Genomic DNA, 230,686 nt, shown 5'->3' with positions numbered 1-230,686 from the left:
TTGGCGACTGGATGCACCAAGAATTTGTATCGTTTTGCTTGCTTGGTACATGGCCTTCTCGTAGCTTACAAAAACCTCAACGTATAGCGGGAGACCATTACACAATTAAGCAAATCTACTCTGATGGCGGTCAGGAAAAATCTAGTTTAGGAAGAGCAGTCAATTATTGTTTTTTTCAGGAGCCAGCGTGTAAGGCAGTAAAAAATAGAAAACGATATATTGAAAATAAGATCATGGAAAAAGTATTAAAAAATGGTAATGAAACAACCTATGTTTCTAGTATTGCCTGTGGCCCTGCGGAAGAAATTTTTAATACTTATAGTTTACTGGGTAAAGAAAATAGGCAGCGGTTAAAAGTTGTTGGCTTAGATAAAGATAAACGTGCTTGCGCTTCGGTCGATGATAGAATTCAGGAAAATTATCTGACTCATTATTTTTCAACAAGTACTGCTGATATTCTCAAGCTCACGCCACCACCTTCTGCAATGCGCCAGCAAGATTTTGTCTATTCTATGGGGCTAATTGATTACTTCAAAGACAGGGCTACCGTAAAAATAATTAATATTTTATATGAGATGTTGAAGCCTGGGGGTGAGATTGTGATAGGGAATTTTCATACCTCATGCGACTCAAGAATCTTTTTAGATCATTTATTAAAATGGAAGCTTATTTATCGTACCGAAGAAGACATGCGGCGTTTGTTTTCCCAAAGTGCTTTTGCCGATAGTAAAGTAACGGTAGACTTTGAGCCAGAAGGCGTCAATATGTTGGTGCGGTGTATAAAGCAGTAGGCTGATTAAGACAGCAAAGTATTGCATATGCTTGCCACCTAGAGGCAGTATTGGCTGAACTAAAAAGCAAGCTAATGGCTTGTTGGCCGAGCTTATAGGCAATGATGAAGTAGGTAAGGAGACTGTGGCAGTACAATGTCAATTGTCGTATAGGTTTGGCCGTTTTGTTGGAGTCTGTTAAGTTATTATTTAGCAGATCCTAATAAGAGTATATTGAGACTGTCGCATGAATTATCAAGATGGCGCACAAAAAAAGAGCGGTATTTTGTGGTCAATACTTTTTTTTCGTGAAGATCCAGATGTTGTCGAAGAATTTGATGAGCAAACATGGAAGCGGACACGAATTTATATGTATACAACGGCTATTCTAGTTGCTGTATGGGGCGTCTTTGATGTTTTTATTGATTTTAAGAACCTATGGGTTTTTCTGACACTGCGGGCGATCTACACGCCTTTAACCCTTTTATGTGCCGCTAACTTTCACCGTCAGTTTTTCCGCGACAAACACAGACAATGGGCGATAGTTCACTATCTACTATTAATTCTCGATATTGGTTTGATGGTTTTGTGGACCGATTCGTTTGTGAAGTATCTCATAGGATTCTCGACGATCTTCTGGGGAGCATCGGTGATTATGTTATGGCGATTTTGGCACACAGTGCTACCCGGACTTGTGGTTATTTTAGTCGCTTTTGTTCGTTTTTCTCTGTTTCCCCATAATGTGGTATCGGCAGACCTGATTACAGGCCTGTATTACTTTATGACCTGTTTGGTATTCACAGGCATTATTTCTGCATATGGTTATTGGAATGCCTATCAACTTGCAGAAAAAAATATTACCTTGAGAAAAACCCATGATAAGTTGTTAAACGCTAAAAAGATGGCTTCTTTGAATATGGTTGTGGCAAGTGTTGCTCACGAAATTAACACACCTGTAGGTACTGCGATTACTGCGGCTTCTCATGCCAAAGAGGAGTTTAATAATATTATTGATGCCGTTAATGTTGGTGAAATATCCATTGATCAAATCACTGAGCCTAGTAGGGATGGCATCTCTAGTATCAATTCTGTGTTAAACGAATTACGTCGAACCGCTGACTTAGTTGAGCGTTTGCAAGAGACCGCGGTAGATCAATCATCTTATGAGCGGCGATACTTTAATTTAAGGCAATACCTGGAAGAAAATATTGTTCATGTTGGTCTTCGCCCAATTCTAAAGCAATCCAATATTTCCATTGCTATTACAGGCGAAAAGAATATTGCTCTAGACAGCTACCCTGGCGAATTTTCACAAGTTTTCACTAACCTTATCATGAATTCAATTTTGCATGGCTACAGTGGCCATAAGCTTAGTGACAAGCAAGGTGTTATCACCATTAAACTTATTCAAGCAGATGATTTGGTGACGATTTATTATTCTGATGATGGTAAAGGCATGACAAGTGATGTTGTGACCAAAATCTTTGATCCCTTTTTTACAACACGTGGTACTACTTCGTGTAGCGAAGGACGTGGTCATCGAGGTTCAGGCTTAGGAATGAGCATTGTATATAATATTGTTACTAAGAAGTTGCACGGTAAAATAGATGTACGTAGTCAACCCGATATGGGAACACTATTTGTTATTGATATCCCTACTAGCAATAAAAATGAAGTGGTAGATTAAGATGCAAAATGCGAATAGAACAGTGACGATTACACAAGGCTCTAGTATCACTCAACGAGACAGTATTGATCGTGAATCGGAATGGGTAATCTTAGTAATAGATGATGATCAATCGGTTCTAGACGTCACCTGCAACGTATTGAAGCGTTTTCGTTTTAGGAATAAAACGCTCAATATAAAATGTGCCACTTCTTTAGCGGCTGCTAAAAAACTTTATATGCGTTTCTCCGAAGCGGCAGTAGCGCTTATTGACTGTACTATGGAAAAGGATACGGCAGGCTTGGATTTTGTGCAGTTCGTTCGATCTGAGATGAAAAATACCAATATACAACTGGTGCTAAGAACCGGTCAGCAAAGTATCGCGCCGGAGCATGAGGTGTTGTTAAAGTATGAGATTAATGATTATTTAGCCAAGACGGAACTTACAAGTTTACGCTTGAAGCATAGGATGATCTCTTATCTGCGTGCCTACGATAACTTAATGACCATTAGCCATCAGAATGACGAATTAAAAATTGCCAACAATAAAATTCGCGATAAAAATAATGAACTCTTACAGCATGATATTATTAAAGATAACTTGTTATCTATGGTTTCCCATGAGCTGAGAAATCCTTTAAGTGCTGTTGAGGGTCTAGCTAGCGTTATTTTAGAAGACTTAAAGGGTATGCCCCATATAGATCCTTACAATATTGATAAATTAGTGTTGATGGAGGGGGGGATTCAACGGATGAAGTTATTGATTAATGATCTCATGGATAGTGCGATGATTCGGCGTAATGATCTTCGTATGAATTTTTCTTATACTTCTATCTCGCAGCTAGTAGCTCAAGTTATGCCTGGTATCGAAGCCCAAAGTAAATACCTTGGCCGTACTGGTAATGTAAAAATTTATAATCGATTAGATGATGATTTACCGCGTATTTACGCTGATAAAGAGCGTATCCAGCAAGTCATCGTTAATCTTGTTAGCAATGCACTTAAGTTTACTAAGGCGGGGAGTATCGTTCTTTCGGGGGCGGTTAAAAACGATTACATTTGTATATCAGTAGAGGACACCGGTTGTGGTATTGCTGATAAGGATATAGACAGTATATTTGAAATGTTTACTCAAGCTGAGAGTACACGCTCTACTTCTTATGAAGGTATAGGCCTTGGGCTATCAATTGTCAGTAAAATTATTGACATGCACAGTGGCAAAGTGTCTATTTCAAGCCAACTGGGTGTTGGTAGTTGTTTTACTTTTAGTTTGCCGCTTGAGGTTGATCGTTAACAAGAGTTTCTATTTCATCGGTCGATAAGAGCTGTCGATTAAAAAATCTAATTAGGCGATAAGAATAGTATAGCCTTTGTACAATAGAATACACCAGAGTGTAATCAGTAGAAGCATTCGGATCGGGCAAGCTTCTTTTTCGGCAGGAGGGTTTTTTAAAACATTTTCAATATTCGCATCACCGCAAGCAGGACACTTTCCCTGTAATAGTTGTGAGCCCTTATAGCCACATTGCTGGCACTGATATTTTTTGACTGGCATATAATTTGTTCAGTTATCGCTGTTCTGAAAGCCTCAGAAAGTCAGGTAGTTTATTCCCAGAGTTACGTTTTTGCAGTGAGTGGCTCTGGATATAAAAGGCCCTATTTTTATAGGGCTTTTGTGTGTCATCTCTTCTTTAACTTTATACTATATTCAGACTATTGGCGATAATAAGCGACAAAAAATATCGTTTCTTTTATTTAGTGTTTAACATTTTGTATTTAGGGGCCTAGCAGGTAGGAATTTAGTAGGCAGGGATCTAGTAGATAAGCACCTAGTACTGAGATCCCTTATCACGTAGAGCCTCGGAATAAAAAAGGCTCTAGCAAATGTCTTACACTTTAACCTCTTCTATTTCAACCGCCGCGATGCGTTGACCTTCTTCGGCACCTTGCTGGAAGGATTCGATTTGGTCAAAGCTCATATAGCGGAAGATCTCATCCGACATTGAGTCAATTTTGGAGGCATATTGTTGATATTCTTCAGGAGAGGGAAGCTTACCTAAAATACCCCCCACAGCTGCTAATTCGGCAGAGGTCAGATAAACATTCGCACCGGCTCCGAGGCGATTAGGGAAGTTTCTTGTGGAGGTGGACAAGACTGTAGCACCATCCGCAACTCGCGCCTGATTTCCCATACATAGGGAGCAGCCGGGCATCTCCATGCGCGCACCCTTGGCACCATAAATATTGTAGTAGCCTTCTTCCATTAACGTATGAGCATCCATTTTTGTGGGAGGTGACATCCAAAAGCGTGTCTTAAGGGCGCCGGGAACAGCTTCAAATAATTTACCTGCCGCACGGAAGTGACCAATATTAGTCATACATGAGCCGATAAACACTTCATCAACATTATCGCCTGCCACTTCAGAAAGAAGGCGGGCATCATCTGGGTCATTGGGTGCACAGACAATAGGCTCTTTCACTTCAGCAAGATCGATTTCAATGATGGCTGCATATTCGGCATCGGCATCGGCTTTTAGCAGAGAAGGCTCAGCTAACCAAGCTTCCATTTTACTTGCGCGACGTTCAAGTGTTCTGGCATCACCGTAACCTTCGCTGATCATCCAGCGTAACAAGGTGATGTTGGATTTTAGATACTCAGCAATTTTCTCTTCGGGAAGCTGAATAGTACAACCTGCCGCTGAACGCTCAGCGGAAGCATCGGACAATTCAAACGCTTGCTCAACCGTAAGACTATCGAGGCCTTCAATTTCAAGAATTCGCCCTGAGAAGAAATTTTTCTTGCCTTTCTTCTCAACAGTAAGTAGTCCTTGTTTGATACCGTAATATGGAATCGCATGGACTAAATCACGCAGAGTGATGCCTGGCTGCATTTCACCTTTGAAGCGAACGAGCACGGATTCTGGCATATCCAGTGGCATAACACCTGTAGCTGCCGCGAAGGCGACTAAGCCCGAGCCCGCTGGGAAAGAAATGCCCATTGGGAAGCGCGTATGAGAGTCACCGCCAGTACCGACAGTGTCGGGCAATAGCATACGGTTTAGCCAAGAATGGATAATGCCGTCGCCCGGACGCAAAGATACGCCGCCACGGTTCATAATAAAATCAGGTAGGGTATGCTGAGTATCAATATCAACAGGCTTAGGATAGGCAGCGGTGTGACAAAATGATTGCATAACTAGGTCAGCAGAAAAGCCCAGGCAAGCCAGGTCTTTTAGTTCATCTCGTGTCATTGGGCCGGTGGTATCTTGCGATCCCACTGTGGTCATTCTAGGTTCGCAGTATGTGCCAGGACGAACACCTTGTCCTTCGGCTAAACCACATGCTCGGCCAACCATTTTCTGCGCTAAGGTATAGCCTTTACCTGAATCGCTAGGGGATTGTGGCTGGCGGAATAGGTCGGAAGCGGCAAGGCCTAGAGACTCTCTGGCACTTGCGGTTAAGCCGCGACCAATAATAAGATTGATACGTCCACCAGCACGAACTTCGTCAAGTAACACGTCGGACTTCAGTTCAAACTCTGATAAAACTTCACCTGATTCACTTAGAATCTTACCGTCGTAAGGGCGGACTTCGATCACATCACCCATGCCTAATTTATCTACAGGGGCTTCAAATACTAAGGCGCCAGCATCTTCCATAGTGTTATAGAAAATAGGTGCAACCTTGCCACCAATGCAGATACCGCCACCGCGTTTATTGGGGACGCCAGAAATATCTTCACCAAAATACCAAAGTACTGAGTTAGTCGCAGATTTACGTGAAGAACCTGTACCAACAACATCACCTACTAATGCTACTTGGTAGCCTTTATCTTGTGCCGCTTTAATTTGTGCCAATGGTCCGGTCACGCCATGCTCTGAAGGTTCAAGACCGTCGCGAGTCATTTTGTACATAGCCAGGGCATGTAGGGGGATGTCGGGACGAGACCAGGCATCTTGTGCTGGCGAAAGATCATCAGTATTGGTTTCCCCTGTTACCTTGAAAACAGCGACTTTGATCGATTCTGCCACCTCATCTCGTTTGGTAAACCATTCCGCATCAGCCCACGATTGGATGACGGCTTTTGCCACTTCATTACCCGCCTTAGCTTTTTCATCCACGTCGTGGAAGGCATCGAACATTAGCAGTGTATGTTTGAGCTCTTCACCGGCAAGGGCAGCCAGTTCACTATCGTCCAATAGCGCCACCAGAGTTTCTATATTGTAGCCACCGTGCATATTGCCCAATAACTTAACTGCTTCTTCTTTTGTTATGAGCGAGCAGGGTGTCTCGCCTTTGGCAACGGCGGCCAAAAAGCCGGCTTTGACATAAGCAGCTTCATCAACACCGGGCGGAACACGATTAGCCATCAGATCTAGCAATGTATCTGCTTCGTCAGCGGGTGGGTTTTTCAATAACTCGATCAGAGCTGCAACTTGGTCAGCATTAAGGGGTTTGGGAGGTATTCCCAGGGCTTCGCGTTGTGCTACATGTTCTCGATAAGCTTCAAGCACAGTAATTTCCTCTAAAGTGTGATGAACAGATACTGACGGAGCAAAATCCTTAAAAAATTAAGAAAAACTCATGTCGGGGGCATGCCGAGGTTATGCAAAAGTATAGACCAAGAGTCGATGATACTTTTGCCAATGAGAATGAGAGTCATTTGTCAGCATGCAATTAAATATTTGACACATATCGTCTAAAATTAAGCGGCACGATTCTACATGATTGCTATATAACTGTTAAGTTCGCCAGATTTATAATCACTATAAATACGAATCTAACGGAGTTTTAGTTTGTGAAATGATATACTAATCCGTTTTGTTGTTTATTTTTTGTAGTTTTATTGCTTTGTTTGCCTATTAGCACGGGGGGAGCGCCGGGATATGGTATCCATAACTGGCTGTCTTGTGTGTTGGTTTTGTGAACAAATAAAATTGCGCTTTATATCTGCAACATCTGGAATACGCACACCATAAGTGTTTCTAGGTGGATAATAAATTAATGTGAGTGATCATTTGAAAACGAAAAAAAGGGTGAAATCTCCCTGCATTGGGGTGTGTTCCACGGGCATTGGGGACAGCGTGTGTCGCGGCTGCAAACGTTTCATGCATGAAATTATCCGTTGGAATGCGTATCGTGACGATGAAAAGCAAGCTATTGTCAATCGTCTCGATAGTTTGCTTGCACAGGTTGTGAAATCCCATGTGCGCGTACTAGACGAAAAACAATTAAAGATGCAAATACAACAGCAACATATTCGTTTTGATGAAACTGCCAATATATATTGCTGGGTATTTGATTTGCTAAAGGCGGGGGCCTCACAAATTGTGGATTTGAAAGATTACGGCTGTGAAGTGCATGCTGAGTTTTCTAAGCATTCTTTGATCCAATTACGAGATTCCATCGATAAAGATTTTTTCGAACTGTCCCTTGCTCATTTTGAGCGCTATTTTAAGTAGTACACATGTTACTTTATTTTCTGCAACAGTATTTTTATTAAGATTTTTCAATGAAAGAGATTCATGAATTTTTACTTTGTCCAACACCCGATGTTTGGATTGAGCAAGCCTTGCAACATCCTGAAATTTTACTTATAGATCATGCCAACTGCGAGAAAAAAGCGGCGGGAACAGCCCTGAATTTGATGTATCGCTATGTGGATGATTTCGAGTTGCTTAATAAAATGTCTCGTCTTGCTAGAGAAGAGCTAAGACATTTTGAACAGGTTATTGCAATTATGCAGGCGCGAGGCATCGAGTATCAGCAAATTACCGCCAGCCGTTATGCTGCCGAGTTACGCAAACCTGTACGCACCCATGAACCTGCTCGCCTTATCGATACCATGATTGTCGGCGCTATTATAGAAGCACGTTCGTGTGAGCGTTTTGAAAAGTTAGCGCCTCACTTAGATGAAGAATTACAGAAATTCTATCTGTCTTTGCTCAAGTCGGAAGCGCGCCATTACCAAGACTATCTGACCCTAGCGCAGAAAGCGGCAAATAAGGGCGCTGCAGAAAATGTCGCTATAGATGATCGCATCGCTTTATTTTTGCAGAGGGATAAAGAGCTAGTAGAATCAAGCGATGATGAATTTCGTTTTCATTCTGGTGCTTAGGCCCTGGTAGAACAGGCCCTAGCACTTATATTGGTGAAAAGATGAATAACAAAGTGGTAATAAAGTACTGTGTACAATGTAATTGGCTGTTGCGTTCTACTTGGATGGCTCAGGAGATATTACATACTTTTGCCGAGGATATGCATGAACTATCCCTTGCACCTGGCAGCGGTGGTATTTTCGAAATATATGCCAATGAGCAGCGTATCTGGTGTCGTAAGGAAGAGGGCGGTTTTCCTGAAATCACAGAATTGAAAAGGCGTGTACGCGATGTTATAGCGCCGGAAAAAACATTGGGTCATATTGATCGCAAGCATCAATAAATATTATTGCAGGACTTTGCTATGGATCGGATTGCGTGCAAAAACTGTGGTGCTAAAGCTTTACCGTCAACCATCGAAAAAACCGGCGGTTTATGCATGCCGTGTTTTAAAGGTCAAGACCAGCCTGAAAGCTGGCGTACTGGCCGACAGATCGTTGAAGAGATGGAAAGTATTAAGCAAAGTATTGCTGCTGCTAAATCTGCGCTCAAAGAAGACAGTGAAAATGCGAACAGGCAGAGCCAAAGGAGAAGGAATTTTCTCACAACTATCGCTCAGCGGCATAGTGTCGATAACAGCCTCCTGCAAGAAGATATATACGCTTTGCTAATGGAAAAACAAGCAGAACAGGGGGCGGCAGCGTTTAGCCGACCCGAGCAGGTGTTTTATACTGTTAGCGATATGCTTCATCAACTTAATAGTGGAGGCTTTAGCAGCTACTTATACAACTCTGGCCATCTGGCTCATCTGTTATCGGATTCACTTAAGCAGATAGGGGCCGTAAGGTGTAAGAATATCGTTGACGATGCCATCTCCATTTATGGCAAGACGCCCGCACAGGACTATGACGTGATGCTCCAGGAATTGAGTCATATTACCAATAATTTTGATAATGACTTATGGGCGCAACAGGATTGTCAATTTTACTACTTGGATGAAAATATCCTAGCGTTACTTATAAAATTTGCGGCAAATAATACGGATCAATTTACTTGTTAAATTTGTAAAATAGCCATGTGTTAGCTATGAATGATTTCACTAGCCTGAAAAAAATGCTTCAACAATGGGGTGAATTAAAACCTCAAGATTCAGAAGACTGGCAAGGTGATTTTCCATTGCCAGATGTATTGGTATCTTTTTATCAAGAAGTAGGCCCTTGGGGGCCAACATATGCGGAAAAAATAGGGCCGATAGGTCTCGAAATAGAAAGTTTTCGCGAGCCTATTTCGATACCGCCGTTATTTAAATTGTGGGAGCTACAAAGTGGCTATCGCTGGCATGGCAATACCGGTGAAAGGCTTAATGATTGGAAGGATACATGGATAGTAGTCGCTGAATGTTGTGGTGACCCTTTTGTTCTTGATGTATCCTCTGGCGAAATGCTATTCGGTTTTCATGGAGCGGGGAAATGGGATCTTGCGTCTATTGCAGCTGATATCAACACCGCCTTCGGCGCACTATCTGTGATTGGTTCAACACTGCTCAATGCCGGTGAAGAGGGTTATGATGATGAAATGTGTGACTATACTGAGGATACTAAAAAGAAAGTCATCGAAGCACTGAGCACTTTCTTGAATAGTGAGAATGAAGCCAGCGAGCTGCTAGCGGTTTTTGAATGGTAATAGCACCTATTAACAGACCTATTAACAGGTTCTAGTTATAGGGTTTTATTATTGTCAGTGAATAATGGAGTAAATACAGTGGCCGATAGAATATTTTTTAAAGGCAACCCCTGGCCGGAAGGCCATCCCATCATAGAGTTTGAATGGTTGGCGAAAGAAAAAAACGGTGAGGTTTGGTTTGATCTGCATTTAAAAACTGACGACTACTATGCAGAGCGAGATATCGAAGATGACGATGAAGAAGAGCCGCCATCTAGTTGGGAGTCTGCTTTAGTGTGGGGAAACTTTCATGCTTGCACGCTATCCAGTAACTACTGGGATGAAGGTGGTTTTAAGGTTTGCGATGTCGAACAATATACACCTGAATTTATTGATGGCTTGGAACTTGAAATAGATCCAGACCCCGATGCTATTGAAGATTGGGATGACATGATCTTCCATATTTATCTCTTAGGTCATGATGCGGTAGCAAAACATAAGATAAAGTTTGAAAGAATAGGGGATAGCGATATATTTAACATTACCTGGAGTGGGAAAATCGCGTTAGCTTATCAGGGAGATTATGACTTTAAGCATGATTTTTCTACCACCATGACCAACGTTAAGTTTCCTGCTCTATAGCAACACCTTCCCCATAGGTCTTTAGGTGGCAACTAAAGAAACCAATAGTTAAAAGGGAGGGTGTGGTGTTAAAGTAAGCAGACAAGATTATAGGAGCTTATAGATGGATATTATCCATATCATGACATTTGTAACAGTAGCGTTACTGTTGGTGGTATCGCCGGGGCCTAACGGTTTGCTTATCGCTAAAACTGTACCCACTTCAGGTAAAAATGCTGGTCTTGCTAACGTGCTGGGTTTTATTAGCGCGTTTTATTTACATGGTGCTTTATCTATCCTGGGGATTTCCATTATTTTAACGAAGTCGGCAGAGCTATTTTTTCTAGTGAAATTGCTTGGGGCATTATATTTAATATGGATTGGTCTGAAAGCTCTAAGGAGTGCTATCGGCAATGATGACAATAATTTTGTTGTGCAATCAAGGCAAGAAAAAAGAACCTTACTAAAAGCTTATTTAGAAGGTTTTCTTACTAATGCATTAAACCCCAAAGTCTCCATGTTTTATCTGGCAGCGTTTCCTCAGTTTATCCCTTTAGGTGAAAGTACGACCTTGAGTGCTTTTATATTAGTATCTATTCATGCCTTGATGAACGCTATATGGTTTACCGGCATGGTATTAATTTTGTCGCGAATGAAAGCGATGGCAAATAATAGGTTTGTTCAGAAAGCCATTAAAGCTGTAACAGGTGTTATCTTCGTTGCCTTTGGTGGAAAATTAATGACATTGCAGGTGGATTAGATCGCACTATGAATTCGCCAGAAGCACTTGTTGTCCTAATCAATCTCGTTGTCATAGGGTTGGCTTACTTTATTGTATATCCTAAATTCTGCGGTGCTGATATCAATAAAATTGCCATCAATGATCTTATGGCATCTGCCGTGGTACTGTTTATAACAGGTACTTTATATCTTGGCAGTAATTATGAATTTACAATGCTATTTTTTACCATAAATTGGTTTTGGTTTGCGCTTATAAGCTATGCTTTAATAGAACTACCCTTTATGTTTTGGTATTTTAAAAAACATAACGTATTGTCGTCTTTAAATGAGTAGTCCTAAAAGGATGGCGTATAGAATCTATGCCGTGGCCGTGATGGGAAAACGAACCAGCTCTTGTCCTTGTGGATCAGCTCTTAAATACCAACCAAATTCCTCCCAGTCTCCTAAAACGATACGTTCGTGCTGAACATTGTCTAGCTCTAGCTGGTGTTTTTTTGGCCGGTGTGTATGGCCGTGGATCATTTTCTTAATATGGTGGTTTTTGAATGTCTCAGCAACTGTGCTGGTGGTGACATCCATAATTTCACTGACTTTATTGTTATTCGCTTTGCGACTACGGAAGCGGATATAGGCGGCAATTAATCGTCTAACCCAAAGGGGATAAGATAAAATATTCTCTTGCCATTCATCGCTGCGCACCTTTTTGCGATAGGCTTGGTAGGCTATATCTTCCGAGCACAGGGTATCGCCGTGTAGCAAGAGCACCTTTTCACCATAGAGGTCAATTAAGGTATATTCATCAAGCAAGGCGAGATTGGCTTCTCGAGCGAATTGTTCGCCAATTAAAAAATCGCGGTTGCCATGTAAGAAATATACTTTTACACCGCGTTCGGCAGTTTCTTTTATACAGCGTTTAATATCTCGAATAAACTTAGGGTTGTTATCATCACCAAACCAAGAATCGAAGAGATCCCCAAGGATATAAATCGCGCCAGCATCCTTTGCCGTATCTGTAAGGAAGTTTTTAAAAGCCTCCGCAATCAAAGGGCGAGAGGCTTCTAAGTGTAGGTCGGATATAAAATATACCGGTGAGGAATCAGCCGACATAATAAAGCAAGAAGTCCTTGGCTAACTATTCGACGGTAACGGATTTGATTAGTACAGAATCTACTGGTACATCTTGGTGGCCATTAGAACTGCCAGTTTCTACCGCTTTTATTTTGTTAACTGCTTCCATTCCTTCTACCACTTTACCAAAGACACAGTATCCCCAGCCTTGAGAATCTTTACTGCGATGGTTAAGAAAATCATTATCTTTTACATTGATGAAGAACTGGGCGCTGGCGCTGTGAGGGTCCATTGTGCGTGCCATAGCGAGGGTGCCGACATCGTTCTTGAGACCATTATCTGCTTCGTTATCAATAGGAGCACGTGTTTCTTTTTGTTCCATGTTTTCATCGAATCCACCGCCTTGGATCATAAAACCATCAATCACTCGGTGAAAAATTGTATCGTTATAAAAACCATCTTCAGCGTACTGCTTGAAGTTTGCCGCCGTCTTAGGCGCCTTATCAAAATCGAGTTCTACTTTAATATCACCGAAATTCGTGTGCAAAGTGATCATTTAAAAACCTTTTCCGCAATTTATTGTGGGAATGTGTCTGAATCATGCCTGTGCAGACCCCGCGAGGCGGCTATAATACGCCCTTTGAAAGGATTTCGAAACACAAGATAAATCCCTATTGGGGTTTTGATGTGTATTCGCGCGTATTACATTATGATAACGCCCCCGGTGGAGCTATTAACTTGGTGTTAATCAGCTTTACATTATAGAGCGTAAAGATACCTCTTAGGGGAGAAAGAAGAGAAAAAAAGACGTATAACCTTGAATATTAAGTCAGCAGAAGTATTTAATACTCTGTTGTTCACTAATTTTTTGATAGAAGCCCTTATAACAAGGGAAATGAGTAGGAACCCGTGTATTTATGAATACGGAAGAGAAAACCTTAAATTTCTTAGAACACATTATTAAAGATGATATCGAATCTGGCAAAGTGACGCAGTTAGCTACGCGTTTCCCCCCAGAGCCTAATGGCTATTTACATATTGGTCACGCTAAGTCTATATGTTTGAATTTTGGTTTGGCCGAGACCTTCCAGGGCACGTGTAATCTTCGTTTTGATGATACCAATCCTACTAAAGAAGAAGTTGAGTACGTCGAGGCGATTAAGCGTGATGTCAGCTGGTTAGGATATAACTGGGATGGTGAGGTTAAATATGCCTCCAGCTACTTCGACACTCTCTACGATTGGGCGCAGTACCTTATTAAGCAAGGTAAGGCTTATGTCTGTGATTTAACACCAGAGCAAGCGCGGGAATATCGTGGAACATTGAAACAGGGAGGTAAAAACTCGCCTTATCGCGATCGCAGTGTAGAAGAAAATTTAAGTCTGCTGGAAGGGATGAAGGCAGGCGATTTTGATGAAGGCAGCCGAGTTTTGCGAGCTAAAATTGATATGTCTCACGGCAATATCAATATGCGTGACCCAATTTTATATCGCATTCGTAAGCAACAACATCATCAAACTGGAGACAAGTGGTGTATTTACCCCACTTATGATTTTGCTCACGGGCAAGAAGATGCAATTGAAGGCATTACCCATTCTATATGCACTTTAGAATTTGCCGATCACCGTCCTTTGTATGAGTGGTTTATTGAGCATTTGCCTGTACCAACTAGGCCACAGCAATATGAATTTGGACGTTTAAATCTTAACTACACCGTGACCTCAAAGCGTAAGCTTAAGCGTCTGGTGGATGAGAATTTTGTCGATGGGTGGGACGACCCGCGTATGCCTACTATTGCAGGCTATCGACGTCGTGGTTACAGCCCTGCATCAATCCGTAAATTTTGCGAGATGATTGGCGTTACTAAATCTGATGGGGTAGTGGATGTGGCAATGTTGGAACATGCCATTCGTGATGATCTCGATAAAAATGCGCCAAGAGCTATGTGTGTGTTGCGTCCTTTAAAGGTGGTATTGACCAACTATCCGGAACAAAAGCGTGAACAACTGACAGCTCCAGGTCATCCCAATCGCGATGATTTAGCCAGCCGAGAGCTATCTTTTAGCCGCGAAGTGTTTATCGATCAGGAAGACTTTCGTGAAGAAGCCAATAAAAAGTTTAAACGCCTGGTGATTGGTAAACGCGTTCGCTTAAGAAATGCCTACGTAATTGAGGCCGATGAAGCCATCAAAGATGACAACGGTAATATTGTTGAGGTACGGGCGCATATTATTGAAAACACATTAGGTAAAGATCCAGAAGATGGGATTAAGCCTAAAGGTGTTATCCAGTGGGTGGATGCTGCTGATCATGCTGAGTTTGAGGTGCGTTTATACGATCGTCTCTTTACCTCAGAAGCGCCAGATAGCGAGGAGGGAGATTTTGTCGAGCACATTAACCCAGACAGCTTACAAGTGTTAGATAGGTGTCTTGGAGAGAAGGGTTTGCTAGAAGCCGCTCCTGGGCAAAGTTATCAATTTGAGCGTGAAGGTTATTTTTGTCGCGACAGTTCCAGTGCCAACCAAGAGCGTTTAGTGTTTAACCGCACGATTGGTTTGCGCGATAGCTGGGCCAAAATGAATCAAAAATGATATCAGCTACACGTCATGATCTAAGCCTAAAGCTAAATAACGCGTAAAAAGTCATAAAATAAATCAGTAGATAAATACATAAATACATAAAGAGAAACAATGGACTTAACTGTATATAACACCGCGACACGCAAAAAAGAAACGTTTACGCCTATCGATAATGAGTGTGTGAAAATGTATGTGTGTGGGCCCACCGTCTACAACTTTGTGCATATTGGCAATGCTCGTCCTGTGGTTGTCTTTGATACTTTGTTTCGCTTATTAAAAGTGCTGTATCCAAAGGTAGTGTATGCCCGCAACATTACCGATATCGACGATAAAATTATGAAAGCGGCAGCGGATAACGGTGTTGCTATAGCGGATATCTCAAAAAAATATACCGCTCACTATGATAAAGATATGGCGCAGCTGAATAACCTGCGTCCAAGCATCGTGCCTTATGCTACTGAGCATGTAGGCGAGATGATTGCTATGGTAGAAACATTAATTCAATTGCAGCACGCCTATGTCAGTGATGGGCATGTGCTTTTTGATGTCACATCAATGGAAGATTACGGTGCGCTTTCCAATCGCTCTTTAGAAGATATGCTTGAAGGTGCGCGTGTGGAAGTGGCGTCTTATAAACAGCATGCTGGCGACTTTGTTTTGTGGAAGCCTTCTGCCGATAGTGAGCCCGGCTGGGATAGCCCGTGGGGAAGAGGGCGGCCAGGTTGGCATTTGGAGTGTTCGGCAATGATTGAAAAACATTTGGGGACAACCATTGATATCCACGGTGGTGGCCGCGATCTTATTTTCCCTCATCACGAAAACGAACGCGCCCAAAGTCAATGTGCCCACGGCGGTGAGCTGTATGTGAAATATTGGATGCACAACGGCTTTATCAATATCGATGGCGAAAAAATGTCTAAGTCTCTCGGTAACTTTAAGACAGTTCGCGATCTACTTGAGGTATACCATGGCGAGACTATACGTTTTGCTTTGCTGACAGGCCACTACCGATCTGAGTTGGATTTTTCTGCGCAGCTATTGGAGCAGGCCAAATCCAGCCTGGACAGCCTTTACGGCGCGCTGAAGAATTCGGTTGTAGAAGCTGTTGACTATGATCTAGAACAACTCAAACAAAGCGAGGGCTTCAAGGCTCTGCTCGATGATTTATCCACACCTCGCGTCGTCAGTGAGTTGCATCGCTTGGCTGGAGAGTTGAATAAACAGCCCGATAATCTGGCGATTAAAAGTGAGTTAATGGCCTTAGCTAACTTGTTAGGTATTTTGCAAGTTGAACCAGATGCTTGGTTTCAGGGTGAGGATAGTGATGACAGTGCAGCAGCGATAGAGGCGCTCATTAAGGAGCGTGATCAAGCCAAGCGAGATAAAAATTATGCTCGAGCGGATGAGATTCGTAGTCAACTTAAAGCAGAGGGTATTTTATTGCTCGATAGCAAAGATGGCACCACTTGGCGCAAAGAATAACGTTTAGGCTTGGTTAAGGAGACGGACGTATCGATAATGCTCTAGCTATAGCTATTACGCGTGCGGCTGACATTGTCGATGCTCTTATCCGCCTGCAAGAGCAAAAAATCTATACGCTGGTGGAAGCGGTAACTGCTGAACATGTGTATGAATGGTCTACAGAGCCTTTGGTTGCTATGTACCAGAAGCTCTTTATCACTCAAGCGGCCGTATGTGAACTGTATTTTAGATACGATTGTGTTGCTGATAAGACGCTCTGGATAACGCCCGTGTCGGTATTACTTGCAGCAGCAAACGATACAACTTTAAAAAATAGCTGTGAAGACAGTGGCGCTAGCGCGACCGATTTATCTTCTGTACAGGAGCAGCGCTATGTCCCTAACTATGCTTTCTATATGGCGTATGACAATTTTTTTTCAGCGACGTCAGATAATGTCAAGCAGCTGTTGGAACAGTTTTGGACTCGTTACCAGCAGGTTATGGATAGACAGCCCGCGCTGGCAGTTTTGGGCTTAGATAGTTCTGCAAGCATGGAAAAGATACGTCAACGCTATCGAGAGTTAGCGGCCTGCTATCACCCAGATAAGGGGGGCGAAGCCGACAAATTTATCGAAATTCGCCGCGCTTATGAGAGTTTAAAATCTCAAGCAAAAATATAACCTAGGCTTTGTGTTTACTTTTGATAAAAATGCTGTACCATCAGCGCTAGCTCAAAAAGTAAAGCATGTTTCAAATTCTTCGTTTTGGTATGTCTCCTCACAGTCACATTTTCGTAGTATTTAAATTTCCGTTTTATTTTCGCTATTCAAGCCTTTTGAAGGTATTATAATATTTAAAATTAGGTAATTATTATGTCTGACAAGACAACTGGTACAGTTAAGTGGTTTAACGAAGCTAAAGGTTTTGGTTTTATCGAACAAGAGTCTGGCCCTGATGTATTTGCGCATTTTAGTGCTATTGTAAGCTCTGGTTTCAAAACCTTGGCTGAAGGTCAAAAAGTTGAATTTAAAGTGACTCAAGGTCAAAAAGGCCCTCAAGCCGAAGAAATTGTTGCACTTTAAGCTGTATTTTTAGGTTGTTTGTTGACGATCATCGTGAACAAATAACCTTGCCCCTGCGTTTATGTAAAAGTGGATCTTTTGGTCAGCTATTTATTTACTTTTCATCGTCTTCTTATACTTGCCTTTCCTGTTTCTTTACTTACCTTTTGGTAAATTATTTAGTTCTTATTACACTTTTGTGATTCCAAGGAATTTAATTGTCGTGTTATCGAGATACTATTTAATTACTCGTATGGCTCTGTCATCATCCGTTGCCTGACAGAAGTAAAAGTTATATGTCTGCATTAGTGAGAGCTCCCTAGGTTTTATTATGTATGTAGGACGAATCCTTGGTGTCGTTGCCGGTCTGCTTGCCTCTGGGCCCTTCGCCGCCGTTGTAGGTTTTTTTCTCGGCTTCTTTATAGACAGAAAAGTCGCATCGAAAAAAAAACAAGACCCATGGCAGCGTGCCAAGGTTGAGCAAGCCTTTTTCCGGGCTATTTTTCCTTTGCTTGGCCGGCTGGCGAAAGCGGATGGCCATATCTCTCAAGAGGAGATAGATAGCACAGAAGCGCTAATGACCCGCATGGGGCTAGATGCGACTGGGCGTAAAGAAGCAATTGTTTTGTTTAAGCGCGGTGCCGAGCCCGATTATGATGCTCTGGCAACGGTAGATAGCTTTATGGCCACTTGTGGTAAATTTAATAATTTGCGACAAATTTTTTTAGTGTACCTTATCACCTTGGCCTACGCAGACAATGTTTTGCATGAGGAAGAAGAAAAGTTGTTATACCAAGTCGCCGATAGGGTGGGGTATTCGCGTTATGCTTTTAATCATCTGTTGGGGATGATTCAAGCTCAGACCCATTTCTTCCACGGTCGTAAACAGCAAAGTGGATTTGACAATAATTTTCAGCGTAAACACAGTGCTATTCGCAGCGAGCTAGAGCTTGCCTACGAAGCATTGGGCGTTAGTGCAGACATTAGCGACCGGGAACTGAAAAAAGCCTATCGTAAATTAATGAGTGAATACCACCCTGATAAACTCACAGGACGTGGCGTACCTGACGATATGGTAAAGCTGGCAACTGAGCGCTCGCAAGAAGTGCAAGCGGCTTACGATATGATTAAGAAACATCGTAAAGGTTGAATAACGTGTTAGTGCCAAAAATCGCCTCCCTTATTTCTCATATTAGCGTCTTTCTCTTGTTTAATTTGGCCTCCAGTGTTGTCTGCACTAGTGTTCATGCTTGGAGTAAGCAAGGACATCGAGCGATGGGGGAAGTTGTGTTACAGCAGCTCGAGCCTGAAGTGCAACAATATTACTTGTCTCTTGCAAAAGTGTTTAATGCTATAAATGGAAGTAAAAATCATCCCCGAGATACCTTTATCAATTTGAGTAGCTGGCCTGATGAGATACGTAAGACTTCTCTCGCTCAGTTATTTAAACAATTCGACACACGTTTACCGCGTGTTTTAGGCTCTTTTGCTAAGGAATCATCTAATCGTTGGCACTACCATAATGCGGTTAGCACTGAAGATGATCAGCGTTGTGCATTTACCAACGGTGGACAGTTGTATGAGGTAATGCCTCTTATTGATCGAGCCCTGAGAAATCCAGAAAGTCCGGCTCAAGAAGTTTTGCTACTCGCCTTCGCAATGCACTTCATGCAAGATATTCATCAGCCTCTGCATACATTTACCCGCTTAAATACAGCTTGCAAGTCAGATTTGGGAGGCAACAGAGTGTGTTTGAGGCCTATTTTTGCTGGAAGATGTCCCATGAGTTTACATTATCTATGGGATAGCGGATTCGGCGTATTTTACGACAAGGATGATCTCTCATCTCTTGCACCTAATATTTTTGACGGACTTGATAATCAAAGTAGTGAACAGCAGAGGTTTAAATTTGTGCCAGCTTCCTGGGGGCGGGAGAGCTTTAAATATTATGCCGATGTTTACCAGTATCGTCGAAAAAACTATGAAGATAATGCAAAAGATATTGTCGAAGAAAGAGTTGGCAAAGCGATATCGCGTCAAGTGCAATATCTCAATCGACATTACAAAATGAGAGTGGGCAAAGACGGATAAGAATGTCAGTAGGCTAGAAGCTTTTTCTATATTCTGTGAGTAGTAGCTCTTTCAATATAGCTAATGGGCTTCTCAATATAGCTAATGGCTTTCTTCTATAGCTAAAGGTAATTTCAATAAGTAGCAACTGACGGATATGCCTATAATAGCTAGCATTACGGCGACCCACCATTTTCCAACAATAAGTGCCGATAGTGTCATGCCTACAGCAATGGCTAAAATTGCGCGATTACGCACGCGTCGAGGTATGCCTTGGCCGGACTGCCACATTTGCACGAGTGGGCCTAACTTAGGATGTTGTATCAACCATGTGTGGAAGCGTTCGGACGAATGTGCAAAACACCAGCTGGCAAGTAGGATAAAGGGTGTTGTCGGAAGAATAGGGAGAAATATGCCCGCGACTCCGAGAATAACACAGGCCCATCCGATAATGATCAGAACAATGCGTTTCAAATTCACATATGACTCGTAAAATAAACTCTATTAATAACGTAGATTATGTCGTGTCTTATATTATAGCCCTTATAAATTGATTATATAAGGCAAGCGAAAACCATTGCTGTTATTACAACAAACTACTATAACAAAGCTTTTTAGCATCGCTTTTTTATTCGTACTCTTTATTTTTTTAAAGGGTGCAAATAGAGTCTATAACAGCCAAGTTACTAGCTATTGGAGCGAGTGATATGGGTTTAGTTGCAGATACAGTTATACAACTTCCACGTTCTCAGCCTGCGGTCCTTTGCGGCCTTCGCCTTCAGTAAAGCTTACTTCCTGTCCCTCTTTTAAGCTTTTAAAGCCACCACCTGAAATATTGCTGAAATGGACAAAAAGATCAGCTCCATCATCACGACTAATAAAACCATAACCTTTGCTATCGTTAAACCATTTAACTTTGCCAGTAAGTTTTTGAGACATAAAAACGGCCTGCAATTTATTTTAAGAATCTTTCTGTCCGATCGAGGAACCCCGACTGTAGATATTGATTCTTTTATATTGATGTTTTCAATGTATTATCGATAATCAAAATCGATAACCCAAAAAGTTATACGATTTAAATTATCAATGTGATTATTTTATGGCGATTAAGCTATGAATTAAAGAGAGTATTTAATTGATGTTGTATATTTTTAAAATTTTTTAGTCGCGTTGAAACGGTAGCTGCGGTAAATATTGTTTTATGGCATCAATACCTTTTTTGTAAACACGATTCACATCCGGTTGGCTACCTACTTCCATTCTGCGAGACAGCATTGTCACAGGAAATATGCAATGTTTAGTGTTATCAATACATACGGCGTGAGACTTTCCCAAGTCGTCTTGATATACCTGCCAGTTGAGTTTTTGGTGTGATTCCACATAAATGTCGCCCAAAACAACGCCAAGAGCTTGAAGTTCCTGGACATCTGTTTTCTCTAGAATATTTTCCCTGATGATACGCTGCAGTAGAGGAATATTCGTCTTACCCTCGCCTAAGTTTTTGCCAAAGTGCTTGCGGGTTAGAGAGTCAACTCGTTGGCGTTGCTTTTCCAAAAATTGCTCGTTGAGAAAGTTTAACGGCCGCACTCGAGGAAAGGCTTCGCCTTCAGGTGTAAAGAGGGTGGCTTTGTTTTGCTGCGCTGTTGTTTGAAAACTGAAAGTGATAAGAAGAATAATAAAACTTAATCGATAAAACATGAAAATGGGCTCAATATATAGGAGGATGAAGTCCTGTTCCCGCAGATGCAGATTTAGGTAAATGGCCCAAAGGCCTATTAACAGATGTTAGTATGCCGTGTTATAGAGCGAAAACACAAGAAATAATAGTTATGGGCATTTTGGCAGTGTCGCATGCTAGGTTTGTTTAGCAGATTTTACCATTCACTTCGTTTTTTATAGTCCTTACTTCATAAAGACCTATATATGCGGTGAAGTCTTACTAGGTAAAGGAAGATAACAATTAATTCGGGCAGGAGAATATGTGTATGAAATTGGTTGATATTGGTGTAAACCTTACGAATAAGCAATTCGCGCATGATCAAACTCAGGTAGTAGACGATGCGATTACTGCCAATGTAAGAAAAATTATTGTCACAGGCACCAGTGAGAAAAGCTCACTCAAAGCACAGCTATTAGCGCAACGCTTTCCCGATGTTGTATGCAGCACAGCGGGCATTCATCCCCATGATGCGAAAGATGCTAGTATTAATTTTACTACAGTACTCGCCGATTTATATACTCATCAAAGCACCGTAGCGATAGGGGAGTGTGGCCTCGACTTCAATCGAGACTTTTCCCCAAGGCCTGTTCAAGAACGAGTGTTTGAACAACAAATCGAATTGGCTGCAGAGCTAAATGCCCCCTTATTTATGCATCAGCGTGATGCACATAAGCGTTTTATTGAAATTGTTAGGCCCTATGCCAATAAAATCAATAAGGCGGTAGTGCATTGTTTTACTGGCTCTGATGATGAACTTGAGGATTATCTCGCATTAGGGTTTTACATAGGTATCACAGGCTGGATTTGTGATGAAAGAAGAGGTATAGATGTGCGGGCACTAACCGAAAAAATCCCATTGGATAGATTAATGATTGAGACAGATGCGCCTTTTCTACTACCCAGGGACTTGCCCAATAAACCTAAAGTTAAGCGCAACGAACCTAAGTATCTGCCTCACATCTTACGTTGTATCGCTAATCAACGTGAAATGGATGAAACCGTGTTGGCGGATCATATCTGGCAAAACAGTGTAGACTTTTTTGATCTGCATATCTGATGTCAAGCATCGAATCTGTGACGTAAAAAAGCCTGTTGTTAACAGGCCTGAATGTAGTAGCTGCTGTATTCTTTTCTGAGGGGTTTTTTGTCAATTTTGCTGGTTGCTGTTAAGGGCATTGAGTCGATAAACACCACGTCATCGGGGACTTGCCATTTAGCGTGTTCTTGCGCGATGTGTTCAAGAATACTCTGTTTATTCGGCGTGCATCCTTCTCTCAATACCACAAGTAGGAGAGGGCGTTCTTCCCATTTTTCGTGCTTAGCTCCAATACATGCAGCTACATTGACATCCGGGTGGCCAACAGCTGTGTTTTCAATATCAATAGATGAAATCCATTCCCCCCCGGACTTGATCAAATCTTTAGAGCGATCGGTAATGTGCATAAAACCGTAGGCATCGATAGTTGCTATATCTCCGGTATCTAGCCACCCTTGTGCATCTAAAGCTGATTCATCTGCTCGATAGTAGCGTTCTATTACCCAAGGCCCTTTAATTAGTAAACGACCAAAGGCTTTACCGTCATGAGGTAGGGTTTGTCCCTCATCATCGACAATTTTGAGGTCGACCCCAAAAGGAGCTCTTCCCTGTTTCAATCGCAAAGCCATCAACTCTTCTGGATCAAGAGATTTCATTGTTGGCGTTGGACGACTAATAGTTCCCAGAGGACTGGTTTCAGTCATTCCCCATGCCTGGATAACATTGACATCATAATCTCGCTCAAACTTTTCAATCATACTGCGAGATACTGCAGAACCACCGATAATGGTTTCATTGAGCGAAGGAATTTTGGTATTACTTTTGTCTAGATAATTGATCAAACCTGTCCAAACTGTTGGCACCGCCGCCGATTTGGTGACACCTTCGGAGTTGATCAGCTCGCTCATACTCTTGCCATCCATATGCGGCCCTGGCATGACGAGTTTGGCGCCGATCATTGGGACACTGTAGGCTAGTCCCCAGCTATTAGCATGGAACATAGGTACCACCATCAACGACACATCGCTTGGTGTCATATTAAACAGGTCAGCACCTGCGGTCACTAAGGCGTGAACGGTATTGGACCGGTGAGAGTAGAGTACCCCTTTGGGATGGCCTGTTGTCCCCGAGGTATAACATAGTGATGAGGCTGTTTCTTCATCGAATTCAGGCCAAGTGAACGCATCAGGTTCCGCTTCTAAAAGCTCTTCATAGCAATAAACAGGAATATCGATAGCTGTGGTATCTGGCATGTGATCCCGGTCTGTTAAAACAATCAAACCTTTAAGGGATGTTAGTTTGTCAATAACATTGGCAAGGACGGGAACGAAAGTAATATCGACGAATATAAAACTATCTTCTGCGTGATTGACGATGTAGTCAATCTGATCGGGAAACAGGCGAGGGTTGAGCGTATGGCAGATGGCACCCATACCGCCGATAGAATACCAGCATTCTAGGTGGCGCCACGTGTTCCATGCCATTGTGCCGATACGATCACCGGCGACAACGCCAAGGGATGTGAGTGCATTCGCGAGCTTTAGCGTCCGCTTGTATAGTTCGGCGTAATTAATGCGATGGATGCCGCCTTCAATGCTATTAGTGACTATCTCTTGCTGATTATGCCAGCGTGACGCGTATTGAAGAATATGAATCAAATTAAATTTGTGTTGCTGCATGTGACCTGGAATCATGTGCACCTACTTATGTTCATTTTATTTTCATTTCATTTTTATCATTTTTATTTCATTTTCGTTTTTTATTTTATGGCTGATTTCATTTTTACACTTTACTTCAATTGATTGTTATCTATTACTTCAGTGAGTGTTGGCAGATTCCAGCAGTTAAGCCCACTATTTGAAGCGCTTATATTAATTTTTATCAGCAGGAAATGTAAAAAATAAGATACCACGTTCTCACCTCAGAATACGTTTTTTTCGGCAATATTATCAAGCGTTATTGTATGAATTATGAGGGCTATTGGTGTTGCGCAAGACGTTCAGCTAGGTACAGTGCCAAGCTGTATCAAAACAGTGCTCGCACTCATCCACGTAACAAAAGTAAAATAATCGTTATGTGGGGGTTTTTGGCACAAATATAGCGGGGTTTATGCTAATCTTCCGGGTCTATGCTATTGGCTAACTAAGACGTAATCGCTGAAATCTGGATTTACCGGTCTCTCGATCTAAATGCACTCTGGATTGAAGGTAGTGATGCGTTTTCGGTGAGTGTTAATCGAACAAAGTGAGGTGGAATCGTGAAAGGAATAAAAATATTTGGGGGGCTGATTGCTCTTCTACTTGTCATTGTGGTCGGTGTGGTCGTATTTGTATTGGGTAACCTCAATCAAATAGTCAAAGAGACCGTAGAAACCGTTGGTCCTGAAGTGACGCAAACCAATGTTTTGTTGGATCAAGTAGATATTGCGCTGACTGAGGGTAAGGGGGAACTGAATGATTTTGTTATCGGTAATCCTCAAGGCTTCTCCTCACCCCACTTACTTAAGTGGGATACTATTCGTCTGCAGATAGATCCAGCGTCTGTCACATCGGATGTGGTTGTGATTAAAGATTTTACTATTGAGGGCGTCGATATTGTCGCTGAGCAAAAGGGCTTGCGCACTAACCTGCAAGCTTTACTTGATAATTTGGATTCGGGTGCATCTTCCCCGAAACAAGAAAAGCCTTCACAGTCGGGTGAAGCTAGAGATGTTCGCTTAATGATGGAGCAAGTACGTTTTGCCGACAATTCAATAAACTTTGTCACAGAGAAGTATGGTTCTTATGCTTTACCTCTGCCTAGTTTTGAGCTTTCAAATATTGGTGATAAGACAACAGGGCTGACACCTGAAGAACTTGGTGTTGCTATTCTCAAGCCGCTTATCAAGCAAGCTAAAAAAGCGGTGGAAGAGCGCATTAAAGGGCTAGCAAAAGAAGAGTTAGAAGCTAAGTTGAAGGAAAAAGAAAAAGAATTAAAAGCGAAAGCAGAAGCCAAAAAAGAAGAGTTAAAAGCAAAGGTTGATGATAAAAAAGATAAACTTAAAGAGAAGCTAGAAGGCAATCAAGACAAATTAAAAGAACAAGAAGATAAACTGAAAGAAAAAGAAGACGAGCTTAAAAATAAACTAAAAGGTTTCGGTCTCAAAGATCGTTAATGTTTACCTATCAGCCATTTCATAACTTGCCAATACAGCAGTTATGAAATGGCGCTACCTTTCTCTATGAATGACAAAATTCAACTATTGTCTGAGCACGATAGTTTTATCGTGGTAAATAAACCTGTTAGTCTCTCTATGCATAACTCTGGGAATGACGAACCGCTAGGGCTTGTCAGTCGTTTGCGATCTCAATTGGATGACGACAAACTTTTTCCTGTGCATCGACTTGATAAAGAGACTTCAGGCCTATTGCTTCTCGCTAAAGGCTCACAAGCTAATCGTAATCTTTCACAGCTATTTTTTAATAAACAGGTAGAGAAATATTATTGGGCGATCAGCAATAGAAAACCAAATAAAAAGCAAGGCGCTATAATCGGTACGATGGCAAAAACCCGCAATGGCAGTTGGAAACTGACGCGCGAAAAAACAAATATCGCGGTTACACAATTTTTCAGCTTTTCTTTAGAACAGGGCATGCGTGGTTTTTTAATCAAACCTCATACCGGGAAAACACATCAAATTCGTGTGGCACTGAAATCTTTGAGTGCTCCTATCACTGGCGATAAGCGCTATGCCGGTGATATGGCAGATAGAATGTATTTACATGCAAGTTATCTGCGGTTCTTTTTTGAAGGTAAAGAATTTTTATTTTCTTGCCAGCCAAATTTTGGGGAATTTTTTTTAAACTCGGCATTCCAAGAGTTGTATCTTCAAAAGTCTAGGCCCTGGGAATTACCCTGGCCTATGCTGAAGTAAATTCTTATACGTCATGAGTTTTTGAGTTGAAAAAAAAACCTATATCTAGTGTCTTTATCGTTTTTCTTCTTTTGATTTCGATAATTCCATTGGCGGTGTTGCAGTTTTCAAGCTCAACAGGATATGAGCAAGATGATTTATCATCGGCCAATCATTTGCGCTCGCGTTATTGTAATTTTCATTACGCATCTAAAAGTACAGTCAAGTGTTACTATTTCTCGACGCCAGATGGTGGCTTTATGTTACCGTTAGCCCTAATTCGCAATAAAACTGATCAACCACTATCCTCAAGGCATTTACTTGTTCACATTGGCGGTGGTCCAGGTCAAGGCAACATGACAAGTGCGACAGAAATTGAATATTGGGTGAAATGGTTGGAAGACTCGGGTGCCGAGTTTGATTTATTGATATTTGATCCAAGAGGTACGGGGCAGGGTAAAGGGGTTTGGAAATGTGAAGCCTTTGATAAAAAAATGAAATATGTGCTTTCTCAACCCCTGCAGGTAGATGAAGAAATGTCGTTATTGAATCGTGAACTTGAACCCTGTTTTGAACAATTGGCAGAGTATGTTCATACTTTACAGAAGGGCAAGAACCAGGTAAATAATGGCTTGAGTGCTTTTTCTACTCAACAGCAGGCAGGTGATGTCAATGCAATGGTTCGGGCTTTAGGCTATCAAAATGCTCATTTGTGGGGTGTTTCTTATGGCACCCGTGTGGCCTTGGCAGCGGCAAAAGATAATAATATCAAGTCTCTCATACTTGATTCTCCTTATCCTTTTGAACGAGGTCTTTTTTCTGATTGGCCTATTTTATATGAGCGTATTTTTCGTTTACACGATAATTTGTTTCAAAAAATTATGCCTGATAGTGAATTCAGCTATCAAGAGCTGTATCAGAAACTAAGTGTTGAATTAAAAAAACATCCAAGAAAATTTAATGTTGTTGATTGGCAGACCAGTGAAGTGATTCCCTTTGTTTTAACAGCAGACCGTTTGTTAGAACTTAGTTTTTCCGTCCTCTATAACGAGCAAATGTATCAGCTGTTTTACCTAGGTTTAGCAACACTTGCATTAGATGGTAATGTGGATCAGAATTTTGATATGGTTATTGAGGATTTTGTAATAAATATTTTTGATGAAGGCTTTAATAGCATGGTGTATTTTGCCACGGAATGCGTTGATAATGCGCCACAAGCGTATAAACAAGTGGAAGATGCTTTGTCCAAAGCGTCTTCACAGGTAGCGGATTATTTTCAGACCTCTTGGCAATACGATGCATGTAAATTGTATGATTTTAAAGCTCAATATCATGTTCAAGATATTCCCTATACAGATAAACCAACATTGATTTTTTCTGGCAGCCATGATCCTATAACGCCTAGTAGTTGGGGGCAGGAATTAGCACAGCATTTTTCTAATGCCAAGCATGTAGTGATAAACAATGCCGGGCACGGTGTTTTGTTCCGCCATAGTTGTGGTGATAATATGATGAATCGATTTATTCATACTAAAAACTTAGCAACGTTTGATATTGCTTGTGAAGAACAACGCTTATGGCAATAGTGTGGCAAAAGCAAACAGCAGATCAACTCTATGAGGTGCGTACAGCCGGTAACAGCGTTCGCCTTTATACCAGCGGTGTTTTTCACAGCCAATGGAATCCTTCTCGGCCCCTAGCTGGACATATCTGGGATTTGCTTTTTTTGCCCGCAATGTTTTACGTTTCTCCCCGGCAGCTTGATAATGCCATAGTATTAGGTGTTGGCGGTGGTACAGTAATTAACTTATTAAACTATTTTATCGCACCTAAAAAAATTCAAGGCGTAGATCTGGACGCTACGCATCTGAGTATCGCAAAGCGATTCTTTTTAGATGATAGTAAAAACGTTACATTGCACAAGGCCAATGCTTGTTCTTATTTCACAAAAATTGATAATCAGTCAGTAGATTTTATTGTTGAAGATTTGTTCTGTGGTGCTCAAAACGATCCGTCTGAAGCAATAAGAGCGGTTCCCATGGATGAACAATGGTTGTCTGCATTGGCTCAGAGTTTAACGTCAGCTGGGATATTGGTTGTAAATTTTGAAGATGCTAAACAACTGAGGCAGGCATTTAGTAAGAAGACTATCGTCGCCAGCGGTTTCGAGTCTGTCTATCGACTAACAACACCGCAATATGAAAATGCTATTGGTGTCTGCTTAAAAAAGCACTGTGATAAAAAAGTATTTAATCAAAATCTTGAACGTTTTATCTTATCTCGCCCTAAAACTAAAAGGTCAGACTTAAAGTTCGCCTTGACTCGGGTTGTCTAGAGTCATGTTCTTTGGTGCTGCTTTGCTCACAGGGTTAGCTTAATTACTTTAAACTGCCCCGTATTTTTTATTGTGCGCACGTTGTTGAAGTACTTCTCTGCATTTTTCTCTATGCCGATAAACGCATTGACAACGAAATAGGCCACCCCTTGTGCATTTAGAAGTTTTGCCGCATTCTTTAGAAATTTATCTGTGAGAGATTTTGAATGATCAAAGCCTTGATGAAAAGGAGGGTTGGAAAGTAATAGATCAAATTCTTTTCCTATACTTTGACCGCAATCATCAGCAGAAACACTGACGGTTATCTCTGATGTAGAATGGCTTATTTGTATGTTTTTCTTGCAGCATTTAATAGCCGCTGCATTGTTGTCAGTTGCGTGTAACTGTTGCAACGAGGTAAGGGTGTCATCCCGGTACCCTGTATCTTGGTAGGATGTATTTTTGTAGGTAGTGTTTTTATAGGTAGATAGCACCTGCATGGATAAATAACCATAGCCACAACCCAAATCTACGACTGAGCTTGGTTTTACTCCGTTTTTTTGCATGTCTTCCATACAGGTTTGCCACAATATATGACTGCCTTTATCTATTTTATTCCAGCCGTAGACTCCAGGTTTACTATAGAAACTTAAGTGGCCAAATTCGGGGGAATCAATTTCTATTTGATCGAGTTGCTGGTAGTTTTTGTCATCTAATGGCCTAGCCTGTGAGCTCAACGATGTTTTCTGTAGCGTAGCAATGTAATGCTCCTTTTGCTTTTTAAGATGTCCGCTGAATTTAAGATCTTTCACCAACTTCTGATAATAGCCTTTTATTCCTTCATTTTTTTTTCCCGCAATAATCAGTGTGCCTTGATCCTTAAGCTGCTTTGTTAATTGGTTAAAAACAAAATGGCATACTGGGCGCTCTTTAGAAATGCGATAAACGATACAGTCTAAGGGGAATTCAATCGAGGTAAAATCAAAGTCTGAAAAATAGTGCGCAATGTCCAGTTGATGACATTGTTGAGCAATATCTTTGCGGTTTGTTAACACATTGGCATGGTATGTTTTCAGTATTTCTAGTACATCGTTGGTAATATTCTCATCAGCGACTAACAGATCTTGGGTTGTTTTATGTACTTGTTTAAAGCTGGCGTAGTGTGTGAACAGGTCTTTGAAAAGGTTATCGGACATTATATTGGTTGTTTCGTTACATTTTGTGCAAGTGCTGCTACTTCTTTTTCTGTTAAATGACGATATTGCCCAGGGGCCAACGCTTCATCTAACACCAGTCCCCCAATGGAATGCCTGTGTAGCGCTTTAACTTTATTGCCTGTTGCTGCGAACATGCGTTTCACTTGATGATACTTGCCTTCGCTTATCGACAAAGTTACTTTCTTGGCAGTAATAACATGCAGTATGGCAGGCCGTGTTTTCTTTTTCTCACCTTCTAAGTGAATCCCTTTAGCGAACATTTCTGGCACCTGCGGTGCCAAAGGGTTTTTAAGAGATACATGGTAGGTTTTTTTGCAGGCATGATTAGGTGAGGTAATAGTGTGGTTCCATTTGCCATCATTGGTAATTAGTACTAGGCCTGTTGTATCTATGTCCAGTCGGCCAGCTATCTGCAAGTCCTTGATAGGGAGTGTACTTACTTTTTTTCCAACAAAACTTTCATCTTGTTGCAAAAGGTCGATAACCGTTGGGTGTTCTCCATCCGTATTGGCACAGACAACACCTTCAGGTTTGTTAAGCATGAGGTAAACATTACCAATAGGCTTAACTTTTTCTCCATCTATAGTGACAATGTCGCGACTACTTTTTACTTTGTCGTCTGGTGACTCCGCGTCTTCACCGTTGACACACACACGTTTAGCTTTGATAAGTTTGCGCACATCGGAGCGGCTATATTGAGTGTTGTTGCTGATGAACTTATCTAATCGCATGGGGTTCTCACGACATATTCACTGTGTTATGGCTTTTTTAGGCCCGAACTACTCAGACCTAAGCTTGCGTTCTCCTGAGTCCACGGTTTGGTAGATCAAGGTGTTAATAGTCATTGGCCCGACACCCCCTGGAACAGGTGTTACTGCGCTGGCTTTTTCCTTGAGAGGAGCCAGTTCAATATCACCAACTCCACCGGGGTGGTAACCTGCATCAACCACTACGGCACCTTCTTTGATCCACTGAGCTTTGATAAATTCCGGCTTGCCTACAGCACCTATAACGATGTCTGCCTGAGCTATGTGGTCGGACAAGTTGACGGTACGCGAATGACAGATAGTAACTGTTGCATTGGCGTTGAGTAACATGGCTGCCATGGGTTTGCCTAATATAGGGCTGCGTCCCACTACTACGGCATGTTTACCTGCTAAAGCAATATCATAAGCTTCTAATAGTCGCATAATACCTTTTGGTGTTGCACAGCCGTAGGCTTCTTCCCCCATCGCCATGCGGCCAAATCCCAAGCATGTTACACCATCCACATCTTTACTCGCATCGATTGCATCAAAGCATAAACGCTCATTAATCTGCTCTGGTACGGGATGTTGTAAGAGGATGCCATGCACATTTGGATTATTGTTGAGCTCCATGATCTTGTTATACAACTGTTCGGTTGTAGTAGAGGAGGGGAGCTCGATCTTCAGTGATTCCATTCCTATCCGGGTACAAGCGTTGCCTTTCATCTTAACGTAAGTGGCCGAGGCGGGATCATCACCTACCAAGATGGTGGCCAAGATGGGAGTACTCCCGGTTTGTTCTTGCAACGCAGAAACACGTTGTGAAAGTTCGATTTCGGTTTTTTGTGCCAGGGCTTTGCCATCGAGAACTAACGCGCTCATGTAAAAACGGTCCTTTCGGGATAAGTGAATATTTTAAATAGACCGCCATTGTCCCATAGCTTGACTAATGCAACAAATAAATGAATAAAATCAAACTGATAGCTAATAAAACACCAATTTAAAAAATGTTTCAAATTGGCGTTGACGAGAGGGGGGAGCATGGGTATTATGCACGCCTCTCGAAACATGACTGTTTGAGTTGAGACAGAGGTTTACGGAGTGTAGCGCAGCCTGGTAGCGCGCCTGCTTTGGGAGCAGGATGTCGGGGGTTCGAATCCCTCCACTCCGACCATTTCGAGCCTGCTTTAATGAGCTCAATAAGCGCCCGTAGCTCAGCTGGATAGAGCAACGGCCTTCTAAGCCGTGGGTCGCAGGTTCGAATCCTGCCGGGCGCGCCATAGTATCTCTAGGGGCAAGTGTCTTTAGTTAATGGTGATATAGCTTTATGCATGAAGCTGTTAACTATGCTTAAATTATATATGATGCTATCGGTTTTGTTCTTTATTGATATCCATATGTAATGGTGAACGTAGCTCAGTTGGTAGAGCCCCGGATTGTGATTCCGGTGGTCGCGGGTTCGATCCCCGTCGTTCACCCCAAAAAACTATTTTAAAATCAATAACTTAGCGTCGACGCTAGATGTCTTTGCCACACTTTTTGCCACACTTTGTCCTGCAGCAGTATCAATTTTCTTAAATTCTTCTAGTGTTTTCTGTTTATTTATCCAGTTCGCATATGTGGTCAAAAATACTTGAACGCTATGGCCAAGCTCTCTAGCTGCAATCGCTGGGTTTACTCCTTCTTCTAATAAGAATGTGGCATATGAGTGCCTGGTGTTTTTCATGGGTCTATGACGAATGCCCAAAATTGTTAGTGCTGATTTCCAAAGATCGTTCTGAACTTCGCCGGTCATTATTCGATCGCTGTTGGATGGGTGCCTAAATATTGGGCCTTCATTCGTTGGGTGATTTTTCCGCGACAATCTGAGTGCTTGGGCTGCTCGCGGATTTAAGTGAACATCCCTAATAACCCTTGTTTTTGTGTGAGGTTTTAATGTACCCCTTGAGACCGCTTGGTCAATTCTTATGTAGTCTTTATTGAAGTCGATGTTACTGATTGGCAGTGCAATTATTTCCGATGGGTTTCTCAACCCCGTAAAAAAAGCGACTTCAAAATATGGTCCCCATTCTGAGGTGTTGTAAAAATATTCAATTATTTTTTCAACTTCATCGCGCTCAAAAGGGTCAGGCAAATCTTTGTTTAACTTTCGGTGCTCTAGATCGTCGCATGGATCATCAGAGATAAGCCGCATTTTTTTTGCAAACTTAAAAATGCTCTTCAATGGCCCAATTTCGTTATTAAAGTACTTTGGTGACTTTTCATTCAGCTGCGTGACGGTTATGCATTCATTTATATGCGAGTAGTCGATATCTTTAATGTCGATTGGGAAGAGTGCAGACCAGTGTCTATTTAATATGCGTTTGTAGTCGCGTTTTGTATCATCGAGTACAGATAGGCTTTTAAGCCAGTCTAGTGCTACATCGAAAAACCTTGTTGATTTTATGGTCTTCTGGGCTCTCGGTGATGATGGAAAATGTTCGGCATAGTCAAATACGCCCGCCTTTATTAAAGTCGTAATTTTTGACCGAAGTCGAGAAGCTTTTTCGCAGTTGGAAGGGGTTGGATTCCAGTCGAGTGTTTCCCAGACTCTCTTGCCTTGCCAGCTGAACCAGATTTGGATTGATTTTTCCCGCGCTTTGATCCCGGGCCACTTTTTGTCCAATTGTTATACTCCGCTAAATTAATGTGTATTTCCCCGTCCGGGTCGTAGTGATAGTGTTTTTTTTCTATCCAAACTCGGTGTATCTTTGATTCTACTTTCCGACGAGTCCAGCCAAGCATTTTAGCAAACTGTCCTATTGGTAGTGTTTCTAGGCCCTTTGAGATAAAAATAACCTCTGGTCTAGGTTCGTTGGTATTATCTTTGCTGGTGCTCATCTTGCTTTTACCTATCGCTTAGCGGGTTCCATTCATTATGTTCGCAGCCGTCACACTGCACGCTGATTGAGTATTTTTTCGATGTGCCATCTTCCTCGTCATAAATATTAAGGCCATGCGCTAGTGTGTATTCGGCTTCGTAAAGAGATTCATTGTCAATGCCATCGCTCTCGACCTTAAAGCCTGCGTATTCTGCTAATGCTTTTATTTCTTTGCCATTTATAATCATGTTTTTTCCTACTTCTCAATTCTTGCTTGATAGCTGTTAGTGTTTAAACGTTAAATCGTTCTAACCATAGTCTATTTAATGCATCATCTTGCAGAGTGAAATAGCCTACTATCCTAGAATCTGAATCGGTTTTAGGGTCGTAGTTGTCGTCAACTGAGACCCTCCATTTTTTTCTTAGGTTTTCAAAGTCGATGCTACCAATACACTTTTCATCGCTTTCAAATGTTGCTTTTTTAATTAAAAAAGCATTTGCCTTTTTGGCTTCGTAATTAGGGTTTAATTCAATCCGATAATCGCCGTCATTAAATTTATTTTCCATATCTGTAACCATCTATTTTAGATTTATTCATGACATTTGCCTTTTTATCCAAATACGCCAGTTTTTATGTGTGCGGCCCATGTGATAGCAGTGGCTACTATTGCTATTGCTGTAATGGTTAAATAATCTATAGGTTGTAATTTTTTATCTTCTTTAATATATCTTTTCTCAAACATATCTTCTGCTTTACTTTTCATGATTTGCTACAAGTCCTATAAATTCATCGAATAAAACCCACAAGAGAGCGGGTGACCAAATAATCAAAGATAGTATCGAGAGCAATTCATTACCGCTAACCACGCTCTTAATGGTTGGATCGTTACTTAGCATTAGTGGGGCGCTGGCGGCGTATATGAATGTTACTCCGGTGAAGAGTAGTCCCAGGAATCGGAATAACCTTCCGGCTTTCCTTTTCATAAAATTTACTACTTTTTTTACTGTTTTCTTCATCGTTAAAGATTCCTATGACTGACGATAATGCTGTGGCAATAATGGCAATTGTAATTAATGAGTGTATGTTGTTATGCCGCTTCATTTGCTGTGCCTTTTTTTTCTCTGGATTGATATCCAAGCATTTAACTTTAAATTCGACGTGCTCAAAGTGTTCGCCGTATCGACGATCGCGCTCTATTTCCTCAAGAATTATATTGTTGAGTTCTGCAAGAATTGTGTAGGCTTTTAGTGTTGTCTCTTCGCGTTGCTCTAAGCCATTGGGGTATTTAAAAACCGTCGTTGCTGTTAGCTCCCAAAGCAAATGAATATCAAAATAAATAGTGTTTTTATGTTGCTTGAACATTTGGTCTGCCATTGTTCGCATGACAGGGTTTTTATGTCCCACTTTAAAGTTGAGGGCTTGGCGTGTTGTGACTTCGTCTTTCTCTGGGTTTTTATCAACCCATGACAAAGACATACCTTTAACCAATCGACGCGCTCTTGTTTTAATGTTGTGTTTTGCCATGGGTGAGTGCCTTAAAAAATATATTGTGTTAGGGTTTACAGTGGTGCTTCTGAAATAAAAACAGAGCCTTCATTAATGTTTTCTTTTACTTCGTCTACTACCTGTGTAACAGCATCCTCTATTACCAAGTGTGGCGTGATGATTGTGTACCACATCTGCAAACCCTGTTGCAGAATGCGATAGCGAAAGCGGGCCTCAAGCTCGTAGGTATCGCCACCTTGAAATGCTCTTGTGTTGATCTTGATTTTTTCAGGAATGCTTAGCTGTCCATTGGCCCCAGCATTTGCGCCTATGCTTTCCACATATTCAAACTGAGTTTCGCCATTGTCTAATCGGATGCTGGATTTAAAATCAACATCTTTTTTGGCTTTCAGTGATGATGCAATTTCTAGCATTTCGGCGGCATTGGGTTCTGCGATGTTGCGCGAGTTCTCTTCGATAAACAAAGCAAAATCCTCTTGCCCCATTTTGTTGTTGCTATTTAGCACCCATGTCGAAAATTCTTTTGTCTTGGGGCATCGATAGCGCGCTACATGTTTGCACCATGCGGGTGTGTCATGATCTGCGTGATAGTCTAGTATTGCAACAAAATCCCCTTGCTGCTGGTCAACAAAAATAGCGCTATCAGTAGTGGAAAATTTATTGTAGTACTCGATAAAGCTTTCACTTGAAAGTAGCGTAATATGTTGCTCTAGTCGCTTAGGTTTTTCTGCGCGACTATCTACTAAATTTTCTAAGCTATGGATTTCCATGCCTTCTGGTGTAATAAATACCGGCACGTTATCGACATTTGTCTGTATTGTTTGGGTCTTGCCCTTTTCAAAGATTTCGACAATGTCACTATTGCTGTCGTTCATAATATTCCTCGTTATCGTTTTATTGGTTAGTGAAGACTGTTAAAGAGATTTCGGTGTTTGTTGGGTTTCAACAATCTGGCGAGCAGTTGTCTGTTCTTCGCTGACAGCCCGTAGATTTAATTCGCCTTGACTTGGGTCTGTGCGCTGCAGGTTGCCGTCAGGGGTGCCCCACATGATGGTCTGGCCTCGTTCAAACTCAGGCTCTTTTGTGGTGATGGTGTCGGTTAAGAAGTACTGCCCTGTATCACCTTTATCTGGGATGATGGATATCTTTAATGTGATAGCGCCTTTCTTGCCAGTATCACGACATTTGCCAACTAAGTCGTTTAGTGTTTCGCTTAGCTCTTGTTGTGTCCGACCGCTTCGCAGTTCGGATACGGTATGTAAAAATAAATCTGCACGGTGTGCCATGGTGAGTGTCCTCTAAAAGTAATTTTCCAGGCTCATTGAAACAACGATTAATGCCAGCGCAATCGAGAGCCATAGGTAACTACGCAGGCAGGATTTATTATTCTTGGCGTTCATGATGAAGGCTCCTGTTTCTTTGCTTCTTCGTGATCGTTTATAAACCCACGCAAGAAGGCTTTTCCATTCTCTGTGACTTTTACTTCACGAATAGTGAATGTGTGAGTGCCTTTATTTATTTCACGTTCGCTGTTAATGAATCGACCTAGCCTTACTTGCTGACTGCTTGCAATGCATTTGTTGTCGCGATCGCGATAGAGAATGCCGTTGTTTTCAAGCATAGAAAAAAGTGTTTTTGATTCAACACCTAAAGATGTGGCGGCTTTAGAAATCGATTCTAGTTTTGGTTTTCTGTACATCGTTGCCTCCCTCGTTAGGAGTGAATAGAATTTACTTTTTAGTTGTGCTATTAATATTTTGTTTGGTTGGTAATGGGCGAAACTTTCTAATCATTTTTACGTAGTTGGTGCCGCTCTTAAATTCCGCCAGCATCCCCGTGGCTTTGCATAATTGATTAACGCATTTTTCGTTGATAGCGGTAGGGTGAATAAATATGGTGGCCATGGTCTTTTTTCCTAAATATTAATTGCTGGTATTAATCCAACGCGTTCAGAAATAGATTTTTTGTGAAACATTGTGTAACCAACCGTTTTTTCTAATTCTCTGTAGCGGGAAAACAAGCTGGGTCGATGCTTCATGCCGTTTTTTAAGTCGTTGTCGCTGCCTAGGACACAGAAAACGCATGATAATCTTTCGTTGCCTGCGTTATATGCCCAAAATGGTTTTTGATTCGAAAGCCCAATGGTTCTAAATACATCTTCAGTTGTAAGCGTAAAAATGGGTAGTAAGTTATACACTTCCCGTCCTGCTTTGCTTAGCTCTTTATTTGTTTCAAAGCTTAGTTTTTTAGAGCGTGTGCAGGATTCTTCCGCTCGAATGCCTAAGCAATTCACCGCAAGAGTGGCTTGTCTTGCTTTCATGTCTCGGCGAATAAACTTGTAAATTGGCCCAGTTTTTAACTCTGAAGTACACCAGCGTGACGCAGCGCTTGGCCAGCTTGGGGCATCGGGCCGAACGCTAAAGCGATGCAGTACGTAATCAAGTAAATTCTTTTCGCGGCCATCTTTCCAGACAGCTTTAACAATATTTAGCTGGTGGTGAATGTTTGATTTTATATGCTCTTGTATGCCATCCCACTCAACTTCACCAAGGTCAGCATGCACAACAACAATCTGATCGTGCGGAACAAGATTTTTTAGCATGGCATACATGGCTTGACTGTCTTTTCCACCGCTGTGAGATACATAAAAAATTGCACCTCGGTCGCAAAGAGTTTTTATATTGCTGAGTATTCCAGTGTTCATATTATTTTCCTGTTGGGTTGCTCAGCATATTTACAGGTAGCTGTCGATGGCTTCTATAACGCCTGCAAGGCATAGGCTCTTGGCTACATATGATTTACTGCTGCTTGCATCTAGTATTTTCTCAATGCTGTGCTTTAGTTCTGGCTTAACGCCATAAACATAGGTGATGCTTTCATCTTCGCGCTCGGCTTCAGTAAATCTAATTATTCCAGTGGCTTCGCGTTTTCTATTCGCCTCGATATCCATAAGTTAAATCCCTAGTGTGTTGGTTATCATGCGCTGAGCACATCGAGCGCGTGAAAGATTAAAAATTGCTTGTGCTGCCAATCGTCTAACTCTATCTATGTCAAAGTTCATGCTGCTTTCCTTTGTGGGTGAAAATAAACTTCGATTTGATGGTGCGTCGTACAATTAATAATACTTGAGGTTATATTATTGTCAATACCTGTAGTTATATTTTTTAAGTAGCGGATAATTTTTTGATTTTAATTGCTGTTTTAAGGTGGGTTTTCTTGCTGTGTATTTGCTTCTACGGGAAGGTGAAATCCAAAAAAATAGATATTTTCGATTAAATCAATAATTTAAGGTGCCACTAATAGATTTTTAAATTATAAGAAAATGTCAATACATACTTCCTTATTATGAGTTGGCAAATCCACGTTATAAAAACTACCCAGATTTAACCAAAATAAGGATTTATGTGTCAAAAACCTTTGGCTTTAGTCTTGACTTTAAAAAATCAATATATTTTTTCGGAAATGTATAACTTATTTAAAGAAAATAGAGTTTTGAATGCCATAATGATTTCATGTAAAATTCGCTTAAGATATAACCAGATATTATTTTTATTATTTATTGTCACATAGTGGATTTTATTCCCAGGGAGATACTTAGTGCCTATAGTAACGATTAAGATTCGATCTGATGCTAAGTTAACGAAAAAGCAGATGTACGAACTAAAGTCACTAATTGAGAGTGTTAGTCATGATTTCACTGTGATTGGCGCTAAATACGATGAGGATGATTACATTGAGCAAGATGGAACTGTATCGCAGATTTTTTCTTCACCCGAATCTTTATTGAGAATGGATGGGGGGCTTAGTCTCAGATTTCGTCGAGCTAGAAAAACCAAGGTGCATATGAGTAAATCGATAGACAGTATCACCCCAGAAGATAGTGCCTATCATGCGGCGGCAAAGAAAATAACTAAAGGGGAGTATGTGAATTTTTATGAGCTTATGATTGCTGCTAAATTTCTTGATGTTTCACCAGCATGGTTGATATATGGCTATGGTAATGTGGGCGACCGGTATGATGACAGTGAAGGCTATTTATTGTCTAAATTAATGATTGAATGCAGAGAGCTTTCATGTGGTGATATGGAATTGGTTGTAAGTGTCGCACAAGATCTTAAGCAACACCGCTTAGCTTCTTCTTAGTTTTAGCTAGCTCTATCAGCTCGATAAAATCCCTATCTTCTAATCCTCTGACGGCCTCAGCCAGCTCGCTCATTCGGCTGTCATCGTCAATATTCGGTGGTAGCTCTGCATCCCTACTCAATCTGGAGCTAAAATCAGATATTGGCACTCTGAGTAGGCGGGAAAATACTATCGCAACCCTAACATTTAATGGATTCGTTCCGTTCAGATAATGGCTCACAGCAGCTTGGGAAATGCCGCCGAGCGCATCTCCTAAAGCCTCTTGGGTGAGCTTTAGCTTGGCTTTTTTTTCGTCGTATATTTTTTTAAGCGCCAAGCATTCTGCTATTTCTTCTTCAGATAATATTTTCTTTTTACTCATGCTTTGATCGTAATACCTGGAGTACTAACTTGCCATAACCATAGGTATTGACATTAAATATAACCACAGGTAGTATTTTATGGTGCTCCAAAGGTATGAGGCTTTTTAAATGAATCACAAAGAAGAAACTCCGCTAAGTGAATGGCTTAGTGTCCCTGGAAACAATCCTTCTGTTCTCGCTAGATTGACCAAGTTTAGTCAGTCTGGTGTTAGAAAGATGAGCCTAAGTGATAGGGCTATCTTCGTTGTCGAGGATATTGACGGTATCAGGTTGTTCGAATACAAAGAGTTGGTTAGTCCAAAAGATAGGTTAAGTCTGTTCTCAGGTATTTCGTAAGCTAAAAAATTCATCTTAAAAATGGTTTGGTCTTTTCAATTCCAATTATTCTAATGCTTACAGGTAAAAAAATATGATCGACTACACTCAAAATCCCACGGATTTGCTTTTGGTGTATATGAATAAGTGGCGGTATCTTGTGAATGTTGGCCGCAAAGGTGTGTCAGCAAGCCTATTGTCTCATGCTAGAAAATTTAAAACTGCGCTGCGCGGTTTAGGTGTGAGACATCTTTTAGATAATCCCGATATAACCGAGCATGATGTCGAAATGTTTGGTCAACGCTTATATCGCAACCTTGGTGCTTATCCCCCACAAAAAGCTGACGCCCGAAAATTCTTTGATTTATTGCCTGTCATTGTTGCCGAGATGCCCGAAAACTTGCGTGTTGAATTTCTTAATAAGTTTTTTAAAGACGCGGGCCTCGTTTTTCATTCAACGAAAACCTTTACGTCAGAAGGGCGCTTATCTGTCAGTGATGCTTTGAAATATGTCAACGAGCGTTCAAGTGCATTGTTAGATGGGCTGCTGGATTTGGCGGACGGTATTGATCCTGGTGAGTTGGAAGCAGCGCATAATCAAGCAAAGCAATTGTTATCTGTTGTTTTGAGTGTTTTATTAACTGTAGAGGGAATGATTCGTGAGTGAGCAAAGTAACAGCCAAATTAAGGCGGACGCGATTAATGAATTTGTGTGTTCAATTATTGGCGCGCTAGAAAGCGGTTTTATTGATAGTGATCCAAATAGTATGACAATAGCGGAGCTTCATCGCGTAGCGCAATGTTATGTTGAAGATTTATACGGAGTTAAGCTGCCTCACATTGTAGAGCAATGGGGAATAGAGACGGCAAGACTTTGTGGCTACACCGGCAAAACTGAGGTGGTCGTCCATGGGGAGTGAGAAGTTATGCGAACTGTTGCCTAATAAAATTAAGAGCCTCTTCGCAGTAAAAAGACCGCCTGACTTTGAGGTAGAGGATTATCTCGACCGCTGGTGGATTATTCCGCGCAATAAGTATTTTAATATTTATCTGCACAAATTTATTGCATCTGATGATGACCGCGCGCTGCATGATCATCCTTGGTACAGCGTGTCTTTTTTGTTGTCCGGCGAAATAACTGAGCATACCTTTAACCGAGTAAGGTTTATTCCCCGATTTTTTCCTGTATTTCGCAGTGCTAAATTCGCGCACCGTTTAGAAGTGGTGAAAGGCCCCGTTTGGACAATATTTATCACTGGCCCGAACTTGCGCGACTGGGGTTTTTATGCGCCTGAAGGCTGGATGTTTTACCAAAAGTATATTGATAAGTATGGCACCAAGGTAAATAAAAAAATAAGCAAGCGAGGCTAGCAGCATGAAAGCATTATCAATCAAACAGCCTTGGGCTTGGCTCATTGTGAACGGCTACAAAGATGTCGAGAACAGGAGTTGGAAATACAAGCCTGGATTTACCGGTGGTCTTTTAATTCATGCGAGTAAGGGCTGTACTAAAAAAGAATATAGCGAGGCTGTGGCATTCGCTCAAGACATTAATCCCAATATAAATATTCCATCATTTGAGTGTTTAGAAAAAGGCGGAATTGTTGGCTGTGTATTTATGGAAGGCGTTGTTACTCGTTCATGTTCAAGATGGTTTACAGGGCCTCTTGGTTTTGCTTTTAGTAAAGCTGAGGTTTTCCCGTTTACGCCGTGTGTCGGCCAGCTTGGTTTTTTTGAGCCTAATTTTTCTGAGGTGCTTGTATGAATACTGAAAAATTTAAAGAGATATCGGAATCAATTACATTGCATGGTCTTGGTTTTATACAGATCAAGTTGCAAGGCAGGCAAAGACTTCATGTATGGCATCCTGAGTTGCCGCGACGAAAATGCTTTGAGCACTCCGCGATTCATGATCATAGATTTTCTTTTACATCTCGCGTGCTTATTGGTGTTCAAAAAAATCAGTATTGGCAAGCTATGCCGTGGAAGGGTGAAGAAACCCATGATGCTTATTTGCACGAAGGTGAAAGAATGCCGTGCGGCGGAAGGCCCTGGATTCATAGCGGGCAATATGCACTGGAAAAGAAACGGGGCTTGGAAGTTATTAGGGCTGGTGAAGAGTATCACGTAGCTGAATATAACATGCATTCTACAGAGTCCGATGGCATTGTTATCACGCTAATGACTAAGCGTTATGAATACCCTAAAGGCGCTCGTTCCTTTTGTGAGATCGGTGTAGAGCCTGATACCAACTTTGACCGCTATCAGCTCTCTGAGTCCGAGTTATGGGATGTTGTTGCTGACGCTTTTGTGTCTGGTTATTCGAGCCAATAAAACTTTCTTGTTGTGAGAGTCATTCGCGGGGCTTGAAACGTATTGTGTGTACCGTGCTTGCCGCAAGCACACAGCCATCATATCGGTGGTGCGGCAGTTTTTTAGCAGTGTTAGGTGGTTTATATGATCGTCTCAAAATATTTTTATTAATTTTTAATCTGTAATTCTTATTTCTGTTTGTTTTTTATCGAATATTTATTCGAGGGTATTTTTTTGCCCAAAATTTCCCGATTGACGGCTAGCTAAACGCAGGGTCGGGATCTTAAAAAGCGCGTACTGGGGTTCTCTACACACGCGCAGCCGCAAGAGTGGCCCAGCATTGAGCAACTGCGGTGAGTTTTCTTTGGTTCTAAGCATGAAGAAAATTTACTTGAGTTGTATCGATCCGTGGTGATGGACAGGCGTAGAGGTCGCACTGCAGCGATACGTCCATAGCGAGATAGTGCATGTCTAGGCTCGCCCCGTATTCTCCGTGACGTGACGTCCGCGTTGTTAATACTGGAAGCGCTAGTCTGCCTTAAATGGTTAGGCGAGCGTTTGCCCGACAAGCAACCGATCTGATCAATCCATGTTGGTAAGATTTTAAAACAACGATTAAAAATAACTATACGTTTATAACTAAACAAAATGAGTAAACATTTAATTAACTAAGGTAACTACGATGAAGTATAAAAAAATAGATTTAGGTGATTTTGATAAGTTGATCGAAGTTGATGCCATGGAAAGTTATATTGATTTTAGGATCAGCGTAAAAAAACCGTTGACGCAAAGGGCATTTAATCAAGCGATGAAAACCGCCGTTGATGGCTCTAAAAAACTTGTGATGTCGCCAACTGAAATTATTGACTATACGGTTAATAAGGGTTGGCAGGGCGTAAATATTGGTTACATCGAAGCTTCGAAGGTGAGGGAAATGAATATGGAACATGAAACAGCTTTGGGCGTAAATAGGTATTTTGCTAGCAGGTCAACACGAGAAATACCTTTAAATCAAGAGTTGTTCGACAACTCATGGGCTGATGATATGGGAGATTTAATGCAGTGAATATTTCAATTGATACACCAATAGATGAAATTTTAAAAGCCTGGGCAAGTTGGTCGTATGTTAATTTTTCTGTCACAAGCCCAATGTGGATTTTGGCTGATCTCAAGGTTAATCCATTTTTTAATAATTTAATTCATATTGCTGATGACGACGCGCTGAAAGTGGATGCGGCGGTAGGTGCATTAAAGCAAGAAGATCCCTTTCTGCATAAATTACTCGTTAATAGGTACTGCTATAAGTGTACTTATAGGGATATTTCTGAGTCTATGAAAATGGGTATGAAAAAAATACGAAATAGTATTATTAAGATAAATAAGTTTATCCAAGAAAAATTATTTGGCTCATGCGATGACGAAGGCGGCTTAGATTTTTACTCATATCCTAAAAGAAAAGAGGCTAAATACACTATTAGTGAGGGCGCTTGGAGGTGTGCGTTAAGTGAGTATTTAGAAAATGATTTAACGCAATCAGATAAAAATATTAAATAAGTGTAAAATAGGGTATTGCGCAGGGAGAGCAAAATCTGTATATTTCAGGTATAGTGAAACGAAGTGTTAATTAAATAGACCCGCAACCGCAAGGAAGCGGGTTTTTTTATGCCTGTAAATCCTTGTTTTTTTACTCGCCCTTGAGTGGCCCTTGTTGAGTGGGCCTTTTTTTGGATGTCTTCTTATGCCGTACAAAGACCCCAATAACGCTAATTTGATAACCGTTATGCTTGCCTTAATTCTTGCAACCTGGGGTTGTATGGTCTCGTATTTACTGCGTTTAAAAGCGGGAACTATTACAAAGTTTTCCGTTATTGGGTTTTTGGTAGAAATGGTTATATCAGGCTTTGCATGTGTGATGATTTATTTGCTGTGTATGCAGTTTCGTGTTCCCGAATTATTAACGGTGTTTATAAGTGGCATGGCGGGGCACTCAGGTGCTAGCACGATTTCAGTTTTAAAAAGGATTAGCGACTCGTTCTTGGGTTCGCTTTTTAATGTTAATACCAAAAAGGGTGGGAAGCATGAAAATTAAGGGTGTTATAACCACGACGGCAACCGCTGTTGTTTTCTTTTTGATTGTCCTTGTTTTTGCTTTAGATGCTGAAGCGCAGGCAAAAAAGGCATTTACTCCATATTTAGAGTTGGGTACTACCGTTGTGCATTCCACTGTGAGAGTGGGCGGCGCCGGTGTTGTGCTCTACAAAAAGTGGGATGTCCATGTAGGTGTGATGGGTGAAGGTGATACGCGAAAGCATGGATACCAAGATCAAAAGGTGTTTTATTCTTTTTCACGAATTGTACATCCAAAGTGGCGTGTCTTAGGTGGTGAGCTAAGGCCAAGGATTGGCATTGCTTATACATCGGATTTTCAGTTGGTGGGAAGGCGAAATTACAGGCTGGGGTTAATCCTGCATTACTCTGTTTTTGAATTAGAGTATTTTCATTATTCGAGTGCAGGGATTAATGATAATAATCGTGGTGTGGATGGGTTAGCTGTTAGGGCGTTGTTTTAACAATGACAAGTACTCACGATCATATTGCCATTATTGAATCCCCTGGCTATGGATTAAGAGGGGATGCACCTAATGGTGATTATGTACCGCCGCCTATACCCGTTTTAAATCCTGGGCCTTCATTGCGGTTATTGGATTTTAGTTTGCCCAATGGCAGCCCCGCGCCTGCGCCGTTGGTGCCAAGGGCGGGTACATTTGAGGTGCGCAACAATCAATTATTTCCAACGGGCAATCAGCCGGCGCCCGCTATTGGTTGGTTAATTGGTGCAGATACGGGAATGTCTGACGGTATTATCAGTGCGACGTATTTCCCCAATGGCGGCGATGGAAACGAAACGGGCATTATGATTCGTTATCGTGATAATGAGAATTTTATTGACTGTGTAAATTTAAATGGCACGTTGGCTTTAGTGCATGTAGAAAACAATGCACCCGTTGCCACACTTGGGACATACGCTATTCCTAATTATGATCCTAATGTTCCTCCTCGCGGTGTTATCAGAGCGTTTGGTGAGTCAATCGAAGTTTTTTGTAATGGTGTTTTGGCTATTAGCGCTAGGTTAGCAGCGTTAAGCACAGAAACTGTCTGGGGGTTTAAATACGCAGGGTTGGCGGCTTCCATGGGTAATTTGTTATTACCCAATGCGGCAGCCCCTATTATTGATAACAGTCATTATTATGTCGCTGGTCATTCGCTATTTACCTATGACGGTGGTGATGCTGCACCAAACACCGATTACACAAGAGCAGGCACATGGATAGGTTTGTTTGCTGCTGAGAGTAGTATGCAAGCATCGGGGGCGGCTGAGTTCGGACAAATTACAACGATCAATACTAACTGGGCTGACAACGGTGTCCCTGTTGGTGCTCAATTGGCTTACTCCTCGAATAGTTACGATCCGTGGCCAAGTGGAAGTTTTGCTGATCAGGATTTTGACCAGCTGATTTTCATGGCGTCGAATTTTGAGCAGGAAACAGAGACACCGCAATCCTATTTACCTAGAGTGTTAACGCTTATAGATAATATTCGCGCTGAAGAGCCTTTGGTTGAGGCGCTTATGTATGTGCATTGGCCTGAGTCTAATTTAGCGGGTTCTTTTGCGGATGTGCTAAATCTCACTAATGCAGAGTGGGTGACCTATAACACATATTCTCGTGGCGATTATTTAAATTGGCATATTGCGTGGTTTAATGAAATTTTAGCGGCTCGGCCTAATTTAACGTTACGCGTTATGCCGGTGTATCCTGTTATTGCCGACATGCTGGAAAATTTACCTTTTCTTTCTTCTGTGGTGTGGACGGATTTAATGGGAGATTCTTCTCCCCATGGAACAGAAACTATGTATTTATTGTGTGGCTTGGTGTCGTATATCTGTATGTATTCGCAAGCGCCTGATTTAAATAATTTTTCTGTCCCTGCAGGAGCAACACAAGTGATTAGCCAAGTGGCCAATAATCTACCGGCCATTGTTACCTATGCAGCGGATCGTTTGAACTACTACAACAATAACGGGGTTAAGGTGTACTAATGGCCTTTCTAGTGGGTATACAGAATAGCGGCACGGGTAGCGGCTTTTTTGGTTTTGGTTCGGGTAATGCCAATGTAACAGGATTGGCGGCTTTGGCAGAAGGAAGGGCGACAACGCTAAATACCAATATCACCAACTTTGGGCCTAACAATGCCATTCAGGTCGTTATTTATAGGCAGGCTGGTGGCGTAGGCTCGTATGATTTATTTTCTACGGTTGAGGTGCCCAATGGCCCAGCGCCGCAAAGCACTCCTTTAGCAACCCCTCTTGATGTTGTTTCAACTAGTGATAATTACAATGTTTTATTGCTGGGTGACGTGACGGGCGTTGGTGGGTCGAGTGATTTCTTTAATGCAGCTGTTGGTGCTGTTGCAAATGAAACCGGTGGTTTTGCTGCGAGTTACAATGCGGCACCTTCGACATTGGGGACTGTTACAGGTGAGGCTGCAGGGCCAATCTTTTGGAACCTAGACGGTGATTTAGCGTCTAGCGCTAACTTGGGTGTAAGGGAAACATTTTACGATCCACAAACTAATAATGTTGTTGCTGATGGCGATTACAGTGTGTGGGTTCTGGATCAGTCGATGTCTATTTTGGTTGCCGAGCAAACGATAACGTCTAACGCAGGTGTTCTTGAAGTATCGGGACAAGGCATTCCCGTTGAAAACACGATAGTATATTTAGCTGTTAGAGCTGCATCTGAGAGTGATTCAAATGTTGCGGTAACGGTTGTTCCTGCCACTGTACTTGATTTGGATGCGCCATAATGCCTAATTGGAGTTACGGTAGTCATCGGCGAGCAGACAATGCAGGCTGGAATTATGGCAGTCATGCTTTTATCTCTGGTCCAGTGATTGCTGGTTTCGTTGGTCGTTTTGCTCCAGGTGAGCAAATTGATATTACAACTGCGCTGCTTGGTGAAATTAATTCCGTTGTTGTAAGCCATCCTGTATTAAGTGGCTCTTTTAATTTAACCATTGATGACGTCTCAATTACTGATCATGTGTTGGCAACGCTTCCAGAATTTATTGATCCTTTTGCGTGGGGTCAAAGTGATTTAATTATTACGGTGAGTGATGGGACGGATAGCGCGCAATTAACAGGGCAAACACTACTGGCACAAAATGGCTGGTTGTATTTTAGTTTGGCTGCGGTACCGGATAATAGTAACTCAGACTCATTGGTTAAGCTGGCTCAGAACTCACCGATTCCTGGCACTGACAATCCACGCTTTCCTGGTTATGTGCCGGAGTTAGGTCAACAGATCCAATACACGATTGATCCCGCGCTTACTGTTAATAATCATTCTATTGTGTTTGTTGATCCGGTACAGGTTGTAACAGGCCGTTATAGAATTCGTTATTTAGACGGTTCTACGGCGCGTTATATTGAAGCGCCGTTTATCATTGGTACGCCAGATGGCTCGCTTGATGTATTTAGTTTTGCTGCCATTAATGAGGCTTTGATAAATACTCAACAGTTATCTGAAGTGATTACGCCAGCAGGCGCTAATCAAGAGCTGGCAATTAGTGTTACGGGTGGTGAGTACTCAATCAATGGCCGTGCTTTTGCAGCTGCTAATGGTGCTTGGTTTCCGGGTAACAGTATTCAGTTGAGGGCTAACTCAGCAGCAACGTATCCAGGTAGCACGGACGTTGTTTTAACCATTGGCGGTGTCTCTGCTACATGGTCGATTGTGAATCGATCTGTTGCACCTGATACCGTAGCTCCAGTAATAACGCTGGTGAATGGCTTGACAATAGAGCATGTTATCAATACGCCCTTTATTGATCCTGGCTATTCCGCTATCGATAACGTAGATGGTGATATTAGTTCACGTGTTAACATTGTGGGTGGTGTCGATGTCTCGGCTGTTGGCGCTAATTCATTAACGTATAGTGTGACTGATGATGCAGGTAATGCGGTCAGTGTTACGCGCACTGTGAATGTGGTTGCGCCTGTTGTTGTTCATGAGGGATTTATTAGCGGCAAGCTTCGCCTTTATCCTTATGACAGGTTAGCAGATAATGGTTGTTTGCAGTATTTTCACGATAACTCAATGCGGTTGGTTTTGTCGGATGTTCGGGCGGGCTTTACTGGTAATGTTATTTCTGATGCTGTGGTGACGGCGTCGATTCTTGATGGTTCTGGTGTGGCTATTGTTGGATTTGATGTGGATAGTCCCATGGTGTTAGTCGCTGGCTCTTCGAATAATTACTTTATTGATATCACAGTGGATGCTCAATTGGATTTAAGTGGGCGTTATTATGTGGTGGTTAAAGTGGTAGCGCCTGGTGGTGCGCAAAGCTCATGGAGTGAATGCATTGAAGTGGTGAAAAGGACTTCATTTATTGAGCGTCGATTAGTTTTTTCTCTACCTGTCATTATTTAATCGGATACCCCCCCCTATGGGTTAGGTTCTCCTGTCGGATCGGTGGGGTACGGAAGGCAGGCCCGCAAAAAATCATTAATGTTGATTTCCTATAGGGGGTTGTCATAGCACCCTAAAATAAGGTGTTTTATGGACTTTCTTAATTCTCATGTTAATCAATCTGAGTTTGCCAATATCGTTGGTGTGAGTCGGCAGGCAATTCAAAAGCAGTCTAAAAAAATAGGATTGGATAAAGCTCTCACATTAGGAGAATGGCTAGTTCTTTATTGTGAACACCTTCGCCAAGAAGCGGCGGGGCGAGGTGGTGATGCTGCTGTCGGCTTGAGTGAGCAGCGTGCAGAAGAATCACGACAAAATACACTGGCTAAGATGCTGGATAATATGGAAAAGATGGGCTTGCTTTGCCCTACCGAGGACGTGATTGAAGCATTTAACGGTTTGTCTCACACAATACCCACGGCAATCGACAATGCAGGTGAAAAGATTGTTGAAAAAATAACGTCACAACACAAAATTGAATTTGATGATGAACTTGTCTTTGAACCTTTGCGATCTGCCATTGAAAGCATTGCGGATGATGCGAAAAAACTTGGCGGAAGTTTTGAGCAGCGTCTCGTCGAATCTCAAGCCCAGGCCACCTACTTCGACAGCTGATTGGTCACAAGAGTTTTTAAGGTTGCCACCAGAAACAGGGGCATTTCAACAAGAGTTTAGCTTGGAGTACGGGCCTCATTTATACGGTATTTTTGCGGCTTTTGATGACCCTGCGATTCATGAAATTTATTGCATGAAGGCTGCGCAAGTTCTTTGGACTACAGCACTACTTGCCTATATTTTTAAGCGTGTTGATACTGAGCCGGGTGTCTTCATGGGTATGTTCGCAAGTGAAGGGGCCGCAAAGAAGTTTGTGCAAGATAAAATGCAGCCAGTCGGCGCAGCTACTGATCCTATTTCAAAAAAAATAGATTTCTCTGGATCTCGCAAAGCGGGAACAAGTCAATTAAGAAAAACCTTTAAAGGGGGATCGATTCAGTTATTAGGATCGAACGCGATTTGGGGAGTTAAAAGTACAACGGCGCATTTTGTATTTGTTGAAGAGCCGGACGATTCAAGCGAGAACTTGGCAAACCAGGGCGATTCGATAAAGCTTTTATTTGAGCGCCCTAAGCGCGTGAGAAAACCTAAAAAGATTTTGGGGGGCACACCAAGTGTTAAAGGCTTTTCACGCGTTGAGCAACACATAGAGCTGTCTGATAAGCGTGTTTTGCCTGTTGCTTGCCATGATTGTGGTGAAAAACACGTTCTGGATTTTGACAATGTGGTGTGCTGGCAGAATGAAGAGCCCACCGGGGAGCCTCATCCTATATTTCAGTACCATCGAACAGAGTTGGCTGTATATGCGTGCCCTAAATGCGGCAGTGTGTGGGACGATTTCCAAAGAAAAGAAAACATTCGGCAAACTGTTGCTGATGCTATAGCGGTAGGTGATCCATACTGCGGTTGGGTACCTACATTTCCAGATCGAAAAATAGCGGGCTTTACTCAGCTTAGTGAATTGTACAGCTGTTTAAATGGTGTTGGTGTTGTCGATATGGTGGAAAGCTACTTGGAGGCTGAACACTATGCCGAGCGTGGCGATGATACAAAGAAAATTGTATTTATAAATTCAAAGCTTGGTCGCGCTTATGAATATCAAGATGGACGCGAAGATGCCGAAACGCTAAGAGAGCAAGCTAAGCATGACCCGCTATCACAGCATAAAGAAAAGTTTGTACCGGAGGGTGGGCTCCAATTAACTGCAGGAATTGATGTACAGGATAATCGTTTAGCTATTGTTATTCGTGCCCATGGTCGTGATAGAAGAAGCTTTTTAATTTACGCGCAAGAAATATTTGCAAATGTCAGTACTTTAAATGAAAAAGACCCGGCTTGGAGTGAATTGGATAAGTTAATATTTTCACCTTATGAGCATCAATCAGGTAAAAGTATTTTTATTAAATCGGTGTCTATCGATAGTGGTGGTCATGCTACCGATGCTGTTTACGATTGGGTTTTAAAGAGGCAGAAAAAATATCCGACTGTAAAGATAATGGCTATCAAGGGTTCGTCATCGACTGCGAACCCACCAGTTTTTTCTCATCCGTCACCAAGTAAAGCGCTAAAACACAAGAACCCTGAAAAATTGACGAAGGCCGAAAAAAAAGGCGTCAAGCTGTATTTCGTTGGAACCAATCAGGCAAAAGATTTTATTGCGGGCCAAATGTCGTTGAACTCACGCGGGCAAAATCGGTTTCACTTTTATTCACAAGATGATATGCGCAGTGATTATTTTGATCAGCTCTTAGGGGAATCAAAGATCCCAGGTAAAGGTGGGATTAAAGTTTGGAAACCTAAGTCTGGTGCCGCTGTTGAATTTTGGGACTGTGAAGTTTATGCGGAACATGCCGCCCGTGCTTTGGGTATTCATTCAAGAACGGAACGAGAGTGGGACGATATAGAGCGAGTTTTTAAACAGTCGGATTTATTTGCAGACACGACTGCGCTAATTCCAAAAGAGGGCGAAGCGAAACCACGCGAACGTCGTAAATCTAATTTTAAACGAAGAGAGTAAAAGTGTGGCCGTAACACAAGCAGATATCGACGCGTTAAAAAAGGCAATATATAGCGGTGCAACTAAGGTTTCATATAGGGATAGAAGTGTTGACTATAGAAGCTTAAGTGAAATGAAACAGACTCTTGCGGATATGCAACGTGAAATAAGTGGCGGAAAAAGAGAGCCCTATAAATTTAAGCGTTACGATCGTGGATATAACTCATGAAAACACTGAATATTATTGATCGTGCCCTTATGTACTTTGCTCCTGCAGCCGCAGAGCGTCGAGTGCGTGCAAAGCTTCGCACGGAGCATATGATTGCAAGATCTGGTTATGAGGCGGCTAACAATGGGCGTCGTGGTTTTGGTGCGGCTGGCTCTAGTCAGAATGCGGAGAATCGCAGGAGTCTAAAATCATTGCGCAATTCTTCGCGCAACCTTGAGCGTAATAACCCTTACTTAACGGTAGCTTTAGATGTTATCGAGTCTTATGCGGTCGGCACGGGCATCAAGCCCAAGGCGAAGCATCCTACGGATAAAGCAAAAGAAAAACTTGCACAAGAGTTAATGGATGAATGGTCTCAATCAGTAGATTGTGATTATCGTGGTCAGACTGATTTATTCGGTTTGCAATCACTCTCTATGAGAACTATCCCGCTGTCTGGTGAATCGATATTTATTCGACGGCACGCTGAGCATGGCTCTATGCGCGTGCCTTTAAAGCTGGAGTTGCTCGAGGGTGATTATATTGATGATATGCGCGATCGACATACATTGGTTGGTGAGTCCGACCTAGTTCAAGGTGTGCGTATTCGCAATGGGCGACCTTATGAATATTTCTTACATGATAACCACCCCGGTGAGGCAGGTTCGATATCAGGAGATTCAAAGCCGGTTCACTCAAGTTTAGTTGCGCATGGGTTTTCAATTCTTCGACCTGGTCAGGTGCGCGGGATACCTTGGGGATATTCTGCGTTTACTAGGATGAAAGGGTTAGATGATTTTAAAGACGCACGAATAGAACAGCAGCGAATTGCAGCCTGTTTAATGGCGTCTGTTTGGACTGAGGATGGTGCAGACGAAAAAGGCGATCCGCTTCCCGATACAATGGAGCCAGGCTTGATTTTAAAGCTTAGCGGTAGTGAGCGAATGGAGACGACTACACCACCTTCAGTTAGTGGGCAAGATACCTTTGTGAAAGGTGAAGAAAGAGTTATTGCCTCTGCGTATGGCATTACCTATGAAGAGCTTACGGGCGATTATAGCTCGGCAAACTTTGCTAACGGCAAAATGGCTCGTTTAAAAATGTTTGCTAATGTCGAACGCTGGCAACGTAATATTTTGATCACTCAGCAATTAAAAAAAATATCTGAATGGTTTATTGATGCTGCGTATTGGTCGGGATTGGATATTCGCGGTGTTAAGTTTGAGTGGACAAAACCACGTAAAGATGTGCTAGATATTAAAAACGAATTACCAGCAATTGTGCAAACAGTACGTTCTGGTTTGAATTCTCTGCAGGGTGAGCTCCGAGCGCGGGGCTATGATGTTGAGCAAGTCTTTAACGAAATTAAGGAAGATGCAGAGTTAGCGGATAGGCTCGGAATAGTCTTAGATACAGATCCACGTCTAACGAACAAGAGCGGTCAAATTCAAAGTAAAACTGTTAACGATACTGGTGATGCTGCTTCTTCTGATTTAGATGGTAATGACAACTTAGGCGGTGAATTAAATGCATCAAATTTTTAAAGCGTTTGGTAAAAGCGTTATTCAGTTATCACCCACTGCATTTATTAATACGCAAGGTCAGTTAATTATTTATGGCATTATCGGAGACTGGTTTGATGGTCTCGATGCGGCTAGTGTTGTTCAAGCAATTGACGAGTTAAGTGGCGATAAAATAGAAATTCGAATTAACTCGCCAGGTGGTAGTGTCATCGACGGTCTAGTGATGTATAACTATTTGAAATCAATTGACAAGGAAGTTATTTGTTACATTGATGGCTTGGCCGCTAGCATGGCGTGTGCGTTGGCTATGGCGTGTGATCAGGTGTTTATACCAAGTAATGCCATGATGATGATGCACAAGCCGAACTTTGCGGATCTTATCGGGCAGTTTAACGCAAATGATTTGCGTGATTTAGCAATGCAGCTCGATACTATCGAGCCTTCCTATATTCAGCTACATGCAGACAAAACCGGTAAGTCGACCGAAGAAATTGCGGCGCTTCTTTCTGATGGTAAAGACCATTATTTCCGCGGTCAGCAAGCGGTCGATTATGGCTTAGCTGATTTCCTGATTGAGCCTATGGAAAACGTTCCGCAAGCCCGAATATACGATAGTCAGCGAATCAAGCCGGGTGTTTCTATTCCTTCAACTTTTCTAAAAAAAGCGGCAGGTGCCGCACTAAACAACCAGGAGTTATTTATGTTTCAACTAAAAAGTAGTGCGGATGGCGTTGATGCATCGCTATTGCAATTAATCGCTAATGCCCTTGCTGAAAAATATGCGGGTGTAGAGGAGGCGGCGGCAGCTCTTTCCGAGCTGGGCGTTACAGCAGATATGTTGACCGGGGCTGCTGAAATGCCAATGGAGGTTATCAGTGCACTTGCGTCCGAATTGGGTGTTAGTGCGTCTGGTGAGGATACTGAAGAGCCTACCGCAGCGACTGACGAAAGAAATGTATCTTCAGCTTCTGCATTATCTTCGCGTGCTAGTGTTGTTTCTGCCGTTAGTGCTGGCACTGGTAGAAATGCGGTCATTGCTGAAAGGCAGAGAATATCTGGTTTACGTGAAATCGCAGCTAAGGCCAACTTTGGTGATAGTGACGCAACGCTCAACCAATGGATTGATAACGGCATTAGTGTTGATTCTGCGCGGGCAAAAGCATTTGATATTATAGCTAAGCGTAGTGCTGAAAATTTACCCGCTAGCGGAACAATTAGAACGGGGGGTTGCCAAGATATACGTAAAGCGGTTGCTACCGCTATGTTGGCAAGAGCGAACCCCGAACGTTACAAGCATAATGATAACTCTAGAGAGTTTCGTGGGATGAGTATGCTTAATATTGTTCGCGAAATGGCGGCGTATAGTGGCACATCCTTGCGGGGTAAAGGTGTCAATGACGTGGTTGCTTCGGCTTTCAGTTCTACCAGTGATTTTCCTGCGATTGTAGAGGATGTTGCTAATAAAGTTTTATTGGATAAGTATCGTGAGAAACCAAAAACATTTACGGAGTTCGCTCGTCGTTCGTCCTCAACAGACTTTAAAGAAAATCATAGTGTTATGGTGGGTAACGGTCAGGGATTGCTACCAGTTGGTGAGAATGGTGAATTTAAAGATGGCACTGTTTCAGAAAGTGAAGAAAGTTATAAGCTCAAAACTTTTGGTCGTACTTTCTCTTTTGGTCGCCAATTATTAATTAATGATAATCTTAAAGCGTTGACTCAGTTTATGAGCGGTCTGGGTGGTTTGGCGTCGCGTAACGAATCTAGAGTTTTTTATGAATTGCTTAATTCTAATCCGCGCTTGAAACAAAATAATCGCGCAATGTTCCATGCTAGTAATGGTAATTTAATTGATGCGGATACTGTAGAGCTTGGTATTGATAATGGCCGTAAAGCGCTCGCTAAACAAAAAGGCTTAGATGGTGATTATATAGATGTGGTTGCCTCATACTTGCTAGTATCGCCTGATCGTTTAACAGAGGCTCAAAAAGTCTTGTCGGCAGTGCAAGCTACCACTACCGGTGATGTGAATGTTTTTGCTAACTCATTAAGTCTTATAGAAGAGGTGAGGTTGGCAGGAGTCGACAATGATCCATTTTATATATTTGCATCACCTAATGACGCGCCTGCTTTTGAGTATTCGTATTTAGAAGGAGAGGAGGAGCCATACCTGGAAACACAAGAAGGTTTTAACGTTGATGGTATCAAAATCAAGGTGCGTCATGACTTCGCGGCGGGTGTTATTGACTACCGTGGTGTTGTTAAAGTTAGTGGTGTAGCTGCTCCCTAATTCTCTTCTTTAGTATCTCTTATTCATATATCTATTAAATAATCTAAAGGTTTCTTATGAAAAACTTTGTTCAAAACGGTGACGTTCTGACGTTCACCGCTAATGGTGCTGTGTCTTCTGGTGGTGTTGTCCAGCTGGGTGATAATGTTTTCGGTGTTTCGCAAACATCGGTTTTAGATGGTGAGGAAGGTGAAGCCGTGATCGAGGGTGTCTTCATTTTACCTAAGGGAACGGGTGTTGGGAGTGCTATTGCCCAGTGGGCTTCAGTATACTGGGACGGCACGGCTGTTGTTGATGAGCCTACGGCTAATAGCAAAATGGGTGTTGCCACTCTTGCAGCTGATGACGCGGCTACCACGGTCAATGTGAAGTTGCTGCCAGGCTCAGCAGGTGAAGCGCCTGCAGGGCCCTAATAATGTTTCATGATCTTATTGCAACGGGAGCAAGGATTGCTAACTCGTTGCTAGGCGGGGATGAGGGGGAGTACCGTTATCGTGATGGCCGTCCCTCTGTCCCTACAACAGCGGTTATTGATCATGATATGGAAGTCATCAATGACTCAGGCGGTGGTTACAGCCGTGTGATATTAGGCTCGTTTCTTGTTCGCGATATCGAGCAATGTGAAAAAGACGATGTGTTTATTGCGCCCGATCAAAGGCGCTACCGTGTCAAAAAGAAAGTGCTAGAAAATGATACGGATATTCAAGCGTACCTTGTTTTGGAAAAATCATGAACAATCGTCTGCAGCGAGATATTGATGCTCGCACGCGGCGCTTGAATCAGTTAGCCAGAAATCAAGTGCCGCGTGCGATGTCATCTGCTTTAAATAAGTCGGTTAAGCGGTTGCAAACACAAGTGGTTCGCAGTGTATCTAAAAGTAAAAAACTACCGGCTAAGGTAGTCCGAAAAAAAACATTCATTAGTCGTGCAACACCAAGAAAGACCCGCGCACGATTATATTCATATCCAAGAAAAGTGGCGGTTATCAGTTTATTAAAAACGGCCACTATCTTAAAAAATGTCAGGCGTGGCACTAACCGCAAAGGTGTGCGTGCAGCTGGCCGCCAGTTTGATGGTGCATTTATTAACGTGCATCGAAAGAGCGGTAAATTCCAAGTGTTCAAGAGAGAAGGAAAAAAGCGTTATCCTATTGACGTTGTTGGTATTGAAATTAAAGATCGCTTTAGTCGTGCGCAAGATATTTTGTCAAAACGCATTATGAAACGTGATTATCCAAGGCTGTTATCTCAAGAACTTAATTTTAGAATCGAGCGGGCGAACGGGAGGACATAAGTGTCTAAGCAGCGAATCGTAATACGGCGGGCCATCGGTGAATTACTGAGTAATCATTATGATGAGCCAGTTTATCTAGAGCGTATGCCCGATATGTCAAACGACGAAGCGGCAATTACATGTTTTTTTGATTCTGGCGATCTTGATTATCAAGGTGTTTTTGCTTCAAGCAATGCCATATTTATTATTGGTTTCCATCGAAAAGATCTTGATACTGATGACGATTTAGACGTGTGGTCATCCTTCGCTAGTAACTTATTACATGAAAACACATTGGATGGTTTGGTGATGGGTATTACTGAGGTAGGGTTTGAATACGGCAGTGATGATGCACCAGAACATTCAAGTTTATATTTAAAGTTTAATATTTCTTACGTAGGAAAATAAAGAGGTTTAATTATGCCATATCAAAGTGTGCCCACGCTGGGGGCAGGGTCTCGTTTGTATTATGAAGACCCATTAACGCCAGATGTCTGGGTATTGTTACCTAATGCATTAAACATTGGCCAGGTCGGTGAGCAAGGTGAAACGGTGGAAGTCACACCCATTCTGTCAACGGTGCGGGAGTATATTGCGGGTCTTGATACTCCGCCCGATAAGCAGCTTAACTTTAACCAAACACCAGGGGTTCCAGAATACGCACGTTTTCTAGAATTAGTGAATGATCGCACTAATATTAATATGCGTGTCGATTACCGCAGCGGGGATCGCGCCACGTTTAACGTCGCTTTACTAGGTCAGATGATGGAGGCCCCCGATGGTAGCACCCAACTGCAAATGCTGATATTTGCAAAACAGTCGGGCCGCACGACGTGGGAAGAAATCCCCGCGCCGCCAGCGACACCATAATTAAGGAGTTAATGATCATGGAGTTTCTACAGAATATTAAACTTGATCCCGTTGAGTGTGATATTGACGGTGTTGCGGAAAAAGTCAAAGTTTATCGCTTTACGCTTCAGTATTGGGAGACTGTCATTCTTCCGATTATGAAAGATGATGACAATGGGCTTAGGGTGAGTAATGAGGATGTACTTACGGCGGCTTTATATTTTATGAATCCTCAAGGTTATTTGCACACGCAGGAAGATCTTGAATTAGTCAAGTCGGCTTTGGGGGCGTCTCAGGTGCTTGCTATTTATAGTAAAGGTATTGAAATAAACGGGTACGGAGGTAACACGGGCAAGGAAGCAAAAAAAAACTAAGAAAAGACCGCCAGTTATTTCTTAAAACGCGTCTTGCTATATTGTTTGGTTGTCCAATCTCTGAAGTTGGGCAGCGTGTCCCGCAATGGGAATTACCTTACTGGAATGAAATCTACAATCAGTCGCCATGGGACTATGGCGGTTTGGATAATCTTTTCAGCAAAACCGCCATGCAGGTTTGCAAGTGCTTGGTAAAACTCAAAAGTAATATAACGCTAGAGTCTTTTAAATTTGGTGATCCATTTAATACTGGTTCATTGTCGGATGATGAGTTTTTCGAATTGGATGATGACGATAAGACGGACTATTTAAACCGGTGTGCGCTGACTGATGCGCAATACGCATCATTAAATGATGCTCAAAAACATCAATATGAAAAAATACTTATTGCCAACATGAAGGCGGTGATGAATTAGTTATGGAACGAGATCGATTAGTCACAGAGTTGCGGGCTGATACTGCCGGTATGCGGCGCGACCTTCAAGAGAATGAACGTGATGTAGAAAGTTGGGGGCGTCGTGTTACGGCAGTAGTAGGCGGGGCGATTGCAACATTCGGGGCAATCAGCTTGGCCGATGAAATCGTCGAAGCTACGCGTATTGAACAGCGAGCTCTTGGTCAACTTCGACAGGGGCTTATCACAACAAATAATGCGGTTAAATTATCTTATGACGAAATTGTTCAAAGTGCTGAGAATCTGCAGGATGTTAGTACTTTTGCATCTGCTGATATTATTAAGGCGCAATCTCAGCTAATTACTTTCACTCAAATAACAGGTGATGAGTTTATTCGTACCACTGAAGTGGCGGCCGATTTGGCAGTGCGCTTTGATGGTGATTTAAAAGGTGCGGTTATCCAGTTGGGTAAAGCGCTCAATGATCCAATCACTAACTTAAGCGCATTGGCGGACGCGGGTATACAGTTTTCCGAAGATCAAAAGGCAATGATTGCTGCGCTCATTGAGTCGGGTAACTTGGCTGCTGCTCAGCGTGTTATTTTAAAAGAGTTGGAAGTGCAATTTGGTGGGTCTGCCCGTGCGGCTCGTAACGATTTTGGTGGTGCGCTTGAGGGATTGTCGAATGCTGCGGCTAGTTTATTGGCTGCGGATAACTTGGGTGGTGTTGTTGATGATATCGAATCATTGACTGCAGCATTAAGAGATCCTGAGACGGTAAAAGCGGCGGGTATCCTAACCTCTGCAATCATACAGGGAATGGGGAAAGCTGCTAAAGCGATCGCTGTTACGATTAATAGTGTTAATTCACTCGGTGAGTCTATAGCTGCTGCTATTCATGGCCCTGCACTGGGAGATCTTGAACGCTTAAATACTGCTCTTGAGGTTGCGCAATTTAAATTACAGCAGATTGAAAGCGGCCAAGCGACTGATATATTTGGTCGTGCAAAAAAACGGTTGCGAGAGGAAATTGCATCTCTCGAAGAAAGAATTAAATTATCAAAAGAATTGGGGGCGCTGAATCGTAAGAATGACGAAGGCGGGCCAATTGATGTTCCGCTCGGTGCAAGCGCAGCTCCTATAAATAACGCTCCTGATGAAATATCTGTCCCTGATGTTGTGCCGCCGGAGTTTGAAAAAATAGAAGCGTCGCTTAAGCGTCAAATTGATCTATTTGGGGAGACATCGAAAGCCGCGCAGCTTCGGTACGATTTGGAAAATGGTTTAATTGAGGGGTTGGATAAAAACCAAATTGATAAGTTGGTATCTCAGCAGCAACGACTTGATGAGATGACAGCTAAAGAAATCGAGTTACGTGAAAATGCGGCGGAAGAAATTAGGCGCATTGATGAAGATCAGCGCGGGCGCGATAGCTTAGCCCAAAATGTCGCACTTCTTGAAGAGCAATTAATGACGGAAGAGGAGCGTATTTTAGCTGCTCATGAACGGCGTCAGGAAATGCTAGACAATGCGTTAGAGCAGCGAATTTTAAGCGAAGAGCGTTACAAGGAAATCTCGTTAAAGCTTGAGCGCGAAGCCGACGCCGAACGCCGCCAAATCGCTACTAAAGGTTTTGGTGTGCTGCTTTCAATTGCTGATCGCTACTATGATGGCGTCACAACAAAAGAAGCACAGCGAGTGCGTGCAGCGATCCAGCTGGGCACAGTATTGCTCGATAAAGAAAAAAGAGATTCTCTGAAACGGATTGCTATCAATACTCGTGATGCTGCCATGGGCGCTTACAGTGCGCTTGCCAGTATTCCTTATGTTGGCCCTTTCTTGGGAGCGGCGGCGGCAGGTTCGGTTATTGCCTTGGGTGGTGCCTATGCGGCAGATGTTGCGGGTATCGCTCATGGTGGTTTAGACAATGTGCCCAAAGAATCAACGTACCTGCTTGATAAGGGCGAGCGCGTATTAAGCCCTCGGCAAAACCAAGATTTAACGTCATTTCTTGATGATAATAATGCGGGGCGTCAGCAGGGCGATGTGACGGTGATTGTCAATGAGGCGCCTGGTGTCCAAAACGATATTTCCTACTCTCAACAAAATGGTAAAACTGTGGTGACGATTGACCAAAAAATACGAGAAATCACGCGAGATGAAATGCTTATTCAAAGTGCGCCAGGTGGGCTGCTTGATAAAACTTATATGGTGTAATCATGCCTCAGATATTTCCTAATTATTTGCCTAAATTTGGTTTGCAGCCTCAAAGGTTGTTTCGCACGCATGAGGCGTCTTTTGGTGATGGTTATTCGCAGCGTGGCAAAGATGGCATTAACAATGTGAATGAAACGTGGCAGCCCCTTTTTGAAAGGCCGCTAGCAGATATCTTGGTTATTGTTAATTTTATAGATTCTTTAAATGGTGTTGATTCCTTTTTTTGGACGCCGCCACATCAGCCTCAAGCGCTGTATACATGCTCTCGATACACTGGCCCTCGACAAATAGGACAATTGTATTATTCCTTATCAGCGACTTTTCAGCGCGTCTACGATCTTTAAACTTAGGTAAAACAATGCCGGATATTATAGCAAGTACGGCTCAGCAGTCGTATTACGGCGCTGTCGTGACTTTATTTGTGCTGGATGCTTCCAGTATCGGTGGGAGTATTACGTACTTTACACCTGGGCCGTTAAACGGTGAATTTGTTCAGTTTAACAATCGAGCGTATGTGCCGTTTCCCGCTGAAATTAATGGACTGTCATGGTCTGGGCGAGGTGCGATACCTACGCCTTCTTTAACTGTTAGTAATGTGGGTAGCGACTTTGTGGCGGCCATTTTGGGGAGTGACAATTTAGTCGGTTCGCGACTCACGATTATTAAAACATTTGAACAGTTTTTAGATGATGGGAGTAACCCCGACCCTACGGCGACTTTTCCGGAAGAAATATTTTCTATTGATCAGTTGGTGTCAATGGATAATGAGCGCATTGTGTGGCGATTGGCAGCGCTCTTTGATGTACGGGGAGTAAAGCTTCCACGTCGACAAATATTACGGGATGCGTGTACGCATCGATATCGACGTTTTGTTAATGGTAGTTTTGATTATACAAAAGCAACGTGCCCTTATGTTGGTTCATCGTCTTTTGATTTACAGAATAATGCGACCAATAGCGCGAATGACAAATGTGCATTAAATCTTGGCGCGTGTCGGCTTCGTTTTGGTTCAAATGCTGTGCTGCCTTTTCGGGGATTTCCGGGAGCTGCACGAATTAGGGATAGGGTGTAATGAGTATTAAAGATATGGTCAAGCAGTTTAATCGATCACCGTTTAATAGTGATGTCGCTGCTGATGCAATGGCTCATGCGCGTAGTGTCTATCCTGAAGAGTCATGCGGCATTGTGGTTGATAATAAATACATGTCTTTACGTAATGTGGCGAAAGATAAAAGTAATAATTTCCATATTTCACGCGATATTATTGCAAAGTATAAGAATAAAATTGAAGCGGTGATTCATTCGCATCCTGATGGCCCTTATTACCCAAGTGCTGGTGATATGCGATCACAAATTGCTATGAGTGTTCCATGGGGCATTGTTTATGTAGAAAAAGGCCACGCATATGAGCCGTTTTTTTGGGGGGATACATTAGAGGTTGCACCGTTAAAAGGACGGCCTTTTCAACATGGAATTTTTGATTGTTATTCCCTTATCCGTGATTACTTTAGAGCGAAAAAAGATATCGTGCTCGATGAGTTTCCCCGCGATTGGGAGTGGTGGCTCGATGATTCTTATAATCTATACCAAAAAAACTTTGAGTCGCAGGGCTTTGAGTGCATTGATGCAGGTGAAGTGCAAGAAGGGGATTGTTTTCTTGCACAAATTCGTTCAAATACCATTAATCACGCGGGTGTCTATGTGGGTAACGGTCTTGTCTTGCATCAAATCGGTAACCGTGAAGGTTTTAGCGTAAACCATCCTTCATGTGAGCAGCCTGTTTACATGTGGGAGCGTTATATTCGTCACTGGGTAAGGCATATTGCTTAACATGAAAACTATTTATTTGCATGGTGCATTATCTAGTCTGATTGAGAATGGCGAACTCAACATTGATGTGGTCTCACCTCTTGATGCGCTGCGTTTTTTATCGTCTGTTTTGCCTGGATTTAAAAAAGAAATACTGCGGGCACCGTATTTTTTGTCATTAAATAAAAGTGAGCGGCTTTGCATTGATCATTACGGTGTACGCTTTGGTAATCGCTCTAATTTACATATTTTGCCCGATGTTTCGGGTGCAAAAGTGGGTGGTGCAGCAGCGGGAATAGCGCCAGAGTCGTCGGCATATGAGTCGCGAGATGATGAAAATGTTTCTGCACTATTTAACGGTGGTGTTAACACTACGGAGCAAGGAATTTGTGTGCCGGTTGTTTACGGCGAAGTAGGTCGTGCGGGCTCTGCTGTAATATCAGCGGGTATTAGTGTTGAGGAGATCCCCTATACCGTACCAATTGATGAGCCTGATATCATTGATTGGCCAAATCATCGCGATCCTAGATGGCCATATCGTCATGAACCATAATCGGAATAGTTCACATGGATATTATTGGTAATAAAGGTGGTAAAGCGGGCGGAGGTGCTGCGCGTGCTGCTCAAGAAGACCCGAACACGCTTAAAAGTGTTGCTACTGCGCGTGTTTTAGATTTAGTGTCTGAGGGCGAGATAGAGGGCCTTGTAAACGGCTTGCAAAGTGTCTATCTCGACGGCGTGCCTGTACAAAATGATGATGGCTCTTTTAATTTTGAAGGTGTAGCTATTGATACACGTGTTGGCTTGCCTGTTCAAGATTATATCGAGGGTTTTGGCCAAGTAGAGTCTGAATTTGTTGTCGATCAAGAGGTGCTTTTTAATACGCCCGTTGTGCGTGCTATTACAAATGACGAAGTTGACGCGGTGCGCGTTAAAATAGTGGTGCCCGCACTTACATCGCAAGATCCTGAGAATGGCGACCTCCACGGCTACAATGTCGTGGTGAGAATTGATGTGCAATACGATGGTGGTGCTTGGAATAGTTATGTTTCATCTACGATCGCAGGTAAAACCACTAGTGAGTATGAGCGATCGTTTAATATTGTGCGCACGCGGGCTAGTAGTTCATGGAATATTCGTGTGGTGCGTATATCGCGAGACTCTGACGATGATGCGACCAAGGAAAATAAGACATTTTGGGGTACATACACCGAGTTAATTGATACGAAGCTGTCCTATCCTGATTGTGCCATTATTGCCGTTGCCATCAATGCTGAACAGTTCGGCGATAAAGTGCCGCGTCGTGAATATCACATAAGGGGGCGTAAAGTTCCGGTCCCTTCAAATTATAATCCGCAAACACGCCAATATACTGGTATCTGGAACGGCACGTTTGTCAATGCGTGGACTAATAATCCTGCTTGGTGTTATTACGATATGGTAACCCATGATCGCTATGGCCTAGGTGAGTTTATCGAGCCGTTTAGAGTTGATAAGGGGCGGTTATACCAGATATCACAGTACTGTGATGAGCTTGTTGATGATGGATTTGGTGGTCAAGAGCCACGCTTTACATTGAATGTGCAAATACGCACGCGTGAAGAGGCGCAAACCCTTATTCGAAAGTTAGCGTCAGTGTTTCGCGGAGTCACTTATTGGGGGAGTGGTACTGTTATACCAGTGCAAGATGCACCAGCAGATTATGAGTTTCTTGCGTGCCCTGCTAACGTGATCGATGGCAAATTTACTTACAGTTCCAAAAGCCTGAAAAATAGAAGTACAGCGGCTTTAGTTACCTATAACGATCCTAATGATGGTGAAAAAGCAGCGGTCGAAGTGTATGAAGATTCAGACGCGGTCGCTGTCCATGGCTGGAAACAAAAAGATATTACCGCCTTTGGTTGTAATTCTCGTGGACTGGCGCGGCGGGTGGGTAAGTGGGAAATAGAGCACGATCAAAATGCAACAACGACCGTTACTTATCGCGCTGCCTTGGATCATCTCTCAATACGTCCCTACAGTGTTATTGCGATTCAAGATCCAGCAATTGCGGGCGAGCGTTTATCGGGGCGTATGGTGAGTGTGCGAGGCTCTGTGCTAACGGTCGATGCGTTGCCCGACTCTCTTATTAGTTCGACCTATACCTATAGAATTTCTTACATAACGCCTGAAGGTCGTGTCTCGCGTGCAGAAGTATTTTTCTTTGATGTAGCAAATAATCAGGTACATTTGTATGGGCCTGTGGCCGATGTTCAGCCCAACTCTATTTGGGTATTAAGTGCGAATCAATTATCGCAACGGCTTTTTCGTGTCACAAGCGTATCTGCGCAATCTGATAATATTTATTCTGTTGAGGCCGAAATATACGACCCTAATAAATTCGCACGTGTTGAACAAGATTTGGTATTTGATGATGGTGACTACACCGACTTGCCAACGGGGCCATTGCCAGCGCCTACAAATTTAGTGCTCGGTGAATATTTAGTTCGCCAGGGTAATGTAATCAATACCGTGTTAACCGCTTCTGTTACTGCGCCTAACGATTCGAGAGCATCGTTCGTGCAATTTCAATATAAGCCAACACCAAGTGATGCGTGGTTGCCTGCAAGCATTGAAAGTCAGCCTTTTTTTGAGGTGCGAGATGTTCGCGACGGTAATGTCGTTCAAGTGCGTGCGCGTTCTGTTGGTCGCTTGGGGCTCCAAAGTGCATGGGTAACAAGTTCTCAATACCAAGTAGTTGGTAAGCTTGCGCCACCGACAACGCCGACAAATTTTACTGCAGTTATTCGTCCGGACACGGGAATATTTTTATCAAAAGATCCGTCACCGGATGTCGACTATAAAGAAACGCGATTTTTTGAAGGTGTTACATTTGAGTCAGCTGTTGAGTTAGGGCGGGTCGCGGGTAATACGTTGCTCTTAGACAGTGTTCAATTCGGTCGACGTACTTATTGGGCTGTGGACTATGATACGGGTGATCGATCGAGTGATCCGGTTAGCACTGAAATTACTATTTATGTTCCCACTATGTATGATGTTAGTCACAGCTATGCGGGGGCAGATGTTGTGTTGGAGTGGGGGCCGGCGGCGTCATCATTTGTTATCGCGGAATATCAAGTATGGCATGGTGATATTTTGCTTGCACGAACACGCGCAACTAATCAGCGTATTCGTGTTGATTGGATCGGTTCGCGATCGTTTGACGTTGTAGCTGTTGATATTGTGGGTAATGGGAGTATTCGTGTTTCGGAGCTTGTATCGCCTCGGCAGCCCGGTTCGGCAAATGTTACGGCGAGTGTTATTGATAACAGTGTTCAGCTTACGTATAGCGCGCAAGCTGGCGATCTTCCTATAAAAAAATATGAAATCTTTATTGGTGATCGGTTTAATGAGGCTGAAAAGTTTCAGGATAAAGCAGGTGATAGCACATTTACGATTATTCAAGAGCGCCGTGCCGGATCGTATACTTATCATTTTATCGCTGTGGACACTGCGGGCAATCGTGCTAATCCTAGTTCAGCTACGGCGATTGTGTCTCAGTTACCCGACTATGTCTTTTTTGATTCTTTTAGTGAGCGTGAATTGGGTTTTGATGGTGTTTCCACAAATTGTTTTGTCGACAATGGGGCGTTAGTTGCGTTGGTTGATCCTGATGAAACGATGCAGGAGTATATTGATAATGGCTTTGACACGTTTCAAGAAGAAATAAATGCAGGGTTTGAATTATTTGCAACGCCAGGTCAAACCAGTGCGCGCTATGAAAAGATTTATGATTTAGGTGCGACGCTTGCCACTTCACTCATTACTAGTAATGTATCCGTACAAACTATTTCTGGTAACGCGAGTTATACACTAGAAATAGCGTATTCTAATGATGGTGTTAACTTCATTGCAGATAATAATGTGCAAGTGTTTGGTATTGGATTTCGCTATGTACGTATCGTTGTGGATGTCGCTAGCGATGGTGGTGCGAATGATATTTTAGTAATCGATGATATTTTTACATCCCTGGATTTAAAAGAGCAGGGCGAATCTGGGCGAGATGTGGCCTCTGCATCTGATGCCAATGGAACGCGTGTTGCTCTTCGAAAAAACTTTATTGATGTAACGTCGATCTCGGTTACACCTAATGCGACAGTACCGCGATATGCATCCTATAGCTTTGATGATGTTGTTAATCCAACCGAATTTTTTGTTCGTCTTTTTGATAATAATGGCAATAGAGTCAGCGGTGTATTTTCATATTCCGTGCGGGGCTATTTGTCAGTGAATTAATAGGAGTTAAACCATGGCAAACTGGTCGAGTTATTCATTGGCGACGTTGCTAAAACGGTTTTTTGCGCAAGATGTCGATAGTCGGACTGCTAGTTGTGCGCGTATGGATTACGATGGTGATGTTAACGTGTTAACTAATACTATGCGCTTTAACCGGTCGGGTGATCTAAATCGTTTTGAGCGCTGGACGGGGAGTGCATGGGTTGTTGTGCCGATAGGTGTATCGGGATTGCCTGGACTTCAGGAAGCGATTAATCTTACTAAAACCGTTGATAGTGATGTGACTACATCAACTGTATTTGATGCCGAACTCACCACCTCATTAAAAGCGAATACACTGTATTCTGTTGAGGGAAATATTGTAGGTGTTGCATCGTCGTTTATTTCCAATGGCGCTATTTTTAGAATGAACCTGCAAGCAGGTAACGTGGAGTTTGGGACGGGTGCTTATTCCTATTCACTCACTTCTCAGGGTGGTTATTTTGATACTTCGATTCCAACTACGTATTTAAATGCGGTTGGTGCAACGGTTTGCTCCGCGAGAGTGGGTGGGCTTTTTCAGACAAATGCCAATGTTGAGGATTGTAATGTGCTTTTTCGTCGCGGGGCCGATGTGTCTGAAGTTACAATTCGTCGTGGCAGCTGGTTGCGTTTTGTTGAGTTGTAATGTTTATATTAAAAAAGGTGAGTGCAATTATTATGGCAGTCGATGTTAATAGACTCATTGATGATGTGTTAAGTAAAGAGGGTGGCTTTGTTGATCATCCTTCTGACAAAGGTGGAGCTACAAATTTTGGTATTACTCGACAAACATTGGCTAAATATTTAAGTGAAAAAGTGACGGTTGATGATGTTAAAAACCTCGATATTAAAACGGCGCGAGATATTTACGAATATAATTATTATCTGTCGCCGGGTATAGATCGACTACCAGAATGTATTCAACCTTTTGTATTTGATTCTGCTGTTAATCACGGGCCAAGGCAAGCAATTAAATTTCTTCAAAACGCGTGTAATAGTGCTGGTTTTGGTGCATTAATAAACGATGGGATTATTGGTGCCAAAACTGTTGAGCGGTCAGCCGCCTGCTTTAATTCGCTTGGGAATTGGATGTTGGTCGAGCTTGTAGCGGAGCGACAAATTTTTTACGCGAATATCGTTTATAGAGATTCTGGTCAATCTGTTTTTATGGTTGGGTGGATGAGGCGCGCTATGTCGTTTTTACCGAAATCGCGTCGACTAGCTAATATCTGCTGATATTGGACATAGTTACATCATTATTGGGTTGGTCGGTATAATTTTCAAGCATCACCTTTCTTTGCTCGCTCCATGAAATCGTTAAAGTTCCAATCCTTATACTCTCCACTTCGCTCGCCTTCGTCAATTGCTGTGCGAATTTGATGTATGTTAAGCGCATTATCAGTACTTTCTCCAGCTTCAGCGCTTTGAGGGTCGTCATGATCGGGCATTGGCTTCATTTGGGGGTAAACATTGTTAGTTAGCTTTGTGTCAATCGTTGAACGAATATTAAAAGCTCTTTCTGTTTTTCGGCGCTCAATTTGCTGATTAGTGCCTGTAGCTCTTCGAGCATTTTATTCTTGGCTAGCCTTTCACATAGATCATAGACGTTTGTAGTGTTGGAAAGGTCTTGTTCTTCTTTCATGACTCGCACCTTTACATAATGCTTTGTTAAGTTGTTAGACGTGCCTTTTGTAGTCTCTTGACTTGTGCAGAACCCTTGAAACAACAACGCCAGATGGAGATGTGCGATAGAAAATCACATGAGACCCAACATTAAAGGCTCTTAAACTGACGCCTGCACTGTGATTCCTTCCTAATTGTGGATTGTCGTCTAGTTTTTGAATAGCGTTGAATATTTCTTTATAGTACTTTTCGCCTCTTTCTAGGCCAAACTGTTTAATGCTGTAAAAATAGATATTGTCGGTGTCGTCTAGCGCTTTAGGTGTGAGCTTATGCACGCGCTCTTTGCCTTAGCTCAGTTAGTCGCTTTTCTACGTCGACATGAACTGCGGCACCTGATTCATCGCCCTCTTTAATTAGGGCGCGCAAACGCTGAAGCTTGTCAGCGCCAGAGTCTAGCGACTTAACCGCCGCATCTAGGACTTGTTGAGCATTTTCGTACTCGCCAGACTGTACCAAGCCGTCGATTATGTCTTGCTGCTCTTGTTTCATTGTGTAAATAATGTTTTGCATGACTTGCTCTCTGGCTTGTTTAGTGGTACGCGCTTTTGCGTGCTTAAATATTTCATCTGTTAGCTATAGGCTCATTTTAGCGGCTCTTTATATCTAATTCTAGGGCCTGCACATTTCTGTAATACGGGCTATCCTTATTTCTATGGACTCAAACAAGCAGAAAGAAACCCTGGCGGCCCTAGCTGCTCAACAAATACCCAGCACAACCTGGAGTATTGACCCCCTGGGTGATGTGTGGATGATAAATATTGTGACAGGTCGGGCTGAAATCATCATGCATTATTGTGAAATGGACGAAAAGCAGCGAGATGAGTTCGCGGGGCAGCTTATAAGCAATGTGCTTGAGAATAAACGGGTTTGCAAAGTTGCCAGGGGTGATTAGGCCTGCGTTTTAATTTTCTTTCCTTGTTGTGTATAAATTGATGCAATTTCGCTAACGTCTTCACCCACGAGGATTCCGGCTGCTTTGATGCGGCCCCGAAGAGTCTTGACCGATACAACACATTTTCTGCTTTTCGCAATGTCAGATAGCTTCATTTTTTGACCATGAAATTTGTATGTCTCGATCGGTTTATGATCTCTACGAACATCTGCGCTTGCAGCATCCGTTTTGAATCTTTTGCCCCAGTATTTAACCCTGCTTTCCTGTGATTCAACAAACTTGACAAGCGAGCTTGGTATCGTGCGGTGAGCTAAATATAGAGCATGCCTTAATTGCATTAAGCAAAACCTGCTCGGCTCGCCATCGCCAGAAAACCAACGCGCAACGACTCTGTCAGGTTCATCGCAAATGTAAGCCACGTCATCTATTGATATGTCATTTTCGCGCAATATGTCTTGAAGAATGAGCTTTCTGTCAAATGAGGCCCTCGGCTTTTTAATCATCCGTTATGGGCTTGCTCCAGAATTCATTAACTAAGTGAATGACTGCCAGGCGCTCCTCGGGCTTCCAGCCTTTTACTTTTTCTAAAAAAGCAGCTGGGTTGATGTCTTCTTGAGCGAGTATTGCAACAACATTTGAGTCAAACTCAATTGATTCTCCAACCTGCCAATGCATTGTTTTGATTTCCTCGGCAATGCCCCGGCCAAACAGATGCCCATTGTATGCCTGTGCTAGGGCTTTTTTTTCACAATCCGTAAGCTCCGGTAAGCAATTCTCACAAAACAGGCTGTATCTCTCGCTCAGGTGATTAATTGCTCCTGACCAATTGATATTGTCATTGTTGTTGGATTCGGGATCTATAGATTTGGATAGGGCTGCTAATTTCTTGATCGTTTCATCAACAAGCCTAACCGATTTTTTTGCTGGCATAACTATATATCTCGGAATAGGGAGGCTCTTCGCCTCCACTGCATTTAAAATTTATTCACGGTTCGATTCGAACCATTCAGAACATTCTTTTTTTGCTATTTCGGCCATATCGTCAAAGATATCACTGTTGCCCATGAATTCCTCTAGTTCGCTTGATTCGTTGGAGTCGCAATCAAAATCCAAGGCCATATCTAAACCGTTATATGCCATTATGTTGTCTGTGCGTTCCATAGTTGAGTAAACAACATTGAATGACTTCTCGTTGCCTTCTTTTATTGCAGTTACTCTAAAGTCTACCCTGAAATTCTCAGCGCCTTGCTTTGTGGGGTAATTGCAGCCCTGACCATAGACGTCGACTATAGTGGCAAATTCGTCGATGACATTAATGTCATCAATGTTTATAGATGTATTGTTAGTAGGAAGTTGTGGTGCTGATGACATGGTGTATTCTCCTTTTCGCTTCGCCCTGACGATATGCCGAGCCTCTTGCGTGCACTTTTTCTCAAGTACGAATATATTATATCGCACCCGTATCGCACCCTCAATAGATTTTGGTGCCAATATAAAAAATCTTAAGGATTTGTGGGGCCAATTTGGGGCCAATTCGTGAAAACTGACAATTTCATAGAATGGCGCGCTCAGTAATTACGGGGCTTTACGTGGTATGACTTCCTATGATTTCCACCCGTATTAGTTCGAGTCTCGTTTCCCGCTCCATTTTTATCATACCACCACTCCTTTCTATTCATTAATTACATATAAATAGAAAAGTGTGGCAGAGATTTTTTTGCCACACTTTTGCCACACTTTCATGTGTCTGACGGTTGTTGCTGGGGGAAAAATCCTTATAAATCAATGGCCTTTACTGCCTGAAACGCCCCTGAACACCCTAAAAATGGATTCGATCCCCGTCGTTCACCCCATTATTATTTCCTTGTTAGTCTATACATCAAGATCTCTAATTTAAATTCACAAGTTTATTTATAATGCTGGCCTTGCTTGCGGCTTTGTGTGTTTAACCTGGTCATTTAACTTAATAATTATTTACGTTGTTTTGATTTGCCCGATGGTGTGTGAGTGCCTTGAGTGTAGTTTTATATGAGCAAGAAACTTGCCTTAATTGATGAGATAAGAGAATGCTATATTGAAAGCTTGGGTATTGGTGAGCGCAGTATAAACGATGCCTTGCAATGGCGGCTGCTGCAGCCTGCAGCAGCGAACGAGGAATCTTGAGTTGAGATCAAGCTGGTTGGGTGGTGAACAAGCAAGTCACTAACAGAGTTTACAAAGATCTATCAGTGGCAGGACTTTTTGTTAAGTGAGAAATTGGCTTCAATTAGATTGCTTTTATCTGCCTTATCTAGATTTATCTTGCTTTTATTATCTACTAAGGACATATTCAGGCCAATGGGCTTACTTCTTTTGCCGGTATTATAAGCTGAGTCATGTATATTTTTTTTCATATCTTCCCTGGTCTTTTTTGCTCTTTCTAGCAGTATTCTGACTTCTGAATTAGTTTTCACTCTTGTACCACCTTTAGTTTCTTGTTGTGATCCTCAAACTGCTTTGATAGGTCAAACTTCAGATATTGTTGCTCTAATAGTAGCTTAAAAGGAGCAATATACTCTTCCATAAAACGCTTCATTTCGTCCTCATTATTAAAAGGCTCCAGCCTGTGAAATTCGATATTGAGGAAGCCAAATAGGATGTCGTTCCTTTCATCCGTCAGTTTATAGCCCATATACTGTTTAATAGTATCATATCTTTTGCTAATTCCCTTATGATAACTTTCATTTTTTAACACATACTGAGCAATATCTACGGAATTACAGCATTTCACACATTCGTAGTTGCTAAATTTCTCATGACTCAAACTAATTGTTCTTGATGTCACCGTATATCTGAGTGAATTGTGTGCAACATATTCCAGACAGTTCGATGCTCTGTTATAAGAGTATAGCGAAATGAAAATATCGTTTTTTTCCAGTTCTATTTGAGTGGCTCCTTTGAGAATATGATTCACTAAGGAGACGATAATAAGTGCGACTTTGTCATAAAAAATGTCTTCGTTATACATTTCGGTTATGCTTAAATGTTTCTGCGATTTACATTTTTTAATAATCACACTTATATCATTATTATCCGATGCCAGGAAAGCGGTTACATCATCAAGTTTAATTTTATCCACACTTAGTGGCGGGTTGTTGTCGAAGATCAAAGCTATGACTCGAATAATAAACGCGATAATTAGAATTGTTGTAGTGATGAGCAAAAAGCCACCAGCAACGTCATTGGAAAAATGCAGTTTTAAAATATCGGTAATCGAAAAATCAAAGAATTTTTTGAGGAGTAGATAAGGTGCCGTTGCTAATATAACAATCTCAGCGAAGAGCGCTAATTTGCGGTCATTGAATTCATTATGTAGCCATACATATATCCGTTTTTTCAATGCGCTAATACCTTTTATTAATATTCTAATTGGTTCAAGTGTCCTAACAAACTTAATACTAAGTCAACTTAGGCGGATTGTTTTGTCGCCAAATGCATTTTTATGTCTGTTAGATTTCTATAATTGTGATGTTTGTTGAGTTTCGTTTTTATATTTTTATTGCTGGAAAGTATGTCAATGATGTTTTGAGTAAAATGATGAGCGTTTATTTCAATAAGTATCTTGTATATTATTTTTTCTAATTATAAGAAATTTTTGTCATAAATGCATGTTGTTTTAAGTATGATTTATTTCTACTTTTATATTTTACGAGTTAACTTTTTGCGTTTGAATTAATGAGTATTGAGTAATTATTTTATTAATCCTAGATAGGTGAGAATAACTAATTGTTAGCACCTATAGTTTCTAGCGGAGTTTTAACATTTTGCTTTGTTGTTGTATCTCGTAAAAAAGGCTCTGTTTTCTAATTTATCAAGTATGTCTGTTCCTCATACATCTCTATGGAAAATATATTTCTATCGCTTAGTGCTTGCTGTAGGAAGTTATATTAGTGCATTATTTTTTTGTGCTCTAATTTGGGGAGTAAAATGTGCACATGCATGTTTTTGGTGCTACAATTGCCACCAACTTTTAGGCGTCATCAATACCGCTAGAGGGGACAGCAAACGACTGTTGTTGCTCATACTGACGCCATATAATAATAAAAATAAATCTATATATGTCTAAGAACGTACGTTGTCTGTTAATTAATAGTGCATATAAGCGGATAAAAATACTATATATCAAGCCATGAAAAGACTGTATTCGCGTATAAAACTAAAGCTTGAAAAAACAATGAGTAATGAAACTATACCTGAGTTTTTAATAAGTAATATAAATAATACATAGAATAAGGCGATGGTTTTGAGCTTAGTAAAACATTTTTGAGTGAAGAGTTTTTATCAACACTGAATGAGGTTTTATTGTTATTTTCACTTAACAAAATGAAGCTAAAATAAGGGCTCATATACTTTCGTTACAGCTATGATGCTAGCTAAAACTAGTAACGGAGTGTATGAAAAATAATAAATATAAAAGAGATTTCACCAAGTAAATATAAAACGAAATATTACAGTGTTTTGTGGCACAGATTTTGTAATGCTGATGTTTTATATCTATATAATTAGCCATCTCGGGGATGCAATTCACTATGCAATTATTTGAAAAAAAGAAAGGTTTATCTTTATCGACGCTTATTTCCTGCGCTTTGGGGGTCGCAGCGAATACATCATTTGCGCAAGAAACACAAACGGAGCGTTTCGATGAAGAAGTGATATCCATCGGTACGCGCTCTAGTGCTCGTTCAGCTACAGATTCGCCAGCTGCGGTTGATGTAATTGGTGCTGCAGAATTCAGTTCACAAGGTGGCAGTGATTTGCAGGATCTATTTCGTAATGTTGTTCCTTCTTATAACGTAAACCAGCAGCCGATAAGTGATGGTGCGACGATTGTGCGCCCCGCTAACTTGAGAGGTTTATCGCCTGATCACACATTAGTATTGTTAAATGGTAAACGTCGACATCGCGCTTCTATTATTACTTGGTTAGGTAATGGTATTTCCAATGGTTCACAAGGCCCGGATATTTCTGTTTTCCCGTCTATTGCTCTTAAAAATGTTGAAGTCCTACGTGATGGTGCTGCGGCGCAGTATGGTTCTGATGCGATCGCCGGTGTTATCAACTTTAATATAAAGGATGATGCTGAAGGTGGGGCCATTGAAGCAAAATTTGGAGAATATTCCGAAGGCGATGGTCAAAGAGGAACGCTTGCTGCTAACCTCGGTTTGCCTTTGGGCGCTAATGGCTTTCTTAATTTAAGTGCGGAATATAGCTACGCGGATCCAACCAACCGCAGCACTCAGCGAGATGATGCCAATGCTGCGCTTGCACTCGGTTTTCCTGTGCGAGACCCTGCGCAAGTATGGGGGTTACCCGAAATCGAAGATGATATTAAAACGCTAGCTAACTTCGGTATTGAGTTGGGCGGTGATACGCAATTATACGGCCACACTAACTATGCTTCGAAAACCGTTACCGGCGGCTTTTTCTTCCGTCATCCACTGACTCGTGGTGGTGTTAATGGTTTTACTAACGATAATGGCACCCCGGATAATCCTGACGATGATTTCTTGGCGCTACTTGTCGGTGATCTTACTTCCGATGGCAGTGGTAACTGTCGCAACGATATTCCTGTGACTAACAATTCTTTGGATGCTGCAGGTTTAGCGGCGTTACAGGATATTCAAGCCGACCCTAATTGTTTCCATTTTAGTGAAGTATTTCCCGGTGGCTTTACGCCATTCTTTGGTGGTGATGCGGTCGATTATTCTTTCTTATTAGGTTTGAAAGGCGAAACTTCCGGTGGTTTTAGCTGGGACGTTAGTAGCTATCTTGGGCATCATGAAGTGGATTTCTTTATCTTCGATACCGTTAACGCCAGTTTGGGGCCCAATACTCCAACTTCCTTTGATCCGGGTAAATACGCTCAAACAGAAATTAACTTTAATGCTGATTTTGGCTACGAATTCTCCGATACCGTATTCTTTGCTTGGGGTGCAGAGTGGCGTGAAGAGGAATTTGAAATTACAGCAGGTCAACCAGAGTCATTTGCCATTGGGCCTTTGGCTGATCAAGGCTTTAGTACAGGATCAAATGGTTTCGCTGGTTTCCCTGACTTCTCGGCTGGCGCTTTTTCGCGTGAAAACATTGCTTTGTACGCCGATACCGAAGTGGAACTTACCGATCGGTTGTTAACTACCGCAGCTGTACGTTGGGAAGATTTTGATGGCTTTGGCACCACCACCAACTATAAAGTGGGCGCCAATTTTCAGTTCAATGATGACGTAGGTATTCGTTCTACCTTCAGTACGGGCTTTAAAGCACCGACGCCAGGACAAATTAATGCCTTTAACGTATCTACTGAATTCCAAAATGGTCAGCTTGTTAATAACGGTACGATTCCATCTACTAACGCAATTGCACTGCTTCGCGGTGGTCGTGAACTTGAACCAGAAGAGTCGCAAAGTTTTACCGCAGGTATTTTCTTTGCTGTTGGGCAAATCGACATTACTTTGGACTACTTCAATATCAAGGTGGAAGACCGCTTAAACTTGTCATCGGAGTTTGAATTGACGGCTGCCGAACAAGCGAGCCTTGATTCAAGCATCCCAGGTGCGGGTAGTGTTAATAATTTCCGTTTCTTCACCAACGACTTTGATACTAAAACCACAGGTGTTGACTTAGTTGTTTCTACCTCCACCGATTGGCTCGGTGGTGTAACTGACTGGAATCTAGTACTAAACAATACTGAAACTGAAATCACTGATTTTAATACAGCAACCGTTAGTGCGACTCGTGTACGTGAGGTTGAAGAAGGGGTGCCTACATTCCGTGCCAATTTCACTGCCACTCACACACTAGAAAACTGGCGTTTCCTTGGACGACTTAGCCGTTATGGCGGTTGGTTCGACAGTCAGGACAACATTAAATACAGTGGCGAATTCATCTTTGACGCTGAAGTTAGCGTAACAGTGGCAGGCAATTCTGATATTTCTTTAGGTGTTAATAACCTCTTTGATCAAGAGCCACAAGTTAACCCTGGTGCAGCGGCTGGTGCTGGTAATACCTTCAGTCAGTATACGCCATTCGACTTCAACGGTTCTTTCTGGTATGCGCGCTATCGCTACAGCTTTTAAGCGACTTAGCTAGTTGTTCTATTTGCTGATTTAATATCTAATCCTCAAGGACGAGGTGAATGTTTCAATAATCACTAGATGATTGTCATAATTAAGCCCTAGCTGAAGTAAACCCTCATGAGATACTTCGGATAGGGCATTATCAACATAAGAATAAATGTGCATTTTGAGCAAATAAGTAAACTCATCAGTTCGTCTCATTCCCATTTACACCTATACTTGTGCGTTTTGCCGATAACCGCTGCCGGTGCACCAATATATTTGTCCGTAAATATCTGATCAGGAAAATTTCATGCCAGAACAAAGCATATCTGAAAGTATCAACCAAGCAATAATGCCTTTTGCCGATGGCATGTCTGCGGTGATTTTTTACTCCATTAATATTTTTGGTAACGATGTGCCTTTAGTATTGATTGGCCTCTTTTCCGCGGCTGTGTTTTTTACGCTCTCCCTACGTTTTATTAATCTTCGTGGTTTTACCCACAGTATAAAAATTTTACGAGATCCTGACGAAGATGTGGGAGAGGGAGACGTTTCGCATTTCCAAGCGCTGACCTCGGCACTATCAGGCACGGTGGGTATAGGTAATTTGGCAAGTGTGCCAGTTGCTATTGCTATTGGAGGCCCTGGTGCCTTGTTTTGGATGATAGTCATGGGTTTTTTCAGCATGACTACGAAGTTCGTTGAATGTTATATGTCAGTAAAATACCGGCGAGAGAGTCCCAATGGAGAAGTATCCGGTGGCCCCATGTATTATATTGAGCATGCCTTTAACAAAATTAATTTACCTAAAATGGGTAAATTTTGGGCGATATTTTTTGCTGTTAGCTCTGTTGGCGGCTCGATGACTATATTTCCGGTGAGCCAAGCGTATGTGCAATTTTCGTTTACCACTGGTATTGATGCACCTTTGATTTTTGGGGTTGTATTCTCCGCCATCGTGGGGGTCGCTATTATAGGTGGTATCAAAACCATTGGTCGTGTGACGGAAATTGTAGTGCCTTGGATGTGTGGTTTATACCTACTGGCGGGTGTGGTGATTTTGGTGATCAATGCCTCTGTGCTCCCTTCAGCGTTGGCATCTATCATAAAAGGGGCCTTTGGTATGGATGCGGCGGCGGGTGGATTTATTGGTGCTTTGATCAACGGTGTTCGCCGCGCAGCATATTCTAGTGAGGCGGGTTTTGGTTCTGCGGCCTTTGCCCACTCTGCGGCGCGGACTAAAAAGCCTATTAGCCAAGGCTATGTAGCCTTACTAGAACCGTTTATCGATACGGTAGTCGTGGCCACTATGACGGGACTTGTGGTAGTGGTAACAGGTGTCTATACACAGGACTTACAGGGTATTGAAATTACTTCGGCAGCATTTGGTAGTGTTATTAGTTGGTATCCAACCTTACTCGTGGTGGCTGCTATTTTATTTGCTTATTCTACCTGTATCGCCTGGGCATACTACGGTGAGAGAGCCGCAATTTATCTTTTTGGTGACAGTAAGAAAGTAATTAATAGTTATAAGGCTTTTTTACTCGTAGTGATTGCAACAGCGTCTTCCATTCATATTTCTGTAGCGATTAACATTGTAGACTCCTTCTTATTTGCTATGGCAATTCCCAATATTTTAGCTCTGTATTTATTGTCTTCTGAAATTAGGCAAGATGTTAGGGAGTATGAGATGGAAACATTTAAATGATCTCACTGCTTTATTGGTAGTGTTGGGGTGATAACCCTGAGGCCCTCTATATAAATGGTTGTGGCGTGATTTGTTATATTATAACACATGCTTTTTTGGCGCTATAAATGCGCTAAAGAAGCATTCGCCTAAACTTTTTACTCACTTTAGACCTGCACGCTGTGCTAAGCCATATTACCCTTAAAATAATTGCTGGTTAACAACTAACGAGATAATTCAGCTTATTTTTCTAAACTCTTATCCACACCCTTAGCCGCTATTGTGCCTCTTTTTTTATTACTTAACGTGATAATAAAGCTGTATTTGCTAGTGACATTCCAACGCTACCAGCGAAGTAATATTTATTGAAAATAGTCCTGGGCACTGAGTTGGGGGGAGTTGATTTATCTCGGTTAGTTTACTTAAGCTTTTATATATTAAAAAAAGTTCAACTTCTTTTATTAGCGCTACTTTATAGCGTCTATAAGGATATGAAAGCAGATAAGGGTTTTAAGCGGTTGTAAAGAAGTAGTTATAAAAACGGTAGGTCTAAGAAAGCATAATGTATATGCTTTCTTAGTAGGCTAAAGGCTGCTTAAATTCTCTGCTTCGTTGGTATATTGAATATCATCCGATATAAGTAGTCTTTTCGATTAACACTGGGCGTAATATATTAAGTCTATTGGAGGTATAGTTTTGATTTGTTGCCCAGATTACTTAATGAGGGTAAGCGTTGTGTTCCTGCAAGGTCGCTCCGCTGGTTCAGTTGCAGTATTCACTTTAGAATCCGTTAATTCAACGGGCGATGTCATGACAACACTATCTTTAATTTGTTCCATAACAATTTCAAACATATCCTTTTCTTCGTGCACTACTTTGCAAACGACATAATCATCATTGATTTGCTCGATCGTTTTTTCAATTTTTTTAAGGTCTAAAGGCTCGCCTGACCAACTTGCTATGGTTATCGTTACTGCTGACATTTTTAATCCTTTTTTAAGAAATAGGATATATACCGGGGTTAAATAGCTAAACTTCGATTATAGCCTATTTTTGTCCTACGCGTCTGAGACTTCGTCATAGAAATAAATTATACGGCATATTTATTAATAAAATTAAAAAATGAAAAGTTAGTCGCTTATTTTGTTTCTGTTATCTCTCTCAAAGTTGACTCTAAATGTTAAATTTAATGTGTTAACTATTTAAATGATTAAGTAAATTAAGTAATTAGATGATGAAACTAAACCTCAGTCTGAAAATAGTTTTTTACCGGTTAATAAAGCGAACTTTTATAAAAAAAGAAAATACTGAAGATATAAAAATAAGTAATAGGGGTATTTTTTTGGACCGCAGGCTGTTTATACTAATTAAACTAGGCTTGCTGCCAGCCCTTAGTTTTATCTGTCAATAGGCTGGCAATTCACATCGGTAATGTTAAATGTATTTTATTTGCACCAGGAACAGTTACAAATTAAATATAGACATTTTTTAGATTATGACAATAATTTATTTTAAAGTTGTAGCTGAATATGGAAAGTTGTACCTACTTCAACATCCGATGTAATAGCAACTTGCCCCTGATGGTGATCAACCAAAATAAAATGTGTGAACGACAAGCGGTTTTCAGCTTCTGAGCTTTCCTTCTTTAAGGGCCATGTATTTACAAAAGGTTCAAAGATATCTTGCTGTTCCTCTCCAGTAAGGCCAAGGCCATTATGTTGGACCTTCATCCATAAGGCGTCGTAGCGTTCGGTGACTTCTACCATGATTGTAGGTGTTATGTCTTCTTTATTCGCCTTTGCCAAGGCATGCACACAGTGGCGGAATAGGCTGAGGAATACCTGCTGCATTTCAGATACAAAGCAGGGAATTTCCGGCAGATTGTCTTCGTAGTGTCGCTCAATAGTGATATCAGAAAAGCGCAGGCCTGTAGGATCCGAAAGAGTATTATGAGCCAGCTCTATGGCATGATCGACGATTGTCGTCATACTGGCTGGACGTTTCTTATCCCCTTGACTGCGAGAGAACTCTAATAAATTACGAATCACACTGGAGACTTGTGTGCCTCGTTCGCGAGCATCATGCAAAAGGGCTGAGATTTTTTCATCTTCGCCGCCAGATGAAGTTGGTAAAGTCTTTAAGATTGTATCCAGGTCATTTGATATAGCACGCAGTGGTAGCTCAATATCATGTGCCATGGTGGCAGCCAATTCACCCATCGACGACATTTTATCTCGCTGGATAAGCATGTTCTCCGCCAGCGAGCGCTGGGTAACGTTGTCAATAATAATAACGACACCATGGCCTAACTGTCCTTTCAGCGGGAAGATACGGATGTCAAAATAGTATTGCCCTCGCTGACTATGTTTAATCGTAGATGAAATACCACTGACTAACACATCCTTAATTTGTTCAGGAGAAATGGTGATGGTAGGGTAGGCTTGCCAGAGATTTTTCCCTAGAGCTTTTTCATGGCTAATGCCGGTAATTTGTTCGGCACAGTCATTCCACTGAGTGATATTAAGATCCCCATCAAGACCAATCAACATGGAGGGCATCGATTGTAAAATATTCTTGATGTAAGCCTCTGAATACTTGAGCAGGCGAGTTGTTTCCCTGTGCTGCTCCATTTCACCATTAAGTGCTGTGTTCGCTTCTTTTAATAGCTGATTAGACTGATCCAAGGTCGCAGTGCGATCTTTCACACGCTCTTCAAGAGCATCGCGGATCTCCTTGAGCGCTCTATTGGCACGGACTTTTTTGCTGTGGCTAAAAAACAGTGTGACTAGCGCAACAGACAAGAGAAGAATAAGAACAGAGCTTGAGAAATTGGCAACATACTGCCATTTCGTTTCGCCATTCTCATCTTTAAAGTATTGGATGAAACCTGCATTGGAGGGTAAAGAATATAAAAGAGGAAGCAGAGCAAGCAACTTATGCATTATATAACCACATTATTAAGATAGTTCGACCGAGGCTTAAACACCGATGCTGGATATTAGCAGATCACAGCTTTGCGCGCAGATCATTTTTGTGAAGTCGATTGTGACAACTGCATAATAGGTGCGCGCAAAAAAATGCAACGTCTCGAGTCCTCTTTGTGTTGACGTGATGATTGAAGTCGCCAATAAAGGGATTCCATCCGCAGAATATTATGTAAAGAGTGTGGCATTGTGTCACAACAATAGGGATTTAAGGCTAACATTATGCTCCAGCTCATCTATAATGCCTCCAAATTGCAGTAGATTGGGCGCTGCATATCTAACTGTACAATTGATCATTTAATGGTGTTTTTCAAATGTTAGGAAAAAAAATCCAATGGATACTGTTAGTTGTATTCTGTTGGTGTCAATTGGCGATTGCTCAAGATGACGCAAAACAGGATAAGAAGGGGGTTTTTCTAGAAGTCATTGATGGCTTTGCTGAAGTTCATTCCGGCCCCGGCCGCGGTTACCCAGTATTTTATGTGATTGAACAGGGCGAGATGATCGAGCTGCTGGCTCGGCGGCCCGGGTGGTACGAAATTCGTTCAGAGAGCGGCAAAACCGGCTGGACTACTGCAGCACAGATTTCGCGTACAATTCAAGCGACGGGTGAGCCTGCGGACTTACCTTCGGTCGGTTACGGTGACTATATTAAAAATAGCTGGGTGACGGGTTTGTCTTCTGGCCAATTCACCAGTGGTGAGTTACAAGGTTTCGAGATATTCACTGTTAATGGTGGGTATCGCTTCCTCAACTGGTTGGCTGCCGATCTTGAATACGGTCGTATTTTCGGCTCTGATGCCAGTGGCGATATATATGGTGCAAACATATATATAGAACCTATGTCGCACTGGAAGTTATCACCATATGCATTGGTAGGTGTTGGTGAAATCAAAATCGGATCACAACCAAGATTTATTAACTTTACAAGAGAGAGTTCAGAGTTTAACAGCTATGCCGTCGGGGCAAGCTTTTATCTCGGACGCAACTTTGTAGTAAAAGGTGAATACCGTTGGTATTCTGTCTCAACTGAAGGCGAAACGGAGAACTTAGAAACGTGGAAACTCGGTTTCAATACATTCTTTTAAAATTTTCTATTTGTTTAAAAATAGTATTACTTTGCTTGACATTTTTCGGTACTGCTAGCTCCGCTCTGGCAAAAGAAGGTAAGAATTCAGGTAAATTGCGTATTAACTCTGAGCTATTTGATATAGGTGTAACGACAGGCATTATCAATATTGAAGATTTTCCGTCGGAGTTTATTGTCGGCGCCAATATTACCTTTAAAGCATCAGAGAATTTTTTCTTGCAATACAATTATGTGCAAGCCAGTGTTTCAAATTCTGCCTTTGAAAATAATCCAGCGTTTACCACTCTGGATTTAGGCGATGACCGTGACTTTACTCACTTTGACTTATTAGTTGGTTATAATATTTTCCAAGGTGAATTCTTTGCATCTGAAGACAGAGCTCACTTATCTTCACTTTATGTGGTTGGTGGCGTTGGTGATACCGACTTTGGCGGCGAAGATGATTTCACCTATACCATTGGCGTTGGCTATCAAATTGAATTCTTTAGACGTTACTTGCTGCGCTTTGACTATCGCGATTATATTTATCAAACTTCTCTAGTAGTGGGTGACGATGAAGATACCGTACATAATACGCAGATATCGGTAGGCTTAGGCTACTTATTTTAATTCTCTCAATCTACTAAAAAAAGCACTCTATGAGTGCTTTTTTTTATATTAATCCTGAATAACGGCGTAGCGGCCACTACCTAGTAGTGCAATTGGCAGTGCACTAACCAACAATAAAAGTTTCATTTCAAATGCGTAGCCACCAAAATTACTTTCTGAAAAAAGTTCTGGTTGAAACGCGAGCACTATTATAAACAACATATTACCTATAATAGCTGCGGCGCTAAGGCGGCAAAAAATACCCAGTGCCAATAATGTGGGCACAAGCAAATCGCCTATAAAAACACAGTATGTAGCTAAGTTAGAAATAATTAAATTGCCACCAAGTGTTTTTCCAAATGCCGCAGCATCTATATGGGTAATGTCTTGCAGCCCATGAGCCAATACTAAAATAGAGATAGTAAGCCTTAGTGTTAACAGGCCAATATCTGTAAAGTTAAAATCTTTAAACAAATGATCAAGTGTATTCATTCTATTTTTCGCACAAATCTTATATGTCCAAATCAACCGGTTTGCATCTTTAAAGCCGTTAGAAGGGGAGGCGATTAAATTAGACGTAATTGCTTGGTTTGTCGATTTGCTACAGGGCAGTGTCGATATTAAGGCTAGAATTGGTCAGGTAATTAGCCAGCTTTGAGCCATGTATACGTATAAATTGATAGTTCAGATGAGCCTCCCTGAGAGCTAATTTGTGCCAAGCTCCCAGCGAGATAATATGGTAGCCAGTAAAGTTGCTACCGATAAGCTTTTTAGAATATTGTATTGATTCCGATGGCGAACTCTGTGTTTTGGGTTACTTTATCATCACCAACAAAATTTCTTTCTACAATGTGGTTTTTGAAATCTAAATTGATCGTCAGCCAATCAGTTAACACCGTTTTATAACTAATACCGAGTAGTAAGCCTGTGTTACTTTCATCTGCAAAGTCTACTTGCTCAACACCAGCAAGAGCATATAGGCCTGAATTAAACTTTCTTTTTTTACCCCAGAAAGAGCGTCCTTTAAGAAGCTGGTAGCCGGCGGAAATACTGACATAACTGAAATCCCGCTCAGGGTTAAAGTCAAGAGTTCCTTCTGGATTGGCTCGCTCAGTTTCAGACGTGGCGATACTAGCTTCTATCAATAACTTTTGATTAAAGTAATAACGTGCAGAAAAGCCCCACAACGGATTAGTATTGAAGTCTTCGACTGAGAGAAAACCAGTATAAACACCAGCTTCAAAATGCTCCGTATCCAGTGCAGCGGGATTTGCCGATGGAACTCTTTTATCTGGATCGATAACTTTGATCGCTGGTTTTTCATCCTGAGCAAAGCTAATTGCTGGTGTTAGTGTCGATATAAGAAGGCAGGCGATCAGAGCCTTGCGAATGTGCAACATGGGCTATCCATTTGTTGAAGATGGTTAAGTTTTATTAGCGTAATTTAGCACGTGTCTAAATGTCGACTTGGAATGTTGACTTAAGACGCTCAATGTTGACTTAGGCGCATACTGCAGCACAATCAAGCCACCAAAGGTTATAGGTTTACGCTCTATATATTGTAAGCAACTTTCTTAAGTTCTTAACTTAAATTCTCAAATTACTTAATTATTTCCACAACATTAATGACTGCTGTGGAATTTTTTAGTCGCTCTACTCAATAATTATTAAAATTTAGTAATTTTCCGTTGTATCTTAAAGTAGTTATGGATTGTCTATGAGTAGCAAAGCTTAAATCCATAGTCCTAAAATCACTAAGTTTACAATGGTTCATTGTACTGAAAAAAAACTAAACCACTAAACAAATAGGCCTGCATAAGGTGTTATACAGTTCTCAAAAATCCCTCTAACACAGAATATCAGCGATTATTTGCCATTTTAAGGGCGTATTTATTTAGGAGTGTGGCAAACTAGTAAAATCAGTTGAGCACATTCATGGTTCAGATGATCAACGCGCGAACATCTATGAAAGCTGTGATTGTATGAGCTTTGTTAGTTTTTAGTTTTACAATGAGTGTTTGCGACAGGCACGCAGTGAAGTGTCGAATTATTTATCACTGTATCCTAGGTAGTTTGTCATTTTGCTTTAGATGATCCGTCACTTTGTTCTAGAACGGCACGAGGCTAAACTCAAAGCGGTTGGTCGAATTAAGCGAATTTTGGCTACATAATAGCTTTACTATATTCGGCAAGACTGTGAACCACTCTTAAATTTCGTGAATTGTGTACAAAAAGCAAACAAAAAATTCTCATTTTTGAAAACTCTTGGTAACGCTCAAAAGTTTTTTAATGTATATTTTTATAAGTATTTCAATAAGTTCGGACTTAAAGTTCATGCGTATACCTCCTTATTACTTTTTATTTAGTTTTCTCTTTGTCTTAGTTGCCAATATCAGTTCAGCTCAAGAAGAATCTCCTCAACCCGAAGCCCAAAAGGTTGAAAAGTCCAATTGGGCAGAAAAAGTTGATGATACTTCCATTGACTTCGGGAAAGAGCAAACCGAGCAAAGTGCTAAGCAAGCCTTAAGTGAAGTTCGCAAGATATCGCGTGATATTCAATCACTTAAAAGCGAAGTGGTAGATCTCAATAAAGATTTGCGCTTGATGGAGGAAAAGCTGCTGTTTCCCTCCAGTACCAAGTATTCAGTGTTTGTATCAGTAACTTCCGGGAAGTTTTTTGATCTTGAAAGTATCAAGTTAAAAATTAATGGTCGTTTTGTAGCCACTCATATTTATTCTGAGAAACAACGTCAGGCTTTTTTACGCGGCGGGATACATAAACTCTACATCACCAACTTATCTGAGGGTGAGCACGACGTAGTAGCGTTTTTCACCGGTATTGGCCCCGGTGGCAGAGCCTATAAACGTGCGGCAGAGTTAAAAGTTGATAAAGGCCCGGGTAGTCAATACTTAGAGATTGCCATAAGCGACGATACTGTCGCCCAAGAGCCCGTTTTTAAAATGAAACAATGGTAGCAGTGCGATGATGACTTTTTTCCGCTTTTCTGCTCCTAAGCATTTGAAAAAACTTGCGTTACTAACACTTTTGGCTGCCCCCATGGCTGATGCCAAAGTGTTAAAATCCCATGTTAAGTCCTCTCAGGAACTTGAATATGGCTTAGTACTGTTTGAGTTTTTTCAGCAGCGCTTCTTCCCAGCTTTAGTCGAAAACTCCTACGCGGTAGCCATTAATAACTCCCTTGCCTCAAGTAACCAGGGGCAAATATTAAAAGGTGGCTTGATGCTATCTTATGGTATGGCCGATCAATCTCGCGAGCTTTTTGAAAAACTCCTGGAGACAAATACTTCAGAGTTAGTGCGAAACCGAGCATGGTATTTTTTAGCGAAGTTCTACTACAACAAATCAGACATAGCCAATGCAGATAAGGCGCTCAGCCACATAAAAGGTGAGTTGCCTGGCGATATCAACTTCGACTATCACTATCTTAAAACGCTGGTCAAAAGCCGCAGTTCTTTATCAACTTTGGCAGATCTCAAGCTTGATAAGTCAGTAACCAGTGCAGAACAATACCCTTATTTATTATTCAATGTCGCGATAGGACAGTTGAGAAAAGGGGATTTAGTGAGCGCAGTCAAAAACCTTGAAGAGGTAGCCTCTTATAATGGCGGTATCGAGGAATATACGGTATTGGCAGATAGGGCTAAGCTTGGTTTAACTCAGCTGGCTATGCAGAAAGGTTTGTTCCAGCAGGCCTGGTCTTACCTGACACAAATTCGAACTACCGGTCTATACTCGAATCGTGCATTACTTAATTATGCCTGGGCAGCAATTAAAATTAAGCGTTTCCCCGACGCTACAGCTGCTCTGAAACTATTGAATCAGCGCTCGATAGCTAGCCCAGAAGTACAAGAGGCAAAAGTATTACTTGCTCATCTTTATGAACAAGAAGGCTCACCCCGTAAAGCGCTTAAAGCTAATTTAGTTTCTATTAAAGAATTTAAAGTTGGCGTTGAAATGGTGGAAACGGCGCGCAACATTATCGACAAGAAAAATGTGCCTGAAGAATTTATCACCAATATGCAGGCGATTATGGATGATTCGGATTGGCACAGTGCTACACCTAATGTTGATTATAAAAGTCTAACGCCTTTTCTAATCGACTTAATGGCCAGCAACCCCTTTAATGAAACGTTGAAGGAATTAGCAGATTTGTACTCATTACGCGTCAATCTGAATTATTGGCTAACGCAAGCAAATGAGCATCTCATTATTGTCAATAACGCTACTAAAAAAGCATTTGACGAGCGCAGTAAGCAATTTATCAACGATAGTGTGCGTTTAAATGACGAGTTTGCTAATACCAAACAAGAGCTTAATCTGATGAATCTCAGTCTTGATGAAGACGATCAAGAGCGCATTGATATCCTACTGAAGTCTACCAGTGATGAGCTAAGTCTTCTTGATGGTAAAGTTGAGTTATTTAAAACATTAGAAGATGTTTATACCCAGCCTGCTGCATATAAGTCAGAGCTTGAAGAGTTACACCGACGCATACGTGTGTTATTGCAAAAAACCGAACTTAATATTGTAAAATTAGAGCCTGTAATGCGCAGCCTAGTGAAGGCTGAGTTAGATAAACACGAAGAGCGCATGAATTATTATTGGGCACAGTCACGATTAGCAAAAGCGCGTTTATACGATACTACTTTGTCCACACTTAGAGATGCGCAACGTGATATCAAAGATGAAAAATAAACAAATGGCAATTAACGAGAATATCTAATGAATTTCTTTGTCAAAATTTCTTTAATCAGTCCGCTTTTTGTACTGCTGTCTTGTTCCTCAAACGATACACAGACACTGGGACAATTAAAGTATGAAGAGGAAAAAGAAAAGGAATTAAAGTTCGAACAACTCTCTCATGAGCAGGTGCGGCAAGAATATAAAGAACTTATAGACTTGTTTGAAGACGAGCAGTTAAAAGAGCAAATTGAGCGGCGTATAGCCGATGTCTATCAACTTGAAGCAGATACTGACCTGGACAATCAAACCGAGTCGAGTCAGTATGTCGAAGCTATTAAAGCTTATCGTAATATTTTGGAGCGCTATCCAAACTCTCCTGATAATGCTGAGGTGTTTTACCAGCTTGCCAAAGCTTATGATTTAGAAGGGCAGCAAGAAGAGGCGATGAAGATGCTGACGGAGTTGGTAAGCCGTCATCCAAATTATGCAAATATTGCCGAAGCCCATTTTCGTAAAGCCGATATTCATTTTAACTGGCAACAATATCCCCAAGCCAAAGCATCTTACAATGCAGTAACACAGCTTGCTCAAGGGCGCCTGCGTTTAAATGCACACTATATGCTTGGGTGGGTGCATTATAAACAACTCGATTTTGAATCCAGTGTTGACTCATTTGCCTTCGTGCTTAACAGTATTTTGCTTGAAGGCCGTACTCTTGATTCGCTTGATAAAGCAGAAAAGCCCTTGGTTGATGATTCTATTCACTCCATGAGCTTGGCTTTAGATAAAATCGGCGGCGCTGAAGTGATTGAGGAAATTCCATCGATTGCTCAGCAAACCTATATTTGGATGTTGTATGACCATCTTGGTGACTACTATCTGGGCAAGGAGTTGTATGAGCAATCGGCGGATACTTTCCGTTATTATGTACGCAAGTTTCCCGACTCGGATAAAGCACCACTGTTACATAATAAGTTGATCAGTGCTTATACCAAGGGTTCTTTCCCACGACAGGCGCTGGAAGAAAAAGAAAAGTATGTTAAAGCCTATGGTATTAATTCGAGCTATCCTGGCAATGAGAACGGGATTGGTAAAGATATTGCCACCTCACTGATTGTCTACCTCGAGGAGCTGGCTCGCTTTAATTATACGGAGGGCCAAACTAGTCTCGCTTTTATTGAAGAAGAGAATAAACGTAATCCAGATAATCCCGATGAGGAAAAGATACGTCTAGCAAATGGCGATGCTGTTTTTTCGTTTAAAAAATCTGCCACCTTTTATGGTGAATACATCGATACTTTTCCCCAGGATAAAAGGGTAGATGAAATGCGATTTCTCGAAGCAGAAGCGCATTTTCTAGCGGGCGATTTCCTTCTAGCTGCTCAAGATTACGAGGCAGTAGCTTATGAGCCTGTGGGCACGAGCGCCGCTGACAATGCGGCGGACTCCGGTTATGCCGCTATTATTTCGTATCAAAAACATATTGATTCCCTTGGTGGCGATTCCAGTGTAGTGACTAAAAGTGAAGAAGGGCAGACAGAGGTTACTGATTTGCGTGCCACTGCTGTCGATAGTATGTTGCGTTTTTCCAAGAAATTCGACTCCGATGAACGCTCGCCCACGGTGCTAACTAACGCCGCGGAGTATCTCTTTGGTCTCAATCAATATCAGCGGGCCATCGATGTTGTACAAGATCTGTTAACAGCAAAAACATTGGATAAAACCTTAAAGAAAACCGCCTACGGTATTATGGCGCACTCTTTCTTCAAGTTGGAAAAATATCCTGATGCTGAAGCCAGTTATGTGGCGCAGAGAAAATTGGTAGCTAAAGACAGCGAAGAATTTACGCAAATATCAGAAAGAATTGCCACCACTGTCTTTAAAAATGCCGAAGTACTGGAAGAGTCTCAAGGTAAGCGCGAGGCAGCGCAGGAACTGTTGAAAATTAAGCGTTTGTCGCCGACTTCACCGATTCGTATTACTGCGCAATATGACGCCGCTTCTTTATTTATCGCAGTGGAAGCGTGGCCAGAAGCGATTGTTGAATTGAAAGAGCTCATTGAACTTTATCCAGAGCATAAACTTGCCATTGAATTCCCACGAAAATTGGCGCTCGCCTATCAAAAAGATGAGCAGTGGGCGAATGCTGCAGGGGCTTACCTAGATCTGTATAACAATGATACGGATGAAGATATTAAACGTGAAGCGCTATTTTTATCTGCCAATATGTATGAGAAAAATGGCGAGCTAGAACAGGCAATTAAATATTTTAAACGCTACGCTCGCAACTACGAGGAACCGTTCGATACTCGTATGGAAGCGCGTTATCATCTAGCGGTGAATTATTTAAGTTTGAAAGAAACAGATAAGCACCTTTATTGGTTACGCAGGATTATTGCTGGCGACGCCAAAGGTGGCACTCAAAGAACCGAGCGCAGCCGATGGTTAGGCGCATGGGCAAATGCACAATACGGTGATTATCATGCCGATAGGTTCCGCGGTTATTATTTAGGACAACCTTTGCAAAAAAGCCTGCCTGAAAAACAGGAGTTTTTCCAGAAGGCTTCGGATCATTATCAAAAGGCAGCTGACTACGGCATTCTTGAGTTTGTCACAATGTCCAGTTACAAAATAGGAAATTTGTACGAAGCTTTTGCTGTAGATTTACGTAAAGCGCCAGCGCCGAAAGGCCTAAGCGCGGACGATATGAAAGTGTACAGCGGTATTATAGAGGAACAAGCCAGTCCCTTTGATCAGTTGGCGGTTGATGTGCACCAAGCAAATGTGGATCGCGCTTGGGAAGGGCATTTTGACGATTGGATCGATAAAAGCTTTGGCGCGCTAAGAAAACTACAACCACAACGTTATAATAAACAAGAAGTCGCGACAGCATACGGTGAGGAGATACGTTAATGAGAATCTCTAATTTATATAAAGTACCTGCCACTTTAATGGTGCTAGCCCTATTAGGTTGTGGTAGCGGCGGCATTAAACAGCAAGCCCAGGATGTAGAAAAACTTAGCTTGTTGGACACCACGCCATTTATACCGACACAAGAATTTGACGAGAAAACGTCGACATACCTGCCATATGAGGCGATGCCTAATCCTTATTTAGAACTTAAAGGCCGCATAGATAAAGATGCTGTCACTAAATTTATTCAGGCGCGCCGTTTGTTTAGATCCGGCAGTTATCAACAAGCTGATGTTATGCTTTCTCAGGTGGTAGCGCTAGACAACAAATTGTCGGGCCCTTGGGTGATGCGTGGTGATATAGAACTGAAAAAAGATAAGTTAGAACCTGCCATCGAGCATTTTAAAAAGGCTATCGAAGTCAACCCGAAAAATGTCAATGCTTATATCAAGTTGGCGAAAACGCAACGCTTGCTGGGTAAGTTCTTAGAAGCCCAAAATACCTACACCGATGCCTTGACTGTTTGGCGCGATTTTCCCGAGGCACATTTAAACCTCGGTATATTATACGATATTTACTTAAATCATCCTCTTAGAGCACAGAAGCATATGCAGGCGTATCAGTTTTTGACGGGTGAAAAAGATAAAGAAGTAGCCGCTTGGATAAGTGAAATTCAAAAGCGAACAGGCTTAAAAACAAGCCTAACTAAACAATAGTACTAGCGCACAATTTAAACAATTGTGCCAACACAATATGAGACCAAGGTCTCTTTACATGCGAGCTAAAATGAATATTAAGCGACTTTTATTACTGGTTTGTGTAGTATCCTCCTTCAGTTTTGCTGAAGATCAAAAGAAGGCGGAAAGTAAGCCTGACGGCGACTCTGAGCTATTTTTAGAGTCCACTATTGTCGGTGATAAAGAGCAGCCGACTGTCAGTTATTTTATTCCATGGAAAGGGACTGGCACGCCAGATAAATTGCATTGGAATATTGAGCAAAAGAATGACAAGACGTTAGATTTAATTGATAGAGAAGTAATGATTCGATCGATTTCTATCTACAACGAATTGGATATGGAAAACACACAACAGGATAAATAGATCCAAATCAGCAGTTTTACTGCTACTTTATAACTATTTATTAATTAGTTATGTGTTTTTGCATTGGTAATATTGAACGCCAGCACAGAAATGGTAAAGCGGACGACATTATTATCAACGGAAGAAAAATAACAAAAATTTTTAAATAACTTAAATGTGGTCCATTAAAATTGAGCTTTATCTATATTCTTGCTGAATTTTAACGGTTTGTAAGAGATTAGATTTTTAAGAGATTCAATCATGGTAGATATTTACAGTACAGTCACTCGATTCTTTCAGGACGGTGGTTTTTTCATCTATCCAATCGGCTTTATTTTGGCCATTGGTTTAGTCATTGCATTTGAGCGCTGGGTATATCTGACCCGAGAGCGGCGTCGCAATATTAAAGCGTTTGAAGATTTTTTGCCTTTGTTACGCACAACTGACTTGGAGAAAATGCAGCTGTATACACGTGAAGTAAGTGTGCCTGTAACGCGTATTATTGGTTGTGGTATCGACATGATGAAGGTATCAAAACAACGTGCAGATATTGAAAACTCCATGAGTGAAGGTATGTTGGAGACTATGCCACGTATCGAAGAGCGTACAAACTACCTTGCTGTATTGGCTAATGTGGCAACACTACTGGGTCTTCTCGGTACTATTATTGGTCTGATTGGTGCATTTACCGCGGTAGCTAATGCGGATCCTGCGGAAAAATCAGAATTGCTTTCTCTTTCAATCTCAGTGGCGATGAATACCACAGCGTTTGGTCTAATTTCTGCAATACCCTTGTTGATTTTGCACACCATGTTACAAAATAAAACGGCCAAGATTGTTACTAGTATTGAAATGGCAGCAGTGAAATTCCTCAATATTATGACAATTCACCGTCTGATTGAGGCCGGTTTACCACGACAATCAACAGCGTCTTCGCCTTTTAGTCAAGCGGCACAAGCGGTAGCTCCAGAACCTATTGCGCAGGCAGCGCCTGTCGCTCAAGCGGCCCCACAAATGGCGCCGGTAGCGCAAGCGCCGCAAATGGCACAACCAGCGGTAGCTCCGGCTCAAATGGAAGCTGCAGTAGCGCCAGCGCCTGCTGTAGAGGTTGCACCGGTAGAGGCGGCGCCTGTTGAAGTTGCTCAAACAGAGTCTCCTGTGCCAGAAGAAACTTCAACAAAAGTTGAAGGTGATGCACAAGTGGGTGGCATAGGTTCTGATGGCACTGCACCTGCCGCTTCTTAAAATTTGTAGCGAGTTAATGTCATGAATTTTAAATACAAGGCAAAAGATGATGAGGTCGCGGATATCGACGTCACGTCCTTCATGAATCTCATGATTGTTTTGGTGCCAGTATTGTTGTTGAGTATGACTTTTACACAAACTACTGTGCTAGAGATAAAGCTACCAGAGCTTACTGGTGGAGGAGTAGCTTCTGATGACCCGCAGTCGAAATTGGAAGTGGAATTAACTGCCGATAGCGTGAAAGTCTATTACCCCGAAAATACACTGGTGCAAGATATTCCTAAAATTCAAACAGAAGAAGGAATGGATTACGACTATCGACAGTTGTCTCTTGTACTGCAAGCGGTCAAAGCTAAAGTGCCAGAAAAGCAAGATATATTGCTTCGATCAGAGCTGGATATCGATTATCAGCACATTGTTGGAGCAATGGATACTCTTAAGTCATATAAAACAGTTGTTGCAGCCAGTGTTGTGGAAATTGAATTGTTTCCTGAAATCTCTCTGGACGATGCGAGAAAAGTGGTTAAAGCTCGATCTTTATGATTAGTTCAACGATATTTAGCGAAAAACAGAAAAAGACGGTGTCACCGAAGCTGAGCTTAGTGGCATTAATGGATATTTTTACTATTTTAGTTTTCTTCCTGTTGCTTAATTCAGGAGAAGCTCAAAAAATCGAGAATGCTAAGTTTATTAAATTACCAGATTCCACCAAAGGTGATGTGCCTCATGAAGAGCTTATGATCTTGGTAAATCCTGAAGAAATTTGGGTAGGCAAAGAGAAAATCTTGGATTTAGAAGGGCTTGAATATAATCCAGAAGAAGTAATTGAAGAGCTTTCTGCCGAATTACTAGGGCATACAGAAAAACTGGAAAATTTAACGCCATTCCAAGAAGCAAATGGGCTTGCTGTCATTATTATGGGGGATCGTGAAGTACCCTATGCCTTACTTAAAAGTGTAATGACAACATGTCGAGCCAATAATTTTCTCAATATTTCACTTGCTGTTAACCGCGTTGTTGATACTCGCATCATCCCCAGTTCTGCTGGGCCACTTGATGGTGAAGCGACGTCAGCACCAGTGCAAGGGGAGGGCTAAATGACAGCTGCATATATGTCTCCTCAAGCCCTCGACCTCGTTCTTCCTTGGACTATTGATCGAGAACAAGAGGAAAAGTTTAAGCGCAGTCTCAAACGCGTCTTAATTGTTTTACTTGTTATATTTTTGATTATCCCGTGGTTGCCAGTTCCGGATCTTGCCTATGAGGAAAGTGAATCGGATATTGTTAAAACAAAAATAGTACTGGAACCTGTGATCGTTGAGCCCGAACCTACACCAGTACCTGTCGCGCCTACACCTAGGCCTGCGCCTCCAGCTGAGCCCAAACCTGTACAGAAGAAAACAGAGCCAAAAGAAGCTAAGCCAGTAACAAAAGAGCCTAAAAAGCGTGATATAGCAAAAGAACAAGGGTTAACAGCAATTTCTAGTCAACTTAATTCTTTGCGACAGTCTTTGGATCTAACTAAGTTAAAGAAGAAGAACGTATCTACCAGTACGGGCGGAAAAATCGCTAGAGCAGATAGCACGGTTCTTGGGCAAGATAACCTTAGCCAAAAGAGTGAGGGGATTGTCATAGACGATAACCTTATGAAGAACGAAAATATTGCGCTAACTGTTCACGAATCCACCAAACTAGACGGGTTTATCGATGAGGGCGCTCCCAGCGCAGATAGTTCTAATTTTTACTCTGATTTGAAAGGGCGTCGTAGTGACGAGTCTATTCGCCGCGTTTTTGAAGCGGGTAAAAGTAAAGCTTATATGTACTACTTGAGAGCACTTAGAGATGACCCTGGATTAGCTGGCACATTCTTGTTTGAGGTGGTTATCGAACCGAATGGTCGTATCTCAGATATTAAGATGGTATCCAGTGAACTAAATGCTCCGAGTCTTGAAAGTAAAATTCTTGATAGTGTTAAGAAACTAAATTTTGGCGCAGAAGATGTTTCTCCTCGCCGCTTAAAGTATAAATTTAATTTCTTGCCTAGCTAGTATTTGTCTTTATTTCTCAGTATTAAAAAAGCAGCCGGTGAGCTGCTTTTTTTTTGCAATAAAAACTGCACCTCCGTGGTCGTGCTCTGCTTCAATACAGTACATTCCTGCAGCCACTCTTCGTTTTAACTTTAATACCCTTGTCTTTATCACTATGTACATAGATAAGAATTTTCTTGTGGTGTAGTTAAGCGTCGTTACTTCTTCGACACTCCTTGTAGCAAGTCAATAATTTAATGTAAACATTAAATTATTGACTTATTGCTATTTTATACTGCCTTTGTTGTATGCAAGAACTTATATAAACCCTTAAACGTAAGAGACTTGTAATGATGAAGAAAGTAATTATGGCGACAATCTTAAGTGCTTTATATGCAGTACCTGTAGTTGCACAATGGTCTTCGACTTTTGATGAAGGTAAGAGGTTTGATGAAGTCAGTTGGTTGATTAACCACAATGCCAATAATAATAGGGTGGATGGCCCCGGTATTTTTTGCTTTGGTGGAAGCGATCAAGATCGAGGTATGCAGCGTCAATTAGAAGATGGGGTGCGATCTTTTATGGTAGATATTTACCGCGTGCATGATAAATATCGCCTGAAGCATGGCCCAACTAATACATGTATGATGGACGGCGAAGACTTTAATCATATTTTATATAATTGGATTAGCCGACATCCTAACGATATTGTTACTTTACACATCCAAAGTGGGCCAAATTTAGGTTTGTCGGGGTTGGAGGATATATTTAAAGGTCGTCGTTCCGGCTACAAAAACCTTGGTTCATATATTTATCAACACAATAATTTTATTAGCGATGGTCGACCAGTGGGATCAGGTTCTGATGTATATCCCACAATTCGTGAAATGCTCGACCAAAAAAAGCAGCTTGTTATCTTTACTGAGACTAATTATGGCAGCGACTTATACCGTTATGAATTTGGTCACACTGTGCAAAATCCCTACCGTGCTTCGCAGGCAAATCAACTTTTCAATAGTGATAAATTCACTGTACATAGAGGTATTAAACATAAAACTATTATGACCATAAACCATTTCGCTGGCGATGCACCGACTTATAATGGTGATCGAAATAAATCTCGCGATGCTAACGCAACTGTGCTTGCAAAAGCGAGAACCGCTTGGTGGATGTTTGGTCATCGGCCAAGTGTTGCGGTTGACTTCCATAACCTTTCTAATGATCGCTTACCGATGCGCCAGATAGAAGAGGTGAATACTTGGAACGAAGTTCGAGGCTCAATAAAAATTAATGGCCGCGGCCTAGATGATATTCGTATAGAAACAGGTATTTGGGAGAATGGTCGTTGGCGAGATCGAAAGAAAGTATCTCATGAAGGTAGGGAGGCCCGTTGGCATCGGTTTTATTCTGCTCCAGCTGCCGCAGGAGAAAAAAGATCTATCATTGTTTCCCACCCTGACTACAATTTTTCGCCTAATGTAATTTCATTAAATAATTACGCAGGTAACAGTGGAAAAACATTTGTTGTTGATATTACAGCAACCCGAAAATAATAGCTTGTCAATAAAACCCTCCTGTGTTGCAGGTGGGTTTTGGCTTTTTTAAGTAAGAGAATAAAAGTATACATTGTTAATGTGTTCGGTTAGTTTATTTGAAAATCATGAACACGACTGAAATGGAGACTAAAGGGATATCAGGCGAGTAGGCTCTTAACTTTTCATTGACAGCTTTTTGATTTAGTCACTTTATACGTGCTATTGATAAATTCAAAGAATGGATAAAAAAAACACAATTCTTTAGCGTGACTCAACTTTAAAAAGAATACTATTTTCAAACTTAACATCTATCAAATAAAAAGCAGAATTGGTTGTAATTTGTGCCATACTTTCATTCAAAGAGAACATCTTACATCCCATTATAAGGCTAGAGTTTTAACGTCTATCAAGCTGAGTAGATGGCGTCTAGAGCGAAGCTTAGCTGCAGGTACTTAGTATATAACAGGGGTTGTCATTAAGATCAGAGTCGAAAGCAATATTATTAAATCCACGAGATAACAGCTTAACGCGAACTTTGATAATAAATCGATGTCCCAATGTTTCACTATGGCACATAGCAAATAGCTGCTATGCGGGTTCATACATCCATAGAATAGAAGAGGTGATAAACTTGGGTATGTGATGGTTAGCAGTAACGAATAGCCAATAATAAAAACTTGTCTACCCGACCGATATATTGCTATGACACAAGCATCGAAAATATTTGGCCTTGGCAAAGGCTATTGGTTTTTATCCGCAAATATTGCGCCATACTTTCTTTTTGTAGTTTTCTTCACTAAGATTTTAAATATTTAAGGACATTACAAAAGAAAATTTTCCCAGGCCCTGCCCAGTGATAATACGCGAGCTTGTCTACAGACCCTTACAGAGAACACATATATGACTGACTCAAGCACATTAGATGTTATTAATCCATCTACTGGAGAGACAATAGCATCTATTAACACCGACTCTAAAGAATCAGCGCTCTTGAAACTTGATCGTGCATGGCAATTACATAAAGACAGTACTCGTCATTTACCATTGCATACACGTATAAGCCTGCTGGAGAAACTCGCGGCACATCTAGTCTCACGTAGAGAAGATTTTATTTCTACGATGGTAAAAGAAGGTGGTAAACCCTGGCGTGATTCACAAGTTGAGTTTGATCGTGCTGTCCATGGTATCCAGCTGGCAATTAGCACAGTAGCCAAGCACACAGGCTCTTCCATTCCTCTTGGCTATCAGCTGAGTTCTGCAAATCGTATGGCCAATACGCAAGTATTTCCCATTGGGGTAGTGCTGGCATTCAGTGCTTTCAACCATCCGCTGAATCTTATTATTCATCAAATAATACCCGCGTTTGCTACTGGCTGCCCCTGTCTTGTTAAGCCGGCTTCTGATACACCTATGTCCTGTAAGCTACTGGTTGAAAGTATGCATGAGGTCGGCATTCCTCTGGATTATATTCAAGCCGTTGTGCCTGCCAATTTAGATATTGCAGGTGAGCTTGTTACCAGTGAAAAAATCGCATTTTTCAGCTTTATTGGCTCGGCACGAGTCGGTTGGATGTTGCGATCACAGTTAAAACCTGGTGTACGCTGTGCACTTGAGCATGGCGGAATTGCGCCAGCAATTGTCAGCCAAAATGCTGATCTTGATAGCGCCGTTACAGCCATTGCTAAAGGAGGTTTTTACCACGCCGGGCAAGTGTGTGTGTCAACTCAACGGATTTATGTACATGCCTCAGTGCTCGACACATTTATAACTAAACTTAAAGAAAAGGCCGCAACTTTAAAGGTAGGCGATGCATTGGAACCTGAGACAGATGTCGGGCCTTTAATACGAAGCAGTGAAGTCACTCGCATTCACTCATGGGTACAAGAAGCTATTAATGAAGGTGCTGAGTGCGTTCTCGGCGGTGAAGTGATTGACGAGCATTACTACCAGCCGACAATACTAGTTAATCCTGCGACGGATGCGAAAGTGAGTAACCAAGAAATCTTTGGCCCAGTAGTTTGTCTATACAGCTACGATACCTTAGATGAGGCTATTGCTGCATGTAATCATGAAAAGTTTGCTTTCCAGGCGTCAATCTTTTCAGAAAATCTCGGTGAAGTTACGCAAGCTTATAATGGCATCGAAGCGTCGGCAGTGATGGTGAATGACCATACGGCTTTTCGTGATGATGTCATGCCATTTGCTGGACTCAAACACTCGGGACTAGGAGTTGGCGGAATTCCCTATACTATCCATGATATGCAATACGAAAAAATGTTAGTACTCAAGTAAATATTCTCAAATAAAAACAGATTCGGAGAAACAACATGAAAGCTTCAGATTTAATGGTCAAGTGTCTTGAGGAAGAGGGCATTGAATATATCTTCGGAGTGCCCGGTGAGGAAAACGCCGATTTTATGATGAGCTTAGAGTCTTCTGACGATATTCGATTTGTATTGACAAGACACGAGCAAGGTGCAGCATTTATGGCAGAGATATATGGGCGTCTAACCGGAAGCCCCGCTGCATGTTTGGGTACTCTAGGCCCAGGCGCAACTAATCTTATTACCGGTGTTGCCGATGCCAATATGGATAGGGCACCGATGCTGGTGATTACCGGGCAGGGTAGCACATCTCGTTTACATAAGGAGTCTCACCAAATTATGGATGTGGTGAAAATGTTTGAGCCAGTCACTAAATGGGCATCAACCATTGTTCATCCGGATACCATTCCTGAGATTGTGCGCAAATCTGTGCGCATTGCCAGAAGTGAAAAACCTGGTGCGGTACTTATCGAGTTACCCGAAGATGTGGCCGAGCATGATACGCCAGCATTACCAATGAAGCCTATTCGTTTTCGCAGACCTGTTGCAGGTCAAGAAATGATTGCAGCGGCAGTCGAGAAAATTAGACAAGCGAAGAGGCCGGTTATTTTGGCAGGTAACGGTTGCGTGAGAAAACGTGCTTCTGAATACTTACGTAAGTTCTGTGACGACACAGGTATTGGTGTGCTGAATACCTTTATGGCAAAAGGTGCTGTTGATTATGATAAGCCTTACTGTCTCTACACGATTGGTCTTGGCGCAAAAGATATTGGAACTTGTGCAATTGATGCGGCCGATCTGGTGATATCAATTGGCTTTGACATGGTGGAGTACCACCCTAAACTGTGGAATGCTGAGGGCAATAAGTCCATCATCCATATAGATTTTACTCCCGCCGAAGTAGATAAACATTATCACCCAGAGATAGAACTTGTGGGTGACATTGCACATTCGCTCAGTGCTTTAGTTCATGAGTTTGAAGATATTGAAACAGATTTTGACCTGGGGCAACAGCAAGCAACTCGCGCTGATATGAAAAGCGAAATTGATAATTTCGAAAATGAAGAAACTGAAGGCACGATTAAACCGCAAAAAGTATTACTCGAAGTGCAAAAAATATATGGCGATGACGGTTTGCTGTTATCTGATGTGGGTGCGCACAAGATGTGGATTGCTCGCCATTATCATTGCAAAACCCCTAATGGTTGTCTGATTCCCAATGGCTTTTGTTCTATGGGCTTTGCTTTACCGGGCGCGATTGCTGCAAGTTTAGTTGACCCTGACAGGAAAATTATGGGTATCGCCGGTGATGCTGGATTTATGATGAATGTGCAAGAAATGGAAACGGCAACTCGACTGAATTCCAATATCACTATGATGGTGTGGGAAGATAATGCTTACGGTTTAATTGCTTGGAAACAATGGGCGCAGTTTGGTAAACACACGGATTTATCCTTTAACAACCCCGACTGGGAAGCATTGGCCAAGGCGTTTGCGTGGCAGTATCAGGCAGTGCCCAATAGTAAAGATTTGCAGCAAGCTATGCAAAACGCTATTGATCATAAAGGCCCAAGCCTTATCGTTATTCCTATTGATTACGATGAAAATAAAAAGTTAACCGCCCGTTTAGGTGAGTTATCTTGTTCGATATAGCAGACAAGACAAATAATACTTAGGGGGAAAGAAGAACAGTGGATTTATTACATACTATTGCGGCAAATGTTATTGAATGGAGTGCTTTAACTTTGTTGTTTGTTATAGGTTTAGGGATCTTGTACCTTGTGATCATTTATATTATTGATGTCACGCAAACTAAACAAACTATCCGCCGCAATTATCCTGTAGTGGGGCGTTTTAGATATGTCTTTGAGCACTTGGGTGAATTTTTTCGGCAATACTTTTTTGCTATGGATAGAGAGGAATTGCCCTTTAATCGTGCCGAGCGTTCATGGGCGTATCGAGCGGCAAAGAAGGTGGATACCACCATTGCCTTTGGTTCCACACGTCCCTTGGATAATGAAGGTGATGTCATTTTTCTTAACTGTCCTTTTCCTACTTTAGATGAAGAAGCCGTTGATCCACAGCCGATTACCATCGGTGGTGATTCTGCACAACAACCCTTCACTACAAGTTCCATACTCAATATTTCCGGTATGAGTTATGGTGCCATTTCTCGCCCAGCTGTAACAGCCTTATCTAAAGGTGCAAAAGAGGCGGGGATATGGATGAATACAGGGGAGGGAGGACTTTCGCCATATCATCTACAAGGGGGTTGCGATCTCGTTTATCAAATTGGCACGGCGAAATATGGTGTTCGCGATAAAGACGGCAATCTCAGCGATGACAAACTCAAAGCTGTTGCCAGTCATGAACAAGTTAAGATGTTTGAGATTAAAATGAGCCAAGGTGCAAAGCCTGGTAAAGGCGGTATTCTTCCTGGCGGTAAAGTCACTAAGGAAATTGCAGATATTCGCGGCATTCATGTAGGGCAGGATTCCATTAGCCCCAATGGTCATCGCGATATTCATAATGTTGACGATTTATTGAATATGATAAATCGTGTCCGAGATGTAACTGGCAAGCCTGTTGGCTTTAAAATGGTGGTTGGCAGTTTGCGTTTTTTTGATGATTTGTGTGCAGCAATCCTCCGTCGTGGAGCTAAATCCGCGCCGGACTTTATTACTATTGATAGCGCTGATGGCGGCACTGGTGCGGCCCCTCAACCACTAATGGATTATGTGGGGATGAATATTAAAGAAAGCTTACCTTTAGTGATTGATATCATCACCCGCTATGGTTTACGAGATAGAATCAAATTTATTGCCTCTGGTAAATTAATTACACCTGGTAAGGTTGCGTGGGCATTGAGTGTTGGGGCGGACTTCTGTGTTTCTGCTCGAGGATTTATGTTCTCCCTAGGATGTATTCAGGCGTTGCAATGCAATAAAAATACCTGCCCCACAGGTATTACTACCCATAAAAAAGATTTACAACGAGGCTTAGTTGCCGAAGAAAAAGCTGTCCGCGTTGCCAACTACGCTAAGAAAATTGTCTATGGTGTCGGCCTAATCGCGCACTCCTGTGGTGTTAAGCAACCACGTGCTTTAAGTCGTCATCATGTTCGAGTAATAGAAAATAGTGGCCGTTCGTCTATGCTATCAGATCTTTATCCCGTGCCTGAAATTGATCAAAATCTTATTGCTGTTAAATCACTTTAAAGATTTAATAATATGCTCATACATAGGGATGTAATCATTATAGTGAATGGGGATATGGCTAAGTTGATTTTGTTTTAATAGTGCAATAGATGGAAACGAATTTAATCCCAGTTGGCGTGCTTGGTGGATTTCTTTTTCAAGCTTCTGGGATTGTTTTACCTGATCCATACCTGCTAAGAAGTGCTCTTCCTCCATACCTATTTCTTTCGCACAAGCGACTAAAGTGGATATGTCCGAAGGATTTTTTGCGTGTAAATAATAGGCATGTTGAATCCGCTCCGCCATTTTAGTTTCTAATTCTACACTTCGAGCGACTAGGCAGGCACGACATGCGGGGTAAGTCGAACGCCTCGGTTGGCAACTTTGCCAAAAGTCATGATTAAATTCTGTGCCTACTTCGGTTTCAATATGTTTCCAAATAGCTTGCAATTTTTCTTGCATGGGTTCGGGCATAGGTAGATCTGAATCTACTGCTAAGCCACCTAGCAGGTAAATAATTTTTAGATCGCCTTTTTCAACCAGCGTCTGTATTTCACTTGTTAATGACTTCCATGTGGGAGCAAAAGCCCAGCACCAGCTGCACATAGGATCGTAACAATAAATAAGCGTAGCAGACATAAAATCCAAGCCTCTGCTTTACAATTTAGTTTTAGGTTTATTTACAGGCTTAATCCATACATTTAATTCTTCTGCCAGCTGCTGGCTAAAATCGTTGATCAGCGTGTTTAACGCTCGTACATAGGTATCATACTGAGGGTCGTCCAAGTTAATATTGAGAACCTCTGCGCGCGAGAGTTTCTCTGTCTTGCCTTGATCGGCGAGCAGTGTCCACTTTACTTGTAAGCGCGCTTGTTCTCCTAAGGTGCCTGCAAACTCCTCGATATGGATGCGAATTTGATAGTGCGGACGATGGCGGTTATCCCAAGGAAAGGGCAGAACTTTTTGTTGGCCTGTCATACTGGAAATATTAGCCGCCAAGACATTGAGTATCATTGGCTCAAGGTCTCCTGCCCATACTTGATAATAGGGAACCTTTAACACGTTATTCTTTTGATAACTAACTACTGCCGTTTGATCTAGCCATTCAGGAAAGGTGATGGGGCCGATCCCAACGGAAGTGCTAATATTAGAAGTAATATCTGTTTTTTCAGTGCTTAGTGTTTCGCTTGTGTAACTTTTGCTTATATTTGGCGCAATAGGGCGCAGGGTATAATAAAAGGTAGGGGCTTCGCTGGCACAAGAGATAAGCAAACTTGCTACCAGTGGGGGAAACAAGAGAGTCATTATACGGTTTAGGGCTTGTATCATTCTTTTGCTCCCCGTCCCACAACCAGGGAGTTGGGGTGTCGATTAAGTTCATCCGTCAATTTTTCAAAAGAGTCTGCCGCCTCGGCAATTTCTTCCATCATTCTTACCATTTCATTGTATACCCGTGAATCTGAAGATATTGTTCGATCTACTGTTTTGAGGGTCGCATCAAAATCTTCTACGACTTGATCTAGGCCCTGGGAAGCAGTTTTCAGATTGCTGATAATTTCTGCCGTATCTTTCCCTATTTTTTCTGGTTGCAATTGCGCGATTAATGTATTGACTCTCGCCAGCCCTTGGTCGACATTTTTACCCACACTTTCAAATGGGAACGCACTAATTTGTTTAATGATCGACGCTACCTCATTGGAAAGCTGCTGATACTGGCTTTCTGCCGTTGGTATTTCAGAGTAAATTTCAGAGCTGATAAGTCCGAGTTTATCTTGTTTGTCCTCTAAACCAGGTACCAGGTCGACAAATAGGGCACCGGTAATAATACTGCTAGTTTTCAATTGAGCACGCATACCATTGCTCACTAAATTGCCCAATAGTTCATCAAGCTCCTCCCAGGATATAAGCTGTTGGCGATTAATTCTTTCAGGTTGGATGGAGATTTTCACCGCAATATCTGCCCCTTGAGCTTTTTCTTCCTCGTCAGTATCGATGGAAAATGAGGTCACTTCACCCACTTGCATACCTTTGAATTCTACTGGTGCGCCAACTTTTAATCCCCGGATAGAGCCATTAAAACGCAGCAGGTAGGGGTAGGCCACCGAATAGGAGCCATTTTGCACCGCCTTTTTGTCTTCGAATAAATAGAATTCTTTATTTTCTTGAGATTGCTCAAGCGATTGGCTAAAACCCGGTGGACTACTAAACTCTAGACCGCCGGCAACTAAAGAGGCAACCGAGGCTAACTTAGCTTCGATACCGTCGGCGCCAAAGTTGAGCCCAAAGCCACTGACATTCCAAAAATTGCTCGCATCTTTCACCAATGCGTCATAAGGGTGCTCAATGAAAATACGCAGTTGTACATTTTGTTTTTCCGGTATTAATTGATAACTTGTGACCCAGCCGACCTTTACATCCCGATGATAGATCGGTGAGCCTACATCAAGAGACCCTAGTTTTTTAGCATTTAAGCGATATTGTGTGCCTTTATCATAAGAGCGAAAGGCAGGTGCCTGGCTGAGGCCTTCGAAAGTATCGACAAATTGGCCGCTATCGCCTGGGTCCATTTCGATATAGACCCCAGAAAGCAGGGTGTTGAGACCTGATACTCCAGCCAGTGATACTCGCGGTGATACCACCCAAAAGCGTGAGTTCTTTGAAATCTGACTGGCGATGTGAGGATCCATATCGACCTTTACTTGTACTTTTTCGTAGTCATCCGCCAGCTTGATATCTACCACTTTTCCTACCACCACCTCTCGATAGCGCACCTCTGTTTTCCCCACTGCCATACCCGCAGCATCTTCAAATACAATATTTAAGGTAGGCCCCGTTTCTTGCCATGCTTTTAGTGCCAGCCAGGCGGCAATTAGCAATGCTGCGATAGGTACAAACCAAATCGGCGCGACGCTCGGAATGGATGATACATGTGCGGTTTTAGTTGGGGACTCTTCCGAGACTTGAGTGTCATCATTGTGCTGACTCATTATGCTTATCCCATAGCAATCGTTGATCAAAAATTTCGGCCGCTAGCATGGTCAAAACCACAACAGATGCGAATGCCAGAGTTGCGCCACTGGGTTCAATATTGGCCAGTAAACCAAATTGAACTAGGGCAACTAAAAGGCAGACGACGAACACATCGATCATAGACCAGCGACCAATAAATTCAGTAATACGGTACATCTTAGTACTATTTTTAATTTTATAGCTGCCACCATACTTTGCCGAATACAACAGGTATCCCATAGTGACGATTTTCGCTATTGGCACAAAAACACTTGCGATAAAAATAATCAGGGCAATGGGCCAGCTTCCCAGGTGGATAAGATGAATCACACCAGACATGATGGTGTCGGCTTGGGTTCTGCCCAGTTGGGTTGTTTCCATAATAGGAAGGAGGTTGGCCGGCAAATAGAGAATAATAGCGGCCAAAAGTAGGGCAAAAGATTTCTCTATGCTACCTGGAATGCGAAAGTGAATTTTACAGTGGCAGCGTGGACATTTATCTATATGCCGCGCAAGAGGTTCGGAAATAAGGGCCTCACAGCAGTGACATGATATAAACTCGTTGGTCTTTATATGCTCAGCTACTTTTTCGGCCTTTTGGTCACGATGTAGGTACAGGTTATTTGGGTTCCACCTGTGCCAAATATGCTCAGGGTTCAGTTGCATATGAAGCGCTACTAAAACCAACACCAATAGCACGAAGGCAACACTGCCAATACCTGGAACCAAAGCAGCAATATCGCCTAATTTGATACTGGTGACTAACACCCCTAAAAGGAAAATTTCCAACATTGACCACGGGTGAATCATGATCACTGTGCGCATAATTTGAGGGATTCCACGTGCCCGATAATGCTTAACTCGCGAGCCTAATGCATAGGAGATGGCCAAATATACCAAGCAGCATAACTCAACAAAAGGGATGAGGAAGATAAATAGAAAGATCATCGAAGCTAACACCCAACGTTCCCGCTGAAGTAGGGCATAGACACTTGAGATTAAATTACTATCAGTATGGAGCCCCGCTGCCTCAAGGCCTATAAAAGGAAAAACATTGGCAATGCCAAATAGGATCAATCCGGTAAGAGATAATGCTAGCGATCGTCTTGACCAATCCTTCCTTTCTTTAAGTAAACATGAACCACAGCGAAAGCAATTCAGTTGCTCCCCTGCAGACAGTTTAGGCAAGTGATGGATATAACCGCAATCTTCACAGGCTTTATGCCGCGTTGCTTTTGCTTGAAAGATGTCTGATGCTGGCTTGCTCAATCTTACCTCGTATCCGGCAGTCGGATTCCATCACTCTAGTGTTTTTATCATCTCATGAAACGAATAACTATTTGAGTGTCACAGGGGCTTATGGACAACAAAGTTTGCTTAGAGCGTCAGTTTTTTAATAAAAATTATAAAAATCAAATAGTTAAGAGAGTATTTTAATGCTTTTTATTGCTTTGTGTTGTCGCTAAAAACATGAAATTACCCCACTATACGGTGAGGGTGTTTAGTCAGCCTCTTGCCAACAGCACATATGTGTGAGTTTTATCTTGATTACCTCTATATATAGAAGAAGGACTTTGCAAAGACCTCATTAGCGCTGCTATTTGCTCGGGCAAGGAGATGTCATCTGCATAATATATTTTGTGTCACTTGTTACCAATAACCACCCATGAAGTTTTTTTATTATCTAATTTTTAATTTTTCTTTTTATAAACAAAAGGTTATGGCCATAATTTAATTTTTTTTTGAGATAAAGTTAAGTGTATCTACTATCTTATGACGCATTCGACACTTTTATTCTCTCTATAAAGCGATAATAGCTGCCCACATGAAAGTAGTCATACGCAGTAATTAGTGCCAATTAGCTATAAAAATTACTTTTTGTGCCATAAAAAGGTATTAGAAGTATTAGAAAACGATTAATTCTATATTTGAGATTGGGGTTTTTCTACATATTTATGACTAACTGTTATTTTTTGTGACATATTAAAGTGTGATAGCGACTTTTTGTGGTCGATTTGCGTTTTTACCCTCAAATAAAGTTGTTATTTTTCAGTAGGTTAGAACAACTATTTGAAAGCAATGTTAGCTTCATCAGCGATTTGATGGAATTGTGAACCATTCGATACTTTTATGTGCCAGCTTGGCGGATAATCCTCGTGCGCGTTTTAAGATTATTTTTTTTTAAAAACTTTGCGCTACTTCACATTTTTCGATAAAAACTCCCCGATTTTAGAATCTTTGCGAACAAATTCCCCACTAGTACTTTGGTATTAGGAGATAATAACGGTCATTAATTAAAAGTATTAGCTAATCCCATTAGCGGTGTGAATTATGCTCAAATTGTCAAATTATATTAAATCCATCGTTGCACCTGTTGTTGTGCCAATGACCCTTGTTGCCTGTGGCGGTGGTGAATCCGGTGGTAGTGGTGTTAGAGAAGAGCTGAACTTGTCCAATAAGACGACTTTTGCTTTCGTTCAGCGAAGCGCGAGTACAGAGACTCAAGCAAATGTCGAGAAGTATACAAAAACTTTGTTGAGTGAGAGTCGAGCGCCTCTGGATGTTATCTCTCCTTACGAGTTCAGACCTCAATCCCAGCCACAATTGGTCATACAAAATAGCTTAGATATCGATGCTGTTCGAGTGGATACTTTGTTGAGAGAGTATTTCGGTAGCGCTGATTTTGATGTCAAAGACCTTAACACCTCAGTGGATGGTTCAGAGTTAATTTTTGCTGCTCACGGCCCGGACAATCATCCCACAGATTCCACTTGGAATATTTACGTATTGGATTTTGAAACCAATGCGATTCGCCGTATTATTGAAGATGATGCCATTGCTAATGCCGGCCAAGACACTAACCCTACCTTCACTCTTGAGGGGACTGTTGTATTTTCTTCTGATCGTGCCGCGGGTAATCCTAATAGTCCGGTCGATAATATTGTCGATGAAGCTGACGGCGAGAATTGCCATAAAGTCACAGCCAATGAGAGACCTTCACTACTGCACTCTATGACGTTACGTGGTGAAGATATTCTGCAATTGACATATGGCAGTAATCACGATGTTAAACCTATTACGATGAACGATGGGCGTATCGCTTTTATACGTTGGTCGCGCAGCTACGACTTGGTTAAGCAGTGTGCATCAAGCGATATCCAAAAATCTTTCTCGGCTCAAAGCAACTTCAAAGAAATATTTGGTAGTTCTCAGCCAGCAGGTCTTAATAAGCCTGACGAGTGGTCTACTAACACTGTATGTCAGTTGGCTATCGATACTCCAGTGGGGCCAGTCGTTGCTAATAACCACTATACAATTCTTCGTATTACCGCTGACGGCACAAAATTAGAGCAACTATACAAAACCGTTACTGTAGGTGGTTCAGACGAGGCTTTTGTTGGTATCAGTAAAATTAAGCAGGCCGAAAATGGTAAGCTAGTTGCCATCTTGCAGCACGAATACAATCAATTCTTAGGTGGTACTCCTGTTGAGTTGCAATCTCCCCAAGACGCCGACGACAGCATTATCTTTGGTAATATTGCCCCTGAAGCAATTGTTGATCGCTCATTGAATCTTTATCCTAATCAGGTTTCTATCGGCGGCTGGTACAGTGAGCTTGAAGGTTACCGTGATGGCTCTGGCCGATATCTTATGAGTTGGTCTCAGTGCTCAACTTTGGATAACAATAACATCAGTGCATTTTGCGCTGAGAATAGTAATACCGACAATATCAATAGTCAGTATGGTCTTTGGGTGCTAGACAACAATGAAATGTTGCCTGTGACTCGTGCATCTAGTGATACAGTATTTAGTAGCATTTCAATTGCACAACCTCATGTTAATGCTAATTTCCCTTATGAACCTTACAACTCTGATTTCGTAGATAATTTAGACAGTGCGCGCATAGTATGTGACGATCCTTCGGTAGTTCCAACGCCGACTGTTACCCCTGTGCCTACCGTTACGCCAGTGCCAACGTTGACACCTATGCCTACGGTAACGCCAGTGCCAACGATTATTCCTGTGCCTACATCGACGCCTGTTCCAACTGTAACACCTGTGCCGACGATTACGCCTGTTCCAACTGTGACGCCTGTTCCGACGATTACGCCGGTTCCAACTGTAACGCCTGCGCCAACTTCTACCCCTGTGCCTACAGTTACACCTGCGCCAACAGCAACGCCGGTACCAACTACTACTCCTGTACCGACCGTGACGCCAGCGCCTACGAGCACACCAGTGCCAACAGCGACACCAACCAGTACGCCAACACCAACGGCCACGCCAACTGCGACACCGACGGCTACGCCAACATTGACGCCTACACCAACGCCTACACCAGTGAATAGAAGACCTGTGGCTAATGCTGGTGATGACGCGGAAACTACTGCTGGCAACATTGTTGTGCTTGACGGAAGCCGCAGCTCTGACCCGGATGGTGACGTACTTAGTTATAGCTGGTCTGTTGCTTCAGCAAATCCTGCTGGTGGTATTAGTTTGACACTAGAAGATACGGTGTCACCTGTAATAACGGTTACTAAGAAAGGTACTTACACGCTAAGCCTTACCGTTAACGATGGCAGCATCGATAGTGCTCCTGATACTGTCACTATCAATGTGTTAAATAGCAAGCCTATAGCAAACGCTGGAGACGATGAGGAAAGCTTTGTTGGCGGAACTCTGAGACTTAACGGGTCAGCAAGTACGGATGCTGATGGTGATACTCTATCTTATCAGTGGACTGTAGTAGATGCGTCGACAGCCGACGGCGTTGTATTAAGAAGAGCTGATACGGTTCGACCACGTGTTGAGATTGTTGCTAAAGGTAAGTACACCATTCAACTGATTGTTAATGATGGCGATGTGGATAGTGATCCCGATACCATGATTATCGACACTATTAACACAGCACCGATTGCTGATGCTGGAGATGACACTACCTCTAACACTTCAGAAGTGGTAACACTTGATGGTTCTGGTAGCCGTGATCCAGATGGCGATGATCTGACTTACCGTTGGACATTCGGAAGTGTTCCTAATGGTGCTAATGTAAGCTTTAGTGACGACACTGCGATTACGCCCGAGTTTACACCGAATCAAGCCGGTACTTATATTGTTGAATTGGTTGTCAACGACGGTAATCTCGATAGCCCTGTTGACACTGTAGTAGTGCAGGTATCTGAGCCACCAGTTGCATGTGATAACAGCAATAATAGTCGCCGTATCTTCCCAACTATTATTCGCGACTTCAGCGACTCTCATCCTGACTTCCAATACCGTATTGGTGCGGAAGAGGGTATTGTTGCTAAAGACTTAGGTAGCGACGGTTTACCTGTATACGCCAATGACGGTGGTGTTACCCACACAACCAATGGCCGAGAGTACTTTGATCAATGGTACCGTGATGTTGAAGATGTCAATATCCGCATCCCAATGCAGTTTGAAATGACGCGTGTTGATGCAACAACCTGGGAGTATCGTAACTTCGACTTCTTCCCAATTAATGACATGGGCTGGGGTAATGAAGGTCGTGATAACAACTTCCACTTCACGCTTGAAGCTCATATGACATTTGATTATCAAGGTGGCGAGCGTTTCTTGTTTGCCGGTGACGACGATCTCTTTGTCTTCATCAACGGCAAACTAGCCATTGATATAGGCGGAGTGCACTCAATTATTGTTAAAGAAATTGCTCTTGATGATATTGCAGATGAATTAGGTATAGAGCCTGGAAACAGCTATAACTTTGATTTGTTCTTTGCAGAGCGTCACACAACAATTTCTAACTTTAAGTTCCAAACAAGTATTGACCTTGAGTGTATCGAGGAAGAATAAAATCAATTGTATATTGAAAAGACCCGGCTTTAGCCGGGTTTTTTTTGCCCAAATTTTCTTGCTTTAGATTTTTAATGTTAATTAGCCAAGCAACATTACTATTTAACACGTTAGTAATTAAAATAAATGTGATTAATGTTAGCTGCTATGGTGGCTTTGATAGCTTCGATAAGTATTTGCTATCAAGCTTTTGTGTGCCATATTTTGTTATTTTTTGACGCTATATGTTTTTGTTATTTCTAATTTCGCTGGCTAATATTTAGTTGCTTCGATTAAGTAATTTAGTAATGTAAAAAACGTATGTTTTCTGGCGTTTGTGGTGTTTTTTTAACGTCAAAAGCGTTTTAACTCACCAATAGTGAGCAGTGATTTTTACCTTTAAGTAAATATAATATTTATGGTGTTATGAGAGGAGTTTGGCGTAAAACTTGCTTTTTTGTTAGCTAAATATCTAAAAGATAGTGCATACGGTTTTTAACTTAAAATTTAATATAAATTCATTGTTACTATAGTATAGATTTAATAAGCGAATGTTTGTATATTCTTACAGCAAGATTAAGGAAATAAAATCTCATAGTGGTGTAGTTTCAAACAACTGAATTTTAGCTGTATTGATAAATATTTAGGTAATATTTCGGTGCAACATGTAAGTTATTTGCAGCATTTCTATTCATATACTCACCTTATGATGTAGAGCAATAATATGTTAATTACATGCGCTTTCTGTATATCGATAAACTGTTAGCTTATATCAGTAGCTATTGTGAAATGCGCTTTTTCTTTTGGCGCTAACAATGTTGAATGTTGTGTGATTTTTGTTCGAATACAATATTCCCGGATGCCTTGCAGTAAATATTATCTTTCATCAACGATGTATTTTGTGCGTTATTTTGTCAATATTTCTTTTTCAGGTTGAATTGAATGGATATTACATTTTCAAAAATATTTTCTTCATCAGAAGAGAAGAATAAAAACCAACCATTAAATAAGAGCCAGCCGCCCCCAGCCCCAAAGCCTAAGGTTCCCGAAGAACAAAAACCGCTTCAGTCAACAGCCCAAACGAACAATTTAGGAGATTCATCAATGCTTAGTAATCGCTCTGAAAAAAAACAAGAAGAAGCCACCGTTTATCCTACTGCTGTTAATACTAATACCTCAATTAAACCCAAAGTAGAGACCAAACGACCAGCCGCAGTCATAGGATCGCAAATCCGTTTTAAAGGTGAGCTTGTTGGTGAGGAAGACTTGTTGATTGAAGGGTATGTTGAAGGGACTATCGACTTAAAAGGACATAATTTAATCGTGGGTGAGCAGGGCGTTGTGCACGCTAATGTAAATGCTAAAACAGTGGCTGTAGAGGGTAAGGTCGAAGGTGACCTATTTGGTGAGGAGCGTATCGCTATCAGAGCTTCTAGCCAAGTACAGGGAAATATCAAGGCTGAGCGTGTTATCCTAGAAGATGGCGCTAAATTCCGTGGTTCCATTGATATGGATATGGATAGCTCGGGTGCTACATCAACGCCAATAATAGAAACTATTTCAAAAGATACTAGCAGCAAGGAAAACGACGATAGCTAAATCGAGGGCGCTTTGTATATTTAGCCTTCATCAAGTTGCAGATTGATTTATTGTATCTCTATGCTAATACATCGTTCTCCCGCGTTTACCGCCATTTATAATGAAATTAAAACTTCTGATCGGAACAGGGTATTAGACCTTGGTCCGATGAGTGGCGGCTGCTTTCAACTTTTGTCAAAACTAAGCTGTAAAATTCAGGTGGAAGACCTCAGTGGGGCCATTCGGGATCATATATATATGAAGACCGATCTCGCTGATATAAATATCAGCAAATATATGGCTGACTATGCTCCTGACGATAAATTTGATGTAATTTTGGCTTGGGATATTATTAATTTTTTAAGTTTGGACGCGATAAAAGTTTTATTTGATAAGCTTAAATCTCATTGTAAGCCTAATACTTTGGTATATATGCTGCGTTATGTAGAGAGCAAAATACCTTCCACGCCCCGTAAATTTCTAGTGAAAGATAAATACTTGCTAGAAATGTCTGACACTGACCTCATTGAAAAAACTTTACCAAACTATAGTACAGTCAAATTACTATCTTCTATGGATGGTTATTTTGTTCAGGAAACTTTGGTTGGGCAAATGGGAATGATACCCGGTATTACTGAACATGTTCTCCGTTTTGCGCCAAGTGATGAGACCAAACATCGAATTACCAAATCTGAGTCAAAGCCCAATGTGATTCGAGAAAAAACCTTAAATACCTCTACCAAAAGTGTTTATAGCTCGCCTGCTATCGCTGAGGTGATGAGCTTGTTGCAAAGTGATAATAATGTAACAGTGCTCGACTTAGGTGCTTCACAAAATCGTTCAGAAGACCTTATTGTTCAAAAAGCGAAGTCGTACTATCGGGCTGATATCGCTTCTTTGGTAGAGCTTAGCCGTAAAAAGGGGGTAGAGAATCTAAATTTATCTGTTCTCAATCACGAAATTTCTCGTAAATTTGACGTTATTATTGCTTGGGATACTTTTAACTGTTGTAGTCCGTTGCAGATCATGCAACTTAATAATGCTCTGGCTTCGCTCAGTCATGACAACACATTTCTTTTGTCTTTTATGTACACTGGTCGCCACAAACCGTCTGAGCCGGGGCAGTTTGAAGTTATCGATGGCAACCAATTAAGAATGAATTTAAATATACCACGTGTGGCATCTGCAAATAGTTTGGCTGCGCAAAGCAATGATGCAATCACCGGTGCAGCATTACTGCGTTTATTGCCATCTTTTCACATGGATAAAACCTATGCTTATAGAGAGGGTATGAATAGAGAACTTATGGAATATATTTTTGTCTATAACGGCTTGGCTCCTAAAAACCTATCCGCTGATAGCTTAGCAACAAGCCTTGATTAACACGGTTTTTTAACTGCCTTTCTCAGCTGCTTTACATTCTAAACTTTATAACTACTTTATATTTATTTGCGTTGTGGATGGCAAATGATAGAGTTTGTTACAAAGTATCCAATCAAAAACTAATACAATCTTATCAATGGTCAAAATAAGTAGAATCCATTTAGTAAAATCACTTTGATTACAAAAGTTTACGATTCTTTACTTGTGAACGTGACGATTTTTTTGCATTTAAGTATGCCTATTTACTAATATTCGCTTTTATTCAGCTTTATGCGTGGTTAGTTACAGATGGCAGTCAAATAAATCATCGCTTTAATAGATTGATGTGGCTTATTGAAATGGCTGTAAAGCATACTGACTTAAGAATCATTTTACTTGCATCTTTTAAAAGTTATTTAACAGCTTAAAAGATATTTACGATATGACGATAGTTGTATGTCGCATAAGAGTCTTTAAGATACCAAGCCCTCGTTTGCTGTAAATACTTTGTCATGTTGTTATAAAAAAGGAAGTTACAAAATGCAGGTTACGAAAGTAAGTTGCAAAAGTGAATTTGTTCTAACGATGCGTCTTATTTGGCTGGACTTGTTTAATTGGGACGTTACAATCAGAATGGATTTAGTTATTTAATAATTTGGAGTTTCGTACTATGCCTTGGGAAAAATCATTTGATGTAGAGACAGCAATTTCTAATGCGATGGTGCTATTTTGGCAGAAAGGATACGCTGAATCATCCATGGCTGAGTTATTGTCTGTTACTGGTTTAAGTCGCGGAAGTCTTTATAACGCCTTTAACGGCAAACGCAATCTTTTTGTTAAGTCATTACATAAGTATGATGAGCAAGAGCGTGTTTCTGTGCTCAAAGAGTTATCCGAGATGGAAAGCCCTCTTGCCGCTATTCGACAATTTCTTGATGGGATACTGCGCAGGACTGCAGAAGACGATGATAAAAAAGGTTGTTTTTTGATAAATACTTCACTTGATCTTTATGCTCATGATGAAGAAACAACGTTAATCGTAAAAAACGCAATTCAGGAGCTTACTTCTTTTTTTGAAATAATGATCACTAAAGGACAAGCCCTTAACGAGATACCCTTAAGTGTAGATGCCGCTAGCACTGCAAATACTATGGTGGGGATATGTGCGGGTATCCGTGTATTAGGTCGAGGCGTATTTGATATTAAAGCCCTGGAAGGGATGGCAGATAATGCCATGAAGTTGTTGCGTTAGACTTATTTGTGTCTGTCTCATGATAAGGCTTTTTTCCTTGTTAAGGAAAAAGCCTTTTTTGCATAAAGAGTTTTTATTTAAAATAATTTTCCTATCACAATTAATGATGTTAGGGTTTGTTAACATTAATTAAATGACAGTTGTCTTTTTGAATTTTTGCCGCACCTGCAAATAGTAATATACCTTTCCTCATCACAGCTCAGCTATTTTATCTGATAACGCATTTATCGATGTTAGCGCTGTTTAGCGTTAACAACCCAATATTGTTAGCTGCTAAACGAGAGCGCGTGCACAAGATGATCAGCCTCCAACTTAACTTCCTTATTTTTATGACATACTGGCACCGAAAAGGGATTTGAATATATCGCCTTAGCGTGTGAATCGAAAAAATCGGATTTGTATATAAAAAACAACCCACAAAATACAAATTAAAAAGACTGTGATAAAAATATGGATAGACCTACTAACAATAAGATACTTGTGCTGTGCGCCTCGGTGTTGGTCTTAAATGCTTGTGGTGGAGGTGAATCGAGTAGTGGCGGCCTATTGACGGGAACGCCTTCAGAAACACCAGTGCCAACGGTTGTCGCAACACCGATTCCAGTGCCTACACCAGTAGCCACTCCGTCCGTGACGGGTACTCCTGTACCTACACCTACTTTGACACCCTCAGCGACAGCAACACCGGTGCCAACGGTTACAACTTCACCCACACCAATGCCGACCCCTGTGCCGACAGTAACAAGCACTCCTGCGCCGACAAGTAGCCCTGCACCTGGTGCCAATGATACGACGACAGCAGTTAGTAATGGTGGTTGGGGTTCTGTTGCCACTTGGAGCAATGGTGTTCCAGATATAAACAAACGCGCAATTATTCCACCAGGAAGAACGGTTACTCTATGGGGGGGGATGCCACGTGCTAAAGGGGTTGTTGTCCAGGGCGTCCTACAAGTGGGTGAGCAGAACGGTGCTAATTTTTCTCTCACCACTGATTGGGTGCACGTAAATTCAAATGGCATCTTTAAAATTGGCAGCGAGTCTAACCCTTATGATCAGGGGCAATTTACCTTAACCCTAACAGGGATAAACGCACTGGCCGATTGGACGATTGAGACTGCGATGGGAACAATGCAGGTAGAGGACAACAACGCATTTCTTATGGCCGCAGGAGGAGGTCAATTACAGTTCTTTGGTGAAAACAAGCTGACATATACACGCCTGGCCGCTACTGCAGCCGCAGGTAGCAGTAGAATCTTTGTTCGTAACCTAATTGAACGTAATTATGATGGTGATTACTCTGTTGCATCTGACGGTGAGTTAAACTGGAAAGTGGGTGATCAAATCGTGATTGCCAGTTCATCTGATGATTATTCTCATGAAGAAGTGCGCACCATTACCGCACTGGTTGACTTGGGTAATAGTAATACGGAGTTGACATTAAATGCGCCACTCAACTATCGGCATTATGGTGAACGAGAGACTTATGGTTCAGGTGCCAATACCCGGACTATCGAGATGCGCGCTGAAGTTGCGGTGCTAAATCGCAACGTCAAAATTCAAGGTTTAGCTTCACAGGATACCGATGCGAACTTCGGTGACCGTGCGCACTTTAAAGCGGGGCGCAGCCAAGGTGTTGGCGGCAATATCATGATTATGAAGAGTGCAGGGCAGATTGCTCTCGATAGTGTGCAGCTGGACAATATGGGACAGACAGGTCGTTTAGGACGCTATCCCATCCATTGGCATTTGGCGGGTGATCGTTTGGGAGATATGCTGCGGGGTGTGTCTATTACCAATTCCAACAATCGTGGTTTAACAGTGCACGGTACCCACAACCTGCTTATACAGGATGTTGTTTTACATGATATTCACGGCCACGGTTTCTTTATGGAAGATGCTGTAGAAACCGGTAATACATTTTTGTCTAATATTGCCTTTGGCATCCATAAAGTGGGTCGCAGTGATGCACTAGGGGATAACGTACCGGATTTAAATGATCCTTTTATTGTTGATACTCATGACCACGTGGGGCAAAACCGCATGCGTTTTCTTAGCTCAGCGGCTTACTGGATGACGAACCCCGATAATATTTGGCGAGGGAATATCTCAGCAGGCTCTGAAGGTACGGGTTTTTGGTTTCTATTTCCCGATTCTGCCATTGGCGCTGCGGCTAAAGATCCTCAATATGCCAGTGTGGTACCTGATAAAATAAACCTTGGTGAGTTTGCTTATAATTCCAGTCATTCGTCGCCTATTGGTCTGAATGTTGACCGTGGGAGCGATATTGAAGGGCAGGTGGGTGCTCAGTTATTGCCAAACTGGAATGGTGATGAATACAACCCACCGATAGAACCCCAATTTACAAACTTTACTGGCTACAAACATAATGTTGCGATTTATCATCGCGGCCGCACTGGCAACTTTGTTGACAATATGTTTGCTGATAACTTTAACAGCACCTTCATCACCTTTACTCAACGTATTACCAACGCGTTATATGTTGGCCATAGCCGTGGTAACAGCGACTCTAATAAGATTGTCACCGGCCATACTTTCTATGATGGTGCGAACACCTTAGATGGTACTCATTTCGCAGGCTTTGCCGCGCCCAACGCGCATATGTTTCGTTCGGCAGCGATTGCTGGTCGTAATACCCATTTCGTAATGCGCAACTCCACTTATGAGAATGACGGTTCAGCCAATCATATGAGCTTCGTTAATCCCCAAGGCGGATCATCTTATGAGCCTTTGAGTAAAATTGCACCGTCGGTGATTTATGATGCCGATGGAAGTTTAACTCAGCATGCAGGTGGCGGTGCAGGTTCGACAATTATCCCTGATCATGCCTACTACTATGATAATAATGATATAAAACCTTCAGGTTGGAATGCACGCATATCAGATGATCGCTACTCATTAATGCGTATGAGTAATGTCAATGGTTCTAATGCTACTTTTCGCGTGCGTACGCCAGATGGTAACTTTGCTTCAGATGCTCCCGGTAGTGGTCAATTTTCAGGTGCTAATGCTTTGGTGAAAATTAATGCGGGTGAATACACAGTGGATTTCCCCAGTGGGCTCAATAGCATCTCCGGCGGTTTTGATGTTTCCTTTTTCATCCGCACAGGTCCAACAGGAGGTTCGACCTTGGTCAAATTTGCCGGAGTCGCTAGCCGTTTAACGGTGACCAATCAGAGCAATGCCGGCAATCTCAATGCCCTGCGCAATTCAAACACTACTGCTTTTGCACGAGTAGGTAATGATTTATATGTTAAATTTTTCACATTAAATAACCCTTGGGACAAGGTGAGATTTAGGCCATAGTTAATAACTTAAACCTCATTTAATTTCGTGGCCTGTAAATTTTTTTTAGCTTCGCAAAGCTACTTTAATTTAGCAGGCCGTTATCAATACTATAACCTTACATAATTTATTAGTTTCGCCATTTTTAATATAACGCCTATTGAAAATGGCATTCATTTCAAATATTCATCTTCTCTTTGGTGAATAGAATTTTTACCAAATCTTTATTTTCTAAAATCCAAACCTCAATACTCTGAAGCTTTATTTTTTATTTGCGCTATATGCTTTAATTTTTTGCTATCTATGGATTTAAGTTTATTTTTTTAAGGATGAGCGTTTAACAAGTTAAATATCTGTATAGGTTTTTTTTAATTGAGTGTGCTTTTGTAAGTAGTGTGAAAAGTGAAAAATTGGTAAGACTGTAAACGTATTCTTTGATCATACCGATCACTTATATCGTTTCGTTTTTTGTTTTGGTTAACAGAAAATAAAATCAAAAAATAATGCTTTAAAAATTTACTCGTTTCTAAGCTATATTGCCCTTAAATAAATTAGTCTGTTTTTCTTAAGGGTTTTTAAAAAACAAATATATCTATCTTAAAATTTTTTGTGTGAATTTCTTAATTTGTTTTTTAAATATTTAGTTCTCGCAATGCACTCGATGTGAATGGGGTTGTGGTTGCAGAGAATACAGTCTAGTTATTTTAAGCATAAAAAATAAATTGGTTTACGTAATTACAAAATACTAAAACACTAAAATACACCAATAACACGCACTCAATGGAATACTCATGAATAAAATATATCTTCTAGTTCTCATTGTTTTGAGTTCAGTATTTGCCAATGCTTCTAGTGCAGATCAATGTGATAACACTGCTCAATGCAGGAATATTTTTGGCAGTCGAGCAACCGATTGTAAAGACAGCCGCTCTGAACGCAGTATTTGTATGTGTGGAACACGAGCATGCTCAACTAGCTCTACGCCTACACCCACACCCACACCCACGCCCACACCAACGCCAACCCCTACACCAACGCCAACACCCCCAGTAGATCAATGTGATTATACAGCTCAGTGTAGGAATATTTTTGGCAGTCGAGCAACCGATTGTAAAGACAGTCGCTCTGAGCGCAGTATTTGTATGTGTGGAACACAGGCATGCTCTAATAATACGCCGTTTCCTCCAACCCCCATACCCGAACCTACGCCTGTTCCTGAGCCTACAATCGCTCCGACGCCTATACCTACGACTACACCCGTACCTCCTTCGACTGATCCATCTATCACTACCGCTGTGCGCAATGGTGGTTGGGGTTCTGTTGCCACTTGGAGTAATGGTGTCCCAGACGCTAACAAACGCGTGATTATTCCGCCTGGTCGCACGGTTACCCTATGGGGAGGCCAGCCAACTGCTAAAGGCGTTGTTGTGCAAGGAGTATTACGGGTGGGTGAGCAGAAGGGCGCTAATTTTTCTCTCACCACAGATTGGGTACATGTAAACTCCAATGGTATTTTCAGCATTGGTACACAGAACAATCCCTATGATCAAGGCCGCTTCACTCTGACTCTCACAGGTACTGATCCTCTTGCGGACTGGTCCATAGAGACTGCCATGGGGAACATGCAGGTAAACGATAATAACAGCTTTATTATGGCTGCTGGCGGTGGTCGTCTGCAATTTTATGGGGGTAAAAAACTAACCTTTACTCGATTAGCAGCCACCGCTCCAGTGGGAACTAGCACAATTACCGTGCGCAATGTAATCGAGCGTAATTATGATGGTAAAACTAACGCTGCTTCTGATGGCCGGTTGAACTGGAAAGTGGGTGATCAGATTGTGATAGCGAGTTCTACTTATGATTATCGCCAACAAGAAGTCCGTACGATCACAGAAATTTCGGATCAAGGTAACGGCAATACTCGATTGCGGTTTAGTAGGCCACTGGATTATCGTCACTATGGTCAGATCGAAGCTTATGGCTCCGGTGCTAATCGGCGTGTTATCGATATGCGTGCAGAAGTGGCGGTGTTGAATCGCAATGTGAAAATTCAGGGGCTTGCGTCGCAAGATGTCGATAATAATTTTGGTGATCGCGCCAATTATAATGCAGGCACAACCCAGGGTATTGGCGGCAATATCATGGTTATGAAATCAGCAGGGCAAATCACCTTAGATAGTGTGCAACTTGATACCATGGGGCAGGCAGGGCGTTTAGGACGTTATCCTATGCACTGGCACCTAGCGGGCGATCGAAAGGGGGATATCCTTCGCGGCGTTTCTATTACTAACTCTAATAATCGTGGTGTGACGGTTCATGGAACTCATAACCTGTTAATTCAGGATGTTGTCTTACATGACATACATGGCCACGGCTTCTTTATGGAAGATGCAGTGGAGACGGGTAATACTTATCTTTCTAATATTGCTTATGGCATTCACAAAGTGGGAGGCGTTTCAGCACAAGAATTACGAGACCCCTTTATTGTGGACACACATGATCATGTGGGGCAAAATCCCCGACGTTTCTTAAATTCAGCTGGCTACTGGATGACTAACCCCGATAATACATGGATTGGTAATGTCTCCGCCGGTTCTGAGGGTACGGGCTTCTGGTTCTTATTCCCCCGAAAAGCCATCGGTGCTTCGGCCAAAGACTCTCAGTATAGGAACGTTAGGCCTGATCGTGTCAACTTCGGCGATTTTAATCAAAACAGCTCGCACTCATCGCCAATCGGCTTAAATTTTGATCGCGGCAGCGATCTTGAAAAACCTGTAGGTGCTAAGCTGAAGGCGCGTTTCGACGGTGATGCATATCGACCAAGTGTTGAGCCACAAGTGAAGAACTATACGGCGTATAAGCATACCACCGGTATCTATCACCGCGCGCGCACCGGTAATTTCATTAACAGCCGATTTGCCGATAACTTTACCAGCACCTTTATCACCTTTACACAGCGCATTACAAATACTCTATATGTTGGTCATAGCCGTGGTAATAGTGATCGCAGTAAAGTTGTGACAGGGCATAGCTTCTATGATGGTGCCAACACCTTGGACGGTTCACACTTCGCTGGTTTTAATGCCAATAATTCGCAGATGTTCCGTACCCCAGGCGTTGCTGTTCGCCATACGCATTTTGTCATGAGGAATACCTCATTTGAGGATGATGGTTCAGCGAACAATTTAAGTTTTGCTGATGACTCAGGAAGATTCCGATCTTATGGCGCAGTAGGTAAGTTTATGCCTTCTGTATTATACGATGCAGATGGAACACTTACCTCCCATGTGGGCGGGCGAATGGGATCAACAGTTATTCCAGATCATCCCTTCTTTTATGACTCGGGCGATTTCAAACCCCAAGGTTGGCGTAATGCTAGAGTATCAAATGATCTTTATGCCGTATTTCGTTTGAGTTCGCCGCAGAACCCAACCTTTCGCATTCGATCACCTGACGGTGATGCTGCTCAAGGCAACACTGGCAATGGACAATTTGCAGGAACTAACACTCTGATGAAGATGGATGCCGGTGAGTATGCTGTAGATCTCCCCAATGGTAACAATGCGGCATCTAATGGTTTTGATGTACTTTATTTCTCCGTTAATCGCCCAAATAATAATGGTTCCACAGTGGTACGATTTGCAAACATGGCGGGCACTTTTAATGTGAAAAATCGCCCCTTTGTTAATAATCTTGCCGCTGTAAGAAATGCAAATCGAACATCATGGACAAGGTCTGGTGGTCATATCTACATCAAGTTTTATAGCGTCGATCGCGAAACAGATAATGTTGAGTTTGTTAGACGATAAATGGGAAGTTAGATCAATATGGACAAATGGGATGTCGCTACGCTATCTAAACAACTAAGTTAATCGTCATGTGAGGGGAATACCGCTGTGTTTCCCTCCATAGCAGTCTCCCTGCTATCACCTTCTATTACTGCCTTCTACCACTTAAATATTCTCGTTTAACTCGTCATTCGCGAAACTCTATACTCACCTTTTTTGTGCTTTAGTAGGCTATTGTTGACAATAATTTGGTTTTTTGGTGCATTATCGATATAATTTCACGCGATGTAACTATATTGTCAACAATTATAAAGATAGTACTTGTTAAGAATGCTTGCTAAAGATAAAGATGATATTAAAAAAGACGCTAAAAACGACGCCAAACAAGACACGACACTAACAACAAAAATTACCTCAACTCTGCGGGAAAACATTATCTGCGGGGATATCGTCCCTGGAGCTAAGTTAAGTGAACCTAAGCTTGCGGTGCGGTTTGATACAAGTCGTGGTCCTATTCGTGAAGCAATTCGGCGGTTAGAGTCGATGGGGCTGGTGCAGCATGTGCCCCATGAAGGCGTCAAAGTTATCACTTTGAGTCTTGAACGAGTTATTGAGATCTACCATGTACGTGAGGCGCTGGAGGGTAAAGCCGCAGCATTGGCTTCGCAGAATATGTCTGATCAAGAAATTAGCGAGTTAAAAACCCTTATGAACATGCATTCTGATCACCAGTCCAATACAGGTGTGTATATGCAGGCTGAGGGGGACTTTGATTTTCACTATAAAATTATACAAGGCAGCAAGAATAATTTTTTAATACGCCAGCTATGTGAAGATCTCTATCACTTAATACGTATGTTCCGTTACCAATCGAGCCAGTTTAGTCATCGTGCCAGTGTGGCAGTGATTGAGCATCAACAACTTCTTTATGCATTAGAACAGCGTGACCAACAACTGGCTGAAATCATGATGCGCCGTCATATCGAGCGTGCACGTGAAGACATTATCCAAAAACTAAGAGAGCTAAAACCATGAAAACTAGCCCTGGTGCAAAATTTCGTGAAGCCTTGAAAAACAATAGTCCTTTACAAGAGGGCCCTTTGCAAATCGTCGGTACTATCAATGCCTACACAGCTATGATGGCCGAGCAAATAGGGCACCAAGCCATTTATATCTCTGGTGCAGCGTGTGCCAATATGTCATACGGTCTGCCGGATCTGGGCATGACCATGTTAAATGATGTTGTCGAAGATGCCAGACGTATCACCGCGGCTACCGAACTGCCTTTGATGGTAGATATTGATACGGGTTGGGGGGGAGCATTTAATATTGCGCGCACCATAAAAGAGATGATCCGTGCTGATGTAGCTGCGGTGCACATAGAAGATCAAGTCGCTCAAAAGCGCTGTGGTCATCGCCCCAATAAAGCCATCGTAAGCCAAGAAGAGATGGTGGATAGAATTAAAGCGGCAGTTGATGCCAGAGATGACGAAAGCTTTTTTATTATGGCCCGCACCGACGCCTACGCGGTTGACGGCCTCAACGCTGCGGTCGATAGAATCAATGCCTGTATCGAGGCTGGAGCCGACGGTGTCTTCGCTGAAGCCATGAGTTCTTTAGATCAATATCAGGTATTTAAAGAAAAAATTCCTGCTCCACTGCTCGCTAATATGACGGAGTTTGGTAAATCACCTTTATTCAGTAAACAAGAATTAGCTAGTGCCGGCGTAGATATGATTTTGTATCCCTTAACAGCCGTAAGAGCTATGAATAAAGCCGCCGAATTAGTGTATAAAACATTATTGACCGAAGGTGACCAAAATAATGTTGTGGATATGATGCAAACTCGCGAAGAGCTATACCAATATCTGAATTATCACGACTATGAACAAAAATTGGATGCACTGTTTGAACAGGGAAAAAGTTAGCACTGGATAAACCTTAACAGCAGCGTATCTTGAACGTGTTATGACATTGCTATGCGCTGTTTTCTAAGAATAACTTCATTATAAATATTTAATAATAAAACCTGTAGGAGAGTGTTATGGTTGCAACGTCGAACAATACTGCGGGCTTACGCGGTCAAGTGGCAGGGAAAACAGCGCTGTGCACGGTTGGCGTCAGCGGTTCAGGCTTAACTTACCGAGGCTATGATATTAAAGACCTCGCCGAAAAATGTGAGTTTGAAGAAATTGCATATTTATTATTTAACGGTCAGCTGCCGACGCAGCAAGAGTTAGATGAATACAAAAGTATGCTGCGGTCCCAGCGGGAATTGCCCACAGCACTGAAAGAAGTGTTAGAGCGTTTGCCCGCCAGCAGTCACCCGATGGATGTGATGCGCACAGGTGTATCAGTGTTGGGTAACCTTGAAACCGAAATGTCATTTGCCGAACAAAAAGATAAAGCCAATCGCTTACTCGCTGTCTTACCGGCCATTTGCTGCTATTGGTACCGTTTTAGCCACGATGGCATCAAGATTAATACCCAAACAGATGCGGATTCTATCGGCGGACATTTTCTGGCTATGCTCGGTGACGGTAATGTCAGTGAGTTGCATGAACAGGTGATGCATGCGTCACTGATTCTCTATGCTGAGCACGAATTTAATGCCTCGACGTTTACCGCCAGAGTCTGCGCCTCTACTTTATCGGATATGCACAGCTGTATCGCTGGCGCTATTGGTTCTCTGCGTGGCCCACTGCATGGCGGTGCCAATGAAGCGGCGATGGAGATGATTGAGAATTGGACCGATGCTGATCAAGCAGAAAAAGAAATTATGGGCATGCTTGAACGCAAAGAAAAAATTATGGGTTTTGGTCATGCAGTTTATCGTACCAGTGATCCGCGCAATGAAATTATTAAGCAGTGGTCGAAAAAACTTGCCGAACAACAAGGCGATAGTACCCTCTATGATGTGTCTTTACGTTGTGAAGAAGTGATGTGGCGTGAAAAGAAGCTGTTTTGCAATGCTGATTTTTTTCATGCGTCTGCTTATCACTTTATGGGAATTCCAACCAAACTCTTCACCCCAATATTTGTTATGTCTCGACTAACAGGCTGGGCAGCTCACGTGTTTGAGCAAAGAGAAAATAACCGCATTATTCGTCCGTCTGCTGAATACATCGGTGAACAACCCCGTACTGTTGTCGCTATCGAAAATCGTTAAAGCTTTGAATTCCGTTAAAACCTTGAATTTGGAAAAAATATGTCTGCCAATGTCGATATGAACCAGCGCCCTGATTACGATCAAGTTATTCAGGATATTGCTGACTATGTTTTAGATACTAAAGTGGCTTCTGATGAAGCCTACACTACTGCACGCAACTGTTTGATGGATACACTGGGCTGTGGTCTGTTAGCTTTGCGTTTCCCGGAGTGCACTAAGCACCTCGGGCCAATGGTGGAGGGCACAGTTGTGCCTAACGGTGCCCGTGTGCCAGGTACACAGTTTCGCCTCGATCCTGTAAAAGCCGCCTGGGATATTGGTTGCATTGTGCGCTGGCTCGATTTTAACGATACCTGGTTAGCCGCTGAATGGGGCCATCCATCGGATAACTTAGGAGGCATACTCGCCGTTGCTGACTATTTATCGCAAGTAAATGTCAGCCAGGGTAAAGCACCTCTACTAATGCGTGATGTTTTACAAGCGATGATCAAAGCCCATGAAATCCAAGGGGTTATGGCATTAGAAAATAGCTTTAACCGTGTTGGTCTTTGCCATGTTCTGCTGGTTCGTTTGGCCACTACAGCCGTGGTTACCAAAATGTTGGGCGGTGATCGTGAGCAGATTATGGCAGCTGTTTCTCACTCCTGGGTTGATGGTTCGTCTTTGCGTACGTATCGTCACGCGCCTAATGCCGGCTCACGCAAGTCCTGGGCTGCCGGTGATGCGACTTCTCGAGGTGTGCGCTTAGCAGATATTGCCATGCGCGGCGAAATGGGAATTCCCGGCGTCTTAACTGCGCCACAGTGGGGCTTCTATGATGTGTCTTTTAGCCAAACCAACAAAGACCTTAAGTTAAAAGAAGAGGGGGATCGTGAGTTTAAATTCCAGAGAGAATACGGCGACTATGTGATGGAAAACATCCTCTTCAAGATTTCCTTCCCAGCCGAATTCCACTCGCAAACGGCGTGTGAAGCTGCTGTTGTTTTGCACGAGCAGGTAAAAGACCGCATTGACGATATTGAAAAAATAGTCATCCATACACATGAGTCTGCGATCCGTATTATTTCTAAAGACGGCCCGCTTGCGAACCCCGCCGACCGCGATCACTGCTTACAATATATGACAGCAGTGCCACTTATTTTCGGCAGTTTAGTAGCAGAACACTACGAAGATGAATTTCATGAAGCGCATCCTCAAATCGATGTTCTACGTGAGAAAATGGAAATTCTAGAAGAGCCTCGTTATAGTGAGGAATATCATGATCCTGAAAAACGTTCTATTGCCAATGCCTTACAAGTGTTTTTCAATGATGGCAGTACTACTGAGAAAGTAGAAATCGAATATCCTCTTGGTCACAAACGTCGTCGCGAAGAGGGCATCCCGGTGCTAGAAGCGAAGTTTAAAGCTAATTTGGCTACACGTTTCCCCGGTGCTCGCTGTGATCAGATCTTTAACCTATGTAAGGACCAAGAAGCTTTAGAAAATACGCCTGTACAGAAGTTTATGGATCTATTTGTGATCTAGAGGCGACTTTACATTATGGATGCCAAAGCCAAAATACCACCGCCAGTGCTGCTGATTTTGTACGCCGGACTTGCCTGGTGGATAGCCCATTTGATTCCTCAATGGCGAGTTACGGTGCCGTTTTCCTCGCTTTTGACAGCAACACTGCTGGTGATGGCGGTATTTTTGGCGACCCATTCCCTTTGGCGTTTTCGCAAAAACAAAACGACTTTTAGCCCACTGCATTTGCAAGATAGTAAAGTGTTGGTGACCACAGGTTGTTATAGTTTTAGCCGTAACCCGATGTATTTGGCAATGTTATTGGTTTTGGCTGCTTTCGTATGTCTATTAAGCCATATGTTGGCTATATTTGTTTTGCCCGGTTTTGTAATAACTATGAACCAATTACAAATAAAACCCGAAGAGCAGGTGCTCGGCCGTATTTTTGGGGAAAATTATAGTGAATACAAAAAGCGTGTAAGACGTTGGCTCTAGTAAATTGACCTATGTCCGTTGGCTGTTCATAAACCTTATGTCCACAAACAGCCACCGGATATAAACCACCAAGACATCATTGGTGAGCAAAATTGGTGAGCAAATTTATTGTTGTTTGATACCAAAGCTAATGCCCATATTGACGGCAGTCATGTAGGAAATGTCTTCTTCGGTTACCACGCGTGTTTTATTGGCGACTTTGCTTAAAGGCACTTGTCCTAGGGTGTTATTGCGTATGATGGCGACCTTACCAAATTCACCATTGGCCACCATTTTTGCCGCATAACAGCCCACTTCCGTAGCAAATATGCGATCAAAAGAAGTCGGCGTGCCACCTCTTTGGATATGCCCTAAATTTGTCGCACGTACCTCGGCATCAATATGTTTTTCAAGTTGTCTTTTTAAATCCTCGCCAATTCCACCAAAACGTATGGGGTCGGGACTGTCTGCGATAGTTTCCCTGACGACAGTGCTGCCTCCTTGCGGACGGGCACCTTCAGCAACTACGACCAATGCGTAACCTTTATCACCACTACGTGCTTGGCAAATGCGGGCAACTTCTTCGATATTATAGGGGTGTTCTGGGATAAGAATACTGTCCGCGCCACCCGCTAAACCTGAATGTAAGGCGATCCATCCAGCATTGCGTCCCATTGTCTCCAGTATCATTATCCGCTTGTGAGATTGTCCAGTGGTACGTAAACGATCAATGGCTTCTGTGACAATACTGGTGGCGGTGTCAAAACCAAAAGTTCTATCCGTGCACATAAGGTCATTGTCTATGGTCTTAGGGACGCCGACAATATTCATATCCATCTGTGCAAGCTCTGAGGCGATAGATAAGGAACCATCACCGCCTATCACCACCAGTGCATCTAAACCAAGGGTGTCATAATAGTCCTTTACATGACTGGAAACATCGCGCCCTTCATGGTTGAAAGGGTCAGCCCGATTATGAGTGCCTAAAATGGTACCGCCAAGATTCAAAATACCGCTGCAATCTGAATAGCTAATAGTGGTAGTGCGTTTTTCTATAAGACCCAAAAAACCATCTTTAACCCCTATAATTTCGGCTTTTTGCTTAAGGATTAAACTTTTCGCTACAGCTCTAATAGCGGCGTTTAAGCCTGGGCAATCACCCCCTCCAGTCAAAATACCTACTCGCATTATAAATACCTATCAATCAGTTGGTGTGTACAAATAAGTTAATTTATAGGATGTATCTGTGTGAAACTTTTAGATGAAACGTGGTGCGACCCGTTAACGTGTCTTACATTTTAGTAATCTGATTATTGCTGCAAGATTATTTTTAGTTGTTGACGTATATCAACTTGGGCTTGTTAAGACCAGCGGCCTGTATTGCCAGAGTCTCTCTTGCTGAGTGCGGGAATCTCTCTATCACTTGATTAAAGTCAATAAAAAAAATATGGACATTGTTAGCATAGATACCATGAGCGTATCTAAACCTCCCAATATAAGCGTGTTATACCCGAAAGCGAAAAGCTTGCGGGAATCTGTGTTGATCAATTCTAGTAATGGTATTGTTCTCAAGCATAAACAGTCGGTGAGCTTGGGACTAAATTCAACGCAGGTTTTTAGGCTAAAGCAGCACCAGGCTAACACCTTCGATTGTCTAAGTTGCGAGTTGGCTTTGTGGCGAACACTATTGGGACAGCGATCATTAGAGTCTTTAGAATTAGTAAGACCCTGTCTTTCTCTGGAGCCTTATGAGATCACTAGTTTGGTCTATAATATTGCATCTAATTTTAAGGTGTCTCCAGCCATCACAAGAAAACATCGTGTTGTTTGTTCCCCAAATGAAGTAAACGGTGAAAACTTTGCTTTACTTAAAGGTCTCGGTTTTAATCAATGCCAATTAATAATTGAAACTGAGGACGATTTTAATGCAGATGTTGTCGCTGAATTCTTCGCCTGTGCAAAACGTTACCCATTTACTACAACGGGTATTCAGATTACTCGTTTAAGTGATGATATTGCGAGTCTTGTTTCAAAAGTTAAGCTACTTATAAAAAAGCACGAGCCAAACTATGTTTTTATTGGTAATTCATCTTTGGGACTTAAAACGGACACATTAATTACTCAAAATGCGTCCATTTTAGATAATAGTGATATCAAAAGTAATAATATAATTTGCTTAGGCCCTGAGGCAGTCAGTATAATTAATAATAGAAAAATTGAGAATCTCTCTTCAGTTTGTCATTATGCTGATGCGTTGTCCTGCGGCAAACTACCATTTTCTACTGTGGATGATATATGACACAGTATTCAAAGTGATTGGTATGGTGGTTGGCTTAGATTGTATCGTTAGTGTTTAGTATTACAAGGTCTTGTTATTATTGTTGTCATGGTCGCCATAGATAACTGTTATATACATACTTGTTATAGTGCCTGTTATAATAGCAACAAGACAGATAAAAGCTTTATACTTAACATATTCATATCCAGTTACTTCGCACGTAGCATTATTGTATTGTAGAAATCGAGGCCCGCAGTAAATGAAAAATAGTGCAGATAAAAATATTATTTGTCAGCAATCATCGCATCATGTTAACTGTACAGAGTGTCGTCTTGGCAGTATTTGTTTGCCTATCAGTTTAGAACTTGATGATGTGCAGAAACTCGATAATATAATCCAGCGAAGTCGCCCTATCCAAAAGACCGAACATGTTTATCGTGCTGGTGAGCAGTTTAAGTCTGTGTACGCGCTAAGGTCAGGAGCCATTAAAGCATTTACCCTTACTGAAGATGGTCTCGAACAAATTACGGGGTTTTATTTGCCCGGTGAAATATTTGGCATGGATGGTTTAACTTCTGACGCTTATTCTAATTCCGCCGTCGCATTATCCACATCATCTGTGTGTGAAATACCTTTTTCTCACTTCGAGGAGTTAAGTACACAAATGCCAAGTTTGCAGCGCAGGTTTTTTCAGTTAATGAGTAAAGAAATTACTAATGACCAGCAGCTGATTAGTGTGTTAAATAAAAATAATGCTGTTGAACGAATAGCCGCTTTTTTACTTAGTATTGCTGCTCGCAACGAAAAACAAGGGCTTTCAGCACGAGAATTTCACCTGCCAATGTCGCGATCAGATATTGGTAATTTCTTAGGTTTAACTATTGAAACTGTCAGCCGTGTTTTCACACGCCTACATAAAAGCAACATTATCAAGACAGATAAAAAGTATATTGAAATATTGGATTTAGATGCACTAAAAGGCGTTTCAATATCTACTTGTCAGTAGCATTATCCTATAGGCTCACACTCCCAAATAGTCTAGGCAAAAATCGTATCTGCCTTTGACTGTTATATATCTCATTGTCAATCTGAAACGAGGTTTTTGTGTGTCCTATATACAAGATTTTTACGATAGCTATGAGCGAATATTTGGCAAGCAAACTAGAATTAACGATTCTGGTTTGATTTTTTTTGACCAATTCTATAAGCGCTTTGCCAATGCAGATGATGATATAAAAAAAGCTTTTGAAAATACCGACATGGAGCGCCAGAAGCGTATGTTGAAAAAGTCACTTTTGTATTGCGTGAGTTTCACTCTAAGCGATAAAAGTCTTGAACATATGAAGGGCATTGGTGAAATACATGATAAGAATCACCTTAATATTAACCCTAAAGTTTATGACACCTGGCTTGAGTGCATGATTGCAACAGTGAAAGAGTTTGATCCTGAATTTAACAGTAGAATTGATTTAGGATGGCGTTTAGCTTTCTCACAAGGTATTACAATGATGAAATACATGCATAGTGCATGTTAAGGCTGCTAACAGGCTCAAAGTCGCTGTCACCTTGGTGTAATGGCAACGCTAGTATTATCAATGTCCGTTTGTTGAGGTCATGTTTAAATAAGTACTAGCAACTATCTATTAATGAGATTTTAATGCGCCTGTTATCAATTCAATTTAAGAGTTTAGCAGCGGTTATATTTATCGCAGCTATAATAATTTTGTGTGAAACTCTAACATTTACCGATCTTGTACTAACCAAACCACAAAAGATTACCGCTTGTATATTACTCATTGCTGCATGCTTATGGATAACAGAAGTTATTCCACTATTTGTAGTAAGTTTTGTCATTCTTGCTCTTGAAATTGTTTGGTTATTGCCAGAAGTTTTGCTGCTAGATAGTAGTCTTACTTCTCAGGTATTTTTTTCCCCCTTCTTCTCAAACATTATTTTGCTGTTCCTGGGGGGCTTTGTGCTGTCTTCACTTATGCAGAAATTCGGTTTGGATCATAAATTCGCCTACCTTATTTTGCACCGTACTCAAGGTAATGCGAAAACCACATTATTAGGTATTATTATCGCTTGTACCTTTCTTTCAATGTGGATGAGTAATACCGCTACTACGGCGATGATGTTGGCAATTATCTATCCTTTACTTAATAACATTCCTAAAGGCCACAATTTTAGACTGGGCTTAGTTCTCAGTGTGCCTTTCGCTTGTAATATTGGCGGTATTGGTACGCCCATAGGAACACCGCCTAATGCCATCGCGTTATCTTATCTCGCCGAAAAGGGTGTGGCTTTAAACTTTTTACAGTGGATTGCGATAACCTTCCCGTTACTTATATTGTTCATTTTTATACTTTGGCGAGTGCTGTTATTTTTATATCCACCAAAGGATCTAGTGTTAGAAGTTAACAAGCCTGAACAACAGAAAAACACCGCTCAGCACTGGGCGGTGATTGCCATTTTTTTGATCACTGTTTGCGGTTGGTTTTTTGGAAGTCTTATCAACTTAAGTACAGGAACGGTGGCGCTTTTTCCCATTATTGCCAGCTTTTGGATGGGCTTACTCGATACCTCTGATTTTAGAAAGTTACCTTGGGATATTTTATATATTATTGCAGGTGGGTTGGCGCTCGGAGTTGCCATGAAACTAAGTGGTTTGGATCGAGTATTAATCACTCTATTACCACTGGACTTGGCGCCGGCTTGGCTGTACTTCGTGATCGCGCTATTTGTTGGCCTGATGTCTACTTTTATGAGTAATACCGCTACGGCAGGCTTAGTGATACCGCTTATTACCTCATTACAGGTGGAGCAACATTATATGTTGACTATTGTATTGGTGGTGACGCTAATGTGTTCAATGGCCATGGCCTTACCCGTCACGACGCCTCCCAATGCTATTGCCTTTAGCTCGAATATTATTCGTTCTAAAGACATGATTAGAGCCGGTGGCCTTATGAGTCTTATTGGTTTGATAGTGATCGCCACATTGGGTACCTGGTACTGGCGAAGTATTGTGTTATTGGTTGCGCCCTAAACAGACTATCTAAACTTTATAAGTTGTTTTCCGATAGAACCTTTCTAACATTCATGTGCATGGGCATAGAGGTATTCAGATGGTGCCAGGCATTGTGGATTAGCTTTTTATCCAAGTCTGCACGAGAATTGATGCCGCCAAACCAATCTATATTGCCGATAAATTGATAAAGCCTATCAAAGCCTTCAGGTAATTCAACGACAGTACCTAAAGTAATAATATTGATATCTTTGGCTCGATCTAAGCATTCTTTATTGCCTTGCTCAAAGAGAGCTTTAAGTGCTAGAGCAATACTTAAACATCCTTTCGAGTGACCGCCAAGAGATTTGATGCTGTGGTCAGGGTCGAGTAGGAGCTTAAAGAGTGTTTGAGTGTCAGGACTTTGCGCAACGAGTTTTTTAGTTTTTTCTTTATTTTTTGGGTTTTTCTTTTTTTTGTTTTGTTTATCCGAGGCAAGTACTCTATTTTCTTTACCTAGGGCGAACCAGCCGCCTAAGGCCTCTGTTAATAAATCACTAATGCCGTAGCCCGCGACTATAGCGCCTACTGGTTGCCCATAGTGATCGGCGAAATTTCTAGCCAAAGCAGCTGCGCCTACATCTGAACTTCCTACACCGGCAATGGTATAGTGGTGCACGTTATTGTCTTGATTTTCTGAAAATTCTTTATGGTCATCATACTTCACGATACCCATCGCTTTGGCGTTGCTAGGATGTACCACTAAAATTGCGCCTTCTTGTGTGTGTTTTTGTGCTAAATAGTCAAATTCTTTTGCAGTTAACGCTTCCGTATCATAAAAGCTACAGTCAGTTAATGTATTTAAACTGTTGATAAAACTTGTAACACTTGTCCTGAAAATATTGGGCATAAAATCTCTGGCTTTCATAAGTGACCTTTTTTTCATTGATACGAGATAGATATTTATGGGAAAGTTGTATCTGTTGTTGAAACTAATATCGGGGCTAATACAAGGACTAATACAAGGACTAATACAAGGACTAATACCGAAACTAATATTTGAACTTGGAGATATATTATTCGCCCATAATGGCTGAAAAGATCGGAGGAAATAACGGTTTAGTCGCGCTATTCAATGGCTGCAACAAAAGTGTTAGTAATAAATATGTTAATTTTTTTCACAGATTATTAGGTTCGTGAAAATCTTATTGTGCGTTATTGACTTTTTTAATTAACTTTTTAGTTGAAAATAGCGTTTATATAAAAATAATAAAAAGCGATAAATGGTTTTTACTATTAATGAAATAACGGTGCCAACTTATCATCTATGTCATATTTCTGTCTTATATTGTGTGCATCATGCCGGCTCTAAACACAAATCTCAGGAAAATTCCTATGCTATTAATAAAAAAATCAATGAGAGTTTTGAGTTATGTGGCTATCGTTTCATTATCATTAACTTCCGGTTATAGCTCGGCAAACGCTAACTCTGTGAATCCACCTAATCCAGATTTAGATCCGATGCCAAGTGTTCCTGCTGAGACGATAGCGGGTTGTCCTGATTATCGTGGCGCTTTAAATTTGCCTGCGTTAGAAGGTCCACAGCAACGTTCCTTCAGGCGATTGAGCAGTCGCTATTGGGCAGGGAAATATTCACCGTACCATATGGTTCACGATGAAATCGCTAATCCTCAAGAATCGATTGAGATTGTTGGTAAATTCGATTACAACCGTATTTTTCATAAAGACTTAGAGCAAGAATATATACATGCCTACTTGTATGGTACTGGCATGAATGATTGGAGCTATTTGGGACGTTATAAAACAGACCGGGATGGCAAGGTTTATGTCAATGTGCCAGGTAAGCCTGAAGGTGAGTACATTGTGCGTATGATTGTGGAAGGTGACCTTAGCTCAGCAGATGGTTTTGTATCTGTTGTTCCACGCGGACAAGATACCATACTGTTTGATATTGATGGTACCTTGACTTTAAATGACTTTGAAGGCATAGGAGATTATTTTGGTGTGTCTACGGCGCAGCGCTGGCCCTATGTAAAAGAAACAGTGCAAACTTATATCGATAAAGGCTATCGTGTGATTTTCGTGACAGGTCGGCCTTATTGGGTTGCTCGCGACACCAGAGAGTGGTTTACGGATGTGATTGATTTACCTCAATGGCATTTACGCACGAATGAAAATTCTGAAAATATTTTGGATCTTGATACTTTAGGTTATAAGCGTGAATACATTCGCTCAATCATAGATAAAGGATTAAATATTGTAAGAGCATATGGCAACGCCGATACGGATATTACAGCATATGAAGATGCAGGTATTGATAAAAATGAAACCTGGATCATTGGTGAAAATGCTGGGCGTAGGGGAACACAAGAAATTAACGGCGATTATAGCGGCCACTTTTTTGATGTTGTCGAGCCAAGTGCACAAGCTCGTTGCCGCCGTGTCTCACTATAGCGATTAAAAAATATCGTGTGTAAACTTGCGAGTTTTAGGGACGATAGGAGCGATTTAATTAGTATCAACAGGCCCTAAAACATTTTTGTAAAACTCAACAATTTTTAACACAGGGACATTATTAATAATTATTGTTGAGTTTCATTTTTATCGCTATAGCTTAAGTAAACTGATAGCTTGCTCTTTTACTGCCCGTAGACCATATTCATCAAATGTGCCCCTGGCGAGCACTCTCAAGCCAACAGTGGAGGCTAAAAGTGCCTTAGCCACTTGATGTTGATCCACTGTGTCAGGAATAGTCCCGGTTTTTTGTCCCAAGGCTATTTGTTCTAAGAAAAAAGTTTCCGACTCGGCTAAGCTTTTTTTAACGATACTCTGAATATCTTCATCATGATTGGGCATATCCAGCGCTGTATTAACAAACAGACAGCCCTTATGCTCCTTATCACATAAACTTTGGTCGATGATTTCATCGAAAAACATAGTGATGGCGGTTACCGGATTCTGTAACGCCGACAATTCATCCATCATCGCTTTACGCTGCTCTGTATCGTACTTTAGCAGGCCACGAACAAATAATTTTTTCTTACTGCCAAAAGCATTGTAAAAGCTTCCCTTATTAATCCCGATGGCCTCAAGTAGATCGGATAGGGAGGTTGCTTCGTAGCCTTTTGCCCAGAAAACATTAAGGCCTAAGCCTACCGCTTCTTCAACATCGAAAGACTTTTCCCAGGGCATGGTCATCTCCTAAAATTTTCATATCTAGCTGTAACAGTTGTGATAATAGCAGGGATTACACCGGTTGGTCAAAACCTTGTCCTATTACGCTAACTATAAGCATATTCCATTCAGGCAGATCCAGTTGGTTAAATAGATTGATATGATAGAAGGGCCAGTTTTGGTATCTCGTCTGCTACTATGATTAAAGCAAGTGGCCCTAATGAGGGGCGCTCGATTTGGTCAGTACCTAGTGCGGTACTGCTTCACTGTCTGTTTATATATAAACAAGGAAAATAGAGATGGCTATTACCCAACTTCATCAACTCAATCAAGCATTGTTTGACAGTCGAGGTGTGTGTTACTGGGCGTGTGAGTATCTAAGTACTCGTGATACTGGAGCGTGGTATAACTGGAATTCAAAAGATTATGCCGCATTGCGAACTGCCGCGACTCAGTTTCGTCAGTACACCCCATGCTTTAACTGGGCGCGTAACAAAAGAGATAACCCCCAAGTGACTATCGCAAATTACAACGCCAATGCCAATCCCTTACCAAATCGGCGCTTTTTCCGAGTGGCAATGTATTTTGGCGCATCCCCTATGCCTTCTTCGGGGCAAAACCATGAAATTATGTGTGTTACTGGCACCGGTACATCCGTTCTGTTGTTTGACCCTAATTCTGGTTTTTTTGAGATTGACGCTACAGGAACTACCGCCAATACCAACAAGGAAGCGCTCGAGCATTATGTGAAGCAAGATTACGGCAACGATTGTCGTGAAACTGCTCGCGAGTTTGTTTACCGAAATGTAGGTGCGACACAGTGAGCTGATACAAAAGTCTGGTTAATGGTAGAATTTATTTTTTACTAAAATTAAGGCTTAGTGAAGGTGAGTAAAGATTTAGAGCAAAATAAAGCATGCGTGCAAAATTTCTATGATCTAATGTTCAATCAGTGCAAACCTCGCGAAGCCATTGAAAAATATGCCGGTAGCGAGTACATCCAACACAATCCCCATGTGGCAGATGGAAAAGAAGCATTTATCGAATACTTTCAACGTATGGCTGCTGAGTATCCAGGCAAGAGAGTGGTGTTTAAACGTGTCATCGCCGAGGGTAATATGGTAGTGCTTCACTGCCATCAAACCTGGCCTGGGGATAAAGACTATGCGGGTATTGATATTTTTAGACTTGATGAACAAGGTAAGATAGTTGAGCATTGGGATGTGTTACAAGTTGTTCCAAGCGAATCAAAGAATAACAATACGTTATTTTAAGCAAGCCCGTTTTTGTACCTATTTCATTGCTTCGAAACGATCTACCAAAGCCTTAACTCTTCCTTTTCCTGAGCTCTGGTCTTGAGGCATGTGGGCTTTTGTATTCTCAGTATTATTTTTTAATGGAGGTTGATTGTTGCTTGGTGCAGAGGAGGGGGCTGCTATAGGTGTGTGCTGCTCTTTATTTTGCGATGTGTTTGTCGATATATTTTCGATGAGTTCTTCGCTAGGAGTACCAGGACTTGCCATTGTTGAGGCTAAGGAGCTTTTAGTGGTATTTAAGCGCTTGAGAAGCTGCTCAAATATTTTAATTTTATCCTGATGCTTAGCTTTGTCTTCATTACTCATTGACTTTAATGTGCTGTTTAAGTTTAGCAATTCTTGCATGGCATTTTCTTCAGCTGCCATAACCTCTTCAATTTGTTTAAGTGTGACCTCGTGTTCACCTTGCTGCTCTTGTTTCCCTATAGAGAGCTGCCTTGCTAATTGCTCGAATTTACTTACCGCAGTTTGCCATTGTGCGATTTGTTTCTGGATCGGATTACTGTCAATTTCTTTAGTACTACTTGCGAGTATTTCTAAATTCTCACTCCGCTTTAATAAATGGCTTCTAATTGATTTGGCAATATTAGTTAACTTGTGTGAGCTAGAGGAAGGATCATGGGATGGAGGTATAGCGATAGATTTAGGCAGATCAAGGCGCGGAGGTGAGTCGCGACGTGATTTACGTTTGCCTCGCATTGCCCGCAGTACTTTTTCTCGCAACGAATCTGCTGAGTCCAAATGAGCACTGATAATAGCATCTTGATTATCTTGCGCTCCTAAGTAGTCACTCATATTAAATGCCCGCTTCGTTTTTTTATTGGCTGGAGCGCCATCGAATATATAGACTATACGATCATCTTCTTCTGGTGTTTTCTCAATCGAGCTTACCGTTGGCACAAAATTGTTATTTTCGTGTTTTTCGATGGCTGAGTAGGCTGCCATTGCCATCAGTCCACCCAGGGAGTGGCCAGTATAAATATCGGGTTTGATGTCATTTTTATTCATTAATTGACATAGTTTTTCTAAAGGATTCATTTTTATGCCTTTCATGCCGCAAAAGATTTGGCCGTTCTGCATGAAATCTCTTGGGTTCATATATTTTGTACCTGCAGCGGCAAACACTATCTTGCCTTTACCTATTTCCTCTGTTTGGTTGATATAAATGCGACAGCCCGATTTTTCTAATAACCGCATCATGCGTTCCACATCTTTAGCGTTTAGTTGAGGGAACACATCAGCCATACTTGAGCTATCTAAGGGCATAGGGATGCCTTCCATGGCTTCGCTAGGGGGCTTAGTTACCGCTCGACTGTAGTCGGCGCATTTTATTAATTTAAGGGTTTCGCTCACCGATAAGCCGTGTTTTTCTATGATTTCATGATTGACGCTTAGTACCGGAGTACTAGTATCTGGCCTTGGGCTTACTTGTTTCTGTGATATGTGCTTAGAATGTGATGTTGCCTCGGTTTTGTCTGTTTGATTAATATGTAATTGATGCCGCATCCTCGCGGCGATATGGTCTTCATGATGCTGGCGTCTGAGAGGGCGTATTTCATTATCACTGCCACTATTATTCTCCCTGCGGGTAGCCGTGCTGGCTGCACTTGCACTCATTACCGGCGGTCGACTGGTCGCCCGCACAAGCGTATTAGGCTGGGAGCCATGCTTTTCGCTTGTGCGGTTGGTCTGACTACTCTTGTGGAGTTTGCCAAGATTAAACGTAAACATATTCTTGCTCAGTAGAGATGATGAACAGTTATGTATTAAATGTGGCATGTCCTGTCAAATAGTTCATTTACTACGCTTAAAGATAGTATGTATGGGCGACAAGAGCTTGGAGCTTGTTTGGGCAAATATATAAACTAGAACGGCAGATTCAAGCCAAAGAGAACTATCCACTGTGATTTAGGCGTTGTAACTATAGTCGATAGAGTTTCTGTTGGCGTTAGGTGCCAACAGAAATAGAACATAGATGAATAGATAAATGGATTAAGAGATGAAGAGGGTGAATAGGTAAGACGTTATTTTCCCTCAGGGTAAACAATTTTATCCATAGTTCCTTGTGCCAGGGGATGGTAGCCGGGTCGTGCCTTTTTATAAACACGTTTGGCAAACACCGCTCCCTTTTTAGTTTTCATAAGTGCATCGTACAAGGGGGTAATGAGTTTTCTTCTTCCAATTTCCACTAGGTATTTTTCAAGACGAGGATAGGCCGGTTGGTAATCATTGCGAATAGCGATTAACAGCCAACTGTGAGCAATCTCATTATTCTTTGACTCTGTCAGTTCAAACACACGATCTAACTCTGCCATTTGTGAAGCACTTAGTTGTTCGGGTAAATTATTTAAAAAGAATAACCATTCGTGAACAGTCCATTCGCCGTGGCGAATTTTTCTGGCGATAAGTCCACCTGCTAACCAACGCTCACGCTTGTCTTCAATAATAGTAAAGGCATCAGACTGTGGCTTGGGGGCATCGGCAGGAAAACCACTTTCGTAAACCCATTGCTTAACTCGGTCTAACGATAATTTATCCGGATAACGCTTGATCAAATGAGTATTGAGATAGTCTAAAAACTCTTCAGTATGTAGGCTTTGGAATTGATATTTAGCAAAATAGGTTTTTAAAAATTCATCGAAGGCTTCACGTCCGATCTTATGTTCAATTTCAGTCAGTAGTAAAGAGCCTTTTTCATAAGGAATATTGGAAAAAGCATCGTCTGGATCGCGGCCGCGCACGTCAACGGCAAGTCTTTGGTCATCCTCTTTAACAGAAGCAACCGCTGCTTCCAAATCTTGATAGCCAAGCACACTCTCCATTTTAAAGCGTCGCTCACCGTAAATAATCTCCATAATACGGTAGGTAAGATAAGTGGTGAATCCTTCATTGAGCCATAAATCACGCCAAGTAGCATTGGTGACAGTGTTACCAGACCAGGAGTGGGCTAACTCATGAGCGATCAAGGCCACTAAACTTTTGTCGCCAGCGATTACCGTGGGAGTGATAAACGAGAGGCGAGGGTTTTCCATGCCACCAAAGGGAAAACTAGGTGGTAAAATCAGCAAGTCATAACGTCCCCAGCTGTAGGGGCCAAATTTTTTCTCGGTTTCTTCCAGCATTGATTCCGTATCGGCAAATTCGGCAGCGGCAGCATTTAGTATTTCTGCTTCGGCGTAGACACCCGTACGTTTTCCCATCGCCTTAAATTCAAGGTCACCCACTGCGATGGCAATCAAGTAAGAAGGAATGGCCTGGGGCATTTTAAATGTATAGACACCATTGCGTTCGGCTTCAGGATCATTTTCCGCACTCATTACAGCACGCAAAGCTTTAGGTGTGCGAATAGTCGCGTTGTAGGTCACTCTAACTTGCGGGGTATCTTGCAAAGGGATAAAACTTCGCGCGTGGATAGCTTGCGCTTGGCTAAATAGAAATGGGTGCTTTTTACCAGCCGTTTGTGCCGGCGTCAGCCATTGCAGACCTGAGGCTTCAGGGCTGGTGCTATAATGCACCTTAACTTCATCGACACCGTCTTTAAGGGCAATTGCCAATGCGCTACCCAATGCAGGGTCGGCTTTTCGGAGAAGAAATTTTGCCTTTTTCCATTTGCCTTGCTTAGCTTCGGTTTTTTTTCTTACTTCGACTTTTTCAATATTTAAAGCACGAGTGTCCAGCACCAATGTCTCCGCTTTATCCGTTAAATACTTAAGAGACATAACGGCGTGGCCGCGCATTTGCTTTTTATCAAAATCAACCGCCAAATCCAAATCTATATGTGTCAGAATGACCTCATCTGTATTGGCAAATGAATGGTAATCTTTTTCTGGTTGAAGTTTGCCTTTGTGTGAGGATGCAGCATTGCTAACGTTGGCCAAGCCGGAAATGCCAGTAATGCTAAAGAGAAAAATGACTACAATAAAGAGTCGTGAGAATGTCATGCCGTAAATCCTAGGTCTCGAGTTATTTTAAGAATTCTGCGGGCCTTGAGAGCTGACCCATAGGACACTACTATACAGGATACTGTCTCGCTAAGGACAAAAACCGATAGACGGTATGAAAGATATCACAAGAGCAGGTTTATCTGCTTCGCACTCTGTGAGAATTGTTACTCATCATAAGGGTGTTGGTTACATAACAACAGGGTCATTTTATGAGCGTTCGCCAAAATATGTTTAATCGCATCACTCAAGATCTGGCACCGGGAAAATTAGAGTGGATAGGCTTGCGGCGCGAGAGACGGGGACAGGTTGATGTGGTGTCTCAAGTATGCGCTATCGAGTCTCTCGGTCTTGAAGGGGATCGCCGATGTCATGGTACTCCTGGCTCGGCCAGACAGGTGACTCTCATCAGTCTTGAACATATTGAAGTGGTGGCCAAGCTATTGGGTAAAGATATTATTGAACCTGCTACTTTAAGGCGCAATCTAGTAGTATCTGGAATTAATATCAATGCTTTAAGGCACCAGCGTTTCACCATTGGTGAGGCATTATTTGAAGCTACTGCCTATTGCCATCCATGCTCGCGAATGGAAGAAGCGCTAGGAAAGGGTGGGCATGCGGCGATGCTTTGGCATGGTGGCATGTGTGCCAAGATCATGAAAAGTGGACAGATTACTATCGGTGATACAGTACAGAAGGTCGATCTTTAACCTACATTTTAACTCGCGAAGAGTTTATCTTTGCCGATATTTACGCTTATTGAGCAAGCCTCTCTACATTGTCAGCCGCCCACTCTACTATCGGTGAATTGGGTCACAGCTGTGCCATAAAAAGACAGTCTGCTCTTATAATTTTCTTAAACACTTGTCGCTGAAGTGAACTGCTTAACGCCTTGGTCTACTCAATCACAATTATCAACTTCATTGGAGCCCCAAATGCCCCAAATAGATAATTTAACGCCGCAAGCTACTTACTCATTAGCGATACGTTTAAGTCCTCCTAGTACACCAGCGAAGGAGGTATCTATTTCAAAACCAATGTTTGAATCAAGTCCTAAAAGTTTGTTAAGCGCTTTTTTCGATGGTAGTGGAGTGACTGCGGGAAGTATTAATATGCATAGTCTTCCTCCTTTGCCAACACCGAAACACTCTTTCAACCAGATGAATGTGCAATTGGCAAATATGTTAGGAGACATAGGGCTTGATATAGATGCAGCCCAGCAAGGCGCGCTTGATAAAGCCATGGCACTAAAAGATGAACTCCTAAGTATACTCAGTTCTAATGGTATTCACGTGTCAAATGTCGCTGGTTCGGCTATGTTTCACAAAGGAAAACACCTTGGCTCAGGCAAGCACGGAAGTGTTTCAGTCTCCCCGTATGATGACAATGCAGTGATCAAGAATATAAGCCTTGGCAAGGCGGCTAAATATGTAGATATCAAAGCCAGTGCAGGCCATTCTCCTGCTGCCGAAAAAATAGCGAGCGAAATTATTCTTTTGCAAAAATTCGCCTCTTCTGCAATTGATGGCACTACGGGGCTTAAGGGCTGTGCTATCGACTTAACCGATGGGGACGACCCAAAAATTACGTTTGTTATGAAGAAGGCAGAAGGTGCGACTCTAGAAGATCACAAAATGCTAGGGCGAGGACAGGCAAAAGATCGAAAATGTATTGAGATAACAAAAAATTTATTAGCAACATTAAAGCAATGTCACGCACAAGATATATGTCATACAGATGTTAAACCCGACAATATCTTTGTTGATCAAAATGCAAAAACTACATTAGTTGATTGGGGCGAAGCGGTATGCCCCGGTATTCGTGAAAAGGGCAAGAGTGATTCTTTTGAGGCGGCTAATGATACTTATGGGCCAAAGCCTAACGAGCTCAGTGATTTGTTCCAAACAGACGTTTACTCTTTGGCAAGTGTAGTTATGGGGCTTTACAATAAACCACCACTAAATCAGTTCGATAACTCAGCAGCTATACCATTAGACGGTATGCCAAAAAATCTGGCAGAGTTTGTAAAAAAAGCCAAAGAAGGCACCACGGCAGCTTTGGCTTTAACAATGATCAACTAAACTGGCTTAGATAGTTATCGAACCACTAAATAAAATGCTCGACCATTGCGATTGATGTGCAACAAAATTTGCCCATCCCTCTGATCGATGAGTCTATCAAGTTGTTCTAGGTTGCGAATACGTTGGCGATTAACACCGGTGATAATATCGCCAACGCGCAAGCCGCTATAAATTGCTGGTGAGTTAGGTCGCAAATCAGCCACAAAAACGCCGTCTGCTCTGGTGGTGTTTTCCAAATACGCACCTCGCAATAGGGGATGTATCGAGCCTGAGTAGCTAACAAGAGATTCAGGGTCGACAATTTTTACCGAAAACGATTTGTTGCTTTTAGCTCTTACTACGTCCACATCAACTTCTCTACCAATGGCAACACTGCCTATCTGGCTGCGCAATTGGCCGGTGGATTTAATCTTTTCTCCGCCTATCGCAATGATAATATCGCCAGGTTTGAGGCCAGCTTTTTCGGCAGGGCCATCTTGTGTAATACCGGTAACCAATACTCCCTGTTGCCTGTTAGAAAGACTAAATGCTTTGCGTAAATCCGGAGTAATATCTTGTACATTAATTCCTATTTGCCCACGGCTAACACTGCCAGTTGCGAGAATTTGTTCTACACTGGAGCGCACCATATTCATAGGAATGGCAAAGCCAATACCCACGTTACCTCCTGCAGGGGCGATGATCGCTGTGTTAATACCGATTAAATATCCATTAAGGTTAACCAGTGCGCCTCCGGAGTTCCCGGGGTTAATCGAGGCTTCTGTTTGAATAAAATTTTCATAACCCTCAATGCCTAAACCCGTTCTGCCCAAAGCACTAATAACACCGGTGGTGACTGTCTGGCCGATGCCAAAGGGGTTGCCGATAGCTACTGAAAAATCTCCTACTTCCAGTTTGGATGAATCTGCCATGGGGACTTCAGATAAATCATCGCTATCAATCTTAAGGACGGCGATATCTAGCTCTGGGTCTGTACCCAATACTTGGGCAACAAAGGCACGTCCATCAATCAGTGCCACCTCCACTTCATCAGCATCTTTGATAACATGATAATTGGTAATCACGATACCGTCTTTGGCATCGATAATTACACCAGAGCCTGCGCTTTTTTGTCGCTTCTGTGGTTGTCTGCGATTATCTGGAATGTCAAAAAAACGCCTAAAATACGGGTCATTTAATAATGGATTTTGTGTTTGCTGACGCGAGAATGTCGCGATGTTAACCACGGCAGGATTAACTCTTTTGAGCATAGGAGCTAAAGAGGGTAGCTTGTTACCATCACTGTCTATTAGTGGCAAGGCGGCGAGTGTCACAACACTCGATAGCATAAACACCATAGTTGCCAGCATTTGCTGTAATCGGTTGAGCAAAGTTATGTCCTCCAGAAATAAAACCATATTGTTCGCAATGGAAAGTTCAAACACGCAGTTCTAAGATTGTTTTGTTCAATATGGGTTCCTGTTATTGAGATATCAAGCGAGTTTTATCGGACAAAATGGGTTTAAAGTTCAAAAATAAATTGAATGCTTGCTCTAAAAATTTTCAGTATTGTCGAAAAAAACACCGATATTTATTTTTAAAATAGAATCTTGAAACTTTTTACTTTCACCACCATCTAAAGCGCCGATCAATCGTCAGATGGTTTACTCTCTTGAGAAAGATTGGAAGCGATATTGTGCCGAATGGTTTTTTTATAGGCTAGCTAACCATTTTCTTAGATAGCTTTTTGTGACGGCGTTCGCCACTATCCTCTGACTTCGCTCAACACCTTTCTCTTGTCCAGATGACGATTTAACAAAAAAATATTATGACAATAAAATCTGAGGAGACGCATTACTATGTTGCATGTCAGTAATTTGACTCGTCGCTACGACAATTTTGTGGCAGTCAATAATGCTAGCTTTGCCATAAAAAAAGGGGAAATTGTCGGCCTGCTTGGTCACAATGGCGCTGGTAAGACTACGGTAATGAAAATGTTAAGCGGTTATCTTGAGCCAGATAATGGCACAGTTGTAATCGATGATATAGATTTAGCTGCAGCGCCAAAAGCTGCCCAGAGAAAACTCGGTTACCTGCCAGAAAATTTACCGATATATCCAGAAATGTCGGTGGCGGATTATCTCGATTACGCCGCGATGCTGAAAGGATTAACCCATGACAAAAAAATACCAGAGATAAAGCGTGCGATACAAGCAACGGACATTGCCGCAAAACTCCTCGATCCCATTTACACACTCTCGCGCGGGTATAAACAACGTGTGGGGGTGGCCCAGGCGATTTTAGGCCAACCCAAATTACTAATTCTCGATGAGCCTACCAATGGTTTGGACCCAACACAAACAGAGCATATGCGTACTTTGATTCGCGATATTGCCAAGGACGCTACCGTTATTTTATCTACCCATATCATGCAAGAAGTAGAAGCCATTTGTGATCGCGTGTTAATTCTTAATCGTGGTGAATTGGTAGTCGATGAGAAACTGGCGCAATTGCGCCAGAGCGAAGGTATTTCTGTACATTGCTCTTTTCAACTTGCAGCCTTTAACAACGCTATCAAAGATATTGCAGGTTTTAAGGCAGATTATGTCACAACACAAAATATTGCCACCAAAGCTGATACTTATGCCTACAAAATACTTCTACCGGACAATATTGCCGCTGATATATTCTGTGCCGATATTGCCAGGGCTATTGTTGAAAAAGGCGGTAAGCTCTATCAGCTTAACAATGACAAACGCGATCTGGAGAGTCTATTTAAGGATATCAATCGTGGTTCCAACCAGAATATAAAAGATATGGAGGTGGATCATGCAGCCTAATCTTTCTCATGCAAGCGAATCATCTTCATCATCACAATTACAAATAGGACGCATTGCTAAAAAAGAAATTACCTTATTTTTTGCTTCACCTACGGCGTATTTATTTCTCGCTGTATTTGCCGCTATTACATTGTTTGTGTTTTTTTGGGGCGAGGCTTTTTTTGCGCGTAATATTGCTGACGTTAGGCCACTTTTTGAATGGATGCCGTTGTTACTCATCTTCCTAGCAAGCACTCTCACCATGCGTTTATGGAGCGAAGAACGTCGCACCGGAACACTGGAATATGTGCTGACGCAGCCCATACCTTTATGGCATTTTGTGCTAGGTAAATTTATCGGTTGTTTAATATTACTGCTGGTAGCTTTGGCCATTACCTTACCTTTACCTATTACTGTAGCTATTATTGGCGAGTTAGATTGGGGGCCAGTATTTGCAGGATATTTAGCCACTTTTTTATTGGGAGCAGCTTATTTAAGTATTGGCCTTTTTGTCTCTGCGCGTACGCAAAATCAAATCGTCAGCTTAATTATCGCTGTGGCAGTGTGCGGTATTTTCTATCTTCTCGGTGCTGAAATTCTCACCAAGTTGGTGGGCTATGAAGCGGGGGAGTGGCTGCGTTTATTGGGTACAGGTTCACGCTTCGATGCGATCACAAGAGGGGTGATTGACTTTAGAGACCTGTATTACTACCTGAGCATTATAGTGGTATTTCTTGTTCTCAATATTTATTCTCTCGAAAGCGAACGTTGGTGTACCAGCAAAAATACCACTAATCACGGTAACTGGCGAAGCCTTACTTTGCTGCTTGTTTTAAATGCAGTGGGCGCCAATATCTGGTTAGGTCAGATTAACAGTATTCGTATTGACGCAACTGAGGGCAATCAATATTCCATTTCTAAAGCCACCAAAGGTTATTTATCGCAACTGCAAGAACCTCTTTTAATACGCGGTTATTTTAGTGGTAAAACCCATCCATTACTTTCTCCTTTAGTGCCTCAACTTAGGGATCTGATTCGCGAATATGAAATCTCTGGTAAAGGACGAGTGCGTGTGGAATTTATTGATCCGACCAAAAACCCTGAACTTGAAGAAGAGGCTAATCAAAAATACGGTATTCAACCAGTGCCATTCCAAGTAGCAGATCGCTATCAATCTTCTATCGTTAGCTCATATTTTAATGTATTAGTGCAGTATGGTAGTGAACATCAAACCTTGAGTTTTAATGATTTAATCGAAGTGAAATCCCAAGGGGTAAGCGATATTGAAGTGCAGCTTCGCAACCCCGAGCACGATCTTACTCGCACTATTAAAAAAGTACTGAAAAGCTATCAAGCCGGGGGTAACCTATTTGATACGGTAAAAGGCCAGTTAGTATTTGACGCTTACGTTTCAGATGATAACGTTTTGCCAAAAGAGTTGGTGGAATTTAAAAAGCAAATTACGCAGAGCATTGCACAAGTAGAACAAGACGCAGGTGGCCGTCTCTCATTTAACGTCGTTGACCCGCAAGCTAGTGGTGGGAGAGTTGCCCAGAGGATCGCGCGCGATTTTGGTTTTCAACCCATGGGAACCAGCTTATTTAGTCAAGAGACCTTTTACTTTTATCTCACCTTAAGTAAAGGTGATCAAGTGATTCAAATTCCTATTGACGATATGAGCAAGGAGGGTTTCGAACGTAATTTAAATGCCGGGATTAAGCGTTTTGCTAGTGGTTTTACTAAGAATGTTGCCCTGGTAGCACCGCCATCCGCCCCACAGTTTGCTCCTCCAGGTGGCGCCAACCCTCCTGGTGCGCAGTTTAACCAACTACAACAATTTATAGGAGGCGACCTTAATATTACTAGTGAAGACCTAAGTGATGGGCGTGTTGCCGGTGATAGTGATATCTTGGTGTTACTTGCCCCAAAAGAGCTTGATGAGAAACAACTTTTTGCTGTTGACCAGTTTTTAATGCAGGGGGGAACCGTCATTATTGCCAGCTCACCCTTTGCCGCAAATTTGAATAGCCGCAGTCTTGACCTGCAAAGTAATAACAGCGGCTTGGAAGACTGGCTATCCCATCACGGCTTGAGTATGAAACAATCCTTAGTAATGGATATGCAGAATATGCCATTCCCAATACCTGTTAGCCGCAATGTTGGCGGTTTCCAATTACAGGATGTGCGTATGCTGGACTATCCTTACTTTGTCGATATTCGAGGCCAAGGTCTTAATGAGGACAGTCTTATTACCGCTGATCTTCACCAGTTGACGATGACTTGGGCATCTCCCATTAGCATTGATCAAGACAAGCAAAAGCAACGCACGATTACCGAGTTAATTCGCAGTTCTGAAGGCTCATGGTTATCCTCCTCGCGCGATATCATGCCCAAGGTGGATGCTAATGGTGTTACTCCTTATCGCCCTGAAGGTGAACAAAATTCTCATTTGTTAGGGGTTATTAGTGAAGGCCGTTTCGACTCATTTTTTGTCGGTAAAAACTCGCCTTTGTTAACACAAAAACAAGAAGATCAAAATTCTGCAACAGCCGAAGAAACTGCCCAGCAGCCAGAATCAGGCGATGCTATCGAAATATCCAGTATCATCGAAAAGTCCTCTAATTCCGCTCGTATTATTCTTTTTAGCTCCAACGATTTTATGCGCGATAGAATTAATGGCGTATTGAGTTCCACGGCAGGCAGCCAATATTTAAATACCATGCAGCTAATGGCAAATACTCTTGATTGGTCTTTGCAAGATTCCGGCTTGCTGAGCATTCGTTCGCGTGGGCATTTTAATCGCACCTTACCTCCAATGGATCAAGGGCAACAGTCGTTCTGGGAATATCTCAACTATATTTTGGCAGTTCTAGCGCTGATTGTTGTAGCTTTAGTCAGGCGCTTTAGTAAGCAAAGTAAACAACGTCAATACCAGCAATTAATGGCAGCCTAAGGAGGAGACGATGATGAAATTAAAACAAATTTTAGGCGGTTTGCTTGTTGTTCAAATTGTCCTTGCTTGTGCGCTTTATCTTAATAGTCGGCATGCATCAGAGTTTGATGCTCAACAAGGGCTAATTAGTGTAGCTATGGCAGAAGTAGATACACTGCTTATTACTGACCAAGACGGCAGTGTAACGCTACAAAAGCAGGGGAATACTTGGGTGTTGCCTGAATATGGAATGCTGTCCGCTAACCATACAAAAGTGACAGATGCACTGAGTAAGTTAGAGCAAGTGAAGACAGGGTGGCCCATCGCTTCGAGTGGATCGAGTTATAAACGCTTTGAACTTACTGATACTAATTTTCAACGTAAAGTGGCTTTGTTTAAAGGTGAAGAAAAATTGCAAGAAGTATTAATGGGGACATCCCCTGGTTACCGATCTATACATGTTCGGCGCGCAGGAGAGGAAGATGTCTTTAGTGTTAAGCTAGCCAGCTATGACTTTGCTGCTAAAGATATTGAATGGCTCGATAAAGCCCTATTGCAGATAAAAGGTATTGAGCATATCAAAGGTGCTGATTTTGAAGTAAGTAAAAACGCGGATAGATGGGAGATGGCCTCATCACCCGTTGTGTCAGCAGCAGAACAACAAACAAAACTCGATGGTGAGAAAGTTGAAGAATTAGTATCTTTTTTCAAAAATTTATATGTACAAGCACTATTTGATGGGAATCTTGACGCAAAGCAAAAAGAACAACGTAATAAAAAAATAGCAATTTCTATAAGTGCGGCAGAGCAACAATTACACTATGAGTTCTTTGTAAATGATGATAGCTATTACGTTAAAAGAAGTGATATGGAAAATATCTTTGAAATAAGTAAGGTGGATTATGATAAAATCTCACAAGCTAATTTGAAGTACATTGTTACCAATGAGCAGGACAAGGATGAATAAATGCCGTCAGATAGCGAGGATCTTTCTGCAAACTAACATCCTTTACTTGCTACTGTGCTAAGGACTTAAACAATAGTCGTATTTGTAAAACAATTATACTTATAAAAAAAGATGCACCCTTCAATAATGGATATTGTTGAAGGGTGCTTTTTTATTAAAGCTTTCTATAAATTGTGCCTGCTAACGCATTGTTAGCATTTTATAGTTATCGAGAATAGTTATTGTATTGTTGACCGTAATTACCTTGCTGTCCGTAACCACCGTAATAAGGACGGCCATAGGGTGGGCGAGGTATTTCAAAAATGGGCACTGAGCCTCCAACACAACCGCTAGAGGAGCCAAAGGAAGTACTTAACTGTGCAGTACCATTATCGGTTGAACAATTCATCTTTATTGAGCCGTTGACTTGATCTTCTTCATTAAACTCTGTTACCAAAGAGCCGCTTTCAGTAGTGGAGAATGTAGTATCTTGGCTAATACCATTGATTGTAATGGACTGTTCGACTGAACAAACTTGATTAGGATCTAACGTGTAGGTCGCTGTGTACTTGCCTTCTGCACATTGTCCATTCAAGCTAGCAGCGAAAGAAAAATTTGAAAAAGCCGCTAAAGCAATTGTGGTCAGTACTATTTTTTTCATGTGTAGCATTTTCCTGTAGTAATTAAATTTAGGTTTTTTTAAAAATAATTAATAAAGTATTTAAAATTATTATTCTTCGCGGTAATATTTTTTAAAACTTTTACACATCATTAAAAAATAATTTCCACTGCTTGCGAAGCGATGCTTTTTTAACATATGAATAAAAATGCCATCAATCGAAGCACTCTAATGTCTAAAATAAAACCTGAAAATATCTAGAGTAAAACTAGAAGAAAATGATCAGAGTGAGAACCGTGTTCACTTCTCAATGCTTAATAATTAGCACCCATGCTATATTCAATAAAAAAACTCAGTTGGTAAAACAGCTGGTCTTGTAGTGAGTGTTATTGCAAGCTCACATTACTGTGAGAACTATTTTTCACTGTTACTTAGAATACCTTGACGAATGCTGTATCATTGCCAAGCCAATTACCGGCCCAACATAGATAACTGGAATTGAAAACAAATATTTGGATTAGCGTAATATGAATAGCGAGCATAAAAAGACGCAGGCGTTTGAGCAAGTTTTAGACGCTTATGTCAGTCGGCGGGGGTTCTTGAGGAATGCTTCTTCTCTTGGTGCTGCAGCTTTGGCATCTTCGTGTGCCATAAGCACGCAAGAGAGTACCAGCCAGTCTAGATCTGATCTCAACCCACCGGCTTCACTGGGCTTCAAAGAATTAGATCATACCATTGATGAAAGCTTTAGCGTTCCTGAAGGATACCAAAGTCAAGTGCTTGTACGCTGGGGGGATGCTATTTTTGATGGTGTAGAAGCCTTTGACCCGCGCAGTCAGACAGCCAAGCGACAACTGCAAAGCTTTGGTTACAACAATGACTTCATCGGCTTTGTACCTCTGCCACTTGGCAGTCAATCATCCGAGCATGGTTTATTAGTCGTCAATCACGAATATACCATCCCAGAACTGATGTTTCCCGGTTCACCCAAAGGGCAAAAGCTCAGTCGCGAGCAAGTGGATGTCGATATTGCTGCACATGGCTTAAGTGTTGTAGAAATTAAACAAGTAGACGGTGTCTGGCAGCGAGTGACGAGTTCTCAATACAATCGCCGTATTACTCCAGATACACCCATGCAGATTACTGGCGCGGCTGCAGGCAATCCCCGTTTGCAATCCATTATTTCAAAAGATGGTGTTCATACTTTAGGCACATACGGCAACTGCGCCGGCGGTGTTACTCCTTGGGGAACGATTCTTACAGGTGAGGAAAATGTTGATGGCTTTTTCAGTGGCGACTACAAATCTACCGATGAAGCTGATAATTATGAGCGCTTTGGTATGTTTAAGCGTTATAAAAACTGGGGTGAATATATAGATCGTTGGAACCTCGATAAAAATCCTCATGAGTTATTGCACATGGGGTGGATAGTCGAAATCGACCCTTACGATCCGCAGTCAAAACCGAAAAAAAGAACAACGCTTGGACGCTATAAGCATGAAGGTTGTAATGTCTTCATTAACGATGACGGGCATGTAGTGGCATATTCCGGGGATGATCAGAAGTTTGAATACATCTATAAATTTGTCAGTAAAAATAAATATGATAAAGACAATCGTGCAGCAAACCTTAATCTGCTTGAAGAAGGCACCTTATACGTCGCTCAGTTTAAAGAAGATGGTACTTTGCAATGGCAGCCTTTAGTCTATGGCCAAGGCCCTCTTACTGAGAAGAATAATTTTGCCAGCCAAGGTGATGTCTATATAGATGCACGTCGAGCTGCTGACTTAATGGCCGCCACGCCGATGGATAGGCCTGAGGATGTGGAGGTAAATCCGGTTACTGGTAAGGTTTATGCCATGTTAACTAACAACTCTGATCGCAAGGCCGATGACTTAAATCCGGCGAATCCTCGTCCTCATAATAAGCATGGTCAGATTATCGAGTTCTGGCCCGAAAATGGTGACCACAGTGATCAACGCTTCCGTTGGGAACTATTTTTATTGGCGGGCGACCCGAAAAAAACTGTCGCGCTTTACCACCCTGATACTAGTGATAGAGGCTGGCTATCTTGCCCCGATAACTGTGCCTTCGACCGCTTGGGCAATTTATGGATCTGTTCCGACGGCGCGCAGCACTCTGGTATCGCCGATGGTATGTGGGCAACAGAAGTTAGTGGCAGCCATAGAGGGTTGACTAAGCGCTTTATGCGTATTCCTATTGGTGCTGAAATGTGTGGCCCGTTTTTTACGCCCGATAGCGAAAACTTATTTTGCTCTGTACAACATCCTGCCAGTGGTTCAAGTTATGATAAGCCTAGCACTCGCTGGCCTGATTTTTCCGATGATATGCCACCACGACCTGCCGTTATGGTAACGCGAAAAATTGGAGGCGGGCGTATCGGTAGTTGATATGCTGTTATTTGCAGGGATGCAAGTAAATGATCCAATTTTTTAATTTCAATGCTAATGTTAAAGCTGACATTGGTAAAACACTAAGTAAGTTTGGTGAGCTGATCTGATAGTAGGCTAATATGAACGTTGATGTAATATTTAATCACTAATAAGACGAGTAAAATAAATAAAGAGCTAAATACATGTGAAAAGGAGATGGTTGCTAAAAACAATATCATATTTTGCTGTTATTTTTTTCAGCGTCTTACTTGCTGCTTATGTGTTATTTCCTTTTTACCTTCCCGTCGCAATTTCTCATTTCCTAAAAGACAGCGAGCTTCGCTTGCTCAGTGTGAAGGTAGGTTATCCTACATGGAAGCGCCTTAATATTCGTAAACTCGTGCTCGCACGGCAGAGTATAGGCCAATTATTGTTAGAGGGAGGACGTCTGAGCTATGAGGGCAGCAAAGGGCTGTCATTATATGTTAATAGTGTACATTTAGCGTATGATGAGGTTAAAAATACGACACGCTCTCAGCCGCCAACAACACTGGTTCGATCAGAATATCTACCAAGTGTCTTGCTAAAACGTGCCCCTCAATTATCGGTTTATGTTGAGCGCCTAACACATGATGTCCCGGGAGATATTTCTGCGCAAATTAAATTCGCTGATCTGGAATTTTCTAATATCATGCTAACCGCAGATGCAAACTCTGTGCGAGGACAGGCGCAGATGTCAGTGCAAACACAAAATGTAGTGCTATCTCATAGATTCGATCTGCTTATAGATAATAAGAATCACCTTACTTTTTACGGAACTAAAGATAATGAAGAGCAGCGTTGGCTCGATATATCTGCAGACATGACTAAAGAGCAGAGCATGTTGGTGGGTGAAATCAATTCTTATATTATGTTATCCAAGGTTTCAGAGTTTCTACCTCAGCCATCCATGTTTGGAGATGTGCGTGTTAAAAACCAGCTTACCTTGCCAGAAACAGGGGCTGGCATGGAAGGCTTGCAGTTAGCCATATTTGTCGATGCCAATGTACAACAGCAGCATGGATTAAGTGCAAGGTTGGATACTCAAGGCCAGGTAAAAATTAAAGATAATAAAGCATACCTATCGTTATTCGACGACGCAGAATTTAATAATAGCCTTTCATACAAAATAGATAATCTACCTGAGTTTGATGTTCGCGTGAATGATGGTTTAAATATAGAAATGGATTTAAATAGCCAAGCCATAAAAGTAGAAACACCTTTGCAAACCCATGTGTTTTTTATGCGGGCGGTCAATAATACGATGGAGCATTTAGCATCCATCACACAAAAAAACATTAACATTGATCTTGCCGCCAAAGAGTTAGGTTTTAATGTACGTACCACCCTTAAAAGTAAAGGCTTAAGCGCTCTTTTAGCTGAACTAGATAAAAAAAATGAAGACGGAATATTTAGTGATAAACAACAGGATATTGTTCTCGATGGATTCATCAAGACAAACCAACAATCTACAGCAATTGCGTTCACAGAAGATCAAACGCTGGAACTTGCGATTCGATCGCTGGAAAATAACAACATATCTCAATTTACCCTTGCTTTTCCGCCGCAAGATTTTATTGTCAATCATGGTAATAATACGGCAGGTTTTTTTGATAAAACCATCAACGCCGACATTACGCTTTCTTATGATAAGCCGGCAATATCTTTAGAAAACCATCTTATACTGCGCTCATCAGGACAGAATATTCATGCTGAACTCATCTCCGAACCCTTAGTTGTCGATGACTATCAGCTGCCTGCTTATATTTTTAATCTCAACCTCGACTTAGCAGAAGAGGGACTGACCAAGGCGGATTTTTGGTTAAACAATATGTGCCAACAACGTTTAGTAGAAGGCGACTGGCAGAGCCGTGAAGGAGCTTCTCAGCTGCGGCTTGAAGCCGATGCCTTTTTTTCTAAGCAGTCCACCTCCAAACATTGGCTCAATATCGATCGTTTACCCCTAGATGTAACTAAGGGTGAGTTAAGTGCAAAGCTGCATATCGATACAGTAGGGGAGAAAACCACAATTGCAGCCGAAGCTAAGCTTTTAAATGGCAATATTCTTGGCGAGTTTGGTAGCTTTGAAGGTGTTCAGCTACGGTTCAGTACACCTAGTTCAGACTCTGTTGATAATAGGCAAGAGTTTAGTTTTGAAACCACCGTTGCCACAGCCAATGTAGGTGTTGATATGCACGATATTAAAGCGACTGGAGTGCTGAATATACAAACGCAAGACGACAATAAGGATGACTACATAGTACTAAATCAAGCATCTGCAAAGCTATTTAGCGGCACGATTTCACTGCAACCTGGACGCATAGATTTTGGCGACAATATGGACGTTAGGGTGAATATTACAGATGTAGATTTATCTGAGGTTGTCAGAACACAGCAAATTGATGGGTTACAAACTACGGGCAAGGTTTCAGGCTCTTTACCTGTTAGCATCAGCGCTGGTAGTGCTGTAATTGACGATGGTAAACTGCATAACAACAATGGAGGGTTGATTCGTTATTCCTCGCCCCTAAATAGCAGTACTGATTTAAATGAGCAGTTAAAATTAACCTTGGATGTATTAGAGAACTTCAACTATGAAATACTTAATACACAGGTGAACTTCAACAAGGGAAGATTGATTTTTAAGTCACAAATTTCCGGCAACAATCCGGATGTAGCGGGAGGGCAAAGAGTCGATTTAAATTTGAATACAGAGGTGGATATGAGCTCAACTATGGAATTGCTGCGTTTGCAGTCAGGGCTGGAAGCCGAGATAGAACAATTGCTAAACAATAACCTGGGCGGTTTGTCCAATACTAATATATGTGAACAGAGGTTGTAACATCATGTTTCGATATTTAATACAATTGCGGAGTATTGTAGCCGTTTTAATTTTAGTGTTAGGGGCGAGTGCATGTACACCTACCGTTAAAGTCGAAGCGTCAGATAAACCCATCACTATTAACCTCAACGTTAAAATTGAACATGAAATTCGTGTCAAAGTTGATAAAGAACTCGACGAAATTTTGTCGGAAGATTCAGGCTTGTTTTAGGGGAATGATAATGAATATGAGACAAATACTTCTTTCACTGGCATTGCTTGCCGTAATATTACCCAGTGCTGCCTTTGCTATCGATCTATCTGCGGCCAAGGCCAAAGGACTCGTTGGCGAAACCACTAATGGTTATTTAGGTGCCCCCAATGGTAAACCTTCTGGGGAAGTGGCAGCCTTAATTCGCGATATCAATACCAAGCGTAAAGCTAAATATCAGCAAGTGGCCACCAAAGTGGGGAAACCTCTCAATGTAGTGGAGCAGCTGGCTGGGGAAAAGGCACAATCAAAAACTCAAGCCGGCCACTATGTGCAAACATCCAGTGGTAAATGGATTAAACGCTAAAACTCTGTGTGTTGTCATTAACGGTGGCAACACACAAATTATCTTTTTTACTCGCTATCTTATATTTCCCTCTCTACACCTTATATTTCCCTTTCTATATTAAACACCTTGTTTACCCTCGATAGTTCGTTCTCAACAGTTTGTACCTATTATTTATAAATTTTTTATATGATCTAGATTTTGTTAATGTTACTTAATTCATTATGGATACCTATCAGTTTAGCAAAAGAGCTTGATGCTAATAGCGATTTTTAATTTTGCAGATTATTGATAAATATTTTTTCATTTTTGATCGCATTACGGGGTTTTTCTAGTCACTAAAATTCTTATTAGTAGATATAATTTAATTAATGTTAACTAGTACCAATAAAATAAATAATGAACTAAATTTAATCTAAATAAATTTGAGTAAAACATTAATTTTTTTTAATAAATACTCATTTCTTAAAGTGTTTCATAGTCAATTAAAACTCACACAATTTGATACAGTTTCGCCGTTCTTTTTACATATACTAAAATCCAACCGCTGTCGCTGATAAATTTTTTGAAGCTTTTAAAGCAGTGATGGTTTGTCATTTAAGTTGAAAATAATTTAGTAAAGAAAGGAGAAGTGTTGTGAAACTCCCACTAGTATCCAAGCTTCTGTTGTCCGTCATATCAATTACTATTGCATACGGGCAAACAATTCACGCGACAGAAACAAAAAAAATAACACCTTATATTATCTTAGGTGAAAACGCTAAGAAGGGCGCATATCCCTGGATGGTATCTATTCAAAGTAAAGATTCTAAAGCACCTTTTAACGAGCGCGGAGGACATTTTTGTGGTGGTAGTCTAATAGCACAAAATTACGTACTCACTGCTGCTCATTGTCTAGGTGGTGGAGCTGCAGAAGATATTGAAGTTCGCATCGGCGGACATGATTTGAGTGAGGAAAGTACGGCAGGCACCAAGTTTTCGGTAAAGCGTATCATTTCTCATTGGGACTATAATGATTCTACAATTAATAACGATATTGCTTTGTTAGAGTTAGCTTCCGACGCAAATATGTCTCAAGTTAAACCTATTAATAATGTTGAGGCTGCCAGTGTTAGAGCGGGAGAGAATTTAACCGTAATGGGGTGGGGGTTAACATCTCTTGACGCGGAAAAACTGCCTGCCATCCTACAAGAAGTTGATGTACCGCTTGTGGACAGTGCTACTTGTGAAAGAATTATGAGGCAAGAAGATGAACAAAATTTTGAAGTAATGTTATGTGCTGGTGATATTAAGGGCGGTAAAGACTCCTGTCAGGGTGATAGCGGTGGCCCTCTGGTTGTGAAGCAGCTTGGAGAATATAGACAAATTGGGATTGTCAGTTGGGGTACTGAGTGTGGCGGCGCAAACCAGTTTGGTGTCTATGCGAAAGTATCTTCGTTCGAAGACTGGTTAGCGCAAAATATGAGTCATTTAAGTCAAACTGGACAGGTGTCACTTGGGTATATTCCTGTTGATCATACAATGCCGCTAACATTAAGTGTTCAAAATAATTCTGACTCAGCACAGACAGTCTTTAGACAAAAAACTTCCAACAGTAATATTGCCACACTTCAAGCGAACAATTGTATCAACAAAACCATCACAGCCGGCGCAAGTTGTACTTTTGATGTGAAGATAAAATCCTCTCAGGCTGAAAGCTTTCGCCTAACCTTAGAGAGTGACATTAATAACCAAGGTTCCGATGCGACTCTAAAAACCACGGTTATGGCTTCGCCTATGGCCAAGGTCTCGTTAGATAATAGCTTCAGTTCGCGAGCATTTTACAGCGGCGGTGCCAGTCGTTGGAAAAATGCCAGCAATGAAGGTGGCACTGTTCGCAGCGGAACACTAACAGAGGACAGTTTTGAGCCCTCAGTATTACAGACGGTTGTAACCGGCCCTGCTAGCGCAAGTTTTGAGTGGCGATATTCAAAATTGGGTGAAAATGAAGAGGGTGAATTATTGGACTTTGCTACTGTAACTCTCGATAACAAAGAAGTGCTCGATGATGAACAAAGACCCTTATCGCCTGACGGAGAGAGCTGGCAAAAACAGACGATAAATATTGCCGCAGGAGAACATTTGTTGACGTGGCTTTATATTTCCGACGATAAATTTGATGAAGATCGTCATTTATTGGTTCGCCAATTAACTATCACAGGACAACAAAATGGAACATCTAATAATAGCCCTACCGCAGCAACAACTCCAAGTAATAATCCTAATACTCGTAGCGGTGGTGGCGGTGGCAGTAATGATCTGTGGATGCTTGCTATCTTATTTGCTGTGGCGTTTACTTCATTAAAAAGGATTGTAAAATAGAATCTCTCGTGTTTTATTCACCTGGTTCATCCCAGGTGAATGCCCCACAGCTTAACATCCGTAGCTCCTCAGACTTAAATATTAAGGAATTTATCTTTTCAAACACTTGCCCGAGTGCCATCGCCTAACTTTAAATATTTCCATTTTATTGGTAGCATCCCCATCATACATTTATGCACACTCCAATAGTGTATATTTTCAACTGACAAAACCTATACACGTCTTGCGAGAGTGAAGGGATAGAAAGGGCAATAACCAAATGTCGACTCCATTACCATCTCAAATCACTGCCACTGAAGAAGCTGTGGTTCAACCCCGTGTTTCTTTTCTGTTTCAGAATATCGCCGCACTAATATTGGGAACTGTGGTTTTGTTTGCCGTTGGCTTTTTGCCTATGGAAGCTGCTCACAATGCAGCCCATGATACTCGTCACGCTCTGGCTTTTCCCTGCCATTAAATTTGCCTTCCATCATTCATCTTCCGTACTTAGATAGGTCGATGATGTTTATATACTGGGTGCTGCCACATTATGTTGTTTCGTCGAATCATTGTTAACGCCTTACTGGTAGGTATTGTGGCTGGGTTTATTTTAAGCCTTGCGCAAATATTTATTGTTAACCCGATAATTTTTGCAGCGGAAACCTTTGAAATCTCAGCGGGGCATGATCACGCTAGTCATGACCATAGTGCTCAGGCTTGGGCTCCAGAAGATGGCAATGAGAGAACCTTCTACACTGTCATTTCTAATATGTTTGCAGGTATTGGCTTTGCTACTTTACTGTTGGCGATTATGTGTCAACTTAAGCTGCAAAATATTATCAAGCTGGGTAATAGCCGCGGGCTACTCTGGGGTGTGGCAGGTTTTGTTACTTTCTTTGTTGCGCCTGGACTGGGGTTGCCTCCTGAAATACCCGGTGTGCAGGCTGCTGCTATTGAAGCGCGACAGCTGTGGTGGCTGTTTGCGGTTTCCGGGGTTGGTGTCGGTATGCTGGTTGTTGCCTTCGCCCCGATGAAAATTAAGGCGATTGGCATTGTCCTGATCGCTCTGCCTTATGTGGTTAGTATTCCTCACCACAGCGGGCCGACTTTCGCTCATCCAGACCCTACAGCAGTCGCCGCGTTAACAGACCTCCATCAGCAGTTTTTCTTTGCTAGTGGAGTCAGTAATTTTTTATTTTGGTTGGTACTAGGTGCGTTCTGTGCCTGGACGCTAAACCGCCATGTACTGAAAGGCTTTAAGGCCAATGACTGAACATTATGGTCAAATTACTGCAAAGGAAAATAGTGAGCAAGGCGCAAAACGCGATAAACCCAGTTTCCCTTTTACTGCGGTAGTCGCTCAGCACTCTTATAAATTAGCCTTGTGCTTAGTGGCGATAAATCCAGCCATTGGTGGTGTTTTGGTCTATGGCCCCAGAGGTACAGCTAAATCTACCTTGGCAAGAGGCTTGGCTGGCGTGTTGTGTAACACCTCATTAATTTCTCAGCCGTTTGTGACACTGCCGTTGGGGGCAACGGAAGAAATGCTGGTCGGCACACTTAACTTGCAGCAAGTCTTGCAGGATAAAAATGTCACGTTTCAAAAGGGCTTGTTGGCCAAGGCTGACGGTGGCCTTTTGTATGTGGATGAAGTTAACTTGTTACCTGATCAGCTCGTGGATCTATTGTTGGATGTGGCCAGTAGCGGCGTCAATATTGTTGAGCGAGATGGCATCAGCCACCGTCATAGTGCGCAGTTTATTTTATTGGGTACTATGAATCCTGATGAGGGAGAACTGCGTCCACAACTGCAGGATCGCTTTGGTTTGGGTGTGGCGTTAGATGATCGTTACAACATCGACCAACGGGTAGAGATTGTCAACCTGCGCGAGCAATTTGATGCTGATCCGCACACTTTCATACAACAATATGCAGACCAACAACAGTCACTGGCACAAGATATTGTCAACGCACGTGACTTATTAGGCAAAGTAATCTGTCCTCAGGAACTGCGTCGTATCATCGCTCAGCGTTGTCAAGCCGCCAATGTAGATGGTATGCGTGGTGATATTGTATGGCTGCGCGCCGCTATGGCTCATGCGGCATTCGCTGGACGCCTGGTGGTATCTCATGATGATATTGCGGCGGTGGAAGACCTGGTGTTGAATCATCGTCGTCAAACGAAAGATGAAGATTCTTCTCCTCGTCCACCTTTCTCAAGACCGCCTTCAGCTAATCCCCGGGCCGAATCTACTAAAGAGCCTGGCGATGAAAAAAATCCAAGTAGAGGGCAACAATACTCTGTCGGATCTGAAGACAGGCATGATAACGAGAGTGATTGGGGCGCCTTACCTCCTCAGCAACAAAAAACAGCTGCATCTATACCTATGAACCTGGATATTTCAGCCGACAGACTTCCAATAAGAACTGCTATGGCTGTTAGTGACAGGCAGGCTCGTTATCGCCTGTCAGGCAATACATACAGCCGTTTATTTTCCTCACATCGTGATAAAAAAGTAGGCAGCGGCTTAGGTAAAAAAGTTAACTGGTTTACTAGTTTGCTCGCCAGTGCGGGCCGTTGGCCCCTTAAACAACTGCATTTTAAAAGCCGCCACAAAGGGCAAGATACAATCCATTTAATTTTATTGGATACCTCAGCCTCGACTCTTGAAAAATCTTTGTTTAGTCAGGCTAAGGCAGTCATTGTCGATATCGCTAAACATGCCTACTGGGCTCGCGAGCAGTTGGCTATACTGGGCTTTGGCAATCAACAAGTAGAAGTGTTATTAAGCAAACAAAAAGCCCCTAAAGCGCTGTCACACCTACTGGATACTATACCGGCAACGGGGGGGACGCCTTTACGTTTAGCACTACAGCGCGCGCAACAATTTCAGCAGCAACAACTTAGGCAAATGCCCAAGGTGCATTTACGAACATATATTATAACCGATGGCAAAACTACTCAGCGCTTTGATGATATTCCATTAATGGGAGATATAGTGCTCATTGATATCGAACAATCTGCTGTGAAAAGAGGTAGAGGGGAGAGGATTGCCGATGTTTTAAATGCAAGGTATTTACCTCTTATAAATTAGTATCAATAGGGCCTGGGGCCTGAATATTAATACAAGTATTCTTTAGTCGTGCAGTAACTTATCTAATACAAATTTAATACGACGTAATCTGATAAAAACTGTTGTTCATTTAAAACACCCTTTTTCAGACATAACCTATGACCGATAACACTCATAAAAAACAAATGGCAAGTAAGAAGGCCGTTATTGATGCACGCATCGCCAAGGCGACAGAAGAGAGAGGTGTGTTAATTTTATTAAAAGGTAATGGTAAGGGTAAAAGTAGCTCGGCCTTTGGCACGATGGCTCGGACTCTAGGCCATGGTAAAAAATGCGCTGTGATTCAGTTTATCAAAGGGCGAGTGGAAACCGGTGAATACAAATTCTTTAAAGATCATCCACTAGTAGACTGGCATATTATGGGACACGGTTTTACGTGGGAGACGCAAGACAAACAACAGGATATCGCTGCAGCACAAAAAGCTTGGCAGCTAGCCGAACAACTGCTGCAAGACGATAGCTACGCGATGCTGGTGTTTGATGAAATGAGTTATATGTTCAAGTACGACTACCTGCAAGTCGCGCCTGTGGTTAAGGCTATTACTGCGCGCCCAAAGCATCAACACGTGATAATCACCGGTCGTACCATGGCCCTGCCTCTACAGGAGATCGCCGATACTATTTCTGTAGTGAATGATGAAAAGCATGCTTTTCGCCTGGGGGTAAAAGCACAAGCTGGGATCGAGTTTTGATGAGCAAACCTACTTTATCCGATACTATGTCTCGCCGACGTGCCCTATGTCCAGCTTTGTTTCTTTCTGCGCCAGCTTCTGGTCAAGGTAAAACGACTATTTCAGCGGGTATTGCTCGTTTACTAAAACGGCAGGGTAAGGTCGTACGGGTATTTAAAACCGGCCCAGATTACCTCGACCCGCAAATATTGGCGCAAGCATCTGACCAGCAAGTAGAGCCCTTGGATATGTGGATGGCTGGTCAAGACTGGTGTCGACACAAACTCTATCAAGCGGCGCAAGAGGCGGATCTTATTCTTATCGAGGGAGCTATGGGGATGTTTGATGGTGAACCATCCAGTGCTGATTTAGCTGCCTATTTTAAGATCCCCATTGTTATTATCATGGATGTTAAAGGTATGGCACAAACGGCCGCGGCCATTGCTCACGGTTTAGCGAGCTTTCGCGATGACTGTCATGTTTATGGCTTAATCGCTAATAAATGTGGCAGTGAACGGCATCGGCAACTTATTGAAGATGCATTGCCAGAGTCCTTACCTTTGTTGGCCGCGCTTGAACGCGGGGAGAATATAGCCTTACCTGAACGCCATTTAGGCTTGGTGCAAGCCTGTGAAGTGCAAGATCAACTGGAAAGCCGTTTTGAGGCCGCCGCCGATTTACTTGCCAAAGCGGAGCTAGATAAGGCCCTTGCTAACTTGCCCCAATGTGAATTCTACGAACAAGATTTACCGCCCATAGCCCCCCTTTTAACAGGGCTTAAAATTGGTATCGCAAGAGATGCTGCTTTTAGCTTTATTTACCAAGCTAATGTGCAACTACTAGAAGATATGGGAGCGCAATTGCGATTTTTCTCGCCACTACAAGATAGTGACCTTCCCGCAGTGGATGCTCTCTGGTTGCCTGGTGGTTACCCTGAGCTACATGCTGCTCAGCTGGCTAATAATCATAATTTGATTACACAGATAAAAGCTTTTTTTATCGCAGGAAAAGCTATTTTGGCCGAGTGTGGAGGCTTTTTATATTGCTTGCAAAGCCTGACGGATTTAGACCAGATCGAGCATCCTATGCTAGGTTTAATGGCGGGCCATGGCGTCATGCGAGGTAAGCGTGGATGCCAGGGTATGCAAACGGCTTTGCTACCAGAAGGTGAAGTGCGCGGCCATGCCCATCATCGCTCGCGCAGCTGCGATACCCCTGAGCCCATAGCCTACGGCAAACGTCAACGCCATCCAGCGCCAGGAGAGGCGATTTATCGTCAAGGTTCGCTAATCGCCAGTTATTTACATTTGTTTTTTCCTTCTAATCCAGAAGCTGTGGCCAAAATATTTACCACAAATTCTTTCGATTGCGCCATACCAGAAGCCAAAGAAAAAACCACAGAAAAAGGTATTAACAGTGCTTATTGAGATTTTTCCACTTCTTGCTATAGGCTTTGGTTTAGGTTTTATTCATGCGCTAGATGCCGATCATGTCATGGCTGTATCTGTGTTAAGTAACCAGCAACCGGGCTTTCGAAAAACCTTGCTGTACAGTGCCCATTGGGCGCTGGGTCATGGTGCCATTTTATTATTGTTCGGCATCCTTGTATTTGCCTTTGGTACCGCCATACCTGAGTCTTTACAATGGTTCGCCGAGGCCAGTGTCGGCGTATTATTGATTGCCTTGGGGCTCGGTTGCTTTTGGCAGTTTCGCAAGGAAAGCATTACCCTGCACACCCATAAGCATGGCGACATAGAGCATACTCACTGGCATCAACCTGAGCATATTCACAATACCCGTGACAACGGTAAACAGCCGGTACAGGATCTGCACAAGCCGATAATGATCGGTGTTATGCATGGTATGGCGGGCAGTGCACCGGCACTGGCTTTGGTGCCTGCCGTGACGCAGGGAAAAGTCGCAGTAGCTTTATTTTATCTAGGACTGTTTTCCGCCGGCGTAATGTTATCCATGGTAATCTTTGGCTTGGGGTTTGCCTATTCACAACAACTTTTGAAGCAGCGCTATGAGCATCTATTTTATTGGAGTCGCCGACTACTGGCCGCGACTTCTATTGCCCTTGGAAGCTTTTGGTTAAGTCAAACCTTATCATAAATGAAATGCCAACAGGCCTTAGAGACCAAGGTAGATGTGGAAAGAAAGTGATGAGCACGCTCGTCCTTTAAAAACAGGGTTAACCACAGGCGCATGTGCCACTGCATGCGTCGTTGCCTGTGTAGAAAAAATATTTACCAATAAAAACGCTCGTATAGTCAGTGTAACCCTTCCTAAAGGTAAGGTAGTTGAGCTAACGATTATTGAATGCCAGCAGTTATCTGATCATGTGCGCGCAGCCACAATCAAAGATGCTGGCGATGATCCCGATGTGACACATGGTGCAAAAGTATTTGCTCAAGTGTATTTGTCTAAGCAAACTGGCGTCGAGTTTAAGGCGGCTCAAGGGGTGGGCACCGTTACTCGCAAAGGTCTGTCTGTGGCAGTAGGTGAGCCTGCAATTAACCCCGTACCGCGTCAAATGATCTGTCAGCATTTAGCGGATTATGCCCAGCGCTACGGTTATGTTGGTGGTTTTAAGGTATCCGTCGGTATTGAAAATGGTGAACGTATCGCGCCAAAAACCATGAATCCTCGTTTAGGTATTGTTGGTGGCCTTTCGATTTTAGGAACCACCGGTATTGTTAGGCCGTTTTCCTGTGCTGCTTGGGTGGCATCTATTCACCAGGGTATAGATGTGGCATTAGCCAATGGTATTACTCATATTGCAGCCTCAACAGGCAACACGAGTGAAGCTGCGATAAGACAGCATTACCACTTGCCTGATATAGCATTGATTGAAATGGGAGATTTTGCCGGAGCAGTACTTAAACATTTGAAAAAAGCCCCTATCGACAAGCTAAGTATTTGTGGAGGTTTTGGTAAAATAACAAAACTAGCCAATGGCCACCTTGACTTAAATAGTCGTGCGTCAGCGATTGATTTTAAACATATGGCATCTGTTGCTAAGCGCTTGGGTGCCAATCAATCCTTACAACATAATATTATTCAAGCGAATACCAGCATGGAAGTGTTAGAGCTTTGTAGCAGTATAGATTTAGCCAATGCTATATGTGACCAAGCGTTACGTAAAACACAGAGCATTGTGCCTGAGTCTGTGGCCGTAGAAATCTGGGCGATCAATAGGCGAGGGGAGTTTGTCGGACATGCAAGCGAAATAACATCATGATAATAAGTGAGTGCACTGAGCCTCATATATTAATCTTAGGTGGCACTGCCGATGGCCGCAAAATTGCTGAGCGTTTGTTTAAAAAAGATATCAAAGTGACTTATAGCGTGGCAGGGCTTGTGCGTACGCCAAACGTCCCATGTGATGTTGTCAGCGGAGGCTTTCGTCAATTTGGCGGTTTGGATCGTTACATTATTGAAAATAAGATGAGTGCCGTATTGGATGTTACCCATCCTTATGCAAAAAAAATAAGTTGCAAGGCCATTGAGGCCGCTCACAGTTGTGGTATTCCTTGCTGGCGTTTCCAGCGACCTCCCTGGCACGCAGAGGCCGATGACAATTGGTTTTATTATGAAAGCTGGTCGCAATTGTTACCACACCTAGACAATAAAAAATCTATATTTATGACGGTTGGACAATTGCAACAAGATGTATTAAATCGCATTGCTAGCAACTCTCAATGTAAAGTTTACTTGCGAACGGCGGCAGTACCTAAAGTAGAGCTGCCTAGCAATGTTAATTGGATTAAAGCCATTGGCCCGTTTGATATCGCTAGTGAAAACTCATTTATGATACGCCACCAAATCGATGTGCTGGTGAGTAAAAATAGCGGCGGTGAATCCACCATTGCAAAATTATACGCTGCACGAGATTTAAAGATTCCAGTATTTATGTTGACACGTCCGCACATTCCTCCGGCGGATAAAGTCTTTAACAGCTTGGAACAGTGTGAATATTTTTTGTTTGAAAAGCATAAGGTTTAACACAAGTTATGAAGCAGTTTCTAAGTTGAAAATGAGTAGCATATACCTAGGTAATACGATAAATGTCTTTTGAGTACGAAAAAAACCCTCAAAAAATTGAGCAAAAAAGCTTTGAAATTATTCGACAATTGAGCCAATTAGATAATTTTAATCAGCAACAGCAGCAAGTGGTGATGCGTGTTGTACATAGCTTAGGTATGCCTCAGGTGGCGAGCCAAGTTAAATTTAGCGAACGCGCTTGTACACAGGGTATGGGGGCACTTGCTAAAAATTGCAATATTATTTGTGATGTCGAGATGGTCAAGCAGGGTATTACTAAGCGTATGATAGAAAAAGAACCTATGTGTTTTTTAAATCATAGTGATACACGTGTAATCGCGAAAACTCATGGTGAAACCCGTTCGATGGCTGCCGTTCAATTATGGCGTGAACACCTAGCAGGGAGTGTCATTATTATTGGTAATGCACCTACAGCCTTGTTTCGCTTATTGGAAATATTGGCGGCCACTGAAGTGCGTCCAGCTTTGGTAATAGCGATGCCAGTGGGCTTTGTCGGTGCTGCAGAATCAAAACAGGCTCTTTGGGATACCCATAAAAATCTCGGCTTAGAATGTATTACTCTGCTAGGCAGAGAGGGTGGAAGCGCGGTATCCGCAGCGAGTTGTAATGCTTTATTGCGCTGTAATCGCAACGAATATTATTAGAAATGCTCATTAAAATACACTTATAAATAAAACGATAGACGATTAGCCATGTCCGATAATTCCATTCACCACAATACAGGGGCGATTCATGTTATTGGTTTGGGGGTTAGTGAATATGCCCAATTAAATCATGATGCTATTCGTGCACTTAAAACATCCCATTGGATTTTCGGCTCTGAGCGTCAATTGCATATTATTCGCAAGATTTTTGATAATACTGACACTCCAAACGAAAGTAATGATGAATTACTCCCCAAACAAGTAGTGTTGCCCAAGTTATCAGAGCTAAGAGTTTTTATTGATCAAAACTCGGATAAAATAATTAGTGTATTGGCTTCGGGCGATCCGTTGTACTATGGTATTGGCCGTTGGATAAATCAGCATTATAACCATCAACAGCAACCCAAATCGCCGTTGCCTTGTTATTTCTATCCTGCTGTATCCAGTATTCAAGTGGCCTGTCATCGTTTAGGCTTGTCTTTGCAAGATATAGAGGTGATTAGCTTGCATGGGCGCCCCATCGAGAAGTTACGACGGGTACTAACCAATAATACAGATATTCTCGTGTTAACCGATAAATACAGTCACCCTCAAGCATTGGCAGAAGAGTGCGCAAGAGCGCAGCTTGAAAATTCTCTGTTAACTGTGTGTGAAGATCTTGGCTATAAAGGAGAAAAAATTTCTCAGTACACCGTACGTGAATTACTAGACAAAAACCCCTTTAGTTTTTCCACTTTACATATTACGCTTATACAAACAGCAGGCTTTGGCTGCGTTATCCCTGAATTTCCAGGTATTCCCGACCATCATTACATAACAGGTGAAATACCCGGCAAAGGAATGATTACCAAGCGTGAGGTAAGACTATCCATTTTATCATTAATGCAAACTGCAGCAACGGATGTTATTTGGGATATTGGTGCTGGTTGTGGTGGTCTTGCAGTAGAGCTTGCTTACTGGAATGATCGTGCGAATATTTATGCGATCGAGTGCCATGATCAACGGTTTCGTTATCTCAGTGCCAATCAGCGGCGTTTTGGTGTTGTCAATAATCTGCATCTTGTACATGATCGCGCGCCAGAGTGTTTAATGGAATTACCCAAGCCCAACAAAATCTTTATCGGAGGTAGCGATGGGAAATTGCATGATTTACTTAAATACGCTTGGTCAGTATTGCCTAATGGTGGCATATTAATGGCAACTTCAGTTATTCAAGAGAGCCGCGAGATATTATTAAGTTTTGCAAAAAAGCTTCAACCTTCGCAAGTTGAAAGTGTTGAAATTAGTGTTAAACGCGCTTATCTACAAAAAAAAGATGATGAAAAAGATATGCATTATACCCATAAGCTTCCAGTAGAAATTTTTAAGTTTGTTAAAGGTGAATTGATATGAGCGCTCAATTCGTTGGTGTTGGTGTCGGCCCTGGAGACCCTGAGTTAGTTACATTAAAAGCGGCAAATATTATCAAAAGTGCCGATATTATTAGTTTCATTGCCAATGAAGAAGGACAGTCGCAAGCTAAAAGTATCGCCCGAGATATTTTGGCTGAGCGAAGCACACAAGCACAAGAAATTCCTGTCATTATGCCCATGTGCGAAGATAGAAAAATCGCCAATCGAGTTTATGATAAAGCGGCAAAAAATATTAAGGCGTCTATCGAGCAAGGTAAACAGGTGGTGTTTTTATGTGAAGGCGACCCTCTATTTTTTGCTTCGTTTGCGTACTTATTAACGCGCTTACAGGATCACTGTCAGTGTCAAGTTATACCGGGAATCTCATCTGTACATGCTGCATCAGCGGCACTACAACTGCCTTTAACCTTATTAAAAGAATCTTTTGCTATCGCCAGCGGTCGTCACTCAGAACAGCAGCTAGTCACCATACTTGAGCAAAACGATAGTGTTGTCATTATGAAAGCAGGGCGTAGTCGTACAAAAATTTTGGCGGCCCTTAGGCACAGCCAGCGTCTTGAAGATGCGAGCTACCTGGAGTACATCGGTAGAGAAAATGAATATATACAGCAAGATGTAAAACAATTGCTCCATCAAGAGGGGCCGTATTTTTCACTATTTGTTGTGACAAGAAATGCTCATATAAGAGATCTTGTTGTGGACAATACTTCAGCTGGAAGTGCCAACCCGCCTAATTTGAGTATTGGCTCATGAGTGCACACATAAAGTCCATGCGAATTATTTCACTTACTTCAAATGGTTTGCAGTTAGCACAAAAGCTACAGGAAAAGCACCCTGAAGCTACTTTGTCGCACAAACCTGAATCCTTTAAAAATACTGTCCAGAAAGCATTTTTAGAAGAAGATGCACTTATTTTTATATGCGCTACTGGAATTGTTATACGAACACTGGCTCCCATACTGAAAGATAAATATCGAGACCCCGCTGTATTAGTACTGGATGAAAGAGGCGAGTTTGTTATTCCTCTGCTCTCTGGACACGAAGGTGGTGCAAACCAACTGGCTGCACAGCTGGCAAAAAGTATTGATGCTAAATTGGTGATAACTACGGCGAATCAGTATGTTGAGCCTATTTATACGGTAGGTATGGGTTGCGAACGAGATTGTCCTGAAGCAGAACTAAAACAGTTACTCGAGGATTGTTTAGCAAAAGTAGAATTAGGTATACATCAGATACATAGTATTAGTAGTATCGATATTAAAGCAGACGAAAGAGGTTTACTTGCTTTGGCTGAATCGTATAACAAACCCTACCATACTTATGGCGCGAAACAATTGGCAAGCGTTGAAGAACAGCTGAGTGTTAAATCTGACTACGTTTACAACACCGTTGGTGTATACGGTGTGGCGGAGTCTGCTGCTTTATATGATGCAAAAATAGCTGCTGATATTTGCTCGAAGAATAACGCAGCTGAATTAATATTAAATAAACAGAAAAACGCTAGAGCTACCTGTGCAATTGCCAAGGCCTATAAGGAAAACATAAAAAGGTGAAAATGAATAAGTTATTTTTGGTAAGCGCAGGCCCTGGAGCTAAAGACTTAGTAGCACCACGGGCTATAGCTGCAATAAATACATGTTCGGATCTAGTGGCCTATGGCTTATATTTAGATTTACTCGGTGACATATGTATCGGTAAAAACCATCACGATTTACCTCTCGGTGAAGAAGTAGGGCGGGCCCGTTTGGCTTTAGATTTAGCCGCGAGTGGAAAAAATACAGCGTTAATCTCTAGCGGCGATATTGGTATTTACGCGATGGCAAGCTTAGTATTTGAGTTACTTGATCAACAAGGGGGAAACCAACACGCAACTGAGCCGCACGAAAGTCAATCACAATGGCAAGATGTTGAGATCGAAGTGATACCTGGTATCTCCGCAATGCAAGCAGGGGCAAGCCGTATAGGTGCAATCTTGGGTCATGATTTTTGCACAATATCGTTATCTGACTTATTAACGCCTTGGCAGACTATTGAAAAGCGTATTTATGCTTGCGCAGAAGGAGATTTTGTTGTCTCTTTTTACAATCCTCGTTCGCGAAAACGAGATTGGCAAATTAATCGGGCACGGGATATTTTATTAAAATATCGCCCAGCGCAAACACCTGTACTATTGGGCCGTCAGTTAACACGTGAGGATGAAAGTATTATTACTACCACACTTGAAGCTCTTGATGCTAAGGATGTAGACATGTTCACTTTAGTGACCGTTGGTAATAGTGAATCTCGCAGTATTATCCATAATAGAAGCTCGTGGATTTATACTCCTCGCGGCTATTCGAAAAAATTGTAAAGTGTTTGTTATTAAGCCATTTATTTTTGAGCTATTTGTTATTAAGTGAAGAGAATTTCTTATGACCGTCTATTTTATCGGTGCAGGCCCTGGTGACCCCGAGCTTATTACTGTCAAGGCACAAAAAATAATTAATCGTTGTCCCCTTATCTTGTATGCCGGGTCTCTTGTACCGCGTGACATCTTTCATGATATAGAACAAAGTTCAGTACAAATTATCGATACGGCGCCCATTCATCTTGATGAGATTATCGAACATATCCAGCAAGCAAATAAAAACGGGCATGATGTGGCGAGAGTCCACTCTGGAGATCCTTCATTATATGGAGCCATTGGTGAACAGATTCGTCGTTTAGAGAACTTAGGTATAAACTATGAAATTATTCCTGGTGTCACTGCCACCAGCGCTTCAGCAGCATGGTTGGGCAAGGAACTGACTCTGTCGGGAGTGTCACAAACCATTATTATGACACGCTTCGAAGGTAAAACGCCTTTTCCTGAAAAAGAACGTTTGCCCGCATTGGCGGCCAGTGGCGCGACTCTAGCGATTCATTTGGGGGTAAGCCATATCCATAAAATTGTTGAACAGTTAATTCCCTTTTACGGGACTGATTGTCCTGTAGCGGTATGTTATCGCACGAGCTGGCCTGATCAGGATAAAGTGATAGGCCGTTTAGATAATATCGTTGAGAAAGTACGAGCCAAAAAATTCACGCGTACTTCGTTAATTCTTGTTGGTCGAGTACTGGATACATCGCAATTTGATGACTCTTATCTATACAATGAAAATCAAGCTCATATTTATCGGCCGAAAGTTAAAAAAAACACAAAAAATAAAAAAGATAAAGAAATACCGGCCAGTGCTTCAGTTCATTCGAGTATAAAATAGTATGTCTATTGGCGTTACGCTTGCTGTTTTATGTGCTGCTTTGTTTCATGCCATATGGAATAGCTTAATAAAGGGAGGTAAAGATCCTTTACTGGCAAGTATGATGCTATGTAGTGTCTGGTTGGTAATTTGTCTTTTTTTAATGGTGAGCCTGCCTTTGCCAAATATTGAGAGTTGGCCCTATGCCGCAGCGGCCGTAATTATTCATAACGGTTATTTTTTTCTACTGAGTAAAAGTTATCAAATGGGCGATTTTGGTGCTGTTTATCCCATCGTCCGTGGTTTACCTCCAGTGCTGGTTGCCATAGGGGGATATCTACTTATTGATGAATCCTTAACGACATACGGTAGTCTGGGCGTAGTTTTAATCACTTTTGGAATCATAATTCTAGCGATTATGAATAAACATGGCTCTGGGCACTCATTGAAATTAGTCATTTTCGCGGTGGCGACAGCATTAATGATTGCTGCTTATACTCTTGTGGATAGCCTAGGTGCTCGTATTAGTGGACATAGCACAAGTTTTTTTGCGTGGTTCTCTTTTTTTCAAGCGATTACCTTTATCACTATTGTGGTTTTTTTGCGTAGCAAAAAGGCTTGTATTGATTATCTTGTTAGCCATTGGAAATATGGTGTTGTCGGCGGTATTTTATCATTTAGTGGTTATGCCATAGTATTGTGGGCTGTGACAAAAGCACCTATCGCATACATATCAGCTCTGCGCGAAAGTTCGGTGCTTTTTGCCAGTATTATTTCCGTGGTCTTTTTAAAAGAGTCGCTTCAAATTAGCCGTATGATTTCAGTCTTGCTAATTTTTGGCGGCATTTGCGCAATTAAGTGGGCTTAAGATTACGCTTTATACTCTCAATACGCCCTTTAATTCCTCTGTGTAATTTAACCGTTTCTCTTTCATCTTTACGGACCTTGATAACCTCTTTTCCATGAATTGCAAAAACTTGCCTTAAATCTTCTATGGCTTGCTTAAATTCCTGTGAAGATGCAATGTCATCGCTGTTAAGGTCAATAGACTGTAAAGAAAAAGCACTAAGTTTTAAGTTGTTTATTGCCCCGTGCATCTTTTCTAAGGCTTCTTCAGTGTTTTCCTTATTGTATTTTTTTATGTGATTTACTAGTTTGTTTAGATGTCTATTAGTACCACTTGACTCGTCGTTAAGCTTAACTATGGCAGTCGCTAGATCCTTAGCATGCTTTCCGGCTAACTCCGTCCAACCATCTGTAGTATCCGCATCCGTTTTTCCTTTAGCAAGTTTTTGTGCTGAGTAGAGAGTGTTATATTGCGATTGTAAATAAAAGAATGAATCGGTTCCAACCCGTTCATAAAGATTATTTCTCTGTGCGCTAGAAGCTGTTAGTCGTGCACCAGCATTATAGAGCTTAAAACCAAATCTTGCTTCTGCCTTTTGCTCACTAAGGACACGAAAGTAACTTCTATCGCCATCAAAAAATTCGCAATCAATGATTGCACTTTGTTTATAACCGGCGCTAACAGCATCAGTGAGTCCTTGGCTTAACTGAGCAAGTACAGCGTTTTTCTCTTCGTCACCGCCTGGCATGCCATGCCTAATAGTATCGATCAGGGTGTCAATTTTTTCTGCACTAATATCAATCGAGCCTTGTAGCTTAAAATTATAAAAAGTGCCATCAATCCTGAGTGGGTCGAAGTGATCTCTTCTAGAACGAGTCATTTCCACACTAAAGCCGGGAGAAAATGAAGAAACATCAATTTTGAAAGACTCGCTTTTTTCGGTATTTTTAACTTGTGTGATCACTCTCAATTTATCTAGTTGTTTTTTACTAAAACTGACACTTGGATGATCAAAGGAGTGACTTATATTATCTAATAGTTGTTTAAATTGCTTTTCCGAAGCTGCATGATCAGTGGTCTTATTGCTTATCGCAAGATCGAGGTGGTCTAAATGTTTAACTGCTTCAGCGTTAGTAGGTGTTGGCTTAGATAAATCAGACATTAGCTTATCATATACTTGAACAAGACCTGCATGTTTGGCAATAAGTTTATCAAAAGTCTGCACACGGCCTTTGGTGCCCAGCTCATCCTCAATCTTGTGTTTATTTTCATTGTTGTTCTTATTAAGATGTTTCAGTAGCTGCTTTGATACATGACCACTTGCCTCTTGTAGAGAAGAGTCTCTTTTACGAACACTACTTTCATATTTGTAGAAGGTGTCCAAATTATCAATAATTGATTTTTTCACCTGTTCTCGTAGTTGATGGCTGTTTTGATAGTCCTTTTTTTCGATTAGCTCATCAGCTTTCTGTATCAATTGATCTACATCCGCCAATTTGTAGTTGTCTAGTTTGTGCTTGAGTACTTCAGGAAACTCCATCATTGCACTAAACGGTCGTTCCGGATTCAAGTCTTTCTGCCAAGTACGCTGCCTAAAAGCAATCTCCCCGTCGCCTTTTATAAGTCGCGTAACACCGGCGCCGAGACGAGCGATGGGACTACCTTCATCAATAATTCTTGTTTTCGGTAATTTTTTTTTGGTATCTTCTTGCGCGGCCTTAATATCAACATCTTTGTCTATAACGCCAATTATTCGGAGTTCTTTAGCCAGCTGATCGGTATTATTTCTAGCTGTTTCATAGTTATTAACTAAATCTTTAAATTCCTTCATTTTTCCACTATCCATTACTCCTTGCACAGGAGCTTTAAGTATATGGCTTAAAACCTTTCCTGCTTCATCATCCACCAACTGTTCGACGGATTTAGTTACGGTACTTACTTCATGTAAACCGGATAAGCCGAGAGTTATGCTGGAAATAGGGAATGCTATGCCACCTAAGACACTCATTTTTTTTTCGTTTAGACTTTTTATCGAAAGTGAATTTCCTGTTGAATATCCTGTTTTAATCTCAAAGTCAAGATCTACTACTCCTATGCCTGCAAATGGAATTCCTACAGAAAAACTTAAAGCAGAATTATTTTGGGCACCAGGCTTGGCCAAATGTGCCATTTGCTTAACGAGTGCCTGCTTTATTGTTGTTTGGGCTTCCTCAATTAATGTTATATCAAGGTGGTTTTTAAAGCTTTGTAATGCTCTATGTAGCATGATTGGTTCGTTACCAACGGGCCCCGTTTGTAGTGTTTTTCCTATGCACTGCGATAGTGCGCGAGAAGTGTCCGCTACTGTTATGCTGTCAGAATCGAGAGACTGTTGAATGATGCGATTGATTTCTTTAGCTGTTTCACCATAGCCTGATTTAAATAACGTCTGAGCTAGCTTATTTGATACCGCGAGTATATGACTCTTATTTCTTAAGTCCAAACTCGGAATGAGAGGCTTTTTCATTACGAATTTGTTATTTAAATCATCGACCAGGAATTTAAGATCTTGTTGTACCTGTTGATCGTCCAAATTCTTATCCAGAATAAAACCGCGAACTTTCATCGCTTCCAATAGCTCAGGCGATTGTAAAAAAGTCTCTGAATAGTTACTCACGCCTATACCTGCCTGAATTAATGAGTGACTCACAATATTTTCTGGCAGTTTTAAGTCATCTTTATGCTGTGAAACAGTTGTTACAGGGATAGTATTTTTCGTTCTAATACGATGTGCAGGGCCAAAGTCTCGAGCTGGGTCACGCTCTATGTAAGGGGTGTTAAAGGCTGATGGAAGAGTTTTTCTTGCAGGATCTTTATCAATGTATTGGTGCTGATACAGGTTTTCCCGAGGCTTACTGTACTCCTGTCTTTCAAAGCTTGAAATACTCATTGATCTTGCTGGATCACTATCAATTCTACCCGCAAGTTCGGAGGCTGTTTTTGTATTGGCTTGGTTCTGATGAGCTTCGACTTGAGGAGTTGTGCCTAATTTAGGTTTTCTAAGAAAATGAAGTATAGGTTTCAATATTCAATACCGATTTAATACAAGCGTATGGTGGATATGTAGACTGTCTATATGTTCCTTTTTAGGTTGCGTACTTTTGTTAAAAGTTCACAGTTTTTATACTTTTAATAATGTTTAAATGTATGCTTTTGTAACTGGCCTCGGAAAATATTTCTATGCGTGGAATAAACTACTAATGCATGCAACGTACCTTTCGATATATTCTACCCAGTATATGCCACTCAATATACTTTGTAGCTAGAAGCCATTTTATAACTGCCGTACTTGCCGATACCGTGATAAAAGTCACCTCAAAATACTCATTTACTTCAAGTAAAATCCGGTTTTTCGGTTATTTTTTCTTTGTTTCGTCTGTATTTGCGCGCTATGAAACAGCATCTAGTCACTTACATATGTCTTATATTTAAAACTAATTATAAGGCCTATTTATACCTTAATAATATTCAAGCTGTGGTCATGCATAAATTCTCTTTTGGAGTTAAATGTAGAGCAATTTGCTGGCTGAGATATTCTGCGTCTTTACCGACGTGGAAGAAACGACCAGAGCCCCAGGTATGCATCCAATTAAGCCCAAGAAAATATATTCCATCTATGGCGGTAGTTCCTCGTTTGTGAATAGGCTGTCCTCGTTCTGAAAAAATAGGCAGTTTTACCCAATCAAATTGCATTTTAAAACCGGTTGCCCAAATAACGCTGGTTATATTGTGCTCAGACAATGACACTTCTTTGACATATTCCGGTGTGTATGAGCTGTCAATATTATCATCTTTAGGCGCATCAATATTGTTTTGTGTAATATACTGTTCAATATTGTCTCGGATTCTTTTTGCCACATTGTCCGCGTAGTCTAGGTTTTCCTGCAGATCATTTCGCAATTTTAATGTGTTATTTTCAATGTTATCCAGTAAGCCATAAAGACGCATACCTTGTTCTGCGAAAATTCGCAAATTTAAATCTCTTCCGCCATCTCTACCGGTAACGTAGTGATTGGTGGAGTGGGGTGCATTAGAGCCATCTGGATGTTGATCGATAGTGGTATTGTAGTAGCCCATTTCTTCTAGCCAAGCGACAACATCTTTACCACGATAGCGACGATTGACTCTAGGCGCAGGACCAACACACAGATGGACTTTGCGCCCGGCTAAATGTAGGTCTTCTGCTATTTGACAACCGCTTTGGCCTGTACCAATGACAAGTACTTCACCTTCAGGTAAGCAATCTGGATTCTTATAATCCTTTGAGTGAACCTGCGTAATATTTTCGTCAAGGTCTTTGGCAAAAGGTAAAATATTTATTTGATGATAACTGCCACAAGCGAGAACAACACTGTCTGCAGTGAATAATTCTCCTTTGTCGGTGACTAAGGAAAATAGTTCATCGTGCTTAACTAATTCTTTTACCGTTGTATTAAATCTAACCGGAGGTTTGTATTTATCGTAATAGCCTTTTAAGTATTCAATAATTTCATCTTTGACCATAAATCCATCAGGATCGTCGCCGTTGTAGTGATAACCCGGCAATTGGCATTGCCAGTTGGGTGTTACTAAACAAAAGGCATCCCAACGTTCATCCTGCCAGTTTTTTGCAATTTCTACATTTTTTTCCAGTAGAATATGGTCGATATTTTTCTGTTTCAGATGATAACTCATCGACATGCCTGCTTGGCCTGCACCTATAATAATCACTGAGTGATGTGTTGCGGTTTTATTAGCTGATAAAATAGAATTAACGACGCTCATGTTTTCTCCGGCTAGGAATAGTTCTTGAATGTGACATTACCTTGCACGTTCATTGTTTTTAATTGATGTATTTTTTGCTTAATTTTTGATGCTTCATCTGCAGCGGCAGAACAAGCGTAGCCATATTTCTTTTCGACGCGAATAGAAGCGTTCTCAAGAGCTGCGATTACTTTTTCAGAAAATTCTTCGATGGAGTAAGCCTGACCTTCATTTAAGTATTGGAAAATAACAGTTGAAGGTGAGTAATATCGATTCGATATTCCATCAGGCCATGCTACATTAAAGTGCACTGCTGGCATAAGAGTCTCCCATATGAGTTAAAGGGTCATTTTTTATATTCCAAAAAACTTCTGATGCTTGTTGCATGTGTAGGCTAATTTTTGCGGTGTTATTCATCTCGCCAATTGCAACACAAGTAAGTGCTGTATTTTTAAAAAATTCTAATAGCGCATGGTGTTGTTCAGGTTCCACCGCCAGTAAAAAACCATAGCTTTGAAACGCTCTTAGCCATCTAAAAATATCACCGTCGCTGGGTGTGGGAATTTTTTCGATATTAATATTGGCTCCGCAGCCGGTGAGTTCTAACATCATGATAAGTGTTCCCAACAATCCGCCGTTACTAATATCTTTCGCTGCAACAGCTAAGTTTTTTTCAGCGAGGGAAGCAGGAATATGCCATTGTTCGCGCAGCTGTTGGTTGCTTTTACCTGCTACGCATCCCCAGTAGGGTAAGTCACCATGCCAGCTACCATTAAGGTCTGTTAATAGAAATAGCTGTTGGCCTGGTTTTATGTGATGACAAGAGAGAAGGGTATGTGCGAAACCTAAAATACCAACGCCTAGGTTGGGAGATGTATTCGCAGCAATACTTGAATGTCCCCCAGCAAAATAAATTCCAAATGCATCACAGGCGCGTTTGATGTGAAAAAGTATTTCTGCACTTTTGCCATCATCGTCATGCCACAGTGCGTTAACGATAGCTGTAGGTCTTCCTCCCATTGCCGCAATATCACTAATATTTACCATTACTGAAGACCAGGCTGCTGCTCGCGGATCGCCTTGTACAAATTTTTGTAACATCCCTTCCATGGCCAAAAGTTGATAACCATTACCACTCTTTATGGCTGCACAATCATCTCCAGGCATGGCATATTTGTCGTCTTTGCTGCATTTATCATGTGATATAAAGTTTGCCGCGTGGCGGATTTTGCGTTTACTTTCAATTTCTGGCAGCCCGCGCAGCTGTTCACATAAACTCGTAAGAAAGCTATGCTCGTCATGGTACGAGCTATGGCAATGGCCGTATTTACTCATACTGTATCCCTCGACATAATGGGATATTTATCCATTTGAGCTTTCATTAGTATATGAGGATGACCGGCAATATCACAGGACTCGATAGACTGCCAATAAAGTTGTTGAAAGTATTTTTCATTTTGAACTTGAACATTTGCTAAAAAGTTTTCACAACCCTGATCTTTTGCCAGCGATACGGCTTCGTTTATTAAAGCTTTACCGATACCCAAATGTCGACGATAGGTTTGGTTAACACACAAGCGACCGCCATACCAAGTGTTGACTTCATGTTGGCTTTGAAAAATTCGTACTGCACCTACAATGTCATCACCAATACTCCAGGCGTTAGCAAGAGCGATAATCGCTATTGCGCGGAAATCTTCTGCATCCTTTTCATTGTTAGGCAGTAGCTTTTGCTCTTGGGAAAAGATTTGTTTTCGCAGCTGAAAATAGCCTTGCTTTTCCCAAGCAGACTTAGCCACTTTAATTTTTAAATGTGCCGACTTAAAAGGAGTAAAGACGTCATCGATAAGTGCATAGTTTTGGGTCGCCATACTTAAGCTCTCCTACTCATAACTTTTTAATGCAGAACAGGCGCCACACTTGGCACAGCCCGCTTTTAAGGTATCCGATTGAATGCCTCGCGCTTTTATCGCCGGCCCAAGTCGGCTAAATATTCTAGTGAGCATCTCTGGGTTAGGCATTGGGTGATTTTCCAAAGGTGTCCCGGCGACGGGAACAAAAGGCACCACAAAAGGGTAGACACCGATATCAATTAGTGCCTGGCTGATAGTGATAATTTCTTCTTCAGTATCGCCTAAACCAGCAAGAATATAAGTGCTGACATTACCTGCGCCAAATACCTCCACGGCTTTTTTGTAGGCGCTAAAATAACGTGTTAATGGTACGCTTGCTTTACCTGGCATAATGGCCTTGCGGACACGATCACTTACTGCTTCTAAATGCATACCTAGCGCATCTACGCCGGCATTTTTTAATCGCGTAAACCAGTAATCTTCTGCTGGTGGTTCGCACTGGGCTTGAATAGGAATATTCACCTGTCGCTTTACTGCTTTAGCACACCTGGCAAGAATTTCTGCTCCACGGTCCGAGGTTTTCGGTGTTCCTGTTGTCATAATAAGTTGTGATACACCGTCTAACTCAACAGCTGCTTTGGTAACTTCAGCGATTTGCTCGGGGTCTTTGCGCGCAATGGTACTGCCATTTTTTAAAGACTCTTCAATAGCACAAAATTGGCAAGAAGTTTCCCGACTGCGATAACGCACACACGTTTGCAATACTGTAGTTGCTAATACATCTTTGCTGTGTAGGGTAGCAATATGGGAGTAGGGGATGCCTTCTTGTGTTTTTAAGTCGTAAAACTTAGGACGAGCAGGCAGAGAAACTTCAGTGAGAAACGTGCCTTTTTCATATAGTGCCGCGGTATTATCTGTTACAACCTGCGCGCTAAAAGGTGAGTCTTCTACCTGCTCATTAAACACCGGGATCATTGATGTTTGTTTGTCGAAACTCAGCGCTTTATGATCTGTGGGGCCAGCACCGCCACGGCGATTTAAACCCATCGAGCTATCATCGACCCAACGCAAACCTTGCGCTTGCAATGCAGTGATTTTCTCTTTACTAAGCATGAGCTTGTAACTCCCTATGATGAGGTTGTGCTGGGAGTTCATCTTTGCGAGATTTTACCTTGCTGACGTCAGAGGTTTTTTCTTCATCAGCTAATAGCTCAACGGAGGGGGGCATAGCATGGGTGTGAGCGGTGCTCTTCTTATCGATTAATAAACTCAGTAATTCGGGGCGACTGTAGTGACCGACGGAATCCATCATGCGTTTACGTTTGTCGATCAGGGCGAAATCTAACTCTGCGATACAAGCCCCTTCACCTGAATCACTGCGCAGTGTATCGCCCAGTAATTTGCCCTCGGGGGAAACAATAGCCGTGAAACAACCACCGCTGATGGCTTTGAGGGGGCCGCCGGTATCATTGCAAATGTGTTGTTGTTGCTCAGGGCTTAGCCAACTGGTGGCGTTAACAACGAAGCAGCCGCTTTCAAGTGCATGATGTTTTATGGTGGCTTCGATTTGCTCCGCAAAAATTTCGCCTACCAAGGAACCGGGAAACATACTGACATGAATTTGCTCGCGATCTGCCATAAGAGCATAACGAGCGAGAGGATTATAATGCTCCCAGCAAGCCAAAGAGCCAATACGACCAACCTTGGTATTCTTAGCGCAAAGCCCTGAGCCATCACCTTGTCCCCAGACCATACGTTCATGATAGGTGGGAGTAATTTTACGCCGATGCTGAACAAGGCTACCATCAGCATCAAATAGCAGTTGAGCATTATAAATAGTGCCGCCAACACGCTCGTTAATGCCAATTGAAACAACCACGCCGGCATCTTTAGCGGCCTTACTTATTTTATCTGTATGACAAGACGGTACTTCTACGCTTTCGCGCAATAACTGAAGATGCTGACTCGCCATTTCATAAGGGGCTTGCACAAAAGAAAAATAGGGGTAGTAGGGAATCAGAGTTTCAGCAAATACCACAAGCTCAACACCGTCAGCGCCGAGCTTATGAATCCAGCTGCACACTTTGTCCACGGTGCCATCACATGAATATAATACCGGGCTGCATTGCACCGCAGCGGCAACGACTTTTGTCATTTTAAGATCGCTCTATTGATGATTGTAGAGTCGCTCAATACACAAGGATGTGAGCATCGAGCGCGGTCAGAAAATATGGGCCAGACAATGTTTAGGTGGTCCAGGTGTGTACCATGAAGGCATTTTCTCTTGTCATCAGTAGTTGTAGATCCATAACATCTAATGGATTTATCGGACGAATACCTTCAATTAAGGCTTTTTCGGTTTGGCCGTAAAGGGCCTGCAAAGCAAAGCGGCAAGCATAGACTTCACCACCTTCGGACATAAATGCTTCAAGTTGAGAGTTGTACGCAAGATGACCGGGGAAAGCCTCAGAACCAAGTTTAGGAAAGCCTCTTTGCACGCCAAGTAAGACGCCCGGCCCATAGAGCAGCACCTTGGTCTCAAAACCTTTTCGCAATAGGCGTTTTGCTTGTAATAGGTTGACCAAGCCAATAGAGCCCTCAAAGGCCACTGTATGAAAAGTTAGTAGAGCTTTCTGTCCGGGTTCTGCTTGAACGTCTTCGAATACCTTCTCTTCGAAATCTACAAGATAGTCACCAGTTTGATAGTGGGGTTTGTCCACAACAGGCATAGGGTTGTCCTCAATGGTTGATATATTCGTTTTAAATTATGTCTAAATAAATGCGGTAACACGTGTCTCCAGTACTATGGCGAAAATTATTCCAAGCTTTCAAAAATTTGAAATTAATTTTTTTTATTTATATAAAACAATAAGTTACATGATCAATTTAAGGCAGTTTGTATTTTATTATTTGGCTGATTTTAACAACGCATTTGCGTAATATTATGCAAATGCGTAGACAATGATGACGCAAAAGAGTAGTTTTAGCTCCGCCGTATGATCAAATAGACCCCTTGTAGAGCTAAGAATTAAGGCGTACGAATTTATAGAAGGAAGTTGTCATGTTTGGAAATGATGCAAATGATGAATGGAGCAAGCTGGCATATTGGATGAGAAGTGCTGCTTTCGAACAATGTCCGCAGGCTTTAATGTTGCTCGATCCCATCAAAAACCGCTATGTGGATTGCAATCAAGCCGCGTGTAGATTGCTTGGCTATGATCGCATGCAAATATTAGAAACCTCTATTTCCTCCATCCATGGGCGCGACTTAGGACAGCTCATTGTTTTCTCCGAGCAGGTGCTCGAGCAAGGCAAAGCGGTGAGTCGCCTTATTCGATATCGCAGTTCGGACGGTTACTATCTACCTTGTGAACTCAACGCGGCGCGCACAGTGGTAAATCAGCGTGAAATGTTGATTGTGGCAATCACCGACTTACAGGAACAACAAGCCTTAGAAAAGTTGAACAATGCCGATAAGATGGTTCGAGGTGGCATTTTAGAGTGGAAGTATTTGCAGAGTATTTTTCAGGAGGGTGAACAAGATAAGATGCTGATGCTCACCTCGGTAGGCGACGGAATTTACTGCGTAGATACCAATGGTATATGCACTTTTATCAACCCTGCGGCCAAACGTTTACTCGGTCGTAGTGATGATGAAGTGCTAGGCCAAAATATTCATTATGTGCATCATCACAGCCACGGCGATGGCAGTCATTATCCCGTTGAACAATGCCCCATCTATGCAGCTATCCGTGATGGTGTGGTACACGAAGGTAAACAAGAAGTGTTCTGGAAACAGGATAGCACGCCTTTTCCAGTGGAATTTACTAGCACACCTATTATCAGCGATAGCACGATTATTGGTGCGATAGTGGTATTTAGAGATATCAGCGAACGACTTGAAACCGAGCAGCGCTTAAAAGATACATTGGTGGAGTTAAGTGCTCTCAAGTCTCGTCTTGAAGATGAAAATGAATACTTACAAAAAGAAATGCTGATTGAGCAGAGATTCCACGGCTTTGTTGGCGAAAGTGACGCGATAAAAAGTGTGCTTAAGAAAATTGAGCTGGTATCGAAAAGCGGTGCTAGTGTGCTCGTCACGGGAGAAAGTGGTACAGGCAAGGAGTTAATCGCACGAGCAATTCATGAAGCCAGCCCCATAAGTGACAAACCCCTTATCCGTGTAAATTGTGCTGCCATACCGCGAGAATTATTTGAAAGCGAATTTTTTGGTCATGTTAAAGGCGCTTTTACCGGCGCTTTAAAAGATCGTTTGGGGCGTTTTGAACTGGCCAATGGTGGCACTATTTTTCTCGATGAAGTAGGGGAGATCCCTATTGAATTACAAAGCAAGTTACTGCGCGTTTTACAAGAGGGACAGTTGGAGCGTCTGGGTGAAGAAAAAACACGCAATGTCAATGTGCGAGTGATCGCCGCTACCAATCGGGACCTAAAAAAAGAAGTCGCCCAGGGACGTTTTCGTGAGGACTTATATTTCAGGTTGAACGTATTTCCCATTCACTCGCCACCACTTAGAGAGCGCAAGGAAGATATTCCACTACTGGCGTTTCATTTTTTAGAAAAAATAAATCAACACTCGGAACACAAGCCCAATAAACTTAAGAAAACTGATCTTGAAAAAATGCAATCCTATTCTTGGCCTGGAAATATTAGAGAGCTACAAAATGTTGTTGAAAGAGCAATTATCACTGCAGTGGATAATACCATAAAAATAGATTTACCCGCGATAAGCTCGGTAAAGACAAGTAATAGTGCTGATGTACAAGAGTGTTCTATCACAGTTTATTCAGATAATGATATGCAAGAAAAAGTAAAAGCCAATATGCTCGCCGCACTTGAACAGTGTGACTGGAAGCTATTTGGTGAAGATGGCGCCGCAAAACTTTTGGATATGAAACCCACAACACTCACAAGTAGAATAAAACGAATGAATCTGGTGAGAAAGAAGTAGTTTTGCTACTTAAAATTATGATACTAGAACATTTTTGAGCAATCTTGCTTTCCTTCATAGATAATCTTTTATCATTAGTTCATGTTTTTCTAGTTTACGCGGGTAGAATGTTATTGTTACTTTTGTTATTTCTATTGTTTCTATTATTTTTTCCGCTATCTGAACGGAAATACTTTGCCCACTGATATGTTAATGTTAATAAATCTAATCCATTATTAACAACAAAAAACACAAATGATCGAAAGAATCGATATCGGCTAATCTTTTGGTTTTTTCTATCACAATGATAAAGTGAGCAGATATTGATAAACAGATCGCTCAGTAGGTACATGGTAACACTGGTAAAGATACTTACTCGGCGAAAGTAAGTGACGTTAGATTTTTTTAGTAGATTTTCGGTAACGCCTTGGTGATCTATCTCTTCTTTACAGTGCCAGCGCCATACATTTGCTTGATAGACTTTTTCAGCTGTTACCCAACGAGCACTTTTAAGCACGATAAGCGAGATAATCATAGTTAAATACTCAATTGCTGCGGCAATAATGAGTTTCTCTTCTGGTTGTAAAGCAATTAGCTTATCCATAGCATTGTTAATTCTTTTCTCAATTTTCTCAATGGCGTAGCCGGACGCTGCTAATTTTCTATTATAAGCCTTATGCACTTGGCTATGACGTGCCTCGTCGCTAATGAGTGATTCCGTATTTTTTTTATCTGATGAAAATAACGAGGTTGACTTCACCGATGACTCAACGGCATCAATAATGAAGTGTTCACAGGGAGGAATAATGATTGAGAACGCATCAAAAAGGTAGGTTTTAAAAGCATTCCCCTCATTCCAAAAAATCTTATCGCCACTCCCTTTATACTTGCTGGTTGCCGATACCATATATTACTCCACTGAGATATTTACATAATTAACGCTAATCGGTGATTGTTGCATTATTATGAATTTATAGTTAAATCATAATTTAGTAACAAAATTATCTATAAATAATACAAATATTATTTATTGTTATATTTAATATTTTTGTAAACTTAGATATGTACGTTTTTGCACATGAGTTGCAATGTAGTAAGCAATAAAATACGTAATAAAATAAATACGTAATAAAATGGCGGGTGGCTTATGAGAAAAGGCGTAGAGGTTAGGGTTTTAACTTATGATGATATAGCTGAAATTTTAATATTGGAAAAGAAACAGTGGGTGGCGGAGCAGATACCATCAGCGGAGGATATAAAAACGAGAATTACAGATTTTCCAGAATTAAGTATAGGTGCTTTTTGTTTGCAAACAGGACGTGCATTAGCATCATTATTTATGAAGCCTACTGATTCAATAAGCGGGCAAGGAAAAATCTTAAAATGGAGTGAATCAGTACAACATCGAACCGCAAGCACTACCGTTCTTTTCGGAATTAGCCTTACTAGTGTTAATTCTATTGCCACAATGGCCATTTTTGAGTTTTTCTATCCTATTGCTTTAAAAAAGGGATACAAAAAAATCTATATTGGTTCACCTATCCCAGGGTTGAGAAGTGCGCTTGAAAAAAACTCACAGCTTAGTATTGAAGAATATGTTTACAAAAAGCGTCCTGGTGATAAAAAACCATTAGATCCTCAATTACACTATTATTACAATAAGGGGTTTCATAAGATCGTCGCAATTAAACACAATTATTTTCCTCATGAGAACTCTATGGATTATGGTGTAATTCTGTGTGGCAAAATCCCTCTATCGACTCTGTCATTTTTATGGCGGTATGTGCCTGTGGAATATTTGAAAAAATTAGCTTCCGTATTGTTTTTCTTTCTAAAAGCTCCTTCACCAATAACAATGTTGACATGTATATATAGTAAATTTTTAATAGTGTTTGGATTCTGGGGTTTTATATCAAAACTTAACAGATTTGCTAAAATTATTGTTCGTACTATCAGGCCAGAATGTTTTAAACAACCTTTTAAATTTAAGGGCCCCTATATTAGTTGACGGTTGTGTTAATAATTTACCGATAACTATATACCATAAAATAAATCATACATAAAAAATGAACCTAACTACGAGGTTGGGGTACAAATGCCATATATGTAGTGCCTTATTTTTCAGTCAAAGGCAAACTCTCACAGGCTACAAGATGGATATTATGTATGGTTGACGGGCCTAACTTACATAGAAGTCAAAGCGCATCTTTAAATATCAGAGCACAGGATATTGACGTGGCGACTGGCAATGCTCAATTGGCTCAGCGGTCGACACCAGAGCCCCCCTTATTTGAAGCGCGACAAAGCTTATTGAGTGAGAGTGATGGAAGTTCTGATAGTTCATATCAAAGTGCTTGGTCTCACTCTCCCAGACCGTCCGAGTTTACGGGAAGCCTTGCACTTGGGTCTTCGCCAAGTAGTTCTACCGATGGTGCTTTTGATGGTTTAGACGAAGCATTTTTGACCTTGCCTGAGCGAGGCAGTTTTGAAGGTGACGACAGAACAGGAGTGAACAGTGAGCGTTCTAATTCATTACGCAATACAGGCCCTAGAGCTGTCGATGACAATCATAATATTCATAATGTAGAGACCGAGCCTCCGCTTTTACGTGCAGGACGGAAAACACTGACGAACGACAGCCAAGTACAGCGCCATCTAGAAACTCGATACTTGCAACATTTTCAAGACAACTTTGATAAATACAGTGAGTACGATAAAAATTTTGAATACATTCCGCTGGAAGAGTGGGATAGCAAGTCTCTATTGGAAAAGGCGCAATATGCTTTACCCTCTTATTCGACACTTATGAGTAATGTAAAAGCGGTTATGCGTGAGTCTGCGCTTGCAGTACCAACCACGGCGCTTCGCAACCCGGTGACTAATACAGGTGTTGCCTTGTTATCCAAATTAAACAGTCGGCCAAACGAAATTTTAGATACAGATGTGGACGCAAATATTATTGCCAGTTTACCTGTAGGCTTGACGTACCCTGTTGCTAAAATTTTGGTCGAGGCGGTGACAAATAGCCTCAAAGCCAATGGCTATGAATTTGTTTCTAAAATTCCTCTGGATGTGGTGGTGCCTAAGCCTAATCCAGTAATGCGTATTGAAGACAAACATGATGATGGCCGCGTGACATATCGCTATAAAGAGCGAACAAAGCTGGCGCTCTCCAATGAAGAGAACAAAGTGAAAGCGGACAGAAAATCTTTGCAGCGTTGGCAGGAACACCTAGAAAAGAAACACTTGGGGCAAGTTGTACATGCTGTGGTGTCAGGAGCACTGTCTGTCGCGCGTCGTGCGGCCGTCGGTAATCAAAATAGTAGTGTTATGGCCATCGTTATTCCTTCTTTATTCGCCGCCAGTGGTTTGGGGCGCGCAGTAAGTGAAGCGGCCATTAAAACTGCTGCATTGTCGAAAACTACGACTATGCAAGGCCCTGAAGGTGAAAACTATCGCGTGAAATTGTTTAACACCAAAGCTGCCAGTGAAGCGGAGAGAGAAAAGTTAGACCCGGATAAAGGTGTAAACCAACGCATTGGGGAAATGCTAAGTACATTCTTTACGCGGCCAGAAAATCTGTGGGATGTACCGGTTGGCTATATTGTTCCCCAAATTGGTGCCCGCTTGGTAGGTGTGCTCTTAGCGCAGAGCTATGCCAAGTTTGGTTTAGATGAATTTAAGGAACTTACTTTAGATGGGCCTGCACAAGAATTAACAAAGGATCAAATCAAAGAATTACCTACCTGTATCAGTCATGCCCAAAAACTTGTTGAAGGTGTGCAGAGCAATATTGAGGCATGTAAGTTAGACGGACGTTCAACAACCGTGTTTGGTTCTTTACCTTCGGCAGGTTCGACCAAACTTTTGGCATCATTTGTTAACAGTGCCTATAACCATATTTCCTGGGAAGCATTGCGCGGACTTGTAAAAGGCTCAATTTCCTCCCAGTCTTTTACTGCACAAGCAGAAGATAAGCAAGTTAATGCAGTGGCGTCGAAGATGCTAGAGCTTCAGGTTCATATGGAAGCAATACAAGAAAGGCTGCAAAGCAAATTTGAGCAGTATGACACTGCTCGGTCCGATGGCAGTACAGGCTTAGTGCAGGTTGGGGATCAGCCACTAAGTAAAGAAATGATCGCGGTGGATATATTTGAAACAACCAAATCACTTAATATGGCGGCGGAAGAATTTAATAAGTTGCGTTCTATTCACTGGAAGTTAAAAGACAAGACGCCTCCAGAGGATACGGTGCCACTGCCTCTATTTCCAGAGTTACCGAACGTTCGTTTATCCGATAGCTAGAGCAAAAAGCCACGCAAATATACAGGTGGCTTTTTACAACAGGAATACGTTTTACCTTTTACAACTCGGTGTGCCGGGTAGTTCGGGTTTTCTCGCTTTTTCTTCGTCGATAATCTCTTGGGGAAATTGGCTCATAAAACAGCAACAAAGGTTTTCATTAATCATGCTGCGTGGACCGTGAGGGTGACCGATATGTTTATATGGTGCATGATGATGACCATGATGAGTATGTGAATGACCATGGCTATGACTATGAGAATGTGCATGGTCATGTGTATGCGAGCGAGCATGCGACGACGCTGTCGGAGCGGGGGCTTCATCATCTTGCGGATCTGGTTTAAATTCCGCGTGGTGATGATGAATATCCACTTCGCCTCGGGCTAGGCGTTCTTTAAAACTCTGCATCAAGCCAACAGCCGGTTTTACCTCGTCGATGGTTTCCGCAATACGCTCGATAAATGTATTGATAACATGGCTTTGATCCCGTAAATAATTTGCTTTAAAAAAGCTTATTTCGGGGTTTTCAGCGGCAACTTTATCTACATATGCATGAATGCGATCGATCAACTTGCCGCCAAACAAGAAATAGGGCGCTACCACAATCTTTTTAAAGCCGAGTTTAACCGCCATTTCCAAGCCCCGTCCGACGGAAGGAAAGGTGACGCCTGAATATACGGTTTCAGCCCAACCGAAACCTAAATTCTCACATACGATACGGGTGAGTTTACTGGCTTCAGCATTGGCTTTGGTCACCGATGTTCCGCGTCCTACTACCACTAACATGGTGTCATAAAGATCGCCTGTATGAACGTGGTCTAACTGCAAGGCCTCCAGAATGCGGGTTTGAAACGCTGCGATCATTTCATCGTGCAAACCTAACTCCTGGCCATATTCAATATCCAAATCCTGATGTTTTTCGGCGTAGGTGGTAAGCACTGAGGGAATATCATTTTGTGCATGAGTCGCCGCAAATAACATTCCAGGTACAGCATAAATTTTCTTAACGCCTTGTGCTACAAGCTTATCCAAAGCCATATGAATATTAGGCGATGAATACTCCAAAAAGCCATATTCCACATGTAAATCTGGGAAACGTTGTTTCAACCCTTTAGCGAGCAAACTAAATTCTTTTTCAGCAATTTTTGCACGACTTCCATGGCCGCAAATTAATACACCTGCATGCTTTGGCAGCTGTTCAATTAAGTGAGTTTTGGTCATAGTGATGATTCTGTTCTTGTTATATCTACTCTGTTAGTGTTTTTTGAAAAATAGTCACGCTAGAAGAAATTTCTTCATCAGCCGATGCCCATATGGCGTGATCATTGGTGTTTAGGCTGACGCGAAGAATATGTTCGCCTGGCGTTAGATTTTTAAGATGATACCAAGGACTGTATAAGCGTGCCCACTGATAGTTATCCACATAAAGGTGGGCATGGCCTTCAATAATGTTACCTTTCCCCACTTTCACTTCGCTGTTGACATGTTCTGGGGTAAAGGTAAAGTTTTCTACCTGAATATGCAGGTTCCAACCATTCATGCTGTCTTCGACAGCATTCAAAGTAACCATGGGGGCGGGTGCGGCGTTACCTACACTTTCAATATTCAGTAAGCCATGATGATGTGCTTGGTGGTCGTGCTTAGTATTTGTACTGTTATCCGCAACATCGTTTTCCTGCTGACATCCTCCAAGCAATAGAGCAATTAAACTACTGGACAAGATTGTTTTTATCATAGGCCTTATCCCTTCCATTAAAGGTGGTAGGGGTGTTTTTAATATGATCATGTTTACACTACGTGGCATTGGGCTCGAGCCTTGTACTGAGATTCAAAGTACTGAGATTCAAAGTACTGAGATTCAAAGTACTGAGATTCAAAGCATTGAGATTCAAAGTACGGAGAATCACGGTACTGCAAATCAAAGTACAGAAAATCAACCCCATTCTTAGAGATGGCCCCAAAAAATAAGCCATTATGCCGCTAAAAAAAATCCCTGCAAGTGTGATGGCTGCTTTTGGGAGATTAGAAATTATCCAGTCGGGGTGCTTGTTACACGATACTAACTCATAAAGGAAAGGTAAGGAGTAAAAGGCGCTTGGGTTTTAGGGGCTTGGGTTTAAGGGGCTGTGGTTGCTATTCGCTTTTAGAGGATTTAAATAAGCGAGTTTATCACTAGCGTTTAAAAAGCGTTGATTTTATTTAGCATGGCCAACTTTCGTCTGCCATGCTAAAACCCTAGTATGCGTTGAATTAATTAGAGAGTGATTTATCCAAGTTGATTCTCAACGCTCGTAATTGACTCCTTTATCCTATCCAAATACCTTCTGCAATGTGGAGACAGGAGATTTTCATTGACATCATCCATACACGACCTGGCATGTTCTATGTTTGCTTTAGCTTTGTTTTTATTGCCACGGTTTATTTCGGTTTGAGCTCTACTAGAATAATTTCCTGCCTGTTCAAAAAGGTAATCAGATCGCTCGGTAGTGGTTGCTAAAGCCATAGCTACAGTTTGCCTACCACCTTGAGCCATAAAATTTTGCATGGAGTGATTAATAAAACCTGCTGCTGCATTTGCTACTCGTGACGTAAGCATGGATCCGAGGCCTGCTGTTGCAAAAACGTTGGTTCTTGCTTCGGCTGATGCGGCCAAACTTCCACTTCGGGCAGGTGGTCGTTGTGGACTTAAGGCTAGGTTTGCACGATTTGTATTAAATGCTGTATTAAAATTTACCATTAATATATTTCTACTCTAATTAAATTAAATAATTGAATGAGCTTTTTAGTGTGAGGTTTTGCCGATCATAGTCGGGCGGATTAAAAATAACGCAGATGCTCATTCATTTTGCTGAACGTTCTTTTTTCAATCTTGACCACTCTCATACTTTACGCCCATTAGTAGATATAAATGAAAAAATGTTTTATACCGATGTTTTATAATATTAAATAAACCTATAACTCTTAGGGTTAGATATACAGGTAGGGATGAGTTATCTAAGATGTTTTGTTGTTTCTTAAAGGTATATATTGTTGGGTTTTGTTAGATAAACGCTATTAGCTATTTTTTTGTTTAACACATTAAATAAATATTCTTGTATCCGAATTTTTATAGAGGCCAAAGTCCATTGATATTTATTATTTAATTTATTGAAGAGGCGATAACCTTATAAATTTTTTCATTGCCATGTGTAGCTGAGTTCTAATTTTATGTATATAAGCTGCTTTGTATTTTTAGAACCTTTATACATGAGAATTCCACCTGGCAATAAATTCTTAGTTTTTATTGGTAGAGGGGTTTATGCTACGGGTAAGTTCATCAATGCGACGTTTTTAGTGTAATTTATGCACAAAATCATATATGACGAAAGATAGTCTTAAACGACATGTTACTGCAGACTATGCAAAACTTGTTGTAGCATCGGTGTCTAACTTATTAATGTTCATAGGGTTCTGCTGCGGATATTGCGCTGTAGATAAATGGTATCCAATTTGTTGTTTTTTTGATAAGGCTGTCAGTGGATAAAAGAACATGGAACTTTCGAAAAATTTCGAGATAAATTTAGAATAGCGGCAAAATTCTGTAAATCTAAGGGTGCTCCAGGTTACAATAGCCTTAACTTAATACCATGCATTAATGTTACATCTCTATCATTTTGGGGGAAGCTGGGCTTCCTTACTAAATAAGGACGCTATTATGCAACTAAAGAAAATTCCTGCAACGGTGGTGACAGGTTTTTTAGGTAGTGGTAAAACTACCTTGCTTTCAAATGTGTTAAAACAAGCGGCAGGTAAGCGTATTGCTGTGATTGTTAACGAATTTGGTGAGCTAGATATTGATGCAGACTTACTGCGCAGTTGTCCTCTTGATTGCCCTGATATTGCCGGTGATGATAGTGAGAACGCCAATACGAGCAGTGAAGGCGAAGACGGTATTTATGAGCTGGCCAACGGGTGTATTTGTTGTACTGTGGAAGAAGAGTTTCTACCGGTTATGAAACAACTAGTGGCACGGCGAGAGGATATCGATCATATTTTGATTGAAACTTCTGGTTTAGCGCTACCTAAACCCTTGGTGCAAGCCTTTAATTGGCCTGAAATTAAACAGTATTGCACTGTCGATGCGGTGGTTACGGTTATCGACGGGCCAGCGGTTGCTGCTGGTCGTTTTGCCAACGATGAGGCAAAAGTGCAAGCGCAACGCTTAGCCGACGATAGCTTGGATCATGATCCAAGCTTACAAGAATTGCTCGACGACCAGCTCAGCGCTGCTGATCTTGTGGTGGTGAGTAAAAATGATTTGTTGGATCAAGGCAGTCGTCAGCGTGTTGAAAATATTGTCAGCCACCGGGTTAAGCCTTCAATTAAAACTGCCTATATTAGTCACGGTGATGTACAAATGGATGTGCTTATGGGTATGGAAAGTGCCACTGAAGATAGGATCGATCAGGTACATAACCATCACGACCATCATCATGCCCATGGCCATGAACACGATCATGCTCACGATCATTTTGATTCTTTTGTTATTACCCTTGGTGAAGTAGACGCGGATAAATTGCAAAGTATCTTGCGTGAACTCCTAGCCCAATACAATATTTTTCGAGCAAAAGGTTTTGCTGCACTACCGGGCAAGCCTATGCGACAAGTATTACAAGCTGTAGGCGAGCGTTTGGATGTACATTTTGATCGCCTTTGGAAAGAGGGAGAAGAGCGTGCAACAAATTTGGTATTTATTGGTAAAAATATTGATAAAGCAACGTTAACAGCCGCTTTAGCGCCCGCCTTAAAAAAGCCTGCGAAAACAGAGGGGCAACCGGCTGAGGTGAAATAATGCATCTGTTAGCATCGCAGCCAGGAGGCTATAGCGATGATGAAGGCATTATCGACCTTGATCAAACCGCTGCCGATATTGTTATTTTATCGGCGGCAGATAGTGCCTTAGCGGCACTGGCCCAGGCGGCAGAATCATTACCTCACGATTTTCCTAGTATACGCCTCGCTAATTGGATGCAATTGATTAAGCCTGCGGCATATGATCTTTACGAGCAAAAAGTTATTAGTCAAGCTCGGGTTGTGGTGGTGTCGTTGCTCGGTGGTATTAACTATTGGCATTACGGTTACGAACGTTTGCTTGCTTGGTCAGAACAAGCGTCGCAACAGGAGCATAAAACACGAACACTTATTTTTGTACCGGGCGATGATAGCCCAGATGAGGTTTTATTTAGTGCCTCTTCTGTAAATGAGCAGGATGCCTTGCGTGTCTGGCGTTTTTTACGAGAAGGTGGTGTCTCCAATAATCAGCAGCTGTATTACTTTGTTGCAGACCGGTATCTACAAAAACACTACCAATGGCACGCTGCACAAGTACTGCCTCGTTGCATGATATATATGCCAGCCAGTCTTGCTAATTACTACGGGGCTAAAAGTGTTAAAGCTCATAATCAAGCTAGCTACAAAGATTGGCAACAGCGCTGGCAAGCGTCTTCTGGTTCGGATAAAAAAATAAAAGTAGATCACGTGTGTGTGGTTATTTTTTATCGTAGCCACTTGCAAAGTGCTAACCACGGAATGTTTGATGGGCTAATAAGATTATTAGAAGAGGAAGGCTTGCAGCCTCTGCCCATTGCCATTACTTCACTTAAAGATGCGGAATCTATCGCGCTTGCCAATGCATTAATAGAACAGGCGAATGCCAAAGTTATTATAAATACTACAAGTTTTGCGAGTAATCGAGTGGCGAGTCCCGACCTGTCTTCTCAGCCCAGCGAGTTTTTATCACCTTTTTCCCGTCGTATACCGGTGTTACAGCTGATTTTATCGAGCAGTACTTTTGACGATTGGCAGACGCGCAATGTTGGTCTGCGCAGTCGTGATATTGCTATGCAAGTCGTGTTACCGGAAATGGATGGGCGTATTGTTACTCGAGCAATAAGTTTTAAATCCCAAGCCTATTACAGCCAGCGTTGTCAGATTTCCATCGTCGCCTATGAGTTACATGAAGAGCGAGCTAAGTTTATTACCCAGTTGGCCTTGGCGTATTGTCGGCTAGCCAACAAAAAAAATAGTGAAAAGCGCATTGCGGTAATTCTCGCTAACTATCCTACTAAAGATGGCCGTATAGGCAATGGTGTCGGCCTAGATACGCCCCAGTCCACGATCAATATTTTAAGGGCAATGGAAAACAGTGGCTATGAGCTGGGTAATATTCCTGAAAATGGCACGGCTTTAATAAAGGCGTTATTGGGATCGGTTACCAATAATCCCAATACATTACACATGTTACCTTGTTGGCAGAGTATTCATGTGCGAGATTATTGGCAGTATTTCCAAAAACTCCCTGATAATTGCCAACAGGCGGTAATTGAGCGTTGGGGAATGCCGGAGCATGATCCGAAGTATCGCAGCGATAGAATTATGCTGGCGGGTATGCGCATAGGTGAAACCTTTATTGGTATTCAACCAGCCCGCGGTTTTAATATGGATTTACTGGCCAATTACCATGATCCAGATTTAATTCCTCCTCATAGTTATTTGGCTTTTTATTTTTGGTTACGTTATTGCTATGGTGTTGATGCTTTCATTCATGTGGGAAAACATGGCAATTTAGAGTGGTTGCCAGGCAAGGGCACGGCTTTGTCCGATCAATGTTGGCCGGATATCGCGCTGGGCCCTATACCACATTTTTATCCATTTATTGTCAATGATCCAGGTGAGGGTGCCCAGGCGAAGCGCCGTACTCAAGCGACCATTATTGACCACCTAATGCCGCCTATGGCGCGTGCAGAAGTCTATGGCGAGTTAGCTCAGCTGGAACATCTAGTGGATGAATATTATCAAGCATTAGGTTTAGATCAGCGGCGCGAGCGCTGGTTGAGAGAAAAAATTTTACAACAAGTGAAAGATGGCCATATTTTACAAGAGCTTGGGTGTCAGCAAGATAACCAAGAACAAGTATTGGCAAATCTCGATGCTTATTTGTGTGATATTAAAGAAGCACAGATTCGCAACGGGCTGCATATTTTAGGTGATTTGCCTACCGTTGATAAAATGGCCGAAACCATTGTTGCTTTACTGCGTTTGCCTCGAGGTAAAACCGAAGAGGCTCAAGGAATCTTACATAACTTAGTGGCTGACTTTGATTTACGGCATAACGGTGAGCTATTTGACCCCCTAAGCGTGGCTAACGAAAAATGGTGTGGTGATCAGCCAGAGCTATTATTACAGCTCAATACTCGTCCGTGGTATTCTCAAGCCGATACCAGAGAACGTCTGGAGTTGTTGGCAGTTCATTGGGTGCAACATTATGTGCTAGAAAATACGGCTATGGATCAGTCCTTTAAACACCGCTATCCTGCTAGCGCAAAGCAGCTGAGCTATGCGAAAAGCGCCGTATTAACAGCTTTAAAACAAAGTGCAGAGCAGGAAGTTAACGCGTTAATTAGAGGTTTAGCCGGAAAATTTGTTGACCCTGGTCCAAGCGGAGCACCTACCCGAGGACGACTGGATACTTTGCCTACCGGAAGAAATTTCTTTTCGTTAGATAATCGTTCGATACCGTCTGCGGCGGCTTGGGCCATCGGTCAAGCTTCCGCTCATACGCTGATAGAGAGACACCTGCAAGATCATGGTGATTATCCTAAGCAACTGGCTCTGTCTGTCTGGGGAACTGCCACTATGCGCACGGGCGGAGACGACATTGCGCAGGCATTCGCGTTAATGGGAATCAAGCCTATATGGGCAGAGGGTTCGCAACGTGTGGTAGATTTTGAAATTACACCGGCGATACTGCTCAATCGTCCTCGCGTGGACGTCACGTTGCGGGTTTCCGGCTTTTTTCGCGATGCTTTCCCCAATGTTATGAAACTCTATGATGCCGCTGTACAGGCGTTGGCAGAATATGAAGACCCAGGAGGCATGAATACTGTTCGTAACAATGTACAGCAACAAACACAACAATTGCAGGAACAAGGGATCGATCAGCAACAAGCTAAGCGACAAGCAAGTTACCGTGTATTTGGCAGTAAGCCAGGCGCTTACGGTGCTGGCTTGCAAGGTTTAATTGATGAACGCTGTTGGCAAAGTCGTGAAGACCTGGCCGAAGCCTTTTTAAATTGGGGGGGCTATGCTTATGGTCACGATAAAAAGAGTGAAGATGGTATCAAGGCCAGGGATGCTTTGTGGCAGCGTCTCACGCAGATAGATGTGGTAGTACAAAACCAAGATAATCGTGAGCACGATATTCTTGATTCCGATGATTACTATCAATTTCAAGGAGGGATGAGCAATGCTGTCGCGGTGTACTCAGGTGCAACACCAGTTATCTATCACAATGATCATTCCAATCCGACACAACCGAAAGTACGAACGCTTAAAGAAGAACTTAATCGGGTAATACGCTCTCGCGTATTAAATCCAAAGTGGATTAAGTCCATGCAAGCGCACGGCTATAAAGGCGCTTTTGAAATGGCAGCCAGTGTTGACTATCTATTTGCCTACGATGCTACCACCAATCTTATCGATGATTATCAATATCAAAAAGTGGCTGATACACTGGTATTTGATGTAGAAAATCGCGCGTTTTTAGAAGCGCAAAATATTCATGCGTTAGAAGAAATGGCTGAGCGTTTATTAGAAGCGACACAGCGAGGGTTATGGCAAAATGCTGATAGTTATGCGGATAAATTACAAGATCTCTTGCTAGACATCGACGGTAGGCAGGAGGGGCAATAGGAATCAATACGCGAATGAAAGACAAGCATAGTTATAGTGAAAACGAAAAACAGGCTATTTATAAAGTAATGGCAGAACGTCGAGACGTTCGCCACTTTAATAATAAAAGTATTGATAAAGCGCTTATGGCGCGCGTGTTAAGAGCAGGCCATATGGCACCCAGTGTAGGGCTAATGCAACCTTGGCGTTTTATTCGTATCAGCGATACTGCCCTTAGAAAAAACATTGCAGGGATTGTTGAAAAGGAAAGGCAACTAACCGCAGAGGCGCTAGGTGAGAGAAAAAGTGAATTTTTATCATTAAAAGTGGAGGGTATTCTTCAGTGTGCTGAGCTTATTGTGGCGGCACTACCCAATAAACGCGAACAGCATATCTTTGGTCGCAGAACTTTACCGGATATGGATTTAGCTTCTCTGTCTTGTGCGATACAAAATATTTGGCTAGCCTCCCGTGCTGAAGGTATTGGTATGGGGTGGGTATCACTATTTAATCCCGATGAGTTAATGGAACTGTTGCATATGCCTAGCGGTAGTTTGCCCATTGCAATTTTATGCTTTGGACATGTGGATAGTTTCTACGAAAAACCTATGTTGGTGATGGAAAAGTGGGCTGAGGAACTACCTCTTGAAAATATGTTGTCCGAAAACACTTGGCCGGAATACAGTGAATAAAACAGCAGATAATATCTTTACATTCTTTTGTAGTTTTATAGAGCAAGACCCATCAACGCTTGAACAGTTATCTCCACATAAAAACGGTATTTATCAGGAGCAGGGGAGATTGGTTTTTACTCTGCCGGGTTTATATCAGCATCTTGTCACTTTTTATAATTATAAAAATAACCATGTAAGCGATAATGCCGATGTCGATCAGTCTGCTAAAGATAAACAAGCATATCTTATTTTTAGAAAGCAGCTGTACAACAGTGATATAAATACACGTCTTAACGCTGTTGGATACGGTGTTGATATATATCGATCGTTACCCAATATTGACGATACCTATTATCAACTAAGTTGTAATGATAATAATTAGGGGATGAATATCAACGATAACCAACTTTAATCATATTTAGCCTTTCTGTATTACCAATATAAGCAACCTAATAAACTCCGAATTTCCATAATCTTTAACTAACTCATTTCTTAAATAGATCAACGTGCTTGTTTGTAGGAGCGAAGAAACAACCTTATCGTACTTTTTATATGTCAATAATGGGCTATATGTCTCAGAACTTTACCTTTTAATTGCGCCACTAAGTTAGCGGTACGTATTCATCTTACTATGGAGATATTATCATATGACTACCACTCCGATCAGTTCCCGGAGTCTCGGGGTGACTCCACCAAGCGTAATGAGGCAACCCCGTCAACTAGCGAGTAGAGCCTCCAGTGTGGCCAACACATTTACACCGGCAAGACAATCATTAGTTAGCGCCGATGGCTCTCATCGACGTGCTTACACTATGTCCCAGGCCACTCCGAACTTATCGGCTTCACTCGATCATTCAACAGAGTGGTTCAACAAAAACTTTGGTGTACGCATGGAGGCTAATCCCACCGCTATGACATCAGATGTTGGACGTTCCATTGTTACTGATCAAAATGGACGTATTCAAGCAGCGATCGACGAGATAAATGCGATAGCAAATGATACAGATCAGCTCAGGGAACTTGCCGCTGGCATCAATAGATACGGAATTGCCTTCCCCAAACTTAGTGAAACCGCAAGAAATGGTCTTGAAGAGGTAATACGAATTGGGGAAAGCCGTATTGGAAACAGCCAAAAGCTTTTATCTAATGAAAACATAAAAAATACGGCTCTAAACCAAGCTGTTTTACGCCTCCAACAGGCTGTCTATGATTCATCTTCATCGCGAAACCCTTCTTTACGATTCTCGCCCGGATTAAGCTTGATCGAACAAAAAGTCCAGCAGTTCAAAAAAGATCATGGTGCTGTAGATTTTCACACCGATGGACACACCGTTGTATCAACATTTGCCAGAACAGGGATGGATTATATCCCTCAACAATATAGGTATATTGCGAGCGATCCACAAAACAATACTCTGCAACATTTTAGTTCAACCGCCGGGTTTGATAAGGATATTCACATAAAAAGGGCACCAGATCGTAGCTTAACTATTTTCTTAGGAAATGATACTGGTAACCAGGCTGTTTACCATCGTACACCTCCAGAAACCCAGAGTAACCCGCGAGCCTTAGCAATATGGCGTTCTGCCTAATATATAAAGAACCCTGTATAAGCGACTGGTAGTAAATCTGATCTATATTTTTGGACTATTTTGATCGGCCTTTTTCTTCGGCTTTAGTTTTATTTCACATCTTAACTTATATTTAATACTATTAGATCCAATAGGGGATAGCGCATATAAACACATACTATAGAACGAGTCCAAATGATAACTCTAGCACGCGAGTTCGCAATACAACGCCACGGTAGCCAAAAATACGGTGAACATCCGTACATAAACCATTTGGAGGCTGTCGCGGACATTGCCACACCCTATGGTGATACTGCCATAATAATTGCTTATCTACACGATGTGGTGGAAGATACGGATACTAGCCTTGAGGAAATAGAGACAAGGTTTGGGATTTTTATTGCTAATTGTGTTGCGATTCTTACCGATGAGCCAGGAGATAGCCGCAAGGAGCGTAAAGCTAAGACCTATAAAAAAATGCGTGAGGTGTCGGGTGATTTAGAAATGGCGCTTATTGTCAAGGCTGCAGATAGGTTGTCAAATGTAAGAGCTTGTGTGGCAGATAAGAACACTAGACTATTGGATATATATAAAGATGAACATAAGGTTTTTAAAAAGTCTGTTTATCGCCCAGATCTTTGTGAACCTATCTGGCGAGATATTGAGGCTAACATTCATTGTGAAATAACTTAATAATATGTATTTAAAATTTACAACGTATTTGTCTTATGGAAATAAAAGAAAGCTTGGTGAATAATCTTATCCAGCTGAGTAAGAAACACGAGCACACTATTATTGCTATTTGTGGTGCAGCCGACTTAGGGAAAAGCTATTTTGCTAAGGAATTACAGGCTCTATTGCATGAGCAGGAGGTATGTGCTGGTCATTTAACGATGGATTCCTATCTATTACCAAGGTCTAAGAGAATCTCTCTTGGTGTAAGTGGATATGATCCTGAATCATATGATATAGACAGCTTAAAGACTGATTTACAGACCTTTCTTAATAGCGCCCCTGTTTTCTACAAAGAATATAATCATGAGCGCGGTGTTGCCGATGGTGAAGATCAAGTTATTACTACGTGTAACGTACTAATTCTTGATGGCCTTCATTCAATGCACAGTGAAATAAACTCACTCATAGATTATGCTATTTTTATCTTCACTCGTGATAGTAAACTTCAAAAAATTAGGCATCAGGCAGATATATCAAAGCGGCGGCAGTCCGTTGACTTTTCACTTAAGAATTTGGTAAGTGAGTTAGAGCGCTACAAACACAATGTACACCCATATAAAGCTAAGGCAGATATTGTTTTGGAACTTACTGAGCAATGGCAGTATGTTGAGTGTACATAAAAAACATGAATATTATGAACTATCAACGGCTGAACTAAAGAATAGATTATCTACTTTATCGCTAAAACTTTACATAGAGTACTCATAATCAGTTGGATGGCTATCGTTTGGCTTTCGTAGTACATGGTTAAATCTAAAATTAGGGTTTGTCAGTTTATTATTGTTGTATTACTTAGCATCAGGTTGGTTGCTATACACAGCAATCAAACATAGAAGATTTTACAATAGGATTTTTTTAAGCGTATTTAACGAAGCATCTTTATTATTAGTGATGCCAATTAAATATCTTGTAGTTTCAAAAAAATATTTAATATCTAGTTTATTAATAAAACTTTTCTATTCTAGTGCCTAAAAGCAATCACTACCACCCCTTAACGCCCGACATATCAGGCAGCTGATGGGCGATACCTTTGTGGCAATCAATACAGGTTTTTTCTCCAGATGCCAATGCGGTGCTGTGTTGAGCGCTGGCTCTAGCGCTTTGCCGGGTAAAGTCCATATACTCAAAATTATGACAATTGCGACATTCCAGTGAGTCATTAGCTTTTAGCCGTGCCCATTCATGACGGGCGAGAGTTAAGCGTTTTTGTTCGAATTTTTCGCGTGTGTTGATGGTGCCAAAAATTTTGCCCCAAACTTCTTTTGAAGCTTGCATTTTTCTGGCGATCTTGTTTGTCCATTCATGGGGGACATGACAGTCGGGGCAGGTAGCACGTACTCCTGAGGCATTACTAAAATGTACAGTTGGTTGTAGTTCCTGATAGACAGTGTTTTCCATTTCGTGGCAGCTGATACAAAACGTTTCTGTATTGGTAGCTTCTAAGGCAGTATTGAAACCACCCCAGAAAATAATGCCTGCAATAAAACCACCCATACTAAGCAAACCCAGACTGTGGTGAACCGAAGGTTTACGAAATATTTGCCAATAACGGATAAAGATTTTTCTCATTTGTTCTCCTTATACCCTGGCTTTTGTGTTAGTAGCTGTTGAACATCTTTAAAGTTATTTTTAATTAGGTCTTTACGTTCAACTTGCGTAACATGGCACTGCCGACAAAAGTACCGGCGAGGTGAAACATCGGCAAGAAAATTGCCATCTCTATCCATAAAATGTGTAACACTTACCATGGGGGCCTGAGATTGTTCAGTGCGGCTACGAGAATGACAGCTCAAACACTTGTTAACGCGTAGGTCTACTTGGTAGGCGTCGATCTTATGGGGAATTATCGGCGGCTGCATAGGGTAGGCACGAGAGCGTTTGATATCTTGGTTACTGGCATTTCCCAACTTTGGTAGGTTTATATTTATAGTTTCAAGATCAATACCTTGCCTGAGTGTTGCAATATCCATGGATGTGGATATTCCTTGCGCGCTTAGCTCGATAGCACTTAGTACAAGAAAAACAGTTAAGCCTCTTAGCCATAGTTTCATTATGTTTTCCTCACACTTTTTCAATATTAACAGCGCATTTTTTAAAGTCTGTCTGCTTTGATATCGGGTCTGTAGCATCCAATGTAACTCTGTTAATTAATTGTCGTGCGTCAAACCAGGGAACAAACACAAGCCCTCGGGGAGGCTGATTGCGCCCACGAGTTTCCACTCGAGTAATGATTTCTCCGCGCTTTGATCTAATTTTTACTTTATCTCCACGCCGAAGCTTTTTATCCCTCGCATCCTGCGGATGAATGAAACACAGAGCATCAGGGAAAGCTTTGTAAAGCTCGGGCACTCTTTGTGTCATAGAGCCTGAATGCCAGTGTTCAAGTACGCGACCTGTAGTCAACCAAAACGGAAATTCACTGTTCGGTACTTCTGCAGGCGGCTCGTAGGGAAGGGCAAATATAGTGGCACGGCCATCAGGTTTACCATAAAATTGGAAGCCTTTGCCTTTTTCTACATAGGGATCACTGCCTTCACGAAAACGCCAAAGGGTTTCTTTACCGTTGACAACGGGCCAGCGTAGGCCGCGTGTTTTATGATACGTCTCAAATTCGGCAAGATCATGACCATGGCCTCGACCAAAACGTGCATATTCTTCGAATAAGCCTTTTTGCACGTAGAAACCAAAATCTTTAGATTCACTGTTATTGTATTTTGGATCTATTTCGTTGGCATCAAATTTATTCACTTGGCCATTAGCAAATAAGATATCGAAGAGCGTAAGATTCTTATACTCAGGTTTCTTACTGATTAATTTTTCAGGCCAGACTTCACTGACTTTAAAATATTTAGCAAACTCCATGGTTTGCCAAACGTCAGACTTTGATTCTCCAGGAGCATCAACTAATTGATGCCAAAACTGTGTACGCCGTTCGGCATTACCGTAGGCTCCTTCTTTTTCAACCCACATGGCAGTGGGTAAAATAAGGTCAGCTGCTTGTGCTGTAACCGTGGGGTAGGCATCTGAAACTACAATAAAATTATCGGGATTACGATAACCGGGAAGACCTTCATGGTTAATATTTGCCGCCGCCTGAAGGTTGTTATTACATTGAATCCAATAGGCGTTGATTTTGCTGTCTTTTAAATTACGATTATGCAAAACCGCATGTGCCCCGGGCTTTTCATTAATAGTACCTTGAGGTAGTTGCCATATGGCTTCCGCCAGTGCGCGGTGTTTAGGATTTTTTACTACCATATCAGCGGGAAGCCTATGGGAGAAGGTGCCTACTTCTCTTGCGGTGCCACATGCTGATGGCTGCCCCGTTAAGCTAAAGGGACTATTACCGGGTTGTGATATTTTACCGGTCAGCAGATGGATGTTATAAAGTAAATTATTCATCCATACACCACGAGTGTGCTGATTGACCCCCATTGTCCACAACGACATAACTTTAATATTCGGATCTGCATAGAGCTTGGCCAGCTTTATCAGTTTTGCTTCGCTGACACCGCTTATCTTACTGGCTTTTGTAACATCATACTCGCTGACAAACTTTGCATAGCTATCGAAGTCTATAGCTTTGGAACCGCCTGCTTTATTGGCATTGGCTGCGCTTTTTTGTAAAGGGTCTTGCGGCCGTAAACCATAACCAATATCCGTATTTCCCATTCTAAAATTAGTGTGTTTGTTAACAAACTCGTGATTAACTCCATTGTTCTGAATAATGTAGTTGGCGATAAAATTGGCAATGGCTAAATCTGATTGAGGTGTAAAAATTATCGGTAAATCCGCCAGCTCAAAACTTCTATGTCGATAAGTAGACAGCACGCTTACTTGTGTTTCGGGGGCACTTAACCTTCTATCGGTGATGCGCGTCCATAGGATTGGGTGCATTTCTGCCATATTTGAACCCCAAAGCACGAAAGCATTGGCGTGCTCAAAATCATCGTAGCAGCCCATGGGTTCATCGATACCGAAGGTACGCATAAATCCACCCACAGCACTGGCCATGCAGTGGCGTGCATTGGGATCGATATTATTGGAACGAAAGCCTGCCTTTATAAGCTTCACTGCTGCATAGCCTTCCCATACCGTCCACTGACCAGAGCCAAACATACCTATTGCCTCCGGCCCTTTTTCTTGTAAGGCCTTTTTGAATTTATCAGACATCACGCGAAAAGCGGTATCCCAACTTACGGGTGTAAATTCCCCATCTTTAGCATACTGACCATCTTTCATTCTAAGCAATGGCTTGTGTAGACGATCCTCGCCATACATTATTTTTGACAAAAAATAACCTTTAACACAATTTAAACCGCGATTAACTGGCGATTTGATGTCGCCGTGTGTTGCCACTACATGACCATCTTTAGTGGCGACATTGACGCTGCAGCCGGTACCGCAAAAACGGCAGGGTGCTTTTGACCATGTAAGCTTGGTGTCGTCGATGGCGGTAATTAAGTTAGTAGCAGAAGAGGGTAAACTAATGCCAGCGACAGACGCCGCAACTGCGGCTGCTTGTTGTTTAATATATTGTCTGCGCGTGATACTCATATAATGCTCTCTTCTAATCGTTGTGAATGTTCAGCATGGTGATAAATTAAGGTCACTGACATAACTCCCTGCCAAAATTTAATTTGCTCTATACAGGGGTTGACAGAGTTAAGTGAACAGGCTTCCATAACAATAACAATTTTGCCGCTATCACTGTCTAAGCACGCTATTTCTATAGTATTTATTCTTGTCAGCGAAGAACACACGGCCTGTAGATGGGGTGGGTTGGTACTAATAATAAAACTGCTAATATGTGTTTCGTCTAACATGATATTTTTCCTATAATTTAGCAGCAATATTTTTTACGCCCCGGGTGGACCAAAAAATATTTGTAACAACCAAATAATAAAACCATAACCACCGACTAAAGCGATGGAAACCAGAGGGAAAAAAATAATAAAAATAAATAAAAGCAAACGCCTTTCATGTCTTTTTGTATTTATGTCTGTATTAGACATAACAGCCTCTCAACGGTTTTTTATACTTAATATATGTAATACATATATTGGGAAAAGTAATTTAACCAACGATGTATCAGTAAATTCATGGTAGCTATGTCAGCTACGCTGATACGCTATGAATAAAGCTTTCGAAATATATTATTTATGATTTATAGTAAGTTGCAGGTAATTCCAATACAACTATGTGAGACTGTAACCGTAAGCATTGTTGACTTAGCTCAATATTTACCTGTTAACGCTGACCCTGGAATGAAAAAGCTTGGCTATATTGCTTCATATGTTAATCGTGGGGCGAAAAAACTATGTGAGAGAGCTTTGGATCAAAGACGTGTGTTATCAATAGGTGTCGTTAGAGCGTTATCTGTTAATGACTACACAGTGACATTATACTGTCATCTTATCTTGGAAAGATTTGGCGCTTTTTTCAACAATTGGATTGCAAAAATAAATAGCAGGATTGATATGTGTTAACAACCTCTAGACCGGGCTATAATCCTCGCGCAGACTATATCCATACATACACCTAGATTCGAGGTAATTTATGAAACATTTGATCGTCGCATTGTTCCTATTCGCCAGCAGTTTTGCTATGGCTGATGATTTCTCTGTGGTTAGAGAGAAATTACAAAAAGCTATGAGTGCTGATATCCGAGGGGAGGACGAAAAAGCACGAGATAGAAACAGAAACCCGATCGAAACGCTTAAGTTCTTTGGCCTAAAAGATAATATGAAAGTGGTCGAACTAATTCCCGGAGGAGGTTGGTATACAAAGTTACTTGCCCCTGTTTTAGCCGACAAAGGTGAGCTTGTTGTTGCTATTGGTGCGACACGTGTAAAAGAAAACCTGTTGGACAAGCCAGGTTTTGATAAAGTTAAAGTAAGTGGTGAAAAGTCCACCTTTAATCGTCCCGAAGGTGCGCGTTTTTATGACCTGACCATAGGTGGCATGGATGTGAAGCGGGCGGATATGGTATTGACCTTCCGTAACTACCATAACTTCAGTGCGCAAGGCCGTAAAGCAATGAATGAGGCGGCTTATAAAGCACTCAAAAAAGGGGGAATATATGGTGTTGTGGATCATACGGCTCGTCATATGGAACCCGAAAATGCTGAAAATAGACGTAGAATCGACCCTGTTTTAGCGATTAAAGAGATTCTTGAAGCTGGTTTTGAATTTGTCGATTATGCCGACATGCATTATCGCCCAGATGATGAGCTTCGCTATGAAGTAGGCAGAGCTACTGTTAAGGGCAATACGGATCGATTCACTCTTATGTTTAGAAAAAAATAATAGGTGCGACTTTAGCGATATTGGGAGATAAAGGGTTCACATATATAGCGCCCTCTATCTCCACAATTAGTGATATTACCAATGTATCACTTAGCGACTTGCCACAATGCCACTTTATTACCTTCTGGATCGCTAAACCAGCCAAAAGTGCCAAAGCCATAGCTAGGAGCTCTTGATGTTATTGCGCGAGTTTTTCAGGGTTTTTGGATTTTAAAAAATACCTTCTATTCTTAGTACTTTCGCCACGCGTATGCTTTGGTTAACAGCCCAATGTATGTATATGGTCAGAGGTAGTTTAACCTCTTAATAGCCACTACTCATTAGTAGTCGTGTTCAAGCAGATACGCTACAGCCCACATCTATCTTATCCACTAAGCCATTGAGAAGAATAAATCTAATGACGTCTTGTTCATTGATAAATATACTATTAGATGACATATGATTTGCTGACTAATAGGCGCTATTCGCCAGGCGTATGTTATGAGGCTGAAGTCATAAGGTTTTTACGTTACGAGGTTTAAGTTACGAGGCTCAGGTTATGAGACTTTTTCTAATAACATTTCAAAATAAAAAGGAAGTCCTATCATGTCGAATCATCAGGATCATAAAGATGCACTTGCCGTCTCTTATTTAACCCTTCGCAGAACTGTTGGAATTTTGGGTATCAGCTTTCCCTTTATCCTAGTATTGGGGAATGTGTTTATCTTTGATCAGGGTTTTCAAAATTCTCTCAGTGCTTTCTACCACACAGGAATGGGAGACGTATTCGTAGGAGTCTTGTTCGCCATTGGTTTTTTTCTGTTTTCCTACAAGGGCTATACCCGTGTGGATGATGTGACCGGAGATCTGGCTTGTATTTTTGCCATCGGCGTTGCGGTTTTCCCTACCAATGCCGACTGTGAGTTATTAGTCAACGCCTGTTTTCCCCGTATTATCAGTGATATCCATGTGGGGTTTTCTGTGCTATTTTTCGCTACGCTAGCGTATTTTTGCCTGTATCTATTTACTAAGAGTGCGCCCAATAAACCCGCCACGGCACAAAAGCTAGCGCGTAATAAAATTTACACCACTTGTGGTTGTGTGATGATAGTGTGCATGTTGCTAATGGGCATACACCTGACTGTAGTGCGAGTGCATGATGAGCAGTTTTTGGCAACATACAAACCCACTTTTTGGCTGGAAACCATTGCGATTGCCGCTTTTGGTATTTCTTGGTTGGTCAAAGGCAAGACTTTTCTTAAAGATAAAAATTAACTAAAAACACCTGTGAATCGGGCAAAAATCGGACAGTGCACATGAGTATAGATGTATATCTACTTTTTCTTTTAACTACAGTTATCATCGTTTTTTCGCCGGGACCTGCTGCCATAACCGTGGCTTCCCAAGGTGCAGCCAACGGATTTAAACCCTCCTTACTGGGGGTTTTAGGCGTGGCAAATGCCAATGTGATCTACTTTGTCTTGTCGGCAACTGGTATCGCATCACTCATTATCGCATCAAATATGTTGTTTTCAATGATAAAGTGGGTTGGTGTGCTGTATCTTGTTTACCTGGGTGTTAGCGTTATCTTTAGCAACAGTAAAGGGATAACCGTTAAGCAGCAGGGCAAACCATCTAAGTTATCTGTCTTATTTCGTCAGGGGCTTATTGTCGAGCTGGCTAATCCGAAAGCCTTGCTTTATTTTTCATCTTTACTACCACAGTTTATCAATTTGGAAGAATCTCTATATATTCAGTTGTTAATTATGGGAGTGTCATGTTTCTTAGTGGATTTAATTGCCTACGGGCTCTATGGTTATTTCGGTCATAAAATTGCTAAGGGAAGTGTTAAATCCTGGATGGTAAATACCCTGAATAAATTGGCTGGTGGTTTTCTCATTTTTGCAGGAATTCGCATGGCCGCGGTATCGGCGCAACCGTAATAATAAGCCGCCTTAGCAGAAGACGCATGCTAAATGCCATTATTACGTTTTATAAGGCGCTATCCAGAAAATCAATAACATCTTGATAGCGCATAGTTTCTGCGATAGCAAAACCGGTAACATTTTTCTTTGCTTTGGTGCTAGTGAATACTGGAACATTAATACCGACCAGGTAACGCGCGATTAAATCATTTGAACAGTGTGTAACATTGGCTTTTAATAAATACTCTTTTAACGTTGTGGCAATACTATAAAGTTGATTTTTTGGGATAACATTATCATTGCCAGGTGCCAATAATATAGCGACATTTCCCTGGCATACTGAGCAATGGCCGCAATGTTTTGGTGCATTGAGGTCATCGAAATAACGTGCTAAATCATAACTTAAGCAGCGAGTGCTTTGCAGAAATTTTAATAACTTGTTAATACGATTAATTTCACTCTGCTCATGTTGTTTAAATTGCTGATAAAGAGTTTCTGCAAGTTGAGGTTGATGAAGTAACGAGGTGTCCACTGAAAATACTTCTGTTGTGCCGGAAGATTTTAGCTCCAGCCATTGCTTATCGCGCATGTATTCTAAAGCGGTGATCGCACGTTTGCGTTCTCCGCCATAAGAATTAAAGAGCCTGTCAAAATCAACCGTACCCCACATTTTTTTAAACACGATAGCATCTAACAAAGCGCTAACAAATTGCTTGCGCTCAGCGTCAAAGTAATTGATGATGGTTTTTTGATCCATCAGTAACTTCACACTATATTCGGCTGAATAACTGTATTTGGGGGTAATGACGCCGACCATTTCCAGCTTAACGAGTAATGTTTTTAAGGTTAGCTGACGAATATTACTCTGATAGGAGAGGGAATAGAGTTGGGTTTCCCAATAACCTTCTTTCACCGCTTTAATTGCATCAATGACAAATTGAATACTCCACAATTCTGGCGTATCACCATAAACAAAATTCTCAAGAGTATTTAACGTTGCGAGGTTACCTAGCACGTAGCAATGTGATGTCTCACCATCTCGTCCTGCACGACCAATTTCTTGACTGTAATTTTCAATCGATTTGGGCAAGTCATAATGAATGACGAAGCGAATGTCAGATTTATCAACCCCCATGCCGAATGCAATCGTAGCGACAACTACAGGTGTAGCGCCAGACATAAACTCATCCTGTACTTGTTTGCGCGCATCATTGTTCATGCCTGCATGGTATGCTTTAGCATTTAATCCGGCATTTGTTAAATACTTGGCGATGCTCTCAGCTGTTTGCTGCAAGGTCACATAGACAATGCCACAGCCAGCACCCTGACGCTCAATGAGATTCACAAGCAACTGAGGCTTATCACTTTCGCTTACAGGTAGCACATTAAGATGTAAGTTGTCTCGATAAAAACCCGTTTGTATAACGGCATCTTGTGTAATTGAAAACTTCGCCATCATATCCATCTTAACTTGCTGGGTTGCGGTGGCGGTTAACAACAATACTTGTGGAATAGTTAAATCGTTTTGATACCTCGGTAATTTCAAATAGTCGGGGCGAAAATTGTGTCCCCACTCAGAAATACAATGGGCTTCATCAATCACGAGTAATGAGATTTTTGTGTTTTCAATAAGTAAGCGAAAGCGTTCGTTTTTAAAACGCTCAACCGACACCATTAATATCTTAAGTGTATTATTGCGGATATCGTTGACAACTTTATTGTATTCATCGTAATCGAGGCTTGAGTCTAAACTGGCAGCCTTAATACTATGTTTATGTAAAAAAGCTAATTGATCTTTCATCAAGGCCAATAGGGGGGACACAACTAGCGTAAGATGTGGAAGCTGCGTTGCAGTTAGCTGGTAACAGAGCGATTTTCCCGAGCCTGTCGGAAAGATAGCCAACGATGACTGACCTGCAAGAAGTTTTTCAATAACAGGCTTTTGTCCCTCGCGGAAATCATCAAAGCCAAAATTTTCTTTAAGTAAGTGATCTAAGTTATTTATGCTCGCTGCTGACATCTCAGGTTCCCGTGTTTTTCAAGGTAGAGTCTAGAGTATTCGACAGTATTGATAAATGAAATTCTCTTCGTAGCCATAAAAAACAAGGACATGACTGCTATATAGTAGATCTTGGGCTTCTTGCTCGTGGGGCAAGATACTAAAATGAACTGAACGTGGTATTTATTTTCTTACTTTTCTTTATTATATGTATTCTCTTTAGCGCCTGTGGTCTCATAAAATTACGTTAATGTGCAGGCTATTACTACAATAATAGCCTGAAAATATTTATTATTTTCTCATCATGCTAGCGTAGGTATTTCCTTTTCAGTTTCTTGCTTGCATATGTTTCTAGCGGTAGCTCTGACAAAGAGGTTTTGTGGCTTAACCGTCATAGAAAAACTGTCTCTGGTTGAGCCAACATGAGTTTCTTTGGTGAATTTAAAGCGGTAGAGAAGTTCTATAAGTGCTATTTTCATTTCAATCAATGCCAGCTGACGTCCCGGGCATAGACGAGCACCACCGCCAAATGGATGCATATCCTTGGCAATAGTTTTGAGCTTTTCTTCATCGATATTGAGCCATCGGTCAGGATTAAACTTTTGGGGCTCTTCAAATAATTCAGGGCTCATACCCTTATCACTCAGTAAGACGAAGAAGGTTGTGCCTTTGGGTATTTTATAACCACATATGGTTTCGTCATTGTTATTTTCAATCTGGGCAAATGGTGTTACAGGTCTTATTCGCATTGCTTCCTGGGCAGCGGCGAACGTCAGTGGAAAGTCATCCAAGTCGTCCCATTTTAACTGGCCGTCTTTTGGATAACGCTGGCGAATTTCATGAAATATTCGCTCTTGAATATCGGGGAAATCTGTTAAATAATCTATTGCCCAAGCAATAGTGTTGGCTGTTGTATCTTCACCCGCCAACAAAAGCGTCATCATATTGCCAAAAATTTCATGCTCTGATTCGGGATCGGCCATTAGCATAGAATCCAAAATATTGGAGGCTTGGTGATTATTCTCAATTCTTTGTTTAGCCGCTGCAATAAACTTAGCAACGTAGTCACGGATAAGAACCAAGGCCTCATCAATTTTTTTGTCTTTTGATAATTTAAAATATTCCCAATATGGGAAAGGAGATCTCAACCTACTACTAATTCCTGGAAAAATGAGAGAGAGTTTATGTTGTAGTTCTGAAACGGGTTTTTCCAAAGTGTTTAAATCATAGCCAAAAGATAGTTTTGTCGTAACATCCACTGTGTAGCGTTCAATAAGTTGCTGAAAATTAAAAGACTTTTGTTGTGAAGGAACAACGGAACAAAGACGCTGGGTTACCAAATAAATTGATGGATAAAATAACTTTATTTGGGATGGTCTAAAAGCGGGATTAAGAAAATTTCGATATTTTTTCCAGTCTTCGCCTTCTGCCGAAAAAACACCATGAACGCCTAAATCCTCAAAGACTGATTCAATACGGGAAACTCGGCGAAATAGCCCAGGACGGTTTTTCAAAATATAGCGCACGGCCTCTGGTTCAGATAACACCACAACAGATTTACCATAAAAACTTATTTTAAATATATCGCCAAGCGCATTTTTCAATTCGTACAAGTAGTTATGAATTTGATCCGGTTCAAAGGCACCAACACTTCCTTTAAACCAGTGTTCACTAGGCGTTGCAAGATCTTTCATTGTAAGATGAGACATATCGGCACCTAAATTTAGCTATTTTACTGTTAGAGTAGATGTATTCTCTATTGTTATCCTGCCCTAGGGCCTGTTCACTCTAATGGAATCGTACCTGCTGATAAGCATTTTTTCGACTAGCTAGCAACACAAACGCCGTTTAGTTATTCTCGGCAATTGCTCCTGCATTGCTCTAATTACCTGTATCCATACAGGCATAAATAAGTGCGTGTTAACGACGCTAGGCGGAAAAATGCTACCAGCCCTTGGCAGTTGCTCCTGCACTGCCCTAATACACCACATCCATGTGGCTATTCGGGTTTGCACTCAACGGCGCCACTCTGCGTTACTCATCGCTCATTTAGAGCGACTAAACTACACTCTTCGCGCCTCGCTTAAAGTGCCTACTGTTGGTGATTAGCGCCTTTGAGTGCAAACAGGAGCGGTTAAATTAGTGTGAACAGGCCCTAGTATAAACACTGAACAGTGTTTTTGTACCATTATTGATATCGTTAAACAGCTTTAAAGATATTTTTTGCGCCATACCTGCTATTTTAAACCTCTCTGGCACCTAAAGCGCTGTGTTCTTTTCATGAGTGTAAAAAGTTAAACGAAAAGGGAATTAATCAACAAGGTGGTTCAATACGATAAGTTACATTAATTTATTAATTATATTAAAAAAATGAACTAATGAATAAAACTGTTCACAATAATCAATAATATAAAATATATCATAGCTCGCGAGGGGATAACTGTATATATGGTATCTAGTGCTTCATCTCAAAATATTATAGCCCGATTAAATTCTATTAGCGCTTTGTCGACACAAGGCTCGTCTGATGAGAATTCTTCATATCAAAAAACAACACCAGAAAAACCGGTATTTTTAAGACACAACCAAACTACATCCAAGACTATTCCAAGTCTCTTACAAGGAAAAACTGAATTAGCATCACCTTTTGTTGGTACTAATGATTTAGTAGGTTTACAAAGCTTGCCAATAAAGAACGGAGCAATTTCCTATGGCGATGCAATTGCTAAACAGTTAAAACCTACAGAACAACTATTATCTGCAGAGCAGTGTCGAACTCAACTCCAAAATTTAGGTGCAGGTTGCAGTGAACCTGGAAGGTTTGGTACTTTTGTTGCCGATTTGCGACAATTTTCGGGTAATAAACTTGGCCTTGCTCTTCAAGCTGCAAGTGCTTGTGAGGGAGAGAAGTGTAATATCTTATTGGCATCTCATGCCCAGGCACCAGATAGTTATCGTAAATATAGTAGTGCAAATGATGTTAGCTTTGATCCAAGACCCGGTAAATTACCTGAAAATTTTAACACACACTCTAAAGATGGAACCATGTATGTTCCTAATAATTCAAAGGCACCCGCTTTATTTGAATCACCTGACGGTTTATATAAAAATGCTGCAAACTTATTAATCAAAGTTAGAGTTGATAATGTTTCCAGTGAATTTAAGCGTTTATTAGAAAATGAGCCTTTGTTAACTCGCCATGCCTACGATACCTTTGTTAAGTCTGGTCAGCCCATAGATGGTAATGAATCGGTCGAACTTGTTTTAGCCGGTATAAGTGGCAAACATGGAGACACTAATGAAGCTTATTGTGATACTGTTTCTCGACCAGGAGGAACAGCTGATCCAAGAACAGACGGCTCGCCAGAGGGGTTTGAAGAAATCGCCCGCAGAGAAACGAAAGAGGAGTTGGGTGAAGCCGCTGCGGAGCTATTAAATAGAAAAGCAACGTGGACACACACCGCGAAAAACTCTACTCATAACGTTGAGCTTGGTAGTGGCGTTAGTGTTCGTGGTGTGAGAGATAATTTAAGCGCGAGTATTGTTAATATTGAGGAGCCATTAAGCAGCCCTCGAGACATGTTGTCGCTACTGCGCGGCCCGTCGAAAAGTGATGGAGAGTTCAAGGAGCCTGTCTTTATGAGGCCTCATTCTCCTTCGGAAAAACGTGGTGAGTGGGCCGGACGTTTTCCAGTCGCTGAAGATAAAAAGTGGGCTGTTGAGGGATTCAGCTATCAAACAACCGCTGCACCTTACAGTGCTTCAATTGGTCAGCATACGGCAAAGGCAATGCAATCCCTAGCTAGCGCTGATCCGAATAGTAGACATGTGGATGTCAGCGATCAATTTGAACAATACTGTGCTGACAATAAAGTCGATAACAATGTAAAAGGCGATTTGAAACGCCCTTATTTTGAAGCTTTTCATCGAGCTGCGGTATCACTATATGACCGAAGTGGCGACGATAACGAACGTATGCAGTATAGAGACCTTATCCAATCGGCGGGCACAGAATATCGGGAAAAAGTTAACAAGTGGGGAAATTTATGGGTGCCACCTGCTGTGACTCAAGCTTAGATGGTTAGTGGGTAAATCTAGGCAATATATGAAGGTGTTGATGAAGAAAGGCTGGATGAACCAGCCTTTTTTTGCAAAACTAATCGTTAGCCAATTCCTACCTAGAAACTGGCTTCTGGAAATGCATTGTTACTGGTGTTAAAGAAGTTGTTTGAACCACCTTGCCACTGTACGCCATTGCTGGGGTTGTTTTCGTCACGTTTCACACACTTCCATTCCACGTCTGTATTGGCAGGTAAATTAATTACGCTGCTCCAGGTGGGGTAGTTTTCCGGGTCTAACTTTCTTGCATTCGCGAGGTTCCAATTACCCAATTGAGAATTGTTACCCACCACATAAACGCTTTGTCCAAAATATGTTGTTCCTTGATTACAGGTAAATTGTACGTCCACATCAGTTTGCGAACCACCACCGCCTCCTGGGTTACCGCCGCCTGTGCCACCACCAGGGTTGCCGCTGCAATCAGGGCAGGGGACACCAACTTTTGCGCCCACATGGATAGCAGATGCGTTTCTGAAACTCACGTTAAAAGATGCATTTCCACTGCCATCTACCGTCACTGTCGGTCCATTACATGTGCCGTTCTGATAGTTAAAATCTGCGTGGACTATGTCGCAATAAGTACCTGCTGGCATACCGGTTTGTAAAGTATTATTTAAGTTGAAACCTTCCATATTGACCACAACAAAACCTAAACCACCGCGGCCCCAAGCCATTTGGTGGTTGCCATTATCCCAATAATTGGTAACGCGAAACTCTGAAGCGGTATTATTTCGAAAGGCCACCATATTGGCGATCGCACGATTTCTATGCTCACACAGCCAACCGCTGCTGCAGCTACTGGCACCTTGTCCTGGAGGGCCTTGGTCATGATCGTTCCAGTCATAACTTGACATAATTTTAGGGTAACCATAAGGCCAGCCAAGCATAAACACATGTGCAACATTGTTCGCATTATTGCCGTCTTTATGAGTGATGGTATTGTTGGTGTTTTGCCGTTGATTATCATGATTTGCCACAAATACGATGGCGTCGTCGGAGTTTAACCAGCCGCCCCAGCTGCCAATATTGCTTATCTCTCTAAGAGGTGAGCGCAATTTGAAATAATGGCCCATGGTATTTGTAAAATTAAACTCGGTAACATCTCCTACAAAAGTGTACTGTCCTGGTTGTACAGGTTCACCGCCGGCGCCAATGACTTCTTGGAAGATATAAGGGTTGCCGTTTAAACGGTTTTTAATCGCATTAATATCATTGGCAGGCATATGCTTGGCTGCATCTATACGGAATCCAGCCACACCCATACCAATAAGGTCATTCATATAATCGGCAATCCTTGATTGCACATAGCCAGACTCTGTTTTTAGATCATTGAGTCCCACTAGATCACAGTTTTGAATTGACCATTCGTTGCTGTAGTCAATGTCGTCTGTGCAGGTATGAAAATCATTGGGGTCGTAAGGAACTTCTGGAAACCGTCGATCGAAAGCGGCCATATGGTTGATTACCGCATCTACATAAATGTCGACACCAACCGCCTTACAGCGACGAACCATGTCAGCAAATTGTGCTCGACTACCTGAGCGGCCTTCAACAGCATAGCTAACAGGCTGGTAGCGGGTCCACCATTGACTACCGTTAATAGATTTTTGTGGAGGTGAAACTTGCACGGCTGCAAATCCCTTCGGGCCTAAAAAGTTTTCACACTCGGCAGCAATATCATTCCACTGCCATTCAAATAAATGAACAAATGCCGTCCTCGGCACTGCGTGAGCAAGATGAGCTAGTTGACTAAAGAGAAGAAGAAATACTGCGCGTAACGCTATATTTAATGAACGTTTCATTATTACTATCCTCGGGTGAATTTATTTTTATTGTTCTGGGAATAGTAGCAATGGAAAAGTAAACGTTAGGTGTAAAGCCAATTTATTGCATACGAATTCAAGCAAATAAAGTTTTGTAAAGTTTTGCTGTGAAATCTACGAAAGCGGTTTAAAAAACTCATGTCTATCTTGTTGGCTAATAATTATGACAAACAATTATTTTTCCTGTAAGCCAAGGGAGTGCAACCCTCGTTTTTCTTAAAATTATTGTAAAACGAGGCACGTGATTTAAATCCACACATATCTTTGACAACGCTAACGGATAGGTGAGGTTTTTCTTTTAATAGCTTTTTTGCTTCGTCTATTCTTAATCCATTAATAAATGAGTAGAAGTTCGTATTACTATTTTTATTTAAATACTCTGAAAGTAAGTAGGGTTTTATTTCTAAACGAGATGATAGTTCCTGCAAGGTGAGATCTTGCATGAGAAAATATTTGTTTTCTTTAATCTCCGCTAAAATGTAGTCCAGAGCATCATCATTGAGTGGTTCACTCTCGGTGGCAGTAAGCACCGCTGGCTCTGGGGTTCCATCTGCATTGTCTGATTTTAAGAAACGGATTTTGCTGAGTTTTAAGTTGACAATGGATGCCTTATAGAGATAAAGCAGTAAGATAATATTAAGATAGACCATCCAAATAACAGCGGTGATGTCGCCTATGGATATAGGATCACCATCGGGGTGAAGAAAAGCACTGATCACTTGGCAAAGTGCACACACAAGAAAAAACGCAATGGTACACACCATTTGATACCAAGTAAGCGGCAGCGGTTGGGTTTTTATGTTGTACCATTGAATTCGATATTCATAGATAAGCGCTATGGACTGGCCAACATAGAAAATAATATGGGCGCCAGCAAGGATAGACACCACGTTATAAATGTCGACAAAATTATCTTCCAGGTAATTCTCCCTATTGGAAAAACCGTAGAAAGCGTCGACGGAATTGATATTGGTGACATAGATGGCCAACAAAAATGGAAGAAAAACGAACAGAAAATCGCGAAAATAGATCAATTTTTTTTCTACAATCTCGCCCACATATCCTAGTAGAAGAGGCCCAGGTAGGAAACAAATGCCCAGTAATAAAAAATATAAGCGTGGTGCTATATAGATATCGATGGCATCAAGTACAACCAAGCCTTGATAAAGTGCCATCGAGATACAGAAATAGCCCAACATGTTTGAATAGTGTTTTTTATGTAAGATGAGAATTCCAAATGACAGCATAGTCATCATTAATACAAGGTAGACGGCTAACATTCCTATATCCAAAAGCAAGTGGTTGTCGCAGTTTTTTATCTCTGGTTTTTGTTGCAGGTTTTTATAAAAGTTACCATGCATCGAAAAGAAAAAAAACGGCGCAGAATCTATTATTCGTGTGCGATATATCTTACAAAGATCTAAGTTGGGGCGAACAGCCCCTAGACTATTGGTAAGCCAAGGGGAAGGGTATAAATGCACATTCAGCTCTTTTTTTAGACTATTATAAATACTGGATGCTCATACAATTCCTTTCGACTATCTGCTTTAATTGTTTCCACATCAAAGATTTGATGCGTATGCCTAATAATTATTTAGAAATATTAAAATCTATAAATATCAATAGATTATAATGATTATGTTAAGTTATTTCTAATCTTACTTTAAGTATTGGTCTGGCAGAAATTTACTGGCTTTATTATCTGTTTGGCACCTATTTTATTTATTATTAGTGCCTGAGCTTTTCATCGTCAAGCGCTCTATACGAAAGTGATGGCACTGATATTTTCAATCTTGTCATCACTACTGACGCCATGTAAATCCGTCGTTTTTCCTGAGAAATGCTCAACACATCACATTCGATCGATTCCTATCACCTGGCAGACTAGATCTATCTTAGCCAGCCACTAGTTTTTTAGATCCTTGCCGTGAGTAGTTCACCTAAGTCGAAAAAGTGTCTATCTAACGGAAAATTGTGTCTTTATTAACCGAAACATAGACCTGACGAATTTTTCTATGCCATGGTGATGCCAAGAGAAATTTGTCTCTGATCAACCTCTCTATTTGACTGACTTTGCCTTTTACTCCTTTTGCCTTTTACAAAAAGAGCTGTAGATGGAAACAACAGGCGACGTTATTTTCCGTGACAAACAGCTTTACGCTAACAGTGAGGTATTGTCGTTCATTCTATAGCCAGTGCTGGCGCTAGCATTATCGGTGCCTTAGAGAAATACAAAACGCGGCTCAGTTTCAACAGCAACGTCATATTTTAGGCTATTCGGGATTGAGTCTTCACCGCGATACGATGCCTAATACTTCTATACTAGGCTTTACCACAAATGCGAGCCATTACCTTAATTTATTTGCAAGTAATCCACTTAAGACGCAGCTAAAAAATTATGTGTTTTTTATAAACATATATCTTGATAAAGGTAAGTTGAGAAAAACCAGCACTTTAGAGTCTTTTGGCAAAGAGTTTACCGAGTAGACTTTTCTTGTGATAAATCTCGTATGAAGTCATATAGTGGTTGACGAAATATATCGTTATTGTCGATCCACATAAGTCCTGCGCCTTGCGCTGAACAGTGGATGACAAAGGCTTTTGCAGATAGGGTGATGTTTGCTAGTGTTTTAGCTGATGGTTTGATTTCAAGAGAAAGTACCTCATCTGGTGATATTTTCTGTGAACAGCCTTCTAAAAATAAGCCGCCAAGACTGATATTACGTGTGAGATATGTACCTAACTTTTTCTTATTTTTATAAACCGTAACCGGGTAATGTATAGTAACTCTCGAACCTTTACGATGCTCCATAAACGCCTCTTAAGTTAGTGTTAACAGGCACTCAATGAAAACTACATTATTGTTCAACAAAGCACATCCTTGTGCCACTTGTTTGGGCGCCTCCTAGTTAATGTCAATTCTCTTAGATTGCACGGTAGACTCTTGTATCTTAGGTGCGATCAGAGTTAACACACCATTTTTGAAATTTGCATTAATATCCGCTTCGTGCACATTATTACCTATGGTAAAGCTGCGCATAAATTTTCCTGAGCGTCGTTCTTTGCGAATAATTCGTCCATCTTTTTCTTCTGTTCTCTCATCTTCAGTAGTAGCTTCCAGTGTTAGTACACCATTTTCTAACGTTACGGAAACATCCTTTTTATCGACGCCGGGTAAATCAACCGCTATTTCATAGTGATCTTTCTTTTCTTTTACATCCACTCGAGGAGAGAAAAAATCACTTTTTAAACTGCTCTTAGGTAAAGCGGGGTAAAAATGTTCAAATAAATCATCAAAATTAAAAATTGAGTCATGTGACATTAAGCTCATAATCTTATTCCTCTATATTTCAACGATAACTTAAAGATAATGAATAGTTTTTTCACAACTACTCGACCACTAAAAATATTCAACTAACTACCTTTATGATTGTGTAAATTTAAGGATAATATACTTTATACTGTGTATGTGTTGCCGGCTTAACTGTGTAGTAGGGCTGTAGAAAAGAAACTAAATTAACCAGTTCATCTACAGTCATAACTTCATTGTAATTTCGCATTTTAGATTTCCCTTCATCGTTACTTATCTCGTCAACGGTATATCCTTTTGCTAATTTGTGAGAAGGGTTTATTACTGATGTTACCAGCTCTGCATAAGTCTTTACTTTGCTATATTCACCACCTAAGGCGACTCTTTTTTCTATATCTTGCTTGATATCATCTACTTTGTAATCTGCAAGTGTGTGGCAGGATAAGCAACTAAAATATAAAAATACCTCTTCTCCTTTTTTACTATCGCCCTCCGGTAAACTAAAACCGTACGGTGAATCTACTTTTCTAGCACAAGCACAAGTTAATAATATACAAACTAAAACTATCAAAGGTTTCACTGTTGTCTCCTTGCTAATGGTACAAGAATATATTTTTTTAGGTTTTTTGTTATTCCTTTTAGTCGTTTTCTTTACTTATATAGTATGAAATTATGGTTTTTATGTGTTGACCAGAATCAAAAGCTTTTCCGCTTTTTTATTGTTTTTTTTATGTTTAATGGATGGCGGTAGTGGCTGAGCATATACCCAAAATTAGGGATTGACCGAGGTGAGAGGAATCATAAAAATCACGGGCTTTTAGACTTAAGCAGATGGGTCATTAATTGTTGATTTTAGATTTAGATGGAGGAGCTAAAGAAACGTGTAAAAATCAATCGTTGTCGTAATTACAAAATTTGGTAATTGACCCAAGAAGGCAATTCTTGAAATATGCCTACTCATAATTATCAATTGAAAGCATCTATTATATTGCTCTTTTCATATTTATCTATTGATCATAGTCAACCATTAGCTTTGTTTAAAGTAGCTAATATCAAAGTGTTTTAAAAAAGGAACCACAGGTTATTTATGAAAGTTTCGTCATTGACCTATGTAATTTTATTAACGAGTACACTCACCCTTCAGGCCTGTGATGGCGGAGGGTCAGATAGTCCGTCACAAGGTGGATCTAACACTACGCCAACGCCTAGCCCCAGTCCAAGTGTGGCCCCAAGCCCAAGTGCAAGCCCCAGCCCTACAACGACACCAACGCCCACTCCAACAGTTAGCGTCGGCCCTAGTCCAACAGCAACGCCTACACCAACTTCAAGCCCTATACCCACATCAAGCCCGAGTCCCACTGTTAGCCCCATACCAGATCCAATAACGATTGGATTTTTCTTTAGTGCCGATGACGGTGAACATGGCATGGAATTGTGGATAAGCGATGGTTCTGAAGAGGGTACTCATCTTACCCGTGATATCAACACCATCGACGCCGATGCCGATATACTGTCTTTTATTGAGTTTAATGGTGAACTATTTTTTACTGCTAATGACGGTAAGAATGGCGAAGAATTACGTGTTCTTAACCGCGCCAACGGAACTAGCGAATTGGTCAAAAACTTTAGATCACTCCCCATTGCCGATGGCCCTGGCCGAATGGTAGTTGTTGGTGATTCATTATTTTTTGAAGCCCTAGATGATACTGAAGGGTTTGGTTTATGGAAGTCTGATGGCACTGATAGTGGTACAGAGCTTGTAAAAGAGTTCAAAAAAAATGGTGACAGTGACACCTTAGGCTGGCTCACGCCAGTCGGTAATACATTATTTTTCACATTTGTGGATGATAGTGATAATAGTAAGAGGTTGTGGAAATCGGATGGTACAGAATCCGGTACCGTTGTTGTTAAGGATTTTGATCCTAACAATCAACTGGATTTCGCTTCTATCTCTTTGCTTACGGTAGTGGAAAATACATTATTTTTTGCGGCAAAAGATAGCGATCACGGAATTGAGTTGTGGAAATCTGATGGTACCGAGGCTGGCACGGTTTTAGTAAAAGATATTAATCCCGGGCAAGATGGCTCATCGCCCAACTGGCTGACGAAACTTGGCAACACGTTATATTTTACTGCCAGCGATTCCCTCGGTGAAGAGCTGTGGAAGTCCGACGGCTCTGACTCGGGCACAGTTCGTGTAAGAGATATTCGTACCGGCAGTGCAAGCGCCTTTGTAAACCGGCTAACCGCCATTGATAATACCCTATATTTTAGCGCTAATTTTGATGGTACCGGTCAAGAACTATGGAAATCTGACGGTACAGAAATAGGCACCGTGTTAGTAAAAGATATTAATCCAGACCCAAGTAGTTTTGGTTCTTCACCCGGTGGCTTCACAAAAGTAGGTAATACTATTTATTTTAGAGCCGATGACGGTATTCATGGTAGTGAGTTATGGAAAACCGATGGTACTGATAGCGGTACGGTAATGGTGAGAGATATTTATCCGGGCAATGGTAGCGCGTTTCCCGCAATGTTTCGTGAACTCAACGGCGAAGTTTATTTTAGCGCACAATCAGCAGAAAATAGTGATGGGCTATGGCGTTCTGATGGCAGTGCTACGGGTACTGTTTTAGTCGACAGTATCAATACTCAAGGAAACTTCGCCCATATATTCTTATCTCGTGTTGTACTCGATGATGTCCTTTACTTTGAAGCGGATGATGGTATCAATGGTGCTGAGCTGTGGCAGACGGATGGCACAGCAGCAGGAACCATGATGACACAAAATATTAATTCGGCAAGTCAGTCCAGTTCAGACGGCTTTTTGTCACAAGCAACGATCGGAGATGTTCATTATTTCCCCGCTGATGACGGTGTTCATGGTAATGAATTATGGCGCTCCGACGGCACCGAGCAGGGTACATCTCTGGTAGCAGATATCAACCCTTCGGGTAATGCTTTTTTTGACGACTCTGGAGATCTTGTTGTGGAGTTGTTTGCCATTGGCAATACATTATTTTTTGCCGCTGATGACGGTGTGAATGGTGAAGAGTTATGGAAGTCTGACGGCACCAGTGTGGGAACCGGGATGCTGGCAGATATCAACACTATCGGTGTAAATATAGACTCCATCGTTGTGCCAGGAAGCTCCAATCCGGCAGGTTTTATTGAGTTTAACAACAGAATTTACTTTTCTGCTTACGATGGCGTCAACCGTGGAATATGGCAGACTGACGGCAGCAGTGGGGCCACCTTGGTCAAAAATATATCCACTAATAATCAAGCCTTTGAATTTGTTGCCACCAGCGACGCGTTATATTTCGTTGCTGATGATGGTATCAATGGTCGAGAGTTATGGACGTCAGATGGGACCCAGAGCGGTACGCAACTCGTTACGGATATGGTGAGCGGCTCCGGGTCTTCCTTCCCATTTTTATTGGGTGCTATTGGTAATACTGTATATTTTTCTGTTCGCTCACCAAGCCCAGGGTTATGGAAGAGTGATGGTAGTGAAACGGGAACGCGCTTGGTCAGTAATTTAAATGTAACAGGTGAAGCGATGGTTTTGAACGGCGCTCTTTACCTAAGTGCAGTGGATACAGCAGACAACAATAATAATTATGAACTTTGGAAATCCGACGGTAGTGCAGCAGGTACAACGCGAGTAAAAGAAATCTATCCCGGACCACAAGGAGCATCCATTATCTTTTACGCAACCGATGATGACATCGTATATTTTTCTGCCAACGACGGGGTTCATGGTGAAGAACTCTGGAAAACAGATGGCTCAGAAGATGGTACTGTGCTTGTTAAAGATATCTATCCTGGTCTCATGAATTCTCAGCCTGAGGTGTTCAGTAATGAGGGTGTTTTTTATGTTTTTGCGCGTAGTCAATTAGGCATGGAGTTATGGAAAACTGATGGCAGTGAATCAGGTACAGTACTCATTAAAGATATTAATGAAGGTACAGAATCTGGTTTATATCTCTCTCTTGATGAGTAAAAATAGCCTTTTCCAGTAGAAATAATTTTCTGTAAAAATAACTTTTACTACTATTTATCCTTATTTTAAAGCCCCCAATAGAGGGGGCGTTTTTCTCCAGGTATCAACTTAAAGTATCTCTTTATTTTATTAGATATATCTTGGGGGATACATGAAACTTAAATGGCCAACCTTGCCGTTTCACTTATTGTTCATCACTTTATATGGTCTCAGTGAGCTTGCTCACAGTTGCACGCAACCTGAGCTTGAAGGCCCCAGCGGCTTCCCACCTAATATTACTGTTCATCACTATAATCGAGGACTGACTGAACGTTGTAATACAGATGCGTGCCTGCAAACACTGATTGGAAAAGAACGAGGCCATATCATTGTGGAGGGTATCGTAGATATCAATCACAGTGTGGATTTGATTGCTGGTTACTCAATAGAATTTAAAGGCGTGGCGGGTGTTAGAGTTCCGCAAGGGCTGGAATTAAATATCTATGGTGAGATTATTGCACCTGCAAAACAGATTTTTTACGGCCGTGGTTCTGTATTTTTAGGTAAACAAGGCTCTAAAGCTAGTATTGCCAGCACAACTGGTCGCAAACAAGCTGCTTGGTGGGGGGGCATTGCCAGTGATGGTATATGTGACGGAAAAGCAATTAATAAAGCCATGGACTCAACCTATGACATGGGTATATTGGAGCTGGGAGTAGGACAATACGATATCGAAGAAACTATTACAGTAAAAAATAGAACGCGATTGGTTGGCGTTAATTCGGCAAGCACAATATTGAAATATCGCTCCTGCCCAATCCCATGGAATGGCAGTGGCAATATGAGTGCCGCGATATTTATCGGTAATCCAACGGCTTACCAAGACAACGATAGCTCAGTATTTGAACATTGGCTGTCGGTGGAACACCTCTATATCGATTTACAAAGTATTTCAAAATCCTGTTTAACTAGCGGTATCGCTACACTAAAAGCGCAGGAAGGCACACGCATACACGATGTTTGGATCAATGGTTTCACAGTGAATGGCCTTTCATTTCCTGCATGTTATAGTGACTACGAAGCCGCTAATTGTTCCTCTGGCTGGAATGGTAATGTTAATCAAATGATAGTGGAGGATGTCAGCCTCATTGGTCACCAAGATGATAATGCCAATGAACGTATTGTCCCCGTATACATAGGTTCAGCCACGCAACACCTAACCATCAGCAATTTAACGACTAACCTTATTAAAGATTCATCGTCAAAAAAACGAATTACTGGTATTTCGTTGTCAAATGCGAAGGCGATTCTGCCGTCAGCGACAACACGGTCCTCAACAATACCTCTTTTAGGGCCAGTGGATGTTTTTCAAAATGCAATTGTTGTCAGAGGTCGAGGGCCTATTGTATTGAACAATATTCATCTGGAAGATTATCTAACGGGTGTTTATTATAACCGCTACGGCACCATGATGATCAATGGGATTGATGGATATGATGGGGGTATAAACAGCATTCTTGTGGATATCAAACGTGATCATTTAAGCCAAAATAATGCCGGTGGAAAGTATTGTGTTAATGCTTTATTTAATACCACTAGCCATAGTGCTTGGCTAAGTGTTCGGGATAATACGACTAATCCTATGCTTGCCGAAAAAGGATCGTTTGTTAATAATTTCTGCCATTAAATAATACTTTAATAGCTTTTCATTACTAGCTCTTCATTGGCAAGTTTGTACTAGAGTCTTCGAAGAGCTATTGCTCCAAAAGCAATGATCTAAATCATATAATTGCTTATTCATCATCAAGTATTTTCTTTTCAATTTACGTTTTTCTTTTCTATTCTATACGCATATTTTTTCCACACTTTTAAATCGTTAAAACTATCCTTAAAACGCGCGATGTACATTATCATTGAGCGATGAAAAAAGCATCAATTTATTGTCTGATTGGTTAACAATCACAGAATTAACCAATAACTTAGGCTAACAAATTGTTTTTTCCGTATCATATTGTATGCTGGGCTCCGTTCATTTAAGGCCGCTATTTAAGCGCCATGAAATATTTTCATAACACTATGCGTAACAGGAACAATTTTTTACATTTTTACCATAATTGAAAATTGTCGAATATAAACGAATAGGGTATTCATAATATAAATTCTACTGACTCACTTGGGGAAGTTTAGATGTTATTACAAAGCAGTTTTGTCTCTCATGGCTTTAAGGTCGGCCTCATGCTGATCATTGTTTGCCTTCTTAATGCATGTACAAAAAAAGAGGAGGCGTCTTCTAATAAAGAAATTGTTCGCCCGATTAAAATGATTACCGTAGAAACTGCCGGTGCACGAGAAATTGCTCGCTTTCCAGCCGTTATCGGCGCCAATAGGTTATCTGAGCTGAGTCTTCAAGTAGGAGGCAGATTAGAAGAGTTTCCAATAAAAGAAGCACAGAGCTTAAAGCGTGGTGACCTTATCGCTAAGCTGGATCAACGGGATTTTAATTCTTCCTTAGCATCGGCAAAAGCGCAGTATAAAAATGCCGAAGATGAATATCAGCGTGCTGTTCGCTTATCTGAGGAAGATGCTATTGCTCGAACCGTATTAGAGCAGCGACGAGCCCAGCGGGATATTAGCAAAGCGCAATTAGATAGTGCAGAAAAAGCCTTAGCCGATTCTACATTAAGAGCCCCTTATGACGGTATTGTGGCACAGACTACAGTGGAAAGGTTGGCCACAGTTTCCCCAGGTCAAGTGCTGGTGGTCTTGATGGGAGAAGAATTATTGAAAGCTACCATTGATTTGCCCGCTAATTTTCTGGCTCGTATTCCCAAAGAAGAATCTGAGAGTGAAAAGCGCAAAGTATTTGTTATCTTAGATGTAGCGCCGGATCAGCCGATAGAAGCTGAATTTGAAGAAGCTGAATTATTGGCCGACACTGCCTCGCAAACCTATGCCATTACATTTACATTTCCTCCACCTGCAAATTTAAATGTCTTTCCCGGTATGAACGCGACGATAGAGCTAAGTCGCGAAAGCGAAAAGACAGACACTCGCGTTGCAGTTCCTTTGAGTTCTATTTCCAGTGATGGCGAACAACAGTATGTTTGGATTGTCGACCGTGAAACAATGACCGTAAGCAAACGTCAGGTGAAAGTAGAAGATGGCGTTGGCGATACTCAGGTTATTATCGAAGGTCTTAAGCAAGATGATGTGATTGCTGGTGCTGGTGCCGCTTACCTTTCTGAAGGCATGAAAATACGCGAGTGGAATTAAGTTCATGAATATAGCTGAATTTACCATAAAAAATAGAGTGCTGAGCGTTATTGTCATCCTCTTGACAATCATTGGGGGCTGGTCTGCGTATCAAAATATGGCGCGCTTTGAAGACCCGGAATTTACTATTCGCGAAGCTCTGGTGATAACCTCTTATCCCGGCGCGAGTCCTCGCGAGGTCGCTCTGGAAATTACCGATCCTTTAGAAAAAGCCATTCAGCAAATGGCTGAAGTGAAAACCATTAAGTCTTTTTCCACAGATGGCCGATCCGAAATTTCAGTTGAAATAAAATACGAAGCATCACCGACCAAGTCTGATTTGCAGTTGATATGGACGAAGCTGCGAAACAAAGTTAACGATGCCGCCTTAGGCTTACCACCAGGTGCAGGTACGCCCTATGTTGCCGACGATTTTGGCGATGTTTTTGGCTTACTGTATTTTATCACCGGGGATGGATACTCACCTTCTGAACTAAAGCGTTATGGCAAGTCTCTGCAAAATTCTCTGCTGCAGGTGGATGGCGTTGCCCGTGTTACCTTAGATGGTTTGCAAGACGAGGCCATTTTTGTAGAGATTTCACGGCAAGAAACAGCGGCTTTAGGGCTTTCGGTTTCCAATATCTACAATATTCTATCCCAACAAAATGCAGTAGTGACATCAGGCGATGTGAAAATTGGTGATCGACGCATTGTCATCGACCCGAGCGGCTCTATTGATTCTGTTTCCTCAATTCAAAATCTCCTTGTTTCCGCAGATGCGCGAGGTAAAGTTATTTTTCTGAAAGATATTGCTCGCGTTTGGCGGGGCTATCAAGACCCTACAGAAAAGCTCTATCGATACAATGGCGAGCCTGCTATTGCCATGGGAGTATCTGGTGTGCTTGGCAGTAATATTGTAAAAATTGGTGAGGCGATCGATCAAAAAATTACTGACAGTGAAAACCTTAGACCATTGGGAATCGAACTGCATGAGTTTTATCACCAAGGTAAGATCGTCAAAGAATCTGTGGATGCCTTTGTAATCAATGTGATCGCGGCATTGGTGATTGTTATCGTTACTCTGCTAATTTTTATGGGGCTAAAATCTGCCATCGTCATTGGCGTCGTATTATTACTGACCATATTCGCGACCTTAGCCACCATGGATATCTCCGGTATTCCCATGCATCGTATTTCCCTCGGTGCCTTAATTATCGCGCTAGGGATGATGGTGGACAATGCCATCGTTGTAACAGAGGGTATTTTAGTGGGCGTGCAAAATGGCATACGTAAACTTGATATTGCCAAACTGATTGTCAAACGCACTACCTGGCCTTTACTAGGTGGCACCTTAGTGGGAATTATTGCCTTTGCACCCATTGGCTTTGCCCCTGGTTCTACTGCTGAATACACCGGGCATTTGTTTTGGGTCATCATGATTTCTCTTATGTATAGCTGGTTGTTCGCTATTACATTAACACCTTTATTTTGCTATTGGCTTTTTAATGAGTCGTCAGAAAACAATAACCAACAGCAGCAGTCTGAAAGTCCGTTATTTACTAAATATAAGCAATTTCTGCATTTTGCATTAGCCCAGCGGATTGCCTTTGTGGCAGGTGTGGTGGTGATATTTGCGCTGTCGGTTTGGGGTTTTGGCTTTGTAAAATCCGGCTTTTTTCCTTCATCGACGACACCTATCTTTGTGGTGGATTACTGGCTGCCACAGGGTACGGATATCAGTAAAACCACCAAAGATATAAAACAAATCGAAAAATATATCAGCACTTTAGATGGGGTCGAGGCTGTTCAAGTATCAGTGGGCGGAGGAGCGCCGCGTTTTATGCTGGTATATGGTCCAGAATCGCCAAACTCCGCCTATGGACAATTGTTAGTTAGGGCCAAGAATTACGATGTTATCGGTGGCCTTATTCCAGGTATTCAAGAACATCTTGAACAAACCTTTCCTCAAGCTCAGGGCAAAGTCTGGCGTTTTGTCTTAGGTCCCGGTGGCGGCTCTAAAATAGAAGCGGAATTTACTGGCCCCGATCCTAAAGTATTACGAGATCTGGCTAACCAAGCCAAAGCCATTATGATCGCAGATGGTGGTGCACTCTCTATCAAAGATAATTGGCGGCAGAAAGTCAGTGTTATTGAGCCAATCTACGCAAAAAGCTCAGGCCAACGTGCTGGTGTTTCGCGAGAAGATCTGGCGCTTGCCTTGCAAACAAATTTTTCAGGACGTTCGGTAGGTTTTTACCGCGAAGATGATGAACTTATTCCGATTATTTCTCGGGCTCCTGAACATGAGCGGCTCGATGTGGAAAATATCTGGAATATCCAAGTGGTGAGTTCGGTCACTGGTAGAGCTGTTCCTATTGGGCAAGTTACCGATGGTTTCAGAACTATCTGGCGCGACGGTTTAGTGCGGCGAGAAAATAGATTTTGGCAAATAAAAGCGCAAAGTGATCCTTACCCAAGTGAGTTGGCATCGGATTTATTTGAACGTGTACGTCCGCAAATTGAAGCGATTGAACTTGCCGACGGCTATTCACTGGAATGGGGAGGGGAGTATGGTGATTCTAAAGAATCCAATGAAAATCTAGCCTCCACAATACCGCTTGGGTTTATGGCAATGGTGATCATTGTGTTTGTATTGTTCGGCACAGTGCGTCAACCCATTGTTATCTGGCTGGTGGTGCCGCTGGCCATTATTGGTGTTGTGGTGGGCTTAGTGGCCACTCAAACTCCTATGGAATTTATGGCCATACTTGGGCTTCTGTCTCTGTCAGGTTTACTTATTAAAAATGCCATTGTACTGGTGGATCAAACTGATCTTGAAATTAACGAGGGCAAAGCTCCTTTTAATGCGGTGATAGATTCCGCAGCTAGTCGTGTGCGTCCTGTAATGATGGGAGCATTGACCACAGTATTGGGTGTCATTCCTTTATATTTTGATGCGTTTTTTAAATCTATGTCCGTGGTACTGATTTTTGGTTTGACCTTCGCTACGTTATTAACGCTTGTTATTGTCCCTGTTTTATACGCGATATTTTTTAATATTAAAGCCGATGACAAGTCATAAAAATGAGGATATGCAATACATGCAAATAGGAAAAATACCGTCTCTATTATTGGTGCCTCTGACCTGCACGATGTTGCTAAGTGCAGGTTGTGTAACATCAACGGCAAAAAACGAAAGTAAAGTACAGTCTAAAATTGCCGGCTATAAAAAATTTACGCCACAGAGTTGGGCCACTCACGTGGATCCTTCTCAGTTGCAGCAAGCACGTCAAATAAATTGGTTGGATACATTTAACGATCCTCTATTGGTAAACTTGGTAGATCAAGCTCTGGTTAATAATTATAATTTGCAAGCAGCATCGGCCAATGTGGAACGCGCGCGTGCGCTGGCAGTGCAAGCAGGGGCGCAACTGCAACCGCAGGTGAATCTCGCTTATGCTAACTCTCGCAGTGGCTCTGCGCAAAACTCTAACGCTAACGCTTCCAGTCAAACATTGTCGGCGCAATTAAACTGGGAAGTGGATTTATGGGGACGTATTTCTGCCGGTAAACGGGCGGCGGTAGCCAGCGCAGAAGCTGCTGCTGCGGATTATAAGTTTACCCAATATTCCATTGCCGCAGCGACAGCCAGAGCGTATTTCATCGCCATCGAAGCCGGACGACAAGTTCAAATACTAAAAGATATTCTCACTTCGCTAGAAGAAACCTTCCGCATTGTCAAAATTCAATACGACAACGGCCTTGCCTCTGCGCAAGATGTGGCTTTAACAAACTCTGATTTAGCATCGAGGCGAGAGCAGCTTATTGCCCTAGAAGCTTCCCAACGAGATGCTCTAAGAGCACTTGAGGTACTGCTTGGACGTTATCCGAAAGGGGATATCTCCGTGCAAAAAAACTTACCAACACTGCCAGCCATGCCCCCTGCAGGAATACCATCGGATATATTAGAACGCCGACCAGATCTTATCGCTAGCGAGCGGCGCGTTGCGGCGGCATTTAATTCGGTTAAACAAGCCAAAGCGGCGCGTCTGCCGCAGCTGAGTTTAACCAGCAGTATAGGTGGCTCTTCCAACGCTTTATCTAATATTACCAACCCTGAAAATGTGGTGTGGCAAATTGCGGGTAATTTACTGGCTCCCATTATCGACGGTGGCGCCAGAAGGGCGCAGGTAAAAATAGCTACTGCTGAACAAAAACAAGCATTAGCGGCCTATGCCCAAGCAGCCTTAGATGCTTTTAGCGATACCGAAACCAATCTCGATCTTGCCAATACTCTTAACCTCAGAGAGCAGGAGTTG

210 protein-coding genes, 3 tRNA genes and 2 pseudogenes (2 of these 215 only partly in view) are annotated in these 230,686 nt (G+C 41.8%); 143 read left to right on the top strand and 72 right to left on the bottom strand.

The genetic code is table 11. From position 1 onward, the window contains the following. The 3 genes from BVC89_RS16570 to BVC89_RS16560 all read left to right on the top strand — a co-directional run. Positions 1 to 791: the 3' portion of a class I SAM-dependent methyltransferase gene (locus tag BVC89_RS16570; RefSeq protein ID WP_086932260.1), read on the top strand. It extends 292 nt beyond the left edge of the window; 791 of the gene's 1,083 nt are visible here — the last part of the coding sequence; its start codon lies beyond the left edge, outside the window; it ends in the stop codon at positions 789 to 791. A 226-nt stretch (positions 792 to 1,017) separates the two neighbouring features. Continuing rightward, positions 1,018 to 2,457: a sensor histidine kinase gene (locus BVC89_RS16565; RefSeq protein WP_086932259.1), complete on the top strand. Its 1,440-nt coding sequence runs from the start codon at positions 1,018 to 1,020 to the stop codon at positions 2,455 to 2,457. Between the two features lies 1 nt (position 2,458). After that, entirely contained in the window at positions 2,459 to 3,730 is a 1,272-nt protein-coding gene (locus BVC89_RS16560; protein WP_086932258.1) for an ATP-binding response regulator, read from the top strand. Positions 3,731 to 3,781: 51 nt separating this feature from the next. Here the strand turns inward: BVC89_RS16560 and BVC89_RS30735 are convergent, their stop codons facing one another. Further along, the gene (locus BVC89_RS30735) at positions 3,782 to 3,991 is read right to left on the bottom strand and encodes a hypothetical protein (RefSeq protein WP_086932257.1); all 210 of its coding nucleotides are present in this window, start codon (positions 3,989 to 3,991) and stop codon (positions 3,782 to 3,784) included. Positions 3,992 to 4,325: 334 nt separating this feature from the next. Then, the gene (acnB, locus tag BVC89_RS16550; RefSeq protein ID WP_086932256.1) at positions 4,326 to 6,950 is read right to left on the bottom strand and encodes a bifunctional aconitate hydratase 2/2-methylisocitrate dehydratase; all 2,625 of its coding nucleotides are present in this window, start codon (positions 6,948 to 6,950) and stop codon (positions 4,326 to 4,328) included. A gap of 492 nt (positions 6,951 to 7,442) precedes the next feature. Between acnB and BVC89_RS16545 the strand changes: the two genes are divergently transcribed. The 9 genes and pseudogenes from BVC89_RS16545 to BVC89_RS30730 form a co-directional block, all read left to right on the top strand. Then, positions 7,443 to 7,898 carry a DUF1289 domain-containing protein gene (locus BVC89_RS16545; protein WP_342752184.1) on the top strand — a complete coding sequence of 152 codons (456 nt, stop codon included), beginning with the start codon at positions 7,443 to 7,445 and terminating at the stop codon, positions 7,896 to 7,898. A 50-nt stretch (positions 7,899 to 7,948) separates the two neighbouring features. After that, positions 7,949 to 8,554, top strand: coding sequence for a MiaE family protein (locus BVC89_RS16540; protein ID WP_086932255.1), 606 nt, complete (start codon positions 7,949 to 7,951; stop codon positions 8,552 to 8,554). 41 nt (positions 8,555 to 8,595) lie between these two features. Further along, a complete protein-coding gene (locus BVC89_RS16535; protein ID WP_086932254.1) occupies positions 8,596 to 8,877 on the top strand; it encodes an Rdx family protein in 282 nt (93 codons plus the stop codon). Positions 8,878 to 8,898: 21 nt separating this feature from the next. Then, entirely contained in the window at positions 8,899 to 9,594 is a 696-nt protein-coding gene (locus tag BVC89_RS16530) for a DMP19 family protein (RefSeq protein ID WP_086932253.1), read from the top strand. 26 nt (positions 9,595 to 9,620) lie between these two features. Then, entirely contained in the window at positions 9,621 to 10,217 is a 597-nt protein-coding gene (locus BVC89_RS16525) for a hypothetical protein (protein WP_086932252.1), read from the top strand. A 78-nt stretch (positions 10,218 to 10,295) separates the two neighbouring features. After that, positions 10,296 to 10,838 (top strand): hypothetical protein, encoded by a 543-nt coding sequence (locus BVC89_RS16520; protein WP_086932251.1) that lies wholly within the window; start codon positions 10,296 to 10,298, stop codon positions 10,836 to 10,838. Positions 10,839 to 10,941: 103 nt separating this feature from the next. Beyond that, on the top strand, positions 10,942 to 11,577 hold the full coding sequence (locus BVC89_RS16515) for a LysE family translocator (protein ID WP_086932250.1): 636 nt from the start codon (positions 10,942 to 10,944) through the stop codon (positions 11,575 to 11,577). A gap of 8 nt (positions 11,578 to 11,585) precedes the next feature. Then, complete coding sequence (locus BVC89_RS16510) at positions 11,586 to 11,891, top strand: hypothetical protein (protein ID WP_086932249.1); 306 nt, start codon at positions 11,586 to 11,588, stop codon at positions 11,889 to 11,891. Beyond that, positions 11,884 to 11,964 (top strand): annotated as a pseudogene (locus tag BVC89_RS30730) (hypothetical protein); the annotation flags it as partial. The gene BVC89_RS16510 and the pseudogene BVC89_RS30730, both read left to right, overlap by 8 nt. Here the strand turns inward: BVC89_RS30730 and BVC89_RS16505 are convergent. Beyond that, positions 11,943 to 12,665, bottom strand: a pseudogene (locus BVC89_RS16505) (UDP-2,3-diacylglucosamine diphosphatase); the annotation flags it as partial. The pseudogenes BVC89_RS30730 and BVC89_RS16505 sit on opposite strands and share 22 nt — an antisense overlap. Positions 12,666 to 12,690: 25 nt before the next feature. Further along, positions 12,691 to 13,182, bottom strand: a complete 492-nt coding sequence (locus BVC89_RS16500; RefSeq protein ID WP_086932247.1) for a peptidylprolyl isomerase — start codon at positions 13,180 to 13,182, stop codon at positions 12,691 to 12,693. Positions 13,183 to 13,543: 361 nt separating this feature from the next. On the opposite strand from BVC89_RS16500, the gene BVC89_RS16495 reads away from it, so the two are divergent. From BVC89_RS16495 to BVC89_RS16470, 6 genes are all read left to right on the top strand, one after another. Then, positions 13,544 to 15,217, top strand: a complete 1,674-nt coding sequence (locus BVC89_RS16495) for a glutamine--tRNA ligase/YqeY domain fusion protein (RefSeq protein WP_086932246.1) — start codon at positions 13,544 to 13,546, stop codon at positions 15,215 to 15,217. A gap of 99 nt (positions 15,218 to 15,316) precedes the next feature. Continuing rightward, a complete protein-coding gene (gene cysS, locus BVC89_RS16490) occupies positions 15,317 to 16,687 on the top strand; it encodes a cysteine--tRNA ligase (protein WP_086932245.1) in 1,371 nt (456 codons plus the stop codon). Positions 16,688 to 16,806: 119 nt separating this feature from the next. Beyond that, complete coding sequence (locus BVC89_RS16485) at positions 16,807 to 17,346, top strand: J domain-containing protein (RefSeq protein ID WP_216824995.1); 540 nt, start codon at positions 16,807 to 16,809, stop codon at positions 17,344 to 17,346. A 192-nt stretch (positions 17,347 to 17,538) separates the two neighbouring features. Beyond that, entirely contained in the window at positions 17,539 to 17,748 is a 210-nt protein-coding gene (locus BVC89_RS16480; protein WP_086932244.1) for a cold-shock protein, read from the top strand. A gap of 310 nt (positions 17,749 to 18,058) precedes the next feature. Beyond that, positions 18,059 to 18,877 (top strand): co-chaperone DjlA, encoded by an 819-nt coding sequence (gene djlA / locus BVC89_RS16475; RefSeq protein WP_086932243.1) that lies wholly within the window; start codon positions 18,059 to 18,061, stop codon positions 18,875 to 18,877. Between the two features lie 5 nt (positions 18,878 to 18,882). After that, the gene (locus BVC89_RS16470; protein ID WP_158657990.1) at positions 18,883 to 19,818 is read left to right on the top strand and encodes a S1/P1 nuclease; all 936 of its coding nucleotides are present in this window, start codon (positions 18,883 to 18,885) and stop codon (positions 19,816 to 19,818) included. An 81-nt stretch (positions 19,819 to 19,899) separates the two neighbouring features. On the opposite strand, the gene BVC89_RS16465 is transcribed toward BVC89_RS16470, so the two are convergent. From BVC89_RS16465 to BVC89_RS16455, 3 genes are all read right to left on the bottom strand, one after another. Beyond that, positions 19,900 to 20,277: a YbaN family protein gene (locus BVC89_RS16465; RefSeq protein WP_086932241.1), complete on the bottom strand. Its 378-nt coding sequence runs from the start codon at positions 20,275 to 20,277 to the stop codon at positions 19,900 to 19,902. Between the two features lie 249 nt (positions 20,278 to 20,526). Continuing rightward, complete coding sequence (locus tag BVC89_RS16460) at positions 20,527 to 20,736, bottom strand: cold-shock protein (protein ID WP_086932240.1); 210 nt, start codon at positions 20,734 to 20,736, stop codon at positions 20,527 to 20,529. A 222-nt stretch (positions 20,737 to 20,958) separates the two neighbouring features. Then, on the bottom strand, positions 20,959 to 21,495 hold the full coding sequence (locus BVC89_RS16455) for a DUF3806 domain-containing protein (RefSeq protein ID WP_086932239.1): 537 nt from the start codon (positions 21,493 to 21,495) through the stop codon (positions 20,959 to 20,961). Positions 21,496 to 21,782: 287 nt separating this feature from the next. Between BVC89_RS16455 and BVC89_RS16450 the strand changes: the two genes are divergently transcribed. Beyond that, entirely contained in the window at positions 21,783 to 22,574 is a 792-nt protein-coding gene (locus BVC89_RS16450) for a TatD family hydrolase (RefSeq protein WP_158657989.1), read from the top strand. A gap of 38 nt (positions 22,575 to 22,612) precedes the next feature. Here the strand turns inward: BVC89_RS16450 and BVC89_RS16445 are convergent, their stop codons facing one another. Continuing rightward, positions 22,613 to 24,247 carry a long-chain fatty acid--CoA ligase gene (locus BVC89_RS16445; protein ID WP_245929113.1) on the bottom strand — a complete coding sequence of 545 codons (1,635 nt, stop codon included), beginning with the start codon at positions 24,245 to 24,247 and terminating at the stop codon, positions 22,613 to 22,615. Positions 24,248 to 24,810: 563 nt separating this feature from the next. Between BVC89_RS16445 and BVC89_RS16440 the strand changes: the two genes are divergently transcribed. The 4 genes from BVC89_RS16440 (at position 24,811) to BVC89_RS16425 (ending at position 28,780) form a co-directional block, all read left to right on the top strand. After that, the gene (locus tag BVC89_RS16440) at positions 24,811 to 25,707 is read left to right on the top strand and encodes an AsmA family protein (protein WP_086932237.1); all 897 of its coding nucleotides are present in this window, start codon (positions 24,811 to 24,813) and stop codon (positions 25,705 to 25,707) included. A 66-nt stretch (positions 25,708 to 25,773) separates the two neighbouring features. Beyond that, the gene (locus tag BVC89_RS16435) at positions 25,774 to 26,466 is read left to right on the top strand and encodes a TIGR01621 family pseudouridine synthase (protein ID WP_086932236.1); all 693 of its coding nucleotides are present in this window, start codon (positions 25,774 to 25,776) and stop codon (positions 26,464 to 26,466) included. A gap of 26 nt (positions 26,467 to 26,492) precedes the next feature. Further along, a complete protein-coding gene (locus BVC89_RS16430) occupies positions 26,493 to 28,031 on the top strand; it encodes an alpha/beta hydrolase (protein WP_103654278.1) in 1,539 nt (512 codons plus the stop codon). Then, on the top strand, positions 28,022 to 28,780 hold the full coding sequence (locus BVC89_RS16425) for a polyamine aminopropyltransferase (protein WP_086932234.1): 759 nt from the start codon (positions 28,022 to 28,024) through the stop codon (positions 28,778 to 28,780). The genes BVC89_RS16430 and BVC89_RS16425 overlap by 10 nt, the downstream gene beginning before the upstream one ends. A 26-nt stretch (positions 28,781 to 28,806) precedes the next feature. On the opposite strand, the gene BVC89_RS16420 is transcribed toward BVC89_RS16425, so the two are convergent. Genes BVC89_RS16420 through folD form a run of 3 tightly spaced genes read right to left on the bottom strand, consistent with a single transcriptional unit; the run spans position 28,807 to position 31,604 of the window. Next, on the bottom strand, positions 28,807 to 29,955 hold the full coding sequence (locus BVC89_RS16420) for a class I SAM-dependent methyltransferase (protein WP_086932233.1): 1,149 nt from the start codon (positions 29,953 to 29,955) through the stop codon (positions 28,807 to 28,809). After that, positions 29,955 to 30,707, bottom strand: a complete 753-nt coding sequence (locus BVC89_RS16415; RefSeq protein WP_086932232.1) for a pseudouridine synthase — start codon at positions 30,705 to 30,707, stop codon at positions 29,955 to 29,957. Before BVC89_RS16415 ends, BVC89_RS16420 begins: the two co-directional genes overlap by 1 nt. 48 nt (positions 30,708 to 30,755) lie before the next feature. Further along, on the bottom strand, positions 30,756 to 31,604 hold the full coding sequence (gene folD, locus BVC89_RS16410; RefSeq protein ID WP_086932231.1) for a bifunctional methylenetetrahydrofolate dehydrogenase/methenyltetrahydrofolate cyclohydrolase FolD: 849 nt from the start codon (positions 31,602 to 31,604) through the stop codon (positions 30,756 to 30,758). 215 nt (positions 31,605 to 31,819) lie between these two features. On the opposite strand from folD, the gene BVC89_RS16405 reads away from it, so the two are divergent. The 3 genes from BVC89_RS16405 to BVC89_RS16395 all read left to right on the top strand — a co-directional run bounded on the left by BVC89_RS16405 (position 31,820) and on the right by BVC89_RS16395 (position 32,203). Further along, positions 31,820 to 31,896 (top strand) — tRNA-Pro (locus BVC89_RS16405). Between the two features lie 29 nt (positions 31,897 to 31,925). After that, positions 31,926 to 32,002: transfer RNA gene (locus BVC89_RS16400), tRNA-Arg, on the top strand. Between the two features lie 125 nt (positions 32,003 to 32,127). Then, positions 32,128 to 32,203, top strand: a tRNA-His gene (locus tag BVC89_RS16395). A 5-nt stretch (positions 32,204 to 32,208) separates the two neighbouring features. Here BVC89_RS16395 and BVC89_RS30725 read toward each other — a convergent pair. The 12 genes from BVC89_RS30725 to BVC89_RS16345 form a co-directional block, all read right to left on the bottom strand. Continuing rightward, entirely contained in the window at positions 32,209 to 33,339 is a 1,131-nt protein-coding gene (locus BVC89_RS30725; protein WP_425428395.1) for an Arm DNA-binding domain-containing protein, read from the bottom strand. Next, positions 33,231 to 33,602 (bottom strand): hypothetical protein, encoded by a 372-nt coding sequence (locus BVC89_RS30355; RefSeq protein ID WP_245929109.1) that lies wholly within the window; start codon positions 33,600 to 33,602, stop codon positions 33,231 to 33,233. Before BVC89_RS30355 ends, BVC89_RS30725 begins: the two co-directional genes overlap by 109 nt. 7 nt (positions 33,603 to 33,609) lie before the next feature. Next, positions 33,610 to 33,831, bottom strand: coding sequence for a hypothetical protein (locus tag BVC89_RS16380; protein ID WP_086932229.1), 222 nt, complete (start codon positions 33,829 to 33,831; stop codon positions 33,610 to 33,612). Positions 33,832 to 33,874: 43 nt separating this feature from the next. Continuing rightward, positions 33,875 to 34,150 carry a hypothetical protein gene (locus BVC89_RS16375; protein WP_158657988.1) on the bottom strand — a complete coding sequence of 92 codons (276 nt, stop codon included), beginning with the start codon at positions 34,148 to 34,150 and terminating at the stop codon, positions 33,875 to 33,877. Positions 34,151 to 34,194: 44 nt separating this feature from the next. Next, the gene (locus BVC89_RS29835) at positions 34,195 to 34,347 is read right to left on the bottom strand and encodes a hypothetical protein (protein ID WP_158657987.1); all 153 of its coding nucleotides are present in this window, start codon (positions 34,345 to 34,347) and stop codon (positions 34,195 to 34,197) included. A gap of 122 nt (positions 34,348 to 34,469) precedes the next feature. Beyond that, complete coding sequence (locus tag BVC89_RS16370) at positions 34,470 to 35,108, bottom strand: hypothetical protein (protein WP_086932227.1); 639 nt, start codon at positions 35,106 to 35,108, stop codon at positions 34,470 to 34,472. 35 nt (positions 35,109 to 35,143) lie between these two features. Continuing rightward, on the bottom strand, positions 35,144 to 35,965 hold the full coding sequence (locus tag BVC89_RS16365) for a YfdQ family protein (protein WP_086932226.1): 822 nt from the start codon (positions 35,963 to 35,965) through the stop codon (positions 35,144 to 35,146). A 39-nt stretch (positions 35,966 to 36,004) separates the two neighbouring features. After that, a complete protein-coding gene (locus tag BVC89_RS16360) occupies positions 36,005 to 36,376 on the bottom strand; it encodes a hypothetical protein (protein ID WP_086932225.1) in 372 nt (123 codons plus the stop codon). 110 nt (positions 36,377 to 36,486) lie between these two features. After that, positions 36,487 to 36,789, bottom strand: coding sequence for a phage antirepressor KilAC domain-containing protein (locus tag BVC89_RS16355; RefSeq protein ID WP_086932224.1), 303 nt, complete (start codon positions 36,787 to 36,789; stop codon positions 36,487 to 36,489). 31 nt (positions 36,790 to 36,820) lie between these two features. Continuing rightward, entirely contained in the window at positions 36,821 to 36,994 is a 174-nt protein-coding gene (locus tag BVC89_RS29830; protein WP_158657986.1) for a hypothetical protein, read from the bottom strand. Between the two features lie 11 nt (positions 36,995 to 37,005). Continuing rightward, the gene (locus BVC89_RS16350) at positions 37,006 to 37,794 is read right to left on the bottom strand and encodes a phosphoadenosine phosphosulfate reductase domain-containing protein (RefSeq protein ID WP_086932223.1); all 789 of its coding nucleotides are present in this window, start codon (positions 37,792 to 37,794) and stop codon (positions 37,006 to 37,008) included. Positions 37,795 to 37,824: 30 nt separating this feature from the next. Beyond that, positions 37,825 to 38,040, bottom strand: coding sequence for a hypothetical protein (locus BVC89_RS16345; protein WP_086932222.1), 216 nt, complete (start codon positions 38,038 to 38,040; stop codon positions 37,825 to 37,827). Positions 38,041 to 38,687: 647 nt separating this feature from the next. On the opposite strand from BVC89_RS16345, the gene BVC89_RS16340 reads away from it, so the two are divergent. Further along, the gene (locus BVC89_RS16340; protein WP_086932221.1) at positions 38,688 to 39,233 is read left to right on the top strand and encodes a hypothetical protein; all 546 of its coding nucleotides are present in this window, start codon (positions 38,688 to 38,690) and stop codon (positions 39,231 to 39,233) included. Here BVC89_RS16340 and BVC89_RS16335 read toward each other — a convergent pair. Next, a complete protein-coding gene (locus BVC89_RS16335) occupies positions 39,205 to 39,594 on the bottom strand; it encodes a helix-turn-helix domain-containing protein (RefSeq protein ID WP_086932220.1) in 390 nt (129 codons plus the stop codon). The two genes, BVC89_RS16340 and BVC89_RS16335, sit on opposite strands and share 29 nt — an antisense overlap. Before the next feature lie 109 nt (positions 39,595 to 39,703). Between BVC89_RS16335 and BVC89_RS16330 the strand changes: the two genes are divergently transcribed. The 33 genes from BVC89_RS16330 (at position 39,704) to BVC89_RS16175 (ending at position 67,772) form a co-directional block, all read left to right on the top strand. Continuing rightward, the gene (locus tag BVC89_RS16330; protein ID WP_086932219.1) at positions 39,704 to 39,931 is read left to right on the top strand and encodes a hypothetical protein; all 228 of its coding nucleotides are present in this window, start codon (positions 39,704 to 39,706) and stop codon (positions 39,929 to 39,931) included. A gap of 73 nt (positions 39,932 to 40,004) precedes the next feature. After that, positions 40,005 to 40,577: a hypothetical protein gene (locus tag BVC89_RS16325; protein WP_086932218.1), complete on the top strand. Its 573-nt coding sequence runs from the start codon at positions 40,005 to 40,007 to the stop codon at positions 40,575 to 40,577. After that, entirely contained in the window at positions 40,570 to 40,830 is a 261-nt protein-coding gene (locus BVC89_RS16320; protein WP_086932217.1) for a hypothetical protein, read from the top strand. Before BVC89_RS16325 ends, BVC89_RS16320 begins: the two co-directional genes overlap by 8 nt. Continuing rightward, positions 40,820 to 41,281, top strand: coding sequence for a hypothetical protein (locus BVC89_RS16315; protein ID WP_086932216.1), 462 nt, complete (start codon positions 40,820 to 40,822; stop codon positions 41,279 to 41,281). The genes BVC89_RS16320 and BVC89_RS16315 overlap by 11 nt, the downstream gene beginning before the upstream one ends. Before the next feature lie 4 nt (positions 41,282 to 41,285). Further along, positions 41,286 to 41,675: an ASCH domain-containing protein gene (locus BVC89_RS16310; protein ID WP_086932215.1), complete on the top strand. Its 390-nt coding sequence runs from the start codon at positions 41,286 to 41,288 to the stop codon at positions 41,673 to 41,675. Then, complete coding sequence (locus BVC89_RS16305) at positions 41,672 to 42,244, top strand: hypothetical protein (RefSeq protein WP_086932214.1); 573 nt, start codon at positions 41,672 to 41,674, stop codon at positions 42,242 to 42,244. The genes BVC89_RS16310 and BVC89_RS16305 overlap by 4 nt, the downstream gene beginning before the upstream one ends. 661 nt (positions 42,245 to 42,905) lie before the next feature. After that, the gene (locus tag BVC89_RS16300) at positions 42,906 to 43,289 is read left to right on the top strand and encodes a hypothetical protein (RefSeq protein WP_086932213.1); all 384 of its coding nucleotides are present in this window, start codon (positions 42,906 to 42,908) and stop codon (positions 43,287 to 43,289) included. Then, positions 43,286 to 43,777, top strand: a complete 492-nt coding sequence (locus BVC89_RS16295) for an antiterminator Q family protein (protein ID WP_086932212.1) — start codon at positions 43,286 to 43,288, stop codon at positions 43,775 to 43,777. Before BVC89_RS16300 ends, BVC89_RS16295 begins: the two co-directional genes overlap by 4 nt. A 184-nt stretch (positions 43,778 to 43,961) precedes the next feature. Then, entirely contained in the window at positions 43,962 to 44,312 is a 351-nt protein-coding gene (locus tag BVC89_RS16290; RefSeq protein WP_086932211.1) for a phage holin family protein, read from the top strand. Next, positions 44,302 to 44,793, top strand: a complete 492-nt coding sequence (locus BVC89_RS16285) for a hypothetical protein (protein ID WP_086932210.1) — start codon at positions 44,302 to 44,304, stop codon at positions 44,791 to 44,793. The genes BVC89_RS16290 and BVC89_RS16285 overlap by 11 nt, the downstream gene beginning before the upstream one ends. 2 nt (positions 44,794 to 44,795) lie before the next feature. Continuing rightward, positions 44,796 to 46,322, top strand: a complete 1,527-nt coding sequence (locus BVC89_RS16280; RefSeq protein ID WP_086932209.1) for a hypothetical protein — start codon at positions 44,796 to 44,798, stop codon at positions 46,320 to 46,322. Beyond that, positions 46,322 to 47,089 (top strand): hypothetical protein, encoded by a 768-nt coding sequence (locus BVC89_RS16275; protein ID WP_086932208.1) that lies wholly within the window; start codon positions 46,322 to 46,324, stop codon positions 47,087 to 47,089. The genes BVC89_RS16280 and BVC89_RS16275 overlap by 1 nt, the downstream gene beginning before the upstream one ends. Next, positions 47,089 to 48,714, top strand: a complete 1,626-nt coding sequence (locus BVC89_RS16270) for a DUF5011 domain-containing protein (protein ID WP_086932207.1) — start codon at positions 47,089 to 47,091, stop codon at positions 48,712 to 48,714. Before BVC89_RS16275 ends, BVC89_RS16270 begins: the two co-directional genes overlap by 1 nt. A 129-nt stretch (positions 48,715 to 48,843) precedes the next feature. After that, the gene (locus BVC89_RS29825; protein ID WP_158657985.1) at positions 48,844 to 49,368 is read left to right on the top strand and encodes a hypothetical protein; all 525 of its coding nucleotides are present in this window, start codon (positions 48,844 to 48,846) and stop codon (positions 49,366 to 49,368) included. Then, on the top strand, positions 49,289 to 51,325 hold the full coding sequence (locus tag BVC89_RS16265; protein WP_158657984.1) for a phage terminase large subunit family protein: 2,037 nt from the start codon (positions 49,289 to 49,291) through the stop codon (positions 51,323 to 51,325). Before BVC89_RS29825 ends, BVC89_RS16265 begins: the two co-directional genes overlap by 80 nt. Positions 51,326 to 51,329: 4 nt before the next feature. After that, complete coding sequence (locus BVC89_RS16260; protein ID WP_086932205.1) at positions 51,330 to 51,533, top strand: phage head-tail joining protein; 204 nt, start codon at positions 51,330 to 51,332, stop codon at positions 51,531 to 51,533. Then, positions 51,530 to 53,056, top strand: a complete 1,527-nt coding sequence (locus tag BVC89_RS16255; protein ID WP_086932204.1) for a phage portal protein — start codon at positions 51,530 to 51,532, stop codon at positions 53,054 to 53,056. The genes BVC89_RS16260 and BVC89_RS16255 overlap by 4 nt, the downstream gene beginning before the upstream one ends. Beyond that, on the top strand, positions 53,040 to 55,325 hold the full coding sequence (locus BVC89_RS16250) for a head maturation protease, ClpP-related (protein ID WP_086932203.1): 2,286 nt from the start codon (positions 53,040 to 53,042) through the stop codon (positions 55,323 to 55,325). The genes BVC89_RS16255 and BVC89_RS16250 overlap by 17 nt, the downstream gene beginning before the upstream one ends. Before the next feature lie 56 nt (positions 55,326 to 55,381). After that, positions 55,382 to 55,738: a DUF2190 family protein gene (locus BVC89_RS16245; RefSeq protein ID WP_086932202.1), complete on the top strand. Its 357-nt coding sequence runs from the start codon at positions 55,382 to 55,384 to the stop codon at positions 55,736 to 55,738. 2 nt (positions 55,739 to 55,740) lie between these two features. Then, entirely contained in the window at positions 55,741 to 56,058 is a 318-nt protein-coding gene (locus BVC89_RS16240; protein WP_086932201.1) for a hypothetical protein, read from the top strand. After that, complete coding sequence (locus BVC89_RS16235) at positions 56,055 to 56,618, top strand: phage tail protein (RefSeq protein WP_086932200.1); 564 nt, start codon at positions 56,055 to 56,057, stop codon at positions 56,616 to 56,618. Before BVC89_RS16240 ends, BVC89_RS16235 begins: the two co-directional genes overlap by 4 nt. Then, a complete protein-coding gene (locus BVC89_RS16230; RefSeq protein ID WP_086932199.1) occupies positions 56,619 to 57,005 on the top strand; it encodes a hypothetical protein in 387 nt (128 codons plus the stop codon). A gap of 12 nt (positions 57,006 to 57,017) precedes the next feature. Next, positions 57,018 to 57,467, top strand: a complete 450-nt coding sequence (locus BVC89_RS16225; protein ID WP_086932198.1) for a hypothetical protein — start codon at positions 57,018 to 57,020, stop codon at positions 57,465 to 57,467. A gap of 17 nt (positions 57,468 to 57,484) precedes the next feature. Next, on the top strand, positions 57,485 to 57,820 hold the full coding sequence (locus BVC89_RS16220; protein ID WP_086932197.1) for a hypothetical protein: 336 nt from the start codon (positions 57,485 to 57,487) through the stop codon (positions 57,818 to 57,820). Positions 57,821 to 57,861: 41 nt separating this feature from the next. Continuing rightward, entirely contained in the window at positions 57,862 to 58,236 is a 375-nt protein-coding gene (locus BVC89_RS16215) for a hypothetical protein (protein WP_086932196.1), read from the top strand. A 2-nt stretch (positions 58,237 to 58,238) separates the two neighbouring features. Continuing rightward, entirely contained in the window at positions 58,239 to 60,431 is a 2,193-nt protein-coding gene (locus tag BVC89_RS16210; RefSeq protein WP_086932195.1) for a hypothetical protein, read from the top strand. A 2-nt stretch (positions 60,432 to 60,433) separates the two neighbouring features. Further along, positions 60,434 to 60,775: a phage tail protein gene (locus tag BVC89_RS16205; protein WP_086932194.1), complete on the top strand. Its 342-nt coding sequence runs from the start codon at positions 60,434 to 60,436 to the stop codon at positions 60,773 to 60,775. A gap of 14 nt (positions 60,776 to 60,789) precedes the next feature. Next, the gene (locus BVC89_RS16200; RefSeq protein ID WP_158657983.1) at positions 60,790 to 61,503 is read left to right on the top strand and encodes a phage minor tail protein L; all 714 of its coding nucleotides are present in this window, start codon (positions 60,790 to 60,792) and stop codon (positions 61,501 to 61,503) included. Then, on the top strand, positions 61,503 to 62,261 hold the full coding sequence (locus BVC89_RS16195) for an NlpC/P60 family protein (RefSeq protein ID WP_086932192.1): 759 nt from the start codon (positions 61,503 to 61,505) through the stop codon (positions 62,259 to 62,261). The genes BVC89_RS16200 and BVC89_RS16195 overlap by 1 nt, the downstream gene beginning before the upstream one ends. A 1-nt stretch (position 62,262) precedes the next feature. Next, positions 62,263 to 62,793: a tail assembly protein gene (locus tag BVC89_RS30180; protein ID WP_086932191.1), complete on the top strand. Its 531-nt coding sequence runs from the start codon at positions 62,263 to 62,265 to the stop codon at positions 62,791 to 62,793. A 14-nt stretch (positions 62,794 to 62,807) separates the two neighbouring features. After that, a complete protein-coding gene (locus BVC89_RS16185) occupies positions 62,808 to 66,515 on the top strand; it encodes a TipJ family phage tail tip protein (protein ID WP_086932190.1) in 3,708 nt (1,235 codons plus the stop codon). A gap of 13 nt (positions 66,516 to 66,528) precedes the next feature. Then, complete coding sequence (locus BVC89_RS16180) at positions 66,529 to 67,182, top strand: hypothetical protein (RefSeq protein WP_086932189.1); 654 nt, start codon at positions 66,529 to 66,531, stop codon at positions 67,180 to 67,182. 32 nt (positions 67,183 to 67,214) lie between these two features. Beyond that, positions 67,215 to 67,772, top strand: coding sequence for a glycoside hydrolase family 108 protein (locus BVC89_RS16175; protein ID WP_158657982.1), 558 nt, complete (start codon positions 67,215 to 67,217; stop codon positions 67,770 to 67,772). Positions 67,773 to 67,816: 44 nt separating this feature from the next. Here the strand turns inward: BVC89_RS16175 and BVC89_RS29815 are convergent, their stop codons facing one another. The 4 genes from BVC89_RS29815 to BVC89_RS16165 are packed head-to-tail and all read right to left on the bottom strand — an operon-like array spanning position 67,817 to position 68,729. Then, on the bottom strand, positions 67,817 to 67,984 hold the full coding sequence (locus BVC89_RS29815; RefSeq protein ID WP_158657981.1) for a type II toxin-antitoxin system ParD family antitoxin: 168 nt from the start codon (positions 67,982 to 67,984) through the stop codon (positions 67,817 to 67,819). A 29-nt stretch (positions 67,985 to 68,013) separates the two neighbouring features. Further along, a complete protein-coding gene (locus BVC89_RS29810) occupies positions 68,014 to 68,178 on the bottom strand; it encodes a hypothetical protein (protein WP_158657980.1) in 165 nt (54 codons plus the stop codon). Between the two features lie 34 nt (positions 68,179 to 68,212). Continuing rightward, complete coding sequence (locus BVC89_RS16170; RefSeq protein WP_086932187.1) at positions 68,213 to 68,494, bottom strand: type II toxin-antitoxin system RelE/ParE family toxin; 282 nt, start codon at positions 68,492 to 68,494, stop codon at positions 68,213 to 68,215. After that, positions 68,487 to 68,729: a ribbon-helix-helix domain-containing protein gene (locus BVC89_RS16165; protein ID WP_086932186.1), complete on the bottom strand. Its 243-nt coding sequence runs from the start codon at positions 68,727 to 68,729 to the stop codon at positions 68,487 to 68,489. The genes BVC89_RS16170 and BVC89_RS16165 overlap by 8 nt, the downstream gene beginning before the upstream one ends. A 142-nt stretch (positions 68,730 to 68,871) precedes the next feature. On the opposite strand from BVC89_RS16165, the gene BVC89_RS16160 reads away from it, so the two are divergent. After that, entirely contained in the window at positions 68,872 to 69,111 is a 240-nt protein-coding gene (locus BVC89_RS16160; protein WP_086932185.1) for a hypothetical protein, read from the top strand. Here the strand turns inward: BVC89_RS16160 and BVC89_RS16155 are convergent. Genes BVC89_RS16155 through BVC89_RS16145 form a run of 3 tightly spaced genes read right to left on the bottom strand, consistent with a single transcriptional unit; the run spans position 69,108 to position 70,482 of the window. Then, complete coding sequence (locus BVC89_RS16155; protein WP_086932184.1) at positions 69,108 to 69,614, bottom strand: hypothetical protein; 507 nt, start codon at positions 69,612 to 69,614, stop codon at positions 69,108 to 69,110. The genes BVC89_RS16160 and BVC89_RS16155 overlap by 4 nt on opposite strands. After that, the gene (locus BVC89_RS16150) at positions 69,607 to 70,041 is read right to left on the bottom strand and encodes a hypothetical protein (RefSeq protein ID WP_086932183.1); all 435 of its coding nucleotides are present in this window, start codon (positions 70,039 to 70,041) and stop codon (positions 69,607 to 69,609) included. The genes BVC89_RS16155 and BVC89_RS16150 overlap by 8 nt, the downstream gene beginning before the upstream one ends. 51 nt (positions 70,042 to 70,092) lie before the next feature. Then, positions 70,093 to 70,482: a hypothetical protein gene (locus tag BVC89_RS16145; RefSeq protein WP_086932182.1), complete on the bottom strand. Its 390-nt coding sequence runs from the start codon at positions 70,480 to 70,482 to the stop codon at positions 70,093 to 70,095. A gap of 657 nt (positions 70,483 to 71,139) precedes the next feature. Here BVC89_RS16145 and BVC89_RS30575 point away from each other — a divergent pair. Beyond that, positions 71,140 to 71,274, top strand: a complete 135-nt coding sequence (locus tag BVC89_RS30575) for a hypothetical protein (protein WP_281260960.1) — start codon at positions 71,140 to 71,142, stop codon at positions 71,272 to 71,274. A gap of 62 nt (positions 71,275 to 71,336) precedes the next feature. Here the strand turns inward: BVC89_RS30575 and BVC89_RS16140 are convergent, their stop codons facing one another. Further along, positions 71,337 to 71,564, bottom strand: a complete 228-nt coding sequence (locus BVC89_RS16140; RefSeq protein ID WP_086932181.1) for a hypothetical protein — start codon at positions 71,562 to 71,564, stop codon at positions 71,337 to 71,339. Then, a complete protein-coding gene (locus BVC89_RS16135; RefSeq protein ID WP_086932180.1) occupies positions 71,561 to 72,490 on the bottom strand; it encodes a hypothetical protein in 930 nt (309 codons plus the stop codon). The genes BVC89_RS16140 and BVC89_RS16135 overlap by 4 nt, the downstream gene beginning before the upstream one ends. 1,189 nt (positions 72,491 to 73,679) lie before the next feature. Here BVC89_RS16135 and BVC89_RS16130 point away from each other — a divergent pair. Then, positions 73,680 to 76,223 (top strand): TonB-dependent receptor plug domain-containing protein, encoded by a 2,544-nt coding sequence (locus BVC89_RS16130; protein WP_086932179.1) that lies wholly within the window; start codon positions 73,680 to 73,682, stop codon positions 76,221 to 76,223. Between the two features lie 292 nt (positions 76,224 to 76,515). Then, positions 76,516 to 77,913: an alanine/glycine:cation symporter family protein gene (locus tag BVC89_RS16125; RefSeq protein ID WP_216824994.1), complete on the top strand. Its 1,398-nt coding sequence runs from the start codon at positions 76,516 to 76,518 to the stop codon at positions 77,911 to 77,913. 692 nt (positions 77,914 to 78,605) lie between these two features. Here BVC89_RS16125 and BVC89_RS16120 read toward each other — a convergent pair. Both BVC89_RS16120 and BVC89_RS16110 read right to left on the bottom strand, forming a co-directional pair. Beyond that, positions 78,606 to 78,875 carry a hypothetical protein gene (locus BVC89_RS16120; RefSeq protein WP_086932178.1) on the bottom strand — a complete coding sequence of 90 codons (270 nt, stop codon included), beginning with the start codon at positions 78,873 to 78,875 and terminating at the stop codon, positions 78,606 to 78,608. A 528-nt stretch (positions 78,876 to 79,403) separates the two neighbouring features. Continuing rightward, a complete protein-coding gene (locus tag BVC89_RS16110; protein WP_086932176.1) occupies positions 79,404 to 80,834 on the bottom strand; it encodes a two-component system sensor histidine kinase NtrB in 1,431 nt (476 codons plus the stop codon). A 356-nt stretch (positions 80,835 to 81,190) separates the two neighbouring features. On the opposite strand from BVC89_RS16110, the gene BVC89_RS16105 reads away from it, so the two are divergent. Next, positions 81,191 to 81,964 carry an SH3 domain-containing protein gene (locus tag BVC89_RS16105; protein ID WP_086932175.1) on the top strand — a complete coding sequence of 258 codons (774 nt, stop codon included), beginning with the start codon at positions 81,191 to 81,193 and terminating at the stop codon, positions 81,962 to 81,964. A gap of 35 nt (positions 81,965 to 81,999) precedes the next feature. Next, positions 82,000 to 82,575: an outer membrane beta-barrel domain-containing protein gene (locus BVC89_RS16100; protein ID WP_158657979.1), complete on the top strand. Its 576-nt coding sequence runs from the start codon at positions 82,000 to 82,002 to the stop codon at positions 82,573 to 82,575. Between the two features lie 48 nt (positions 82,576 to 82,623). Here the strand turns inward: BVC89_RS16100 and BVC89_RS16095 are convergent, their stop codons facing one another. Together BVC89_RS16095 and BVC89_RS16090 are read right to left on the bottom strand one after the other, a co-directional pair. Continuing rightward, entirely contained in the window at positions 82,624 to 83,046 is a 423-nt protein-coding gene (locus BVC89_RS16095) for a DoxX family protein (protein WP_086932173.1), read from the bottom strand. A 278-nt stretch (positions 83,047 to 83,324) separates the two neighbouring features. Beyond that, positions 83,325 to 83,954, bottom strand: coding sequence for an outer membrane beta-barrel domain-containing protein (locus BVC89_RS16090; RefSeq protein ID WP_086932172.1), 630 nt, complete (start codon positions 83,952 to 83,954; stop codon positions 83,325 to 83,327). 934 nt (positions 83,955 to 84,888) lie between these two features. On the opposite strand from BVC89_RS16090, the gene BVC89_RS16085 reads away from it, so the two are divergent. The 13 genes from BVC89_RS16085 to BVC89_RS16025 all read left to right on the top strand — a co-directional run bounded on the left by BVC89_RS16085 (position 84,889) and on the right by BVC89_RS16025 (position 101,601). Further along, complete coding sequence (locus tag BVC89_RS16085) at positions 84,889 to 85,530, top strand: AraC family transcriptional regulator (protein WP_086932171.1); 642 nt, start codon at positions 84,889 to 84,891, stop codon at positions 85,528 to 85,530. Between the two features lie 7 nt (positions 85,531 to 85,537). Then, positions 85,538 to 87,271 (top strand): tetratricopeptide repeat protein, encoded by a 1,734-nt coding sequence (locus BVC89_RS16080; protein WP_245929107.1) that lies wholly within the window; start codon positions 85,538 to 85,540, stop codon positions 87,269 to 87,271. Positions 87,272 to 87,298: 27 nt separating this feature from the next. Continuing rightward, positions 87,299 to 90,172 (top strand): tetratricopeptide repeat protein, encoded by a 2,874-nt coding sequence (locus tag BVC89_RS16075; RefSeq protein WP_086932170.1) that lies wholly within the window; start codon positions 87,299 to 87,301, stop codon positions 90,170 to 90,172. After that, entirely contained in the window at positions 90,172 to 90,888 is a 717-nt protein-coding gene (locus BVC89_RS16070) for a tetratricopeptide repeat protein (protein ID WP_245929105.1), read from the top strand. Before BVC89_RS16075 ends, BVC89_RS16070 begins: the two co-directional genes overlap by 1 nt. Positions 90,889 to 90,958: 70 nt before the next feature. Next, positions 90,959 to 91,273, top strand: coding sequence for a hypothetical protein (locus BVC89_RS16065; protein ID WP_086934642.1), 315 nt, complete (start codon positions 90,959 to 90,961; stop codon positions 91,271 to 91,273). A 240-nt stretch (positions 91,274 to 91,513) separates the two neighbouring features. Continuing rightward, positions 91,514 to 92,497 (top strand): MotA/TolQ/ExbB proton channel family protein, encoded by a 984-nt coding sequence (locus BVC89_RS16060; RefSeq protein ID WP_245929103.1) that lies wholly within the window; start codon positions 91,514 to 91,516, stop codon positions 92,495 to 92,497. 21 nt (positions 92,498 to 92,518) lie between these two features. Then, positions 92,519 to 93,040 carry an ExbD/TolR family protein gene (locus BVC89_RS16055; RefSeq protein ID WP_086932169.1) on the top strand — a complete coding sequence of 174 codons (522 nt, stop codon included), beginning with the start codon at positions 92,519 to 92,521 and terminating at the stop codon, positions 93,038 to 93,040. Next, positions 93,037 to 93,594 (top strand): ExbD/TolR family protein, encoded by a 558-nt coding sequence (locus BVC89_RS16050; RefSeq protein ID WP_086932168.1) that lies wholly within the window; start codon positions 93,037 to 93,039, stop codon positions 93,592 to 93,594. The genes BVC89_RS16055 and BVC89_RS16050 overlap by 4 nt, the downstream gene beginning before the upstream one ends. Beyond that, entirely contained in the window at positions 93,595 to 94,545 is a 951-nt protein-coding gene (locus tag BVC89_RS16045; protein WP_086932167.1) for an AgmX/PglI C-terminal domain-containing protein, read from the top strand. It abuts the gene before it with no gap. 329 nt (positions 94,546 to 94,874) lie between these two features. Further along, positions 94,875 to 96,077, top strand: coding sequence for a phosphoinositide-specific phospholipase C-related protein (locus BVC89_RS16040; protein WP_086932166.1), 1,203 nt, complete (start codon positions 94,875 to 94,877; stop codon positions 96,075 to 96,077). 882 nt (positions 96,078 to 96,959) lie between these two features. Next, positions 96,960 to 98,351, top strand: coding sequence for an aldehyde dehydrogenase family protein (locus tag BVC89_RS16035; RefSeq protein ID WP_086932165.1), 1,392 nt, complete (start codon positions 96,960 to 96,962; stop codon positions 98,349 to 98,351). A 35-nt stretch (positions 98,352 to 98,386) separates the two neighbouring features. Further along, complete coding sequence (locus tag BVC89_RS16030) at positions 98,387 to 100,036, top strand: acetolactate synthase large subunit (RefSeq protein ID WP_086932164.1); 1,650 nt, start codon at positions 98,387 to 98,389, stop codon at positions 100,034 to 100,036. A 38-nt stretch (positions 100,037 to 100,074) separates the two neighbouring features. Next, positions 100,075 to 101,601: an FMN-binding glutamate synthase family protein gene (locus BVC89_RS16025; protein ID WP_086932163.1), complete on the top strand. Its 1,527-nt coding sequence runs from the start codon at positions 100,075 to 100,077 to the stop codon at positions 101,599 to 101,601. Here BVC89_RS16025 and BVC89_RS16020 read toward each other — a convergent pair. From BVC89_RS16020 to BVC89_RS16005, 4 genes are read right to left on the bottom strand one after another with little or no spacing between them, the layout of a single operon-like run. Further along, positions 101,593 to 102,219: a DsbA family protein gene (locus BVC89_RS16020; RefSeq protein ID WP_086932162.1), complete on the bottom strand. Its 627-nt coding sequence runs from the start codon at positions 102,217 to 102,219 to the stop codon at positions 101,593 to 101,595. The two genes, BVC89_RS16025 and BVC89_RS16020, sit on opposite strands and share 9 nt — an antisense overlap. Positions 102,220 to 102,237: 18 nt before the next feature. Further along, a complete protein-coding gene (locus BVC89_RS16015; protein WP_086932161.1) occupies positions 102,238 to 102,909 on the bottom strand; it encodes a PqiC family protein in 672 nt (223 codons plus the stop codon). Next, a complete protein-coding gene (locus BVC89_RS16010) occupies positions 102,906 to 104,567 on the bottom strand; it encodes a PqiB family protein (RefSeq protein WP_086932160.1) in 1,662 nt (553 codons plus the stop codon). The genes BVC89_RS16015 and BVC89_RS16010 overlap by 4 nt, the downstream gene beginning before the upstream one ends. Continuing rightward, a complete protein-coding gene (locus BVC89_RS16005; RefSeq protein ID WP_086932159.1) occupies positions 104,551 to 105,858 on the bottom strand; it encodes a paraquat-inducible protein A in 1,308 nt (435 codons plus the stop codon). Before BVC89_RS16005 ends, BVC89_RS16010 begins: the two co-directional genes overlap by 17 nt. A gap of 1,062 nt (positions 105,859 to 106,920) precedes the next feature. On the opposite strand from BVC89_RS16005, the gene BVC89_RS30175 reads away from it, so the two are divergent. From BVC89_RS30175 to BVC89_RS15935, 11 genes are all read left to right on the top strand, one after another. Next, positions 106,921 to 110,424, top strand: a complete 3,504-nt coding sequence (locus tag BVC89_RS30175) for a PKD domain-containing protein (RefSeq protein WP_216824993.1) — start codon at positions 106,921 to 106,923, stop codon at positions 110,422 to 110,424. A 921-nt stretch (positions 110,425 to 111,345) separates the two neighbouring features. Next, the gene (locus BVC89_RS15985; RefSeq protein WP_245929101.1) at positions 111,346 to 112,002 is read left to right on the top strand and encodes a bactofilin family protein; all 657 of its coding nucleotides are present in this window, start codon (positions 111,346 to 111,348) and stop codon (positions 112,000 to 112,002) included. A 237-nt stretch (positions 112,003 to 112,239) separates the two neighbouring features. Further along, a complete protein-coding gene (locus BVC89_RS15980) occupies positions 112,240 to 113,364 on the top strand; it encodes a hypothetical protein (protein ID WP_158657978.1) in 1,125 nt (374 codons plus the stop codon). Positions 113,365 to 114,013: 649 nt separating this feature from the next. Beyond that, positions 114,014 to 114,595 (top strand): TetR/AcrR family transcriptional regulator, encoded by a 582-nt coding sequence (locus tag BVC89_RS15975; protein WP_086932156.1) that lies wholly within the window; start codon positions 114,014 to 114,016, stop codon positions 114,593 to 114,595. A gap of 450 nt (positions 114,596 to 115,045) precedes the next feature. Further along, the gene (locus BVC89_RS15965; protein ID WP_158657977.1) at positions 115,046 to 117,919 is read left to right on the top strand and encodes a G8 domain-containing protein; all 2,874 of its coding nucleotides are present in this window, start codon (positions 115,046 to 115,048) and stop codon (positions 117,917 to 117,919) included. Positions 117,920 to 118,689: 770 nt separating this feature from the next. After that, positions 118,690 to 121,707, top strand: a complete 3,018-nt coding sequence (locus BVC89_RS15960) for a G8 domain-containing protein (protein WP_086932154.1) — start codon at positions 118,690 to 118,692, stop codon at positions 121,705 to 121,707. A 309-nt stretch (positions 121,708 to 122,016) separates the two neighbouring features. Then, a complete protein-coding gene (locus BVC89_RS15955) occupies positions 122,017 to 122,721 on the top strand; it encodes a GntR family transcriptional regulator (protein WP_086932153.1) in 705 nt (234 codons plus the stop codon). Beyond that, a complete protein-coding gene (gene prpB / locus BVC89_RS15950) occupies positions 122,718 to 123,614 on the top strand; it encodes a methylisocitrate lyase (protein ID WP_086932152.1) in 897 nt (298 codons plus the stop codon). The genes BVC89_RS15955 and prpB overlap by 4 nt, the downstream gene beginning before the upstream one ends. A gap of 116 nt (positions 123,615 to 123,730) precedes the next feature. Then, positions 123,731 to 124,855 carry a bifunctional 2-methylcitrate synthase/citrate synthase gene (gene prpC, locus BVC89_RS15945; RefSeq protein WP_086932151.1) on the top strand — a complete coding sequence of 375 codons (1,125 nt, stop codon included), beginning with the start codon at positions 123,731 to 123,733 and terminating at the stop codon, positions 124,853 to 124,855. A gap of 39 nt (positions 124,856 to 124,894) precedes the next feature. Beyond that, the gene (locus BVC89_RS15940) at positions 124,895 to 126,379 is read left to right on the top strand and encodes a bifunctional 2-methylcitrate dehydratase/aconitate hydratase (protein WP_086932150.1); all 1,485 of its coding nucleotides are present in this window, start codon (positions 124,895 to 124,897) and stop codon (positions 126,377 to 126,379) included. 15 nt (positions 126,380 to 126,394) lie between these two features. Next, positions 126,395 to 126,853 (top strand): methyltransferase family protein, encoded by a 459-nt coding sequence (locus BVC89_RS15935; RefSeq protein WP_086932149.1) that lies wholly within the window; start codon positions 126,395 to 126,397, stop codon positions 126,851 to 126,853. A gap of 105 nt (positions 126,854 to 126,958) precedes the next feature. Here BVC89_RS15935 and BVC89_RS15930 read toward each other — a convergent pair whose 3' ends face one another. Then, positions 126,959 to 128,020, bottom strand: a complete 1,062-nt coding sequence (locus BVC89_RS15930; protein WP_086932148.1) for a 6-phosphofructokinase — start codon at positions 128,018 to 128,020, stop codon at positions 126,959 to 126,961. Between the two features lie 283 nt (positions 128,021 to 128,303). Here BVC89_RS15930 and BVC89_RS15925 point away from each other — a divergent pair, with 283 nt between their 5' ends. From BVC89_RS15925 to BVC89_RS15910, 4 genes are all read left to right on the top strand, one after another. Next, a complete protein-coding gene (locus BVC89_RS15925; RefSeq protein ID WP_086932147.1) occupies positions 128,304 to 129,131 on the top strand; it encodes a hypothetical protein in 828 nt (275 codons plus the stop codon). Between the two features lie 238 nt (positions 129,132 to 129,369). Beyond that, on the top strand, positions 129,370 to 130,116 hold the full coding sequence (gene fnr, locus BVC89_RS15920) for a fumarate/nitrate reduction transcriptional regulator Fnr (protein WP_086932146.1): 747 nt from the start codon (positions 129,370 to 129,372) through the stop codon (positions 130,114 to 130,116). Positions 130,117 to 130,216: 100 nt separating this feature from the next. Beyond that, positions 130,217 to 130,645 (top strand): globin, encoded by a 429-nt coding sequence (locus BVC89_RS15915; RefSeq protein ID WP_086932145.1) that lies wholly within the window; start codon positions 130,217 to 130,219, stop codon positions 130,643 to 130,645. 122 nt (positions 130,646 to 130,767) lie between these two features. Then, positions 130,768 to 132,159 (top strand): SLC13 family permease, encoded by a 1,392-nt coding sequence (locus tag BVC89_RS15910; RefSeq protein WP_086932144.1) that lies wholly within the window; start codon positions 130,768 to 130,770, stop codon positions 132,157 to 132,159. Positions 132,160 to 132,175: 16 nt separating this feature from the next. On the opposite strand, the gene BVC89_RS15905 is transcribed toward BVC89_RS15910, so the two are convergent. Then, positions 132,176 to 133,045, bottom strand: a complete 870-nt coding sequence (locus BVC89_RS15905; protein WP_086932143.1) for a hypothetical protein — start codon at positions 133,043 to 133,045, stop codon at positions 132,176 to 132,178. 467 nt (positions 133,046 to 133,512) lie between these two features. Here BVC89_RS15905 and BVC89_RS15900 point away from each other — a divergent pair, with 467 nt between their 5' ends. After that, on the top strand, positions 133,513 to 134,592 hold the full coding sequence (locus BVC89_RS15900; protein WP_086932142.1) for a lipin/Ned1/Smp2 family protein: 1,080 nt from the start codon (positions 133,513 to 133,515) through the stop codon (positions 134,590 to 134,592). Between the two features lie 153 nt (positions 134,593 to 134,745). Here BVC89_RS15900 and BVC89_RS15895 read toward each other — a convergent pair whose 3' ends face one another. After that, on the bottom strand, positions 134,746 to 135,330 hold the full coding sequence (locus tag BVC89_RS15895; protein WP_086932141.1) for a TetR/AcrR family transcriptional regulator: 585 nt from the start codon (positions 135,328 to 135,330) through the stop codon (positions 134,746 to 134,748). 281 nt (positions 135,331 to 135,611) lie between these two features. On the opposite strand from BVC89_RS15895, the gene BVC89_RS15890 reads away from it, so the two are divergent. After that, positions 135,612 to 136,136 carry a hypothetical protein gene (locus BVC89_RS15890; RefSeq protein ID WP_086932140.1) on the top strand — a complete coding sequence of 175 codons (525 nt, stop codon included), beginning with the start codon at positions 135,612 to 135,614 and terminating at the stop codon, positions 136,134 to 136,136. 63 nt (positions 136,137 to 136,199) lie between these two features. Further along, positions 136,200 to 136,586, top strand: a complete 387-nt coding sequence (locus BVC89_RS15885; RefSeq protein WP_086932139.1) for a nuclear transport factor 2 family protein — start codon at positions 136,200 to 136,202, stop codon at positions 136,584 to 136,586. 18 nt (positions 136,587 to 136,604) lie between these two features. On the opposite strand, the gene BVC89_RS15880 is transcribed toward BVC89_RS15885, so the two are convergent. Then, positions 136,605 to 138,359, bottom strand: a complete 1,755-nt coding sequence (locus tag BVC89_RS15880; protein ID WP_086932138.1) for a hypothetical protein — start codon at positions 138,357 to 138,359, stop codon at positions 136,605 to 136,607. Positions 138,360 to 138,652: 293 nt separating this feature from the next. After that, on the bottom strand, positions 138,653 to 140,569 hold the full coding sequence (locus BVC89_RS15875) for a M1 family metallopeptidase (RefSeq protein ID WP_086932137.1): 1,917 nt from the start codon (positions 140,567 to 140,569) through the stop codon (positions 138,653 to 138,655). Between the two features lie 212 nt (positions 140,570 to 140,781). Here BVC89_RS15875 and BVC89_RS15870 point away from each other — a divergent pair, with 212 nt between their 5' ends. After that, entirely contained in the window at positions 140,782 to 141,279 is a 498-nt protein-coding gene (locus BVC89_RS15870; protein WP_086932136.1) for an MOSC domain-containing protein, read from the top strand. 225 nt (positions 141,280 to 141,504) lie between these two features. Next, positions 141,505 to 142,650: a protein kinase domain-containing protein gene (locus tag BVC89_RS15865; RefSeq protein WP_086932135.1), complete on the top strand. Its 1,146-nt coding sequence runs from the start codon at positions 141,505 to 141,507 to the stop codon at positions 142,648 to 142,650. Between the two features lie 14 nt (positions 142,651 to 142,664). On the opposite strand, the gene BVC89_RS15860 is transcribed toward BVC89_RS15865, so the two are convergent. Beyond that, positions 142,665 to 144,020 carry a Do family serine endopeptidase gene (locus tag BVC89_RS15860; RefSeq protein ID WP_245929099.1) on the bottom strand — a complete coding sequence of 452 codons (1,356 nt, stop codon included), beginning with the start codon at positions 144,018 to 144,020 and terminating at the stop codon, positions 142,665 to 142,667. 468 nt (positions 144,021 to 144,488) lie between these two features. On the opposite strand from BVC89_RS15860, the gene BVC89_RS15855 reads away from it, so the two are divergent. Genes BVC89_RS15855 through BVC89_RS15845 form a run of 3 tightly spaced genes read left to right on the top strand, consistent with a single transcriptional unit; the run spans position 144,489 to position 149,347 of the window. Further along, positions 144,489 to 145,469, top strand: coding sequence for an ABC transporter ATP-binding protein (locus BVC89_RS15855; protein WP_086932134.1), 981 nt, complete (start codon positions 144,489 to 144,491; stop codon positions 145,467 to 145,469). Next, a complete protein-coding gene (locus BVC89_RS15850) occupies positions 145,459 to 148,401 on the top strand; it encodes a Gldg family protein (protein ID WP_086932133.1) in 2,943 nt (980 codons plus the stop codon). Before BVC89_RS15855 ends, BVC89_RS15850 begins: the two co-directional genes overlap by 11 nt. A gap of 10 nt (positions 148,402 to 148,411) precedes the next feature. Next, the gene (locus tag BVC89_RS15845) at positions 148,412 to 149,347 is read left to right on the top strand and encodes a DUF4340 domain-containing protein (RefSeq protein WP_086932132.1); all 936 of its coding nucleotides are present in this window, start codon (positions 148,412 to 148,414) and stop codon (positions 149,345 to 149,347) included. A 205-nt stretch (positions 149,348 to 149,552) separates the two neighbouring features. Here BVC89_RS15845 and BVC89_RS15840 read toward each other — a convergent pair whose 3' ends face one another. Continuing rightward, positions 149,553 to 149,987, bottom strand: a complete 435-nt coding sequence (locus BVC89_RS15840; RefSeq protein WP_086932131.1) for a hypothetical protein — start codon at positions 149,985 to 149,987, stop codon at positions 149,553 to 149,555. A 485-nt stretch (positions 149,988 to 150,472) separates the two neighbouring features. On the opposite strand from BVC89_RS15840, the gene BVC89_RS15835 reads away from it, so the two are divergent. The 20 genes from BVC89_RS15835 to BVC89_RS15740 all read left to right on the top strand — a co-directional run bounded on the left by BVC89_RS15835 (position 150,473) and on the right by BVC89_RS15740 (position 172,110). Next, entirely contained in the window at positions 150,473 to 152,356 is a 1,884-nt protein-coding gene (locus BVC89_RS15835) for a PhoX family protein (RefSeq protein WP_086932130.1), read from the top strand. Between the two features lie 202 nt (positions 152,357 to 152,558). Further along, a complete protein-coding gene (locus BVC89_RS15830; protein ID WP_086932129.1) occupies positions 152,559 to 155,219 on the top strand; it encodes an intermembrane phospholipid transport protein YdbH family protein in 2,661 nt (886 codons plus the stop codon). A 4-nt stretch (positions 155,220 to 155,223) separates the two neighbouring features. Then, a complete protein-coding gene (locus tag BVC89_RS15825) occupies positions 155,224 to 155,430 on the top strand; it encodes a YnbE family lipoprotein (protein ID WP_216824992.1) in 207 nt (68 codons plus the stop codon). Positions 155,431 to 155,446: 16 nt separating this feature from the next. Continuing rightward, entirely contained in the window at positions 155,447 to 155,776 is a 330-nt protein-coding gene (locus BVC89_RS15820; protein WP_216824991.1) for a YdbL family probable chaperone protein, read from the top strand. A gap of 615 nt (positions 155,777 to 156,391) precedes the next feature. Continuing rightward, positions 156,392 to 158,116, top strand: a complete 1,725-nt coding sequence (locus tag BVC89_RS15815) for a serine protease (RefSeq protein ID WP_086932127.1) — start codon at positions 156,392 to 156,394, stop codon at positions 158,114 to 158,116. A 259-nt stretch (positions 158,117 to 158,375) separates the two neighbouring features. Continuing rightward, the gene (locus tag BVC89_RS15810) at positions 158,376 to 158,573 is read left to right on the top strand and encodes a CbtB domain-containing protein (RefSeq protein WP_086932126.1); all 198 of its coding nucleotides are present in this window, start codon (positions 158,376 to 158,378) and stop codon (positions 158,571 to 158,573) included. A 72-nt stretch (positions 158,574 to 158,645) separates the two neighbouring features. Next, positions 158,646 to 159,368 (top strand): CbtA family protein, encoded by a 723-nt coding sequence (locus BVC89_RS15805; RefSeq protein ID WP_086932125.1) that lies wholly within the window; start codon positions 158,646 to 158,648, stop codon positions 159,366 to 159,368. Continuing rightward, positions 159,361 to 161,190, top strand: coding sequence for an AAA family ATPase (locus BVC89_RS15800; RefSeq protein ID WP_086932124.1), 1,830 nt, complete (start codon positions 159,361 to 159,363; stop codon positions 161,188 to 161,190). The genes BVC89_RS15805 and BVC89_RS15800 overlap by 8 nt, the downstream gene beginning before the upstream one ends. Before the next feature lie 137 nt (positions 161,191 to 161,327). Continuing rightward, complete coding sequence (gene cobO, locus BVC89_RS15795; RefSeq protein WP_086932123.1) at positions 161,328 to 161,921, top strand: cob(I)yrinic acid a,c-diamide adenosyltransferase; 594 nt, start codon at positions 161,328 to 161,330, stop codon at positions 161,919 to 161,921. Then, positions 161,921 to 163,327 (top strand): cobyrinic acid a,c-diamide synthase CobB, encoded by a 1,407-nt coding sequence (locus BVC89_RS15790; protein ID WP_245929097.1) that lies wholly within the window; start codon positions 161,921 to 161,923, stop codon positions 163,325 to 163,327. The genes cobO and BVC89_RS15790 overlap by 1 nt, the downstream gene beginning before the upstream one ends. Beyond that, positions 163,317 to 164,015: an urease accessory protein UreH domain-containing protein gene (locus tag BVC89_RS15785; protein ID WP_086932122.1), complete on the top strand. Its 699-nt coding sequence runs from the start codon at positions 163,317 to 163,319 to the stop codon at positions 164,013 to 164,015. Before BVC89_RS15790 ends, BVC89_RS15785 begins: the two co-directional genes overlap by 11 nt. Positions 164,016 to 164,049: 34 nt before the next feature. Next, positions 164,050 to 165,144 carry a cobalt-precorrin-5B (C(1))-methyltransferase gene (locus BVC89_RS15780; protein WP_086932121.1) on the top strand — a complete coding sequence of 365 codons (1,095 nt, stop codon included), beginning with the start codon at positions 164,050 to 164,052 and terminating at the stop codon, positions 165,142 to 165,144. Continuing rightward, complete coding sequence (locus BVC89_RS15775) at positions 165,141 to 165,908, top strand: precorrin-6A/cobalt-precorrin-6A reductase (RefSeq protein WP_086932120.1); 768 nt, start codon at positions 165,141 to 165,143, stop codon at positions 165,906 to 165,908. The genes BVC89_RS15780 and BVC89_RS15775 overlap by 4 nt, the downstream gene beginning before the upstream one ends. Positions 165,909 to 165,970: 62 nt before the next feature. Then, entirely contained in the window at positions 165,971 to 166,612 is a 642-nt protein-coding gene (locus tag BVC89_RS15770) for a precorrin-8X methylmutase (RefSeq protein ID WP_086932119.1), read from the top strand. Positions 166,613 to 166,660: 48 nt separating this feature from the next. After that, complete coding sequence (cbiE, locus tag BVC89_RS15765; protein WP_086932118.1) at positions 166,661 to 168,004, top strand: precorrin-6y C5,15-methyltransferase (decarboxylating) subunit CbiE; 1,344 nt, start codon at positions 166,661 to 166,663, stop codon at positions 168,002 to 168,004. Continuing rightward, positions 168,001 to 168,777: a precorrin-2 C(20)-methyltransferase gene (gene cobI / locus BVC89_RS15760; RefSeq protein ID WP_086932117.1), complete on the top strand. Its 777-nt coding sequence runs from the start codon at positions 168,001 to 168,003 to the stop codon at positions 168,775 to 168,777. The genes cbiE and cobI overlap by 4 nt, the downstream gene beginning before the upstream one ends. Continuing rightward, the gene (locus tag BVC89_RS15755) at positions 168,774 to 169,577 is read left to right on the top strand and encodes a cobalt-precorrin 5A hydrolase (protein ID WP_086932116.1); all 804 of its coding nucleotides are present in this window, start codon (positions 168,774 to 168,776) and stop codon (positions 169,575 to 169,577) included. The genes cobI and BVC89_RS15755 overlap by 4 nt, the downstream gene beginning before the upstream one ends. A gap of 2 nt (positions 169,578 to 169,579) precedes the next feature. Further along, entirely contained in the window at positions 169,580 to 170,374 is a 795-nt protein-coding gene (cobJ, locus tag BVC89_RS15750; protein ID WP_086932115.1) for a precorrin-3B C(17)-methyltransferase, read from the top strand. A 61-nt stretch (positions 170,375 to 170,435) separates the two neighbouring features. Beyond that, entirely contained in the window at positions 170,436 to 171,263 is an 828-nt protein-coding gene (gene cobM / locus BVC89_RS15745) for a precorrin-4 C(11)-methyltransferase (RefSeq protein ID WP_086932114.1), read from the top strand. Position 171,264: 1 nt separating this feature from the next. Further along, positions 171,265 to 172,110: a DMT family transporter gene (locus tag BVC89_RS15740; protein ID WP_086932113.1), complete on the top strand. Its 846-nt coding sequence runs from the start codon at positions 171,265 to 171,267 to the stop codon at positions 172,108 to 172,110. Here the strand turns inward: BVC89_RS15740 and BVC89_RS15735 are convergent. The 8 genes from BVC89_RS15735 to BVC89_RS15700 form a co-directional block, all read right to left on the bottom strand. Then, entirely contained in the window at positions 172,097 to 175,153 is a 3,057-nt protein-coding gene (locus BVC89_RS15735; protein ID WP_086932112.1) for a hypothetical protein, read from the bottom strand. The two genes, BVC89_RS15740 and BVC89_RS15735, sit on opposite strands and share 14 nt — an antisense overlap. 443 nt (positions 175,154 to 175,596) lie before the next feature. Beyond that, positions 175,597 to 176,892, bottom strand: coding sequence for an MSMEG_0569 family flavin-dependent oxidoreductase (locus BVC89_RS15730; protein ID WP_086932111.1), 1,296 nt, complete (start codon positions 176,890 to 176,892; stop codon positions 175,597 to 175,599). An 11-nt stretch (positions 176,893 to 176,903) separates the two neighbouring features. Next, positions 176,904 to 177,191, bottom strand: a complete 288-nt coding sequence (locus tag BVC89_RS15725; protein WP_086932110.1) for an MSMEG_0570 family nitrogen starvation response protein — start codon at positions 177,189 to 177,191, stop codon at positions 176,904 to 176,906. Beyond that, complete coding sequence (locus BVC89_RS15720) at positions 177,172 to 178,206, bottom strand: sll0787 family AIR synthase-like protein (RefSeq protein ID WP_086932109.1); 1,035 nt, start codon at positions 178,204 to 178,206, stop codon at positions 177,172 to 177,174. Before BVC89_RS15720 ends, BVC89_RS15725 begins: the two co-directional genes overlap by 20 nt. Then, a complete protein-coding gene (locus tag BVC89_RS15715; RefSeq protein ID WP_086932108.1) occupies positions 178,203 to 178,742 on the bottom strand; it encodes an MSMEG_0567/Sll0786 family nitrogen starvation N-acetyltransferase in 540 nt (179 codons plus the stop codon). Before BVC89_RS15715 ends, BVC89_RS15720 begins: the two co-directional genes overlap by 4 nt. A gap of 12 nt (positions 178,743 to 178,754) precedes the next feature. Next, complete coding sequence (locus BVC89_RS15710) at positions 178,755 to 179,837, bottom strand: MSMEG_0568 family radical SAM protein (RefSeq protein ID WP_086932107.1); 1,083 nt, start codon at positions 179,835 to 179,837, stop codon at positions 178,755 to 178,757. Then, positions 179,830 to 180,879: a nitrilase-related carbon-nitrogen hydrolase gene (locus BVC89_RS15705; RefSeq protein WP_086932106.1), complete on the bottom strand. Its 1,050-nt coding sequence runs from the start codon at positions 180,877 to 180,879 to the stop codon at positions 179,830 to 179,832. Before BVC89_RS15705 ends, BVC89_RS15710 begins: the two co-directional genes overlap by 8 nt. Before the next feature lie 91 nt (positions 180,880 to 180,970). Next, the gene (locus BVC89_RS15700; protein WP_086932105.1) at positions 180,971 to 181,453 is read right to left on the bottom strand and encodes an MSMEG_0572/Sll0783 family nitrogen starvation response protein; all 483 of its coding nucleotides are present in this window, start codon (positions 181,451 to 181,453) and stop codon (positions 180,971 to 180,973) included. Positions 181,454 to 181,785: 332 nt separating this feature from the next. Between BVC89_RS15700 and BVC89_RS15695 the strand changes: the two genes are divergently transcribed. Then, positions 181,786 to 183,696: a sigma 54-interacting transcriptional regulator gene (locus tag BVC89_RS15695; protein WP_086932104.1), complete on the top strand. Its 1,911-nt coding sequence runs from the start codon at positions 181,786 to 181,788 to the stop codon at positions 183,694 to 183,696. A gap of 94 nt (positions 183,697 to 183,790) precedes the next feature. Here the strand turns inward: BVC89_RS15695 and BVC89_RS15690 are convergent, their stop codons facing one another. Then, on the bottom strand, positions 183,791 to 184,582 hold the full coding sequence (locus BVC89_RS15690; protein WP_086932103.1) for a metal-dependent hydrolase: 792 nt from the start codon (positions 184,580 to 184,582) through the stop codon (positions 183,791 to 183,793). A gap of 240 nt (positions 184,583 to 184,822) precedes the next feature. Here BVC89_RS15690 and BVC89_RS15685 point away from each other — a divergent pair, with 240 nt between their 5' ends. Together BVC89_RS15685 and BVC89_RS15680 are read left to right on the top strand one after the other, a co-directional pair. Then, positions 184,823 to 185,683 (top strand): hypothetical protein, encoded by an 861-nt coding sequence (locus tag BVC89_RS15685; RefSeq protein ID WP_216824990.1) that lies wholly within the window; start codon positions 184,823 to 184,825, stop codon positions 185,681 to 185,683. Between the two features lie 158 nt (positions 185,684 to 185,841). Next, positions 185,842 to 187,980: a hypothetical protein gene (locus tag BVC89_RS15680; protein WP_086932102.1), complete on the top strand. Its 2,139-nt coding sequence runs from the start codon at positions 185,842 to 185,844 to the stop codon at positions 187,978 to 187,980. 51 nt (positions 187,981 to 188,031) lie between these two features. Here BVC89_RS15680 and BVC89_RS15675 read toward each other — a convergent pair whose 3' ends face one another. Both BVC89_RS15675 and BVC89_RS15670 read right to left on the bottom strand, forming a co-directional pair. Then, a complete protein-coding gene (locus BVC89_RS15675; protein WP_086932101.1) occupies positions 188,032 to 189,198 on the bottom strand; it encodes a sirohydrochlorin chelatase in 1,167 nt (388 codons plus the stop codon). A gap of 25 nt (positions 189,199 to 189,223) precedes the next feature. Continuing rightward, on the bottom strand, positions 189,224 to 189,712 hold the full coding sequence (locus tag BVC89_RS15670) for a hypothetical protein (RefSeq protein ID WP_086932100.1): 489 nt from the start codon (positions 189,710 to 189,712) through the stop codon (positions 189,224 to 189,226). Between the two features lie 43 nt (positions 189,713 to 189,755). On the opposite strand from BVC89_RS15670, the gene BVC89_RS29795 reads away from it, so the two are divergent. Beyond that, positions 189,756 to 189,926 (top strand): hypothetical protein, encoded by a 171-nt coding sequence (locus tag BVC89_RS29795; protein ID WP_158657976.1) that lies wholly within the window; start codon positions 189,756 to 189,758, stop codon positions 189,924 to 189,926. A 317-nt stretch (positions 189,927 to 190,243) separates the two neighbouring features. Here the strand turns inward: BVC89_RS29795 and BVC89_RS15665 are convergent, their stop codons facing one another. Continuing rightward, positions 190,244 to 190,714, bottom strand: a complete 471-nt coding sequence (locus BVC89_RS15665) for a hypothetical protein (RefSeq protein ID WP_086932099.1) — start codon at positions 190,712 to 190,714, stop codon at positions 190,244 to 190,246. A 957-nt stretch (positions 190,715 to 191,671) separates the two neighbouring features. Here BVC89_RS15665 and cobW point away from each other — a divergent pair. The 7 genes from cobW (at position 191,672) to BVC89_RS15630 (ending at position 200,286) form a co-directional block, all read left to right on the top strand. Further along, positions 191,672 to 192,808, top strand: coding sequence for a cobalamin biosynthesis protein CobW (gene cobW / locus BVC89_RS15660; protein ID WP_086932098.1), 1,137 nt, complete (start codon positions 191,672 to 191,674; stop codon positions 192,806 to 192,808). Next, on the top strand, positions 192,808 to 196,707 hold the full coding sequence (cobN, locus tag BVC89_RS15655) for a cobaltochelatase subunit CobN (protein WP_086932097.1): 3,900 nt from the start codon (positions 192,808 to 192,810) through the stop codon (positions 196,705 to 196,707). Before cobW ends, cobN begins: the two co-directional genes overlap by 1 nt. A 14-nt stretch (positions 196,708 to 196,721) precedes the next feature. Next, positions 196,722 to 197,378 carry a 5,6-dimethylbenzimidazole synthase gene (gene bluB, locus BVC89_RS15650; RefSeq protein WP_086932096.1) on the top strand — a complete coding sequence of 219 codons (657 nt, stop codon included), beginning with the start codon at positions 196,722 to 196,724 and terminating at the stop codon, positions 197,376 to 197,378. Further along, a complete protein-coding gene (locus BVC89_RS15645; protein ID WP_086932095.1) occupies positions 197,371 to 197,742 on the top strand; it encodes a hypothetical protein in 372 nt (123 codons plus the stop codon). Before bluB ends, BVC89_RS15645 begins: the two co-directional genes overlap by 8 nt. Positions 197,743 to 198,007: 265 nt before the next feature. Continuing rightward, positions 198,008 to 198,952, top strand: coding sequence for a hypothetical protein (locus BVC89_RS15640; protein ID WP_158657975.1), 945 nt, complete (start codon positions 198,008 to 198,010; stop codon positions 198,950 to 198,952). A 174-nt stretch (positions 198,953 to 199,126) separates the two neighbouring features. Continuing rightward, the gene (locus BVC89_RS15635; RefSeq protein ID WP_086932093.1) at positions 199,127 to 199,624 is read left to right on the top strand and encodes an HD domain-containing protein; all 498 of its coding nucleotides are present in this window, start codon (positions 199,127 to 199,129) and stop codon (positions 199,622 to 199,624) included. Positions 199,625 to 199,659: 35 nt separating this feature from the next. Further along, a complete protein-coding gene (locus tag BVC89_RS15630; RefSeq protein WP_086932092.1) occupies positions 199,660 to 200,286 on the top strand; it encodes a uridine kinase family protein in 627 nt (208 codons plus the stop codon). A gap of 361 nt (positions 200,287 to 200,647) precedes the next feature. Here BVC89_RS15630 and BVC89_RS15625 read toward each other — a convergent pair whose 3' ends face one another. The 5 genes from BVC89_RS15625 to BVC89_RS15605 are packed head-to-tail and all read right to left on the bottom strand — an operon-like array spanning position 200,648 to position 204,681. Continuing rightward, entirely contained in the window at positions 200,648 to 201,235 is a 588-nt protein-coding gene (locus tag BVC89_RS15625; RefSeq protein ID WP_086932091.1) for a cytochrome c3 family protein, read from the bottom strand. Next, positions 201,232 to 201,717, bottom strand: coding sequence for a nitrate reductase cytochrome c-type subunit (locus BVC89_RS15620; RefSeq protein ID WP_086932090.1), 486 nt, complete (start codon positions 201,715 to 201,717; stop codon positions 201,232 to 201,234). The genes BVC89_RS15625 and BVC89_RS15620 overlap by 4 nt, the downstream gene beginning before the upstream one ends. Before the next feature lie 10 nt (positions 201,718 to 201,727). Then, on the bottom strand, positions 201,728 to 204,223 hold the full coding sequence (gene napA, locus BVC89_RS15615; RefSeq protein WP_086932089.1) for a periplasmic nitrate reductase subunit alpha: 2,496 nt from the start codon (positions 204,221 to 204,223) through the stop codon (positions 201,728 to 201,730). Next, positions 204,220 to 204,492: a chaperone NapD gene (locus tag BVC89_RS15610; RefSeq protein ID WP_086932088.1), complete on the bottom strand. Its 273-nt coding sequence runs from the start codon at positions 204,490 to 204,492 to the stop codon at positions 204,220 to 204,222. Before BVC89_RS15610 ends, napA begins: the two co-directional genes overlap by 4 nt. A gap of 33 nt (positions 204,493 to 204,525) precedes the next feature. Further along, positions 204,526 to 204,681: a periplasmic nitrate reductase, NapE protein gene (locus tag BVC89_RS15605; RefSeq protein WP_086932087.1), complete on the bottom strand. Its 156-nt coding sequence runs from the start codon at positions 204,679 to 204,681 to the stop codon at positions 204,526 to 204,528. Between the two features lie 147 nt (positions 204,682 to 204,828). Between BVC89_RS15605 and BVC89_RS15600 the strand changes: the two genes are divergently transcribed. The 4 genes from BVC89_RS15600 (at position 204,829) to BVC89_RS15585 (ending at position 207,897) form a co-directional block, all read left to right on the top strand. After that, a complete protein-coding gene (locus tag BVC89_RS15600; RefSeq protein WP_086932086.1) occupies positions 204,829 to 205,155 on the top strand; it encodes a hypothetical protein in 327 nt (108 codons plus the stop codon). 70 nt (positions 205,156 to 205,225) lie between these two features. After that, positions 205,226 to 205,975 carry a class I SAM-dependent methyltransferase gene (locus BVC89_RS15595; RefSeq protein WP_086932085.1) on the top strand — a complete coding sequence of 250 codons (750 nt, stop codon included), beginning with the start codon at positions 205,226 to 205,228 and terminating at the stop codon, positions 205,973 to 205,975. A 585-nt stretch (positions 205,976 to 206,560) separates the two neighbouring features. Beyond that, positions 206,561 to 207,229, top strand: a complete 669-nt coding sequence (locus tag BVC89_RS15590) for a hypothetical protein (RefSeq protein WP_086932084.1) — start codon at positions 206,561 to 206,563, stop codon at positions 207,227 to 207,229. Between the two features lie 41 nt (positions 207,230 to 207,270). Further along, on the top strand, positions 207,271 to 207,897 hold the full coding sequence (locus BVC89_RS15585) for a LysE family translocator (RefSeq protein ID WP_086932083.1): 627 nt from the start codon (positions 207,271 to 207,273) through the stop codon (positions 207,895 to 207,897). Positions 207,898 to 207,946: 49 nt separating this feature from the next. Here the strand turns inward: BVC89_RS15585 and BVC89_RS15580 are convergent, their stop codons facing one another. Beyond that, a complete protein-coding gene (locus BVC89_RS15580; RefSeq protein WP_086932082.1) occupies positions 207,947 to 209,899 on the bottom strand; it encodes a RecQ family ATP-dependent DNA helicase in 1,953 nt (650 codons plus the stop codon). A gap of 281 nt (positions 209,900 to 210,180) precedes the next feature. Continuing rightward, complete coding sequence (locus BVC89_RS15575; RefSeq protein WP_086932081.1) at positions 210,181 to 211,587, bottom strand: cytochrome P450; 1,407 nt, start codon at positions 211,585 to 211,587, stop codon at positions 210,181 to 210,183. Between the two features lie 739 nt (positions 211,588 to 212,326). Here BVC89_RS15575 and BVC89_RS15570 point away from each other — a divergent pair. After that, positions 212,327 to 213,955 (top strand): hypothetical protein, encoded by a 1,629-nt coding sequence (locus tag BVC89_RS15570; RefSeq protein ID WP_086932080.1) that lies wholly within the window; start codon positions 212,327 to 212,329, stop codon positions 213,953 to 213,955. A gap of 101 nt (positions 213,956 to 214,056) precedes the next feature. Here the strand turns inward: BVC89_RS15570 and BVC89_RS15565 are convergent, their stop codons facing one another. The 5 genes from BVC89_RS15565 to BVC89_RS15540 form a co-directional block, all read right to left on the bottom strand. Next, complete coding sequence (locus tag BVC89_RS15565) at positions 214,057 to 215,799, bottom strand: carbohydrate-binding module family 20 domain-containing protein (protein WP_086932079.1); 1,743 nt, start codon at positions 215,797 to 215,799, stop codon at positions 214,057 to 214,059. 182 nt (positions 215,800 to 215,981) lie between these two features. After that, positions 215,982 to 217,301, bottom strand: coding sequence for a helix-turn-helix domain-containing protein (locus BVC89_RS15560; RefSeq protein WP_086932078.1), 1,320 nt, complete (start codon positions 217,299 to 217,301; stop codon positions 215,982 to 215,984). 995 nt (positions 217,302 to 218,296) lie between these two features. Continuing rightward, a complete protein-coding gene (locus BVC89_RS15550) occupies positions 218,297 to 218,632 on the bottom strand; it encodes a PilZ domain-containing protein (protein ID WP_086932076.1) in 336 nt (111 codons plus the stop codon). A 93-nt stretch (positions 218,633 to 218,725) separates the two neighbouring features. Then, the gene (locus BVC89_RS15545; protein WP_086932075.1) at positions 218,726 to 219,151 is read right to left on the bottom strand and encodes an Hsp20/alpha crystallin family protein; all 426 of its coding nucleotides are present in this window, start codon (positions 219,149 to 219,151) and stop codon (positions 218,726 to 218,728) included. Between the two features lie 109 nt (positions 219,152 to 219,260). Beyond that, the gene (locus BVC89_RS15540) at positions 219,261 to 219,710 is read right to left on the bottom strand and encodes a cytochrome C (protein ID WP_216824989.1); all 450 of its coding nucleotides are present in this window, start codon (positions 219,708 to 219,710) and stop codon (positions 219,261 to 219,263) included. A 507-nt stretch (positions 219,711 to 220,217) separates the two neighbouring features. Between BVC89_RS15540 and BVC89_RS15535 the strand changes: the two genes are divergently transcribed. The 5 genes from BVC89_RS15535 to BVC89_RS15515 all read left to right on the top strand — a co-directional run. Next, positions 220,218 to 223,136 carry an ELWxxDGT repeat protein gene (locus tag BVC89_RS15535; RefSeq protein WP_103654272.1) on the top strand — a complete coding sequence of 973 codons (2,919 nt, stop codon included), beginning with the start codon at positions 220,218 to 220,220 and terminating at the stop codon, positions 223,134 to 223,136. Between the two features lie 151 nt (positions 223,137 to 223,287). Next, on the top strand, positions 223,288 to 224,802 hold the full coding sequence (locus BVC89_RS15530) for a hypothetical protein (RefSeq protein ID WP_086932073.1): 1,515 nt from the start codon (positions 223,288 to 223,290) through the stop codon (positions 224,800 to 224,802). 500 nt (positions 224,803 to 225,302) lie between these two features. After that, the gene (locus BVC89_RS15525; RefSeq protein ID WP_086932072.1) at positions 225,303 to 226,388 is read left to right on the top strand and encodes an efflux RND transporter periplasmic adaptor subunit; all 1,086 of its coding nucleotides are present in this window, start codon (positions 225,303 to 225,305) and stop codon (positions 226,386 to 226,388) included. Between the two features lie 4 nt (positions 226,389 to 226,392). After that, positions 226,393 to 229,449 (top strand): efflux RND transporter permease subunit, encoded by a 3,057-nt coding sequence (locus BVC89_RS15520; RefSeq protein WP_086932071.1) that lies wholly within the window; start codon positions 226,393 to 226,395, stop codon positions 229,447 to 229,449. Between the two features lie 19 nt (positions 229,450 to 229,468). Beyond that, positions 229,469 to 230,686 carry the 5' portion of an efflux transporter outer membrane subunit gene (locus tag BVC89_RS15515; RefSeq protein WP_158657974.1) on the top strand. It continues 207 nt past the right edge of the window, so 1,218 of the gene's 1,425 nt are visible here — the first part of the coding sequence; it begins with the start codon at positions 229,469 to 229,471; its stop codon lies beyond the right edge, outside the window.

The sequence above is a fragment of the Agarilytica rhodophyticola genome, from assembly GCF_002157225.2.
In the GTDB taxonomy this organism is placed as follows: domain Bacteria; phylum Pseudomonadota; class Gammaproteobacteria; order Pseudomonadales; family Cellvibrionaceae; genus Agarilytica; species Agarilytica rhodophyticola.
The sequence above is the reverse complement of the archived record's forward strand: the minus strand, read 5'-3'. Positions and strand labels throughout refer to the sequence as shown.

Coding starts and splice junctions, on each gene's coding strand:
- BVC89_RS16565 (WP_086932259.1), top strand. CDS start 1,018: ATGAATTATCAAGATGGCGCACAAAAAAAGAGCGGTATTTTGTGGTCA.
- BVC89_RS16560 (WP_086932258.1), top strand. CDS start 2,459: ATGCAAAATGCGAATAGAACAGTGACGATTACACAAGGCTCTAGTATC.
- BVC89_RS30735 (WP_086932257.1), bottom strand. CDS start 3,991: ATGCCAGTCAAAAAATATCAGTGCCAGCAATGTGGCTATAAGGGCTCA.
- BVC89_RS16540 (WP_086932255.1), top strand. CDS start 7,949: ATGAAAGAGATTCATGAATTTTTACTTTGTCCAACACCCGATGTTTGG.
- BVC89_RS16535 (WP_086932254.1), top strand. CDS start 8,596: ATGAATAACAAAGTGGTAATAAAGTACTGTGTACAATGTAATTGGCTG.
- BVC89_RS16530 (WP_086932253.1), top strand. CDS start 8,899: ATGGATCGGATTGCGTGCAAAAACTGTGGTGCTAAAGCTTTACCGTCA.
- BVC89_RS16525 (WP_086932252.1), top strand. CDS start 9,621: ATGAATGATTTCACTAGCCTGAAAAAAATGCTTCAACAATGGGGTGAA.
- BVC89_RS16515 (WP_086932250.1), top strand. CDS start 10,942: ATGGATATTATCCATATCATGACATTTGTAACAGTAGCGTTACTGTTG.
- BVC89_RS16510 (WP_086932249.1), top strand. CDS start 11,586: ATGAATTCGCCAGAAGCACTTGTTGTCCTAATCAATCTCGTTGTCATA.
- BVC89_RS16500 (WP_086932247.1), bottom strand. CDS start 13,182: ATGATCACTTTGCACACGAATTTCGGTGATATTAAAGTAGAACTCGAT.
- BVC89_RS16495 (WP_086932246.1), top strand. CDS start 13,544: ATGAATACGGAAGAGAAAACCTTAAATTTCTTAGAACACATTATTAAA.
- cysS (WP_086932245.1), top strand. CDS start 15,317: ATGGACTTAACTGTATATAACACCGCGACACGCAAAAAAGAAACGTTT.
- BVC89_RS16480 (WP_086932244.1), top strand. CDS start 17,539: ATGTCTGACAAGACAACTGGTACAGTTAAGTGGTTTAACGAAGCTAAA.
- djlA (WP_086932243.1), top strand. CDS start 18,059: ATGTATGTAGGACGAATCCTTGGTGTCGTTGCCGGTCTGCTTGCCTCT.
- BVC89_RS16460 (WP_086932240.1), bottom strand. CDS start 20,736: ATGTCTCAAAAACTTACTGGCAAAGTTAAATGGTTTAACGATAGCAAA.
- BVC89_RS16455 (WP_086932239.1), bottom strand. CDS start 21,495: ATGTTTTATCGATTAAGTTTTATTATTCTTCTTATCACTTTCAGTTTT.
- BVC89_RS16450 (WP_158657989.1), top strand. CDS start 21,783: ATGAAATTGGTTGATATTGGTGTAAACCTTACGAATAAGCAATTCGCG.
- BVC89_RS16445 (WP_245929113.1), bottom strand. CDS start 24,247: ATGATTCCAGGTCACATGCAGCAACACAAATTTAATTTGATTCATATT.
- BVC89_RS16435 (WP_086932236.1), top strand. CDS start 25,774: ATGAATGACAAAATTCAACTATTGTCTGAGCACGATAGTTTTATCGTG.
- BVC89_RS16425 (WP_086932234.1), top strand. CDS start 28,022: ATGGCAATAGTGTGGCAAAAGCAAACAGCAGATCAACTCTATGAGGTG.
- BVC89_RS16420 (WP_086932233.1), bottom strand. CDS start 29,955: ATGTCCGATAACCTTTTCAAAGACCTGTTCACACACTACGCCAGCTTT.
- BVC89_RS16415 (WP_086932232.1), bottom strand. CDS start 30,707: ATGCGATTAGATAAGTTCATCAGCAACAACACTCAATATAGCCGCTCC.
- folD (WP_086932231.1), bottom strand. CDS start 31,604: ATGAGCGCGTTAGTTCTCGATGGCAAAGCCCTGGCACAAAAAACCGAA.
- BVC89_RS30355 (WP_245929109.1), bottom strand. CDS start 33,602: ATGAGCACCAGCAAAGATAATACCAACGAACCTAGACCAGAGGTTATT.
- BVC89_RS16380 (WP_086932229.1), bottom strand. CDS start 33,831: ATGATTATAAATGGCAAAGAAATAAAAGCATTAGCAGAATACGCAGGC.
- BVC89_RS16375 (WP_158657988.1), bottom strand. CDS start 34,150: ATGGAAAATAAATTTAATGACGGCGATTATCGGATTGAATTAAACCCT.
- BVC89_RS29835 (WP_158657987.1), bottom strand. CDS start 34,347: ATGAAAAGTAAAGCAGAAGATATGTTTGAGAAAAGATATATTAAAGAA.
- BVC89_RS16370 (WP_086932227.1), bottom strand. CDS start 35,108: ATGGCAAAACACAACATTAAAACAAGAGCGCGTCGATTGGTTAAAGGT.
- BVC89_RS16365 (WP_086932226.1), bottom strand. CDS start 35,965: ATGAACGACAGCAATAGTGACATTGTCGAAATCTTTGAAAAGGGCAAG.
- BVC89_RS16360 (WP_086932225.1), bottom strand. CDS start 36,376: ATGGCACACCGTGCAGATTTATTTTTACATACCGTATCCGAACTGCGA.
- BVC89_RS16355 (WP_086932224.1), bottom strand. CDS start 36,789: ATGTACAGAAAACCAAAACTAGAATCGATTTCTAAAGCCGCCACATCT.
- BVC89_RS29830 (WP_158657986.1), bottom strand. CDS start 36,994: ATGGCCACCATATTTATTCACCCTACCGCTATCAACGAAAAATGCGTT.
- BVC89_RS16350 (WP_086932223.1), bottom strand. CDS start 37,794: ATGAACACTGGAATACTCAGCAATATAAAAACTCTTTGCGACCGAGGT.
- BVC89_RS16345 (WP_086932222.1), bottom strand. CDS start 38,040: ATGGATATCGAGGCGAATAGAAAACGCGAAGCCACTGGAATAATTAGA.
- BVC89_RS16335 (WP_086932220.1), bottom strand. CDS start 39,594: ATGAGTAAAAAGAAAATATTATCTGAAGAAGAAATAGCAGAATGCTTG.
- BVC89_RS16330 (WP_086932219.1), top strand. CDS start 39,704: ATGAATCACAAAGAAGAAACTCCGCTAAGTGAATGGCTTAGTGTCCCT.
- BVC89_RS16325 (WP_086932218.1), top strand. CDS start 40,005: ATGATCGACTACACTCAAAATCCCACGGATTTGCTTTTGGTGTATATG.
- BVC89_RS16315 (WP_086932216.1), top strand. CDS start 40,820: ATGGGGAGTGAGAAGTTATGCGAACTGTTGCCTAATAAAATTAAGAGC.
- BVC89_RS16310 (WP_086932215.1), top strand. CDS start 41,286: ATGAAAGCATTATCAATCAAACAGCCTTGGGCTTGGCTCATTGTGAAC.
- BVC89_RS16305 (WP_086932214.1), top strand. CDS start 41,672: ATGAATACTGAAAAATTTAAAGAGATATCGGAATCAATTACATTGCAT.
- BVC89_RS16300 (WP_086932213.1), top strand. CDS start 42,906: ATGAAGTATAAAAAAATAGATTTAGGTGATTTTGATAAGTTGATCGAA.
- BVC89_RS16290 (WP_086932211.1), top strand. CDS start 43,962: ATGCCGTACAAAGACCCCAATAACGCTAATTTGATAACCGTTATGCTT.
- BVC89_RS16285 (WP_086932210.1), top strand. CDS start 44,302: ATGAAAATTAAGGGTGTTATAACCACGACGGCAACCGCTGTTGTTTTC.
- BVC89_RS16280 (WP_086932209.1), top strand. CDS start 44,796: ATGACAAGTACTCACGATCATATTGCCATTATTGAATCCCCTGGCTAT.
- BVC89_RS16275 (WP_086932208.1), top strand. CDS start 46,322: ATGGCCTTTCTAGTGGGTATACAGAATAGCGGCACGGGTAGCGGCTTT.
- BVC89_RS16270 (WP_086932207.1), top strand. CDS start 47,089: ATGCCTAATTGGAGTTACGGTAGTCATCGGCGAGCAGACAATGCAGGC.
- BVC89_RS29825 (WP_158657985.1), top strand. CDS start 48,844: ATGGACTTTCTTAATTCTCATGTTAATCAATCTGAGTTTGCCAATATC.
- BVC89_RS16265 (WP_158657984.1), top strand. CDS start 49,289: ATGATGCGAAAAAACTTGGCGGAAGTTTTGAGCAGCGTCTCGTCGAAT.
- BVC89_RS16255 (WP_086932204.1), top strand. CDS start 51,530: ATGAAAACACTGAATATTATTGATCGTGCCCTTATGTACTTTGCTCCT.
- BVC89_RS16250 (WP_086932203.1), top strand. CDS start 53,040: ATGCATCAAATTTTTAAAGCGTTTGGTAAAAGCGTTATTCAGTTATCA.
- BVC89_RS16245 (WP_086932202.1), top strand. CDS start 55,382: ATGAAAAACTTTGTTCAAAACGGTGACGTTCTGACGTTCACCGCTAAT.
- BVC89_RS16240 (WP_086932201.1), top strand. CDS start 55,741: ATGTTTCATGATCTTATTGCAACGGGAGCAAGGATTGCTAACTCGTTG.
- BVC89_RS16235 (WP_086932200.1), top strand. CDS start 56,055: ATGAACAATCGTCTGCAGCGAGATATTGATGCTCGCACGCGGCGCTTG.
- BVC89_RS16225 (WP_086932198.1), top strand. CDS start 57,018: ATGCCATATCAAAGTGTGCCCACGCTGGGGGCAGGGTCTCGTTTGTAT.
- BVC89_RS16220 (WP_086932197.1), top strand. CDS start 57,485: ATGGAGTTTCTACAGAATATTAAACTTGATCCCGTTGAGTGTGATATT.
- BVC89_RS16210 (WP_086932195.1), top strand. CDS start 58,239: ATGGAACGAGATCGATTAGTCACAGAGTTGCGGGCTGATACTGCCGGT.
- BVC89_RS16205 (WP_086932194.1), top strand. CDS start 60,434: ATGCCTCAGATATTTCCTAATTATTTGCCTAAATTTGGTTTGCAGCCT.
- BVC89_RS16200 (WP_158657983.1), top strand. CDS start 60,790: ATGCCGGATATTATAGCAAGTACGGCTCAGCAGTCGTATTACGGCGCT.
- BVC89_RS16195 (WP_086932192.1), top strand. CDS start 61,503: ATGAGTATTAAAGATATGGTCAAGCAGTTTAATCGATCACCGTTTAAT.
- BVC89_RS30180 (WP_086932191.1), top strand. CDS start 62,263: ATGAAAACTATTTATTTGCATGGTGCATTATCTAGTCTGATTGAGAAT.
- BVC89_RS16185 (WP_086932190.1), top strand. CDS start 62,808: ATGGATATTATTGGTAATAAAGGTGGTAAAGCGGGCGGAGGTGCTGCG.
- BVC89_RS16180 (WP_086932189.1), top strand. CDS start 66,529: ATGGCAAACTGGTCGAGTTATTCATTGGCGACGTTGCTAAAACGGTTT.
- BVC89_RS16175 (WP_158657982.1), top strand. CDS start 67,215: ATGGCAGTCGATGTTAATAGACTCATTGATGATGTGTTAAGTAAAGAG.
- BVC89_RS29815 (WP_158657981.1), bottom strand. CDS start 67,984: ATGCCCGATCATGACGACCCTCAAAGCGCTGAAGCTGGAGAAAGTACT.
- BVC89_RS29810 (WP_158657980.1), bottom strand. CDS start 68,178: ATGAAAGAAGAACAAGACCTTTCCAACACTACAAACGTCTATGATCTA.
- BVC89_RS16165 (WP_086932186.1), bottom strand. CDS start 68,729: ATGCAAAACATTATTTACACAATGAAACAAGAGCAGCAAGACATAATC.
- BVC89_RS16160 (WP_086932185.1), top strand. CDS start 68,872: ATGGACTCAAACAAGCAGAAAGAAACCCTGGCGGCCCTAGCTGCTCAA.
- BVC89_RS16155 (WP_086932184.1), bottom strand. CDS start 69,614: ATGATTAAAAAGCCGAGGGCCTCATTTGACAGAAAGCTCATTCTTCAA.
- BVC89_RS16150 (WP_086932183.1), bottom strand. CDS start 70,041: ATGCCAGCAAAAAAATCGGTTAGGCTTGTTGATGAAACGATCAAGAAA.
- BVC89_RS16145 (WP_086932182.1), bottom strand. CDS start 70,482: ATGTCATCAGCACCACAACTTCCTACTAACAATACATCTATAAACATT.
- BVC89_RS30575 (WP_281260960.1), top strand. CDS start 71,140: ATGAGCAAGAAACTTGCCTTAATTGATGAGATAAGAGAATGCTATATT.
- BVC89_RS16130 (WP_086932179.1), top strand. CDS start 73,680: ATGCAATTATTTGAAAAAAAGAAAGGTTTATCTTTATCGACGCTTATT.
- BVC89_RS16125 (WP_216824994.1), top strand. CDS start 76,516: ATGCCAGAACAAAGCATATCTGAAAGTATCAACCAAGCAATAATGCCT.
- BVC89_RS16120 (WP_086932178.1), bottom strand. CDS start 78,875: ATGTCAGCAGTAACGATAACCATAGCAAGTTGGTCAGGCGAGCCTTTA.
- BVC89_RS16110 (WP_086932176.1), bottom strand. CDS start 80,834: ATGCATAAGTTGCTTGCTCTGCTTCCTCTTTTATATTCTTTACCCTCC.
- BVC89_RS16105 (WP_086932175.1), top strand. CDS start 81,191: ATGTTAGGAAAAAAAATCCAATGGATACTGTTAGTTGTATTCTGTTGG.
- BVC89_RS16095 (WP_086932173.1), bottom strand. CDS start 83,046: ATGAATACACTTGATCATTTGTTTAAAGATTTTAACTTTACAGATATT.
- BVC89_RS16090 (WP_086932172.1), bottom strand. CDS start 83,954: ATGTTGCACATTCGCAAGGCTCTGATCGCCTGCCTTCTTATATCGACA.
- BVC89_RS16085 (WP_086932171.1), top strand. CDS start 84,889: ATGCGTATACCTCCTTATTACTTTTTATTTAGTTTTCTCTTTGTCTTA.
- BVC89_RS16080 (WP_245929107.1), top strand. CDS start 85,538: ATGATGACTTTTTTCCGCTTTTCTGCTCCTAAGCATTTGAAAAAACTT.
- BVC89_RS16075 (WP_086932170.1), top strand. CDS start 87,299: ATGAATTTCTTTGTCAAAATTTCTTTAATCAGTCCGCTTTTTGTACTG.
- BVC89_RS16070 (WP_245929105.1), top strand. CDS start 90,172: ATGAGAATCTCTAATTTATATAAAGTACCTGCCACTTTAATGGTGCTA.
- BVC89_RS16065 (WP_086934642.1), top strand. CDS start 90,959: ATGAATATTAAGCGACTTTTATTACTGGTTTGTGTAGTATCCTCCTTC.
- BVC89_RS16060 (WP_245929103.1), top strand. CDS start 91,514: ATGGTAGATATTTACAGTACAGTCACTCGATTCTTTCAGGACGGTGGT.
- BVC89_RS16055 (WP_086932169.1), top strand. CDS start 92,519: ATGAATTTTAAATACAAGGCAAAAGATGATGAGGTCGCGGATATCGAC.
- BVC89_RS16050 (WP_086932168.1), top strand. CDS start 93,037: ATGATTAGTTCAACGATATTTAGCGAAAAACAGAAAAAGACGGTGTCA.
- BVC89_RS16045 (WP_086932167.1), top strand. CDS start 93,595: ATGACAGCTGCATATATGTCTCCTCAAGCCCTCGACCTCGTTCTTCCT.
- BVC89_RS16040 (WP_086932166.1), top strand. CDS start 94,875: ATGATGAAGAAAGTAATTATGGCGACAATCTTAAGTGCTTTATATGCA.
- BVC89_RS16035 (WP_086932165.1), top strand. CDS start 96,960: ATGACTGACTCAAGCACATTAGATGTTATTAATCCATCTACTGGAGAG.
- BVC89_RS16030 (WP_086932164.1), top strand. CDS start 98,387: ATGAAAGCTTCAGATTTAATGGTCAAGTGTCTTGAGGAAGAGGGCATT.
- BVC89_RS16020 (WP_086932162.1), bottom strand. CDS start 102,219: ATGTCTGCTACGCTTATTTATTGTTACGATCCTATGTGCAGCTGGTGC.
- BVC89_RS16015 (WP_086932161.1), bottom strand. CDS start 102,909: ATGATACAAGCCCTAAACCGTATAATGACTCTCTTGTTTCCCCCACTG.
- BVC89_RS16010 (WP_086932160.1), bottom strand. CDS start 104,567: ATGAGTCAGCACAATGATGACACTCAAGTCTCGGAAGAGTCCCCAACT.
- BVC89_RS30175 (WP_216824993.1), top strand. CDS start 106,921: ATGCTCAAATTGTCAAATTATATTAAATCCATCGTTGCACCTGTTGTT.
- BVC89_RS15985 (WP_245929101.1), top strand. CDS start 111,346: ATGGATATTACATTTTCAAAAATATTTTCTTCATCAGAAGAGAAGAAT.
- BVC89_RS15980 (WP_158657978.1), top strand. CDS start 112,240: ATGAAGACCGATCTCGCTGATATAAATATCAGCAAATATATGGCTGAC.
- BVC89_RS15975 (WP_086932156.1), top strand. CDS start 114,014: ATGCCTTGGGAAAAATCATTTGATGTAGAGACAGCAATTTCTAATGCG.
- BVC89_RS15965 (WP_158657977.1), top strand. CDS start 115,046: ATGGATAGACCTACTAACAATAAGATACTTGTGCTGTGCGCCTCGGTG.
- BVC89_RS15960 (WP_086932154.1), top strand. CDS start 118,690: ATGAATAAAATATATCTTCTAGTTCTCATTGTTTTGAGTTCAGTATTT.
- BVC89_RS15955 (WP_086932153.1), top strand. CDS start 122,017: ATGCTTGCTAAAGATAAAGATGATATTAAAAAAGACGCTAAAAACGAC.
- prpB (WP_086932152.1), top strand. CDS start 122,718: ATGAAAACTAGCCCTGGTGCAAAATTTCGTGAAGCCTTGAAAAACAAT.
- prpC (WP_086932151.1), top strand. CDS start 123,731: ATGGTTGCAACGTCGAACAATACTGCGGGCTTACGCGGTCAAGTGGCA.
- BVC89_RS15940 (WP_086932150.1), top strand. CDS start 124,895: ATGTCTGCCAATGTCGATATGAACCAGCGCCCTGATTACGATCAAGTT.
- BVC89_RS15935 (WP_086932149.1), top strand. CDS start 126,395: ATGGATGCCAAAGCCAAAATACCACCGCCAGTGCTGCTGATTTTGTAC.
- BVC89_RS15930 (WP_086932148.1), bottom strand. CDS start 128,020: ATGCGAGTAGGTATTTTGACTGGAGGGGGTGATTGCCCAGGCTTAAAC.
- BVC89_RS15925 (WP_086932147.1), top strand. CDS start 128,304: ATGAGCGTATCTAAACCTCCCAATATAAGCGTGTTATACCCGAAAGCG.
- fnr (WP_086932146.1), top strand. CDS start 129,370: ATGAAAAATAGTGCAGATAAAAATATTATTTGTCAGCAATCATCGCAT.
- BVC89_RS15910 (WP_086932144.1), top strand. CDS start 130,768: ATGCGCCTGTTATCAATTCAATTTAAGAGTTTAGCAGCGGTTATATTT.
- BVC89_RS15905 (WP_086932143.1), bottom strand. CDS start 133,045: ATGAAAGCCAGAGATTTTATGCCCAATATTTTCAGGACAAGTGTTACA.
- BVC89_RS15900 (WP_086932142.1), top strand. CDS start 133,513: ATGCTATTAATAAAAAAATCAATGAGAGTTTTGAGTTATGTGGCTATC.
- BVC89_RS15895 (WP_086932141.1), bottom strand. CDS start 135,330: ATGCCCTGGGAAAAGTCTTTCGATGTTGAAGAAGCGGTAGGCTTAGGC.
- BVC89_RS15890 (WP_086932140.1), top strand. CDS start 135,612: ATGGCTATTACCCAACTTCATCAACTCAATCAAGCATTGTTTGACAGT.
- BVC89_RS15880 (WP_086932138.1), bottom strand. CDS start 138,359: ATGTTTACGTTTAATCTTGGCAAACTCCACAAGAGTAGTCAGACCAAC.
- BVC89_RS15875 (WP_086932137.1), bottom strand. CDS start 140,569: ATGACATTCTCACGACTCTTTATTGTAGTCATTTTTCTCTTTAGCATT.
- BVC89_RS15870 (WP_086932136.1), top strand. CDS start 140,782: ATGAGCGTTCGCCAAAATATGTTTAATCGCATCACTCAAGATCTGGCA.
- BVC89_RS15865 (WP_086932135.1), top strand. CDS start 141,505: ATGCCCCAAATAGATAATTTAACGCCGCAAGCTACTTACTCATTAGCG.
- BVC89_RS15855 (WP_086932134.1), top strand. CDS start 144,489: ATGTTGCATGTCAGTAATTTGACTCGTCGCTACGACAATTTTGTGGCA.
- BVC89_RS15850 (WP_086932133.1), top strand. CDS start 145,459: ATGCAGCCTAATCTTTCTCATGCAAGCGAATCATCTTCATCATCACAA.
- BVC89_RS15845 (WP_086932132.1), top strand. CDS start 148,412: ATGATGAAATTAAAACAAATTTTAGGCGGTTTGCTTGTTGTTCAAATT.
- BVC89_RS15840 (WP_086932131.1), bottom strand. CDS start 149,987: ATGAAAAAAATAGTACTGACCACAATTGCTTTAGCGGCTTTTTCAAAT.
- BVC89_RS15835 (WP_086932130.1), top strand. CDS start 150,473: ATGAATAGCGAGCATAAAAAGACGCAGGCGTTTGAGCAAGTTTTAGAC.
- BVC89_RS15825 (WP_216824992.1), top strand. CDS start 155,224: ATGTTTCGATATTTAATACAATTGCGGAGTATTGTAGCCGTTTTAATT.
- BVC89_RS15820 (WP_216824991.1), top strand. CDS start 155,447: ATGAGACAAATACTTCTTTCACTGGCATTGCTTGCCGTAATATTACCC.
- BVC89_RS15810 (WP_086932126.1), top strand. CDS start 158,376: ATGTCGACTCCATTACCATCTCAAATCACTGCCACTGAAGAAGCTGTG.
- BVC89_RS15805 (WP_086932125.1), top strand. CDS start 158,646: ATGTTGTTTCGTCGAATCATTGTTAACGCCTTACTGGTAGGTATTGTG.
- BVC89_RS15800 (WP_086932124.1), top strand. CDS start 159,361: ATGACTGAACATTATGGTCAAATTACTGCAAAGGAAAATAGTGAGCAA.
- cobO (WP_086932123.1), top strand. CDS start 161,328: ATGACCGATAACACTCATAAAAAACAAATGGCAAGTAAGAAGGCCGTT.
- BVC89_RS15790 (WP_245929097.1), top strand. CDS start 161,921: ATGAGCAAACCTACTTTATCCGATACTATGTCTCGCCGACGTGCCCTA.
- BVC89_RS15780 (WP_086932121.1), top strand. CDS start 164,050: ATGTGGAAAGAAAGTGATGAGCACGCTCGTCCTTTAAAAACAGGGTTA.
- BVC89_RS15775 (WP_086932120.1), top strand. CDS start 165,141: ATGATAATAAGTGAGTGCACTGAGCCTCATATATTAATCTTAGGTGGC.
- BVC89_RS15770 (WP_086932119.1), top strand. CDS start 165,971: ATGTCTTTTGAGTACGAAAAAAACCCTCAAAAAATTGAGCAAAAAAGC.
- cbiE (WP_086932118.1), top strand. CDS start 166,661: ATGTCCGATAATTCCATTCACCACAATACAGGGGCGATTCATGTTATT.
- cobI (WP_086932117.1), top strand. CDS start 168,001: ATGAGCGCTCAATTCGTTGGTGTTGGTGTCGGCCCTGGAGACCCTGAG.
- BVC89_RS15755 (WP_086932116.1), top strand. CDS start 168,774: ATGAGTGCACACATAAAGTCCATGCGAATTATTTCACTTACTTCAAAT.
- cobJ (WP_086932115.1), top strand. CDS start 169,580: ATGAATAAGTTATTTTTGGTAAGCGCAGGCCCTGGAGCTAAAGACTTA.
- cobM (WP_086932114.1), top strand. CDS start 170,436: ATGACCGTCTATTTTATCGGTGCAGGCCCTGGTGACCCCGAGCTTATT.
- BVC89_RS15740 (WP_086932113.1), top strand. CDS start 171,265: ATGTCTATTGGCGTTACGCTTGCTGTTTTATGTGCTGCTTTGTTTCAT.
- BVC89_RS15730 (WP_086932111.1), bottom strand. CDS start 176,892: ATGAGCGTCGTTAATTCTATTTTATCAGCTAATAAAACCGCAACACAT.
- BVC89_RS15725 (WP_086932110.1), bottom strand. CDS start 177,191: ATGCCAGCAGTGCACTTTAATGTAGCATGGCCTGATGGAATATCGAAT.
- BVC89_RS15720 (WP_086932109.1), bottom strand. CDS start 178,206: ATGAGTAAATACGGCCATTGCCATAGCTCGTACCATGACGAGCATAGC.
- BVC89_RS15715 (WP_086932108.1), bottom strand. CDS start 178,742: ATGGCGACCCAAAACTATGCACTTATCGATGACGTCTTTACTCCTTTT.
- BVC89_RS15710 (WP_086932107.1), bottom strand. CDS start 179,837: ATGCTTAGTAAAGAGAAAATCACTGCATTGCAAGCGCAAGGTTTGCGT.
- BVC89_RS15705 (WP_086932106.1), bottom strand. CDS start 180,879: ATGACAAAAGTCGTTGCCGCTGCGGTGCAATGCAGCCCGGTATTATAT.
- BVC89_RS15700 (WP_086932105.1), bottom strand. CDS start 181,453: ATGCCTGTTGTGGACAAACCCCACTATCAAACTGGTGACTATCTTGTA.
- BVC89_RS15695 (WP_086932104.1), top strand. CDS start 181,786: ATGTTTGGAAATGATGCAAATGATGAATGGAGCAAGCTGGCATATTGG.
- BVC89_RS15690 (WP_086932103.1), bottom strand. CDS start 184,582: ATGGTATCGGCAACCAGCAAGTATAAAGGGAGTGGCGATAAGATTTTT.
- BVC89_RS15685 (WP_216824990.1), top strand. CDS start 184,823: ATGAGAAAAGGCGTAGAGGTTAGGGTTTTAACTTATGATGATATAGCT.
- BVC89_RS15680 (WP_086932102.1), top strand. CDS start 185,842: ATGGTTGACGGGCCTAACTTACATAGAAGTCAAAGCGCATCTTTAAAT.
- BVC89_RS15675 (WP_086932101.1), bottom strand. CDS start 189,198: ATGACCAAAACTCACTTAATTGAACAGCTGCCAAAGCATGCAGGTGTA.
- BVC89_RS15670 (WP_086932100.1), bottom strand. CDS start 189,712: ATGATAAAAACAATCTTGTCCAGTAGTTTAATTGCTCTATTGCTTGGA.
- BVC89_RS29795 (WP_158657976.1), top strand. CDS start 189,756: ATGATCATGTTTACACTACGTGGCATTGGGCTCGAGCCTTGTACTGAG.
- BVC89_RS15665 (WP_086932099.1), bottom strand. CDS start 190,714: ATGGTAAATTTTAATACAGCATTTAATACAAATCGTGCAAACCTAGCC.
- cobW (WP_086932098.1), top strand. CDS start 191,672: ATGCAACTAAAGAAAATTCCTGCAACGGTGGTGACAGGTTTTTTAGGT.
- cobN (WP_086932097.1), top strand. CDS start 192,808: ATGCATCTGTTAGCATCGCAGCCAGGAGGCTATAGCGATGATGAAGGC.
- bluB (WP_086932096.1), top strand. CDS start 196,722: ATGAAAGACAAGCATAGTTATAGTGAAAACGAAAAACAGGCTATTTAT.
- BVC89_RS15640 (WP_158657975.1), top strand. CDS start 198,008: ATGACTACCACTCCGATCAGTTCCCGGAGTCTCGGGGTGACTCCACCA.
- BVC89_RS15635 (WP_086932093.1), top strand. CDS start 199,127: ATGATAACTCTAGCACGCGAGTTCGCAATACAACGCCACGGTAGCCAA.
- BVC89_RS15630 (WP_086932092.1), top strand. CDS start 199,660: ATGGAAATAAAAGAAAGCTTGGTGAATAATCTTATCCAGCTGAGTAAG.
- BVC89_RS15625 (WP_086932091.1), bottom strand. CDS start 201,235: ATGAGAAAAATCTTTATCCGTTATTGGCAAATATTTCGTAAACCTTCG.
- BVC89_RS15620 (WP_086932090.1), bottom strand. CDS start 201,717: ATGAAACTATGGCTAAGAGGCTTAACTGTTTTTCTTGTACTAAGTGCT.
- napA (WP_086932089.1), bottom strand. CDS start 204,223: ATGAGTATCACGCGCAGACAATATATTAAACAACAAGCAGCCGCAGTT.
- BVC89_RS15610 (WP_086932088.1), bottom strand. CDS start 204,492: ATGTTAGACGAAACACATATTAGCAGTTTTATTATTAGTACCAACCCA.
- BVC89_RS15605 (WP_086932087.1), bottom strand. CDS start 204,681: ATGTCTAATACAGACATAAATACAAAAAGACATGAAAGGCGTTTGCTT.
- BVC89_RS15600 (WP_086932086.1), top strand. CDS start 204,829: ATGATTTATAGTAAGTTGCAGGTAATTCCAATACAACTATGTGAGACT.
- BVC89_RS15595 (WP_086932085.1), top strand. CDS start 205,226: ATGAAACATTTGATCGTCGCATTGTTCCTATTCGCCAGCAGTTTTGCT.
- BVC89_RS15590 (WP_086932084.1), top strand. CDS start 206,561: ATGTCGAATCATCAGGATCATAAAGATGCACTTGCCGTCTCTTATTTA.
- BVC89_RS15585 (WP_086932083.1), top strand. CDS start 207,271: ATGAGTATAGATGTATATCTACTTTTTCTTTTAACTACAGTTATCATC.
- BVC89_RS15580 (WP_086932082.1), bottom strand. CDS start 209,899: ATGTCAGCAGCGAGCATAAATAACTTAGATCACTTACTTAAAGAAAAT.
- BVC89_RS15575 (WP_086932081.1), bottom strand. CDS start 211,587: ATGTCTCATCTTACAATGAAAGATCTTGCAACGCCTAGTGAACACTGG.
- BVC89_RS15570 (WP_086932080.1), top strand. CDS start 212,327: ATGGTATCTAGTGCTTCATCTCAAAATATTATAGCCCGATTAAATTCT.
- BVC89_RS15565 (WP_086932079.1), bottom strand. CDS start 215,799: ATGAAACGTTCATTAAATATAGCGTTACGCGCAGTATTTCTTCTTCTC.
- BVC89_RS15550 (WP_086932076.1), bottom strand. CDS start 218,632: ATGGAGCATCGTAAAGGTTCGAGAGTTACTATACATTACCCGGTTACG.
- BVC89_RS15545 (WP_086932075.1), bottom strand. CDS start 219,151: ATGAGCTTAATGTCACATGACTCAATTTTTAATTTTGATGATTTATTT.
- BVC89_RS15535 (WP_103654272.1), top strand. CDS start 220,218: ATGAAAGTTTCGTCATTGACCTATGTAATTTTATTAACGAGTACACTC.
- BVC89_RS15530 (WP_086932073.1), top strand. CDS start 223,288: ATGAAACTTAAATGGCCAACCTTGCCGTTTCACTTATTGTTCATCACT.
- BVC89_RS15525 (WP_086932072.1), top strand. CDS start 225,303: ATGTTATTACAAAGCAGTTTTGTCTCTCATGGCTTTAAGGTCGGCCTC.
- BVC89_RS15520 (WP_086932071.1), top strand. CDS start 226,393: ATGAATATAGCTGAATTTACCATAAAAAATAGAGTGCTGAGCGTTATT.